The sequence below is a fragment of the Paenarthrobacter sp. NPDC091711 genome (assembly GCF_044756605.1).
Taxonomy (GTDB): domain Bacteria; phylum Actinomycetota; class Actinomycetes; order Actinomycetales; family Micrococcaceae; genus Arthrobacter.
Genome location: NZ_JBIVTF010000004.1, coordinates 54797 through 285482, shown reverse-complemented (window position 1 = coordinate 285482; position 230686 = coordinate 54797). Strand labels below are relative to the sequence as shown.

Sequence of the window (230686 nt, the reverse complement as noted above, 5' to 3'; positions counted from 1 at the left end):
AGGCATCAATCTGGTAGGCGTGCGCAACTTCGGCGAGTTCGAATTCTGGTTCGCCATCCTCAAGGTCGCTGCAATCGTGATCTTCCTGCTCATTGGCGCAGCCCTGCTCTTCGGCTGGCTGCCGAACGTGCCGTCGCCCGGCTTCTCCGCGTTCGGCGACTTCGCCCCCAACGGCATCGGCGGTATCGCCGCCGCCCTGTTCGTCGTCATCTTCGCCTTCGGTGGAACAGAGATCGTCAGCGTCGCTGCCGCTGAAACCGAGAACCCCGCCCACAGCGTTGGCAAGGCCATCCGTACGGTGGTTTGGCGCATCCTGGTCTTCTACATCGGCTCTGTCTTCGTGATCGCAGCCGTTCTCCCCGTGGGCTCAGAGGGACTAAAGTCTCCGTTTGCCGGTGTGCTGGACCTCGCGGGCATCCCGGGCGCCGGTGCTGCCATCACCTTGGTAGCCGTTGTCGCCCTGCTGTCCGCCCTCAATGCCAACCTGTACGGCGCCTCCCGCATGATCTTCTCCCTCTCTGAGCGCGGCGAAGCGCCTCGCTTCCTGTCCCGCCTGAGCGGCTCCAAGGTTCCCGTGGCCGCCGTCGGAATTTCGGTTGCCTTCGGCTTCATCGCCACAGTCCTTGAGCTGTTGTTCCCGGAGAAAATCCTGCCGGCACTCCTGAACCTGGTGGGCTCCACGTGCCTGGTGGTCTGGGGTACCGCACTGGTGTCCCAGTTCATCCTGCGCCGCAGGGCTGACAAGGAAGGCACCGAACTGCCATTGCGCATGAAGGGCTTCCCGTTCCTCACCATCGTGGGACTCGTCCTGCTGGGCCTCATCCTGGTAGTGGGCTTCGCCAACCCTGAGAGCGCCGGACAGCTGATCGGAACGTTCATCCTGATTCTGTTCATCGCCGCTGGCTGCTTCATCAACGCCAAGTCCAAGGCTGCCAAGCAGCCCACGTCGGTCGAGTAACCGTCTGCTCATCACCATCCAGAAGCCCCGCACAGTTTGTACCGTGCGGGGCTTCTTTTTGTGCCCAAATTGTACAAAGTGTTTCGTTTGAACTGAGCTGATTGCACATACCCCAGTTGGGTGACTAGGGTCACAGCCATGACTACCAAAGCCGTGCGGGGAGCCGTCGAGGATGACGCGGCCCCGCTCACCCACCATCAACTTCGTGAGCTATACACCCTGATGGCAGCCGTCCGGCACCTGGACACCTCAGCGGTTGCCTGGCAGCGCCAGGGCATCATCCCGGGATACGCGCCGGAGCTCGGGCAGGAGGCCGCGCAGGTAGGCAGCGGCTACGCCGTGGACCGGACCCGCGACTTCGTCTTCCCCACCTACCGTGAAATGGGTGTAGCCCGGGCCATGGGCTTGGACATGGTGGGATACATGTCCACGCACAAAGCCACCTGGCACGGCGGCATGTACAACCCGTTGGAATCCAGGTTCGCCCCCATCCAGGCAGTAGTAGCAGGTTCGGTCCTGCACGCTGTTGGCTGGGCCCACGGCCAAACCCTGGCTGGCCACGCAACGGGTGAAATTGGCGTGGCCATGACCTACTTCGGAGACGGCGCCTCCTCCCAAGGCGATGTGCATGAGGCCATGAACTTCGCCGCCGTCATGAAGTCCCCCGTGGTCTTCTTCATCCAGAACAACGGCTGGGCAATCTCGGTCCCCACAGAACGCCAGGTAGCCGGCGGCTCCGTCGCGGCGCGGGCTGCAGGCTATGGAATTCCTTCCGTGCAGGTGGACGGCAATGACGTGGTAGCGGTCTTCGAAGCCACCCGCTCCGCTTTCGCCCACTGCCGTGCAGGTAACGGCCCTGTGGTGATCGAGGCAATGACCTACCGCCGTGGTCCGCACTCCACTGCCGACGACCCCGGCCGCTACCGCACCCTGGACGAGGAACGCCTCGACGCCGGTGAGGATCCGCTGGAGCGTTTCAAGCAGCGGCTCCTGACCGACGGCGTGGCCGACGAAGCGTTCTTCGCAGAGGCACAGCGCCTGGCGGAAGAGGAGGAAGAAGCCGTCCGTGAGGGCATAGCAGAACTGGGTCCCCGGCCCGGCGCTGAAATGTTCAGCCTGGTCTTCCAGGAACCAACGCCCGCCCTTCAATCCCAGGCCACCGCGTGGCGCGAGGAGTCCGAACATGTCTGAGACCATTACTGCCGCGCCGGGTATTGAGACTGCCGCCGCCGGCGTTCGCCAGATGTCCATGCAGCAAGCACTCAACCGTGCACTCGATGAAATCCTGGCCGAAAACCCTAAAAGTGTCATCTTCGGCGAGGACTGCGGCCGGCTGGGTGGGGTCTTCCGCATCACCGACGGACTCCAGGCCAAGCATGGTGAGGCACGCGTCTTTGACACCCCGCTTGCCGAGTCCGGCATCCTCGGCATGTCCGTGGGCTTGGCCATGGCTGGCTTCCACCCCATCCCCGAGGTCCAGTTCGATGGCTTCGCCTATCCCGCCATCAACCAGATCGTCTGCCAGATCGCCCGAATGAATTACCGCAGCCGCGGCACGCTGCCCATGCCCATCACCCTGCGTGTGCCCAGCTTCGGGGGTATCCGCGCACCCGAACACCACGGAGAGAGCCTGGAGGCGCTCTTCGCGCACGTCCCGGGGCTCAAGGTGGTTTCGCCGTCCACTCCGCACGATGCCTACCATCTGCTGAAATACGCCGCCACCCGGCCGGACCCGGTGATTTTCATGGAACCGAAGTCCCGCTACTGGCAAAAGGGGCCGGTGGATGTCACCAACGCCCTTCCAGGCACAGTGCACGACGGCGATGCGGACAACGGCGGCAGCCTCACCGGCGCCCGGGTGGCCAGGGAAGGCCGCCACCTCACCCTCGTGGCGTGGGGTGCCATGGTGGCCCGATGCCTGCAGGTTGCTGAACTGGCAGCCGAAGACGGCATCGACGTCGAGGTCCTGGACCTGCGCTGGCTGAAGCCGATTGACGCCGAAGCATTGGCGACCTCCGTCGGCAAGACGCGACGCGCCGTCGTCGTCCACGAAGCGCCGCTGACCTCAGGCCTGGGCGCCGAAGTGGCCCAACTCATTACGCAGAGCTGTTTCGCAACACTGAAGGCGCCGGTGGAGCGTGTCACCGGCTTCGACGTGCCTTATCCCTCCGGAGACCTGGAGGACGAATACATCCCCAACATCGACCGCATCCTCTTTGGGATCCAACGCGTACTGGAGTACCGCCGTGGCTGAAATTTCCTTCCCGCTCCCCGACCTCGGCGAGGGCCTCATTGAAGCAACCGTGCTGGACTGGCTCGTGGAGCCCGGTCAGCAGGTGGAACGCAACCAAGCGATTGTGGAACTCGAAACCACCAAATCAGCGCTCGAATTGCCCAGCCCGCAGGCGGGTAAAGTGGTGCGTATTCACGGTGCGCCCGGCGACACGATCAACGTTGGCGAGCCGCTGATTGTGTTCGAGGTTCCGGACGACACCGCCGGGATCGTGGGCACTGTTCCGAAGGACGAAGCACCCAAGCGCCGGGTCCGCCTGAGCGCCGTACTCGATGAGGACTGACATGATGACCGGCAGGCACACCATGGAGCAGCACAGGCACACAGTAGAGGGCACGGACCCCGGGCTGTTCGTGGAAGTCCATGAGCCGGCCACCGACGCCGGCCTGCGCCCTGTCCTGCTGATCCACGGCTTCTCGTCATCGACCAAACTGAACTGGGTGGACAGCGGCTGGATCACCACCCTGCAGGACGCAGGCCGCCGGGTAATCACCGTTGACCTCCCCGGTCACGGCCGGAGCCACTCCCCCGAGGACCTGGACTCGTACACGCCCAGCCGCATCCGCGCCGACCTGCTCCAAATAGCGACCGACGCCGGCGCCCGGCCCCTGCGCGACGGCGACCCGTCCACTGGACTGGACGTCATTGGTTACTCCCTCGGTTCGCGGCTGGCGTGGGAATTTGGTGCCACCCAGCCGGACCTGGTGCACCGCATCGTCCTGGGCGGCCCGAGCTCGGCGGATCCGCTGGCAGCTTTCGACCTCGCGGCCGCCCAACGTCACCTGGCTGACGGCACACCCATAGAGGACGCGTCCACGGCCGGGCTGCTGAAGATGGCCCAGATGCTGCCCAGCAACAACTTGTTCGCCATGTTGTCGCTCATCGAGGCGATCAAGGGAGAACCTTTCGATCCCGCCGAGGCCGCCCCCCATACGCCCCTCTTGCTCGTAGCAGGCGAGAAGGACGAACGGGCAGCCACCATGCCGGAACTGGCCTCCATTGCCGGCAAACGCGGCGGGATGGTGGAGACCCTGGTGATCCCGGGGCGCACTCACACCAACGTGATCACAAGCCGGGCCTTCAAGGAAGCTGCCGTTCAGTTCCTCGGCGTGTAGTTCTCAGGGGGCCAGTCGCTCAGCGGGCCAGCCGCTCAGCGTTAAGGCTCATGCGCTCCAGCACACTCAGGGCCATGGCGTATTCATCAATGCCTATGCCCATGGACAAGTCCTGGCGCGTGTCTTCCACCAGCCGTTGGGCCTCGTGATACTTTTCCCGTCCCCGCTCGCTGAGTGCCAGCCGGTGGTCGATCATGGTGATCAGTCCATGCCCTACCAGGGCGGCGAGTTCCCGCTCGCGCATCCGGGTATCGCCACCCCACAGCGGCTGGAGGATGTCCTCCAGCTGTTCGGGCAGCATGGCGCCCTCCGAAAGGGCTCCCAAGGTGTGCCATTGGCGCCGGGTGAGCTTGATCCGCGCCAGGGTAGCCTCCAGCTGGACCTCCAATGCGGCGTCGAGCCTCTTGATCCAATATCCGATGGGCTTGTTCACAAGGCCATGCTTTCAGCGGGGGCGTCACCGGGCAAGGTGTGGACGGTAGGCTTGGACATGCAACGAATTACGTGGAAGTGGAGCAGATGGGCATGCGTTTCAAGGACCGTGCGGAAGCCGGTCGACGCCTGGCTGAAGGACTCCCCCAGCTGAGGGAACGGCCTGACACCATTGTCCTGGGCCTGGCCCGTGGCGGAGTCCCGGTAGCCGCCGCAGCAGCTGCAGAGTTATACCTGCCTTTCGGTGCCGTACTGGTCCGCAAGCTGGGCATCCCCGGCCGCGACGAGACCGCTTTCGGGGCACTGGCGTGGTCGCAGGGCGACGTCCTGCGGATGGTCAACAGGCCCCTGAAGGAACTCATTCTCGCTCACGGAATCTCCCAGTCTGCGTTGGATGCCGTGGAAGGCCGTGAACGTTCCGAACTGACCCGCCGCGCCAAAACTTATCCTGGCATCGAGAACGATCTTCGCGGAAAGACAGTGGTGCTGGCCGACGACGGACTGGCAACGGGGGCCACCATGCGGGCAGCCGTAGAGGCGGTCCGGGCCGGCGGTGCCGCCACGGTGATAGCCGCGGTGCCCGTGGCATCGCTGGAAGCCTCAACGTCCCTGGCCCGGGTCTGCGACTTCGTGATGGCCCTGCACACGCCGGGCAAATTCCATGCCGTTGGCGCCTTTTACGAGCACTTCGAGCAGTTGACCGACGCCGACGTCGTAGGTCAATTGGACGGCGCGGGTGCCAGCGGCCGCAAATAACCGCTGATGTCCACGATGAAAAAGACGGGTGCGGTCCATGTGGACCGCACCCGTCTTTCGTGTTCACTTGTTAGTGGAGGACTAGTGGTGGGCGCTGAAACCCAGCGGACGGCCGCGGGTTTCCTTGGCGAGGATCACGCCTACCGCTGAGATAATGCAGAGGCCCATGATGTAAAGCCCCACCGACCCCGACCACTTGGTGGTGTCCAGGAGTGCTTGGGCGATCAGCGGAGCGAAGGCGCCACCCAGGATGGCACCCAGGGCGTACCCAATGGAGATTCCCGAGTAGCGAACCTGTGCCGGGAACATCTCGGCGTACATGGCGGACATGGGACCGTAGGACAGGCCCAAGCCGATGGTCAGGACGAACAGGGCGGTTCCGTAGAGCAGGATGTCCTTGGAGTCGATCAGGATGAACATGGGAATCATCCAGGCAAAGACCAGACCGTAGCCGATCAGGAATGTCTTTACTCTGCCGATCTTGTCAGACAGCCAGCCGCCCACCATGGTGAAGATCAGCCAGCCGAAGGACGCAACGGTGGTGGCCAGCAGAACCTGGGGCGTGGGCATCTTCAACGTCTTCGTGGCGTAGGAGATGAAGAACGCGATCAGCAGGTACCCGGCAGCATTGTTGGCGATGAAGATCATGGCCGCAAGGATGACTTCCTTCTTGTTCTTACGGAAGAGCTCGCCCAAAGGCGCCTTGCTTGCTGCCTTGCGCTGCGCGATTTCCTTGAAGACGGGGCTTTCCCCCACAGCACGCCGGATCAGGTAGCCCACCACAATGAGTACCACGGAAAGAAGGAACGGAACACGCCAACCCCAGGCCGCAAAGTCTTCCTTGGACATGCCGGACTGGAGGAAGAACAGGAGGCCGGTGGCCAGGATCATGCCGATCGGAACACCGATCTGCGGGTACGCGCCAAAGAGCCCGCGCTTCTTGAGCGGAGCATGCTCCACAGCCATGAGCGCAGCGCCGCCCCACTCGCCGCCGGCGGAGAAGCCTTGGACAACCCGGAGGGTGATCAACAGCACCGGAGCCCAGATACCGATGGTGTCGTACGTCGGAAGTATGCCGATCAGGGCCGTGGCAGCACCCATCATCACGAGCGTCATCACCAACACAGCCTTGCGGCCCAAACGGTCACCGAGGTGTCCGGCGATGGTTGCGCCGAGGGGCCTGAACAGGAAGCTGATGCCTATCGTGGCGAAGGACAGAAGCTGGGCTACTCCCGGGTTGGACTTCTCCAACGGCGACAGGAACAACGGCGCCAACAGGGTTGCCGTCAGCTGGGCGAAGATGAAGAAGTCGTACCACTCAATGGTGGTGCCCACCAACGTCCCGGCCAGTACCCTGCGCTCCTCGCGCTTGCTGCTGGGTCCTGACGGAGAGTCGACAGTGGAAGTTGCGGTCATTGGAACTCCATGTGGGTGAGAGTGACTGGTCGGCACGTAATTTGCATTAACCGACAGAACGGTCAGTTAGGAAAGAATACTACAACCTGTGAGCCAAAGCACAGACCCCTGAGGTGTGGGCCACCATAGAATGGTTCGCATGAATCCCCGCAGCGACGTCAAGGGCCCACCTGAAGCGCCAACCCAGGTTCCGCCGTCGCAAACCCTTTCCCGCGGGATCCGCGCGCTGGAGATCCTCGCGGCCGCCGAAAGGCCCCTCAGCATCGCCGAACTCACCGAAGCCCTGGGCGTTCACCGCTCCGTGGCGTATCGAATCCTGCGGACACTCGAAGACCATTCGCTGCTGGTGCGTGATGACTCCGGACGCGTTCAACCGGGCCCGGGACTCGCGGTCCTGGCCAGTGGCGTCTCACGGAACCTCCAGACCGCGGCACTTCCCGAACTCACCCAACTTGCCAACACCCTGCACATGACCGCTTTCGTCGCCGTATGGGACCACCAGGAATGCGTCACCTTGGTGACCGTGGAGCCACGACACTCCGGCGCCGCGCTCGCCCAACACCCAGGCAGCCGCCACCCGGTCAGCACCGGCGCTCCCGGGATCGCCATCCAATCAACCATGACCGAAGAACGCTGGCAGCAGCTGGGAGCCCCCAACCCCTACCGCGCCGAAGCCCACGAGGCGCGCCGCCTCGGCTACGCCACCAGCCACGACGAAGTCATCGCCGGGCTATCCTCCATAGCAGCCCCCATCAAGGTTCCAGGCGGACGGCCGGCCGCCATCGCCGTCGTGTACATCCGCTCGGACCAAGACCCCGATGCCGTCGGCAAAGCGCTCGCTGCCAGTGCTGCCCGCATTGAAAGCCAACTGGCCTGAACCCTTCCTTCCAGGTCAAGTGGCGTGCCCCACAGCACAAGACGATGGCTGCGGCGAAGCGAATACTCGAATGAAGGACCGGACGCCCCGTCCGGTCCTTCATTCGAGCCCGAGAAGGAACCCATGAGCCTGAATCTCCTCGACACCTCCAACTGGCTGCCACTGGACGGCCTGGCCCCCGGCTTCGACGCCAACAAAGCCGCCACCGTGCAAGACCTGGCCGGACAACAGTTCTCCCTCCGCAATGACGGCGGCCCCATGACGTTCAGCTTCGACGACGAAGAAGTCCAATGGGCTGCGGCCGGTCATTCAGGAACCGCCCCCTATGAGGCCTTCCTTGTAGCCGAGGACCTGTACTACGCCCAATGGCAAAGTCAGCAGGATCCCCAGCTGGCCGTTTCCCTGGTCCTGGACCTGCTGCACGGCAGGGCGCTCTACATTGGCGCCGCACTCGGCAGGGCAACAGCCTCCAGCGTCGCCGTCCAGCACGATTTCCGCCCGGGGACGCTCGATGGTCACCACGCCACGGGGCCGGCAATTTCAGAAAGCCACGCACTCATTGGGCGCCGCGTTGAATGGATCTACAGCGAATCCCACGCCTACGAACACATCTACCTCAGCCCCACCTGGTACACCTGGCAATGCCTCGCCGGCCCCGAGCGCGGATTGGCGGACACGGACTCCAACACCGTTTTTCAGGTCCGCCCGGGAATATTCGTGTTCACCTGGCGCGAGAAAGTCATACCGTGCGGTTCAGTCACCATCGCCGACCACCGCGATCCCCTCGCCATCAGGTCCCACGGCAGCCTCTTCGGATGGGACGAGGCAGGCACGGAACCCGTGCACTTCACGTTCGGTGCACACGGCCGCCTGATCAGCATCAGCCGGCACAGCCCGGAACTCGACCCCGCTACAGGGATGTAGCCCACCGGGGCAGAACATGAACTGAAGAAAACAAGGAAGCCCCGGCGACACTCGCCGGGGCTTCCTTCAGGTTGGGACGGTTATCCAGGTTGGGACGGTTATCAGTCGTCCGCCCCATGGCCGATCCGGGCGTACAGTGCCGGCTGCGAGCGCCGCAGCCGCAAACCCCAAATGACACCAACAACTCCGGGCAACAAGACCAGCATCGGCAGGACAAACGTGACAGCCGTCGACTCAGTCTGTCCCAGCAGGACATTGAAGTTGGCCATGATGAGCACGAAGACCACCGCCAGGAGTGCGAATCCAAGGCCTGGGGCAATCACCCTGACCCACAGGCTCGCGCCGTGCTTTTCCCGGCGGAAGAAGCCGATCACTGCCACAGAGACCACTGTCATCAGCAGCACGAGGCCGATTGCACCACTGTTGGTAAGCCAGGTGAACATGGTCAGGACCGGGTAGAGTTCGCCGAGTTCGGAACCCGAGCCGGCGATGGCGAAAGCGATGGTCACGACGACGGCAATCACCGTCTGCGCCAGCGAACCGGCGAACGGCGCCCCGCTTTCGGTCCGCACCTTGGCCAGTGCTGACGGAAGGACGCGCTCGCGGCCAAGGGAGAAGAAATAGCGGGCTACTGCGTTGTGGAAGCTGACGAGCGCGGCGAAGAGGCTGGTGACGAAGAGGATCTGGGCGATGTCACTGAGCAGCACGCCGCCGTGAGTGCCCAGGAACGCGAAGATCATGTCCGGGCCGCTGGTGGTGGCCGCCTCGATCACGGCGGACGGCCCCGCTCCTACGGTCATGGCCCAGGCAGAGACTGCGTAGAAGACAGCGATGATGGCGACGGCAGCGAAGGTGGCCCGGGCTACGGTGCGCTTGGGGTCCTTGGACTCTTCACCGTAAATAGCGGCGGATTCGAAGCCCATGAAGGCGGCAATACCGAAGGAAAGAACTGCTCCAATGCCGGGAACGAACAGGCTTTCGGGACTGAACGTTGCTGCGGTAACGCCTTCAGGGGCCACAGTAAGGCTGATGACGTCGTACACAATGACCACCAGGAACTCGAGGGCAACCAGCACGCCCAGCACCTTGGCGGACAGGTCCACCCTGTTCACTCCCAGCCAGCCAACAATTGCGATGCACACCAGCACGGGAATCCACCAGGGAACGCTCACGCCAAGCCGGGCGGACAGCAGTGAGGAGACGGTGAAACCGAACAACCCGTAAATTCCCACCTGCATCAGGTTGTAGGCCATGAGGGCAATCAGTGATGCCCCTACGCCTGCCGGCCGTGAGATGCCCTGTGCGATGTATGCGTAGAACGCCCCTGCGTTGGTGACGTACCGGCTCATTGCGGCGTAACCGACGGCGAAGAGCGCCAGGATTGCGCCCAGGATCAGGAAGGACAGCGGCACGCCGGTGACGCCGGTGACCGCGAAGGTGGTGGTTACGCCGCCCGCGAGCACGGTCAGCGGCGCCGAGGCCGCGATAATCATGAAGGTTACTGCCGGTACGCCGAGCCGCCTCTTGGTGCCTGCGGCTCCGGCGGTCCTGCCCTTGACGGGGTTGTCCACGCTCATAGTGTGCTCCTGCCTCGGTGCCGCGGGAGATTGCGCGGCACGGTGTCTGTCATCCCGCAATCTTCCACCGCAGGGCCCTTGCGTGACTTGTCTCACACGGCAGGGTGTTTGTCGCTGCACGCAAGCACGGACGCACGCGGGCCCCGGTGTAGAATCGTGGGCAAGCTCACGTCCGCACAACCGGCATTCCCGGCCCAGTGGCAGCGGCGCCGCGGGCCATTGAAAGGGAGTTTGATGACCGTCGCGGCTGATACGGGCCCCGCAACCGTGGAAACCATCGTGGCGGAGTCGTTCCAGGAGTGGAGCAAAGCAATCTCCAGCTCATTCGTGCCCCTTGTGGCAACGGGTCCCAAGAGTTCATCTTTCCAAGGCTCCACCTTCCACGGCGTCATGCGTGCACGCGTCCTGGGGCAGATCTCCGTGGTGGAAATTGCCGCCGGACCGCACACTGTCCTGCGCACACCGGAGTTGATTGCCAAGTCCACAGGGCGCTTCTTCAAGCTCAGCATCCAGCTCGCAGGATCAGGCCGCCTGGTTCAGGACGAACGCGAGGCCGTGCTGCGCCCCGGTGATCTCTCCATCTACGACACCTCCCGCCCTTATCAACTAACGTTCGACGACGACTTCCGCACTTTGGTGCTCATGTTCCCGCACGTCCTGCTGGACCTGCCCGCCGAAGCCATGGGACATGTGACGGCCTTAAGGATTCCGGGCGATGAGGGCCTGGGCGAACTCATCAGCCCCTTCCTGGTCAAGCTGGCCGACAACCTCGAGGCCCTTTCCGGCACCAATGGGCTCCGCTTGGTCCACAACGCGTTGGACCTGGTCACCACACTTTTCAACGGTGAACTCGATCAGCTGATCGAGACGGGCCGCGATCCGCATCTGCTGCTGCTGGGGCGGATCCACGACTACATCGAGGCCAACCTCGGTGATCCCGAACTCTCGCCCGGAACCATTGCTGCTGCCCACTACATCTCGACCCGGCATCTGCACGACCTCTTCCAGGAAATCGGGACGACGGTGGCTTCCTCCATCCGGCAACGCCGACTCGAACGGTGCCGGCGGGACCTCAGGGATCCGGTGCTGAGTGATCGACCCGTGACAGCCATCGCAGCGCGGTGGGGGTTCACCGATGCCGCACATTTCAGCCGCATCTTCCGCGCGGCGTTCGGGAACTCCCCCACCGGCTACCGCAACAGCCACTGACGGCTCGCTGGACCACCAAACCCAGCGGCCGTCGTCGAGCGTTAAGCCGTCGTCGAGCGTTGGCTAAGCCGCCGCCGTCGGGGCCGTGCCCTGGTCCGTGAGGGCTGCCATCTCTTCGAGCATGGTTCGCAACAGCCGGTCTTCCAAGTCGGCGTAGGCAGGATCGCCCGCGCGGTTGACCAGCTCCCCGGGGTCTTCGCCGTGATGGTAGAGCTCGGCAATCCCGGTGCCGAAATAGCGGGTCAGCCTGCCCTCAGCGGTGATGACCGTTCGCATCCGGACAGGTCCCGGCAGTCCGTCCAACCCAAAGGGTTGCTCTTCCTCCACCAGGAGCGAGTCCCGATGATGCTCGGTTTCCCCCGTCAGGAGGGGCACGAGCGAGCGTCCTTGAATGCCCCTGAACCCCTGGGAGCCAGCCAGTTCGAGGAGTGTCGGGGCCACATCCGCGCTGGAAACCAGGGCGCCCGTTCGCCGCGGCTGCGCCCCGGGAAGATGCACCACCAAGGGAACATTGGTCACGGCACGGTAGTGGACAAAATGCTTGAGCATGAGGCCGTGATCCCCAAAAAGATCGCCGTGATCGCTGGTGAACACCACAATGGTGTCCTCGGCCAGTCCCTGGCGGTCCAGCTCATCCAGAATCCGTCCAATGTGCTCGTCCATCATGGTGATCAGGCCATATTGGGCGGCAGCCGCGAACCTGTACTGGTCCTCCGTAGCAGCCCACGTCATGGTGGGGTCCATGTTCGGCTCACCGCGGTGTTCCATCATGTTCCGGACATGCTGCGGCGAGGCAGAGTGGTCCTGCTCGAAGCCCAGCGGCAGCGGCAAGTTCTCTGGGTTGTAAAGATCTGAATAGCCTGCCGGAGGCGAGAACGGATGATGGGGATCCGGGAAGGAGACAAACATGAAGAAGGGCTGATCCTGCCCGGCGGCATCCTTCAGGTGTTCAATTGCTTTCTCGCTCACGTAGCTGGTGGGATGCGCATCCGCCGGGATAGCCGTCTGATACACCTGATCCCAGCCGGCGTACGTACTGGACGAATTTCCCGGACCTCCCAGCGTTTCGGGGTCGACGCCGCGTTCCCGGGCCCAGTGCACATAGTGACCGCCGGGCCGGTCCCCATGGCCGATCACGAGGTCCACATGTTGGTAGCCGTAGTAGTCGGCGGGGAGCGCAATGAAACGGGCATCGTGAGCGTCGCGGTTCTCCCACTGATCCCACCCGGGGGAAAATCCGTGACGGCGGGCGTCGCTGACCACGGCGTCCAACAGCATGGGGTCGGTGGCCCGGATCTCCTCGGCCTGGTGCGGTTCAAACTCCCAGCCCATGTTCTGGTGGTGCAGCTTCCCTACACCCACCGTCCGATATCCACCCGCCGCCAGGGATCCGGGAACAGTCCGGGTCAGCGGATCAAGGGTGATGCCGTTGCAGCGGGTCCCGTGCGCAGAAGGCCATCTGCCGGTCATCAGGCTGGCACGGTTGGGCATGCACGTGGGGTTGGCCACCGTCGCATTCTCGAAAACAACGCTCTTGGCCGCGAGCGCATCCAGGTTGGGCGTCTTGACAGTGGCATTCCCTGCAAAACCCAGGTGGTCGGCCCGGAGTTGATCCGCGATGATGAACAGGACATTGGGCCGGCGGTTGGCGGCTGACCGTCGCTGCCCCGTCATGCGGGCCTCTTGATGAGGGACAACACGTCGGTTCGCTGCCGGGCGAACTCCGGCAAGGAACGGGTGGTGATTTGATCCCGTGGTGCCGGCAGGTCCACGTCCACCACCTTGAGGACGCGGGCAGGCCGGGAACCAAGGACCACTATGCGGTCCGCAAGGTAGACGGCCTCGTCGATGTCATGGGTGACCACCAGAATAGTCATGGTGAAGTCCTTCCGGATCTTCAAGCACAGGTCCTCCAGGTCAAACCGGGTCTGGGCGTCCACTGAAGCGAACGGCTCGTCCATGATGAGGATCTCGGGCCGATACGCCAGCGCCCGGGCGATCGCCACGCGTTGCTGCATGCCACCGGACAACTGCCAGGGGTACTGGTTGTGGGCATGGGAAAGTCCGACGGCGGCCAGCGCGCTATCGCAGCGTTCCTTCAGTTCCGCCGCGGGCAACTTGAGGTGCCGCAGGGGAAGGACCAGGTTCTTCCGGACGGTAAGCCAGGGCATGAGCGAGCGGTTGTAGTCCTGGAAGACAAGAGCCATCTCCGGAGGCGGGCCGCTGATGGTCCGCCCGTCAATGGCTGCCCGTCCACTGCTTGCCGGATGAAGCCCGGCCAGGCATTTCAGGAGTGTGGTCTTTCCTACCCCGGATGGACCGACGATGCACACAACCTCGCCGGCATCCACGGTGAACGTGAGGTCTTCGATGACGGTGTGTGATTTCTCGCCGCTGCCATAGGTCTTGGCGAGGTGCGCCACGTCCAGCCGCGGTGTGGTCGCACTGATGCGGGTTTCTGGTTGCTGTGCCATGAGGGACTTTCTGTTTCGGGTGGGGAGGGCGGGGGCCTGCCGGGCGCTCATGCTGCACGCGCCATGCGACGGGACCCGATGTACCAGGACAAAACCTTGCGCCTGAGTTGGCTGAACAGGATGTTGACCAGGAATCCGATAACACCCAGGAGCAGGATGCCGGCCCACATGTCAGCGGTCATGAAGCTCTGTTGTGCCAGCAAGGTCATGGCTCCGATGCCCTTCGAACTGCCCAGCATTTCACTGGCGATCATCACGATGAAAGCCACCTGAAGGCTCACCTGTAGTCCGGAGAAGATCTGGGGCATCGCCGCTGGCAGGAGGACATTGAGCACCCTCTCCTTTCGGCTCAGCCGGTAAACCCGGGCAACGTCCATGAGATCGCTGCTGACACTCCGGATGCCATCCACTGTGGCGATCATGGTGGGGAACAATGCCGCCAGGGCAATGCTGGTTACGCGCATTTGGGTTCCGAAGCCGATGAGGGAGATGAAGATCGGCACCAACGCCACGGGAGGAATACCGCGGAGGAAATGGATCAACGGATCGATCATCCACCGGACTGGAGGGACCAACGCGGTGACGAACCCGAGTACCACCCCGGCCGCAGCTGCGATCGCGTAGCCCAGGAACAGGTTTCCCAAACTCAGAAGGACATCGGATTGGAAGTGGTCAAACAGCCACAGCTCTTGGAAACGGATGAGGATGGTTTCCAGCGGAGGGAAGAAAGGATCGGTGGAATTGGCGGACAGGAACCACCAGGCCGCAAGCAGCAGCGCCGGAGTGCCTGCGCCGATCACCCAGTTTCGTAGTGCGACACTTCTCATCGGGGCCTCACTTCCCGGTAGGACTCATGCCAATGCAGGACACGGCGCTCGGCCAGCCGCGTAGCACCTTGGAACAACAGACCCAGGACGCCGAGGACAATAACCAACCCGTAAAGACTGGCGTAGTCACCTGCCGCTTGTGCCTGGTAAATGCTTTGGCCCAAGCCCGGGCCACCGCCCAGGAGGCCTGCCACCACCGTGACCACCAACGCGGCGGGAGCTGCCACCCGCATGGCCGTACCGATGTAGGGCATGGCACTGGGCAAAACCACCCGTGCCAGAATTTCCCCCTCACCCATGCCATAGGAGCGGGCAGTATCGCGTGCTACCGGATCGGTCCCCTGAACCCCGTCTACGGTCTGCATGACGATGGGGAGCAAGCATCCGAAGACCACCAGGAAGAGCGCCATCTCCGCTGTCGGACCCAGCACAAGTACCGCGAGGGGAAGGATGACGATGGGCGGCACCGGTTTCAGGAATTCCAGCACGGCCAAGGTGGCGTACCGGACCGATTCGAAGCTGCCTATCAGCAACCCAAGAACCACTCCCCCCACAGCCGCTACGGCCAACGCGAGCACTGCGATGCCAAGCGTGGCGCCGAGGGCCGACCAGAATGTGCCCGTACCCAGAATGGTCGCGAGCGTAGCGAACACGGTGGTGGCCGATGGCAGGGCGTTGCCTGCGACGTTGGCCGCCGCGAGGACCTGCCAGATGACCAGGGCCCCGGCGATGCCCAAGGCGCTGAAGGCGTATGGGCGAATGGATGCTTTCATGATGAATCTCCCATGTCGCTTCCTGCCTACTTTCCGAAAATTACGTCGGCCGGCAGCTTCACAGGTGCACTCAGGAAGCCGAGTTCCGCAAGGTTCTTGTTGGCGCGCTCAATGTCTTCTACGCGGACATCTTCCGGCCAGTAATTCACAGCACCGGACTTGACGACGTCCAGCGGAGTCTTGGTGATCTCGGCACTGAGCTGCTGCGCTTCATCGATGTTGCCGTTGGCGTAGGCGTTGGCCTTGTAGATGGCGGCCTTGAACCCTTCCAGCGCCTTTTCCTTTGACTTCACCGTGTTAGACCCCGCTACCCAGAGGCCAATTGCGCCCTGTTCAAAGAACTCGACACCGGGCGAGGCCAGGAGCCTGTTGCCTTCCGAGGCGGCCTTGGACGTGAACGGGGCCACGAGCGATGCGGCGTCCACTCGTCCCGAATTGAGTGATTGGAGTGCCGAGGACGGGTCGAGGACCATCCAGTTCACTTTGGCGGGGTCGCCGCCGTCGTCCTTGACGAGTTTGCTGACCGTGACCTCCAACTGTGCTTTACGTGCGGGGACGCTGACGCTTTTTCCTTCCAGGTCCTTGGGCCTGGTGATGGCCGAAGCCTGCTGCACCAGCAGTCCGGTGTCATCCACGCGGTTGAGGTCAGCGTCTTCGCTGGCACCGTCCTTGTAGCCGTCGGCCGCGGCTACGATCTTCAGCGGCACGTTCTGGCTCAGCGCATTCAACAGCGGGATGGAGGGAGTGTAGCTGAGATCAATCTGACCGCTTTGGGCAGCTGCAATGCCGGCGGGCGGGTTTGCAATGACAGAAATCTCGACGTTGAGACCCTGCTCCTTGAAGTACCCTTTGTCAGCTGCAAGGCGGATAGCTGCGTCCGAGCCGATGCCGATGGTGCCCACCTTCAGGGTGGTGGTCCCGTCTGCGGCGGGGGCGGCGGCCGGGCCGGAACCGCCACCGCAGGCGGCCAACGTCATGGACAAAACTGCGGCCAGGGCCAAGGGAATAGTGCGTCGCATGGTGCTCCTTGAATCACGAATGGTTGGAAGGGAAAAGTTGTAGGTGATGGGGTGGACTATGTTGATGGGTGAATTACCCGGATTGGTGAACTACCCGGCCACCGCTGAGGGTGAGCCTGACCTCGGTGTCGAGGAGCTTTTCGATGTCCTCGTCCACCGGCCAGGGGTTCGACAACAAGCACAAATCTGCGGTCATCCCAGGCGTCAAAGCACCCTTGAAGTGCTCCGCATGGTCCTGCCAGGCAGCGTTGGTGGTCATGGCGGCCAACGCCTGCAGGCCCGTCATCCGTTCGGGATCCCGAGGACTGCCCGGCTGGGAACGAGTGGCTCGGCGGACGGCTGCCACCACGGTGCGCCGCCAATCGGTACTGGTGACGGGAGCATCCGAGGCAAGGTTGGTATGAACTCCGGCTCCCACTGCTGACTTCAGGGGCTGGTGCCGGGAGAAACGATCCTCACCGAGGACCTGGCGCATGATGTCGCCGGCCTCTTGGCGGATGAGGGGGTTGGTGCTGTAACCAATGCCGTGGGAGGCCATGGTGTGCAGCGTCCCATGATCACCGAAGGCCCCGTGGATGATGTAATGGCGGTTCCCGGATGACGTCGCACGGCCCCCGGCACTGTCATCCGCAGCGATGATCGCCTCAACGGCTGCGGCGGTGGCCGCATCCCCCGTGGCATGGACCCCTGCCTGCAACCCGGCGTCGTTGATCAGCCCCAGGATTTTGTGCAGCTCCGCAACCCGCTGGGCGTCGGTGGCCCCTTGGATCACCAGGCTCCCGTGCGTACAGGCCTTGCCATACGGTTCACTCATCCACGCGGTGCCGCTGCGCGGAATGCCATCGGCGAAGATCTTGACGCCCGCGATCCGCAACTGCTCCGGATTGATGCCGCGCCTCAGGTAGGTGGCGGGCAGTCCACTGCGCAGACCTGCTGTGACCGCTTCTGCGTTGGCTCCCCCGGTTCCCGCGAAGAGCATCAGGACGTTGACCCTGAGCGTCAGTTCGTTCGCCTCGGCGAGGTCGCCCAGCAACTCCAGTGCCGCCGTCGAACCTGCACCATCCATGAGTCCCGCACTTGCCGGACCGAGGCCAGGATCGGTGAGTGAAGTGATACCCAGTGCATGCAGGTGCTCCTGCAAGGCAAGCAGAGCCGGTCGCAGGGTGGATGCAGGTACCGGCGGCATTGCCCGCGAGAGAAGTTCCATGGCCCCGTCCTGGAGCAGGCCTGTGGGGCTGCCGTCGGAAGTCCTCGCCACAACGCCTCCGTGAACGTCAGGTGTTGCGGCGTTAACACCGGCCCTTCTCAGCGCTTCCCTGTTGGCCAACAACTGGTGCCCTGTGCTGTCGAACGCCACCACGGGCGTGTGGGGCCTGGCTTCGAGCAGGAATCCCTGCGCCGGGCCCAGCAGGGCTTCGTCCCAGCCATGGGCACGCACCCAGCCGTCCTCACCCACCGGGGCTGCCTCCAAGACATCGACGACGGCCGCCCAGTCAGGCGCCACGGCCGGCTCCAGGCGCACATAGCCATAGGCGGCCATGGCGGCTGAAACAAAGTGCAGGTGGGCGTCGTTGATGCCTGGAATGACGGCACCACCGGCGGCATCGATGACGTGTGTTGCGGCGCCGATCCACTGGCTCACATCCTCGTGGCCCAGCGCAGTCACACGGCCGCCTTTGACGGCCAGGGCATCGCTCACATGATGCGGTGCTGCCGGGTCCATGGTGTGGACCGAGGCATTCATGATCACCAGATCAGCGAAATCTTCCATCGGTTCTCCTCAGTTCACCGCATCAGAATGTGATGCAGACAACGTTCCTGAAAGAAGTATGTCGCTTGACTGGGTCACTTGACTAGGTTTTGGCGTAAAATTTCTTACAGAGGACTTTTCCGCCTCCCCGGCACGGCCAAAACGACGTCACGGCAGATAACGCCTACGATCGATGAGACCGCCTGAAAGAGAAGAAGGTGCATGGATGGCCAGGGTTCCCGCTGAGGAAAGACGGCTGCAATTCGTTGAAGCCGCAGCAAGGGTGATCGCCCAAGACGGCCTCGCCTCTGCAACCACGCGACGAATCGCCAGTGAAGCCGAGGCCCCGCTTGCGGCGCTCCACTACTGTTTCCGGAGTAAGGACGAGCTCCTCGAAGAGGTCTACAACTTCCTCAGCAGGGACTACGCGAAGGCACTGGAGCCGGTGGCTGATCCCGGAATGGGATTGCGTCACATGGTGGGGGCTCATGCCAGACGGATCTGGAGCCGCATGCTGGAAAACCCCCACGAGCAGGTCACTACCTTCGAACTACTGCTGCGGCGCTTCCGAGTAGAGGCCGAAGACCAACCACAGGCCCTGCTCATGAACCGTTCAATGTACGACGGCTGGGTTAACTCAACACTGGAGCTTTTCCGCACGGCCGCGGAAGCCGCCGGCGAACCTGTCCCCGACAACCTGGAGGACATCACGCGCTTGTTCATTTCCGGGATCGACGGCATCAGCATGCAGCATTTGGCCGACCCCGACGACGAACGATCCCTCCGGTTGGTGGAGCTCATGGCCTCGTCCCTCGCCGGAGCGCTCCGTTAGGCCTGAGGTTGGCGCTTCATCACCAAGGACGTGAGAACACCCAGCAGCAACAGGCCGGCCGCAGCGGCCATCGAAACGACGAACGCCGCACCCGGTCCCTGCGTTTCAGCCAACTGCCCGGCCAGGTAGGAGCCCAAGGCTGTTCCAGCCACGATTCCACTTGCGAGCGCCGTCATCACGGTGGCCATGCGACCGGTTGGAGCCACCACGCCGCCGATGCTGAAGACAGTGACCATCACCGGCCCCACGGGGATGCCCAATATCAGCAGGACAAAAATCATGGGCCAAATGCCCGCAGGGAGAAGCAGCAGAAGCGACAAAACGGACATCGCCAGCGCCGCGACAACCCAACGGGACGCCAGGCTGAACCGTTGCGGCCAAAACGCTACCGACAACGCCGCTACAGCTGAACTGAGGCCCATCACCGCATACAGGAGTCCAGCGATTTCTGCCGTGGCGTACTGCGCCGAGAAAGCACTGAGCGCGTTCTGCGTGGCCCCGAAAAAGGTACCCATGCACACCATGGCAACCACCGGAACGGCCACCACGGCTCCGGCCCAACGGTTACGCCGCTGCGGAGCCACCTGGGTGGATTGCGCACCTGAAGACTCCTGTCCGATGGACGGCACGACGCCGGTACGCGGCTTCCGGGGTGCCGGTTCCACCGCCTGCTGGCTTGGATGGACCGCAAAGGCAGGAACAAGGGTGATGGTCATGACCGCGGCCAAAGCGAGCGGCAACCATGGCGCCACCATGCTGGCCAAGACACCCACCAAGGCAGGACCCAGCACGAAGGTGACCTCGTCCGCGGTACCTTCATAGGACAATGCGGTGTCCAGGTCAGCCCGATTGGCTGCGACGCTTCTTCCGCCGCTGGCTGCGGAAGGGGACAAGTTCCGGGTGGTCAGCGCCATCCACCGCACACGGGCCATGGGACCTACCTGCGGACAGCTGGCGCCAGCGAGAAAAGCTGCAATGAGCACACCCACCGCGTCACCCACGGAACCGTAGCCGGGGGTGAGGTAGGCCGCAGCGAGGAGCCCCACTACGGCAAGTGTGTTGATGACCGCTGCCACAAGGAGCACGATCCGCTGCCCGGCCCGGTCGGCCAAAGAGCCCAGGACCGGAGCACCCAACGCCGAGCCGATGCCCACCGCTCCGGCCGCCATGCCGCCGATTGCGTAGGAGTGACTGACGGCCGTGATGAGGGTCAGGGTCCCCACGGTCAGCATGGCCAAGGGAAGTCTGGCGAACAGCCCCAAGGGCAGGAAACCAGGCCCCGCCAATTCAGGAAGCCGCGCGAATCGACCCGGCAAGCGAGAGGGGCGTGCGGGGGCCGACGACAAAGTGTTTGAAGCTACAGAAGTTTTTTCCATTAATCCGGGTTCGCTAAAGAATGCGCATCGTCCCTCCTCCCGATGCGCGCGACCCTGTGTAACGGGTTAAGTCTATCGGATACGCCTCAGACAGGAAGAGCTTCGGCAATCCGCACGCTGGAACCGTTTCTGCCCTTTACCACCTGAAGCTGGCTCGTGATCCGTTGCTTCATTTCCGCGACGTGACTGACCAGGCCAACCACCCGGCCGCCATCACGCAGTCCTTCCAGGGCGTCCATCACCTGCTCCAGTGATTGCTCATCCAGGCTGCCGAAGCCTTCGTCAACAAACAGTGTCTCGATATCCACACCGCCGGCCTCCTGCTGGACCACATCGGCGAGGCCTAACGCCAAGGACAACGATGCCATGAAGGACTCTCCGCCAGAGAGCGTGGACGTGTCCCGCCGCTGGCCAGTCCACTCGTCCACGACTTCAAGACCCAGGCCCGACTTTGCACCTCTGGCAGCCTTGGCGTCCGTATGTTGCAACGTGTATCTGCCATCACTCATGGCCACGAGCCGCTCGGAGGCGGCAAGGGCCACCTGTTCCAGCCTTGCTGCCAGGACATAGGTGTTCAGGCTCATCCGGTAGTTGTTATCTCCCGATCCACGCACGGTATCGGCCAGTTCAGCCAGCATGTGCGCCCGGCTCAGAGGTTCCCTTCCTGCTTTCGCCAAGGTCCGGTACTCCTTCCCCAGCCGGGCAACAGCATCCGCCGACTTCCCGGCAAGGCCAGCCGACAATGCCTTGGCCCGCGCATCATCCGCGGCATTGGAAGCAAGAAGCCTCGATTCGGCAAGTTCGTCCTGAGCCAAGGGGAGTTCGCCAATGCTGGCTTCCTTGGCCGCGAGGATCAAATCCTCACTGGCAAACAGTTCATCCAAACGGGACGATTCGGCATCGAAATCAGCCAGGTCCTTTTCAAGGCCCACAACATCGGCCGGCGGGAGGATTTCCCGGCGGGCTTCCTCGCCCGATGCGAAACCGGATTCCGGCAGGGCTTTTTCCAAGGAGACGGCGGCGTCCACGCCGGCCTGTTTCGCCTGGTCCAGTTCCCGGTCTGCATCAACGGCCGCTTGCAGAAGCCCGCGCTCAGCCATCAGCGCTTCCAACCGCTCACGAAGGCTGGGGAATCCTTCCTTCAATCCAGCAAGTTCTGATTCAAGGGCAGCACATTGTTCCTGAAGCAACTGCACAGCCGATGACGCCTGGGCCGCTGCGCTGACGGAGTCAGCGTGCTCTTGCTGGACCAGTGCGATCCGCTTGCTGAGGGCCTCGTGCCGGGCACGAAGCTTTGCCAACTCCGCTGCCGCCTGACGTGCCGCCGAGGCAGCTTCACGGGCGGATGCCCGCTGTGACTCTGCTTCAGCAGCATCAACTGAACCACCCTGGGCCACCAGCCCGGCGAGCACCTGCGCTGCGGAGGAAACCTGCTCAGCGAGGAGCCCAAGGGCTTTTTCGCTGGCCTCAAACCGTTCCTTGGCTTCTTCCTCTTCCTGGGCGAGGGAGAGTGCTGTTTGCACGGCTTCGGCGGGGTGAGGATGCTCTTCGCTTCCGCAAACGGCGCACGGCTTTCCGCTCTCCAACGCCGCTGCCAGCTCCCCTGCTGCGTTGGCCAGACGCAGCTCACGAACATCAAGCCACTTCTGCCGGAGGTCTTGGGACGAGGTCCTGGCCTGGAGATGCCTCCGGGTCATCTCGTCCAACTCACGGGCGGCAGTTGCGTGACGGGCCACAATCCCCACCAACTCGGCAGCATCAGCAGCCGCCCGTTCCAGTTCCGTCAGTTGCTCAGCCAAAGGCTCATGCGGCTGGATCTCTGACTCCACAGCGGACACGTCCCGGCGCAACTGTTCCAGGACGGTGGAAGACTCCGCGGCAGCTGCCTGATGTTTAGAGACTTCCCCGTCCACGGTTACCAGCCGGGCTGCGATCACTTCCAAGCGCTGCTCATCCGGCAACCGGGCCTCAAGAACTGCGCAGCTGGCCTTTACGGATTCCAGCGCCACATCCGCAGGGGCAGCATCCAAGCCCGCAGCCACCAGTTTCCCGCGGATCCCGTCAGCACGGGCTGCGGCGGCTTCAAGTTTGCGTGCCGCCGCATCGACTGCTTCCAGTTGGCCACTGAGAACGGCGGCCCGCCGGTGCTTTCCGAGCATCTCCTTGTTCTCCAATGCCCGGGGCGCTGCCAGTTCAAGCAGCACCCGCCGCTGCATCGCAGCGCCGAGCCGCCCGTGCCTCAGCGACCTCTCCTGGGCCTCTTGGAACCGTTCCTGAAGGCGGGTAGACAACGACGCCGCCTCAGCTGCCTCGTCCTGCCGACGCTTCCATTCAGCCCGTATTTCTGCCTCTACACCGGCCAGCCAGGCCTCCGGCTCCTGTCCTGGATCCATCCCGGAGGCCGGAGACGCATCGGCCGAGGTTTCAGCCGCGGGAAGATCCACGTGATCCCTCTCCGACACAACCCGGTCCAGCAGCAGCTTGAGCTCTGAAGCGTTCTCCTGAACTGCACGCGTTGCATCGGCCGATAGTTGAAGAAGCTGGCGTTCAACCGTTTCGAATCGATGCGTACCAAACAGTTTCTGCAGGAGGTCCAGCCGTTCGTTGGCCTTGGACCTCAGGAACGCCGCGAAATCGCCCTGTGGCAGCATCACCACACGGGTGAATTGCTCCCGGTCCATTCCCAGGACGTCCGAGAGCTCCGCACCTACCTCATCATTCCTGGATGATTTCTCTTCCCAGCTCCCGGCTACGCGTTCCCTGAGGAGGGTCTTGGCCTGTTGGGTGGTATATCCATTGCGGCCGCGGGCGCTGGGCCGGTCCCACGCCGGTGATCGCGTCACTTCAAAACGGCGGCCACGCGCGGAGAACTCACACACTACGCGCGGCTCCGCACCGGGCGCCGCATGGTCGCTTCGTAGCCGCTTCCCTTCCTGACGGGTGCCGGGAACGGAGCCGTACAGGGCAAAACAGATGGCATCCAGAATGCTGGTCTTACCGGCGCCTGTTGCGCCGTTGAGGAGAAAAAGCCCCTGTGCGCTCAAATGGTCGAAGTCAATATGTTGTGGCGTTGCAAACGGGCCGAAAGCTTCAATTTCCAAACGATGAATTCTCACAGCTCGGCCTCCTGGACCCGGACAGCTTCAAGTGCTTCGCGCAGTGCAGCCTCTTCAGCATGGTTTGCGCCGCGGTCCCTGACATGTTCCAGGAAGCCACAGCAGACTCCGAGGTCATCTTCTGCTGCCGCAAGGCGATTGCTGTAGCTGGTGGCGGTCCGCGCTTCAGCACCTTGGGGATCGAAAGAGAGCACCAAGGTCTCCGGAAAACGAGCGCGAACCCTCTCCATGGCCTGCGCAGGACGTTGCGCGTCCGTTAGCGTGACCTGGCAATATGCGCTCTCTGCCCATGCATGCTCTTCGCCGCTCAGCAGATCCTCCAGCGTCCCACGCAACGTAGCCAGGGCTTTGGGGGCTTCCCAGAGAACTTCCTCAACATCCATGGCACCGTCCGCGCCAAGGTCCACGAGCCACGCACCTTTGTAATGCTTGGCTTCTGAAAATGAATAAGCCAAGGGAGAACCGGAATAGCGGACATTGGGGGCCAGCTCCTGCCGCCCATGAAGGTGACCCAGCGCGGTATAGGCGAAGTCCTCAAAGAGATCCAGAGGAACCGCGCCGAGCCCGCCGATGCTCAGATCCCGTTCGCTCTCTGAGGTGATGCCGCCACTGGCAAAAGTATGCGCAAGGACAACCGGATAAACGGGTCCTGATGCGCGGCGTTTCTCAACATCCTTCCGGATCCGCTCCACCGCTGCCAGGGTGACATCAAAATGGTTGGCGTTCTCGGCGCCCAACCTTTCCGCGACGAGCCGGGGTTCAAGATAGGGGATGCCATAGATAGCCACCTGGCCGTTCCCTGAGCGGTCCGCACCGTCTCCATCTGCTTCCAGCGGAAACAGCACTGGAACATCAAGTTCCTCCACCTGCGTCCTGAGGTGGACTCCCCCGCGTTCCAGCAAACGGGAAGCAAAACCCAACCTAATGGCGGAGTCGTGGTTGCCACTGGTCAAGACCACGCCGGCCCCCGCCTGCGTGATGCGCACCAGAGCGTCATCGAGGAGTTTAACCACATCCAGTCCCGGCAGAGCGCGATCGTAGACGTCGCCGGCTATCAGGACGACATCAACGGACTTCGACTCCACCAGTGATACCAGCTGGTCCACGAAGTTCCGTTGGGCATCAAGCATGCCAACGCCGTGGAATGACCGGCCCAGGTGCCAATCGGAAGTGTGAAGTAACCGCATGTTCTCAAGTTAACCGGGGGCACCGACAATAAAGCGGAGGCGAGCCGTCCGCCGTCGATCCCGTCAGGTTATTTCCCTTTTTTACCGTCGAAGAAATCCCGGGCGTCATCGTTGGCCGGCGCGGCCGGCACAGCTCGCGGAGAGGCGATGTCGGGTTTCACGGCGGTTTCCTTGACCTCTGTGCCCTTGACTTCAGTGTCCTCAATCGGCTCGTCGTTGGCATCGAAGGAGTCGTTGATACCGTCGCTGCCGCCCTGAAAGTCCTCAGTCGCGGCAGGAGCTGACAGGCCTTGGAAGCCACGGAAGGCAAGGCCGGCGAGCGCGGCACCCATCAGCGGGGCCACCCAGAAGAGCCACAGACCCTCCATGGCCCAGGACGAGCTGAAGAATGCTTGGGCTGTTGCCCGTGCAGGGTTGAAGGGAAGGTTTCCCAATACCTGTCCGAGCTGAAGAAGAACAGCCATTGACAAGCCCACTGCAAAGGGCGCCATGGCAGGTACGGCACGGCGGCCCGCTGTCGCACCAAGGAACACAGCCACAATGAGAGCTGCACCAAGGACCTCCACCAACAGAACTCCGGCCAGCTGTGTCTGCGCGGCGGCGTGTTCGCCAAAGCCCGGCGCAACGACGTCGAACGCGGCCCTGGCGTCCTTGAGGACCGGCACCGTGCTCACCACAAAGTAGATCAACGCAGCACCAATCACACTGCCGATGATTTGCGCCGCCAGGTAGCCCAAGGCCGCCACGGCCCGGATTCGGCCGGCGATCAGATTGCCCAGGGTGATCACAGGGTTGAAGTGGCCTCCCGACACATAGCCGAAGGCCAGCATGGCTGCCGTCACTGCAAGGCCGGTCGCAAGAGCTAGCGGCAAGGGGGCGGCACCAGGATTTGAAAAGATCCCGACTCCCACCGCAACGACAACAACGAACATCGATCCCAACGCTTCAGCAGACAGCCGGGCAACGAGTCCCGGCTGGGCTTCTGGTGTGGCCTGTACAGATGAGGTCATGTGGAATGAGTCCTTACGGTTGGTGTGGATGCCGGTATGACCGGCTTCGTCGCTGCGGACGCTGGAGCTTGGCGCTGGCGTTGCAGTCAGTGATGCAAGCTCAAAGCCACTGAGCATTGTGTCAGCCGAGTCTGGGCGCTGGCTGAATTCCACCTCCGAGCTTATCCGCCCAGCGCTATGGCAGCGATGGCTGTGGCACCAAGTCCCACCACAGCCAACGTGCTGACCAGGACGAGCCGGGCCGACGCTGCCTCGTTACCTGCATGGAGTTGGCGTGAGCGGACCCACACCACAGAGGCCAGCACGATGGTGGCTGCGGCTGCCATGAGGGCGCAGATCCCTTGGTAGTCAAGCCCTGGAAGGCCGGCCACGAGGTTGCCGGTGGAGGGTTCGGACGTCAGCCAACTCCGCCAAATAAAGAGGTCCACCACTACCAGGGAAATCAGCGTCCGGCGCCATGCCAACGTGGTGCGCTCGGGCTGCAACCCGGGATCGCGGACTTCCATCCTTTACCGCGCCACCAGAATCAGCACCGCAAAGGCGAAGGCTGCCACGGCCACCACAATGGTCATGAACAACATGACACGGGAGAACGGGAGCGCCTGATCGTTGCGCATCGCGGCTTCCATCTGCCCCCAACGGCGGTATGAAAGGGCAGCCAGCCCCGCCCCTACCAAAGCCAGCAGGACACAGAGGACCAGGCGTACTGGCGTGGGCGCGATGTTCGGAGCCAGCTGGTCAACAGCGACCGCGCCGGCGAGCAAGGCCAAGGACGTGCGGATCCACGCGAGGAAGGTACGTTCGTTGGCGAGAGAAAACCTGTAATCGGGGGTCTTGCCTGTCCGTCGCCAAGCAGGTTCACGCAAAATGTCACTCCAAGTTTTGTCAGTGCCGGGCAGCTTCCCCACCATATCAGCGGAGGTTCGCAGGCACGGTAAGTTACTGGCATGAGTGTTGAGCCTAAGTCCCCCGCCGTTCCTTCCTTCGAGTCCCGCGTCCATGGGTCACTGTTGGGCGGCGCGCTGGGTGATTCCCTTGGTTATGCGGTGGAGTTCGAGTCCCTTGCCGCGATTCGCGCGCGCTACGGTTCTGCCGGCCTGACGTCCTTTGGTCAGCTCGACAGCGGCAGTCACTTCTCGGACGACACGCAAATGACGCTGTACACCGTCGACGGCTTGGTGGAAGCGCTCGAATGGGCGAACGACGGCGTAGCGGCGGACGAGATTGCCTGCCTGTGGCTGGCCTACCTGCGCTGGCTCGCCACGCAGGACGTTGCTGTTGCTTCCTCCGCACCCGTGCCGCAACCGCGGTGGATCGACGCGCAGGATGTCCTGCGTCACCGCCGCGCACCCGGTAACGCCTGCCTCAGCGGTTTGGCATCGGGCCACATGGGAACAGTTGCCCGTCCGGTCAATGCCGATTCCAAAGGTTGCGGCACCGTAATGCGTTCAGCCCCGTTCGGACTCATCCCCCACATTTCACGCGAAGCGGTCTACAAGCTCAGCTCGGACGCCGCTTCATTGACGCACGGACACCCTTCAGCGCGGCTCAGTGCAGCAGCTTTTAGCCTGCTGATCCACAACATCGTGGCCGGAAGCGGCATCCGCGATGCCGCCACCGAGGCCCTCATCTACGTGAACGGCGTCCCCACCAAAGCACCCGAACTTGCGCAGCGGCTGGAAGGAGCCCTGCAGCTGTCCCTAGAGGGCTCCCCCTTGGACCCGGACGAACTGACCACCTCGCTGGGCGAGGGGTGGATCGCCGAGGAAGCACTCGCCGTCGGGCTGTACGCTGTGCTGGCCACCGGTGGCGACACGCCGGCAGAGCACTTCCGGAACGCGATAAGCGTGGCCATCAATCACAGTGGCGACAGCGACTCCACCGGGTCCATTGCCGGAAACATCCTGGGCGCCTACTACGGCGAGGACTGCTTGCCGGCCGACTGGCTGGAGGCCTTGGAAGCCCCGGAGGTGGTACGCGGCATGGCGGATCGCTTGCTTGCCGTCACCACCGGCTAAAAAGGGGTTACGCCCGCCGCAGCGTCACGTTGTTGCATGCTTCGCAAACTTCCTCGGGGATGAGGCCTCGGCGCAGCAGGAACCCAAAGATGGCGCAGCCGAGGCAGAAGCCCACAAACGCTTCCAGCGAAGCCGCCACGATCAGCAGCGTCAGCAGGACCCAGGCGGCTGGCTGGAGACCGGTGAAAAACAGCACGACGGCGGCGGTGGTCAGGGCGGCACCGATGCCCTGGGCGAAACGCTTGGGTGGACCCGCAACCAGCTTGGCGTGGCCGATCCTGGACGCCAACAGCTTCACTGACAGAAGTGCGAGCGGGGAGATCCGTGGCCCGAACAGCACACGGAGCCAGAAGCCGATTGCCAGCGCCACCAAGCCCCAGGCCCAGCCGGTCAACAGGGTGACGACCGCCAGCACCACCACCAGCCCGGCTGTGATCCGGGCGGCGTATTCGTTGACGGGGTTCGGGAAAGCGAACACAGTCCGCCAATCCAGCCCGCCGTTTCCGGAAACGTCCGCAGGCTGGTGCGCCGGCGCTTGGAGAGGGCTGGGCTTGGTCATGCACCAAGGCTAGGAGTGCTGCTCCACTGACCGGAAGCATTGTTGCGCTCTATGACCCGAAGGCCCCTTCAGGCGCCGCCCACCATCTGCAGGAATTCCCCTTCGGACACAACCTCGATTTGCTGGCCCTTGGCATGGAGTTCCAGGACCCGCTTGGCCTTGCCTGTGAGCCGGCCTGCGCGAAGGTCACCCGCCACAAAGCCATCACCGACGATCAGCACAGTAGTCCGTGCAGTTACCCGGCTTTCGGGACGTGCGCCCATGTCCGCGGCCCGTGACTTTGCCTCCGGCCTGGTAATAGCGAGGTCGCCGGTGAACACCACGGTCTGGCCGAAGAGCGGGTGTCCGGGTTCCGCGGACGGGTTCGGCAACGGGTTGGGTCCCTCCTCCGGCCAGGTCTGGAAGGCACCTGGCACACCCAGTGCACGTTCGAGCGTGCCTTCCGCGGCGATTCCGGCCCTGGCCGCGAGTGCGGACATGGTGGCTTTGGAGAGACCTTGCGTGGGATCGAAGGCGGGTTGCTTCGGCAGGCTAAGGCCGAGGGAAAGGTAGAGCTCGGCGATGCTGTTGGCGTTGTTCCGCCTGGCGATATCCACCAGGATGCCGGCGCAGGCGCGTGCGTCTTCCGCGGCGTCGTGGTGATTGACCAGGGGAACCCCGGCTTCCTCTGCCGCATAGGGCAAAGAGTTGGATACCAGCGAATAGCAGCGGCGGGAGAGCATCACGGTGCACACGTAGTCATAAGCCGGCCCGGCCAGGCCTGAGACTTCCAGGCCTGAGCGAATAACGCCGAGGTCGAAGGCTGCGTTATGGGCGGCGAGTACGTCGTCGCCAATGAATGCGCCGATTTCCGGGAAGAGCTCTCCGAACCGTGGGCGGCCGGCGACGTCTTCGGCACGGATGCCGTGGATGCGGGTGTTGTGGAATTCGAAGTGATCGTGGTTTTCGGGCGGGCGCATGAGCCAGGAGGCTTCCTCGACTACAACTCCGTTGCGGACTTTGCTGAGGCCCACCGAACACGGGGACCCCCTGAAGCCGTTGGCTGTTTCAAAGTCGATCGCCGTAAAGTCCAATGCCACTGGACAAGGTTACAGCCGGAAAAGGCCGCCACAGCCGATTTACGCGGCGGGGCGGCCCTTCCGGCCGGTATTGTGGCGAACGCTACATCAGGGTGTTGCCCGCCGCAGCGTCGCATAGGATCCGGCAGCCAGAGCGACGCATAGCAGCGCCGCCCAGCCGCTGATGCTCAGCGGTGTCTGCTGAACCATCCAATTCCCAACATGCCCCCACCATTCGAGCAAGGTGGTCAGGGCGGCAAGGCCGATCAGGATCACAGCCGTTCCAAGCGTGGATACCAAGGTGCCGCTGGTCCCCCAGCGCTTGAAGATGGTGGCGAACCAGAATCCGATGATGAACATGAACATCATCACTACGAAGAAGAACGCCGCGGTGGAGTACCAGGGCCCATCAGTCACCCAGGGGATCTTGAAGAAGTACCCATAAACGCCCCACCCGTTGGTTGCCTCCTCGATCACACCGCCCAGCAGGTAAATGCCGGTCATACCGAGGGCAATCAGGGAGAAGAGTCCCAGGGTTCCCAGGTAGAACGCCCTGCGGCTGATACTCAGGCCCTGCGAGAACGGGAAGACCAGGGTCATGCTTTGAATTCCCAGGACCATGAAGTACCACATGGGGGCCTGGCTGCCTCCGCCGTATTTGCCTTCGTTCACGGGAATGAGGGCGAAGATGGCGAGCGACATCAGGAATGCGGCCGCGAGGATGGTCAGCGGCCATCCGATGTAAGTCCATTTATTGATCAGTTGCATCCTGGCAACTGCCATGGTCCTGCTCATCGCCTTGCCTCCAAGGTGTCATCGGCGAAATCTCCAGTGGTGGATGTGGTGCCAACGCCGGCCATGGTCTTTCGCACCACCAATTGCTGCAGGGATACGGGCGACAATTCGAGGCCCAGTTCCAGCGCTTCGGCACGTTCCCGGCTGCTCAGTGCCTCATCGACGGTCACTGATGCCAGTGACCCCAGCGTTTCCCGGTGCAGGATCTTCCGGCCGGCCAGGAAGGCGTCCACCTTTTCAGCAGAGCCGGAAACCGTCACGGCGGAGCCACGGATATCCTCGGCATCAGCGTCCATGATGATCCTGCCCCGATCGATGACCACCACGTGCTCCAACAGGTTGGCTACTTCATCGATCAGGTGTGAGGAAAGGATGATGGTGCGCGGGTGCTCAGCGTAGTCCTCCACCAGGCGGTCATAGAACAACTGCCGGGCAACGGCGTCGAGTCCCAAATATGGCTCGTCGAAGAAGGTCAGCTCTGCCCGGGAGGCCAAGCCAATGATGACCCCCACAGCGGACAGCTGCCCGCGCGAGAGCTTCTTGATCCTCCGCTTTACGGGAAGCTGGAAGTCCTCGGCCAGGCGGTCGGCGAACTCCTGGTCCCAGTTCTTGTAGAACAGCGCAGCGGAACGGAACGCGTGCCGCGGCTGGAAGTCATCCGGGTACTTCTGCGATTCGCGGATAAAGCAGATCCGGGACAGCACCGCATCGTTCTCGTAGGCGCTGGCTCCGAAGACGAGTGCCTCACCGGACGTGGCGAAGGCCTGGGCCGTCAAGATGGACATCAGGGTGGTCTTGCCTGCTCCGTTGCGCCCCAGCAATCCATAGATGCGGTTGGCCGAGAGGCTCAGGTTCACGTTGTCCAGAGCATTCAGGTCTTTGTAGTGCTTGATCAGGTTACGGGCCTCGACGATGGTGTCGTTCACAGGGCCGCGCTCCTTTCCTTATCAGTCCCGGGTTCCGGGTGGAGCCCGGAGCTGCGTTCAATCATGGTGTTGAGCTGCTCTGCGGAGATGCCCAGTTTCCGGGCCTCCAATGCCAGCGGCTTGACGTACTGCTCGAAGAACTCCTCGGTGCGGCGGGCTACCAGTTGGGCGCGTGCCCCTGTAGCTACGAACATCCCTATCCCCCTGCGTTTGTAGAGAATTCCTGAATCCACCAGCACATTGACGCCCTTGGCAGCGGTTGCCGGGTTGATGCGGTGGAAAGCTGCGAACTCATTGGTGGAAGGCACCTGGGATTCCTCGGCCATACTGCCGTCCACAATTCCGTTCTCTATGAGTTCGGCGATCTGCAGGAAGATCGGCTTGCTGTCGTCGATCATGAGCATCACCGCCTCACTGGTTCGTTACTCATGTAACTAACCATACAACCAGCAAAGCAGGAGTCAAGAGGATGCCAGGAAAAATACGACGACGGCCGTCAAGTAGGCTTGATAGGTGATCTTTTCTGCGATAAGCGACCTTGCCGTATCCACTTTCGGGGGCGCGGGCCCGGTACAGCCGCCTATGGCTTCGTTCCTGCCGGACTGGCTGAACCCCGACGTCTTCCTCCGCGATTCACCGTTGGGACCATGGGTGGTCCTTCTGGTCTGCGCCATTGTGTTCGCAGAAACAGGGCTCCTCGTGGGGTTCTTCCTGCCGGGTGACTCCATGCTGTTCACGGCGGGACTTCTGGTCTCCACCGGAGCCATCGAGTTCAACCTGTGGGCCATGTGCGCCATGATCATCGTGGCTGCCATCATCGGCAACCAAACCGGCTATCTCATAGGCTCCAAAGCCGGCCCGGCGATCTTCAATAAGCCGGATTCACGGCTATTCAAAAAGGAAAACGTGGAGAGCGCCCACGCGTTCTTCGAAAAGCACGGCGGCAAGGCCTTGATCCTGGCGCGATTTGTTCCCATCATCCGCACGTTCGTGCCGGTGATTGTGGGCGTTGCCCAGATGGACAAGCGCAAGTTCTTCCTCTTCAACGTCATTGGAGCAGTCCTCTGGGGCGGCGGCGTAACCCTGCTCGGCGCGTGGCTTGGCCAGTTCGAATGGGTCGGTAACAACATCGACATCATCTTCATCGTCATCGTCCTGATCTCAGTCATCCCGATCTTCATTGAGATCGGCCGTGGATTCGTGGCAAAGCGGAAGGCTGCGGCCGAAGGCACGGACCCCGTGGAAGAGTTCATCGAGGAGCACGAGGGCGGCAAGCACACCGAGCACTAAGGCTCCCCCACCCAAGAACGACAAAAGGCACCCCGCCCGGCGGGGTGCCTTTTGCATACCCAAGAACTACGTGGAACGGGCCTCCGACAACGCCGACACGATGGCTGGAAGCAGCGCCCGGAACGCCTGTCCGCGGTGGCTAATGGCGTTCTTCTCCTCAGAGCTGAGCTCGGCACAGCTGCGGTCCATCCCGGCCGGTTGCAGCACGGGGTCGTATCCAAAGCCGCCTTCACCGCGAGGCTCACGCAACAGCGTCCCCTCCAGCTGGCCGTACTCCACGGTCTCCCGGGCAATGCCGTCAGGACCTGGCACCGCCAAAGCTGCGGCGCAAACGAATGCGGCTCCCCGGAACGCATCCGGAACATCGGAGAGCTGGGCAAGAAGCAGGTTCAGGTTGGCGGTGTCGTTCCCGTGCGTGCCGGACCATCGCGCAGAGAAGATGCCCGGTGCTCCACCCAGGACATCCACAGCAAGGCCGGAATCGTCGGCAATGGCTATCAGGCCGGTGGCCTCTGCAACAGCCCGGGCTTTGAGGAGTGAGTTCTCAGCAAACGTGACGCCGGTTTCGGCAACATCCGGGGCACCTGCCGCAGAAGCGTCCACTACCTGGGTGTCGACATCGAGCCCTGGAACCTGGCCCCTGAGCAATTCGCGGAGTTCCTTCAGCTTGCCCTTGTTGTGGGTCGCCAGGACGAGGCGCGGGTCGCTGGGGACCTGCGTGTCGCTCACGGGGCTTCCGCCAGCGTCTCGCGCTGAATGGCGGACAGCTGAGTGGTGCCGAGAAGGGCGAGATCAAGCAGGGCGTTGAGCTCGTCGCGGTCGAAAGGAGCGCCTTCGGCCGTGCCCTGAACTTCGACGAACTTGCCCGAACCGGTCACCACAACGTTCATGTCCGTCTCCGCACGAACATCTTCCACGTATGGGAGGTCCAGCATGGGGACGCCATCGATGATGCCGACCGAGACTGCCGCAATGGTGTCTACCAGGGGCTCCGCATTACGGGCGATGAGCTTGTTCTCACGGGCAAAACGGATGGCTTCGGCAAGCGCCACGTAGGCGCCGGTGATCGCTGCGGTGCGCGTGCCGCCGTCGGCCTGCAGAACGTCGCAGTCCAGGACGATCGTGTTTTCGCCCAAGGCCTTGGTGTCGATGATGGACCGGAGCGAGCGGCCAATGAGGCGCGAGATCTCGTGCGTGCGTCCACCGATCTTGCCCTTGACAGACTCACGGTCCGACCTGGTGTTGGTGGCGCGCGGGAGCATTGCGTATTCGGCCGTGACCCAACCGCGGCCTTCGCCCTTCAGCCAGCGGGGCACACCCTCGGTCAGCGAAGCAGTGCAGAGAACCCTGGTGTTGCCGAACTCGATCAGCGCCGAGCCCTCGGCCTGCTTCGACCAACCGCGGGTGATGCTGATGGGTCGGAGTTGGTCCGGGGTCCGGCCGTCGGCGCGGATGACGGGCGTGGCTGTAGCTTCAGAAGTCATGGTTCCAGCTTAGCCAAGCTGACGGCACCCATCCGACGCCGGGAGCCACCACCCCCTGGGGAACTAGATGGTGTAGTGGACTCCGGCGACGGCAACAGCAACATCACCGGCGAAGACCGGCTTGGCCTCGGACAACACTTTGGTCTGCGAAGTCCACACGGGGATGTGCGTCAGGAGAAGCCGCTTGGCACCGGCATTCATGGCAGCCTCACCTGCACGCTTACCAGTGAGGTGCACATCCTTGATGCCGTCATCCCGGCCTTCCTCAAACGCCGCCTCGCACAGGAACAGGTCCGAGCCCTTCGCAGCGTCTTCGAGTCCCTGGCAGGAATCGGTATCCCCCGAGTAGGTGAGGATCTTGGTCACGGGAACTCCGTCCTTGCCCGGCTCGGTGGCCGTGACACGCAAGGCATAGGCCTCTTCGACAGGGTGGTTAACGGCGAAGGGAGTCACCGTGAAAGGACCCACCGTAACCGGCTTGAGTTCGGTCCAATTGGTGAAGTCGAATTCCTCATGCATGCCGGGATCTAGGTCCAGCCCATACGCTGTGGCCATCCTGTCTGCGGTAGCTGCAGGACCCCACACCGGCAGGCGATCCCGGCCCCATCCGCCGGGCTTCCAGCGGACCGCCACATGAAGGCCACAAAGGTCCATGCAGTGATCGGGATGAAGGTGGGTGAGGAAGATCGCGTCGATGTCTTCCAGGTCCGTATAGCGCTGAATGGCACCCAAGGCTCCGCTGCCCAGGTCCATCACGATCTTCCACTCGCGCTCACCGTCGTGGGCAGTCACCAAGTAACACGACGCCGGCGAACCGGGACCGGGGAAAGAGCCTGTGCAGCCCACGATGGTCAACTTCACAGGTCACGTCCCATGGTTGTTCCGGTGCCGCGGCTGAGGGGTTCCTCAGGCTGGACGAAGTAAGAGCGGCGGGACAGCCCGGATCCGGACCGTGCTGCTTCCAGCATCTCGGGTGTGATGCGAGCCAAGCTGCCCGTGGGGTACTGGGCCGCGACGTGGTCCACATGCTTCACGGAGAGGACTTCAGGCCCCAGGAAGCGGCGGGCCAAGGTCTCAAACTGGGTGGCGTCACCGGTAGCTATGAATTCGTGGCTCGGTGCGCGTGTCTCCGTCCGCTGGATGCCGTGGTTGGCCAAGGCGCGGTAGACGTCCTTGGCAGTCTCTTCGGCACTGGAAACCAGCGTGACGTCCTCGCCCATGACAAACGAAATGACACCGGTCAGCAGCGGGTAGTGGGTGCAGCCCAGGACAACAGTGTCCACTCCGGCGGCCTTGAGGGGCTCGAGGTATTCATTGGCAGCAGCCAAGAGCTCGGGACCGGTGGTGATTCCGGCTTCCACAAATTCCACGAACGCCGGGCAGGCCACGGACGTAATGGTGAGGTCCGGGGCGGCAGCAAAAGTGTCCTCATAAGCCCTGGAACCCACCGTGGCGGAGGTTCCGATGACGCCGATCTTGCCCGAACGGGTAGCCGAGACTGCGCGCCTTACCGCCGGCTGGATCACTTCAATGACCGGGATGCCATAACGGGCGGTGTAGCGTTCCCTGGCATCCCGGAGCACCGCGGCCGAAGCCGAGTTGCAAGCAATGGTCAACAGCTTCACCCCGGAATCCACCAATTCGTCCATGACGCCCAGAGCGTTGGCACGAACCTCTGCAATAGGGAGTGGACCGTAGGGGCCGTGAGCGGTGTCGCCAACGTAGAGGATGGATTCGTTGGGGAGCTGATCGATAATGGACCGCGCCACAGTCAGTCCACCCACGCCTGAATCAAAAATCCCGATTGGACGTGCGCCTACGAGCTCCCCGTGTTCCCCGTTGCCGATGGGGGCATCACTGCCCAGGACGCCGCTTGGTGAACCCGAATCTGAAGTCATAATTATTCGAGAATAAGGCTTCCCGTGGTGTGCGGCCATTACCTGTGCTCTCCGCCATGTGTCTGATGTGTCACAAGTCAGCCGGATCTGTTGGAGGGCAGCAGCGGCAACCCGCCGCCAGGATCAGGATTTCCCCTGCCTTGCGGCCATCATCGCCTGAACCAAAGACTCCTGGAGCCACGTAGTGAAGTTGTAGACGAGGGCCAGGTAACTCTCCACGTCCTCGGCCTGACTCCAGTCCTGCATGCTGTGGATGTGCTCGGCATCGGCTTCATCGCGAATATCCAGGCGTTCGGCCAGCACAAGCCGGACGTCGTTGAGCGCCATGGACCAGCGGGTGGCGTCCTCGGGCGAGAGAACCAGCTCGTCCTTATCCAAGCCCAAAGCGGCAGCCCTCAAAGCGCCGATCTTGCTTTCCCGGACAGAGCGTTCGGTGAGCTGGCGGAACTCCAGCGAGCCGTCGTCGTCGTCCTTCATGACGTTAGGCAACAGACGCAGCAGGGCGCGGTCGCTGGGCTGCTTGACGTCCATATCCAAGCCGATCAGTGCAGCGAGGGGGTCTTCGTTCTCCCGCACGTCCGACTCCAGCATGGAAATGACGTCGTCCAGCAATCCGCGCAGGAGATCGCGCTCCGCAGGCTCCAGGTATCCGCTGATGCCCTTGAGGCCGTACTTGAATGCCTTAGCCACGCTGGCGGCCGCCCTTCCCGGGTGTTTCGTTGCCGCTCGCGGCCTTCTCAACTGTGGCCCACAAACCAAAACCGTGCATGGCCACGGCGTGCTGCTCCACTTGTTCCTTGCTGCCGTGGGCAACAATGGACCGGCCCTTCTTATGGACCTCCATCATGAGCTTATGGGCTTTGGACTCGGAGTAGCCGAAGTAACTCTGGAACACAAAGCTCACGTAGCTCATCAGATTCACGGGATCATTCCAGATCACAAGGTTCCACGGGATATCAGGGGCTGTCAGGACATCGGTGGAGGACTGCTCTGCAGCTTTCGTCCGCTCATCGATGTCCGTGCCGTACGCAACGCTAGGGCTCATCTGTCCATTCTATGGCGGCTCGCACTAGAGTGAATTCGTGAGTAGAGCCACGTCGTGGGACCACCCCGCAACTTCCTTGTACACAGACCACTACGAACTGACCATGCTTCAGGCAGCCTTGCACTCCGGCGCCGCGCACCGCCGCTCGGTGTTCGAAGCATTCGCACGGCGGCTGCCGGACGGCCGCCGCTATGGCGTGGTAGGCGGCACGGGACGCCTGCTGGAGGGCATAGCCGACTTCCGGTTCGGCGAAGCAGAACTTGCCTTCCTCGAACAGAACAAGGTGGTCAACCAGGAAACCCTGGACTACCTGGCCGACTACAAATTCAGCGGCGACATCTGGGGCTATGCCGAAGGTGATGCTTACTTCCCCAACTCCCCCATCCTCATTGTCGAATCAACGTTCGCCGAAGCCTGCATCCTGGAAACCTTCGTTCTCTCGGTCCTCAACCACGACAGTGCCATCGCTTCCGCGGCCTCAAGAATGACCTCGGCAGCCGGATCGCGCCCCTGCATCGAGATGGGCTCCCGGCGCACCCAGGAGGAATCCGCGACGGCGGCAGCCCGCGCCGCCGTGATTGCCGGCTTCGCCAGCACCTCCAACCTCGAGGCCGGCCGACGCTACGGCATCAAAACAGTGGGCACAGCCGCACACTCCTTTACGCTCCTCCATGACACCGAGCGTGAAGCCTTTGAGGCTCAGATCGCCACCTTCGGCCCCGGCACATCGCTGTTGGTGGATACCTACGACGTTGAGACGGCGGTGCGTACCGCCGTCGAGTTGGCCGGCGACAAACTCGGCGCTGTCCGGCTGGATTCCGGAGACCTCATTGCGCAGGCTCAGTGGGTCCGGCAGTTGCTTGATGAACTCGGGAACGTCAACACCCGCATTGTGGTCACCTCGGACCTCGACGAATTCGCCATCGCGGCCCTGCAGTCAGCTCCCGTGGACTCGTACGGAGTGGGTACGTCGCTGGTCACCGGATCGGGCGCTCCCACAGCCAGCATGGTCTACAAGCTGGTCAGCCGCACCAACGATGCCGGCGAGTTCATTTCCGTTGCCAAGGCCGCCAAGAACAAAGCTAGCGTCGGTGGACGCAAATACGCTCTCCGGAAGCTCAACGAGCGTGGCCGTGCCACCCAGGAAGTCGTTGGAATCGGCCACCGCCCCGAAGATGACGGCAACGACCGCGAGCTGCTTCACCAGTTCGTCAAGAACGGCGAAGTGCTGCCAGGGTGGACCGGACCGGAAGGCGTCATCCGGGCCCGCGAACGGCACGCGGCCACCATGGCCGAGCTGCCCGCCGTCGTGAACCGCCTCCAGCGAGGCGAGGCTGCCATCCCCACCATCTACGAGGAGAATTGATGTCCAGGGCCCTAATCATCGTCGATGTTCAAAATGACTTCTGCGAAGGCGGAACGCTCGCCGTTGAAGGCGGTGCCGCTGTAGCAAGTGCCATCACTGAGTACGTGGATGCCAATCAGCAACACTTCGATCACATCGTGGCCACCCAGGATTGGCACATAGAGCCCGGCGACCACTTTTCAGAGGACCCGGACATGGTGGATTCCTGGCCTCCGCACTGCAGGGCCAGGAGCAAAGGTGCCGAACTCCACGAAGACCTGGATCCCGAGTACATTCACGCCTACTTCCGGAAAGGGCAATTCACCGCCGCCTACTCCGGCTTCGAAGGCGTTTTGGCTCCCGAAGACGACGTCCCCACGGGCGACCTCAAGGCAGGAACGGCCACTGTCGAGGTCCTCGATGAGGACGCGATCGGGCTCGACGACTGGCTGCAAAGCCACGACGTCGAGGAAGTGGTGGTGGTGGGACTTGCCACGGACTACTGCGTGAAGGCCACAGCGCTGGATGCTGTCCAGGCCGGATACAGCACCACGGTTATTGCTGAACTCACCGCCGGCATCGCGGAAGACCTCAGTGATACCTATGACGAAATGGAAGCCGCCGGCGTCGACGTCGAACGCGACTGAGACCGAAGAGGCTGAAGACACCGCAAGGGCGCCGCAACCGCGGCGCCCTTGCGTGTTTCCACTGACTCTTGATCCAGCTACTTCCGGCCGATAAACCAGTCCTGAAGCTTGCGCAGGCGGGCCTGCAACTGCTCCTCGTTCGCCTGGGCGACAGCCGGGCCACCACACACTTCACGCAGTTTTGTATGAACAACTCCGTGCGGTGTGCCGGTCCTGGCGGACCACGCAGCCACGTTCTTGGCCAGTTCATTGCGAAGATCCATGAGCATCCTGTGGTCAGGGATGGCCGGAGACGCCGCCGCCGCCAAAGGTGACTGACGCTTCTTGCGCGACTGCTGTTCGTGCTGGCGTTGACGCAGCAGCGTGCCTACCTGTTCGGCGTCGAGAAGTCCTGGTATGCCGAGGAAGTCCAGTTCCTCATCAGAGCCGATATCGGCTCCGGTACCAAACTCACCGCCATCAAAAAGGACGCGGTCAAAGGACGCCTGGGAGTCCAAAGCCTCGAACTTTCCCTTGGTGAGCTCGTCCGAGGCCTTGTCCTCGCGGTTGGCCTCCGCCATGAGGTTCTCTTCAGGGTTGAAGAGACCGTCCTCGTCCTTCTCCGGGCGGTCCAGGGCGTGGTCGCGCTCTGCCTCCATGGTGTTGGCCAGGATCATCAGGGGCGGAACCGATGGGAGGAAGACCGACGCCGTCTCGCCCCTCTTGCGGGCACGCACAAAGCGGCCCACGGCTTGGGCGAAGAACAGCGGCGTGGACGTTGACGTTGCATAGACACCCACGGACAGGCGGGGAACGTCCACGCCTTCAGAAACCATGCGGACAGCCACCATCCAACGCTGGTCACCCGCGGAGAATTCCTCGATCTTGCTGGACGCCTTGGAGTCATCCGAGAGAATCACCGTGGGCGACTGGCCCGTAAATTTCTTCAGCTGACCGGCATACGCACGTGCGTCATCATGATCCGTGGCGATCACCAGTCCACCGGCGTCCGGCACGGTCCGCCGGACCTCGCCCAGACGTTTGTCCGCGGCAGCCAGGACCGCAGGGATCCACTCCCCGGTAGGGTTCAGGGCCGTCCGCCATGCCTGCGAGGTGATGTCCTTGGTAACAGCAGCCTCCCCCAAGGACGCCGCCATTTCGTCACCAGCGCTGGTCCGCCAGCGCATCTGGCCCGAGTAGGCCATGAACAGAACGGGACGCACCACGTGGTCCCGCAGCGCATTGCCGTAACCGTAGGTGTAGTCAGCTTTGGAACGGCGGATGCCGTCGCGGTCCTCGGCGTATTCAACAAAGGGAATCGGTGAGGTGTCCGAACGGAACGGTGTACCCGTCAAGGACAGGCGCCGCGCGGCAGGATCAAAGGCCTCGCGCAGGCCGTCTCCCCACGACAACGCTTCGCCGCCGTGGTGGATTTCGTCCAGGATCACCAAGGTGCGGGCTGCTTCGGTCTTCGCACGATGCAGCATGGGCTTGCTTGCTACCTGCGCGTAGGTAACTGCAACGCCCACGAAACCACGGCCGTGCTGGCCATCGGAGTTCTTGAAGTTGGGATCAATCGCAATGCCCACTTTTGCTGCTGCGTCAGCCCACTGCCGCTTCAGGTGGTCGGTGGGCGCAACGATGGTGATCCTGTTGACCACTCCGCTATCCAGCAGGGTGGTGGCAATGCGCAGCGCAAACGTGGTCTTACCAGCGCCAGGGGTAGCCACAGCGAGGAAGTCCTTGGGATTGCGGGTCATGTAGAGGTCAAGCGCCTCCTGCTGCCAGGCACGGAGCTTGGGTGCCGTGCCCCAGGCGGCGCGTTCCGGGTACGCCGGAGGCAGGGACGGTCCACCAAAAAGTGTTTCTGTCATGCTGACTCCCCCGGCCTGATGGCAACGACGATGATCTCCTGCTTTCCGGGCACACCAAAGGAAGCCGTGAGCCGGTGATGATCAGATAGGGCCGGTGTTCTCTGCCCACCCACTACTTGGAGTTGCCCGGGCCGCCGTTGTTTCCACCGTCATTGCCGGGGCGGAGTCCTTCGTAAATCTCCTTGCACTCCGGGCAAACCGGGAACTTCTTGGGATCGCGTCCCGGCGTCCAGACCTTGCCACAGAGGGCAATGACGGGCTCGCCGGACAGGGCCGACTCCATGATCTTTTCCTTGCGGACGTAGTGCGAAAACCGCTCGCGGTCGCCGGGTTCCACTTCCTGGCGCGTTTCCTCGCGCTCAATGGTGGCAGTGGACGTTCCGGCTCCGGAAAGCTCTCGCATGGGGTCGTTTTCGAATGGATCCGGAGGAAGCGTAGTCATGCCAAACATCTTACCGTCTACAGTCCCTGCCACTCCGGCTTGTTGTCATAGGTGTGCCGATAATAATCGGCCAGTTTCAGCGAAGACGCGGCCGCCTCGTCCACCAAAATCGTGGCGTGCGGGTGCATCTGAAGGATGGATGCAGCGCAGATGGCAGCTACTGGCCCCTCTACGAAGTCCCGGACAGCCTGGGCTTTCTGGGCGCCTGTTGCGACCAACACCACATGGCGGGCGTCCATGATGGTTCCCAGTCCTTGGGTGACCACGTGATGGGGAACGTCATCGATGCTGTCGAAGAAACGGGCGTTGTCCTTCCGGGTCTGCTCGATCAGCGTCTTGATGCGCGTACGGGATGCCAGCGAGGACCCGGGCTCATTGAAGCCAATGTGCCCGTCTGTCCCCACCCCGAGGATCTGGAGGTCCACTCCGCCCACAGCTTTGATGGCGTCCTCATAAGCCTGGCATGCGGCCTCCAGGTCCTCGGCCGCACCGTCGGGTCCGTGGACGTTCTCCGGTTTGATATTCACCCGGTTGGTGAACTCGCGCCGGATGACTTCGCGGTAGGACTCAGGATGCCCGGCTTCAAGCCCTACGTATTCATCCAACGCGAAACCATGCGCCTGGCTGAAGTCCAATCCCCCGGCCTCGTAGCGACTGGCCAATTCGTCGTAAATGGGCAGCGGGGACGAGCCCGTTGCCAAGCCCAGCACCGCATTGGGCTTACGGCGGACCAGCGATTCGATGGCATCGGCGGCAAGTGCACCGATCTGTTTGGTGCCAGGGAGAATGACAACTTCCATCGTCACGGCCTTTCTAGTTGTGGTCTTTGAGCTATCTGACTACGAGGTTATCCCATGTCCCACCTATGGACACGGTTGTTACACAATTATCGATTTACGCTGAGCTGGGCGAACATCTCCGGACCCCGGGCGTCCAGCCATTTTCCACCGAGACGGATGCCCACCACGAACAGTATGAGGCCCAACACTGGACCAACTGCCAGGTTGGTCCATCCAGCTTCCGGACCGCCGCTGAACGCTTGGACTGCTACCAGCGCAAGCTCCGGGACGAGCAGAAGGGCCAGAACTCCCATACCAACGGCCTGGACTGCCAGCGTCTGGGCAACATTTCCCGGAGGCTTCTTGAAGGGGCTGTCCCCCGGCAAAGGCACGGCGATGTTGTATCGGGCCGAGATCACCGATGAGAGACCCAGGCCGGTAAAGAGAGTGCCCAGTGACAAACCCAGAAGATTCGGGAGCCACTGCCACTCCCTGGTAACGAAAAGCGGCCCTACGGTGAAAACCAGCACCACCGGGAGTGAGATTGCCAAGCACGCCAACGCCCGGCCAAGGCGGTCGTCGAGGCCACGGACCCCCGCTGAGAGATGAAGCGCAAAAGCTGTGTTGTCGTACGAGACATCAGCGCAGATGGACCAGGCCATCACAAAGGCGGTCAACGGGCCCAGAATCATGAGCAGGCCGTAGCTGCCGCTCTGTGATCCGCTGAAGAAAAAGAGGACGGGGAACAGCGGAACAATGACCAGGGATGCCGCGTACCGTGGATCCTTCATCCAATAGATCAAAGCACGGGCAGCAACTGCACCTGCCGGAGTTCCCGGGAGAAGACCGAACAGCCCAAGTTTTCCGCCCTTCTTTGATGACCCTCCGGAGTACGGGGGCGTCACCAACGCCCGCTGCAGCAGAACATGCCAGCACAGGAGCAGGCCGGCAATGGTCGCTGCGGAAATCAGGAATTTGAGCCCTGCGGCGGCCACATTGCCGGATTCCAGATCTCCGCCCAGAGACCATGCAGCACCCAGTGGCGTCCAGGAAACAGCCCGGGCCAGCCCGGGCAGGTAATCAGCACTTCCGCGAACACCGTCAATAATGCCCAGCATGATGGGCCCCAGCAGCACCAGCGGGATGAACACAATAATGCTGCTGACGTCTTTGAAGCGCCGCGACGCCGCAAGGCCGGCCGTCGCAGTGGTGACCACCTTCGACAGGACGATGCAGGTAACGGCACCAAGTACAGCTCCCAACAAGGCGCCTGCCACTGCCGGAAAACTACGCCACCAGGTCCCCACAGTGCCCAAGGCAGCAAGCAAAGTGGCCAGGCCGGGAATGCCGATGAAGCCTGCGATGGCGAGCCCCGTCAGGAGCTGTCCCGGCGGAATGGCGAACGTGGTGAAACGCGCGGGGTCCAGGGTCATGTCCGCCGCCGAAGCAACGAGCGGAATGATGGCCCAACCCAGGACAGCGGCCGCTCCACCCAATACCACTACAGTGTGGGCGATCTCCGGATCAGCCCACCGCAGCGCTATGAGGCCTCCAACAAGGAGGACCAGCAATCCCAATGCATAAAGTAGCCCCAGGGCCATGCCCACCAACTGCCAAGGGCTGCGCTTGAACCCGTTGAGGAGCAGGCGCCACTTGAGGCTTAGAAGGTGCGCAACCATTCCAGTCCCTCCGTCCGGTGTCCGCCGCCCACCAACTGCACGAAGCGTTCCTCCAACGTCGAGCCATCCCGGACTTCGTCCACGGAACCCGCCGCCAAAACACGGCCGCCGGCCACCACTGCGACGTGGCTGCACATGCGCTGAACAAGGTCCATGACGTGACTCGAAACAATGACCGTACCGCCGGAGGCAACGTATCCCTCCAGGATTCCGCGGATATTGGCAGCAGAGACAGGGTCCACGGACTCGAAGGGCTCGTCAAGGACCAGCAGACGGGGTGCGTGAATCAGGGCGGAGGCCAAGGCAATTTTCTTGGTCATACCTGCCGAGTAGTCAACCACCAACGTGCCGGCGTCCGCCTGAAGATCAAGGGCAGCCAACAGTTCAGGGACCCTGGCACCCACCACTTCACGGTCCATGCCGCGGAGCAGACCGGAATAGGTAACCAACTGTTCGCCGGTCAGCCGGTCAAACAGACGCACCCCATCAGGCAGGACGCCCATGAGCTTCTTGGCCTCCAGCGGCCGCGCCCACACGTCCACCCCATGGATCAAGGCCGTGCCGAAATCGGGCCGCAGCAGGCCGGTGGCCATGGACAACGTGGTGGTCTTGCCAGCACCATTAGGACCGACCATCCCGTAGAAGGAGCCCGCGGGAACCTCCAGGCTCACGCCGTCGACGGCGATCTTCTCGCCGAACCGTTTGGCCAGGCCGCGAATGGACAGGGCAGCCAACGCTGCGGCGCCGGCAGGGGCGTCCTGGGGCGTCGGCAGGGCGGCCTCTTGTGGCGAAGCAGCCAGTGGTGGGGCAGCCTGTGGCGGGGCAGCTTGTGGTGGAGCAGAAGCCTGTGGCGGCTCGGATGTGGACGTGGGTTCATGGCGTGGTTCCGTCATGAACCCAGCCTAACCGTGCCAGGGTAAACCTGAGGAGGTCCTAGAAGCCGTGGCGGGGAACGGCCCGCTGGTACTGCGGAACCCACGAAATATCATGGCCTAATTCGTAGGCGGCCCTGAGCCACCAGTGTGGATCCCGTAATGCGGCACGGGCCATGAAAACGGCATCGGCTCTTCCGTTGGCCACAATGTCCTCCGCCTGCGTGGGGCTCGTCAGCAAGCCCACCGCTCCGGTGAGGACTCCGGCGTCGTTCTTTACTTGTTGGGCGAACCCAGCCTGGTAGCCGGGCACCGCCCTGATCTGTTGATGCGCCACTGCACCGCCGCTGGAGACGTCCACCAGGTCAACCCCACGTTCAGCAGCGGCGCGGGCCAGGCGCACCGAGGCCTCCACGTCAACACCGCCCTCGGCCCAGTCCGAGGCGGAGATGCGGAGCAGAAGCGGCATGGCGTCAGGAATGACGTCCCTGACCGCATCCACCACCGCGAGCATCAGCCGGTTGCGCCCTTCCTCGCTGCCACCCCAGCCGTCCGTCCGTGTGTTGATGAGTGGGCTTTGGAACTGGTGCAGGAGGTACCCATGGGCGCCGTGGATCTCCACGGTGTCGAAACCCGCGGCCACAGCGCGGCCGGCAGCGGCGGCAAAGTCGCGCACCACACCCTGGATATCCTCTTCGCTCATCACGTCCGGTGAAGCATAGCCGTCAAAGGGATCGCTGCTTGGTCCAACGGTGGCCCAACCGCCGTCATGTTCCGGAACAGAGCCGGAGCGATCGGAAAACGGCCAGTATGTGGATGCCTTGCGTCCCGCGTGGGCGAGTTGAGCCCCGATCTTGGCGTCCACGGCGCCATGCCGGTGGACAAAGGCCACCATCCGCTCCCACCCGGCAGCCTGTTCATCGGAGTACAGGCCGGCGTCCAGCGGGCTGATCCTGCCTGCGGCGTTCACCGCAGCTGCCTCAGTCAGGATTAACGCGGCACCGCCGGCCGCAAAAGACCCCAAGTGCATCAAGTGCCAGTCGTTAGGGACGCCTTCTCCGGTCTCCGGGTGACAGCTGTACTGGCACATAGGCGAAACCCAGCCACGGTGTGGAACGGTGAGTGAGCGCAGCTGGAGCGGCGTGAACAGCGCGGACGGCACTAGAAGAGGACCCTCGCGAGCCCCTGGCGGGCCTTGGCCACACGCTCGTCCTGCGTCCCGACAACTTCGAAAAGCTCAAGGAGGCGGACACGCGCTGTCTCCCGCTCGGGACCGAAGTTCCTTCCGATGAAAGTGATGATGCGATTGAAGGCGTCGTCGATGTGACCGCCGGAGATGTCCAGGTCAGCAACGCTCAACTGGGCCTGGAGGTTGTCAGGTTCTTTGGCTGCGAGGTCGCGGAGGGTCTCAGCCTCGGGTGCGGAAAGCTTGTCCAACCGTGCCATCAGCTCAACCTGAGCCAGACCGGCTTTCGCATCAGCGTCTGCGGGCTGATCGAGAAGGGCCTGCTTGTAGGCCGCAACAGCAGCGGCGTAGTCGCCGGCCTCGATCGCGTCAATGGCTGCCTGGTGAAGTGGCGGAAGCGGTGCGGGCTCGGCGTCCTCCCCCGCCGTCGCAGCGTCACCCATGCTGCCGGTGACCCCGTTGGCTGCAGCTACCTTGAGAAGTTCCTCCACCAGGTTACGGATCTGCTCGTCATCGGCAGGTCCCTGGAAAAGCGGGACGGGCTGCCCCTTCACCACAGCAACCGCTGTGGGAACCGCCTGAACCTGGAAGGCCTGCGCCAACTGCGGGAAAGTGTCAACGTCGGCCGCCGCAAGCACCAAGCGGCCGCCGTAGCTCTCAACAACGCGTTCGGCTGCATCGAGGACGGCGGGTGACTCCGGTGCGTAGCTCGACCAAAGGATGAAGAGCACGGGGATCTGCGCAGACAGTTGCACCAGATCCTGGAAATTTGCTTCGGTGGCATCCACTCGAAGTGGCGCTTTGCCGTTTTCGCCACCTTGCGGGGTGCCACCGGCGGGCGATCCGCCGTCCGCCGAAGCGGAGGGGGCGGGCGGGGCGGCCGGGCGGCGCAATGACGACAAGTCAACGGCACCGCGAAGATTGAGCTGGCTGGCAGCGGCTGGAGTGGGTCGGTATCCGGGCGAACTCATACCGTCCACTCTAGCCGCTGCCCTGCCATGGGTGTGTCCTACTTGAAGCTGGCTCCGACCAGCCCGCGGGTAGCTGCCACGAGCTTCATGGGGTCTGCAGAACCTGCCGGCGGAATGTACACGGCCACGGATTCGGCGAAGTTCAGAACCATGCCCGTGGTGGTTTCCTTCCCACCCGCGAAGACCGCTGAATCGTCCTCAAGAAGAAGCTTGTCGCCCGCGGCCTTGGGCGTGCCCTCGAAAGCGAAGTCCAGGCGCCCCACAACCACGGCACCGCCGTCGGCAGTCTTCAGCACCACGGTCTGGTTGGTGACCGGCGTGTGCGTGAACTTGAAGTTGGCGCTGGTTCCGTTCTTTACGGTGTCTGCCTGGTATGCCAGTGCCCCTGCGATGTACGGGGAAGACTGCCCATCGGCCAGCTTGCTACGGTTGGGGGACTCCGGGTTGGTGAGCATCTCACTCAGGATTTCCAAAGCCTCGTTACCGCTGTAGGCCAACCCTGTACTGTCATTGGCCGGTACAGGCTCTGTTCCCTTGCGGGGAACCGGGAAGGATGGGAAATTGGTGCCGGGCTGAAGCGGCGCACTGCCCCACAGCTTGTAGTTTTCGCGGGGTGAAAGCTGCACGAGTGTCAGGACCTGCGGCACAACGTTCCCCTCGCCCTGTGTGAGGGCGAAAACCGTCCGGGGCCAGTCGCGTTTGGTGCTGATAACGCTGCTCTGAAGCTTGGTGGCGCGGACCGGCATACGCGGTTCGTAGGCAGACACAGTGGAGCGGATCTTGTAATTCTGCGTCCGGATCTGAAGTTCCATTTTGTCCACGCGCGGAGCCAGCTTTGCCGCGTCCTTGGCCGCATCAGCTGCGTCCACGGTGCTGGCTACCTGCTCAAGGATCCTCTGCAGCTGGGATTCCAGCATGACCGGCGTTCCGCCGTCGGCAGGAGCTGCAGCAGAGGATGTCGGCGTTGCCTCGGGGGTTGTCGTGGCTTGGGCAGCGATGGCCGTCCCTCCCACCATGACTGCTGCCAGCGTGGCGGCCAGAGCAGTGATTCGGAGGGCAGGACCTTCGGTTCCGGCACCACGACGCCGGCCTTCGTCACCCGTGGGCGACTTAACCTCAGGCGTCTGCGTTGTTGCCGGCTGGATGGGCAGGGAGGTGGTTTCTCCACCATCACGCGGCCCATGGTCGTCGCCGTCTTTGCGTCGATTACCGAGCGCTTTGGCGATGAACGGCAACGCCGCTCCCACCAGGATGATGATGATGCCCAGAACAATCAGCGGCACTGCCCAAGGGGTGGTGGCGTTGTTAGGGAACGTCATTGAAATCGACGACGGCGCGGGCTGGGTACCGTCGCCGGCTACCAGCAGGGACCACTCGCCGTCAGCGGGAGGATTCCACGTGTAGTCAAGGTCACCGCTGGCGTCCTCCGTACTGACCCACAAGTCGGATCCAGCCGGGGAAGGCGCCGTGGCCTCGCCGTCTGCCGAGGAAACTTCGAGCGACTTCTGGTCAGCGGAGACGCCAGTCAGCGTGTTGTGGGCGGTCTTACCGACCCACGCTTCGACGTCGTCCGGGCGTCCAGTGGCGACAATGAAGTTGCCCTCACCCTGGATCTTGATCTTCACCGGCCCGTCGTGGAGTGCGATCAACTTTTGGTCGATCACGGTCAGCGGGGCAGCTTTGGTATCGCTCGGAACCGAAGCCGTCACGGTTTCAGCGGGGGCCCAAAAAGTCAGCTGGCCAATACCGGCCAGCATCGTCAGCAGGCCCAGCAGCACCAGCAAGGCTGCAGTCTTCAAACGCACAGGATCACCTATCATCAGCGGTCGTTGAACTTCAAGGGTAACCGTTTTGTTATCAGAGAGTCAGATCGAGGTGATCTCCCCAACATCCCGAAAAGCCCGCCACCGCGCCGCTCCGGCGCCATTCGGCCGTCCTGATAGTGTGGCGATGATCATGATATCCGGGCCTTCCAACGCCTAAGTCCACCCTGTACCACCACTGAAAAGGCAGCTAAACCGCGTGAAAGACCACATGGAGCCCCGTCCCGTCGATAAGCCCGGGTCAGGTGCGGTGGATTCCCCTACCGAGGGCACTGCCGCCTCCGAAGGCACCGCTGCGACGGTTCCCGTTCACACCGGGCGGTGGGCCGCCATCAGCCGAAGGCTCCGTCAGCCCATCCCAGGAGCCCGGAACCGGGTGCGCTTTGAGATGCCCCCCGAAACTGAATCCGACGAGGGCAACGAGGGCTTCCGGCCCGAGGACGACCACGGCTTCGGCGCCCCCGGCCCGCGGATATCATCCCAGCACCCTGTATATGTCGGATTCATGGGTACCGCGGGCGTCGGCATTGCCCTGGCAGTGTTTTACATTGCCAGCAACACCACCCAACTCATCTTGTGGATCGTGGCGGCACTGTTCATCGCTCTGGGACTTGATCCCGTGGTGCGTTGGCTTGAAGGCCGTAAAGTCCCCCGCCCCGCCGGCATCCTCATCTCCGTCTCGGCGCTTGTGCTCGCGGTGGCTGGATTCTTTGCCACACTGATCCCCACCATCGTTGAGCAGGTTTCGGAGATCGTCCGCCAAGCCCCTGAATGGATCAGGAGCTTCCTCGACTCGGATTTCTTCCGCAACGCAGACAGCCAATTTGGCGTCCGGGACCGCATTACCACTGAGCTGGACAAATTCGTCAAGGACCCTGAAGCGATGGGCGGCATCTTCGGCGGTGTGGTCGGTTTTGGTTCCACGGTGGCCAATGGCCTGTTCGGTTCACTGATCGTCCTGGTTCTGAGCCTTTACTTCCTGGCCGCCCTGCCATCCATGAAGAAGTGGGCTTACCGGCTCGCACCCCGGTCCCGCCGACCACGTGTTGAGGCGCTGTCCGAAGCGATCACGGATTCTGTGGGCAACTACGTCATCGGCCAGGTCTGCGTGGCACTTCTGAATGCGATCTTCGCCTTCATCCTGATGACCATCCTGGGCATCCCCTTCAGCGTCCTGCTTGCCTTCGTGGTTGCCCTGCTTGCGTTCATTCCGCTGGTAGGCGGCATGATCGCCGCTGTGGTGGTCATCCTGGTAGCACTCACCGCAGGCTGGCAGACGGCCGTGATTTACGCGATCGCCTACTTCGCCTACCTCCAGTTCGAGGCATACTTCATCTCGCCGCGCATCATGCAACGGGCAGTGGCGGTACCGGGTGCGGTGGCAGTGATCTCGGTCATTGCCGGCGGCAGCCTGCTCGGGGTGCTTGGCGCGCTGATCGCCATCCCCACGGCAGCAGCGATCATGCTGCTGATCAAGGAAGTCTTCATCGTCCGCCAAGACCGGCACTGAGCCTCTCTCGGTTTTTGTACAGATAATGCCCCTAAGCATCATGTTTAGGGGCATTATCTGTACAAAAACCGGCCACGGGGCCAGCTGGTTGCTGCCGGGCTAGCTGGTTGCTACCCGCCCCGCCCACTCCCGAGGCAGGCCGTCCGCTCCGGCACCCGCCGGTGTGACGTCGTCGACGATTTCATTCAAGACTCGGGCTGCGTACTTTTCGCCAACCCAGAGGTGCTTGGCACCATCGACGCCGACAATCCGGGCTTGAGGCACCACAGCGAACCGCTGGGCTGCTTCCACCGGCTGCAGATAATCGTCGTGCTCAGGCACCAGCACAGTGAGCGGTTTCCCGGACTCGGCCCACTCCTTGAGGTGCACGTCCGTGGCCCGGTGCAACGGTGGCGACAACAACACGGCACCTTCGATCTCCGAGGCTACCGGCTCCACCGCCCCGTACATCAGGGCCAGTTCAGTTCCGAAAGACCACCCCAACAGCCAGCGGTGCGGCAAGCCGCGTTCAACGGCGAACCTCACAGCGGCCTCGACGTCGTAGCGCTCACCAATACCTTCTTCGAATTCCCCATCGCTGGTGCCGCGCGGTGATTGTGTGCCGCGCGTATTAAACCTCAGAACGGCGACTCCGGCCAGCGCCGGAAGCCTGTACGAGGCCTTCCGGTAAACGTGCGAATCCATGAACCCGCCATGCGTCGGCAGAGGGTGAAGCGTAATCAATGTGGCGGTAATTTCCCCCGATTCCGGGAGAGCAAGCTCACCCCGCAGTACCTTGCCGTCTTCGGTGGTGAACTCCACATTCTCGCGGCGGGCGGGGAGGACCGTGGAAGCACGGATCTCCGAGGGCGCATCCTGCGGGGTGAACACGAACGAGGCGGGATCGAAAGTCATGGTTCCAAGCCTAGCGAATCAGCGGTATCTGTACGTCCGGCCAGTCCAGCAGTTGGTGTGCCAGTGCCTGCGTTCGGCAAGCCCTGCGGCCTGTCCAAACAAATGGCTGTCAGACCACACCACCAGGTGGGCAATACCCGGGACGATCGCAGTGGAACAACCGGGGCAGATGTACTGCTTTTCTGCCTTCTTGGCCGTCATGGTGCGAACTATCCAGTCACCGTCCGGCGCGCTTTCCCGCCTGGCGATTCCGCCGCGGGCCCGCTCCAGGTCCAGCTCCGGCGTCGGTTCCGCCCATTTGCCGCCGGCGTTGCCGGAGCGTGTGCTGGACGCGTTGCGACGAGGACGGTTGGAGCGGGGCATGCTTCCATTCTGCCCCAGCCAACCTGTTGTAGAGGGTGAGACGGTAATGTGGGGCGGGTGCGACTCGTCATAGCCCGTTGTTCTGTTGATTACGTTGGCCGCCTTAAGGCCCATCTCCCCCTCGCCACCCGGCTGCTGTTGGTCAAGGCTGATGGCTCGGTGCTGGTGCATTCGGACGGTGGCTCCTACAAGCCGCTGAACTGGATGAGCCCACCGGCCACGCTCCGGGTAACCACGCCGGAGGAGACTGAAGTGGAGGAAGGTGTGGTGGAACAGTGGACTGTCCAGTCCGCTAAAACCGATGACCGCCTCATCATCAATATTTACGAGCAACTCCACGACACGTCACACGATCTCGGTACCGATCCCGGCCTGATCAAGGACGGCGTGGAAGCGGACCTGCAACGGCTCCTTGCAGAGCAAATCGAGCTGCTGGGATCCGGCTACTCCCTGATACGCCGCGAGTACTTCACCGCAATCGGCCCCGTGGACATCCTGGCCAGGGATTCGAACGGTGCCACGGTGGCTGTTGAGCTGAAACGCCGGGGCGACATTGACGGCGTCGAGCAGCTCACGCGCTACCTCGAATTGCTCAACCGGGATCCCCTGCTGGCACCGGTACGTGGGATTTTTGCAGCACAGCAGATCAAGCCACAGGCGAAGGTGCTTGCCAACGATCGCGGTATTGACTGCGTCACGTTGGATTATGACGCCATGCGCGGCGTGGATGACAGCGAGTCACGGCTCTTCTAAGGGGCTTCCCTCAGCGGGTGTGCGGCAGACCACTAGAATCAGAACATGACTGCCGCATCCCCCTTTCCCACCTCCTCTGCGCCAAGCCACCAAATCATCAAAGGAACGCTTGTCAGCGACGGCGAGGTGGTGGAGGACGGCCTGGTTGCGGTGGACGGCGACAGGATCGCCTATGCAGGGCCAGCCAGCGGCTTCGATCCCGAAGAGTTCGACGGTTTTCACAGCGCCGTCCGCTTGGGTATCCCCAGCGGGAGCTATCTGTTCCCCGGCCTGGTTGACGTGCACTGCCACGGCGGCAATGGCGGCGACTTCCCTGGCGGCGAAGAAGCTTCGGCTCGCAAGGCCGCGGATTTCCTTCATCGATCAGGAACTACAACGTTCCTTGCAAGCATGGTCACCGCTCCCCGGGAAGACCTCCTCCGAGGTATCGAGCTCTACGTGAAGCTCGCGGACGAGGGACTCGTAGCCGGCATTCACCTTGAAGGCCCATTCCTTTCCCACGCCCGATGCGGCGCCCAGAATCCAGACTTCTTATTGGAACCGGACCTGGAGCTCATGGACGAGCTGGTGGGTGCCGCCGCCGGCAAGCTGACCACCATGACCTATGCCCCCGAGCTTCCGGGCGCAGCTGCGTTGGTGGACCTGATGACTTCCCATGGCGTCACCCCTTCTTTGGGCCACACAGACTGCGACGACGCTACAGCCGCGGCGTCGCTGGCTGCGGCCCGCGAGGGACTCGAGTCAGCAGGGTTCGACGGCGTCAGCTCACTACCCACCGTGACGCACCTCTTCAATGGGATGCCGCCCATGCATCATCGCGCTCCGGGTCCCGTGGCAGCGTGCCTGCGCATGGCCCAGGAGGGAAAGGCAGTTGTTGAACTCATTGGGGACGGAACCCACCTGGACCCGAGCACAGTGGCCACCGTCTTCCAGCTGGTGGGGGCTGGAAACATCGTCCTGGTAACGGATTCCATGGCCGCCGCAGGATTGTCCGATGGCAGCTACATGCTCGGCCCGTCCCCCGTTACCGTCAGCGACGGCGTGGCCACACTCGATGCCACCGGATCCATCGCCGGGGGCACCTCCACCCTTCTGGAAGTCGTCAGCAAAACGGTGGCAGCCGGCGTCGAACTTCCCGATGCGATTTGTTCCGCCACTGCGGTACCAGCGGCTGTTCTTGGTCTTTCCGACGAAATTGGCGGGCTCCGCCGGGGACTGCGTGCCGACGTCGTTGTAACTAACCAGGATCTGGAACTGACGGGCGTAATGCGCAATGGGCAGTGGTTGTCCTAGTTGTCAGACGTTACCTTCTTTTTACCGAAAATTTTCCTGAATTGGCCAAAAGACCGTTGACCTCCGGAAGAGCACATGAAAGTGTTGTAGCAGTCTTTGTGTAGGTGGTTTTCATGCTCGCAAGACCAGTTGCGAGCGTGAAGCTCCTGCGAATCAATCAGGCTCCGGCCTCGTTGGTATTCAGGTCTTCTCGCGGAGTAACAAAACCGGTACGAGGTGTATCGGACTGAAGTTCCACAATGAGGAGATATACATGGCACTGGGAACCGTCAAGTGGTTCAACGCCGAAAAGGGTTTCGGCTTCATCACCCCGGATGACGCGGATGGCGACGTTTTCGTTCACTATTCCGAGATCCAGACCGGTGGCTTCAAGACCCTCGATGAGAACCAGCGCGTTCAGTTCGAGATCGGTCAGGGAGCCAAGGGCCCCCAGGCAACCGGCGTTACGGTCGTCTAGTCTTACCCGTTGATCCCTGCGTTTTGCAGAGACAACAAAACGTTGACCCCGGCTTTCGAGCCGGGGTCAACGTGTCTTAAAGCCAGAAATCCCCGCCGCCATCCAAGGCTTCTCAACAACGACTATTACTAACCATGAAGAAATACCAAAAGGGCCCTTCGAATTGGCGTTGACAATTCAACCAACCAGGCTCCGGAGCAGCCGCGCGGAATGCCGGACTGACAATCCCGGAAGGTACGCCCTGCTGAGCGCACGTCCTATTGCGGGAAGATGCAGTGGGTCTTGGTAATACATGTATAGCGTTCTGTACTCAGGTTGGAATCTGGACTTAAAGGACGCCAGGGACCGGAATCCGTAAACGGGTTCCAAGGCCTGACCCACCACCTGAAGTATTCCGGCCAAGCCATTGGAACGCTGGTCTATTTCGCCCTCTTCCCGGGCCAAGGGCGAGCCGGACAAGGAAATCAGTTCCACGGAATCCCGCAAGTGCAAAACCGCTGAAGCGATCAGGAACTCCATGACCCCCGGGAAAGCGTCACCTCGCCGCCTCATAAAGTCCAGCGTCCAACTGACAACAGCGCCGTCTTCATAAACGGGCAGCCAACTGGTCACGCCAAAGACGAAGCCCGTGCCATCCACCGCAACGCAGCACAGGACGTCCTCATCATCCAACTCGTCCAGTCCGCCCATGGTGAAACCCATCTCCGGGATCCTCTTTTGGGCCGCCCACTCTTCCGAGACTTCACTCACCTGGGCACGCACCCCGTGGGAGAGTTCGGAGTACCGGCCCCAGTTCGCCGTGATCCCCATCTTGGCGGCGCGGTTCAGGGACGTTCTGACGTTCTGCCACTCCTTGCCCCTGAATTCCAAGCCCCTGATTCGAAGCCGGGTTTCCTGGGCCACCGAGACACGGCGGAATCCGCGGGCGTGAAGCATGGGCCATAGCTCGTCCGTGCAGGAGTAGAGGCACGGTGTCAACGCCTGTTGGGAGCAGTAATCCAAGAAACTTTTGGCGGTGAGCTCATGGTGCTGCCGTGCTCCGAAAGGCCCGGCCAACGTCAATGCCACGTGGCTGTGCTGTTGGTAGGCCACTCCCCCGTTGCCATCCGGAGCGAACCAGTACTTATTCGGCTCCCAGAGCGCCATCCATGAGAGTGAGTCGCCACCCCTCTTAACCAGGGCACGGGCCGCCTGACGCGACTGGCCGTCAAGTCCGCCAGTGTGATGTCCGCGGATCAGCAGCACCCACACACCGAGCAACGCTACGAGCCAAAACAAGGTGCCCGAATAGGAAAAGAGGAAAACTTCCAGAACATCGCGCTCAGCGAAGACCTTGCGGTAGACACCAGGCAGGGGAACGGGGAGATACTGCCTGGCAAGTTCAGCCGCCAAACCCAGCAGGCCGCCGTCGCGAACCAAGCCGCCGGAGGCCAACCACACCACCGTATAGGCCAGGCCCAGGCCTCCCCCGGTCAGCCCGACCAGCCAGAAAACCTTCCGGCGCAGACCATCAGAAGTCTCCACCCGGAAATGGCCCCGGTACGCGAACAGCAACAGTGCCAAGGCCAAAGGAACCAAGACCAGCGGAATAATGTGAACCACGGCCGAATTAAGCATGCCCACATGTGGGCGCCCGGCCGGCCGCGGAATACCGGCAAAAAGCCCAAGGTAGACCGTGGACAACACCACCACCACCAACTGCACGCCGATTGCGATTCCCAACGCCAGCCGGCGTCCCCGCCTCATTCCGTCGGCACAAATCAGGAGCAAGACGACGGGGACAACAGCCAGCGCCAATCCGAACGGCCCTGTGTAGCCTTGACGGGCGATCTCAAGGCAGGCAACGTCGATGGTTCCCCCGCAGTTGCTCTCCAATTGGCTCAAGGTGGGCAGTGGGTTGAGGATGACATCCCGCAACAGAGCCAATGGTCCGGATGGGCTCTTGGCCGCAGCCGTGACAATGGGGCCCACAGCGAAAATTGCCATGGTCAGCGAAAGTAGGTTGCGGATTTCCCTGCTGGTTGACCTGTGTAGGTGGAGATGGCCTTGGCTGCTTTGCATCCACCAGCCGGTGAGCAAGCCAATCAGCGCGCCCAAGAAGCCCACCACAGTCTCTGCGTGCCCTACATACAGCACCAGCAGCAAGGAAATGGCGAGCACCACGGTCCGCAGGCGCCGCTGCCACAAGGTGGGCATCAGCGCGCTGGCGGCCAAAACGCTGGCGAGGACGGCACCATAAGGTCCGATCAGGCGGATGTCAGCCATCCCTGAAAGCCAACCGTCACCGAGATACTGCGCAACTTGGGTCACGAGGAGAAACGCTGATACGCAGGCGAACTGACCGCCGAAGAACACCCCTGCAGCCTTGAGGGAGCCCAAGTGTCGCTCTGCCAGGCCCAGGAGGAACAGAATCATGAGAATGGCCGTGGCATACGCCAACGGATTGGTGGTAAAGAACAGCGACGTCCAGATTGACCACCATTCCCCGGATCGCAGCCCCTCCAGCGACACACTTGCAAAAGCAAGCCACGGCTGTGCCGGACCCGTCAGGAGACTTCCGGACACCAAGGACAGACCCACAAATAGGGCGAGTACAGCCAGTGTGAACGGCGTCGAACGCAGATGCCGGCCCGCTTGCCCCAATGCTGGCTGAATAACGCCTTTCAGGTCAAGGCTCACCGCGGCAACTCCCAGCGGGCGGCCAGGAAGTCCAGTCCCCCGGGCATGCCACGTATCACTGCGTCCCACGAGTGCCCTGCCTGGGGAATGGAATGTTCTTCGGTTTCAAAGCCGGCGTTTCTTGCAGCGTCAGCGAGTTCATGCATGTAGTCGGTGAACTCATGATCGGCCTCACCTGAAACCAAATACACGCCACTTCCGGAAAAATCGCGTTGTTGCATCAGCACCAAAGGCGTCCTGGACTCGAAGGCCTCAACATCACCATCAAACGAGTCCGAGATCGTCTTGCTTCTGTCTTTAGCCAGGGCAGGTTCCCTCTCGGCGGCAAAGGGAAGAATGGACGCGAACAGGTCCGGGTGGGAGGTTCCCATCTGCATGGCGCAGGTGCCGCCAAAGGAGAAGCCGCCTACGGCCCACTGCTTGTGATCATTCGAGACACTCAGCGTCTCCGTGATCCAGGCTGGTACATCCTTCGAAAGATAGGTATCCACGGAAGCTATGTTGCTATCCATGCACATGGTGTTGGCATTGGCTGAGCCATTGGGATCCACAACTACTGTGACAGGGGCGATCCCGTGGTTCGTTTCAGCGAATTGGTCCAGCAGGGAACGGAGCTGGCCACCAGTCAGCCAGTCCGCAGGACCGCCTGGTTGGCCTGCGAAGAGGACAAGCACGGGCAAGTTGGGACGCTCTGCCGTCTGATAGGCGGGGGGCAAGTAGATGTATGCCTCGCGTGCGACGAAGCCGGACGCCCTACCGGGAATGTCAGCTTTGCGCAGAATGCCGTTTCGGGGCATGGACTCCGGGGGCTTCCATGCTGACAGGGCGGGGCCGGGCTTTGCATCCGGAGTGCGTTTGAGGCTTGCTTCGAGGGGTTGTATGCGCGCCACCGCAGTGCCCAGCAGGTCCGAGACCGTGTTGTTCAGCCCGAAGTACAGATTTATCTGGACCACGCTCAACAGCAGAACGCCGAGCATCGCCGCTACGCTGAAAGAACGTCCGCGCCAGGAATTTCGGGGGAACCGTGCAACGCACAGGAAAAGGGCGGCCACAGCCGGGACCGCCCAGGCGACAGTCTGAAACGGCAGGTTCTCCGAGAAGGTGGCCATCAGATCCACAAGGATCCAATGAACCAGCGCCACTACACCTATCGCCACCAGCAAGCTGGCGGGGACGAGCAACAGCCAGGAACGTCGTCGCCGCCATAAGAGGTAGGCCCCCCCGGCCGCACCACAGACGATGCTGAACCAGAGGAACGGCCCATCAACGAGACTGACGTCCGAAAGAAAATCCATGGCGCCTAACGCCAGGTTCCGACGCCGATGACCGGCCCGGCTTCGAGCCAGGACGACAAACCAGCATAGGCATCGAAGTTCATGGCCAGCATGAACTTCTTGCCTTCATATTGCAGTTCAACCACCACGACGCCAGGCTGAATCCGTACGAGCTCATCTTCCGTGGGCTGGCGGCGCCCCAGCAATTCAAGGGAACTGCGCGTGAACTTGTGCTTGGGGATGACGCTCAGAGACATCAGGCGGAACCACTCGAGTTCGTTGTCCTGATAACGACAAACCCCCATCTGCCAGCTGTTTCCAGCCATGCAAATGGAGGCGTCGACCGTGCCCAGGGCGCGCCGCAGATTGAAGCGGCGCACCCCGAAAAGGCACAGTGAAATGATCAGCAACGTAAACGCTGTTGCCAGGGCGATGAACGGAATAAGGGAATCGTCCATCAAGGTCGTGCTATCGGATCCCCGCTGTAGCCGCTTCGCCCAATTTGGCGTTGTCAGCAACAATCACCACGCGATCGTTGTCGACGGAGAAGAATCCGCCGTCAACAACCACTGCAATGCGATCACCGGAAACCGGCTGGATTGCCAGCTCGCCCGCGGCCATGATGGCCAGAAGGGGCGCGTGGCCCGGCAGGATTCCGATTTCACCATCACTGGTGCGGGCCTTCACCATCTTGGCCGCACCGGACCACACGAAGTGGTCCGCTGCGACAATCTCAACCTCGAGCTCAGCCATACTACTTGGTCTGTTCCTGGATCTTAGCCCACTGACGCTCGACGTCATCCAGGCCGCCGACGTTGAAGAACGCCTGCTCTGCGATGTGGTCAAGCTCGCCGTCACAGATGGCGGTGAAGCCTTCAACAGTGTCCTTGATGGACACGGTGGAGCCCTCGACGCCGGTGAACTGCTTGGCGGTGTAGGTGTTCTGGGAGAGGAACTGCTGGATACGACGTGCACGCGACACGACGATCTTGTCCTCTTCAGACAGTTCGTCGACACCGAGGATGGCGATGATGTCCTGGAGTTCCTTGTTCTTCTGCAGGATCTGCTTAACACGGACAGCCGTGTTGTAGTGATCCTTGCCGATGTACTGGGGATCCAGAATACGGGACGTGGACGTCAGCGGGTCAACAGCCGGGTACAAACCACGGGAGGCGATTTCACGGGAAAGTTCCGTGGTCGCGTCGAGGTGTGCGAACGTCGTTGCCGGAGCCGGGTCGGTGTAGTCATCAGCCGGCACGTAGATGGCCTGCATCGACGTGATGGAGTGACCCTTGGTGGAGGTGATGCGCTCCTGGAGCAGACCCATCTCGTCGGCAAGGTTCGGCTGGTAGCCCACAGCAGACGGCATACGGCCGAGCAGGGTGGAAACTTCCGAACCTGCCTGCGTGAAGCGGAAGATGTTGTCGATGAAGAGCAACACGTCCTGGTTCTGAACATCGCGGAAGTACTCCGCCATGGTCAGGGCAGACAGCGCCACGCGAAGACGCGTTCCCGGCGGCTCATCCATCTGGCCGAACACAAGGGCGGTGTCCTTAAGAACACCTGCCTCTTCCATTTCAACCCAGAGGTCGTTACCTTCACGGGTACGCTCGCCAACACCGGCGAATACGGAAGTACCACCGAAGTTGCGGGCAACACGGGTGATCATTTCCTGGATCAGAACGGTCTTGCCAACGCCGGCGCCGCCGAACAGGCCGATCTTTCCACCCTTGATGTACGGGGTGAGAAGGTCGATGACCTTGATGCCGGTCTCGAGCATCTCCGTGGAGCCCTCGAGGGAAGCGAAGGACGGAGCCTTGCGGTGGATCGGCCAGTAGGCGTCCGCCTTGATCTCGGACTCGTCGACGTCCAGCGGCTTGCCGAGAACGTTGAAGATGTGGCCCTTGACGCCGTCGCCGACAGGCACGGAGATGGGGGAACCGGAGTCCCGCACGGTGGTGCCGCGGACCAGGCCGTCGGTCGCCTGCAGGGAGATGGCGCGAACGAGGTTGTCACCCAGGTGCTGGGAGGTCTCGAACGTGATGGTCTTCGTCTGGCCGTTGAGAGTAATCTCAGTGGTCAGAGCGTTGTAAATCGAGGGGATTGCGTCAGCCGGGAATTCGACGTCGACAACCGGACCAATAACACGGGCAATGCGGCCGGTGGCACCGGCCGTAGCTACGTGTTCGGTAGCAGTGGCAGTCATCTCTCTCACTTCACTCAGTAGATGGCGTGGATTTAAGTTTATCTGTTTGGTGCAGGTGCGGCTTCGTGCCGAATCCGATGCAGGCTAGGACGCGAGGGCGTCTGCGCCGGCCACGATTTCGGAAAGCTCCTGCGTAATCTCGGCCTGGCGGGCCGTGTTGCGAAGGCGCGTGTACTTCTTGATCAAATCGGTAGCGTTGTCACCGGCCGACTTCATAGCGCGCTGGCGGGCTGCGAGCTCGGAAGCTGCGGCCTGCAGCATGGCTGCGAAGATGCGGGACTCGATGTAACGCGGAAGCAGTGCGTCGAGCACCTGCTCTGTTTCCGGTTCAAACTCGTACAACGGCAACAGCTCGGATTCCGAGGCTGCTTCCTCTTCGACGACCTCCAGCGGGAGCAAACGGATAACCGTGGGCTCCTGCGTCACCATGGACTTGAAGCGGGTGTAAACAACGTGGATTTCGTCCACGCCGCCCTCTTCGAAGTCATTGGAGAAGTCTTCAAGAAGTGCAGCTCCGACTTCCTGCGCGGTTTCGAATTCCGGTGCGTCCGTGCCACCAGTCCATACGCGGGCGTAGGACCGGTTGCGGAAATCGAAGTACGCCTGCGCCTTGCGGCCAACCAGGTACGCCTTGACTTCCTTGCCTTCTGCGTGAAGAAGCTCGGTGAGACCTTCAGCCTGCTTGAGCACGCTCGCGGAGTAGGATCCTGCAAGGCCGCGGTCCGATGTAATGATCAGGACTGCGGCGCGGCGGATCTGCTCCGGCTCGGTGGTCAGCGGGTGGTCGATTTCGCTCTGAGTTGCGACAGCAGAAACGGCGCGGGTAATCGCGTTCGCGTAAGGCAGTGAAGCTGCTACGCGGGCGCGGGCCTTACCGATGCGCGAGGTAGCGATCAGTTCCATCGCCTTGAAGATCTTGCGCATCGACGTCGTCGAGCTGATCTTCTGACGGTAGACCCGAATCTGGGCTCCCATACTTATCCTTTCCTAAGTTCCCGATGTGCTGCCCTGCCGGGGCCCTTTCGGACCCCGGCAGAGCAGGTGATCGGAACTAGCGCTTCTGCTTGACGATCTTTTCCTGGTCGACGTCGCCGCCGGAGATCGCTGCGTGCTCCTCGTGGCCAGCGCCAACCAAGTGGTTGTCGCCCTCGCCGAAGAAGCCCTTCTTGAAGGAAACAATGGCTTCCTTCAAGGCTGCAGCGGTGTCGTCATCCAGGACGTTGGTCTGAGCCAGCGTGGTCAGGATGGAGGACTTGTGCGTGAGGTGCTCCAGGAACTCGGACTCGAAGCGGCTGATGTCCTCAACCGGAACGTCGTCCAAGTAACCGTTGGTGCCGGCCCAGATGGAAACAACCTGGTTCTCAACGGGGAACGGTGAGTACTGGCCCTGCTTCAGCAGTTCCATCAGGCGTGCACCGCGGGTCAGCTGCTGACGGGATGCAGCATCCAGGTCAGAGGCGAACATGGCGAATGCCTGCATGTCGCGGTACTGAGCCAAGTCCAGCTTCAAGGTACCGGAGACCTTCTTCATGGACTTGACCTGTGCAGCGCCACCAACGCGGGAGACAGACACACCAACGTCAACAGCGGGACGCTGGTTGGCGTTGAAGAGATCCGACTGGAGGAAGATCTGACCATCGGTAATGGAGATCACGTTGGTCGGAATGTAAGCGGAGACGTCGTTTGCCTTGGTTTCGACGATCGGAAGACCGGTCATCGAACCCGCACCGAGCTCGTCGGAGAGCTTGGCACAACGCTCCAGCAGGCGGGAGTGCAAGTAGAAAACGTCGCCCGGGTATGCTTCGCGTCCCGGCGGACGACGGAGCAGCAGTGATACGGCGCGGTAGGCTTCGGCCTGCTTGGACAGGTCATCGAAGATCACCAGAACGTGCTTGCCGCCGTACATCCAGTGCTGGCCGATGGCCGAACCTGCATACGGTGCCAAGTACTTGAAGCCAGCGGGGTCAGATGCCGGAGACGCCACGATGGTGGTGTACTCCAGTGCGCCGTGGTCCTCGAGGGTCTGACGGACGGCTGCAATGGTGGAAGCCTTCTGGCCAACACCAACGTAAACGCAACGAACCTGCTTGGTGACATCTCCCGAAGCCCAGTTGGCCTTCTGGTTGATGATGGTGTCCACAGCGATGGCAGTCTTGCCGGTCTGGCGGTCACCAATGATCAGCTGACGCTGGCCGCGGCCGATCGGGATCATGGCGTCGATAGCCTTGAGGCCGGTCTGCATCGGTTCGTGAACCGACTTGCGTTCGGTAACGCCCGGAGCCTGAAGTTCCAGTGCACGGGTGGCTTCGGCCTTGATCTCGCCGAGGTCATCGATGGGCTGGCCCAGGGGGTCGACAACGCGTCCCAGGAAGGCGTCGCCAACCGGAACGGACAGGATCTCACCGGTACGGTGAACTTCCTGGCCTTCTTCAATACCGGTGAAGTCACCGAGGATAATGACACCGATCTCGCGGACGTCAAGGTTCTGGGCCAGGCCCAGCGTGCCATCTTCGAAGCGAAGCAGCTCGTTCGCCATGACCGAGGGAAGACCCTCAACACGGGCGATGCCGTCACTTGCGGTGGTCACACGACCAACCTCTACGCGCTCTGCGTTACCGGGTTCGTAGGACGCCGCGAACTCGTTCAACGCATTACGGACGTCGTCGGCGTTGATGGTCAATTCGGCCATCTGCAGTCCCTGCTCTCCTGTTTTCGTGATCATCGTTGCTCACGATGACCGGGTTTTATATCAGTTAAGTTGTGCTTTGTCTTCGCTAGCCAGCGAGCTGGCGGCGGAGTTCGGTCAAACGGGCGATCACCGAAGCGTCAAGCACTTCGTCACCCACCTGGACCCGGATTCCACCGATCAGTGCGGGGTCAACATTGACGTTGACCTTCAGTTCGCGGCCGTACAGGGCATCCAGCCCGGCCTGCAGACGACTGGCCTGCGTTTCCGTCAACGGACGGGTAACGCTGACAGTTGCAATCCAGCGCTGCTGACGCTTGGCTGCAAGCTTGGCGAATGAATCGACGAGCTTGCTCGGCTTGACACCGCGCGGCTGCGTAACTGCCTGGCTGATGAGAACTTTTGCTTCCTCGCTGCTGCCAGGAACAAGTTTCTCAGCCAGTGCAATCTTCGCCGCGGGAGATGCCTGCGGCTCAGACAGAGCACGTTGTACTTCGTGGCTGGAGGCGACGGTCTGGTTGAAGGCAAACAGATCGTTTTCCAGCTCTTCCAGCCCCGTGATACCGGAGGCAGAAACGGCCGACTTGTTTTCAGCTACGGCAATGACAACCGTGGCGGCAAGCGTCTCGAGTGCATCGCCGATATCGCGTGCCGATGCCCAGCGCGAGCTGGCCAATCCGCCTGCAATTTCAGCAGCATCAGCGGAGACTTTTCCGCCAACCAGCTGCTTGACCAGCGCCGACTTCTCGTCACCGGAACGGGACGGGTCAGTCAGGGCGCGGCGCAAGCCAGCCGAGCTGTCCACCGTTCCCAGGATTCCGAAGAGGTCCTTAGCCAACTGCAGCGAAGCGAAGGGAAGCTTGGCTTCCAACTGCGCCAGCGCTGTGGTCAGCGATTCGCTCGATATACCTGCCATTACTTAGCTGCACCTGCGCTCTGGGTCTCCAGATCTGCCAGGAAACGGTCCACTACGCGTGCGGAGCGCTGGTCGTCGGTGAGTGCTTCCCCGACGATGCGGCCTGCCAACGTGGTAGCCAAAGTGCCAACCTCGGAACGAAGCGAGACAACAGCTGCCTGGCGCTCCGATTCGATGGCAGCGTGTGCCTGCTCGGTGATGCGTGCAGACTCTGCTGCAGCCTTTGCCTTCAGGTCCGCGAGGATCTGTGCGCCCTCGGCGCGTGCTTCTTCGCGGATGCGGTTGGCTTCGGCACGGGCATCGGTGAGCTGCTGCTTGTACTCTTCAAGAGCTGCAGAAGCTTCCGCCTGGGCCGCTTCGGCCTTTGCAATGCCACCTTCGATTGCTTCGGCGCGCTCTGCGAAGGTCTTCTCGAACATCGGGACAACAAACTTGACCACGATGTACATGAGGACCGCAAAGCCTACGAGGACTACGCCCATTTCCCAGACGTTGGGAACGAGCGGATTAGCCTCCGCAGCGCCTTCAGTGGCGGCTGAGATGATCAGCTGATTCATATTTCACCCGTCCTATCTACTCGTGCTTGGGATTCGCTTGGTTCTAAGGACTAGGAAAGAACGAAAGCGAAGACCAGGCCGAGGATGGCGAGAGCTTCAGTCAGTGCCAGACCAAGGAACGCGATCGGCTGCAGCACACGCTGAGCTTCCGGCTGACGTGCAACACCGTTGATGTACGCGGCGAACACGAGACCCACACCGATACCACCGCCGATGGCCGAGAGACCGTAGCCGATGAGGTTGAGGGAGCCGTTGATGGTGCCTTCCATTTTTTCTTCCTTTCAAGATGCCGCCCGTGCGGCAGGTTGTTTGGGTTGCTTCATCCCCGCGAGGGGAAGTTTTTGGGAGCCTAGTGGCTGTCGGCGTGCAGGGCGCCTTCGATGTAGATCGCGGTCAACAGTGTGAACACGTAAGCCTGCAGGGCCATGATCAGTGCTTCGAGCATGTACATGGCTACAGCACCTACCAGGACCAGTACCGATGCACCCTTGAGCAGGACGTTCTCCTGCATGACGAGGAACTCGATGCCGGAACCGGCGAGCATGACGATCAAGTGACCGGCCAGCATGGTCGCAAACAGACGGAGGCTGTGCGTGACCGGGCGGACCAGGAAGTTGGAGATGATTTCGATCGGTACCACGATGGGCAGGATGTACCACGGGACGCCGGAAGGGACGGTGGCGAGCTTGAAGTACTTCAGGCCGTTCTTCTTGATGCCGATGATGATCCAGGTGAAGTACACGATGCCGGCCATGACGTAGGCGCCGCCTACGTGCGAGAAGCTCGGAAGCTGGATCACCGGGATGGCGCCGTAGATGTTGTTCACCAGAATGAAGAAGAACAAGCTGAACAGCAGCGGCACGTACTTGATGAAGTCCTTGCCGCCGATGATGTCCTTGGCGATGCCGTTACGGACGAAGCCGTAGGCCATCTCGCCTGCGAACTGCAGCTTGCCGGGAACCAGCTGCTGCTTACGTGCAGCGAGGATGAAGAATGTAGCGATAATGACGACCGAAAGGATCACCAGCAACATCTGCTTGGAGAAGCCATCGTGCGCACCCCAAGGCAGGATTGCCGGCAGGTGCATTTCGTCGATTCCGGGTGGGGTGAATGACCCCGAATCCTGGGCGGGGAGCGCAAGCGCGATCAACGCGTTTCCTCTCTGCTGTGTCCATCATTGGGCATTGGTTGGAATCCGGACGCGTTGGACGCATCTGTATTCCTTGTGAAATTATTTGGCATTACTGTCCCCGTCCGTGGACGGACCGCTGTCTGCGTTGCTCTCGCCAGAAGAGGAGCTTTGCCTGGTGAGGCCGTGCATATGGGAAAGATAGAACCCTCCTGCGGCTCCCAGCAGAGCGCCAAGGAGCACAATCCAGCGGGTCCCCCACAGATTATCCAGACCCCAGCCTATCAAACTCCAGACAATGATCCCGCCAATGATGTAGCTGAAGACAGCAATGCCGGCGTTGTATCCGCCGTCGTTTCCGGCTTCTGCAGATTCATGGCGGTTGACAGCTTGCTGAGCATCGACGGCCGGACGTGAATAGCGCTTACGCGGAGACATCCGGGCCACCTTTCTGCTCATCAGGATCGTTGTAGATCTGCAGGCGGGCCTTGCTGAAGGCGTAGATTTCGGCGGCTTGCCAGAAGACAACCGCGACCACGGCACCAATAAGGAACCACCGGCCGTGGAGCCATTCCGGTGCGCCGAGGACAAACAGCACTACGGCAAACCCAACCACCTTGATGAAATATGTTGCAACAAAGAGGCCGATTGCGCCGGAGGGGTTGTTACGGCCAACAAGGTGACCGATCAGAAGGCTGATTCCAAAGAAGAGCATGACCAGCGCGGCACCGAACGCTACTGAGAGCGCGCCCTGCCCGCCATTCATGAAGGCCGCAATCACGCAGGTGATGGCAGTGGCTGCCACTGCTGCTGCAGCGCTGATGAGAAGCAACCGGAGCCACAACGAGGACGGTTTACCGACGGATCCAACACCACGTTTACCGGACGGGCGTCCGGTTTCGGCGTTGGATGTCATGGGGATACCAATCCTCGTGGCACAGGTGCCATATTCTCAAAGTGGGGTTACGGGCGAGTGACTGTCCGCAGAAAGAATTCTACATGAGATAGAACTGTGACCATAACCGGCCGTCACAACTACTCCCCCGGCCGCGCCGAGTTCCGGGTGAAGTAAGGCCACGCCGTCACGGCAGCCATGACAAGCGCTGCCACTATGAGGACAATGAGCACGATTTGCCAGGGGAACACGGCAAAGGCAACGCCGCCAAAGGCGAGAATGCACGTCCAAACGTAAAGCATGACGACGGCGCTGCGGTGCGAGTATCCGAGGTCCACCAACTTGTGGTGGAGGTGCCCGCGGTCAGCCGACCAAGGCGACTGGCCCCGGGCTGTTCTGCGCACAACGGCCATCCCCAAATCAAGGAGGGGAAGCGACAACACGGCGAAGGGCAGCAAGATGGGGACGATGGTGGGGATTCCGTTGGCGCGGTCGTAAAGGCCGGAGCCGATCTGTCCTGTTGCCACCACACCGGCGGAAGCCATGAGCAAACCAATAAGCATGGCCCCCGAGTCACCCATGAAGATCTTGGCCGGGAACCAGTTGTGCGGCAGGAACCCGATGCAACTGCCCACAAGGATGGCCATCAGGAGTGTTGCGAGATCCGAGTTGTCCGTGGACGGGTTGTTGCGGTGAACCCAGTACGCCGTAAGGAAGAAGGCTCCGCCACCAATGATGGCAACGCCGGCCGCCAACCCGTCCAGTCCATCAATGAAGTTGACGGCATTCATGGTGGTGACAATGAGCCCGGCGGTCAGGACAATCTGGACGACTTCGGACTCTAGGAAAATCGGTTCCGGGATGAAGGGCACAACTGACATCCGCACGCCCCAGATGGCCACGATGAAGGCAGCTGCGGCCTGGCCAAGGAGCTTGATCCACCAGCGGATATCGAGGATGTCGTCCGCGACCCCCACAGCTACGATCACCACAGCACCGGCCAGAATCCCCCACGGGGCATCGTTGTGCCTGAAGATGTCCTTGACGAAGAAGGAATTGCTCGCCACCACCAAAGCGGCGAAGAAGCCCACAAAGATGCCCAGTCCGCCAAGTTTGGAGATCAGGGCCGAATGCATGTCCCGGCTGCGGATGGGCTGGTACAACCGAAGCTTGTTTCCCACCACGCGCGCGCCCCACGTCCCGGCGTACGCCACAACGGCCGCCGTGAGGGCCATCAGCATGTACATGATCATGACGCGGCCCCGGAGAGCAGCCTGCACACCAAGCTGTTGGACTGGACCACCGAATGCCGCCGGCGGGATCGAATACCGTCGGGTTGTGGGCAGCTCAAGGTGTGGAAATCTGTCTTTGGATAAATGGAACTACTCCGTCGCCATGCCTGCACCGGCTGTGCCGAATGTTGCGGGATTTCTGTGGACTCTAGTCACGATACTAATGCCATTGGCCGTGACCACCCTGTGATGCAGCCGACAAGCCCCAGCGTGTTTGGCTGGGGCTCAAGCCGCGTAACTGCTACCTGACAGGCTCCTGGACGTTACGCAGGGCGTAGATCCCGTTCAGTACCTGAGCGTTGGATCGGGGGGCCTTCAGGCTGTGGCGCAGACCCTTGAGAAGTCCGGCCAAAAGCACTTTGCGATTCGGCGAGGCGGCAATCGTACGGGTCCAGTTGCGCAGTGAAGCGCCGGTAAACAAGATCTTCTCCCACGGCGCCAAGGCGTTCGAGCGGGTGTATACCCAGAGCTTGTTTCGGACTTCGTAGTAGAAGCGCGGACCCGGATCCGCACCGGCGTCGCCGAACACTTTCGTGTGGTGGTTGGCCACCGACGCGTTGGTAGTCAATGCGGTCCCCCGACGGGAAATCCTGGCGGTGTACTCCAAATCGTCGTTCCAGATGAAGTAGTCCGCGATGGGCAGGCCGTGTTCTCTGATTTCCTCGGCGCGAATCAGCACCGACACGAACGAAGCACTCCGGATTTGAGTTGCTCCCAGCCTGGCAGCAGCGCTGCGCTGGTTCTCACTGGCTCCCATCCGTGGCCGCATGCGGTTCATCGGATGGTCGCGGCCATCAGTCCACACCACACGGCTGGCGATGAACGCCGGGGCGTCCCCGGTTTCGTTGAGGTAAGACTCGGAGGCATCCAACGCTTCGCGGAGGGCATTTGGCTGCGGTTCCGTGTCATCGTCCATGATCCACACGTGGTCCGCCCCGTGGTCCAGTACGGCCCGTTCCATGCCGACGACGAAACCACCGGCACCGCCCACGTTTGTGTTCAACGTGATCACATCAGTGGCCATGGAGCTGTGATAGTGCTGGAGGAATTCCGCGGTTCCGTCCGTGGAGGCGTTATCCACGATGACAACGGCGTCAGGTACCTGGGTACCTGACGCAATGCCGTCCAGAGTGGTCTGGAGGAGTTCACGCCGGTTATATGTCACTACGACAGCGACCACGACAGGGTGGGACGTCATTTACTTGCCTTTGGTCTTGGATAGTTGGAATCGGCGCCCGATCAGCAGGCTTGCCAGCTTCCAAGGTTCAACGAAAACTCTGTAGGCCACGCGGCCCGGGTGGAGGACCAGCCGCCAAGCCCACTCGAGTCCTAAGCGCCCGAGCCAACGCGGCGCCAGTTTTTGGATGCCCGCAACCTGCTCGATGGCTCCGCCGACCGTGCAATAGACGGCGGGCGGCATATCAGCGAGCCTGCGGTGAAGCACGCTCTCCTGAAGCGGCATGCCCAGTCCCAGCAGGACCACTTGCGGACGGAAATCCGTCAGCCAGTCCACCACCGCGTTTTCCAGGGTGCTGTCCCACCCCTCACCGGGCATCCCGTCCACTGTTGCACCGGGAACAATGGAGCGCAACCTGGTCACAGCCTTCGTATTAGCAGCCCGTCCGGCGCCGACTACGGCGATCCGCTCCAGACCGTTGACCCTTCCCAGCTCCGGGATCCAATCCATGGAACCGAGCCGGTAGGCCATGGTTCCCTCACCCAGCGGTTGGAGTTGACGCTTGTGCGCGAGCCCCCACAGCATGGCTACCGGAGCGCCATCCAAGAGGACGATCGAGCTGCTCCCATATAAAGAACGGACATCCGGACGGGAATGAAGCAGAGTGATGCTGTGAAGATTGTGTCCAAGAACGGTGGCGGTGGTTCCGGCTGCGATAAGCCCGCCTATGGCATCAATAACCTCATGGACGCGCATCGGAGTGGCGTCAACGTCAAGGACGGGGACGCGTTGGCGCTCCGGAATCATTCGGACTTGGCTTCGCTGGAGGCCTCCGGTTTTACCGTGCCTTGGGTCGGGTCCTCGACGACGGCGGCTTCGGTCACTTCGGCTGGCGCGTCGTCCGCTGTTGGGGCCTCATCCCGGGTAACCACAGCGTCAACGGCAGACGCAGATGCGCCCTCGGCAACAGCATCTGCCGTGGCTTCTTCGGCTGCAGCTTCTTTAGCTGGGAACTCTTCAGCTGGGGATTTATCAGCTTGGGGTTCTTCAGCTGCCGCGTCGTCCGCAGCCGGCGCCTCTGCGGGAACGGATTCTCCAACACCGAGGATCGAGGGAACGATCTCCCGGAGCTGCTCCAGCTCAATCGCTCCTTGGCGCACCACCCGGAACGGAGTGGACGTGGCGTCAACAATCGTCGAGGGCAAGGCAGCGGTCCCCTTGACCGGACGGAATCCGCCCTCAAGGTAGACCTCAACGGACTCCGCCAATTGAAGCCTGGCTTCGGAGGCTGTCTGAGCCGCTTCCTGGCCCGTCCGGTTGGCGGAAGAAACAGCCAAGGGACCTGTGAGTCCGAGGAGCTCCAAGGCGATCTGGTCATCCGGCATCCTGAGGGCCACGGTGCCCTTGGTTTCGCCGAGGTCCCAGTCCAAGGATGGCTGTGCATGCAGGATCAGTGTCAAGCCACCTGGCCAGAAGGCCTGAGCCAGCGCCCGGGCATCGGCAGGTACGTCGGTGGCAAGTCCGTCCAGGGCGTTGACCCGCGGAATGAGGACCGGAGGGGGCATTTGCCGGCTGCGCCCTTTGGAAGCCAACAACATGGTCACGGCCAGCGGCGAGAAGGCATCTGCGGCAATACCGTAGACGGTGTCCGTTGGCAGCACGACGCACTTCTTCTCGCTGATGGCGCGTTGGGCATGCTGAAGCCCTTCAGTCCGCTGGTCATCGGAAGTGCAGTTATAGGTTGTGGTCACAGCGCTATTCTTTCACTCATCAGGAGACAGGCTGGCCAGGATCGCGCTGGTTGCACGTTCTTTGCCGTTCAGGTCGTAGTGCGTGGTGACGTTGTTCCAACGTCCGGTTCGTTGAAGCATCCCGGCGATCCATGCAGCTTGGACTTCCGCGTGCTCCATCACGAAGTAGCCACCGGGTTTTAGGAGGCGGGCCGCGGAAGCCGCTGCCGCCGTCGGAAGTACCATGCCGTCCGCTCCCCCGCCGTACAGCGCCTCAGGTGGATCATGGAGAGCAACTTCGGGCTCTGTGGGGATCGCTTCGGCCGGAATATACGGCGGATTGGATACCACGACGTCGAAGGTTCCGTTGTGCTCGGGAAGGGCATCCCGAAGGTCGCCTTCAACAAGTACCACTCCGAGTGGTTCAAGGTTCCTGGCAGCCCAGGCATACGCCAGCAAGCTGTACTCCACCGCATGAACCTCAGCACCCGGAACCTCGTGGGCGATGGAGCCGGCTATTGCGCCGGATCCCGTGCCGAGATCCACTACCTTCGGGTTGGGTAATCCCGAGACATGATCGATGACCAGCTGCACCACCGATTCGGTTTCAGGACGCGGAATGAAAACGCCGGGTCCTACGCGCAACTCCAGGTGCCGGAAATATGCAACACCCGTGATGTGCTGCAGGGGCACGCGTCCGGCCCGTTCCTCCACCAGCTCCCGGTAGCCGTCGGGAGCTGGGGCATCACCGAGCATCATGGCGCGCAGGCGGCCGAGACCGACGCCAAGCAGGTGATCGGCAAGCAACTCGGCGTCCACACGCGGGCTGGGCACACCGGCGTCGGATAATACGGCAGTAGCCTCGCGAACAGCGTCCGCGAGGCTCTGGCCTTGGTAAAACGTCATGTATGTACTCTGCTGTGTTCGTCCGGCGCCGCTGTAATGCAGCTCGTTATTCGCCGATTGCGTCCAGCCGCGCCTGCTCGTCCGCTTCAATGGCAGACTGGATCACCGGCTCCAAGTCGCCATTCATCACGGCGTCAAGGTTGTAAGCCTTGTAACCGGTGCGGTGATCGGCGATGCGGTTTTCCGGGAAGTTGTACGTGCGGATGCGCTCCGAACGGTCCATGGTGCGGATCTGTGACTTGCGCTGTTCCGAGTTGGCGGCGTCGATCTGTTCCTGCTGGTGGGCAAGGAGACGGGCGCGGAGAACGCGCATGCCGGCTTCACGGTTCTGCAATTGCGACTTTTCATTCTGCATGGCCACAACAATGCCCGTGGGCAAGTGGGTGATTCGGACAGCAGAGTCAGTGGTGTTCACAGACTGTCCACCCGGACCTGATGAACGGTAAACGTCGATCTTGAGGTCGTTCTGGTTGATCTCAAGTTCTTCCGGCTCATCAACTTCGGGAAGCACCAGAACACCGGCCGCGGACGTGTGGATGCGCCCCTGCGACTCAGTTACGGGAACCCGCTGGACGCGGTGTACGCCGCCTTCAAACTTCAAACGGGCAAACACGCCCTGTGCGGGGTCATTGGAGTTGCCCTTGATGGCCACGGCAACATCCTTGTAGCCACCCAGATCAGATTCGGTGGCGGAGATCATTTCGGTCTTCCAACCCCGCGATTCGGCGTATCGCATGTACATCCGCAGAAGGTCGCCGGCGAACAACGCGGCTTCGTCGCCACCTTCGCCACCCTTCACTTCAAGGATGACGTTGCGGGCATCGTCAGGATCACGCGGAATCAGCAAACGACGCAACCGCTCCTGTGCTGCGGGAATCTGCTCTTCCAACTGCACAACTTCAGCAGCAAACTCGGGATCCTCGTCCGCCATTTCCTTGGCAGCCTCCAGATCATCATTGAGCCCGCGCCACTTGTTGTACGCCTCCACAATGCCCTGAAGCTGCGCAGACCGCCGCCCCAGCTTCCTGGCTGCAGACTGATCGGCATAAACAGCAGGATCACTCAGCTGCGCCTGAATAGCAGCATGCTCATCAAGCAATCCCTGTACGGACTCAAACATTTTCAAACCTCTTTCGACTTCTACAAGTCTAATAACTGCTGCGTGGGGTCACGCACAGCCCATCTCGGCAGGCCCACATAGGCCGAATCGACCTCACGTGGTGTCGGGTCAAGGATTCCGTTTAAACAAAGACCGCTCAAAATATGCCGGCCAGGGAGTGGCTTCGGGCCTGCCGGAGCCGGGCAGCTTCCGATCGTAGATCGGAAGCTGCCCGGCGTAGGGGCGGGGGCCGGCATATTTCGAGCGGTTAGAGCACAGCTATTTGTCGTTGTCCGACTTCGCTCCGAGCGTCGTCTTCTGAACCTGCATGAGGAACTCGACGTTGCTCTGCGTCTCCCGGATCTTGTTGGTCAGCAGCTCAAGGCTCTGCTGCTGCTCCAGGCCGGAAAGGACGCGGCGCAGCTTCCACATGATCTTGACTTCTTCAGGCGAGAGCAGGTTCTCTTCGCGGCGTGTGCCGGACGCGTTGACGTCCACGGCCGGGAAGATGCGCTTGTCTGCCAGCTGGCGGGACAAGCGGAGCTCCATGTTGCCGGTGCCCTTGAACTCTTCGAAGATGACTTCGTCCATCTTGGAACCGGTCTCCACCAGAGCGGTAGCCAGGATGGTGAGCGAGCCACCGTTTTCGATGTTGCGGGCTGCACCAAAGAAGCGCTTGGGCGGGTACAGAGCTGCAGAGTCAACACCACCGGACAGGATGCGGCCGGAGGCCGGTGCTGCCAGGTTGTAGGCACGGCCCAGGCGGGTCATGGAGTCCAGCAGGACCACCACGTCCATACCCATTTCCACCAGGCGCTTTGCGCGTTCGATGGAGAGTTCCGCCACCGTGGTGTGGTCGTCGGCGGGACGGTCGAAGGTGGAGGCAATGACCTCGCCCTTGACGGTGCGCTGCATGTCCGTGACTTCTTCGGGACGTTCGTCAACCAGCACCATCATGAGGTGGACCTCAGGGTTGTTGGTGGTGATTGCGTTCGCAATGGACTGCAGGATGAGCGTCTTACCGGCCTTGGGCGGGGAAACGATCAGGCCACGCTGGCCCTTGCCGATCGGGGCCACGAGGTCGATGACACGGGGACCGATCTTCTTGGGGTCGGTCTCGAGGCGCAGGCGCTCGGACGGGTACAGCGGTACCAGCTTGGCGAACTCGACGCGGTCCTTGAGCTCTTCCGGCGTCTTGCCGTTGACGGAAGTGACGCGGACGAGCGCGTTGAACTTCTGGCGGGCGGACTGCTGGCTGCGGTCTTCACCGTCACGCGGGGCGCGGATGGCACCGACGACGGCGTCGCCCTTGCGAAGGTTGTACTTCTTGACCTGTGCCAAGGATACGTAGACGTCGTTGGCGCCGGGCAGGTAGCCGGACGTGCGGATGAACGCGTAGTTCTCCAGAACGTCCAGGATGCCTGCTACGGGGAGCAGGACGTCGTCTTCAGTGACCTCGACGTCGTCAACGTCCGGTCCCTGCGCACGGCCACGGCGGCGCTCGTTGCGGTCGCGGAAGCGATCGCTGCGGGTGTTTCCGTCACGGCTGTCCTGGCCGCCCCGACGATCGCTCCGGTCGTTCCGGTCAGACTGCTCATTGCGGTCACGGCGATTGCGGCGGTTGCGGCGGTTGCCGGTGTCGTCGCCGTCGTTGTTGTCATCACGGCGACCACGGGTGTTGTCGCGACGCTCGCGCTGCTGGTCGCCCGAATCGGACTGCTCGCGCTGTTCGCTGCGGTCGGCACGCTGCTCACGCTGTTCCGTACGATCGGCACGCTGCTCACGCTGTTCCGTACGATCAGCACGCTGCTCACGCTGTTCCGTACGATCAGCACGCTGCTCACGCTGTTCCGTGCGATCCGTGCGCTGCTCCGTGGCCGGTGCTTCTGCTGCTTCGGCAGGCGCGGCGGCAGCTTCGCCACGGCGACGGTTACGGGTGCGAGGCTGACGACGCTCCGTAGCGGCCTCAGTGGTCTCGGCGACGGCCGGTGCTTCAGCAACCGGTGCGGCTGCGGGCTCGGCGGGCGCAGCAGCGGTCTCAGCGGCTGCCACCACTCCGTCGCTGGTGGCACGGCGGCTGCGGCCACGACCGCGGCCCCGCGGTGCTTCCTGGGCAGGGGCCTCGGCGGCTGCATCAGCCGGTGCGCTGCTTTCCTTGGAGGCCTTTGGCTCTGCGGCCGGGGCTTCCTTGGCCGCAGTTGCCTTGGCCGTGGCCTTGGCAGGCGCCTTGGTGGTGGACGTTCCGGCACGATGTGCAGAAATGGCCGTCACCAAGTCCCCCTTACGCATACGGGATCCCCCGGAAATGCCCAGCTGACTGGCAAGAGCCTGAAGCTGGGCGAGCTTAAGGCCTGCAAGGCCGCTGCTCTTGGTGGTTGCTGCAGTTGACGAATCAGCAGCAGAAGATGTTGTGTCCACAGCTGAAGCCAGCTCAGTGGTTTCTGTCACGAAGGATCCTTCCCCCTCGACGGCGTCCAGAGCGAGAGCTGGACGCGATGATTTGTTCTGGGCTGCAGTTCAGATCTGCAGCCGGTGATTTGGGCCGTGCCTGATGGATTGTGGCCAACAGGGCCGGATACTGATCGTCATCACTGAATCCAGTTGCCCGGACAGCCGGCGTAGCGTTCAGGGAACAGAGAGATTTCTGCGGCACCTGAGACAGGCCGGAAAGAGACGACACCACCAACGTTGGCACAGTTGACGAAAGGTACGGCAAAACACCGAGATCCAAAATCAGGGAACTGCCCGCGGCTTTACCGGCGGTGCACTTCCACTCTAGCACCTTGAACGTCCACAGCCAGCGTCATCACGCGCCAACCGACGTCGGGTGTGTTGACCGCAGTGAACGCCTCAATGAATTCAGCAACCGCGGCGGCTTGGTCGGCACCATTTGCCAGCACCATCACCGTAGGACCAGCGCCGGATACAACGGCCGCATGGCCCGCACTCCGGAGAGCAGCGAGGAGGTCAGCGCTGGGGCGCATGGCCTGCGCGCGGTAGCTCTGGTGGAGGTAGTCTTCCGTGCCGGGAAGCAGTAAAGCGGGATCCGCAGTGAGCGCATGGATCAACAGTGCTGCACGTCCGGAATTCATTGCCGCCGCGTGGTGACCAACCGATGCTGGGAGCAGACCGCGCGCAGTTTCCGTAGCAAGCTCGTAGTCCGGGACCGCCACAACGGGAATGACCGACGATGCGACGTCAGCGCGCGTGCTGCTGTACTGCTCGCTGTCCTGCCATGACAGCGCCAGTCCGCCGAAAATCGCGGGTGCGACGTTGTCCGGGTGTCCTTCCATCTCGCTGGTCAGCTGCAGGATCCAGTCACGGTCCTGCCGGGATTCTGCGGGAACCAGTGCATTGGCGGCAGTTACGGCGGCCACCACAGCCGAGGCTGAAGACCCAAGTCCCCTACCATGCGGGTTGACATTGTCCGCAATGATTTTCAGGCCGGAACGCTGGTAGCCAAGCCGATCCAGGGCAAGATCAATGGCGCGCACCACCAGGTGACTGGCATCACGCGGAAGAGAGTCGGCGCCCTCACCGGAGAGCTCGAACTCGAGCTCTCCGGTGTTGTGCGTTTCAACCGTCAAGGTGTCGTAAATAGACAGGGCCAAGCCGAGGCTGTCGTAACCGGGGCCCAGGTTGGCACTCGTACCGGGGACCTTGACGGTCAGCCGCTGGCCTGCCGCGACAAGAGCACGATCGGTCGCGGTGGGCTGCGTTGATTCCACTCTTAGTTTTCTTCCAGTCCCAGTTCTGCGGCAACGGTGACGACGTCGTTCGGCACCTTGACGGGCTGGACATCGCTGCCATCTTCGGTGCGGAGGGCCCACTGGGGGTCCTTGAGTCCATGGCCGGTAACGGTAATGACGATGGTTTTGCCGGACGGAACTTCGCCTGCGGCGTGCTTCTTGATCAAGCCCGCAACGCCGGCCGCGGAGCCGGGTTCGACGAAGACGCCTTCCTTGGCGGACAACCAGCGGTGGGCGGCCAGAATCTCATCATCGGTGACAGCCTCGATCAGTCCGCCCGATTCGTCACGGGCAGCAACTGCAGTCTCCCACGATGCCGGGTTACCGATGCGGATGGCGGTGGCGATGGTGTCCGGTTCAGTGATGGGGTGCCCCGCAACGAACGGTGCGGCTCCTGCGGCCTGGAATCCCCACATGACCGGAGTCTTGGTGGATACAGCCGGAAGTGTTCCGTTGGCGGTCTCGAAGGGCGCGGAGTATTCCTTGTAGCCCTTCCAGTAGGCAGTGATGTTGCCGGCGTTTCCCACGGGCAGGACATGGATGTCAGGGGCATCGCCCAGGCTGTCCACCACTTCAAAGGCGCCGGTCTTCTGGCCCTGGATTCGCGCCGGGTTCACGGAGTTCACCAGGAACACGGGATAGGCCTCGCCGAGTTTCCGGGCGATGTCCAAACAGTTGTCGAAGTTGCCGTCAACCTGGAGCAAAGTGGCACCGTGGGCGATGGCCTGGCTCAGCTTGCCCATGGAGATCTTGCCTTCGGGCACCAGCACCGCGCACTTGAGGCCGGCGGCAGTGGCATAGGCCGCAGCTGAAGCGGACGTGTTGCCAGTGGAGGCGCAAACCACAGCTTTGGCGCCGGCTTCCACAGCAGCGGTCATGGCCATGGTCATGCCCCGGTCTTTGAACGAACCCGTGGGGTTCATGCCTTCGACCTTCAGGTAAACCTCGGAGCCGGTGAGCTCGGACAGCTTCTGCGCGTGGACGAGCGGCGTGCCTCCCTCGCCGAGGGTGATGACCTTGGTGGCTTCCGTTACAGGCAAACGATCAGCGTATTCGCGGATTACTCCGCGCCATTGGTGAGCCACTTAGACCCCTTCTACCCGCAGTACGGATGTTACAGAATTGATGACGTCCAGGCCTTTGACGGCCTCGACGGTTGCCGCAAGTGCAGCTTCGGACGCACGGTGCGTCACGATTTTCAGTTCGGCTGACTCAACGTTGGAGGCAGAGTCTCGGTGGATCGTTTGGCGCATGGTTTCGATCGAAACGCCGTTGTCGGCAAAAATGTGCGCAATCCTTGCCAGCACGCCGGCTTGGTCAGCGACATCAAGGCCGATGTAGTAGCTCGTGGTGGATGCATCGATGGCCAGTGCCGGGACGTGGCCCGTGGTGGTCTCAGTGCGTCCGGGACCGCCAAGGACCAACCGCCGCGCAGCGGATACGAGATCGCCCAGCACGGCAGATGCGGTGGGAGTTCCGCCTGCGCCCTGCCCATAGAACATCAGTTCGCCGGCGTTCTCCGCCTCGATGAAGACGGCGTTGAAAGCACCACGGACAGCGGCCAGCGGGTGTTCACGCGGCAGGAGGGTGGGGTGGACCCGCACGGAGATGCCGCTGCCGTTATCCGATGAGTCGATCTTTTCGGCAATTGCGAGCAACTTGATCACAAAGCCGGCCTCCTTGGCGGAGGCGATGTCGGCAGCGCTGACCTTGGTGATGCCTTCGCAATACACATCGTCCAGCGAGAAGCGGGTGTGGAACGACAATGACGCAAGGATCGCTGCCTTGGCTGCGGCGTCGTGGCCTTCAACGTCGGCAGTGGGGTCCGCTTCCGCGTATCCCAGACGCTGGGCCTCGGCCAGTGCATAGGAGAATTGTGCACCAGTGGTGTCCATCTGGTCCAGGATGAAGTTTGTGGTTCCGTTGACAATGCCCAGCACGCGGGTGATGCGATCTCCGGACAGGCTGTCGCGGATGGGGCGCAGGATGGGGATGGCTCCGGCAACGGCGGCTTCGTAGGAAAGCTGGACTCCGGCCTTGTCAGCCTCTTCGTACAGAGTGGGGCCATCCTGTGCGAGCAGTGCCTTGTTTCCGGTGACGACGCACGCGCCGTTTTGGATGGCCGTCAGGATCAGCGAACGGGCGGGCTCGATGCCGCCCATGAGCTCGATGACCAGGTCTGCTTCCTTGACCAAAGTATCGGCATCGGTGGTGAACAGTTCGCGCGGCAGTTCGACGTCGCGCGGGGATTCGATATTGCGCACGGCGATGCCGGAAAGTTCCAGGCGTGCACCGCTGCGGGCAGCGAGGGCCTCGGCGTCGTCAATCAGAATCCGCGCAACCTGGGCCCCAACGTTGCCACAGCCCAGCAGGGCCACCTTCAAGGTTCGCACTTCAGACATTCGCCACTCCCATGTCGCGGTTCAAGAGATCTTCTTCGGTTTCCCCGCGGACAATCAGCCGGGCGGCTCCGTCGCGTACAGCGACAACGCCAGGCCGGGCCAGGTAGTTGTAGTTGCTGGAGAGGGCCCAGCAGTAGGCGCCGGTACCCGGTACTGCGAGCAAATCACCGGCTGCCACATCCGCGGGCAGATATACATCTCTAACAACTATGTCGCCGCTCTCGCAATGTTTGCCCACTACTCGGGACAGCTGCGGAGCCGCATCCGAGTCCCGGGAAGCCAAAATTGCCGAATAATCCGCGTCGTAAAGCACCGGGCGGGCGTTGTCGCTCATTCCGCCGTCCACCGACACATAGCGCCGTGGATACGTAACGTTCTCTTGCCCTTCTTCACCTGCAGGGGCGTCAACGCGAACGGTTTTGAGCGTGCCCACTTCGTACAGCGTGAAGGTAGTGCTCCCCACGATCGCGCGTCCGGGTTCAATGGAGATGCGCGGCGGCGTGATGTTCAGCTCGGCGCACTTGGAGCGTACGACGGCGGCCATCGCCTCCGCGATCTCGGCCGGCGGCCGCGGTGTATCCACCGGTGTGTAGGCGATTCCGTAGCCTCCGCCCAGGTCCAGCTCGGGCATGACGATGGAGTACTTGGCCTGCATGGCAGCGAGGAAGCCCAGGAGTTTCTCCGCTGCTACCGCAAAGCCGTCGGGCTCGAAGATCTGCGAGCCGATGTGGCAGTGAAGTCCCAGGAGCTCGATACTGGCGTAGGAGGTCGCAGCAGCCACTGCTTCTTCGGCGGCGGACAGGCCCGCTTCCTCGGTGGAGTCCTCTGCCATGGAAAGGCCAAACTTCTGGTCCTCGTGTGCGGTGGCAATGAACTCGTGAGTGTGCGCGTGCACACCGGGGGTCAGGCGAAGCATGACCTTGGCAACCTCGCCCCGGCTGGACGCCATCTTGGCGACCCGCTCCAGTTCGTCGAGGCTGTCCACCACGATCCTGCCTAGCAACATGTCCAGGGCCCGGTTGATCTCGGCGTCAGACTTGTTATTGCCGTGCAAGCCGAGGTTGGAGCCGTCGATCCCGGCGCGGGCTGCGACAGCGAGTTCGCCACCGGAACACGTGTCCAGGCGGAGGCCCTCTTCTGCCACCCAACTGGCCACTGCGGTGCACAGGAACGACTTCCCTGCGTAATAGACGTCCACTCCCCCGCAGATGTCGGCGAAGGCGGCGTCGAAGGCGTCCTTGAAGGCCCGGGCCCGGGAGCGGAAGTCCGATTCGCTCATGACAAACAGCGGAGTTCCGAACTGTTCCTTAAGCTCGCTGACGGACAGACCGTCAACGGTGACCTCACCGGAAGCGTTCTTCTCAACGCCGGCAGCCCACATGGGCTCCTGCAGTGCATTGAGGTCCCCGGGAACGGCCAACCATTCAGGAGCAAGCGGAGATGCGTGATCAGCGGCTTGGTTCATTGCCCTACATCCGTTCCGGCGCCGAAACGCCCAGCAGTTCGAGTCCGTTGAAAAGCACCTGGCTGGTGGCGTCATTGAGCCACAGGCGGGTCCGGTTGACGTCCAAGACGGGGTCATCACCCTGCGGCGACACCCGGCAAGCGTCGTACCAGCGGTGGTATGCGCCGGCAATGACCTCAAGGTGGCGGGCCACGCGGTGCGGCTCGCGCAGTTCGGCGGCCTTGGCCACGATGGAAGGATAACTGCCCAGGTAGGAAAGCAATTCGTTTTCCGTGGCGTGGTCCAGGAGCGAGGCGTCGAAAGCATCTACTCCATCAACCTGGCGCTCCACCCCGGCCTCGGCAGCGTTGCGTGCCGTGCCACGAGACCGGGCGTGAGCGTACTGCACGTAGAACACCGGGTTCTCGTTGCTGTGCTTCTTCAGCAGTTCCGGGTCCAGCGTCAGGGGCGAGTCGGCCGGGAAACGGGCCAGGGAATACCTGACGGCGTCCTTGCCAAGCCAGGAGATGAGGTCCTTGAGCTCAATGATGTTGCCGGCACGCTTGGACAACTTGGCACCATTGACGGACACAAGTTGGCCGATCAGGACCTCGATGTTGACCTCGGGATCATCGCCCGCACAGGCCGCAATGGCTTTAAGGCGGTTGATGTACCCGTGGTGGTCTGCGCCGAGCAGATAAATCTTTTCAGTAAACCCGCGGTCCTTCTTGGAGAGGTAGTACGCGGCGTCCGCAGCGAAATAGGTGGGTTCGCCATTGGCGCGGATCATCACACGGTCTTTGTCGTCACCGAAGTCCGTGGTGCGCAACCAAACAGCACCGCCGTCGTCGAACACGTGGCCCTGCTCCCGAAGGCGGGCTACGGCGGATTCGATGGCACCGGCGTCGTGCAGTTCCTTCTCCGAGAAGAAGACATCGAACTCCACCCCGAACTCAGCCAGGGTGGTCTTGATGTCCGCCATCTGGGCCTCGTACGCTGCGGCACGGATAACGGGCAAAGCTGCCTCGTCCGTCAGCTCGCGGATGCCGGGGTGGGCCTTGAGGACTTCATCGCCAAGTTCACGGATGTATTCGCCCGGGTAGCCACCCTCCGGAACACCGCGGCCGTGAAGCCGGGAGAGGACGGAGTTGGCAAAGACGTTCATCTGCGAGCCGGCGTCGTTGATGTAATACTCGGCGGTGACGTCCGCACCGGAGGCGCGCAGGACCCTGGCAATCGCATCGCCCAAGGCCGCCCAGCGGGTGTGACCGATGTGGAGCGGACCCGTGGGATTCGCCGAAACGAACTCCATGTTTACTACGCGGCCCGCGAGCGCCTGGTTGGTGCCGTAACTGGTTCCGGCCTCAACGATGGCTTTGGCGAGGACACCGGCCGTAGCGGCATCCACGGTGATGTTGAGGAAGCCGGGACCGGCGATTTCGACGCCGGTGACACCGGGAATGCCCTGCAGATGGTTGCTGAGGATTCCCGCGAATTCGCGCGGATTCATGCCGGCCTGCTTGGAGAGCTGCAGGGCGATGTTGGTGGCCCAGTCCCCGTGATCCCGGTTCTTGGGTCGCTCCACTCGCACGGAATCGGGCACGGCAGATTCCGTCAAGGTAATTTCGCCGGTAGAGACGGCGTCCTTAAGGCAGGCGGATATGGCAGCAGAGAGTTCTTCGGGAGTCACGCATCTAGCCTACCGGGGGCCCGCAAAGTCGCGGAATTGAGGGCCTCTTATGTGGACAATGTGGACACAGCCGACGCACAGGAACGGCTATCGGGTGCCACAGACTGAACCATTACGCTGATTTCAACGTTGTGAACACGTAGGAGGTGGCCTTGCTGGTCATCCCGGTACACGCACTAACCCTGACAAAAAATGACCCTTGACCAATTCTTGTCCAGTCGAAACGAGCAGACCCATGACTACGCCACTCCGCAAGAGCCTCTACGTTGGTTTCGCCGGCCTCTCCATCATTGGAACGGCCGCGGCATGCGCACCTTCCAGTGAAGCCCCCTCAACACAGACCCCGGCTACTGAGAATGGCGGCCAGGCCGCAAGCAGCAGTCCAACATCTGCAGCCACGTCATCGTCCACGGCGGTCGCTTCCACGGGCGCGTCCACCTACAAGGACGGGACCTATAGCTCCGACGGCACGTACACCTCGCCCAACGGGCAGGAAACCGTGGGTGTTGAACTCACTCTTGCCGCCGATAAAGTTTCTGCGGTCAACATCACGGTCCACCCCTCCAACCCCAACACCAAGAAGTTCCAGGGCGAATTCGCCAGTGGCATTGCCGCCCAGATCGTGGGCAAGGACATCGACGACCTCAACGTCTCCAAGGTGGCTGGCTCATCGCTGACTTCCGGGGGCTTCAATGAAGCCGTGGAACAGATCAAGTCCCAGGCCAAGTAACGGCCATGCCACACCCTGGCTGGAGGACCTTCAGTTTCGAAGGGATCGGTACGGAGTGGGAGATTTCGACGCCGGTCGATGTTGCACCTGCAGTCCGGGGCGAATTGCTTAAGACAGTTGCAGAGTACGACCAGACGTGGTCGCGGTTCAGGCCCGATTCCTTGGTCTCCGGAGTGTCCCGCGGGCCAGGCCGGATAACACTGCCGGAGCATGCCACCGCCCTCCAAGAGGTGTACTCCGCGCTGTATCGCCTCAGCGATGGCGCCATGACCCCGCTCATCGGCAGCAGCCTGGAGCGGCTGGGGTATGACTCCGCTTACACGCTTACTCCTGCCGGAAATCCCCTGGCCCCACCCCGGTGGGAAGACGTCCTTGACTGGAACGGCACGGAGCTTGCCGCACAAGCGCCGGTGGTCTTGGACGTGGGGGCCGCCGGCAAGGGCCAACTTGTTGACCTGCTGGGCGAAGTCCTGCAGGAGAGCGGCCATGCCGATTTCCTGGTGGATGGAAGCGGCGACATGCTGCACGCCGGCAATCATCCGGTCACCGTTGCTCTGGAGCATCCCTATAACCCACGGCAGGCCATAGGCACTGTGGAGCTGGACAACGCGGCCCTCTGCGCTTCGGCTTCCAACCGCCGTACATGGGGCGATGGTCTCCATCATGTCCTGGATGGGACCACTGGCACACCAATTGTCACCACAGTGGCTACCTGGACCATTGCCGCGAGCGCCCTGGAAGCGGACGCCCTGGCCACCGCGTTGTTCATGCTTGAGCCTCCTCGGCTGGAGGAGGAGTTCGAATTCTCCTGGCTTAAGGTGTCCTCCAGCGGTGCTGCCACGTTTTCGACCCGTTTTGAGGGGAGACTGTTCACATGATTGCCGCTAAGTCCCGAGTGGACACCTGGTTGGGCCGCTTCACCATGTACCGCTTGATTCTCTGGGTGTTGGGCGTGCTTGCGGCCTACAGCATGATCCTGAACATCCTGGGGTGGTTGACCTTCGGCCTGCCAGAGATGCTGGTTCATTTGGTTCTTTGCCTGGCCGTGACCTACGCGTCCAGCCGGCTCCTTGCCTTGGTCTTCGGAGTCAAACCCCATACGGAGTCCTCGCTGATCACCGGGCTGCTGCTGTACTTCCTGTTCTGGCCTGCCTTTGGAGTGACGGACATGGCGGGCGTTGCTTTGGCGTGTGTGCTGGCCAGTGTCTCCAAGTACGCCCTGGCCTTCCGCGGGCGTCATATCTTCAACCCGGCCGCGGTGGGCGCGTTCATCACGGGGTTGACCGGACTGAACATCGCCACATGGTGGGCGGCAACGCCAGCCATGCTCTGGGTACTGGTTCCGGGAGTGGTGATTGTCCTGTACCGGACCCGGAAAATGCTGATGGCCACCGTTTTTCTGGTGGCAGCCACCAGCATCATCACTGTGGAACTGCTGGGCCGCAACATGACGTTGGGCCAGGCCCTGTGGCAGTCCTTGGCGCAACGGCCGCTGCTGTTTTTCGTGGGTTTCATGCTTTCGGAGCCACTCACTCTGCCGCCTCGTCGCTGGCAGCAGCTGGCGCTCGCCGCCGTCGTGGGTGTTGTCTTCGCGGTGCCCTATAACTTCGGCTTCATTGCCAACTCCCCGGAACTGGCACTGTTGTTGGGGAACCTCATTGCCTTCTTCCTGGGACAGCGTGGTGGAGTCCATCTGACGTTCAAGGGCTCACGCCCCCTCACCTCTGCCAGTACAGAATTCAGGTTCGAACCGCAGAGGCCAGTGCGCTTTGAAGCCGGGCAGTTCATGGAACTGAACCTTCCCCATGCTGGCTCCGATGGTAAGGGGCGTCGCCGGGTCTTCAGCATTACCAGCCCGCCCGGTGCGGAGGAAATCACGTTCGGCGTGGGGACGGCCGAGCCGCTTTCCACAGCCAAGAAGGCGCTGTTTGCGCTTCGACCCGGGGACAGCATTTCGGCAACCGCGGTGGGTGGGGACTTTGTTCTTCCGAACGACGCCGGGAAGCCTGTCCTGCTCATTGCTGCGGGAATTGGCATCACACCCTACCTCTCGCAGCTGGCGGCCAAGGACGCCGCCCGCGACACCGTGGTGCTGTACCTGGCGAAGGGTCGCGATGAGTTGGCCTGTGTGGAGGAACTGGAAGCGTCCGGCGCCAAGGTAATAGCCCGGCTCGCGGACGGGTCCGCTCCCCCGGAGTTCATGCTCGACGCCGGCGCCTCCAGGATCGAGGCCGCGCGCCTGAAGGAGCTGGTTCCGGACATTGGGGATAGGGAAGTGTTCGTCTCCGGTTCCCCGGCAAGCGTCGACTCCCTGCGGGCGGCAGCACGCGGTGCAGGAGCCCACCGGGTCCACGTGGACTCGTTCGCGGGCTACTGATCGGCGCAGCCGGGCCGGGCTCGCCGCAGTGGCCGTCGGGTTTTCATTTGCGGCGCAGTGGCTGCTAAGCTCTAGGACGTCCCACCGGCAACGGAGGGAACCCTGGATGCCCTCGTAGCTCAGGGGATAGAGCGTCTGCCTCCGGAGCAGAAGGCCGTAGGTTCGAATCCTATCGAGGGCACAAACGAATGCCCCGCCAGCTTTGCTGGCGGGGTATTTTTGTGTGCCGGATACTCACTATCAGTTCGGGGCTTGCCGGTCCTGAACCGCAATAATGTCCGTCCCTGCTCCTAGGCTGAATTTAGTTGGTCATACCGATAGCCAAAGGGGTTTTGCCGTGATGTGCTCGATCGTCCCGCCGTACATGCTTCGCAAGATAGCCGCCCAAAATGAGCCACGGCTGCGTGCCGTGGCCCGGGCAGCCAAAGAGTCGCTGCTGCACATCAAAGACTTGCAGGCCATCCGCACTGCGCCCATCCCACCGGCGCCACCCAGTGCCCGCCAGGCCAAGCCCGGCCCGCCGAAGCGGACCATTTACGACGCTGAGTCGTCAGAAGCGTTGCCCGGACGTGTGGTCCGAAAGGAAGGGGCGGCACCCGTTGGGGACGTGTCCGCCGATGAGGCCTATGACGGCCTCGGCAGCACGCATCGCCTGTACGGCGAGGTTTTCGGCAGGGACTCGATTGACGATGCCGGCCTCGCCTTGGATGCAACTGTCCATTACGGGAAGCTCTATGACAACGCCTTTTGGGATGGCTCCCAAATGGTTTTTGGCGATGGCGATGGGCAGATCTTCCAGCGCTTCACCAAGTCCCTCAGCGTCATCGGCCACGAACTCGCTCACGGGGTTACCCAATACACTGCCAACCTGGCCTACCGGAACCAGGCCGGTGCGCTCAACGAGTCCATGTCTGACGTCTTCGGCGTGCTTGTGGAGCAGTACCTAAAGAAGGATTCCGCGGAGCAAGCCACTTGGCTCATCGGCGAGGGACTCTTCACCGACCAGGTCCAAGGCGCTGCCTTGCGCTCCATGAAAGCACCCGGCACTGCTTACGACGACGACGTCCTCGGCAAGGATCCCCAGCCGGACTCCATGGATACGTATGTGCGGACCAGTGCCGACAATGGCGGAGTTCATATCAACTCCGGAATCCCCAACAAGGCTTTCTACGTGGTGGCCACAGAACTTGGTGGAAATGCGTGGGAGGCGCCGGGCCAGATCTGGTACGGCACGCTGACCAGCGGAAGCCTCCCCGCGACGTGCACGTTCGGAAAATTTGCCAAGACCACCGTGGCCACCGCCGAAGAACTCTTCGGTTCCGGTTCAGCGGAGCATGACGCGGTCCTGAAGGCGTGGGAGACTGTGAAGGTCAAGGTTTAGTCAGCTGGCGGGACCGGACTTTCCGCTTCGGTCCCTGGCGGTTGGCTGACTACGGAACAAAAGAACGAGAAGCAGCCGGTCATGAAGATCACGGTCCAACGCAGTGGGGGAATCGCAGCGATGACTCGCGTCTGGAGCGTGGACGCAGTGTCTCCCGATGACAAAGACCGATGGGTTCCCATTGTGGAGGCGTGCCCTTGGGATGAAGCCAAGAGCCAGGCACGGTTGGCCAATGAGCCGGACCGGTTCATGTACTCCATCAGGGCGGGCCAACGCCGTGCCACCCTCCCGGACCGCGCCGTCACGGGCCCTTGGCAGGAACTGGTGGAATGCGCCAAAGCTGAAGGTTCAGAATCACAAGGCCGGTTGGGTAGCCGCCGCTAAAGCCAAAGAGCCGCTGCTCTCCCAAAGTGCGGCCGCTCAGCCAAAGTGCGGCTGCTCAGGCTGACGGCCACCCCGGCACAGCACGCAGCAAATGTCTCCCCCGAAAAGCTGCCTCAGATGGCTTCTGCCAACTGCCCCCGGAAGGCCCGCCTGTAGCTTTGAGGACTTGTGTCCAGCACCTTGGTGAAATGGTGGCGCAGCAGCACCGAATGGCCGAATCCTGCTTCCCTGGCAATTTCGTCGATGTTCAGCTCAGTGGTTTCCAGGAGTTCCTGCGCACGCAGCACGCGTTGCGAGTTCAGCCAGGCGGCCGGAGTCGCCCCGGTTTCCGCCCGGAAACGGCGCGCGAACGTCCTGGGAGACATGTGGAGCCTTGCCGCCAGATCGTTCACGCTGTGCTCTTCGTCGAGGTGCTCAACCATCCAGCGCAGCAATGCCTCCATGGGTGCTGAACCGCAGCGGGGCATGGGCCTGTCAATGAACTGGGCCTGACCGCCGTCGCGATGTGGCGGGACCACCATATCGCGCGCGATCGCGGCCGCCACGTTCGCCCCCAACTCCTCACGGACAAGGTGGAGGCAAGCGTCAATTCCTGCGGCCGTACCGGCACTGGTGATGATGGTCCCGTCCTGTACATAGAGGACGTTCTCATCCACGATCGCCGCCGGGTACCGGCTGGCCAGGTCCTGGGAATAGTGCCAATGCGTGGTGCACCGGCGGCCGTCCAGTAGTCCTGCGCGGGCCAGGGCATAAGCGCCGGAGCAAATGGACATCACCCACGCTCCCCTGGCGTGTGCTGCGCGCAAGGCATCCATCACAGACTCGGGGACGTGCTGGTCCCTTCCGAACGGCGCCATGATGACGAGGTCCGCATCTGCTGCCGCTTCGAGTCCAAGGTTTACATGCAGGGACAGTCCGGACTTCATGCTGACGTCGCCCGGTTCCGGGGCTACAACACGGAAATCGAAGGCCGGCACCCCGGCACCACGGTCCGATCGGTCGATGCCGAAGACTTCGAAAGCCGTGCCGAATTCGAAGATCGAGAAGTTGGGTACAACGATCACCGCCACTGATTTCAACATAACTCCAGTGTGGCAGAAAATTGTCCATATGGGGCATTTCTGCCACTGTTTCTTGGTTCGCCGCAGGAGCAGGCTAGAGACATGGAAATCTTCGGAATCATCCTCTTCATCGTCCTCATCACCGCCGTCGCAGCAACCGTTTCTGCCCTGTTGAAGGATGGACGCGGACACAACCCGCCCATCAACTCCAAGGAACCCTGGAGCGCCTTCGACGCTCCGAGCAGCCCCTACTGGAATCCCCGCATCTACTAGGGGCATGCCAGGCCACTGCAAGGTCCACCACGCCACAACCAACCGACGCCCGCCCGTTCACGGAATTCTGCAGGATTCTTCGAACGGCGGGCGTCCCTCTTTAAGCCACCATGATTCCTGACACCACTGCGTCGGACACATGAGCTAGATTCACTTGCATGATCCAAACGTCTGCCCGGCTCCTCCAACTGTTATCGCTCTTGCAGGTGCGTCGGGAATGGACAGGCCCGGCACTCGCTGATCGAATGGGCGTGACCGAGCGGACCGTCCGCCGGGATATCGACAAACTGCGCAATCTGGGATATCCCATTCACGCATCTCCGGGAATCGCGGGCGGCTATCAACTTGGTGCGGGTGCGCAGCTCCCTCCGCTGCTCCTCGATGACAATGAAGCCCTGGCGGTGGCCTTGGGATTGAACTCTGTGGCGGCAGGGCCCGTAGCCGGCATTGGTGAGGCGTCCGTCCGCGCATTGGCGAAGCTGGAGCAGGTCCTGCCGTCCAGGCTGCGTCCCAAGTTCGCCATGCTTAAGGCCGCCGTCACTACCCTTCCCAGCAATGCAGGAACCGTTGATCCTCAGCAACTGACGGTCGTCTCCGCCGCAATATCGGACAGGCGGCAAATCTCCTTCGAGTACGTCAAGTCCGATGGTGAATCCGCACGCCGGCTGGTGGAGCCCTACAGGTTAGTGGACACCGGCCGGCGCTGGTATCTGGTGGCGTGGGACGTTGAGCGGGAGGACTGGAGAACCTTCCGGGCGGACCGTCTCGCGTCGCTGCCCTCGGAACGCAAGAGATACACGCCCCGTCCCCTCCCCGCGGAAGACCTCGCCGCCTACGTGCAGCAGTCCATCACCCGCTCGCCGTACAGGTTCGACGTGGTGGTGCGGCTCCGCGCGCCCCTGGCCGAGGTGGCCGCCGTCGTCAATTCCCAGTACGCCACGCTGACAGCTGATGGTGCGGCGGCCACGATACTGAGGTCCGGATGGGACAACCTGGCCGCCCCGGCGGCATATCTGGCCGCACTGGACATGGACTTCGAGATTCTCGAGCCTGGTGACTTCAAGTCCTACGCCATGGAGCTTTCGCACCGGCTAAGTGCCGCAGCCGGGACTGTGACGGACGCAGCGGACGCGGTACCCAAGCCACAGTAGACTGGCTGCAGCCATGACACTTCATATTTCCTACCCTGCAGAGCTGCCCGTCTCCGAGCGCCGCGAGGATCTGATGGCGGCCATCGCCGCAAACCAGGTCACCATCATTGCCGGCGAGACCGGTTCGGGTAAGACCACGCAGATCCCCAAGATGTGCCTCGAACTTGGCCTTGGAGACAAGGGCCTGATCGGGCACACCCAGCCACGCCGGCTGGCAGCCCGCACTGTGGCCGAGCGCATCGCCTCTGAACTGGACGTGGAGATTGGCCAGGAAGTGGGCTTCCAGGTCCGGTTCACCGGCGAGGTCAGCGCGTCCACCAAGATCAAACTGATGACGGACGGCATCCTCCTCGCGGAGATCCAGCGGGACAAACTGCTGCGGAAGTACAGCACCATCATCATTGATGAAGCCCATGAGCGCAGCCTCAACATCGACTTCATTCTGGGCTACCTCAAACGCATACTTCCCCAGCGCCCGGACCTCAAGGTCATCATCACCTCGGCCACCATCGATCCCCAGCGTTTCGCCGAGCACTTCGGCAGCGAGGAGGATCCAGCACCGATCATCGAGGTCTCCGGACGGACGTATCCGGTGGAGATCCGATACAGGCCTTTATCCCAGCCGGCCGGAGGGGACGACGACACCTCAGACGATGAACTCGAAGAGGACCGCGATCCTCTGGACGCTGTTTGTGATGCAGTGGACGAGCTCGCCAAGGAAGCGCCCGGCGACATCCTCATCTTCTTCTCCGGTGAGCGCGAAATCCGGGATGCCACGGAAGCCATCAACGGCCGCATCCAAACAAACAGGCGCCTTGCGGGGACAGAAGTGCTGCCCCTCTTTGCCCGTTTGAGCCTGCAAGAACAGCACAGGGTGTTCAACCCCGGCGGAAAACGTCGCATTATCCTGGCCACCAACGTGGCAGAGACGTCGCTGACCGTGCCCGGCATCAAGTATGTGATCGACACCGGCACCGCCCGCATCTCCCGGTATTCACACCGGACCAAAGTCCAGCGGCTTCCCATCGAACGCGTTTCCCAGGCCTCGGCCAACCAGCGCTCGGGCCGCTGTGGGCGTGTGTCCGAGGGCATTGCCATCCGCTTGTACTCCGAAGAGGACTTCGAGTCGCGTCCGCTGTTCACGGACCCGGAAATTCTCAGGACCAACCTCGCTGCCGTCATCCTGCAGATGACAGCCATGGGCGTGGCCCGAGGACCCAAGGATGTAGAGAACTTCCCCTTCGTGGAACCACCGGACTCACGGGCCATCAACGACGGCGTCACCCTCCTGCGCGAACTCGGCGCCTTGACCTCGCCCAAGTCCGGTGAAGCGGCCGGCAAAGGTCGAAGCGGTAGCGGCCTGACCGCCGTCGGGCAAAAACTTGCCCAGCTGCCCGTGGATCCACGGCTGGGCCGAATGATCGTGGAGGCCGGTAAGCGTGGCTGCGTCCGCGAAGTCATGATCCTGGCGGCTGCCCTCACCATCCAGGACCCCCGGGAACGGCCAACAGACAAACAACAGTTGGCCGCGGAAAAGCACGCACGGTTCCGTGATGAGCTCTCGGACTTCACCGGCTTCCTCAACCTGTGGAACTACCTCCAGGAGAAACAGCGCGAGCTGTCCTCCACCCAGTTCCGCAAGCTGTGCCGGAACGAGTTCATCAATTACCTGCGTGTCCGTGAGTGGCAGGACCTCTTCACCCAGCTCCGGCAAATGGCCAAACCCCTCGGCATCGCCCTGGACAACAAGCGGGAAGCGGACCCTGTAGGAAACTACGAGGGCATCCACATCAGCTTGCTCTCCGGATTACTCAGCCACATCGGCCTCTTGGATGAGCGCAAGCGTGAGTACGCCGGCGCCCGCGGAAGCCGATTCGCGATCTTCCCCGGTTCAGCGCTGTTCAAGAAATCGCCCACGTTCGTCATGGCAGCGGAACTGGTGGAAACCAGCCGGCTCTGGGCCCGCGTTGCCGCCAAGTTCGATCCCCTATGGGCGGAGCAGGTAGCTCCGGACCTGGTGAAGCGGTCCTACAGCGAACCGCACTGGTCTTCGCGGCAGGGCGCCGTCATGGCCCACGAGAAAGTGACGCTGTACGGCGTACCCATCATCCCCAACCGCCGCGTCAATTACGGGCGCGTCGACCCCGAGTTGTCGCGCGAACTCTTCATCCGCCATGCCCTGGTGGAGGGTGAGTGGAAAACGCACCATAAATTCTTCCACCGGAACCGCGCCCTGCTCCAGGAGATCGAAGAACTCGAAACCCGCATGCGGCGCCGGGACATCCTGGTGGACGATCAGACGCTCTTCGAGTTCTATGACGCCCGCGTGGGCAAGGAAGTGGTCTCCGAGAGGCACTTTGACAAGTGGTGGAAGGACGCCCGCCAGGCAGACCCCGATCTCCTGGACTTCGACCAATCGTTGCTGATGAGCGAAGACGCCGAGTCACTGGATGACTCCGCCTATCCGAAGAGTTGGCTGCACAAGGGCTTCGAACTCCCTCTGAGCTACGAGTTCCATCCCGTGGCGCCCGGCTCGGCCCCCAATCCCTCCGATGGCGTCACCGCTGAAGTTCCGGTGCTGTTCCTCAACCAGTTGGACGATGCTCCTTTCCGCTGGCAAATCCCCGGCCAGCGGGTAGAGCTGGTCACAGCACTGATTAAGTCGCTGCCCAAGCAGGTGCGGAAGAACTTCGTGCCCGCCCCGGACGTTGCGAGGCAGGCCACTGCAGCTCTTGAAGCAGACTTCGATCCCGCCACCGACGAGCTCGAGCCCTCCCTGGAACTGGTTCTTCGCCGGCTCCGCGGTCACGTCATTCCACCTGGATCCTGGAACTGGGACGCAGTGCCACCGCACCTCAGGGTGAGCTTCAAGGTGGTGGACAGCAAGGGCAAAGTGCTGGACGAAGGCAAAGACCTCCCAGAGCTTCAGGAAAAGCTGGCACCGGCCACTCGTCGTGCCATCGCAGAATCGCTCGGTGCCACGCCCGCGACGACGTCACGCGGCAAAGGCGCCAACGGCGCAAAGGGAGGCGCCAAAGGAACAGATGCATCTGGTGCTCCCAATGGCCGCACCCCGGCGTCCGGGGAAGCTCCCGGCGTGGATGGAGTTCTTGCCGAACGCAGTGGCATCACCACGTGGGACTTCGGCACCGTGGAGCGTCAGGTGACGCGAACCGTCAAGGGTCACGCAGTCACAGGATTCCCTGCCATCGTGGACGAAGGCAAGTCCGTTGCCCTCCGGGTTTTCCAGAGCCGGCCGGAACAAGAAGCCGCCATGCGTGGCGGCGTCATCAGGCTGCTCGCCCTGCGGATCCCGGCACCTGACCGTTACGTGCTGGAGCACCTCAGCAACACCGAGAAACTGACGTTCAGCCAGAATCCGCACGGATCCGTGAGCGCGCTCATCGCTGACTGCGCTTTAGCGGCGATCGACAAACTGGTCCCCCAGGATCTGCCCTGGGACACGCAATCTTTCGATGCGTTGTACGAGGTTGTCCGGGCAGAACTGATCGACACCGTCTTCACGGTGACTGCGATCGTCGAACGTATCCTGGCCAGTACCCGCCGCATCCAGAAGCAGCTGAAGTCCAACACCAGCCTGCATCTGATCAGCGCCCTCAATGACATGAAGAGTCAACTGGAGCAACTGGTGTTCCCGGGCTTTGTGGCACAAACGGGCTATGCGCAACTCAGCCAAGTGCCCCGGTACCTTCAGGGGATCGAGAAGCGGCTGGAAAAGCTTCCGGGGAACGTCCAACGCGATGGCCTTAATATGGCAGTCGTTCAGGCATTGGAGGATGACTATGACGACGCCGTGTCCGCGCTGCTTCCTGGGCGGCGCGCCGGCGCTGAGTTAACCCGTGTGCGCTGGATGATCGAGGAACTGCGGGTGAGCCTCTTCGCCGTGGAGTTGGGCACCGCCTATTCCGTGTCGGAGAAGCGCGTCCGCACTGTCCTGAACCAGGCACTCGCCCCGGCCTAGCGCCCGGCACAGAAAAACCCGGCAGTGCGGATTCAGCACTGCCGGGTTAAATCTTGTGGGGGCTCAGTCCTCCGGGACACTATCCCCGTGGCCAGCCGTCCGGAGAGCGGCGCGAAGCTTAACGGCAGTAGCGTCCATGACCGCGGGATCCGGGTTGTGGTCCACGTTGTGAATTTCAAAGTCTGCCGTGGAATAGGCCGGCCACACGTGGACGTGCAGATGATCCACCTCGAAACCTTCCATCAACACGCCAACACGCTTGGCATCGAAGATAGACTCCTGCACCTTGCCGATTCGCTGGGCCACGTCCATGACCTTGGCCAGCAGCTCGGGGCTGGCGTGCGTCCACGAGTCCACTTCTTCACGCGGGACCACCAAGGTGTGCCCTTGGGTGATGGGCGAGATAGTCAGGAACGCCACCACGTCCTGGTCCTTCCAGACGAAGCGGCCCGGGATTTCCCCATTGATGATCTTGGTGAACAGCGTGCTCATGCGTCTGCCCTTTCCGATGGTTCCTGGAGTGTTGCTGTGTCCAGAACGAAACGGTACTTCACATCTCCGGCCACCATGCGGTCATAAGCTTCGTTGAGTTGCCCGGCGGCCACCACCTCGATGTCGCTCACAACTCCGTGTTCGGCACAGAAATCCAACATCTCCTGCGTTTCCTCAATGCCGCCGATCAAGGAACCTGCATAGGCGAGCCGACGGCGGATGAGCAGGCCAGGGCTGACCGGTGGCATGTCATCGGCGGGGAGTCCCAGCTGGAAGAGGGCGCCATCCAGGCGAAGGGTCCGGAAGTACGGGTTGAGATCATGTGGCGCTGCGACGGTGTCGATGATGACATCGATGCTCCGGTTTGCAGCGTCCATGGCGTCGGCATCCTTGGACAGGACCACATGGTCCGCGCCCAGCTCCCGGGCAGCCTCAAACTTGGATTCGGACGTGGTGAAAACAGTGACCTCGGCGCCCATGGCTTTGGCGATCTTGACTGCCATGTGCCCCAGTCCGCCCAAGCCCACCACACCTACGGAATCGCCTTCTTCAACATCGAAATACCGCAGTGGAGAGTAGGTGGTGATTCCGGCGCACAGCAAAGGAGCTGCCGCCGCGGCGTCCAAGGTCTCGGGAACCCGCAGCACAAAGCGCCTGTCAACCACTACCGACGTCGAATAGCCACCCTGGGTGATCTCGTCTTCGTGGCGGGGGTCGGCAGCGCCGTACGTCCCGATGTTGCCCCGTTCGCAATACTGCTCCAGGCCATCGAGGCAGCTCTCACATTCGCGGCAGGAATCCACCATGCAGCCGACGCCTACACGGTCGCCCGGAGCAAAGTCCTCCACAGCGGATCCCACGCGGGTTACCTTGCCTACGATTTCGTGGCCGGGCACCAGCGGGTACGGCGGGACCCGCCACTCCCCACGCGTCGCATGGACGTCTGAATGGCACAGACCGCAGAATTCAATCGCGATCTCGACGTCGTCCTCGGTGGGGACCCGGCGCGCGACGGTCAGTGGCACCAAGCCACTGTCGGGCGAGGTTGCGCCGTACGCTGCAGCGAGCGTCCTGGCTTCGGCGTCAGACCCACCCGCGTCAAGAGTGATGGATTTGGCTAAGGGCGGGGGTACGGGGCGTCCGGGAGTCATGCTCCGACGCTACTCCCGGCAGACGTGCCGGTGCCACTCGAGGCGGCGTGATCACCGGCACCATCAGCGCCTTCATCAAAGGGATCCTTCCCAAGGACCACCGGATTCGCGGCGTTATTCGACCACTGCGAGAACGAGCCCGGATACAGCGCAGCCCGGTATCCGGCGATCTCCAAAGCAGCGATCTCATGGGAAGCCGTCACTCCGGAACCGCAATAGACAGCCACCTCGGACGACTCCGTCAGGCCCAGCTCCTCAAAACGCCGACGCAACTCCTCCGCTGGAAGGAACCTTCCATCAGCAGTGACGTTCCCCGTTGTGGGCGCGCTCACCGCGCCGGGGATGTGCCCGGCCCGGGGATCAATGGGTTCCACCTCACCGCGGTAGCGCTCCCCCGCCCGGGCGTCCAGCAACACACCGTTGCGGTGCCACTGCCCAGCCTCATGCTCCGTGATGGCCGGCATGCGGCCCGCGCCCAAGGTGACATTTCCGACGGCGGGACTCACCTCACCGGATTCCACCGCGTAGCCCGCCGCGCGCCACGCGGCCAGGCCGCCGTCGAGCAGGTACACCGAGCCAAAGTCAGCATTCCGCAGCATCCACCAAACGCGTGCCGCCGCCATACTGCCGCTGTTGTCGTACGCCACCACGGTGTCGTCGTCGTTGATCCCCCACTTTCGCGCGGATTCCTGAAAGCGATCACGGGCCGGCAGAGGATGGCGCCCTTGCCGTGGCTGCGCGTGGTCAGCCAGCTCTGTGGGAAGATCCACGAACACTGCGCCCGGAAGACGGGCGCTCTGGTACTCAGCGTGCCCATCTGAACGGCCCAGGACCCAGCGGACGTCCAGAAGTACAGTGCGTTTCCCAGATTCGATGCGCGCGTGCAGTTCCGACGCGCTTATCAACGTGGCCATAAGTTCTCCTTCGTTCCGGCGGCTTTGGCTCCGTTGCTGCCGGTGCCTCAATTCCAGCCTAGGCTTATCCGGTGAGCAATTCGTGTATTCAGGACAGGGCATGGGCCAACGAGGCCATCCGTAAGATCGAGGCTGAGAATAACCGCTCGGCCGACACCCACCTTTATGCGGTTCCACTCCCGGAGCACTGGGGAGTCCACCTGTACCTCAAGGACGAATCGACCCACAGATCCGGCAGCCTCAAGCACCGTTTGGCCCGGTCCCTGTTCCTTTATGGACTCGTCAACGGCTGGATCACCGAAGGCACCACCATCGTTGAAGCCTCAAGCGGGAGCACCGCTGTGTCCGAGGCCTACTTTGCCCGGCTCATCGGGTTGCCGTTCATCGCGGTCATGACCAAGACCACCAGCCCGGAAAAGATCGCACTGATTGAGGACTTCGGGGGCGCATGCCTGCTGGTTGATCATGCTTCAGAGGTCTACGCCGTTGCCGAAGAGACCGCAAAGACGTCCGGTGGCTACTACATGGATCAATTCACGTACGCCGAACGCGCAACGGATTGGCGCGGCAACAACAACATCGCGGAATCGATCTTCGAACAGCTCTCCCTGGAAGAACACCCGATTCCGGAATGGATTGTGGTCGGTGCGGGTACCGGCGGTACCAGCGCCACCATCGGCCGCTACCTTCGATACAACCGACATGACACCCGGCTGGCTGTCGTGGACCCCGAAAATTCGGCTTTCTACCCGGCATGGCGCGACGGAGACGCGGCCGCTGCCACGGGCCTGCCGTCCAGGATCGAGGGGATCGGCCGGCCTCGGTCTGAGCCCAGCTTCGTCCCGGCAGTCATCGACCACATGATCCAAGTGCCCGACGCCGCCTCGGTCGCCGCCATGCGTCACCTGCGGAAACTCACCGGCCTGCACGCAGGGCCATCCACAGGAACCAATCTTTGGGGCGTCTGGCAGCTGGTGGCCGCGATGGTGGCGGAGGGCCGCAGGGGCAGCATCGTTTCACTCATGTGCGACGCCGGCGATCGTTACGCGGGCAGCTACAACGACGCCGGATGGTTGGACGCACACGGCTTGGACCCGGCACCCCACGAAGCTGTGCTGGAACGGTTTCACAGCGAAGGGGTGTGGACCGGCTAGAGCTCCACGGACTCTTTAGGGGCCAGACGCGTGTAGGTGGTTCCATAACGGGCGCCGATCCGGGTGACATGTCCCTCAACGATTCCCCGGCCCAGTTCGTTGAGCAGACCGTCGTGGACCGGAAATGCCCTGGGAGCGCGGACGGAGATCACGAAATCCACTACCTCGCCCACTTTGGACCAAGGGGCATGGATGGGGACCAGGAGGGTTTGAACATTGATACCGTCGGGGACCACAAACGAATCTCCGGGGTGGAAGACGTTCCCGTCCACCAGGTAGCCGATGTTCGCGACTACCGGGATCTGTGCGTGGATGACGGCATGTTGTCCACCGAAAGTCCGGATGCTGAATCCTGCCGCCTCAAAGCTGGAGCCGGGCTCCACAGCGTGCACTCGATCGGCGACATCGGTGTTTTCCTTCAGCGCAGCGGCCACCCCGGCCGGCGCGTGGACCTCCAGCGCAGTGTTGCTCCGCAGGGCTGCCGTCACCGCCGGATGATCGATGTGGTCATTGTGCTCGTGCGTAACAAGCACGGCATGGGCTCCGCTCAACGCTTCCTCGGACTCGGAGAAAGTCCCGGGGTCGATCACCAGCACCTTTCCCTCCTTCTCCAACCGGACACAGGCGTGGGTGTACTTGGTGAGCTTCATGGAGACAGCCTATGGGCGCCGGCTGACAGTTTCCAAGCCTCCCCTACTGGTAAAATCGGGGTTTGCCAGCATCCCCAGGGAAGTGAGTCTTTCAATGCCACAGGGCACCAATTCCGCCACGACCGGCAACGCAGCGCCGGCCACCAGCGGTGTCAAGGAGCAGCGTGTCACCAAGCAACGCTTGGCCGTCAGCGCCGCCCTGGACGAATTGGATGACTTCGTCAGCACCCAGGAGCTCTACCGGCTGCTGCAGAACAAAGGCATCTCCGTGTCGCTTGCCACGGCGTACCGGATACTGCAGTCCTTGGCCGACGACGGCCTCATTGATGTCCTTCGAAACGGCGACGGCGAGGCAGTGTATCGACGCTGCGCGGTCACCGGACATCACCACCACTTGCTGTGCCGCAACTGCGGCAAGGCCGAAGAAGTGGAAGCGCCCGCCGTCGAAACCTGGGCGGCACGTACCGCTGCTGAACATGGCTTCACCGAAGTAGCGCACACCGTGGAAATCTTCGGGCTATGCCCTGAGTGCACCGCTAAGAAAGCCGCCGGAAAGCTCTAGAGGGCACCTGCGGGCTGATCCCGTGACACCCGGCCGTTGAGGCCCTTATTGGTGCGGACACGTCCGATCACCCGGCACACCACGTAGATCAGGAACGACAACGTGGTGACGTAAGGGCTGATGGGAATCCGGCTTCCGAGGGCCAGCAGGATTCCGCCCACCGTTGCCGTCAAGGCGAACACCACGCTCAACAGCACCACCAGCCGGGGTGACGTGGTGACCCTCAACGCGGCAGCCGCCGGCGTGATCAGCAGGGCGAGGACCAGCAACGCGCCAACAATCTGGATGGACAAGGCCACACTGACACCCAGCAGCACCATGAAGCCGATGGCCAGACCACGGACCGGAACGCCCCGGGCCTCTGCCATCTCAGGGTCAACACTGGCGAAGCTCAGCGGACGCCAGATGGCCGCCAACGCGATCATCACCACCACAGCTGTGCCGGCAAGGACCTGTAGCTGCACCGTGTCAACGGAAACTATCTGACCGGTCAGCAGACCGAATTTATTTGCCGCACGGCCCTCGTAGAGGGCCAGAAACAGGATGCCCAGGCCCAAACCGAACGGCATGATCACACCAATGATCGAGTTCTTGTCCCGTGCCCTGACTCCCATAAACCCCAGAAGCACAGCCGCGGCCACGGAGCCAATGAGGGAACCGAAGATGATGTCGGCACCGATCAGCAGGGCAAAGGCCGCACCCGCGAAGGAGAGCTCGGAGATGCCGTGGACTGCGAAAGCGAGGTCCCGCTTCATCACGAACGTGCCAACAAGCCCACCCAGGAGCCCCAGCACGGCACCTGCCCAAATGGAATTCTGGACGAGGACCAGCAATTCACCGTAATTCTCGAAGTTGAAAATGGTCGCCAGGATGCTCTCGAGGTCCATTAGAGCTCCTCCCCGGCGTTCGCGTGGGCTTCGTCATGGAAGTGGGTGGTTGCGTCGGGCAGACCCACCACCACAATCCTTCCGTTGGCGTGGATTACTTCCACATGGCTGTCGTACAACTCGGAGAGAACTTCCGTGGTCATGACTTCCTTCGGCGTGCCCACGCGGAATTTTCCACCGGCCAGGTAGAGCACCCGGTCCACGTAGTCGATCACCGGATTGATTTCGTGGGTCACGAAGACCACCGCGCTGTTCCGCTCGTGGCATTGCTTGTTGATCAGCGAGCTGACCCCCTGCTGATGATGCAGGTCCAGGGACAGCAGCGGCTCGTCACACAGGAGAACCTGTGGCTCCGTGGCCAATGCTTGCGCCACCCGGAGACGTTGTTGCTCGCCACCGGACAACTGTCCTACCGGCACCTTGGCGTAATCTGACGCGCCTACTTGCTCCAGCAATTGGTCGATCCGCTGGTTGACAGTGCCGGACGCGAACCGCATCCCCCATCGGTGACCATCGATCCCCAGCCCCACCAGGTCGCGGGCGCGCAGTGGGGTGTCAGGGGCAAACGACTTCTGCTGAGGTATATAGCCAATTTTCTTGCTTCCACGTTCCACCGGGTGACCCCCCAGCGAAACGGTCCCTGAATGTAATTCCTGCAGCCCCAGCAGAACCTTGAGGAAACTGGTCTTGCCGCTGCCGTTGGGCCCCAAGACGGCGAAGAACTCTCCGGGATTGATGTCGAGGTCGAGATCCCGCCAGAGCGCCCTCTTGCCAAACTGAAGGCTTGCTCCGCGGAGGCTCACTACCGGTGTCAAAAGTTGTCCTCGATCCGTGCGCTGCTGGGACGCAGTCAGTTGTGCCGCTGATATTCGCGGCCGTGCAGGTGGCAGGCAAAAGGCCCCGCAGCCATCCTGAATATCTTAGGACGTTGGCAGGGCCCTTCACCGCATGCGGGGTGTCGGGAAATGCTACTTCTTGAGTGCGGAGGAGACCGCTTCAACATTGTCGGACATCCACTGGACGTAATCCTTGCCGTCAGGCAGTGTCTCGGTGAAGTTCACCACCGGAACACCAGCGGCTTCTGCGGCCCGTTTGACGCTTTCAGTCTGGGGCCCTTCCGTCTGCTCGTTGTAGGCAAGGAATCTCACCGACTTGGCGCTGACAAGGTCAGTGGTTTCCTTCAGCACAGCGGCCGGAACATCTGTTTCCTCTTCAATGGCAGCACTGTAAGCCTCGGGGGTCTTGTTTTCCAGGCCGGCAGCTTCCAGGAGGTACAACGGCACGGGCTCGGTCACGGCTACCGGAGCATGCTCATTGGCGGCCTTGACGGCGTCGAGCTTTCCGGTGAGGTCAGCAAGTTTGGCTTTGAAGGCTTCGGCATTCGATGTGAAGGTGGCGGCCGATCCCGCATCCAAGCTGCCCAGCTTGGTGGCAACGGCATCGGCAAGCTTGCCCATGGTGTCCAAGCTGTACCAGACGTGCTCGTTGAACTCTCCGTGGTTATGGGTGTGGCCCTCTTCGCTGTGGGTTTCTTCGCTATGGCCCTCCTCCTCAGGAGCAAGGCCTGAGATCTCGACGGCGCTGATCATGTTCTCGTGGCCGACCTTCGTCTCATCGGCTATCTTGTGGAGAAACTCGTCATAGCCGCCGCCGTTCTCCACCACGAGCTTGGCCTTGGAGATCACCAGCTTGTCCTGGGCGCTTGCCTCATAGGAGTGCGGGTCCTGGCTTGTCTTGGTGATGATGGAGCTCACCTTGACCTTGTCCCCGCCGACTGCCTTCACAACATCCCCGTAGACGTTTGTGGAAGTGACAACCTCGATGGCGCTTGCTGACGACTCGCTGTTTGCCCCGGCAGTACCGGCACAAGAAGACAGCAGCAGGGCGGAAAGAGCTGCTGAAGCGGCCACGGACAGGCGGGTGGCGGAACGACGCACGAAGACCTCGGATCTACTCAAAATGAGAATCAAACACAATTACTGGCAGATCTCAGTGTAGCCCTAAATGGGAATGATTCCTATTTAGACACGTCTGGCGTCACCCGAACCCGGGCAACGCCAGACTGATCCACCACGTTCTACTGCACCTGCTGGCCGCCATAGCGACGGATACCGGTGGCCTGAGTGGCATCGCGGATCTCACCCACCAACTGCTCGATCACGTCTTCGAGGAACAACACACCCTGAGTCTCCCCACCCGCACCCACAACGCGGGCCAAGTGCGAACCTGTGCGCTGCATAACGGACATGGCCTGCTCGATTTCGTCGTCCGGGGCAAGGTTGGCCAGTGACCGGATCCGGCCCTCGGCAATCGGGTGCTTCCTGCCCTCGTCCGGAATGGACAGGATGTCCTTCACGTGCAGGTAACCGGCGAGTTCGCCGTCGTCGTCGATCATGGGGAACCGGGAGAATCCGGTGCGGCTGACCGCCTTCTCCAAGTCGACTGGGGTGGATGCAGTCTTCAGCACCACCAACTTGTCCAAGGGAACCATGATGTGCGAAGCGGTGTGCTCCGAGAATTCCAGGGCACCGCTCAACAGCCCCGCGTCGTCGTCCACCAATCCATGGCGTGTGGACTCCTGAACAATCGACTGCACTTCCTCAAGCGTGAAGGACGAAGACACTTCATCCTTGGGCTCAATCTTCATCAGCCGAAGGATGTGGTTGGCCAGCCAGTTCAGCGACCAGATAATCGGATTCACCACCCGCGCGATGAACATCAGCGGCGGCGCCAACAAGAGGGCCGCCTTGTCCGCAACGGAAACCGAGATGTTCTTGGGAACCATTTCGCCAAAAGTGACGTGCAGGAACGTGACAAACAGCAATGCGATGGCGAAGGCAATGATGTCTGCCAGTTCAACCGGAACACCCACCAGTTCAAGGGGCTCAGCCAACAGATGATGGATGGCAGGCTCCGCAACCTGAAGGATCAGGAGGGAGCAGACGGTGATGCCCAGCTGTGCGCAGGCGAGCATCAGCGAGACATTTTCCATGGCGCGCAGTGTTGTTTGTGCTCGTTTGGACCCGGCTTCGGCCAACGGCTCAATCTGGCTCCGACGCGCGGACATGACCGCAAATTCAGCACCCACAAAGAACGCGTTGCCAATCAGGAGCACCACGAGCCAGACGATTCCTGCCCAGTCACTCATAGCGCACCTGCTTCATGACGCGAATTCCCGGCGTCCTCAGGAGGCACAGTCTCAGTCTCCACGTGATGGAAACAGATCCTGTCGATCCTTCGGCCGTCCATCCTGGTCACAGTCAGCGTCCCGCCGACGGTTTCGACGACGTCGCCCGTCCTGGCAATGCGTCCCAGCCGACTCATGACGTAGCCTCCCACGGTCTCGTAGGCGGATTCGTCGGGGACAGTGAGGTTGGGAATTTGCTCGGAAACCTCATCCGGCCTCAGCAAGCCCGGGAAGTACCAGTCGCCGGATGCACTCTGCAGCACTCCCGGGCGGACTTTGTCGTGCTCGTCAGCAACTTCCCCGACAATTTCCTCCACAAGGTCCTCGAGGGTGGTGATGCCCGCGGTTCCGCCGTATTCATCGAGCACCACCGCGAGTTGGAGGTTACCTTCGCGCAATTCAGAGAGAAGGGCGTCCAAGTGGATCGTTTCCGGGACCTGCAGCACGTCCGTCATGATGGCACCGGCCTCAAGCTTGGTCCGACGCTCCGCGGGCACAGCTACCGCCTTTTTGACGTGGACCACGCCCCGGATGTCGTCGGTGGAATCACCAATGACAGGGAATCGGGAGTATCCGGTTCGCCGCGCGGCGTCCAGGACATCGGAGACCGGCTGGTCGGCGTCGATCGTTTCCATGCGGATACGCGGCGTCATGACATCGGCCGCAGTGCGGCCGGAAAAGTTCAAGGTGCGGGCAACAAAGTTTGCCGTGCCTGCATCCAACGTCCCCAGCTCGGCGGAGCGCCGCACCAACGAAGCGAGTTCTGCTGGGGTCCTCGCACCCGAGATCTCTTCCTTGGCTTCAAGGCCGAACAGGTTCAGGACCTTGTTCGAGAAACCATTCAGCACCACGATCGCCGGTTTGAAGACAGCAGTAAACATCAGCTGGGGTCGTGCAAGGCGCTTACCCAAAGGGAAAGCGAGGGCGATGGCCATGTTCTTGGGGACCAGCTCGCCCAGAAGCATCGACAGGAGCGTGGCGAAAGCCATGGCAACAATCAGCGCCACCGAATGAGCTACTTCTGGAGCCAGGCCCAACAAGCCGAGGGGGCCCACCAACAGCTGGCCAACAGAAGGCTCCATCACGAAACCCGTCAACAGGGTGGTCAGGGTAATCCCCAACTGGCAACTGGAAAGCTGAGTTGAGAGGGACTTAAGGCACTTCAGCAGCGGAGCAGCGGCGTGATCGCCGTTATCCACTGCGCGCTGAACGCTGGCTTGGTCCAAAGCAACAAGGGAAAACTCAACTGCTACAAAGAAGCCGGTGCCGAGAATCAAGGCAAAGCCGGCAAGGAGAAGAATCCATTCCACTTAGCGCATCACTCCAAGAGTGGGCACGTGCAGTGGTGATGATGCCTGCGGCGCGGGGATTCGCCCCGGCGGAGGCTGGTCGGGTCCCACGGACGCACGGTCCGCGGCACCGCCGGCAGGAAGCGCCGGCGCGTGATGGGCATGTGAACGGGTGTTGCCGGCTCGACGGGCACGCTGTACGGAGTAGCCAGAATGACTCCCCCGACAGTTCCCAGGCCGGCACCTAGATTTACTGTCCATAAGGATTTCAGTCTACAGTCCGCACGCCAGCGACGCCTCGCCGGCTTCACGTACGCTTCCAAGAAGAAGGACATGCCCATTAAGTCAGCCGCAACATGATTTAGGTCACCACTATTGGCAGTTAACCAACGATGCTAACTAGACTGACATGGGTCTGAGTTCGCGGGACCCGGACCCTGGCCCGTCATTGTGGAGAGCATCTGTGGCCAGCGGGAAAACAACACTCATGGAAGAGGCGTATTTCAAGTGCCAGAGCAGCCCAGCCACCGTCTACCAGAGGAATTTGGCGGAAACGAGTGGCTCGTTGACGAACTGTACGAGCGGTACCAACAGGACAAGAATTCGGTCGACGCCAAGTGGTGGCCGCTCTTCGAGTCCTTTGCTTCCGGTGACGGCACTTCTTCCAACGGATCCTCCGCAGCCGCATCGGCTGTCAATCCCCCTACACAAGTACTTCCAGTGGTAGCTCCGGCCGCAGCGGCACCGGCACCGACGCCGGCCGCTCCCCCAGCTGCCCCCGAATCTGCACCGGCGGCACCGGCCCCGGCGAAAAAGGCACCCGCCACGGTTGCCCGGGACGGAGCAAAGAAGCCCGTCGCCGGCGCCACGGCCCAGCCCATCCCGGCACAGCTGCCCAAGAGCACCAAAGCTCCCACGGCACCCGAGGAAGACGTTGTTTCTGTCCTCCGCGGCCCGGCCAAGGCCATCGCCACCAACATGGTCACCAGCCTGGAAGTGCCTACAGCCACGAGCGTCCGGGCAGTTCCTGCCAAGCTGCTCATTGATAACCGCGTGGTCATCAACTCCAACCTTGCCCGCGCCCGCGGTGGCAAGGTGTCCTTCACGCACCTCATCGGTTACGCCGTTGTTCGCGCTCTTTCCCAGTTCCCGTCCATGAACGTCTACTACGACGAAATTGATGGCAAGCCGAGCGCTGTGCAGCCCGCACACGTCAACTTTGGCATCGCCATTGACATGCCCAAGCCCGACGGCACCCGACTCTTGATGGTTCCCAACATCAAGAAGGCGGAGACCATGGACTTCGCCGAGTTCTGGCACACCTACGAGGACCTCATCAAGCGCGCCCGCAACGGCAAGCTGACGGCTGACGACCACGCAGGTACCACGGTTTCGCTGACCAACCCCGGCGGCATCGGTACAGTTCACTCTGTGCCGCGCCTCTCCAAGGGACAGGCTGCCATCATCGGTGTCGGCGCCCTTGACTACCCGGCAGAGTTCCAGGGTGCCAGCGAGAAAATCATCGCCCAGAACGCCATCAGCAAGATCCTCACCCTGACCTCCACCTACGATCACCGGGTGATTCAGGGCGCAGGAAGTGGCGAGTTCCTCAAGCTGGTCCACCAACTCCTCCTCGGCGCGCAGAACTTCTACGACGAAATCTTCGAGGCCCTGCGCATTCCGTACGAGCCCGTTCGCTGGAGCCCGGACCTCCAGGTGGACCCGGCCGACGAAATCAACAAGGTCGCCCGCATCCAGCAGCTGATCCACTCCTACCGCGTGCGCGGCCACTTGATGGCTGACACCGACCCTTTGGAGTACGTGCAGCGCAAACACCCGGACCTTGACGTCCTGACCTATGGGCTGACGCTCTGGGACCTGGACCGTGAATGGCCCACCGGCGGCTTTGGCGGCAAGCCTCAGCTCAAATTCCGCGACATCCTTGGTGTTCTTCGCGACGCTTACTGCCGCACCACGGGCATCGAATACATGCACATCCAGGAGCCTGCCGAACGCAAATGGTTCCAGGATCAGCTGGAGCACCCGTATTCCAAGCCGAGCCGCGAAGAGCAGCTGCGCATTGTCTCCAAGCTCAACGCCGCAGAGGCTTTTGAGACGTTCCTGCAGACCAAGTTCGTCGGCCAGAAGCGCTTCTCCCTTGAAGGTGGCGAGTCGCTGATTCCGCTGCTGGACGCCGTCATCTCGGACGCGGCCGACGACGGACTGGACGAAGTTGCCATTGGCATGGCCCACCGTGGCCGCCTCAACGTGCTGACCAACATCGCCGGTAAGACTTACGCACAGGTCTTCCGCGAGTTCGAGGGCACCCAGGACCCCCGCTCCGTCCAGGGTTCCGGTGACGTCAAGTACCACCTCGGCACCGAAGGAACCTTCACCTCGGACAACGGCAAGCAGACCAAGGTCTACCTTGCCGCCAACCCGTCTCACCTGGAAGCCGTGGACTCCGTCCTTGAGGGCATCGTCCGGGCAAAGCAGGACCGCCTGGACCAGGGCGAATCATTCCCTGTTCTGCCCATCATGGTCCACGGTGACGCCGCTTTCGCAGGCCAGGGTGTTGTGGCTGAGACCCTCAACCTCTCGCAGCTGCGTGGCTACCGCACCGGCGGCACCATCCACGTGATCGTCAACAACCAGGTTGGCTTCACCACTGCGCCTTCATCCTCGCGTTCGTCAACGTATTCCACGGACGTTGCCAAGATGATCCAGGCACCGGTCTTCCATGTGAACGGCGACGACCCCGAGGCCGTGGTGCGTGTTGCGCAGCTCGCCTACGAGTTCCGTCAGCGTTTCCACAAGGACGTTGTCATCGACATGGTCTGCTACCGCCGACGTGGTCACAACGAAGGCGACGACCCCTCGATGACCCAGCCGCTCATGTACAACTTGATCGAAGCCAAGCGCTCCGTCCGCAAGCTGTACACCGAGTCGCTCATCGGCCGCGGCGATATCACCGAGGAAGAAGCAGAGCAGCTGCTCCGCGACTACCAGGAGCGTCTGGAGCGCGTCTTCGCTGAGACTCACGCCGCTCAAACATCGCCGATCCCGATCATCACTGCGGACTCCGCTGCCGTCTCTGACATTGAGCGGCCCATTGCCCAGCAGGCTGACTTCGGCACTAATTCGCCGGCTTCCACCGCGATCTCCACTGAGACCTTGGCCCGTATCGGCAAGGCTCACCTGGAAATCCCGGAGGGCTTCACCGTTCACTCCAAGCTCAAGCAGCTTCTGGAGAAGCGTGAGCAGATGTCCCGTGAAGGCGGCATCGACTGGGGCTTCGGCGAAATCGCTGCTTTCGGCTCACTGATCATGGAAGGCGTACCCGTGCGCCTTGCTGGCCAGGACTCGCGCCGTGGCACGTTCGTCCAGCGCCATGCCGTGTTCCACGACCGCGCCAACGGTAACGAATGGCTGCCTTTGGGCAACCTTTCCGATGACCAGGCAAAGCTGTGGATCTACGACTCCCTGTTGTCCGAATACGCTGCCATGGGCTTCGAATACGGCTACTCGGTGGAACGTCCGGATGCTTTGGTTCTTTGGGAAGCCCAGTTCGGTGACTTCGTCAATGGCGCCCAAACCATCATTGACGAGTTCATTTCCTCTGCTGAACAGAAGTGGGGCCAGCGCTCCTCGCTGGTGCTCATGCTCCCGCACGGCTACGAAGGCCAGGGGCCGGACCACTCGTCGGCACGTATTGAGCGCTTCCTACAGATGTGCGCCGAGGACAACATGATCGTGGCCAACCCCACGACTGCTGCCTCGCACTTCCACCTGTTGCGCCGTCAGGCCTACAGCCGTCCGCGGAAGCCGCTGATCATCTTCACCCCCAAGCAGCTGCTCCGCCTCAAGGGTGCAGCTTCGGCTGTTGAGGACTTCACCACCGGCGGCTTCAAGACGGTTATTGGTGACCCGGACGTGCAGCCGGCCAATGTGGACCGCGTCATCCTGGTCTCCGGCCGGTTGTACTACGACCTCCTGTCCAACCGTCAAAAGTCCGGTGATACCTCGACGGCGATCATCCGCGTAGAGCAGCTGTACCCGCTGCCCAAGGCTGAGATTGACGCCGAGCTCGCCAAGTACCCGAACGCCGACATCGTGTGGGCACAGGACGAGCCTGCCAACCAGGGTCCCTGGCCGTTCATGGGCCTGAACCTGGCGCCGGAACTTGACCGCAAGCTCCGCCTCGTGTCGCGTCCGGCTTCGGCATCCACCGCTGCCGGATCCATGAAGCGCCACGCCGCTGAACAGGATGCCCTGATAAAGCAGGCGTTCGAACGCAAGTAAGCAAAACTGCCCGGCCTGAGGAGCGATGTGCGCGCCTTAGGCCGGGCAGTTCTGTTTAATGGGACAGGTACCCGGTTTCCAAACCGGCGCATGATCCGGAAACTGTGCAAGGACCGCAACGAGTGTGAAGAGGTAACCGTGGAAGACAGGAAGCTGCGCATCGCAGCTGTAGGAGATGAACTACTCGCGGGCCTGGGGGATCCCCGCGCCTTGGGCTGGCTCGGAAGAGTGCTGGCCCGTACGCCCCAGGACTCCGTTGTGGTGGAAAGTTTCCCGCTCCCCTGCCCCATGGAAGGTACCGAGGGCCTTGCCTCGCGCTGGCAGGATGAAGCCGGAAGGCGTTTCAGCGATCAGCATGAGAATCGACTCGTGATCGGCCTTTCGGGACGCGACCTTGAGTTTGGACTGTCCACGGCACGCAGCCGCCTGAATCTTGCCAACATTCTTGACGGTGCCTCGCACAGCAGCGTGGAGGTCTTTGTGGTGGGCCCGCCGCCCACCTTGGATCCCGCCCGCAACAAGCGGCTGGCCGAGCTGAACACCGCCTTTGCCGATGTCACCACCAGGCGAAATCATCATTACGTTGACACGTTCTCTCCGTTGCTCAATCATGAGCAGTGGAGGACGGACCTCGCAGCCAATGGGGGCACACCGGGCCAGGCGGGCTACGGATTGATTGCGTGGCTCGTGCTGCACCGCGGCTGGTTCCAATGGCTTAATATCGCTCAACCGGAGTAGCCATGACGCGGAACATGCAGGTTTCTGTCAGAGCAACAGTCACAGTGGCCATCGTGGCCGCCGTCGCCGCCACAGTTTCCTGCAGTTCCGGTCCTCCCTCCCCTGCCATCTCTTCCACGGCCCCCTCATCTTCCACAGCACCCGCACCAACGTCGGCCACCACCTCGGCTACAGCTGCCTCTGCAGCTTTGCAGCCCTTCGATGCCGCGAGCTTACGCGCGGAGTTCGAACGGGCAGCGAAGGAAGTCCTGGTACCCGGAGCCGTTGTGCTGCTTGAGACGCCCGAGGGAACGCTTAGTGCTTCGTACGGCACGGGCGTCCGGGGCTCCGACCGGCCGGTAACCGCGGAGGACCATATCCGGGTAGGTTCCGTCACGAAGACCTGGACCACCACTGTCATCCTGCAGTTGGTTCAGGAGGGCAAGCTCGCACTGGATGATCCCGTGTCCAAGTATCGCCCCGACGTTCCCAACGGTGGTGCAATCACCCTGGAACAGATGCTGACCATGCGGAGCGGTCTGTTCAACTACACGGAGACCCTTGAGCTCAATACAGCCATGGACAAAGAGCCTCAGAGAGTCTGGCAGCCGGAGGAGCTCATCGCCCTGGCGTTTGCCCATCAACCGTACTTCGCGCCCGGCCAAGGGTTCCATTACTCCAACACCAACACGGTCCTTCTTGGCCTCATCGCGGAGAAAGTCGGAGGGAAGCCGCTCGGTGACCTTTTCAAGGAGCGCATCTTTGAGCCCCTCGGCTTGAAGGGAACGGTTTTTCCCGACATTTCGTCCAACGGCATTCCAGAGCCGCACCCCCAGGGCTACTTCTACGGTGACAACGTCCTCACCATGACCAATCCCGCCCTTCCGGAGGACATGCAGAAGGAAGCAACGGCGGGCACCCTCGCACCCAACGACGTCACTGACGTCAACCCGTCATGGGCTTGGGCCGCCGGTTCCGGGATTTCCACGGCAACGGACCTGAAGACGCTGGGCGAAGGCCTTGTTAACGGAAAGCTCTTGAAACCGGAACTTCAGCAACAACGGCTCCACAGCGTCACCCCGACCAATCCGAATAACCCAACCGGCGCTTCGTATGGGTTAGGGATTGCCAAGTTCGGCAACCTGTACGGCCACACTGGGGAACTCCCGGGCTTCAACACCTTCATGGGCAGCGATCCGATCAATGGCGTAACCCTCGTGGTGTGGACCAACCTGGCACCGACCGCCGATGGGAAGGACCCGGCCGTGACCATCGCCCGCTCCCTCATCGATACGGTCTACCGCCCGTCATCCTGACTCCCATCCGCTAGGCTATTGCGCCCCTGCAATTCGCGATATAGCGTGTTCTCATCAACGCGATATATCGCAACTTGGAGGGATCATGTCAGACGAACTATGGACCGTGACGGGTCCGCAAACCATTGATGTGGACGACGTCCGCTCCCTGAAGCTGGGAATCGTCAAAGGCCGCTTTGACGTCATGACCCACGACGAGCCCTTCGTCCGCATCGAAATCAGCGAGATCACCGGCGACCCACTCACTGTCACGTTGGTGGATGGACGCCTGGAAGTACGCCACCAACTGCAGGGGCCGCAAGGCTGGTTCCGCAACCTGATGGGAACTGTCAACAACACCAGCACCAACTCAGTGGTGGTCGGCATCGCGCTGCCACCCGGCGTCGACGTCGAAGCGGGGACGGTGAGCGGCGACGGCATGGTCTCGGGCATCAGCGGCCGCTCGCGGCTGAACACCGTTTCCGGTTCCGTCATGGCAGACGGCACCAGTGGCGAATTGCATGTCAACACCGTCAGTGGTGAAGTGATCGTCAGGAACCACGACGGCGTCCTGACCGCCAAGAGCGTCTCTGGTGAAGTTACCGCCTCAGGGACGTTCAAAAACGTCCGGGCCAGCACCGTGAGCGGCGACCTCAGCTTCGATCTCCAGGACTACACCAACGACCTCGGGGCCAACTCCGTGTCGGGGGACCTGACCATCCGGCTGCCGCATGATGTGGGCCTGGATATCGTGGCAAAGTCAGCCAGCGGAACCGTGGTGATCGACGACCAGATGTACGCCCAACCCGGGAGCAACGTCCACACCATTGTCGGCCCAGACGAGCGGCTGATGCTGGTGCGGACCAACACCGTATCCGGCAAGACCTATATCATTCACGGCTCAGCGCCAGCACCGGATAACGGTCACCCGGTCCCCGGGGAAGCGGGTCTCTGATGCCTCCGGTCTTCGCGCACGGCGCGCTGCGGCTATACCTGCTTGCACTGCTCGAGACGGGTCCCAAACACGGTTATGAATTGATCAAGGCACTGGGCGACCGCTTTGGCGGCACGTATTCGCCCAGCGCCGGAACCATCTACCCCCGCTTGGCCAAGTTGGAGGAAGAAGGCCTTGTTGCCACCGAGACAGACGGGCGCCGTACCAAGTACTTCATCACGGAAGCTGGCCGATCTGAACTGGACGGCCGCCGCCAGGAACTGGCGGATGTCGAGGACACCATATCGGCCTCCGTCAGGCGGCTGGCCGACAACCTTCGGGAAGATATCCAGACCAACATGCGGGGCCTCCGCGCAGATCTGGCAGCGACTGCTGAAGCCGCACGCACCAGCGCAACCACGGGAACGTTCAGGAGCCGGACTGCGGGCTACACTCCCGAAGGCCAGCGCATCCTCAAGGAGGCGGAGCTGATGGTTCAGTCCTTCAGAGACGACATCCGGGTTGAATTGCGCCAGCATGGCGCCTCGCACCCATTGACTCCCGTAGCCCTGGAAACCGTTCGCACTGTCCTGGACCAAGCAAGGATCTCCATCAGGAATTCGCTGCGGAACTGACCGCCGCGCCAACCCGCAGCACCACAAACCCGTCCGGTTCGCGGCGCGGCACCCGGATGTGCGAAACTGGAGGGCAGCTTTATTGAGTATCAATCCTTGAAGGAGGCCAGCTATGAGCAAGCGTGCACGTAAGCGTCGTGACCGTAAGCGCGGCGGCGCGAACCACGGCAAGCGTCCCAACACCTAAGCCACCGGCTTAGCGTTACAGGCTTAAAAGCGAAGGCCCCGGAAACCATGCGGTTTCCGGGGCCTTCGACGTTAAGACTGGATTATCAGGCGTCCACAGGCTTGATGGCGTGGATCCTGTCGAGTATTGAGTTCTTCAGGTTCTCGGGGGCAGATTCAGTGCAGGAACGCTTAACCATGGTGCGGATGAGGCACTCAAGGTCATACTGTTCGGCACACTCCCCGCAGGTGTCCAGGTGCTGCTTGATCTCCGTGAGATCCTCCCGGGTCAATGCACCGTCGAGGTACTCGTAGATCCGCTGCATTCGCGTATCGTCGCAATCGCCCAATCCCTGGCAGTCGCTCATTTCTCTTTCTCCTGATTGTTGCTTCCGGCCGCGGCCTGATCTTCGGTTTGGGCCCTGAAGCCCCGTTCGGCGGCATAGTCCGCCAACATGTCCCGCAGCATCTTCCTGCCGCGGTGCAACCGTGACATGACAGTGCCGATCGGGGTATTCATAATCTCTGAAATCTGCTTGTACGCGTACCCTTCGACATCCGCGAAGTACACCGCCAGGCGGAATTCCTCAGGGATCGACTGCAAGGCATTCTTCACGTCGGAGTCCGGGAGGTGATCCAGAGCCTCGGTCTCTGCCGACCGCAGGCCGGCCGAGGTGTGCGACTCTGCCTTGGCCAACTGCCAATCCTCGATCGTGTCCGAGTTGGACTGCAGCGGCTCGCGCTGCCGCTTCCGGTAGAGGTTGATGTAGGTGTTGGTGAGGATCCGGTAAAGCCAGGCTTTGAGGTTGGTTCCGGGCTTGTATTGATGGAACGCCGAAAACGCCTTGGTGTAGGCCTCTTGGACCAGATCTTCAGCATCGGATGGGTTTCGCGCCATCCGCATGGCGGCCGAGTACAGCTGGTCGACGTACTGCATGGCGTCACGTTCGAAGCGCGCCCGCCGCTGCTCGGGTGTCTCCGAAGCAGGATCGACGTCGTTTGCCGCCGTCGCGTCATCATCCGCGCCGGCTGTCTGGTACATGGCCGCTGCGGCCGGTTCAGTGGTGCTCATCGTTGCCAAGTCTACTGTCAGCTGCCGGGATTCCGGCTGCATTCCATATCCAGGCTCCGGAAGCACCAACCGGTCCTTAACCAAAGTCAAAAAACCAACTCCGTTCAACAGGCGGCATACACCATGCCGCAGTCCGGTCTCCACCGCACCTGTGGTTCACAACGGTTGCTGCCGGGTAAATATTCCGCAAAAGTGCAAGACTAGAGCAGACTGCACCCTTTGAACACAACATTCATCGAACCAATGTGGCAAGCCATCCAGGAGGCAAGACATGTCTGTTATCCGTTTTCTCGCACGTCCCATGCTCGCGTCCAGCTTCGTCGTCGCAGGGCTGGACAAGCTCAGGAACGCGGACGACACTGCGAAGCAACTCTCGCCCGTCCTTCGTCGCGCCTCCGAGTCCCTGCCTTTCAAGGCTGACGAAAAGACACTTGCGCGCCTGATCGGCGGAGCACAACTGGGAGCCGGAGCCCTCCTCGGGCTCGGCAAGCTCTCCCGCTTCGCCGCTACGGTTCTCACCGTCACCTCGGCTTTGAACTCCTACGTCGAGTGGCGTTCTGCCGACATCAGCACCAAGGAAGGCCGTAGCGCCCGCAAGGCCCGGTTGCTGAAGAACATTTCCCTCACGGGCGGCGTCCTTCTGGCCTCAGTTGACACTGCGGGGCGCCCCAGCATCGCTTGGCGGGCAGAGCACTTGGCTGCCGATGCCAAGAAGGTGACAGGCAAGCAGATCAAGCGTGCAGACAAAGCAGTTCGCCAGGCCGTTGACAACGCAGTTGGAGCATAAGGAAGCATGACCGGTACCACCGCCGCAAACACCGAATCAAGTAAAACCGCCACCACGTTGCCACTCTGGCCGGCCCCGTACGCCCAAGGGCCAGTGGACGCAACAGTGGCGGTCCCCGGTTCAAAGTCGCTCACCAATCGGTTCCTGGTGTTGGCGGCTTTGGCGGATAGTCCCTCACGGTTGCGGGCTCCGCTTCATTCCCGCGACTCTGCCCTCATGATCCAAGCCCTCCAGCAGTTGGGCGCCACTGTCACTGAGGTACCCGGCGACGGCCATTTCGGCCCGGACTTGGAAATTACGCCCCTGGACCCGTCTGCGTCAGGCCCTCAGACGGCGATCGACTGCGGGCTTGCGGGAACCGTCATGCGGTTCGTTCCCCCGCTGGCTGCGCTGCGTAACGGCGTCACAGTCTTCGACGGCGACCCTCACGCCCGCAAGCGGCCCATGGGGACCATCATCGAAGCCCTGATCGCCCTCGGAGTCCCGGTGGCAGCAGACGGCGGCAGGACGCCGTCGTCCCTTCCCTTCGCCGTAGAAGGTACCGGCGAGGTCAGGGGCGGCCACCTGGTGATTGACGCCAGCGCTTCCTCGCAGTTCGTTTCCGCGTTGCTGCTGGTCGGCGCCCGGTTCGTCGAGGGGCTGCATCTGGAGCACGTGGGCAAGCCGGTTCCCAGCTTGGACCACATCACCATGACTGTGGAGGTGCTCCGCAGCGTCGGCGTCGTCGTGGATGATTCAGTCCCCAACCACTGGCGGGTCTCCCCCGGCCCCATCCGCGCTTTCGACCAGCGGATCGAACAAGACCTCTCCAATGCAGGACCTTTCCTCGCCGCGGCTCTGGCCACTCGTGGCACCGTCCGCATTCCCAATTGGCCTGCCGGCACCACGCAAGTGGGCGATCAGTGGCGCACCATCCTGGCGGCCATGGGAGCAGAGGTAACGTTCAAGGACGGAACACTGACGGTGACCGGCGGGGCCGAAATCAAGGGTGCCGACTTCGATGAAACCAGCGAACTGGCACCCACTGTGGCCGCCTTGTGCGCCTTGGCCACAGGGCCCTCGCGGCTGACCGGTATTGCCCACCTCCGGGGCCACGAAACTGACCGACTCGCCGCGTTGGTTGCCGAGATCAACGGGCTCGGAGGCGACGCTGAAGAAACCGCCGATGGCTTGGTAATCCGCCCGGCCGCCCTGCACGGTGGCGTGGTCCACAGCTACGCCGACCACCGCATGGCCACTGCCGGCGCCATCCTTGGGCTCGCAGTCGAGGGCGTACAAGTCGAAGACATCGCCACGACGTCCAAAACCATGCCGGAGTTCCCGCAAATGTGGGGGGCCATGCTGCAGCGAACCGATGACACCGACGATCTTGATGAGGCCAGCAACTGACCATGGGCCGTAACGCACGCTCCTGGGACGAATCCGATGTCCGGATCCGTCCCAGCAAAAAAGGATCCAGGCCTCGCACCAAAGACCGCCCCAGCCACGATGACGCCGTGATTGGCAGGATCATCACCGTGGACCGCGGACGGTACAGGGCAATTGTTGGCGAAGATTCCGCCGAAGAACGCATCGTTATTGCAGCCCGTGCCCGTGAACTGCGGCGTAATCCCGTTGTCCCTGGCGACTTTGTCGCCTTGGTCGGGGACGTCTCAGGCTCACCTGACACCCTGGCGCGCCTGGTCCGGGTGGAAGAGCGAAAGACGCTGCTCCGCCGCAGTGCTGACGATACCGACCCGATTGAACGGGTTGTGGTGGCCAATGCCGATCAACTCGTTGTGGTTGTTGCAGCAGCCAACCCCGAACCGCGTACCGGATTCATTGATCGTGCGCTGGTGGCAGCATACGACGCCGGCATTGAGCCGCTGCTGCTCATCACCAAGGCGGATGTCAAAGACCCGGCCGAACTCCTTGCCAATTACTTGAGCTTGGACTTTCCCGTGATCATCAGCCGGACTGCTGATTCCGAGGCCGGCGGCATCGATGCCCGCTCGGACGATGGGCTCTCAGCCCGCCTGGACAAGGACGCTGTATCCCAGCTGCGCTCACACCTCGGTGGAAAAGTCACGGTCATGCTCGGCCACTCCGGCGTGGGTAAATCCACCATGGTTAATGCCCTGACAGGTGCAGAGCGCGCCACGGGCGGTGTCAACGCGGTGACAGGCCGGGGCCGACACACCTCATCCTCGGCTTTGGCACTCAAACTTGACGATGCTCCCTCCGGCAGCTGGATCATCGACACTCCCGGCATTCGATCCTTCGGCTTGGCGCATGTGGACCCGGACCGGATCCTGCATTCATTCCCGGATCTCGAGCCCGGCACGGAGACCTGCGACCGCGGTTGCAAGCATGGTGCCAACGCTACTAACTGCGGTCTGGATGCATGGGTGAACGATGGCCATGCCGGCCCGTCAGGAGTAGCACGACTGGCCTCCCTGCGCCGCCTGCTCGGTGCAGACCCAAGGCTCGAAGCCAAAGAGACCAAGGAGCTGGGAACCGTCAACTAATCGTTGCCGGCTTCACCTCCCCACTGCAGCGAACGTTTCAGGATAGTTTGGTGGCATGACCCAACCCGTTTCCACCTACAACGATGACCTGCGCCTTGCCCATGTCCTCGCTGATTCAGTCGACGCCCAGACCATGGATCGCTTCAAGGCACTGGACCTGCAGATCGAAACCAAGCCCGACCTCACGCCGGTAACTGACGCTGACAAGGCCGCTGAAGAAGCAATCCGCGGCCAATTGTCCCGCTCCCGTCCGCGGGATGCGGTCCTCGGCGAGGAGTTCGGCAGCAGTGGACACGGTTCGCGCCGTTGGATCATCGACCCCATTGACGGCACCAAAAACTTTGTCCGCGGCGTCCCGGTGTGGGCAACACTGATCGCCCTCGTCGACGAAGGGGAACCCGTGGTGGGCGTAGTCAGTGCGCCGGCCCTGGGCAAGAGATGGTGGGCTGCCAAGGACATGGGCGCCTACATGGGCCGCTCCCTCGCCTCGGCAACGCGGCTCAAGGTGTCGAACGTCTCCCGCCTGGCCGATGCTTCCATGTCATATTCCAGCCTTTCGGGGTGGAAGGAACGCGGCAACCTGGATGAATTCATGGGGCTCACCGAAGACATCTGGCGCACCCGCGCCTACGGTGACTTCTGGTCTTACTGCCTCGTGGCCGAGGGTGCGGTCGACATCGCCTGTGAGCCGGAGTTGAACCTCTACGACATGGCAGCCCTCGTCCCCATCGTCACTGAGGCCGGCGGCCGCTTCACGTCCTTGGAGGGCGAAGACGGTCCCTTTGGCGGCAATGCCTTGGCAACGAACTCGATCCTGCACTCGGAGGTCCTCAAGCGACTGAACCCCGGACTGGACGACCTTCTTTAGTCCTTACGCTCCTCGCTCATCAGACGTGCGACGGAATTTTCGACGGCGGAGGCCCTCTTTGAGGAGCCTTCGCCGTCTTTTATTCGGCCAAGTGGGCGATTGCCATTCGACGTAACAAAAGGCTTAACAAAGGGAAGCGGCTTTGGAAGGGCGCCCGGACGTGCCTTAGCCTTTTTTACAGGTCACGAGTGCCAGCGCTAAACCCCGGTTTGCTGGCCGGCAACCCTCCATTCGCGGTGGGGTGCCCCGGGTGACGACCCGGCCGGTCCGGAACGGATGCGGCAAGCGCGGATCCCCCTATGGGGGTCCCTCTTGAGTGAGGTCCCATGAGCACTGTCACGTTCGACTCAAACACCCTTCCGTCTTTCGTTGAGGAAACCGCTGCAGAGGCGGCTGCGGCGGCACGTCCGCTCGCCGCGGTCACAGGCGCCGAGCTGCAGGCCCCACTGATTCAGGGTGGGCACGTCCGTTACGCCAACCTCGACTACGGTGCTTCGGCGCCCGCCCTGACCATTGTCTCGGCCCACCTCAACGAGGTCCTGCCCTATTACGCCAGCGTTCACCGGGGAGCCGGGTACGCCTCCCAAATCAGCACCTCGGTGTACGAGAATTCACGGAACATCGTTCGGGATTTCGTCGGCGGCCGGCCTGATGATTCCGTGATCTTCACACGCAACACCACGGACTCCTTGAACCTCCTGGCCGGATGCCTGCCGCAGGTGGACGGCGAATTCACGGGCGAGGTCCTCTACCTGGACATCGAGCACCACGCCAACCTGCTTCCCTGGCAAGGAGTCCCCCACCGCAGCGTCGTTGCGGCGCCAACCTTGGCCGAGACGCTGGACAAGCTCCGCGCCGAGCTTGCCCAAGGCGGAGTCAGCCTGCTGGCCGTCACCGGCGCCTCGAACGTTACAGGCGAAATCCTTCCCATCGCCCGGCTTGCTTCGCTGGCCCACGAACACGGCGCACGAATAGTGGTGGACGCAGCCCAGCTCGCGCCGCACCGCCGAATCAACATCACCGAGGCTGACGTCGACTACCTGGTCTTCTCCGGACACAAGCTCTACGCCCCCTTTGGCGCCGGCGTCGTGGTAGGCCGTCCGGACTGGCTCGACGCCGGGACTCCGCACCTTGCCGGGGGCGGCGCTGTTCGTGAAGCCCGTTTGGACTCGGTCAGCTGGGCCGCTGGACCCGCCCGACACGAAGGCGGCTCCCCCAATGTGCTCGGCGCCGCGACACTCGCCCGGGCCACCCAGGTACTGGCAGGGCTGGACCAGGACGCGTGGCACGCCCATGAATCCGCCATCCGCTCCTACCTGGTCAAGGGGCTGGAAGCGATCGACGGCGTGACCGTCCACAAGATCTTCGATGACTCGCTGGACACCATTGGCGTGGTCAATTTCTCGGTGGAAGGATTCGACGCCGGTTTGGTTGCCGCTTATCTCGCGGCTGAACACGGAGTGGGCCTGCGTGATGGCCGCTTCTGCGCGCACCCGCTCCTCAAGCGCCTCGGCCTTCCCTCGGGATCTTTGCGCGCCAGCTTCGGCGTCGGCTCCCGGTTGGAGGATGCCACCAGACTGCTCGCAGGCATCGAAGGACTCAAGCGCAACGGACTCGGCTGGGACTACGTGGTGGACGAAGGCCGCTGGGTTCCGGCCAACGACCACCGTAGCTACCCCGAGTGGGCACCGAACACTCCGGGCACTGCAGGTGCAGCTCCCTGCACTGTCGACTAGAAGCAGTGGCGGCCGGATTCCATGCGGTAAATTCGTAGGGTACTTTTAGCCACCCTCCGAAGGAGTTCTGCGTGTCCCTGCACTCCCAGGGCACCGCGAGCGATGCGGCCGGCATCCCCGGACCAGCAGGACCGCGAGGCCCAAAACTGCATGCCACCCGCAGGCTCGAACTTGGCCAGAGCTTTCAGGACGGCGGAGAACATTACCACCGCGTGCGTCCGGGTTATCCCGCTGATTCGGTGGACTGGCTCGTCCCGCCGGAGGCCCAATCCGCGGCCGATCTCGGAGCGGGCACCGGCAAGTTCACGGCTCTCCTTGTGGACCGCGGACTGGAGGTTGCCGCCGTCGATCCTTCCACGGACATGCTGGAGCAACTGCACAAGGCCTACCCCCACGTCAATGCGCAGGAGGGAACGGCAGAGGCAACTGGACTGGCGGACTCAGCATTCGACGTCGTCAGTGTTGCCCAGGCCTGGCACTGGTGCGAGCCCCTCGCAGCGAGCACGGAGATCGCCCGGATCCTGCGGCCACATGGCGTCCTGGGGCTGATCTGGAACCAGCTGGACACCTCACATCCCTGGGTACATCGCCTTTCCCGCATCATGCATGCGGGCGATGTCCATAAGCCCGGATTCCGGCCAGTCATCGGCCCGGAATTCAGGGGCCTGGAAAGCCACCTGACCACGTGGGAGGATGCACTGACTCCGGAGGACATCATGGAACTGACCAAATCCCGCAGCTACTATCTCCGCGCTAACGACGCCACCCGGGCAAAAGTCATGGGGAACCTGACATGGTACCTGTACGACCACCTTGGTCATGCCCGCGGCGAAGCCATCGCTTTGCCGTACATGACGCAAACCTGGCGGGCATTCAAGGTTCAGGGTCCAACGCCACGGTAGGCTTGGAGTGTGAAGACCAGTACGCCCTCCTCCTCGATTGAGGACTACGTCAAGGTCATCTACTCCTACACGGAGTGGCAGGACAAGCCAATTACCTCGTCCCAACTCGCCCAGCGTCTGGGAGTGGCTAATTCATCAGTGTCCGAGATGGTGCGCAAACTCAAGGACCAAGGCCTGGTTGACCACCAACCCTACAGCGCCATCAGATTGACCTCGGATGGCATGCGCCTCGCGCTGTCCATGGTGCGCCGTCACCGCCTCATTGAGACATACCTGGTGGAGGAACTCGGCTACAGCTGGGACGAAGTCCACGACGAAGCCGAGATGTTGGAGCATGCGGTGTCCGATACCTTCATCGAACGCATGTCGGCCAAACTTGGCCATCCTGTCCGCGACCCGCACGGGGATCCGATTCCGTCGGCTGACGGTTCGGTTGAGTTGCCGCACGCCTACCGAATGATCGAGTTGGACCAGGGTCACTCGGGCCGCATCACGCGGATCAGTGACGAGAACCCTGACCTCCTCCGGTACCTTGCCTCGGAAGAGATCGCCTTGGACGCCCCGGTTGAAGTGGTGGGACGTAAGCCCTTCGGCGGTGCACTGGTGGTACGCATCGGCAGCGGAGCCCAAGGCCGCGAGTTCGACCTCGCGGACGAAGTCACCTCGGCCTTGTGGGTCCAGAGCTCCGAGACGCACGAAGGGTGCGTTCTTCCGGCCCGCTAAGCCGACTCATGACACCGGTCAGCCGCGCTGCCCGGCCGCGCCGCCGTCGTCGTCTTCGGACGCTGCAGCAGGTTCGCCGGCAGCTGGCGCGGTGCCCTCCCGCACAGGATTCCGGATCCCTGCCGCCGACGCCAAGGCGCCGAACAGGAAAAGTCCTGCAGTCACCAGCAAGGCGTTGTAAAGGCCATCCCGGGTAAAGGCCGGCCCCACAATGACCCCGGCGAAGGCTATGGAGATCAGACCCGCAATACGCGCTACGGCGTTGTTCACCGCCGAACCAATCCCGGCCTCCTCGGGCGGGACGGCACCAAGAATTGCAGCCGTGAGCGGCGCCACAAGAGTCGCCAGTCCAAGGCCAAACACTATCTGGCCAGGCAGCACCTGCGTCCAGTAGTTGAGGGGCTCTTGAACACTGAGCGACATCAGGAAACCCACAGCGCACAGCAGCGGGCCGATCGTCATGAACCATCGTGGGCCGTATTTCCCTGCAAGGCCGCCAAAGTAGGACGCACCCAGCATCAGGATGACGGTGCCGGGAAGCAGCGCCATACCCGCCACCGTCGCTCCCATGCCGCCCACCTGCTGCAGATAGATGCCCAACACGAAGAAGCCCAGAGAGATGGCCGCGTAGATGGCCAGGGTGGCGAGATTACCCCAGGCAAAGTTGCGGATACCAAAGAGCCTGAGCGGCAACATGGGCTCAGCAGTCCGGGACTCGTGGATGAGGAACAGCACCATGGCCGCTATGCCCGCCAGGAGCGGAACCCACACTTGAGGGCTGCTCCACCCCATCCTTCCCTGTTCGATAAACGCAAATACCGCCCCGCCCAAGCCCACCATGGCCAGGACAGCTCCCAGGTAATCAATGCTTTTGCTCTTGTCCCTCGCAGCGTCGGACGCCCGGAGCCCGGCAAGCATGGGCCAAATGGCCACTGCTGGAATGACGTTGATGAAGAAGATGAACCGCCAGGAAAGTAGGTCCACAGCCACGCCACCTATGAGCGGACCCACAATGGCCGCGGCGCTTGTCCAGCCGGACCACTGCCCAATGGCCTTCGACTGCGCCGGGCCTGAGAACGACGAGATGATCATGGCGAGCGAACTCGGAACCAGGAGGGCGCCGGCGATTCCCTGAAGTGCCCGGGACACCACCAGTACTTCGCCGGTCCACGCCAACCCGCACATCACCGAAGTCAGGGCGAAACCGGCCAGTCCCCATTCAAGGATCCTTGCTCTGCCGAAATGGTCGGACAACGAGCCCGCTACCAGGATCAGCGCCCCCAGCGTCAGCAGATACGCATCCACCACCCACTGCTGGATGACCAAGCCACCACCCAGTTCACGCCCGATGGCCGGGAGTGCGAGATTCACCACAAATCCATCAAGGATGGCAATGAATGAAGCCACTATTGCCACCACGAGGACGCGCCGTTGGAGCGGGGTACTCGGCAGCAGGGCCGCTGCGTCAGTCATGTGCACAGCCTACGCCGGGAAAGTCCCGTATCGTTGAATGGTGATTAGCAGACGTGATGCCGCATTGGCCCTGGATATTTCGATGGAAATGGCCCAGCGCCACGGCATTCCGTCCCGCCTCTCCGAGGCAGAACTCAGGGACATGCAGGACAACCCCCCGGCGTGGCTGGTACAGTCCCGGGCCAACCGCACCGGCAAACGACCAGTCTGGGTCCACCTGACGTGTGCTGTGTGTGGATACACCGAGGCCGTACGTCCCAAGAAATGGTGGCCGGACTTTTCCTTCGTCTTCTGTGGCACCCACCGGAACAGCGAGCTCCCCGAACTCTTCCTCGGTGACGTCCGCAGCGAATATGAGGGCGTCGGCAGCAGATTCGTCGGCGTGGTGGACGTTCGCAAGGACTAGCCTGGACACAATCAGCCTAGGCCTGCTGACTCATTTCAGACGGGACGCCAATCAGCCTCAGTGCTTTCCCTTCCCTGAGAACCGTTAGTGGGAAAGGCTGGCCGATAGCCTCTGCAAACAGCAATTTCTGCAGGCTTTCAGCACTCGAGACCGCACGGTCCAGAGCACGCAGCACCACATCTCCCGGCTGGAGTCCAGACAACTCCGCTGGCGAGCCTGGGATCACTTCCACCACACGCAGACCCTCATGCTGCCCCGTCCTCACCACTGCACTGGCATCCAGGGGAATCGGGGTGCTCACCAACCCCAGGTAGGCACGGCGGACCCGCCCGTCCTTCAGCAGCGAAGCGATGATGCGTTGTGTGGTGGTGTTAATAGGTATCGCCAGTCCCAGCCCGAGACCCGCAACAGCTGTGTTGATGCCCACGATGCGTCCCCTCGTATCAGCCAGCGCGCCACCGGAGTTTCCCGGGTTGAGCGCAGCATCAGTTTGAATGACGTCCTCGATCACCCGCCTGTGCTCACCCGCCCTTACGGGGATGGAGCGTCCCAATCCACTCACCACTCCGGCAGTTACCGAGCCACCCAGACCCAGCGGGTTTCCCACGGCAATCACCAATTGACCCACCCTGAGCGTCTCTGCGTTGCCCAACAGCGCCGGCGGCGGGGCTGGCTTCACTCCGCGGACAATGGCGAGGTCGGAGAGCGGATCAGCGCCAACCAGCTCCACCTTCGAATGTTTGCCGTCTGCGAAGACGGCCTGGCCGGACTGCATACCGGCCACCACGTGGGCATTAGTCAGCATGTACCCGTCACCGGTGAACACCACAGCTGAGCCGCTACCGCCCCGAACCCGGCCACGGCGGTCCGTACTCGTCATCTCGATTGCGGCAACGTGGGGTGTCACTGACTCAGCAACGCGAATGACGATCCGCGAGTAGGCGTCCAGCGGCTCATAGTCGTCTGCCGCCTGTTCATCGAATGCCGGATTCCTCGTCATTACGTGCCTCCTGCCAGAACCCTGCCTTGATTCACTTCAACGTCCGAAAGGCGTCTATTCACTACAACCGGCAAGCCTTGGCCGGTAGTCCGGAAGTCGCTACGCCGTAGGTGAACGCTGGTGCAGTCGGCAAAAAGAAAGCCCCCGGATCACAAGGATCCGAGGGCTTTCCGGGGTGGAGATGGGGGGAATTGAACCCCCGTCCGATGTCGTTTTGTCAGGGCTTCTCCGGGCGCAGTTCGCGTCGGAATTTCTCGGCCCCAGCCATCCTGCGAACAAGTGGCTGATCCGGGCCCAGTCATCTAAGAGTCCCGTTTACCTCAATGACGAAGGCAAACAGCAGTGGCTATCTAAATGACGCCAGGAACCGGGGCGATAGCAACCCCGGGCTGACGGACTGTCTTACTGCTTAGGCAGCGAGAGCGAAGTCAGTGCGCTTAGATTCGGCACTTATTGGTTTGCAGACAGCGTTTACGAGATAATTCTGCATCCTCGGCCCGCTTCACCTGTCGCGACTAACATCGTCGAAACCGATCATCCCCGTATTTTGTTACCAAACCCGACAGGAGTCTTTGAACTCCCGTCGGACTACCTATCATAACGCATTCATCCGGTGGATCATTCCCCGGACACAGTGTTGCTAGCGTCGGTTGCGTTCCCGCAACTCGCGCAGTGATTCACGCTTATCCTGCTGCTCGCGGAGGGTCTGCCGCTTGTCGTAATCCTTCTTGCCGCGGGCAATGGCGATTTCCACCTTGGCCCGGCCGTCCAGGAAGTACAACTGGAGAGGTACAACGGTGAAACCGGACTCGCGGATCTTTTGCGAAATCTTGTCCAATTCATCCCGGTGCAACAAGAGCTTACGACGCCGACGGGCGGCATGGTTAGTCCAGCTCCCCTGGTGGTACTCGGGGATGTGGATGCCCTCCATCCACAGCTCGTCGTTGTAGAACGTGCAGAAGCCATCAACCATGGAGGCATGGCCTTCACGGAGGGACTTCACCTCGGTACCCATGAGGGCAATGCCAGCCTCATAGGTATCCAGGACATGGTAGTTATGCCGGGCCTTCCGATTGGTGGCCACTACCTTACGGCCACTTTCCTTGGGCACGGTAGAACTCCTTGTTAGATACGGATTTCAACTAGTGTACGCCAGCACGGCGGAGTCTCCGCGCGCTGTGAGCACGCTACAGGAGGGTCATGGGGTCCACCGCGGCACTGTTGAGCCAGGTTTCAAAGTGCGCGTGGCACCCTGTCGAGTTACCCGTGCTCCCCGAATAGGCGATGAGTTGCCCCGCCGATACCTGCTGGCCATTCGCCACCACAATGCTGCTGTTGTGGTAGTAGATGGTGGTCAGTGAGTTGCCTTGCACCACGCCATGGGAGATTTTCACTCGCCATCCGCCGCCATCGGCCGAGTTCCAGCCAGAATTGAAGACTTCGCCGGCAGCCGCTGCATAGACAGGCGTGCCGCACGCCGCCCCGAAGTCGATCCCCGTGTGCATGTAACCGCCGGTGCCATAGAAATCAATGGTGCCTGGTGGCGTTGCCCGCCAGCCGAATCCAGAGGTAATGGGGACAGCACTTGCGAAGGGGTGACGGAGACCGAACGCTGACGGCGAACCCGCGGGCGGCGGAGAATACGGCGGCTCAGGGGGCGCAGGCCTGCCTTGGGCGGCTGCTGCAGCCGCGGCAGCGGCCGCAGCCGCTTCTGCGATACGACGCTGCTCGGCTTCCCAGGCTTCCCTCAACTTCCGGTCGCGCTCCACGATTTCGGCGGCGACCGTACTCTGTTCTGCCTTGACCCGGGCAAGGTTGGCTTCGATGCCGGGCTTGGCAGCTTGAAGCTGTCCGTTCAGGCGGGTGGTGTCCTCAATCAGCTTATCGACTTCAGCTTTCTTGCTCGCAGCTTCATCCCTCGCCGACTTCTCGCGCGCCAGCGCGTCGTCCGCCTTGCTCTTCAGGTCCTGGATTTCTTCTTCGACAGCAACAAGTCTCGCCTGCGAGTTCACGTTGGTGGCGTTCTGCTGAGTGAGTTTAGTCATCGCCGCGTTTTGGCTTCGCATGGCCTGATCAGCCAAGTCCATGGATTCAGTCAGACTGCCGGATTCGCTGGAGCCGAACAGAAGCGCAATATTGGTGGGCACACCACCGGATTTGTAAGCCTGGGAGGCGATCTGGCCGATCAGCTTCTTGGTGTCAGTGATCTTCTGCTTGTCGCTCTCCAGCTGCTCCGTAATCTTGGCCTTGTTCTGCTGGGCGAGCTCTACCCTCGCAGCAAGCGCCTCTACTTCCTTGACCGCGCTAGCCACCCGCCCCTGCGCCTCAAGCAGGGCCTGCTGCGCGCCGGGAAGCCGGCCTTGGTAGATCACAAGGTCCCCGGCGGCCTTCGCGATGTTTGAGTCAACGAACTCCAGCGAAGCCTGGACCCGGGCCGCTTCTGCTTCCAAGGCAGCTTGCTGGTCCTCGAGGCTGTCGGCTTGTGCAGTTGGAGCTCCGGACAGCAGGCTGACTGCCAGCCCCACGGCAAGAACCGCCCCCAGAAACCGAGCATGGCCGGACGCAAAGCGCCGGCGCAGGGGGTTCGGGTCCAACGTGGTCATCAGGAGTCCTTTTCGCTTGTCAGCATGGCAGTTGTTTCAAACAGGGCGTCCACGGGCTACACCTTCAGGTAACGCCGAAGGGTCAACAGCGAAGATACACCAGCCAGGCCGGCGCCGAGCGCCACCAGAACGGGCGCGATCACCAGGACCTGAGTGGAAGAGATGAACGGGGTATTCAGGAACTGCCTCGACAAATCACCGTTAAGCCAGAAGTGCGCCATGAGCCAGAGCGTTACGGAGGCAAGGAGCGCCCCCACAACGGCGGCAATGACACCTTCGAGGATGAACGGCAGCTGAATCACCATCTTTGACGCGCCCACCAAGCGCATGATTCCCGTCTCCCGCCGTCGGCTGAACGCCGACAACCTGATGGTGGTGGTGATCAGCAGGACCGCGCAGAAGATCATCACCGCCGCGACGCCTATGGCCGCAACCGATGCCCCGTTCATCCAGGAAAAGATACGTTCCAGCACCTGCCGTTGGTCGCTGACCGTCTCAACACCTGGCTGGGAGGAAAACGTCTCGCTGATGATCTCGTACTTCTCAGGGTTCTTCATGTTGATGCGGAAGGAAGCTGGGAGCTGGTCTTCAGAAACGGAATCCACGATCGGCGAATTGGAGAACTGCTCCTTGAAATGCTTGTACGCCTCGGCTTGGGACTCAAACTGGAAATCGTTGATGTACGGCTTGACCGCCGGGGATTCAAGCATCGCCTGAAGGTTCGCCTGCTGTTCCTTGGTGGCCGAACCCGAAGCACAGCCGACCGCCGTCGAACCGTCATTGCAGAGGAAGACGGCCACCTGGACTTTGTCGTACCAAAAGCCCTTCATCTGGTTGATCTGCATCTGCAGCATTCCTGCCGCCCCGACGAACGTCAGGGAAACAAAAGTTACCAGGACCACGGAAATTACCATGGAGAGGTTCCGGCGCAGCCCACTGCCGATTTCCCCCAGGATGAACAAGAGCCTCACAGCTGTGCCCCCTGCGCGCGGTTGAGTTCCTCGCCGCTGGCATCCCTCAAGCGGCGCGACTCCCCAACCACCGGAATCATCGAGGTGTACAGGGCCTTCGCTTCGTCGCGAATAACCTTGCCGTTCTTGAGTTCCACCACGCGGCGGCGCATCTCGTTGACGATGTCGTCGTCGTGGGTTGCCATGACTACAGTGGTGCCGTTCTGGTTGATTTTGTCCAGGACTCCCATGATTCCCATCGAGGTTATGGGGTCCAGGTTTCCGGTGGGTTCGTCCGCCAGCAAAATGCCAGGACGGTTTACGACGGCGCGCGCGATCGCCACGCGCTGCTGCTCGCCACCGGAGAGTTCATGTGGCATACGGCGTTCTTTGCCCTCCAAGCCAACGGTCTTCAAGACCTCCGGCACGGTCTCCCGAATAATGGAGCGGCTCTTTCCAATCACCTGCATGGCAAAAGCTACATTCGCGAAGACGTTCTTCTGCGGGAGCAACCGGAAGTCCTGGAAAACAACGCCGATTCCGCGCCTGAGCTTCGGCACACGCCAGCTCGATATGTTGGCAACGTTCTGGCCAGCAACGTACACGGAGCCGGACGAGGCTTTGTCCTCTTTCAGGATCAACCGAAGGAAGGTGGACTTACCTGAGCCTGAGGCGCCCACCAGGAAGGTGAATTCGCCGCGGTTGATCTCAAGGCTCACAGAATCGAGCGCCGGTCGGGCATTCTGCTCGTAGACCTTGGTGACATTCTCAAATCTGATCATGGCCCTTTAGAACCCCGCCGGACATGACGTAGCCGCCCAGTCCAACAGCCGGAGCACGGGCTTTCGATGGGGGAAGTGAGAGCACCGGCCACTCGACTATACGCACGAGTGAGCCGTGATTCCGCGGCTTTCAAAGGCGTGTCGCAGAATCCGAAGCCTCACGTGACCCATGCCACGCCTTAAGTCTCCTAGTTGGCTGCTGCGTTTCGGTTGCCCGTACGCCAGCGAATGCCGGCGTCAATGAAGTCATCAATTTCGCCGTCAAGAACCGCTGAGGTGTTACCCACTTCGTGTTCCGTCCGCAGGTCCTTGACCATTTGGTAGGGGTTGAGCACGTAGGAGCGCATTTGATCGCCCCAGGATGCTTTGACGTCTCCGGCGAGAGCCTTCTTTTCCGCGTCCTGTTGTTCTTTTTTAACCAGCAGCAATCGCGACTGGAGAACCCGCATGGCGGCGGCCCGGTTTTGAAGCTGGGATTTCTCATTCTGCATGGAAACCACAATGCCCGTAGGGATATGCGTCAGCCTTACCGCGGAGTCAGTCGTGTTGACGGACTGGCCACCCGGACCGGAGGAACGGAAGACGTCAACACGGATCTCGTTATCCGGGATTTCGATCGAGTCTGTCTGCTCAATCAAAGGGATCACTTCAACTGCTGCGAAGGATGTTTGGCGGCGACCCTGATTATCGAAAGGACTGATGCGGACCAGTCGGTGCGTGCCCGCTTCGACGCTCAATGTGCCGAAGGCGTAGGGTGCCTTCACTTCAAAGGTGGCGGATTTCAGGCCCGCTTCTTCAGCGTAGGACGTGTCCATAACAGTGGTGGGGTAGCCGTGGCGCTCCGCCCACCGCAAGTACATCCTCATCAGCATCTCGGCGAAATCGGCAGCATCGACGCCACCGGCTCCTGCCCTGATAGTGACTACAGCCTCGCGCTCGTCATACTCCCCGGACAAGAGAGTGGTTATTTCAAGATCCGCCAGAGCCTTGCGGATGGACGAAAGTTCCTTGGCGGCTTCCGCCATGGAGTCCTCGTCGCCCTCGTCCTGGCCGAGTTCCACCAGAACTTCGAGGTCGTCAATCCGGGAATCAAGCTTGGAGAGGCGCTCAACTTCAGACTGCCTGTGCGACAAACGTGAGGTTATTACTTGCGCGGAAGCAGGATCGTCCCAAAGGTCCGGAGCCCCGGCCTGCTCGCTCAGTTCAGCGATCTCAGCCTTGAGGGCATCGACATCGGTGACGTTCTCGATGGAGCTGTACGTTGCTCGAAGTGCGCGGATTTCCGCGGGAAAATCAATTTCAGCCATGATCATCCCAGCGTACGCTATCCGTTGCACTCCCAGACGGCTCCCCTGTGCCGGAGGGGCAGCTCCCTGCCATACGGATTATTCCTGGGTCAGTCGGGATCGGGCTGTTGCCTTCGCCTCAATCAGAATCCCATCGGGCAGCAGAAAACTGATCACGGGAGGGTGCACCACGGCGGTGAGGACTACTACCGCCGTCCCGCCGGGCTCGCTTCCGGTACCTCCCGCGACCGCCAGGTCCTGTTGCCGCGAAAAGGCCTTACTGGCTTCGAGGTACGAGTATGTTGCAGCCAGCACTCTGCCATCCACCAAGGAAGTAGCAGGCATGCTGCCTCCCCCGATATCCCCCACCGTGTAAGAGTCCGCGGCCGCGAGCGCTGCTCCGTCGGCCAAGGACAGCAGCTTCTTGTGCTCCAGGTACACCGCTGAAGCAGCCATCACCACGGAAGCGAGGAGGAGGGACAAGAGCACGAAGCCCACGATGAGAACGGTTATTTGACCCTCTTCCCGTGTCCCGCTTCCTGCAGAGACCGCCCTCACTGGTAACGCCCCACAACCTGTGATGCGGAAGCACTCACCCGGCTTGCCTTCAACTGCAGCGAGTCCCCGAACGGCATCAAAGGCAATGAAACATCCAGATTCACCGTCACGGTCACCGTTGTACCGGCCGATGAACAATCCGCTCGATCGCACTCAATCGATACGGAGGCAAATTCGGGTGAATGACCATAATCCTTGAGGGCAACAAGCACGCTGCGCTCCGCAGCAATCCTCGCGCTGTCCGGGTCCGCTTGAGCCACGAACACTTTTGCTGCCTGATCCGCAGCACCCACCACCGCAAACGACCCGCCTTGGATCTGACTTACGGTCACCACGAAGTAGACCACGGGGACCATGAGCAGCAACGCGAGAAACGTGAATTCCACAACGGCGCTACCCTGTTGTGCTTCAGGATTCGAAGACCTATCAGCCGTGCTGCCAGAAGACCTGGCCGGCATACACAGACCCTCCCGCACCCTTTGGCGGAAAGCGGTCACCCGCGCCTTCCATGACTCACCCCGGAAGATCAGCATGTCCTTTGACCTCCAATACTTCACCGGGACCGATCAGGCCAACAACCGGCAACGGGGCCCTCACCGTCACTTCCAAGGTTCGGATCCCATCAATGGTGATTTCCGTCGACGTGATGTCGCGGGCAAAATCGCTGTTCAACGCACCACCGATCAACTCAGCAGTCCTGGCCCGGGCATCCATGAGCGTGCGGTCCGATAACGCTCCGTACCGCGCCCCGGAAGCGGCTGCATCGATGAGCGTGTTCCGAACATGCAGGACCAGCATGAGTTGAACAATCGAGATAAAGAACAAGGTCAGCAATGCACCGACCAACACGAAGTCGACCACCGCTGATCCGCGCTCGTTCACCGTTGTCACCGGCTCTGAGTGAGCTTGGCCGTGGCCGAGCCAGGCATGGTTCTCCATCCCGCGCCTACTTGCCAACCTTGCTCATTGCCTGATTGAAAAGGTCGCTCAGCGCCGGCGTGGCGATGGCAAGAAGTCCTGCCACGAGAATCGCGGACATGAGGGTGATCATCACCCAGCCAGGAACATCACCGCGCTCGGGGTCATCCTGTGCGGGCAACGCCCTCCGGGCCACAACGAACAACCAGGCAGAGCAGAAGAGCAGGATGGAAACAACGGACAGGTTGATTGACATTCGTTTCATGATTTTCCCCAATGTATTTGAGTAGTTGCTGACTTGACGTGGCTTGATGTGGGCGGCCGGGGTGGACGGTGACAGGGGCGTTAGAGGCTCATTTCCAAGGCGGCGATGGCAGGGAAAGCGGCAAAAACAACGGTCAGTGGGAGCACACCGAAGACGAGCGGAACCATCATGGCAATCTCTTTTCTTCCCGCGGACTCCATGAGGTCACGCTGTGCGGCATCGCGAACGTCCGCTGCCTGCGCCCGAAGGACGTCCGCCAATGGAGTCCCGCGCTCCACAGCCACCACCAGGCCGTCGATGAACCTGACCAAAGGTGGCAGTTCCGCCCTTGATGAGAAGGCCTGGAGTGCCTCCGTCAGCGGCTTGCCGGATCTGGTATCCGCCAGGATCGTGGCGAACTCCCCGGAGAGCTCACCCTGGGAACTTCGGCTTACCCTGTCCATCGCGCCCATGGCGCTCTCCCCCGCCGCGACAGCGAGCGCCATCAGCTCCGCGAGGCTGGGAAACTCAGACAACATCCTTGACTCCCGGCGTTTGATGGTCTGCCCCAGGAGATAGTCGCGAAGCAGGTAGCCGCCCAATGCGCTACCGACGACAGCGATGCATGACACGGCCGGGCTGAAGCGGCCGGCGGTGGCGCCGGCGACAACCACCAGCACAGCAAGCACAAAAGCGGCACCGGCCCACAGGAGCTGCTCGGCCCGAAAGTCCAGCGTTGATTTTGTTGAACCGGCACGGGCAAGCCGCTTCGCCAGGGCCGTGGACCCCACATTGAAGCGGGACATGGAGGTGACGGCATCCCGAATGATCGGTCTGAGTATTCTTTCCAACGGCCCAAACGGCGTGAGATTGTGCGTGGGCCTGCGGAGAAGGCGCGATTCGAGATTCTGCGACTTCAACTGGGGGTCGATCCGATCGGAGAATCTCCGTCCCCGCATGAACGGGAGCCGCACCAGGATCAACCAACATCCGGCACCCAGAAACAGGCCGCACAGCACGGCGAAAGCGGTTGACGTGTTCATCCGAAAACCCGCTCATCCTCTGGCAAGGCGCCGACGCGAAGCATCACGGAGTAGCAGACAACAGAAACCAGGAGGCCTCCAAGCAACACCATGGCGCCAAGGCCGGAGTTGAAGGCCAGCATGGCTTCAGGCCGGCTGGCCATGACCACCAAAACTATCCAAGGCGCAGCTACAGCAAGCCGGGCGGCATTGATGGTCCACGACTGACGGGCTTCAAGCTCGCTGCGCGTCCGCGCACTGTCCCGCAGGAAGCCCGACAAAGTTCCCAACATTCGACCGAGGTCGGAGCCACCTACTTCACGGGTCATTCGCAGGGCCTCAATGATGCGGTCGGCCACGGGATCTGCAAGGCGTTCTTTGAGTTTGTTAACTGCGGCCTCAAAATTACCGGCGGCTCTGTAGTCGGCCCCGAAATCCAGGAACAATTCCCTTAGCTCTTCGGGCCCGTTGTGTCCCAGCTGGATCAGGGCCTCCGGCAGTGCGAGGCCGGCACGGATCGCCGAGCGCAGGTGGTCAACGACGTCCGGCCACAACTGCCGTAGTGCATTCCTGCGCTTTCGCGCCCGCCAACGCACAGTTGCAAAAGGAGTCCAGGAACCGAAAAGTGCAAAACACAGGGCAACTGACGGGGATCCTGTCAGCACATAGAACACAAGCAGCGCAAAGAGGCCAATACCGGTGCAGGTGAGAAGGAGCCCGGCCCCGGAGACTTTCTCGATTCCTGCTGACATCAGGAGGAGGTCCAAGCGTCGGGGCCTCTTTCTTTTTGGCTCAGAAGGTGGCTGGACCCAGGCGGACCACCACACGAGGAATACTCCCAAACCACCGACGATTCCAAGGAGCGGCGCCATTAGTTCGACTCCAGGAGGGCAGCGACGTCGAAGCCTGCCCGGGCAAACTTGTCCGCTGCCGGCATGGAGTTGGCCCGCGGCTGTAGCTGCCCCGCAACCATTCCGAAGACACCCGAGGACTCGATGATCCCGTTCTCCACCCTGCGTCCCAGGGACAGGATTTCGGTCACTTGCCTGCGCCCGGTGGCATGGCGTCCGCAGTGCACTACGAGGTCAATGCAGGATGCGACGGTGGGCACTACGAAAGCACTCGAAATGTTCGCCCCGGCCAGGAGCGGGAGGGTGCAGATCTTAGTGACGGCGTCGTGGGCGGAGTTTGCGTGCACGGTACACATCCCGGGCAACCCGGAGTTCAGTGCAATGAGCATGTCGAGGCTTTCCGCTTCGCGAACCTCTCCGACTATCAGACGATCCGGACGCATCCGGAGCGCTTCCTTGACAAGACGCCGCAGGGGAATTTCGCCTTCACCTTCGAGATTGGGTTGGCGGCATTGCAATCCCACCACGTCACGCAGGGGAAGCTGCAGCTCAAAGATTTCCTCAACCGTGACGACGCGTTCGCGCGATCCGATGCTGGAAGCCAGGCAATTCAACATGGTGGTCTTCCCGGCTTGGGTCGCCCCTGACACCAGAATGTTGAGTCCGCTCGCGACCGATGCACCAAGGAACCTGGCGGCCTGGGGCGTCAGGCTCCCGAGCTCCACCAAATGTTCGAGCCGGCTTGCCCTCGCGATGAATTTCCTGATGTTGACAGCCCAGTGCTTCCTGGTGATGTCCGGGATAGCTACGTGCAGCCTTGAGCCGTCCGGAAGGGCAGCGTCCACGAAGGGGGACGACACATCCACGCGACGCCCGGAACTCTTGAGCATCCTTTCCACGAGATCGCGCACTTGCTGCTCAGTGAGACTTATGGCCGTCAGCTCGGATTCCCCGTTGCGGGCCACGTAGATTTCGTGGGGGGCGTTGATCCAAAGCTCTTCTACTGTCGGATCATCCAGGAGTGGTTGCAGCGGGCCGAATCCCGCCACCGCATCAAAAATGTGTTGCCGGGCCGCCTCCAGGTGTCCGAGTGAAGGCAGCGGACCCAGCAATGCACGTTCGTCGTAATCGTTGACTGCGGCGTCTACAAGAAGCCGCACGTCCTTGGCTTGTTCCAACGGATCCAATCCGCGGCGTCGGATGAGTTCCCGGACTTCACCTTCGACGATTTTTACAGCATCCACTTCTCTCCCCGATGATCGCGAGCACGTAAACGAGAGGCGCATCTCGAGTTGTTCACGCTAGGCCAGCGAATTCAGTGCCTCAAGTCGCCGTGAAGGACATGTGGATAACTCTCACCATCTGTCACCTCAGTATCGTCAATCCCACTAGTCACTCCAGTTCCGGAATGTTAGGGTAAAGCCCGTTAGGAGCTGGCCTTTGGTCTCATGCGCAAGCGCCCGCCCCGGAGCTTGTCCGCAAGCCACACCATGCGCCGCTGAGCCGCGGTACAGGGCCTGATGTGAATATGAAAAAGAACTTTATGGACCCGGTCCGCCGCATCCCGCTGGCACGTGCGGCCTTGGCGCTGACTATCGCGTTGGTGGGGGGCAGTTGCCTCGGAGTACCGGCATGGGCCCAGTCCTCCGGCCCCCAGCCGGCCCCGACGTCGGACGTTCAGGAAGCGTCGCCGTCTCAGGGCCCCCGCCCGGCCGGAAATGGCTCCGATTCAGCGGCCCCCGGCAGCGAGTTGCCGGGTAACACGTCGGTGTCCGAGCAGCAAGAGCCGCTTCCCGCCGTCGAACCTTCACCAGCAGTTGCCCCAGCGCCAACATCAGACGCCTCCGGGCTGTCCGCGACGCAGCGCCCAACGGCCCAGGCATCGCCCGGCACCGCACCCGATGCCGACGCCATGAAAGCGGCAATGCGGGCGGCTATTCCGGCCGGTGGCGCTGAAATGGGCCAGAGATCACCAAGAGTGTTGTCGGCAAAGCAACAGAGCGCATCTGCGCCGCCTGCCGGGGCCAAGGGAGTTGGCGGTTCAGTGAATTCCGTCGTCCCCATGGCTGCCGACACGGGTCACTGGCGTCCCACCATCGGCATCGCCGGACAGGACGTCAGCGCCCATCAAGGCAACGTCAATTGGCAAAGCCAATGGAACCAGGGTTCCCGATGGGCGTACGTGAAGGCGTCCGAGGGCAACTACTACGTCAATGAAAACTACGCGCAGCAGTACAACGGCTCCCGTGAAGTAGGCATGGTCAGGGGCGCCTACCACTTCGCGATCCCCAACTGGTCCTCGGGTGCGGATCAAGCCAGATATTTCGTGGCCAACGGGGGTGGATGGTCTGCCGACGGTTACACCCTCCCGCCCGTCTTGGACATCGAATACAACCCCTACGCCGGACGCACCATCAACGGCTTCTACTTCGGCAACACCTGCTATGACATGTCCAAGGCCCAGCTCGGACAATGGGCAGCCGATTTCGGCAATACGGTCAAAGCCCTTACGGGCCGTTTCCCGGTCATCTACAGCACCACCGACTGGTGGAACAGCTGCGTAGGAAACAGCACGTTCGGAAGCTATCCGCTGTGGATCGCGTCGTACTGGAACAACCCCACGAACTCTCCCGGGAACCTGCCCTCCAGTTGGGGCAACTACACCATGTGGCAATACAGCAGCACCGGCCCGTTTGAGGGCGATTCGAACATCTTCAATGGCAGCTATGACCAACTCAGGACTTTTGCGCGCGGCGTTTCGTCCCCATCCAATCCCTCCATCCGCTCAGGAGCCGACCTCCTCGCCACCAGCGCGGGAGGGAGCTTGGATGCATTCCCTGCCAACGGCGCGGGCCGAATCACTGGACCGATTGCGATCGGCTCAGGATGGTCCGGGGCTACTGCGATATACGTAGTGGACTGGAACCAAGACGGCGTGCAGGACATCCTCTCTCAATGGTCAGATGGCACTTTGAAAGTGTTCAGGGGCGCACCGGGCGGAGGCTTCTACGCCCCCATCCAAGTAGGTTCCGGATGGCAGGAAATGTCACTCACTGTTGGATGGTGGAACCTCAAGGACGGATACCCTGGGGTCGTAGGCCAGGATTACCAAGGGAACCTGTACCGCTACCCGAACACCGGCGGTGGAGGCCTTGGAAATGGTAGCCTCATCGGCACAGGTTTCAGCGGGCACCAGCTGAATCAGATCGATTTTGATGGTGACGGCAACCAAGACATGGTCACAAGGACTGCCGACGGAACCCTCAGGATGTATAGATCCAACGGCGTCGGAAGCTTCCTTGGCGAACCCGCCTCTGTGATCGGGTCAGGCTGGGGTGGAATGACTGCGGTGAGTTCCTCGACGAACTTTTCAGGAGCTGACTCCCAGGGATTGCACGCCCGGGCCGCCAATGGGGACCTGTACTACTACCCCGCGTACTCAGGAAACTGGGGCGACCGCAGTCTTGTTGGTTTGGGGTGGAACGACGCTTCCCTCATCAGTGGGGCCGCCTTGGATGTCGATTCAACCCTCGGCGTCGATTCGGAAGACCTTCTGGCGGTCCGACCCGATGCCAACCTGTACCGCTACCCGGGCACCGGCACCACCGCCCTGTTGCCCCAGGACCTGGTGGGAACCGGGTGGGGCGGACTCTCGGCAGGATTCGTGACCGATTGGAACGGGGATGGGAATCTGGACATCGTGGCCCAATGGTCCGATGGCCGGCTAAACGTGTACCCCGGCAAGAGCGGCAAGGGCTTTGGCGCGCCCTTCTCCCTGGGCAGCAACTGGAAGGGCTGGACACTGACTGTAGGTACATGGAAGAAAGCCGATGCCCACCCGGGGATCGTGGGCTACGATTCGACGGGCCGGATGTATTACTTCAACAACCCATCGGGAAAGACAGTCTCCAACGGCGTATCCATCGGTGTTGGCTGGACTGGGATGGACATTGTCCAGATGGACTTCGACAAGGATTCCAATCCTGACCTGCTGGCCAAGACCAGCACCGGCGACTTGAAGTTGTATCGCTCCAACGGCACCGGGAATTTCCTGGCCGGCGCTGCGACCTTGGAAGGCACGGGCTGGAATATCATTTCCAGCTTCAACGCAGTCCGCGGATTCGACGGAGCAGGCTCCACCGGCATCATTGCCCGGACCACCATCGGCGAGCTCAGGTACTACCCCATCGGGGCGAATAAGACCTGGGGAACGGCAACCCGGATCGGCTCAGGCTGGAACGGGCTCACCATCCTGGCTCCTGCCGCTCCATAGGAAAGACGTTTGGAAGTACAACCAAAGGGTCAGCCAACGGGAGTTGGCTGACCCTTTCGTTGTGCGGGAATTACGCCAGCAATGAATTCATGGCATTGATCAGCGTGGTTTCCACCCCATTGGTCCCCGCCTTAAAGTGCGCAATGTGGCCGTAGACCGTCATTGAGCCGCCGGCAATTCCGGGGAAGTCAGGTTCCCACCCGCCCTCGTAACTGCCCAGAGGCATGGAAGCCCCAAAAAATTCGTTGCTGGGAATGTAGCAGCAGGATTCATTTGCATAGCCACCGACAATAATTCCATTGGTGCCTCCATTGAGATTCCTGAAGTAGGCAGCATAACCGCTGACCAATTCTCCACCGATCATGGCGATCTTCAACTGCGGGCTGCCGTTGAACTTCCACACTTGGAACGGTGACGGAACGGACGTGGCCACAGTGTTGCTGTCAATGCGCCCGATCATCACCTGGGCGTGCCGCTGGTACCACTGCGGTTGGCCGCTGGGGTTCGCCAGCCGGGCAACGTAGGCGGCGCGCACCGAGGCCAGGTTTCCTGCAGTCGGAGTGATGTCCAGCGGAAGCTGGACTTCCTGGTAACGGGTCACCAGCGGACCGCTGAGCGCACGGCCGGCGGACTGCATGTTGTTATTGACGGTGGCTCCCAGGGCATCGCCGTGCTGGTCGCGGAGTTCCCAGCTCCTGACGCCTCCGGGGTCTTGGTCACCGGCGGGCCCTTGGATAAACATCGCAAAGCAATCAGCGTTGCGATTCTCGATGTAGTTGCAGGCGCCGGCCGCGAAATCGCCGTCGAACAGCGTCCGCAGGCCTGCGCTGATGGGGTGGCAACCGTAACTGAAAATCACCGCGGCGGGCGTACCGTTTGACCGCCGCGCCACCAGGATGGGTACTGCGGTCTCCGTGTACGGAAGACCCACCCTGTTAGCCGCGAAGTTCTGGCTGGAGACTTTGTAGTCAAACGTCACCGCGGTTTCGTCCGCATCCAGAGCGGACTGGGCCAGATCCACGATGGTGTCTTCCAGGTCGGCGCTGTAGGAGCGAACCAGCCCCAGATCAGCCAGTCCATAGGCCATGAACGGGTGCAAAGTATCGATCAAGGCGGGTCCGTTGTGGGTGTGTGTTGCCTGGATCAGGATGTCGCTGCTGGACCATCCTGCCAGGGCTATGATCCGGTCCCGGATCCGTTGGTGCATGGCCCGCGGCAACGCCAGGACATCCAGGCTGATGATGACATGGGGGTTGGCATCTTCCCAAATCACAATAGCCCTGGCGTATAGGGGTTCAAACGGTGAACTGCTGGTGGCCTCGCGTCCACCGTCCGTGGAACCGTATCCGGCCATATACGGATTGGTGCTTAGCGACGGCGTTATATCAGCGCTTGCCGTTCCAATTCGAAACGCCATTAGAGATCACTCCTCGATTGTCCGCAACGGGTGATCGTCCTTTGCTCCAGCAAAGTCAGCTTCCCGAAAACGTTGAAATACCAAGACACGGGACCATCTTCATTACACCATGTGGACCCGCAAAGATGTGTGGATAAAAGACCTTTTAGTGGACGGGCGTTCACTGGGGCGAAGAGGTCTTTAGCCAGCGCGTGAAAAGCGCGGCTTGCGGGGCCAAAGGCGCCAGGGTCAGGGCCCCTTTCACCACGGGAACTCCATAGGCAGACAAGGAAGCAGCAAGCGTTCTGTGATCTGTGCGCGTGCATGCCCTCACGATCCGGAGGCACAGCTCGGCGGCCTGTCCGGGAGGAGCGCCCGCTGCGACTGCGGCGTTGACGGCAGCAGCTTCTTCGGGAGTCAGCACCAGCGGTCCAGGGCCCACGTAGGCCACTTGGCAGTCGGCAATGTGCATGTAGCGCGTTGACGCCCATACCTCGTCTAGGCTGGAGAACTTGCCGATCAAGCTGCCGTCGGCAGCGGTGCACGTGAATTGGTACCGGATTTTGGGCTCAGGCTTCTCAACAGCCACTTTGTTGTCTGTATCGACAACAGGGGCCATCTGCAAAGCCGAGATTTGGGACGTATATGTTTTGGTTCCTGAACAGCCGGCCAAGGCAATAGATGCCACACCGAGTTGAAGAACACTGCGCCTGCGCATGTTCACCGAGGGATCCCCACTTCATTCGGATGCTCCCCAGCTCCGCATGCATTGGTTATTCGCCCCAAGCCGTTTCCGGCTGCGTCTTAGTACATCTTCCCCTAAATCCTGAATTTGTCACTACATTTCTTTTTCAGGCGCCTGATGACCGCCATGGAACCCGCCCCAGGGACGGAATCGCTACTGCGCGGCACCAGTCCTGGTGCCGTCCGCCCATTCAGCAATGATCTTGGCCTGTGGCGCATCGGGACAGAAGGCCGCCGCAGCAGTCAAGGTTTCACGCCCGGCGTCCTTGAAGCCTCCAGGTCCGGTTTCATCGCTGATCCTGGTGCAGAGTCGCATGACGTCCAACATCACCGCGAGGTCTTGCTCCGGAGAAGCGGCGTCGGGTGCCGCCGTCGCAATCGCCTGCTGTTCGGCAGGAGTCGATTCGAAAGGCTGTTCGCCCTGGAAGGTGACCTCACAGGAGGCCATGCGCGTGTAGTTGGTGGCGGCCCACACTTCGGCCAGGCTGGAAAGCTGGACTTCCGGTGATGCGTCCAGGCTGGTGCAGCGGTAGGCGTAGCGGCCGGGCTCGTCGGCACCGGCCAGCTCCCGATCCGCAGCCGGGTCCTGTGTAGAAGACACCTCCGGCCCACTCGGTTGGGCCGGTTGGGAGGTGATGTCCGACGGCGGCTGACTGGCTTGCGCCGTGCCGCTCACAGTGGGCTGCAGGCTGGGGCCAGCTGGTGTTGGCTGCGGAGAAGGTGCTGTGCACCCGACCAAAAGCATCACCAGCGGTACTGCCATTGCCCACGATTTGCGCATTCGAACCTCCACCACCATCGTGCGGGGCAAGCACACAACGGTCAAGCATTGGCCTCGTCAAATAGCCTTTCGGGCGGTTTTTATGAGATCCCCTAGTGACAAATGGGAAAATTGGTGGAAGATGTACTAAGACGCAGCCGGAAACGGCGTGGGGCGAATAACCAATGCATGCGGAGCTGGGGAGCATCCGAATGAAGTGGGGATCCCTCGGTGGACACGCGCAATCGCAGTGTTCTTCAGCTTGGTTTGGCATGTCTTGCCTTCGCCGTTCGCTCAAGAACCTCTCAACCAACCGCCCGAAAAACCGTCCGCTATTTAGCGGGTGACGGGCGGCAACGCCACAAGGTCACAGCGGTTCTTGCCACCGCCAGCCTGGCCACGGCGGCTCTGACCGGTGTACTCACCGCAGGGCCGGCCTTCGCCGACCAAGCGCGCCAAACAGTGGCCACGGGCCTGACCAAGGCATCCGGAATCGTCGAGGACCCCGATGGTCGACTGTGGGTATCGGATGCCCGCGCGGGTTTCTGCCGTGTCACCGAAACCAGCGGAGCAGCCACGGGAGTCATCGAGACGGGCACCTGTCTCGGGGGAACACTCCCGGGACACGGTGACGGCCCCGCACTGGCCGGTACACCCGCCATGATCGATCCGTCACCCGCCTCTGCCGGCAGTGGTGACGAAATCGCATTCATTCCGGATGCTGCCGTCGGAAGTTCCGATGTTGTGCGCGCACGCTGGAATCCTGATGAGTCGGCCTTCGACTACGACGGTTCGTTGACCATTTTTGACAGCGATCTTCGGCCCAATGCGGTCAGCGACGGTCCGGACGGGAACATCTACCTGTCGTTTGCGAACGCGCGCTCCATCATCAAGATCGTGGACCCCACAGCCCTCCACCCCAGCATTGAATCGATCGCCTCGGTGAACTCGAAGTCCTTGAGCCTGGCCGCCACGCACCGGAACAGCTCCGGCAACGTGGTGGTCTACGTGGCTGAGACGTCAGGCTTGACGGTCTTCACCGCTCCCGACGACGGCGTGCTGACCAACTTCGTGCCGTCGCCGCTGTACAACGTCGGCAAGCCGACGGCTCTCTACTACGACTGGCAGTCACCCCTGGTTCTCTACACCGGTACCGGCGGCGGAACCACCACGGCCGACGCCGGTAAGGACACCATCTCCCGCATTGACCTGAGCACGGACACTGTGGACAACCAGTGGGCTCTTGGTTTCAGCAAAATCGGTGGCCTGTCCATGCGTAACGGCAAGGTACTGGTCATGGAGGATCCGGGGCAGTTGGATCCGGCCAAGCCCACCGAACGCGGTAGGTTGCTGACCTTGGGAGGCGTGGTCCCCTCCATCATCAGTGGTCCGACGGCGGCCAACGGAACCCAGGCCGCAAACCCGGCATTCACCAATGATTCCACCCCCACCTTCACTGTCACGTCCACCCCGGCGGGCGGAGCACTGGAGTGCAGCCTGCAACTGAGCACCGCGACGCCGGTGTGGCAGATCTGCACTGGCGGTACCTTCACGCCGGCCGCAGCGTTGGCCAACGGCGCCTACACGTTCTCAGTCCGGGCTGCACCCTCGGGTCTGCCTGTATCGCGCTCCTTCACAGTCGATCTGACGGCACCTGCCGCGCCCGTGATCACCGCACCCCTTGCCGGGTCGACAGTTAACGGCAAGCCTGTACTGGGGGTAACTTCCGATCCCGACTCCACACTGAGCTGCTCGGTCGATTCCACCACCACATTCACCGCCTGCAGCAACGGCTACGTTTACAACCTCACGACAGCGGGCCAGCACGTCCTTGGAGTGAGGGCCACTGACATGGCAGGCAACATCAGCCCGGTGGCTACGGTTACGGTCACGGCTGACTTGACGGCTCCACAGGTTGCCATCACTGAGCCAGCGGAAGGCGCAACGGTAGGCATCTCGCCTTCGTTCACTTTCACCTCGTCGTCACCGGATATTGCCGGTTTCAGGTGCAAGCTGGGCTCCAACGCCTTTACTGAATGCACCTCTCCAAAGGTGTACACGGACGTTCCCAGTGGTCCTGCAACCTTCACAGTGGAGGCCAGGGACAACGCAGGAAACACAGCCACGGCATCGCGGAATGTGACGGTTTTCGCTCCTGACACCACCGCGCCGGTAGTTACTGCTGATCCAGTCGGCGGAACCTACGGGCCAAACAAGACCGTTGCTCTTTCGGTCAATGAAGCGGCCACCATATTCGTCACAACCGACGGTTCCACCCCCACGACGGCCAGCCCCGTCTATGCCGGGCCGATCCCGTTGACATCCATGACGCTGAAGTACTTTGCCCGGGACACAGCAGGAAACACCTCCACAGTGACCAGCCAAAGCTATGTCGTGGACAACGTTCCTCCCACCCTCACGGTGTCCCCCGCAACCGGCGGCTATGCCTCCGGACAGCAGGTCACCATGTCATCAAATGAGGCGGGGAGCATCTTCTACACCACCGACGGCACCACGCCGGTAACATCCGCTACCGGCACCACCAAGGCCTACACCGCCGCGTTCGCCCTGATCGCGAACACCACGGTCAAGGCAGTGGCTGTGGATGCATTCGGCAACGCGTCTGCAGTGGAAACCCGCGCCTACACGGTGCTGGACACCACACCTCCAGTGGTCACTGCAACCCCACCAGGTGGCAGCTACCCTGCGAATCAACAGATCACGCTGGCATCAAACGAGCCGGGATCCAGCATCTACTTCACCACGAACGGCGCAAATCCCACGGCTACTGCCGGCAACAAGTACACGGCACCGATCACCCTGACGGCAGCCATGACGCTCAAGTACTTCGCCGTGGACACCTCCAACAACAGTTCCGCCATCGTGGCGCAGAACTACACGGTGGTAGCCCCTCCGGCCAACATCTGGAAGGACTACACCGGCGATGCCAAGAACGACGTGTTGGCAAGGGACAACAGCGGCACCTTGTGGCTGTACCCGGGAAATGGAACCGGTGGTTGGCTGACCCAGAAGTCCCTGGGGACCGGATGGAACTCGCTGAACGCGATCATCCCCACCAAGGACTTCAACGGTGACGGTCGCAGCGACATCCTGGCACGCGACACCAACGGGGTCCTGTGGCTCTACCCGGGCAACGGCAACGGCGGATTACAGACCAGGGTCCAAGCAGGAACGGCCTGGCAAGGCATGACGCTTATCCTCGCACCAGGGGACTTCAATGGCGACGGCAAGGCCGACATCCTGGCCAGGGACTCTGCCGGCGCCTTGTGGCTCTACCGTGGCAACGGTACCGGTGGCTTCATATCAAGCGCGCAGGTGGGCGCCGGATGGAATGCCATGAATGCAATCCTCAGCACCGGTGACTTCAATGGCGACGGCAAAACCGATGTTCTTGCCCGCGACACATCCGGCATCCTCTGGCTGTACCCGGGCAATGGAACAGGCGGGTGGCTCAACAGGGTCCAAGTAGGAAGTGGTTGGAGCGGAATGACCGCCATACTGGGGCCCGGTGACTTCAACGGCGACGGCAAGAACGATGTCCTTGCCAGGGACTCGGGGGGCAACCTCTTCCTCTACCCGGGTAACGGAACCTCCGGCTGGCTTTCCCGCAGCCAAGTGGGTTGGGGCTGGGGAGGATTCACCTCCCTCCCGTAGCTGAACGGGTTGCACAAAGGGGAGAGCCCGGACGCGTGATGCGTCCGGGCTCTCCCATGTGTCTTCTTGTGTTTGGCCTTCTAGGTGCGTTCCTTCATGGGGTGCATGGAAGGCCTGTTGGGACTGGCTTGAATGTCCAGCTGCAACGAGACCAGCAGCATCTGCACGCCCAGCACAAACGGCACCACAGCGAGCATCACCGACCCTGCCGTGGGCGAACCCACGCTGGCTGCCAGGACCCAGATCCCAGCCACCAGGCCCATGACGATCAGTGCGATCCCGGCAATGAGCAGGAGAGCCACGGCGGAGAAGGACCACACCATGTACTTCCACCACACCCGGCGCCAGAAACCACCGAAAAGCATCGCCAGCAGTTCCGGGATAACCTTCCGGAGCTTGATGCTGGACACCTCATTGCCGTACACGGCCGGAATGGGAACGTCCACAATCGGCACGTCCAGGATGTTCAGGTGGATGAGAAGGTCATTCTCGAAGCTGTAGCGGGCAGCTACCTTATTCATAGGAAGACGGCGGAGCACCTCGGTCCGAATCGCGGTGTAGCCATTCTGAGGATCGAAGATGTGCCAGTAGCCGGAGGCCAGCTTTGTCATGAAGGACAGGACAATGTTGCCGAAGATACGGTAACCGGGCATGCCGGCAAACGACTCGCCGGAGAAGAACCTGTTGGCCTTGGCGAAACCGTAGCCTTCGACCACAGGGTCCAGCAGTTGCGGAAGGTAATCGGGATCCATCTGCGCGTCGCCGGCCATGACGACGTTGATGTCAGCACCCAATTCCATGGCAGCCTTGTGGGCTGTCAGGACAGCGCCACCTACGCCCTGGTTGACCTCGTGGCGGATCAAGGTGACCCTGCCGTCGTCGGCCCGGCGGGCAGCACCAGAGGTGTCGTCCGGGCTGCAGTCATCAACAATGACAATGTCATCGACAAAGTCGGGCATCGTTTCGATCACCCGTGCAATGTGGTTTTCTTCTTTATAGGCCGGTACTACCGCGGCTATTCGAACGCCTCGATACATCGATTATCCTTCGCTGCTGTTAGGTGTGAGTTTTTGGGCCGGCAAGCCGGAGTCAGGCTCGCCATTTACAGGTTCAGTGGCGTTCTTCACCTGCTTTTGCTGCGGGAAGATCCAGTGCTTATAGATGAAGTAGTTCCACCCCATGGTGACAATCGTCGCAACTACTTTACCCACTACATATCCGGCACCCAGGAACTGGAAGAGCTCCACGATGCCCATGACTGCCACGGTGTTGAATGCCAGAAGGACCGAATACCTGAGAACGCCGCCCAGTGCAGTGCCGCCGCCGTTGAAGGCAAAATGGCGCTGCAGGAAGTAGTTGAAGAAGAAGCTGCCCCAGAAACCGGCTCCTGTGGCGAGCCACAGGGGCCAGCCGAAGACCTGGAAACACAGAGCAAGCAGGCCAAGGTCAACCAGGAAGCTCAGGCCGCCCACCACAAGGAACTTGAACAGGCTCGAGGCCATGAACTTTCCGATGAAAGCTTTCATGATCAGCAGATCCTTCCTAGCGGGGCAATACCATCAGGCTTGGTGTTCTCAAGGATTCCAGAGACACCGTCAAGCTGAAGACGATCCTTGGATGCGGCGTCGAACGCTTGCTTGCCGCCAGGGAGCTGGCTCCAGTCGATCTGGTACAGAGCCGCGTTGCCTTCACGCTGCACGAGCTTAAGGTACGGGATGGAATCCGGCTGTGTCAGGCCCGGCTTGGGCTCATCCCACGCACGGATGCGTCCGTCAGCAATGTAGACCCACTCGATGCCGAGCTCGGAAGCAGCGGCACGTGCGGAATCGTCGGTGGCGAGATCACCCAACTTCTGAAGGACCAGCAGCTGCCGGTTGGTGGGAAGGATCTCGAAGTGGCGGATCATAGGCATACGGTTCCCGAGTGCATACATCCACACAGAACCGTCGCAGGAATCGTTCAGCACGGTCGCATCCTGCGGCACATAACGGTCCATGGAGCTGAGCAGGTCAACCTCGGATTTACTGAGCGTTGCACCGTCCACCTTGGTGTTAATGTTGATCCGCTCCGCGTTCTGCTTGAAGTACGGGATGGCGGCAATGCCGCTGACCAAGAGCACGGCAGCTGCAACGGCGGCCGTCAGTATGGGGCTGCCCTTCCGAGACGAGCCTGTCTCCTGGTTGGTGGATCGGGACGCACGGATCCTTCCAACAAGCCAAGCAACTCCCTCTGCCACTTGGGCAACACCAAGGCCTGCCAGCGGAATGAGGAGCATGACGAGGATGCCGAAGATCCGCCACTGGTCATCGTAGAAGGGAGCGGTCAACGACATGAACCGTGGGTTGTCCGTACCCATGGTGTAAACCGAGAGGAAGGCGAACGCCAGGACGGGACCGAAGTACCACCACATGCGGATCCTGAAGACCAGCGCAAGGCAGCCCAACGCCACCATGCCCGTCAGGATGGGCATGGCCATGGAGCCATGATTCAGGAAAATAATGTTCTGGATGGCGCCGTTGCGGTCCGTGTCGGCTGCCCAAACCTGCTTGGAGACCCGCTCGGATTCTTTCAACATCTGGGTAATGATGGGCAGCCCCAGGATGACGGCCAACATACCCGATATGGCCAGGTAGATGGTGATCCCCAGAATTCTTCCCTTGCGCCGTATCAGCGCGGACAGCATCCAGAAAACCAGTACCGGGAGGACCACGAAGGCCAAGGACGGGTGAACGGCGATCAGGCCCACTGCACCGAAAGCGATTCCAGGAATCCAGAACTTCCGGCGGTCCACGGCGCCTTTGACAGCAAGGTACACAAAGGGACCCACCAGCAGCATCCCGGCAAAGAACGGAATCAGCGGACCGCGCCACAGCAGGTCGTAGGGGTACACCGTGAACCAGCCTGACACGGCACCCGCGGCTGCCACGGCAAGGGGGCGGCGGGTAACCACCATGGTCAGCGCCATGGTGCTCAAGGGCAACTGAACGCCCATCATCATCAGGACGAAGACGTTCAGGAACACGGGGATGCTGACGCCGCTCATCGGCCAGAAAAGCGAGAGCACGGCATGGAAGGCGATCGGGTAACTCCGGATCGGTGCTTCGGCAATGTTGGTGTCGTAGTAGGCAAAGTTGCCCGCGATGCTGGGGTCCCACTCGTGATTGACCGAGATCAACCGGATCATGTTGGCATGCCAGGGTATGTCCCAGTCCTGGTTTATCCCCAGAAGGCCTTCTGTGCCAACGGTCCACGACACCGCGGCAACGGCACCGCCGGCCACCAGACCAGCGCCGATGACCCACCAGGTCCCCTTGAAGTGGTGCTTCCCAAAAATGCTCTTTACGGGAGGGCTGTCGAACTTATCCGGGAAACGGCGCTGGAACGCCATCCGCGCCACAAATAGCACCGCGGACAACAGAACCAGAACCAGTACGACGGGCAGTAACTGCCAGCTCAAGCCCAGGGCATTGCCCATGACGCCTATAACGGTCAGAACGCCCATGCCCAGGAGCGGAGCCACCACGGGCAGCAGAATCCGACGCACGCCCAGCGCCTCGCCGAGGAGCCAGCCTGGCCCCCACCACAACGCAACGATCAGGAGTACACACAACAGCAGCGGGCCGATACCCATTCCTACGATCGCCTTTCTTAGATGCTCTTACCAGCCATCCGTTGACAGACGACTCTTACAATTGATGTCGGTTAGTTGCGTTCCCGAAGCCAGGCGACTGCCTGATCCGCGGGTCCCTCGAACTGCACCGTTCCCGAGGACAGGACGACGCCGCGGTCACAGATACGCGAGATCATGTCGAGGTCATGACTGACCACCACCAAGGTTCTTCCCTCGTCGGAGAGCTGCTTGATCTTGGCCAAACACTTCCGCTGGAAGGGTTCGTCGCCCACGGCCAGGATCTCGTCCACCAGGAAGATGTCCGGCTGGGTATGGACCGCAACGGCGAAGGCGAGGCGAAGGAACATACCCGACGAGTAAAACTTCACCTCGGTGTCGATGAACTGCTCTATTTCGGAAAAGGCAACAATCTCGTCGAACTTTTCGTTGATTTCCTCTTCGGTCATTCCCAGGATCGCCGCGTTCAGGAAGACGTTCTCCCGGCCGGATAAGTCCGGGTGGAAACCCGCGCCGACCTCGATGAGTCCGGCTACCCGTCCCTTGGTGCGGACCGTTCCCTTGTCCGGCAGAATAACTCCGGATATGAGTTTCAGCAGGGTGGATTTGCCTGAACCATTGAAACCCAGCAGGGCCACGGTCTCACCGGGCTGGATCTCGAAGCTTACGTCGTGGAGGGCGTCAAACTTCTTGCTAAGATCGCTCTTCCGTCCCTTCACCAACCAGACGAGAGTCTCCTTCAGGGAGTGAGAATGGCGTAGGTTGAAGGTCTTTTTCAGGCCTTTGACAATAATTGCGGCGCCCAATCAGACCTCCTGCGCAAAGTGGCCCTCAAGTCGTCGGAAGACGATTTGGCCGATAATAAGGAACAAGGCTGCCATGCCGAGGCCGATGAGCCCGGTCCACATCAGGTGTGGTGGCAGTTCCACAGGTCGATCCACCGTGGGATACCAGAAAGCCCAGTGAAACAGTTCGACTGCTACGGTGATCGGGTTCAACTGATATATGACCAATACCCACTCGGGTGCCAGCCGTCGGATCATAGTCCAGTCGTAAAGCACCGGAGAAGTCCAGGTAACGATCATCATCAACATATCAACAATGTTCTCGGCATCACGGAAGAAGACATTGATGGCCCCGGCCAAAAGGCCCAGCCCAGTCGCAGTTACCGCCACGATAACAAAGCCCAATGCAGCCCCGACGAGCTGCATAATGTCCGGGGTCCAACCGCTGAGCAGCGCTGCCGCCAGCAGGACCACAAGCTGAGGGAGGAAATGAACAGCCGCAACCCACACTGAAGCGACAGGGAACAGCTCCCTTGGAAGGTAAATCTTTTTAACCAAGGCAGCATTGGACACTATCGATCTCGTTGCGTTGGAGAACGCTTCCGAGAAGAAGTTGATGACTATCACGCCGGAGAACATGTACAACGCGTAGTTGGGAATCTGATCCCCCACGCGAAGCACAATCCCCAGAGCAAAGAACAGCACTACGTATTGGACCAGCGGCTTTACGTAGGACCATGCAAGTCCTAAGACAGAGCCGCGGTACCTTACACGGAGTTCCTTACGTACTATCAACTTTAGGAGGTAGCGGCGACGATATACGTCAAGCAGCCCCGCACCTACACCGGGAACAGCATATGTATCAGTGGAAGTCGTCATTGCTACTTGCTGGGCTCCGATGCTTCGAATGTTTCCCGCCACGCTTCCATGGAAGTAATTTCAGGAAGGGCATTCTGGTACTGCACCCGGAGGTTCTCCCAGTTGGAGAAGAGTTGGGCGTGAAGCTTTGCAGATTCGACCACCAACTGCCGTGCCATCTTGGGATCCCGCAAATGCCAGGAAGCGCCTGTGCCGTCTGCGTTCGACACGACGGCGCTGTCCAGGTGCGCCAGGCTCCACCATTTGCCATCCTGATGGGCTACGTGGGCTTCAGGGTTAGCTTTCGCGGTATCGCGAACGGGCGCCAGCGTCTGCTTGAGGACAGTCTTCACTGCCCAGGGAAGCAGACCCAACGCACCCGGCTGTTTGTAAGACTGCGGCTTCTTCGGGGGCCGCTTGCGGAAGACCTCGGGGAACGCAGCGGGGTCTGTCTTGACCTGCGAGTCCGGGAACTCCTCACGCATCGCACGGAGCTTCGGCATGGTGGTGGGCAATTGCTTGTGCAGGTTACCCGGCCCGGCCAGGACATCGCGGAGAGCCATCACGCGGGCCTGCTCCGGGTAATACTGCATGGACACCAGGTGCTTGACGTCCGTGTTCAAGCTCTCCCGCAGAATTCGCCCACCCTTGGGGAACGGGGAGTGCAGGAGAGTGGCGATGAGACGGTTGCGTTCGTGGTAGTAGGCCTGCCAGTCCACGGAGTCGTCCTTGTCAGCCCACGAGACATGCCAAACAGCTGCTCCCGGGAGCGTGACTGTGGGGAAGCCTGCTGCGCGGCCCCGGAGAGAGTACTCAGCGTCATCCCACTTGATGAACACAGGAAGGGACAGGCCGATGGTTTCAACAACGGTCTTGGGGATGAGGCACATCCACCAGCCGTTGTAGTCAGCGTCCCAACGACGGTGCAACTGCGGAGTGGAGCGAAGACCGGCATTGGAGAAGTCGTGATTGCCAAGTCCTTCCACGGGTCCCCAAAGGAACCTGTAGAAGTTGACGACCTCTGAGTACGCGTGCAGGACGGATTTGTTGTACATGTCGAACATGTGGCCGCCAACGATGGTGGGCTTGCGGCAGAGGTCGGCAAACGCCACGGCGCGCATTACACCCTCTGTTTCCAGCTCAATGTCGTCGTCCAGCAGCATGACGTAGTCGCTCTTGTCGGAAACGACCATCTCGTACATGTTCCGGGCGAATCCACCGGAACCACCCAGATTGCCCTGGTTGATGATCCGGAGTTGGTCACCCATGGACTCAGCAACGGTATCGAAGCCGACTTCGTCAGCTACCTTCTTGTTGCCCTGGTCCACGATGATGAGCTCGGCAAGTATTTCCCGGAGACCCGCGTCAGCATCGATGGACTTGATGGTCTCGAGGCAGTAATCGGCACGGTTGAACGTCGTGACGCCGAGGGTGACGCGACCCTGCGGGCGGCCTTCATCCGGCACAGCCCAATGAGCGCTCTTGAGCGTCATGCCATCGCCGCCTGCAATGAGGTCGAACCAGTACCAACCGCCATCTCCGAAGGGAGCCAAGGTCAAATCGAAATCATTGGTGGACGATCCCTCCACCAGAATCGAATCAACGCGCTGCGCCGCGCCACGGGCGTTGGAACGGTACACGATGACCGTTCCTTCGCCCTCGGTTTCAATGTGGAGCACGGTCTTTGTGGCAATGGTCCATTTGCGCCAGTAGCTGGCAGGGAAAGCATTGAAGTAGGAACCGAAGGAAAGTCGCTCACCGCGACGGACCTGAACGGAGCCGCGGCCCAGGATGTCTTCCGGGTGGAGTTTCCGTGCCATGCCGATTGCTTGCACATCGGCGCTCCCGCCGCTCTTTTGGACCTTGTTGGTGTCAGGGTCCACATACAGCGGCAGTGTGTCGAGATCGCGGTTGGCGGGAAAAATCACGCGCTGGACAATCCGCAAGTTCTGTTCCGTCGATGCCGGGGTTTCAGCGGCAGTAGTGGCCGTCATGGCAATCTCCTGGCTTTCGTTTGTTGTAGCGGTCATGCGTCCACTCCCCCGCTTTCAAGCTTGGCGCCGCCGGTGAAGTGCGGCTTGATCTTGTTGTCGTACATGGACATGGCCGAACCGATGGCCATGTGCATGTCGAGGTACTTATAGGTTCCCAGGCGGCCACCGAACAGAACCGATTTCTCGCCCTTGGCAAGATCACGATAGGCCAGCAGCTTCTGGCGGTCCTCAGAAGTGTTTACCGGGTAATACGGCTCGTCGCCCTTTTCGGCAAAGCGCGAGAATTCGCGCATGATGACCGTGGCGTCCTTGGTGTAATCACGCTCGGGGTGGAAGTGGCGGAACTCATGAATGCGCGTGAACGCAGCATCAGCGTCCGGGTAGTTCATCACAGAACAGCCCTGGAAGTCCTCAATCGGGAGGACCTCCTCTTCGAGATCGATGGTGCGCCATGAGAGATCGCCTTCGGCATAGTCGAAGTAACGGTCAACCGGACCCGTGTAGACAACCGGCACTTGACCCAAGACCGAAGACCGGCCAAACTCGCCGTCGTCGAAGAAGTCTGTGTTCAGGACTACCTCAATGTTGGGGTGATCCGCCATGCGTTCAATCCACGCGGTGTAACCGTCTACCGGCAGACCCTCATAGGTGTCATTGAAATACCGGTTGTCGTAGTTGTAGCGCACAGGAAGCCGCGAGATGATTTCAGCCGGCAGGTCCTTCGGGTCCGTCTGCCACTGCTTTCCCGTGTAGTGCTTAATGAAGGCCTCGTAGAGAGGGCGTCCAATGAGTTGGATGCCCTTATCATTGAGGTTCTCGGGATCGGTACCCGCCAGCTCGCCAGCCTGCTCGGCAATGAGAGCCTTTGCTTCCGTGGGGCTCATAGCTGAGCGGAAGAACTGGTTGATGGTGCCCAGGTTAATGGGCATGGGGTACACCTCACCCTTGTGGCTGGTGTACACCTTGTGCTGGTAATTGGTGAACTTGGTAAACCTGTTCACATATTCCCAAACACGTTCATTTGAGGTGTGGAAGAGGTGGGCACCGTAGCGGTGTACCTCGATTCCGGTCTTCGCCTCATTCTCGCTGTAGGCGTTTCCACCAATGTGGTGGCGGCGATCGAGTACCGCAACCTTCAGCCCCAACTCGGTGGCGGCGCGTTCTGCAATGGTCAGGCCAAAGAAACCCGAGCCGACGACGACGAGATCAGCGTTCACAAACTCTCCTGTGTATTGGCGTGCGGGCACAGAGATGCCCACGTCTACCTGTCAAGGCTACCCGACGTGACCGAGGTTCCCCGTATCGGAGGACGGTACCCGCCTGCTCTGGGCAGCTCTCCAAACGGCAAAGGGAGACCGGCCCTTGGCCAATCTCCCTTTGTCCGATGGGCAAAGAGCCCACTCAGAGCGTGATCACTGAGCCGGACTTCGCGGAATCCAGGACCGCTTCCGCGACCCTAAGGGTCTCGAGGCCTTCGGCCATCGTCACGATGTTCAGTGACTTGCCAAGCACCGCATCGCGGAAGGCTTCGTGCTCCATCTTGAGGGGCTCACGTTTCGCCAGGGCAAAGCGAGTTGAAGATCCTTCCGAAACTCCCCGGAACGCCGCGACGGAATCCCAATCCGTTTGAAAAGTGCCGTTTTCAATGAACGTGAGGTCAGCGGAAATGGTGTCTGCAATAAAGGCTCCGCGTTCACCGAGAACAACTGTGGTGCGCTCCTTCATCGGCGAAAGCCAGTTCACGATGTGATTTGTTACCACACCGCTCTTAAGGTGGCCTATGGCCGTAACCATGTCTTCGTGCTCTCGGCCACTTCGGGAGGTGGTGTGCGCTACGACGTTGACGAAGTTGCTGTGCGCGAGCCAGGCAGTGAGATCAATATCATGTGTTGCCAAATCTTTAACGACGCCAACATCGGCAATTCGTGCGGGGAAAGGGCCTTGTCGCCGGGTACTAATTTGGTACACGTCGCCCAAGTCACCGTTCTCCAGCCGTTCACGCAAGCTCTGAAGGGAGGGGTTGAACCTCTCGATGTGGCCAACCGCGCCGATGAGGCCCTTCTTTTCGAACGCTTCAGCGATACGACGGCCTGATTCGGAATCACTGGCAATCGGCTTCTCTACCAGGCAGTGGATGCCGGCGTCTGCCAACTGCAGGGCGACCTCCTCATGGAGGATGGTAGGCACAGCCGCAACCGCCATATCGATGCCCTGATCGATCAGTTCCTCGACGGAATTATAAACAGTGAGTCCGTCGGCCACATTGTGAGGATCCCCGAAGGAGTCAGCGACGGCAACGAGGTCGACGCCTTCAAGCTCGCGGATAACGCGGGCGTGGTGGCGGCCCATCATCCCCAGTCCGATGAGGCCTGCACGCAAATTTGCCACTAGCTTCCTGCCTTCGCAATGGCGTTGACCGCGGAAACGATGCGGTCAAGGTCGTCCTGGCTCAGCGACGGGTGTACCGGGAGCGACAATACGCTGGCCGCGGCTTCCTCCGTGACGGGCAGGTCATCCGAGGTCTGGAAAGGAGCGAGGCGGTGGTTGGGGATGGGGTAGTACACGCCACAGCCCACGTTGTATTCCTCGCGCAGTGCCTTCGCGAAACCGTCACGGTCCTCAGCAATGCGGATGGTGTACTGGTGGTACACGTGCTCGTAGCCCTCAGAAACCTTGGGAGTGACAACACCCTCGATGTTGGCGTCGAAGAAGGCAGCGTTCTCCTGACGGGTCTTGGTCCAGGCATTGATTTTGGTCAGCTGAACGCGACCGATTGCGGCGTGGATGTTGGTCATTCGCGCGTTGAAGCCAACAAGCTCATTTTCGTACTGGCGCTCCATGCCCTGGTTGCGAAGCAGCCGGAGTCGACGCTCGACGTCGGGCAGGCCGGTGCTGACCATGCCACCTTCGCCGGAGGTCATGTTCTTGGTGGGGTACAGGCTGAACATAGCGAAGTCACCGAAGGTACCCACCTTCCGGCCGTTGACTGCCGCACCGTGTGCCTGGGCTGCGTCTTCGAATACCTTCACGCCGTGCTTGGAAGCGACCGCGCCGATTCCGTCCACGTCAAAGGGGTGGCCGTAGAGGTGAACGGGCATGATGGCAGCCGTGCGGTCCGTGATTTTCGATTCAACGGATGCGGGATCAAGGGTGTAGTGATCCAGGTCCACGTCAGCGAAGACAGGAGTCGCTCCCGTCAAAGCCACGGAGTTGGCCGTGGCAGCGAACGTAAACGACGGAACAATCACTTCGTCGCCCGGACCGATGCCCGCAGCCAGCAGTCCGAGATGCAAACCGGAGGTGCCGGAGTTGACTGCTACGGCAGCCCTGCCATCGAGGAGGACCTGAGAGAATTCCTGCTCAAAGGATGCAACCTCCGAACCCTGTGCGAGTTGGCCGGAGGCCAAGACAGCCTCTACTGCCTTGCGCTCGTCATCTCCAATGATGGGTTTAGCGGGGGGAATGAATTCGGGGCTCATGCCTCTACCTCTCGAAGGGTCTCGTTCTGTTCAACATATGTGGCGCCGGTCTCCGGGCACACCCAGTTCTCACCTGTGCGCTGCAGCGGGAAACCAGCTTTTCCGACCCAACCGTGGCGTTTGGCCGGAACTCCGACCATCAGGGCAAAATCAGGGACGTCTTTGGCGACAACTGCACCAGCAGCCACGGTGGCCCACCGTCCAATTGTCACTGGTGCGACGCACACGGCGCGGGCGCCGATTGAAGCACCTTCACGAATGGTTACACCAACGGGTTCCCAGTCGTGAGCGCTCTTCAAACCGCCATCCGGGCTAACCGCCCGGGGGTAAGTATCGTTTGTGAGTACTACAGCCGGGCCGATGAAGACGCCGGCCTCCAGTACCGCAGGCTCGTAGACAAGTGCATAATTCTGGACTTTGCAGTTGTCCCCCATCTTGACCCCGGTGCCTATGTAGGCACCGCGTCCCACGATGCAATTGACGCCCAATTCGGCCTGCTCGCGGACTTGGGCCAGATGCCAAATCTTTGATCCGTCACCAATTACCGCCTTGTCTGAAACATCGGCGCTCTCCGCAACCACTATCACCGGTGAAGGTCCTTCCTCATTGAGCACACGCGACAACGAGATTCATCTTAGCTGAGACACCATGCCACGGTGTCAAGGCGGTGTCTGTGCGGGCTCTGGCAGAAGTTGTCCACATAGGACATAACGGCCCCAGCGCTTGAGTTCGCAGGGCCGTAGCGTGATGTGAGCCAGCCCGACAAATATCCGCCACGTCGTAGAGGAAGAGCCCATGGCCTTGGAGTGCACATTGGTACGCGCCCCTGGTGCCGCCGAAACGACGGAACCGGAGGAACTCAGCATCGCTGTCCCGGACGGCACATCCGGTACCCAAGTGGAGCAGCTTCTCAGGAATGCACGTGGGACAGGGATCCTTTCCGTCGGCGGACAACCCCTGACCACTCTTACGGTGGGAGAACCACCTCTCATTCCAGGCGCCGTCCTTGTGGACAATGCACCGCGTCATCCGGGCGGGAATGACATTTCGTCACCCCTGCTGCTTCTTACCCACTCAGGCCCTGGGGCAGGCTCCATCTTCCGGATTCAACGTGGCCGATACCGAGTCGGAAGGGCTTCGACCGAAATCCTTGTGCCGGATCCCGGGATGTCCAGGGAACACGCCATCGTGGAAGTTTCCAGCACAGCCCTCGTGCTGCGGGCGGTACGCGGCGCGAACCCGGTGTTCGTGGACGATCGGTCCATCAAGCGAACATTGCTGACGTCCGCGTCCACTGTGCGATGTGGAAACTCCACTTTCGGTGTTGTTACGAACAGCGATCCTTACCCGCCGATTTCCGGCGATGCAGGCCTGTCCATTGAAGAACCACTGGAAGTACCTCACACCCGTCGCCACTCCAACCGTTCGGCTATGGCACTAGCGGCCGTACTGCCGTTGATAGCCGGAATCGGGCTCGCCGTGGCAACGGGTATGTGGATGTATTTGGGCTTCACCGCAATCTCTGCGATTAGCCTTCTCGTCCCGTTGATCGCAGGGCGGAAAGGCCGGCTGCAGGGCCGGCTGGCCATAGCGCGGGCAGTCCAGGACGACCTCGAACGCAGGCGCCGATGCTCGCCATCGGCAGCAGAGCTGCTTCTAGCGGTTAGCGGCCCCTCTTCAGCGGAACAGCTGACGAAGAAACCTGCCAGGAGAGATTCAACAGACACCCCGCCGGCGGCACTGGCGGCAAATCCCCGCACTCAGGGGCCCGGTATATGGCTCCGCCTCGGAATCACGCAAACCGTGGCAAACATTCAGCTGGTTCCTGAGGATCCACACTTTCGGCAACCACCAATTGGGGCGGCTGCGATGACTTTGGATCCCGGGTACCCCGAAGTGACCCTTTGCGGACAGCCCCATCACACAGATGCTTTGCTTCGTTTCATCTTGATGCAGTTAGCCGGTTTCCCGGGTGCCGCGGAAACGCCGGTCATCATTCTTGGGCGGCTCGGAAGGTTGCCGTTGAGCGCACGGTTCCTCCCCCGCGTCACGCTGACAAGCAGCCTGCACGCTGCCCTTGCGGCGTTGCAGCAAACGAACGGAAGTGTGAGAGGCAGACTCTTCATGGTCGATGATCATCCACCCGACGACTCGGAATTCCGCTCGGCCCTCCTGAAGGCCGCGCGATCCGCCGGGTGGCAAGTGATCAGATGCTGCATTTCGTCCCAACGTTCATCGGTGGTTATCGAAATTTCGCCATCCGGAACTGTCGGCTACCTGGAGACGGGCGCCCAGCGCCGGCCGTTCGTACCGGACTTTCTTTCCGCCGAAGTCTTTGACAGGTTCTGCCGTAAGGCACCTGCCACGTCATTCTCTGAAGGTCATGGCACAGTGATTCCGGAGGCATGTTTTCTGGCTGAGTTGCTCCCCCACGGGCAGCGCAGAGTACTCCGCAGATGGACCGAGTCGACCGGGCATAACGGTCCCACCGCCATGTTGGGAGCGGGCCACGACGGTCAGGTGACCTTCGACTTCAAGCTCGACGGTCCACATCTATTGGTAGCCGGAACCACAGGATCCGGTAAATCCGAACTCCTGAGGACGCTTGTGGCTTCCATCGCTTTGAGTCATTCTCCGGATCACACAACGTTTCTGTTCTTCGATTTCAAGGGCGGTTCGGGTTTGCAGCCACTTGCACGTCTTCCGCACTGCGTCGGACTACTGACAGACCTCAGCAAGCACCATTTGGAGCGCGCTCTTGTTTCGTTGCGTGGTGAGATCCGATACCGCGAACAAATATTCGCTGGCGCCAACGTGTCTGATCTTGCGCAGTACAGGCGAGCGGCCTCCGAACAAGACCCAAATGTGCCGTATTTGATCCTGGTGATCGATGAGTTCCGCATGCTGGTTGACGAAGCTCCAAACGCTCTCCGTGAGCTCATGCGCATCGCGACCATCGGGCGCTCCCTGGGCATTCATTTGGTGATGGCTACCCAGCGGCCCCAGGGGGCACTGACCGCAGACATCCGGGCAAACGTGACCTCAAGCATAGCCATGCGGGTGCAAACGGAAGCAGAATCCATGGACATCATCAACACTAAGGCGGCCGCCTCCATAAGCGTGGAGTCTCCGGGGCGGGCTTACCTTGCCAAAGCTTCGAGTAGCCCCGAAGAGTTCCAAACAGCCTCACTATCGCTCACCCCCGGCTTTGCCGTACCTGGCCCAGGGCTCGGCAGTTCACTGGAGTCCGTGCAGTCGGCCTCCCAGGCTTTGCAGCAACGTTGCGACGTCCGGAGTGTTTCCAGTCAGCAAAGCGCACTCCCGGAAGCTGGTCCCGAGTGGGTTGTTTCGATAGCACACGGGGCTTGGCGGTCGTTTGGCAAACCTCTTCCCAGACGTCCCATAGCAACGCCACTGCCCACATCAATCCCTTGGGGCGAACAGATTAGTGCTGGGGCAGGGAATGGGTCCGGGGTGACAGACCAGTGGACAGTGGGGCCGTTGGCGATCGTCGACAGGCCGACGCATCAAATGGTGGAACCACTGCTGTGGTCGCCGTCCGAAGACGGCCACCTGGCCATGATCGGCAGCGACTCCAGCGGCATGAGGGAATGCTTCAGGGCCTCGTCCGCGATGCTTGCTACCCGGAAACCCCAGCCCCATCTATATATCCTCGATGCGACGGGCACGCTTGGCCACCTCGGCGGCGAGAGTCGGATCGGCGCCGCTGTGGGCCTGCACCAACTTCACTTGGCAACGCGGGTCTTGAAACGCCTCGCCGCAGAAATGGAGCGCCGACGAAGCGCTGGTGTATTCGGGGTAGGTGATTCACCCTTGGTCTTGATCGTGGCGGGGTGGTGCTCATGGGCCACTGCGCTCCGGACAGGGCCCTTCGGTTATGCAGAAGGAATCCTGCAAGACATCGTCAGGGACGGTTGTTCCCTTGGCGTCACTGTGCTCATTTCAGGTGAAAGGGAACTCGTCAGCTCGCGCTTTTTTGCTGCGATACAGAATCGCGCGTATTTTCCCTCGGGATCCACTGAAGAGTCCCGGTTCCACTGGCCGCGACTCCCGGACATGGAATCACTACCAGGGCGCGCGGTCGTCATGGGAAATTTTGCTGGAGAAGACGGCACCGTGGCGCAGTTTCGCGGCGCCCCGGTAAGCGGGCTGTGGCCATTCGAAGACCTCGAGCCCTCCGAACCGCCGTTCCGGGTACGCCCACTCCCCGGCCTTCTACTCGCTGACGACTTTACGGCCCTGCTGGCCACGTTCCCACGGCAATTGTCGGGCGGACCCGGTGGCGGGATGATGATCCAGCCTACGAACGCCCGAGCCGAAAACTCCCGTGGGCAGGCGCCACTTTGGATCGGCGTCGGTGGAGATGAAGCCGACCCCGTAGCCATGCCTCTCCGCGAAAACGGCGTCACCACTATCCTCGGTGGCCCACGTTCTGGAAAGAGTTCCGCTCTGGCGTCACTTCCTGCCCTAAACCCTAGGGTTCCATGGATTTTCCCGCCGGAAGCGTCCAAGTCCGGGGCCTTTTGGGTTTCCATCGCCTGCGAGGCGGAAGCGGGAAGCGTTGACCCCAACAGCATCCTGCTCGTGGACGACGCCGATTCACTGGAGCCCCAAGGCCGTCAGGCCTTGGCTGGCTTGATCGGAAGAGTCCGTGGCATCATCCTGACGGCAACACCAGGTCCGTCCCTGCTTCTGCATCTCCCGCTTGCAAAGGAAGCGCAAGCTTCCAGCATGGGTTTGGTGTTGTCGCCCGGGACGCCCCATGACGGCGACCTTCTTGGCGTGAGACTTGAAGCCGATCGGGACAGGCGCCCGGGTCGCGGCTTCCTCATCGACGGGGCGGCGATAAAGCCCGTTCAATGCGTGTTCACCGCAGGTTTTCCGCGACGTGCGGAAACCGTTGAGGCGCAGCCACGGAAGCTCCGGAAGCCCTCTGATGTTCAGAGTGCCGCGGACGTTCCCCCAGTTCGTGAGGCGTAGGCCACGACGTCATTCTGAAAAAGGAAAACAATTGCAGCCAACGCCGGAAGAAGCATCGCCAGCCCCTGCCATACCAGGCCACCGGTCATCGTGGGAAAGCCAATAGTGAGGACAAACAACTGGGCCACCAAAGCTGCTGCACGAGTCCATCTGTAGCCGCGGAACAGGAAGTGGCCGACGGCGAACAACCATACAGAGAAGGCCAGCAGCAGGCCAAGGGTGAAAACGGCTCCCCAGAAAGTCAGCACTGGAGCACCGCTAAGAAGTTCAAATGCGTACCAGGCCGCGGCACCGAGGAGGGCGAGAGCTTCCAGCAGAACAACCACTGAAATAATCACAATTCCCAAGGGCCGGCGAGCTACGCCGGGTCTGTTCGAAGCGAGGTTCCCCGCCGCATCGGAATCATCACTTCCGTCCGGGCCGGAGACGGGCTGGGCTGGGTTTACGGGAGGTCTTGACACACTGGCACACTACCGGACATAGTCATCTAGCAGTGAGGGCACTGGCGGCTGATGTGATGCATCGCTCACGGATTCCGAGCATTTCGACCACTAACACCCCTTGTTTACAAGGCGTTAACATGAAACGCTTGACTCAGACGACCAAGGGGGCCCATGCGGGCCCCTTTCCTTTGGAGCCTCTCGTGAATGTTTTCACAAAAGGCCCTTCTAGTTCTCACGAATGGAGTGACTGATCAGCATGGATTGGCGTAATCGCGCAGCCTGCCTCGACAAGGACCCGGAGCTCTTTTTCCCAGTAGGCAACACGGGACCAGCACTTCTGCAGATCGAGGAAGCCAAAAGCGTCTGCCGCCGCTGCCCCGTTGTGGACACCTGCCTTCAGTGGGCCTTGGAGTCCGGACAGGACGCCGGCGTTTGGGGCGGCATGAGTGAAGACGAACGACGCGCACTCAAGCGCCGCGCTGCACGCGCACGTCGCGCTTCCTAGCCCAAGGACCGAAAAGGCCGCGGACCGTTTGGTCCGCGGCCTTTTTCGTTGGCTTCTGTTCGCTAATCCGTCGCCCGGCCTTGGGAGGCTAGGCCCTGGCGAGGTTGAGGACGATCTCGACGGCGGTTCCGCCTCCTTCACGCGGGATCCACTGAATAGACCCGCCCAGCTCACTCGTCACGAGTGTACGAACAATTTGTAGGCCCAGCCCCTCGGTGTATTGGCCGTCCGGTAGGCCAACACCGTCGTCTGCAATGGTCACAGTCAGGAATTCGTCGTCGCCATCGCCTTCCGCCCTGTCGGCCAGCAGCCAGACGGTCCCTGTACGTCCCTCAAGCCCGTGCTCAACGGCGTTGGTCACCAGTTCGTTGATGACCAATGCCAGTGGAGTGGCAAAATCGCTGGGCAACTCTCCGAACATGCCTGAACGTTCCGTGCGTACTTGTTGGGACGGGGAAGCTACTTCCGCAGACAACCGGAACTGGCGCCCGATCAGTTCGTCGAAGTCGACGCTCTGAGTCAGTCCTTGAGAGAGAGTTTCATGGACGAGCGCGATGGTGGCCACGCGCCGCATAGCCTGCTCCAGCCCCTGTTTCGCTTCGTCGCTGACCATTCGCCGCGATTGCATTCGCAGAAGAGCTGCCACCGTCTGAAGGTTGTTCTTAACCCTGTGATGGATTTCCCGGATCGTGGCGTCCTTGGTCACGAGTTCCATTTCCCTACGACGCAATTCCGAGACATCGCGGCAAAGGACAAGGGCTCCAAAACGGTGCTGCTCGTCGCGCAAAGGGATAGCCCGCAGTGAAAGGCTGACTCCCCTGGACTCGATCTCACTGCGCCAAGGCATGCGCCCTGTCACCACCAAGGGCAGCGTCTCATCCACCATTCGCCGGTCCTTCAGGAGGCCTGCTGTCACCTCCGCCAGCGAACGACCTTCCAGGGACTCCACTTCGCCAAGTCGACGGAAGGCGGAGACACCATTGGGGCTGGCATATTGCACGATGCCGTCGGCGTCGAGTCTGATGAGACCGTCGCCAACTCGCGGCGCTCCTCGACGGGAGCCCGTCGGGGAGGCAAAGTCGGGCCATAGACCCAACGTCCCCATCCGCAGGAGGTCATAAGCGCACTGGCGGTACGTGAGTTCAAGCCTCGATGGCATGCGTGAGCTGGACAAGTCCATATGCGACGTCACAACAGCGAGAGTCCTGCCGTTACGTACCATAGGCACAGCCTCTACCCGGAGCGCCATCTCGCTGCTCCAGCTGGTTTCACTGGAGCGCTCGATCGATCGGCTGTTCCACGCTTTATCCACCAGGGGGCGCAGATCCGAGCGGATACCCTCGCCCACGAAGTCCGCGTGGAACACCGTATGCGATGTCGACGGACGGACGTGGGCGAGGGCAATGTAGCCGAATTCCGGGTGCGGAAACCACAGAGCAAGGTCCGCGAAAGCCAAGTCAGCGACCATTTGCCAGTCACCGACGAGGAGGTGCAGCCATTCGGCATCTCCAGGCCCGAAATCAGCGTGTTCCCTGATGGGGTCTGTAAAGATTGCCACTGCACCTCCATTTGCGACGCCGGGGACTAACCTAGCGTCGAACGATTGACCTCAAGAGCCTTAATGCTACCGACAGTGAAGCCATGTCGTCGGCTTCCAGCGCGTTGACCTCGTCGAACATGGTCTTGGCGCGTCCCAGCTGCTCGGCATTTTGCCCTTCCCAGGCTTTGAGGCGATCCTCAGCTACGGTGCCGGACTCTGTCGATTCAAGGACCGACGTCGTCATATCCGCCACTGTGGAGTACAAGTCATCCCGAAGGGCTGCCCGTGCCAAAGCCTGCCAGCGGTCATCGCGGGGCAGGGAACTGATGCGTTCCAGGAGCGAATCCACGTGGAAACGGTTGAACACCGTGTAATAGACGTGTGCGACGTCCTCAACGCCTTCGCTTCCGGTCTGGGCAATGCGCGCGATGTCCAAAAGTGCGTAGCTCTCGAACAGCTCCGCCCACCTGTGAGCAAGGTGGTCCGGCAGTTCCCATCCACGGGCTTTGTCCAACCAGCCTGAGATGCGGACTTTGTCCTCACCCCGCAGGTAGTCCAGAAGCTTGGCCCTTAGCGGGGCCAACATGGGCTTGAAGGATTCCACTACTTCGGAAATAGGCTGCGAAGCCATCCCCTGCCCCAGCACCCAACGCACTGCCCGGTCAAGCAACCGCCGGATGTCCAGATGGACTTCACTCCAGTGTTCAGTCGGGAATGATGCCGGAAGTGCGTTCAGCTCAGCCACCATCGGATCGAGATCGTAGATTTCACGCAGCGCAACGAAGGCCTTGGCGACAGCTACCTCGTTGGCCGACGTTTCTTCGATGGCCCGGAAGGCGAAGGTAATGCCACCCAGGTTGATGATGTCGTTGGCAACCACAGTGGCGATAATCTCGCGCCGCAGCGGGTGGGTGTCCAACTCAGCGTCGAACTTCTCCCGCAGCTGCTTCGGGAAGTAGTCACGGATGGTGTCCGCAAACCACGGATCATCGGCGAGATTACTGTCCCGCAACGCTGCAGCGAGCTCAATCTTTGCGTAGGCTGCCAAGACCGCCAGCTCGGGCGATGTCAGACCCTGCCCCTGTTCCAACCTTGACCGGAGTGTGTCCGTGGTGGGAAGTGCCTCGAGCTCGCGCTTGAGGTCGGCGGACTTCTCCAGCCAGTCCATGAGCCGCTCGTAGCTTGGGCTCCAGTCCGCAACCCGCGTGCGGTCATTAAGAAGCAGAATGTTCTGGTCGATGTTGTCCTGCAGGACGAGCCGTCCCACCTCATCGGTCATATCGGCCAGGAAGCCGGCCCTTTCCGCGGAGTCAAGTTTGCCTGCCGCTACCATCCGGTCAACGAAGATCTTGATGTTGACCTCATGGTCGGAGCAGTCCACACCGGCGGAGTTATCGATGGCGTCCGTATTCAGGATGACGCCTTGCAATGCGGCTTCGATGCGGCCCCGTTGTGTCAGGCCCAGGTTTCCGCCTTCGCCGACTACCTTGACCCGCAGGTCACGGCCGTCCACGCGGATAGCGTCATTGGCTTTGTCGCCCACGGCAGCATGAGTTTCCGTGCTGGCCTTGACGTACGTGCCAATACCGCCGTTGTAGAGAAGGTCTGCCGGCGCCAGCAAAATCGCACGGAGAAGTTCCGGCGGGCTCAGCTGCGTTGTTCCATCAGGGAGTCCCAACGCCTTGCGTACCTGCTCCGAGACCGGGATGGTCTTGGCCTGACGCGGGTAAACGCCACCGCCTTCGCTGATGAGCGTCCGGTCATAGTCGTCCCAGGAAGATCGTGGCAGTTCAAAGAGCCTTTGCCGCTCGTCAAACGATGCGGCAGCTTCGGGTGAGGGATCAAGGAAAATGTGACGGTGATCAAACGCTGCCAGCAGCCGGATGTGGCGGGATAGCAGCATGCCATTGCCGAACACGTCACCGGACATATCGCCAACGCCAACTACCGTGAACTCCTCAGTCTGGGTGTCGAGGTCAAGCTCACTGAAATGCCTCTTGACTGATTCCCAGGCGCCGCGTGCGGTGATGCCCATGGCCTTATGGTCGTAACCCACCGATCCGCCCGAGGCAAACGCGTCACCGAGCCAGAAGCCATAGTCGGCGGCCAGGCCATTGGCGGTGTCGGAGAACGTCGCCGTACCTTTATCGGCCGCCACCACCAGGTATGAGTCGTCACCGTCATGCCGGACAACGTCCGACGGCGGCACGAGCCTTTCGCCGTCTGCTGACGTAACAAGGTTGTCCGTGATGTCCAGCAGGCCTCGAATGAAAGTCTTGTAGCTCTCGATTCCTTCAGCCATCCAAGCGGCCCGGTCCACTGCCGGATTAGGAAGCTTCTTGGCGAAGAAACCTCCCTTGGCGCCGGTAGGGACAATGACGGCATTCTTGACAGTCTGCGCCTTGACCAGACCCAGAATCTCAGTGCGGAAGTCCTCTCGACGATCGGACCAGCGAAGTCCACCACGGGCTACCTTGCCGAACCGCAAATGCACGCCTTCAACCCTTGGAGAATAAACCCAGATCTCGTACATTGGGCGCGGGAAGGGAAGCCCATCAATCGAGGTGGGGTCCAGCTTGAAGCTGAGGTATTCCTTGTTCTGGTAGTAATTGGTCCGCAGGGTCGACTCAATAAGGTTCACGAAGGTGCGCAGGACGCGATCGGCATCCAACGTGGCCACCTGCTCAATCGACTCCGCGAGGGCTGCCCGCGCCGCACCTTGACGTTCGGACCGCTGCTCTTCAGCAACAGTGGGATCGAAGCGCGCGGAGAAGAGCTCGTTGAGCCCCCGCACGACATCCGGGTTGCCCAGGAGCGTGTCAGCGATGAATCCGAAGGAGTTGGTGTTGCCCATCTGCCGCATGTACTTGGCATAGGCACGGAGCACCACCACTTGACGCCAGTGGATTCCTTCACGGAGCACCAACCGGTCAAAGTTGTCCGACTCGACAGCGCCCGTGATGGCTGCGCCGAAGGAGTCGCTCAGAAGGTCTCCCGTGGCCAGGGGGTCGACCCCGGCAGGGTATTTGAGTCCTAGATCGTAAAGGAAGAAGTCCCGATGATCTGAGGTTTCAATTTCGAAGGGCCGCTCATCCAGGACCTCAAGGCCGAGATTGTGGAAGTAAGGAAGGATCTGGCTGAGGCTCTTGGGCTCCATCAAGTAGAGCTTGACCCGGGCGTCCTCTTCCAAAGCCTCTCCGGCACCCTCGGGAAGATACACGTGGACACCGGGCTTGGTCTGCTTGGTGACCCGTCCTGCCCGCTCTGCCTCCGCCCCGTATTTCTCGAAGCGTTCAATGTCTTCAAGAGCGTCTTCCACTTCGTAATCGACGCGGTACCCCGCAGGGAATGCCTCGGCCCACAGCGCCGACAGAACATCAGCGTCGGCGGAAGAGCGGTGCTCGCGGAGAACCTCTGAGATGCCTTCGCTCCAAGACCGGGACGCACGCATCAGCCGTTGTTCCAGCTCTTGTACGTCGACTTCCGCCAGTTCAGCAGTGCGGGGCAACCTGATCCTGAAGAAAACACGCGCCAACGCAGACTCAGTGATCCTGGCCTCGTAATCAATGGTCTCGGCGTGGAACGTTTCGCGAAGTTCCTGCTCAATGCGAAGGCGAACACTGGTGGTGTACCGGTCACGGGGCAGGTAGACCACTGCGGACATGAACCGGCCGTAGATGTCCGGGCGCAGGAACAGCTTGGTCCGCCGGCGCTCTTGGAGTCGCTGGATCCCGGTGGCTGTAGCCGCAAGATCCGGAATCTCGATCTGGAAGAGTTCGTCGCGGGGATACGTTTCAAGAATTCCCAAAAGATCCTTGCCCGAGTGGGAATCAATGGGGAAGCCGGCGTTCCGAAGGACAGCGTCCACCTTGTCCCTAACGATCGGGATGCTGCGCACGGATCCGGTGTAAGCACTCGTGGCGAACAAGCCGATGAAACGGCGTTCCCCGTTAACGTTGCCCAACGCATCAAAGCTCTTGACGCCGATGTAGTCGAGATAGGCGGGTCGATGGACAGTGGAGCGCGAATTCGCTTTGGTAATCACCAAGGCACGCTTCTCCCTTGCGCGCTTTCGGCCCGCATCCGTGAGGTGCTGAACTTGACGGGTGGTGTCGCCCGCACGCAGAAGGCCCAGGCCGCTGTCTTCGCGGAGCTGAAGAACATCCTCGCCGTTTTCATCTACGAGGTCGTATTCACGGTAGCCGAGGAAAGTGAAATTACCGTTGTCCAACCAACGCAAAAGGTCTTGCGCCTGCCTGAGTTCGGCCACTTGCTCAGGGTGTGTGACGCCCCCCAGGGCCTCGGCCAGCTCGAGCGCCTTGCTGCGCATCTTCGGCCAGTCCTCCACCGCCGCCCGGACATCACCGAGGACGCGTTGGAGACCTGCGATCAATTCTTCCCGTGCATCATCACTTACCCGGTCAATTTCGACCGCTATCCATGACTCCATGTGTGAGGCGTTATCGCCATCGCCCAGGAGATGGGCAATGCTGGGCAGTGCCGCGGTATCGCCACTGGAAATGCCTACATTTGAGGGGACCCGGGAGATACGGTTGAGCTCGCCGGATTCCCGATCACGGGTGACCACGAACAAGGGGTGCATGACCAGCCGGATGGCACAGTTCTGGCGAACCAGTTCTGCATTCACGGAGTCGACGAGGAACGGCATGTCGTCTGTGACGATGTAAACGACGCTCCGCTCGGGTTCGCCGGCGATTTGGACGACGGCATTCCCGGGTCGACGGGACTGGGCGACGTCCCTGTGCTTTGTTGCCCGCGCAATCAAGAGTTCAGGCGAATACGCTCGTGAATCCTCCTCTGCGAGGTGTTCATAGTAGTCACCGAAGAACCCTTCACGGACAACTGCTGCATCGGACCGATCCTCCACGCTGGATCCTGACGACATCGACAAACGCCTCCATCACATGTTGATTGCTGCGACTCTGCAGCCCACATGGCGAGCCTAGCGCTTTAGCAGGTGCAAGGCTCTAATAGTTCGACCAAAGGAATGGCGGTTTTGATGGACAGGTGCACAAACCAAGGCTGCAATCGCTGTTCGCAGGGGCGAGTCGGGCGCTATCTCCAGCAGGACCGAACCTGATAGCAAAGCGGCATCGCATGTCGCAGGGTCAGCTGGCAGGTAGGCATCCACACCCACTCCCGGGCCATATCGGCCCCACGCATCGTCCAATTGCTGTTTGGGCGAATGCCCCACTGCCGAGCGTTTAACCTTGTTCAACACGACACGGGGAGATACGTCAGGAACCGCGGCCTCAAGTTCCGCCAGTCCCCGCACCAAACGCGGCACGCCAATCGCATCCGCGGCCCCCACGGCAAACACAACATCAGCCATTTCCAAGCTTCGCAGAGTTGCAGCATTCCGACGCGGGGCCAAGGTGTCGAAGCTTAGCTCTTCATCAGATTCCAGGCAGAAGCCTGCGTCCACCACAACGTGATCCGCCAATTGCCGGGCCGCTTCCAGTACACTCGATACAGCCCCCGCCCTGAGTTCAGTCCATCGATCCGCTCTGGTGGTACCCGTAAGAACTCTAAAAGTCCCACCCTTGGTGAAGACGGGAATCGCCACGGCCCTGAGGGCTTCAACATCAAGCAGGCCTTGGTCTGCCAGTCGGCACGCCTGGGCCAGGCCCGCCGACTCATCCAAGAGACCCAGCATGGCCGACACACTTGCGCCGTAAGTGTCTGCGTCCACGAGGATGACCGACTTGCCGTCGGCAGCCAACTCCGCAGCAATGTTGACAGCAAGGAACGTCCTTCCGGGGGCGCCAATCGGCCCCCAGACGGCGATGACCTGCCCCTCCCCCTTCGGCGCCTCTTCATCTACAGGGTTCTGCACAGGCATGAGGCGCAGGTCAGCCCCGGGATCTGAAAATCCGGCGTCGCGGGCGAAAGCTTTCCGGCTCCCGCGACCAACGGCCTCCGATATTTTGGCCGCCAAGTCGATAGCCTCGATGCCCGTCACAGCCGGCATGGCGCCTATGGCGGAGAGCCGTTTAGCTTCGACTGGATCATCCGTGAGGGCAATAATCGAGACGCCCACCGCCCCGAGACGATCAACCATTGTGGTGGTGAGTTCCTCGCAGCCTTCCGATATAACAGCGGCCACCGCGAGGCCGCTTTGGCAAGCAGCAATAAGTTCTGCCAGCTCCGAACAACGGCGAACCACGGTGACGGGGCCGTGCAATCGCTCCAATCCGCCCACGACAGCCTCCTGCGCCGAGCCGACGGTAACAACGGGGATGCTCATCGGACCACGCCAGCGGGATTCCACACGACTGAGATCTTGGCCTTATTTGCCTGGGCACCCAACAGTTTTGGCATCTGTGCATCCGTCACCAGCACCATCACCACGGTTGTTTTGGCGGAGCCCAAGGTGGTGTTTCCGGTGGTGATCCCGGCAATTTCTGCGCTCGGCAGAAGCATTTCCGGATCTTCAAAGGCTCTGCTGGAGCCCGGCATTGAGACCCAGACGTCAACCCTGGCGCCTGGAACGGCCTGTGCGGGGAGTTCTTCCTCCAAGGCAATAGCCACCGGTTTGCGGTCCAACGCATCGGCGACCCCCAGGCTTTCCTGAGGAATCAACTGGTTCTTTGCCACCCGCTGCAGTGCAACTCTGCTCTCAGTAAGCCCATGCTCCACTGTGACATAACCGGCCTCGACGTCATCCAATCGGACCTTGACGATGGCAAGGTCCGCCTCCGTCACCACCTGGCCTACCGCGATGTCTTCCCGCGCTGCGAAGACCTGCGTGGTCCTGTCTGCGGTACCTACCAATGAGATGACGCCTGCGACAGACCCCAGAACCAGCAACAAGCCAATAAGAAGCCGGGGATCTTTCCACGATGGTTTCTTGAGCCTCGCGGCGGCGACGCTGACATTTTTACCCATTTTCCTTTTCCCCCGCTAGGAGTTACGGCATGGTGGACGCACCTGCCCCCTCATTCTTACCGGCGGATTTTCGCTGAGCCAAAGCCATCAGCCTCAAAGAGGCCGAAACTGTGGATAACTACACCAAACGGAAGCAACGGTGGCAAAATGAAGCCATGCCCCGATTCCTGACTCTTGCGGACGTCGCAGAACAACTACAGATCAATTCGCCTCAGGCCTATGCGTTGGTTCGAAGCGGCGAACTGAAGGCCATCCAAGTGGGTGGCCGAGGACAGTGGCGCATCGAAGAGAAGATGCTGGAGCAATATATTGAGGACCGCTATGCGGAAGCCGGCCGCATGATCGAGGAGACCAAAGCCAAAACCAGCCGGTCTTAGTCGCTCCCGCTCCTGAGGTCCTGGTTACCCGCCGAGCAAAGCGCTGCCAGTGAACTGAAAGGGATGGTCATTACCGCCGCCACATTGCTGGCCCGGCGAACCTCGCCATGCTGGACGACCGCAAGGTCAAGGTAGTCCCGGCCAACTCTGTCTATGACGCCTTGCAGCTTGTATCCATCGCCTGCTGCCACCTTCAGATGAACGACTACTTGAGAGCGGTCCTTTGCCAGTGCCCTCAGCGCAGAGGCGATACCCAACGACTGCCGTATCAGCGACTCGGGTTTCAGCGCCACCCTCCCCAGCCCTTGGTAGGACACGACGGAGGCGTAAGGCAGCAACCACTGCCTCCCGCGCTCCGTCAGCACCAGCCATTCGCCTCCCACATGGCTCAGCCGACCGCGAACGAGGCTGCCGTCATTCAACCCAATCTTGATCTCCGCTCCGAGGGCTCCACGGAGACGGTCACCCAATTCGATGCTTGCAAGCTCAACCCTCGCCCGCTCCGTTATCTCTGACTCGGCCTCCAAGGCGCGCCCGGCCGAAAATTGTGCTTCCAAATCACTAAAGAGAGAGTCCCATCTCATGTGGCCAGACTAGGCTGCATGAAGGATGTGCAGCCAATCCGGGAGGTACATCAGGGTTGCAACTGGACAAGGCACAGCAACTGTGTTCAGAATGGGTGAAATACGGCAAACCGCATCAAATTGCATCAAATGAAGCATTGGGGCTTTAAATGGTAAAAGCATCGCGAAGTGACTACGCACTCGCAGCGTTTGTTCTTGGCCTGGGACTATCCCTGGTAGTTATGGGCAATTCGCTCCTCGCGCAGTGGCAGGCTGCTGAGCGACACCGTCAGCACTTCACCTTCGAACATCTTGTCGGCTTTTTCGCCAGCGCCGTAGGACTTTCGGTGGTGAGCTGGTGGGCGCTGACCTTTCTCATCGCCTTCCTGGCGTCGCTGTTGCATCGGGTCGGGCACAGGAAAGGCGCCGATCTTCTGTCCAAGTTCAGCCCTGCCTTTATGGTGCGACTCGCAGTGGCTGTCATGAGCTTGAACATCATGGCCGCAGGGGCAGCCCAAGCGGATGCCGCACCACCGGAACCAGGCTGGCACAGCGCCTCCCCTCACACCGTGGCGCCTGTGCAAGCGGCGTGGAAGCCCACCTCCTTGGATCGTGCGAGTTCCATCCCGTCTTCTGTTGACGACGGCCACGCGTCAGAGGTCGGGACGAATGATCCGCGCTGGCAACCTCGGCCCCCCATGATTGATCCGGGGCTCCTTAGCCGCAAGCCCACACGTACAACCAACCCACCTGGAGAAGCAACCGTGGTGGTCAAGGATGGCGACTCGCTCTGGTCCATTGCGGCCTCCAGACTGGGCCCCTTTGCAACAGACCTGGATGTCGCACTGACGTGGCCCAGGTGGTACTCCGCCAACAGGACGGTCATTGGAAGTGACCCGGCTGCTCTGCTTCCGGGGCAGGTCCTTCAGCCGCCCGCACCAAGCTAGCAATTCAAGGGCCGTCAGGGCCCGACTTCTCCAAGAAATGTCCGCTCAGGGACAACCTCCACATCTCAAAGCCAACTCCTAGTGTCATCCCAGCAGAAGCCACCGAGCAAAGCGTCCCCACGCCGCAGCTCATGTAGTGAATGCCAGAGGTATGACCATGTCCCTTACAACAACCAGCCGACCAATGAGCCGTCGGAGCACACAACGCACCACGGCTGCGGCAGGCCAGGGCGGTTCGGACATCGACGTCCGTCTTGTTGCCCGGAGCATTGCACAGGCAGCTCTTGAAGTTCTGGCAGGTACCCGCCCCGTTCATCAGCTCTCCCGCTCACTGGATTCCGCGTGCTACTTGTCCCTCCAGCATCGGGCAGCCTTGACGCGAAAGCACGCAGCCAGGAGCCGAGGTACTGCCCAACCGCATCGAAGTCCCATGGTCCGCTCTGTTCGGGTCTGTTCCATTTCTGAAGCAATATGTGAAGCAAGCATCGTAGTGGCGGAAGAGCAGCGTTGCCGTGCCGTCGCCATGAGGTTAGAACGACTGGATGGAGTGTGGCAGGTTACCGCTCTGGAAATCGGGTAGGCCCAACAGCCCGAGGTGCAAGGGGTAGACAAAAGGGTGAAGCCCGGACGTTCAGTCCGGGCTTCACCCTTTTTTGGCGACCGTTACGGTAGCGGGCTAGCGACGCTTCTTCTTCGCCTGTTTCCGCTGGTCCTGGCTTGCTGCCTTAGCAGGATTGCCGGAGCGGCCCGAGGCCCGGCCCTCAATGCGTGTCTGAGTCGCTCCGTCCTCTCCGGGCGCGGTGTACTGCAACTGCGCGGGCTTTTCGGGAGCCTGAAGGCCCGCCGCACGGATCTGCGGATCGTGATGCTCTGTGTGTGCGCCGGAGGCAGAATCATCGGCCACCACCACATCTTCGGCCGGTGTTACTTCCACTTCCAAGTTGTAGAGGAAGCCGATACTTTCCTCGCGAATGGCTTCCATCATGCTCTGGAACATGACAAACCCTTCGCGCTGGTATTCCACCAGGGGATCACGCTGGGCCATTGCACGAAGCCCGATTCCCTCTTTGAGGTAGTCCATCTCGTACAGGTGTTCCTGCCATTTGCGTCCAAGGACGGAAAGCACAACCCGCCGCTCAAGTTCGCGCATGCTCTCGGAGCCGATGGATTCTTCGCGTGCCTGGTAAACGAGCCGGGCGTCCGAAAGGATTTCCTCCCTGAGGAACTCTGCAGTAACCCTGGACTTGCCTCCGGCTTCCTCAATGATGTCCTCGGCAGTAACGGTTGCCGGGTACAGAGTCTTCAGGTTTGCCCACAGCTGGTTGTAGTCCCAGTCGTCGCCTGATCCCTCGGCCGTAGCGGCGTCAATGAGTGAGTTGATGGTGTCTTCCAGGAAGAACTGGACCTTTTCGTGCAGGTCATCGCCTTCAAGGATCCGACGACGGTCCCCGTAGATTGCTTCGCGCTGGCGGTTGAGAACATCATCGTATTTGAGGACGTTTTTGCGCTGCTCGGCGTTGCGACCCTCTACTTGGCCTTGCGCTGATGCGATGGCACGGGATACGAGCTTGGACTCAAGGGCGACGTCGTCAGGCACGGAGCTGTTCATCAGCCGTTCGGCCGCACCTGAGTTGAACAACCTCATGAGGTCGTCCGTGAGGGAGAGGTAGAAACGGGATTCACCGGGATCGCCCTGACGTCCGGAACGGCCGCGCAACTGGTTGTCGATCCGGCGGGATTCGTGGCGCTCGGTGCCAAGGACATATAGTCCGCCGAGGTCCAGAACTTCTTCGTGCTCGTCCTTGACCTCCTGTTTGGCTGCAGCCAACGCTTCCGGCCATGCAGCCTCGTACTCTTCCGAGTTTTCCTCAGGATCCAGTCCTCGCTTGGCGAGTTCGGCAATGGCGGTGAATTCGGCGTTGCCGCCAAGCATGATGTCAGTGCCACGGCCCGCCATGTTGGTTGCTACAGTGACTGCGCCCTTTCGCCCGGCCTGGGCCACGATGGACGCTTCCCTTGCGTGGTTCTTGGCGTTCAAGACCTCATGCCGGATGCCTTCTTTGGCCAAAAGCTTCGAGAGGTATTCGCTCTTTTCAACGCTGGTGGTACCCACCAGTACAGGCTGGCCACTCTCATGCCGTTCGGCGATGTCCTGAACGACAGCATCGAACTTCACCACCTCGTTCTTGTAGACGAGGTCCGACTGGTCGATGCGCTGCATGTCGCGGTTGGTGGGGATAGGAACGACGCCGAGCTTGTAGGTGCTCATGAACTCTGCGGCTTCAGTCTCGGCAGTACCGGTCATGCCGGCCAGCTTGGAATACATGCGGAAGTAGTTCTGCAGCGTCACTGTGGCGAGGGTCTGGTTCTCAGCCTTGATCTCTACATTTTCCTTAGCCTCAATGGCCTGGTGCATGCCTTCGTTGTAGCGACGGCCGGCCAGGATTCGGCCGGTGTGCTCGTCAACAATCAGGACCTCGCCGTCGAGAATGACGTAGTCCTTGTCCCGCTTGAAAAGTTCTTTGGCCTTGATCGCGTTGTTGAGGAAACCGATCAGCGGCGTGTTGGCAGATTCGTAGAGGTTCTGAATGCCGAGGTAGTCCTCTACCTTTTCAATACCGGCTTCCAGTACGCCCACGGTGCGCTTTTTCTCGTCGACCTCGTAGTCGACGTCAGGCTGCAACCGGAGGACCACCTTGGCGAATTCGCTGTACCACCGGTTGGTGTCACCTTGCGCGGGACCCGAAATGATCAACGGTGTACGGGCTTCGTCAATCAGGATGGAGTCGACCTCATCCACAATCGCAAAATTGTGCCCGCGCTGGACCAGTTCATTGGCATCCCAGGCCATGTTGTCGCGCAGGTAATCGAAGCCGAATTCGTTGTTGGTTCCGTAGGTGATGTCAGCGGCGTACTGCTCCCGGCGTACGGCGGGATCCTGGTTGGACAGGATGCAACCACTGGTAAGACCAAGGAACCGGTAGACCCTGCCCATGAGTTCGGACTGGTATTCGGCAAGGTAGTCGTTCACGGTGACAACGTGGACACCCTTGCCCGAAAGGGCGTTGAGGTAGGCCGGAGCTGTGGCAACGAGGGTCTTGCCTTCACCGGTTTTCATTTCGGAGATGTTGCCCAGGTGAAGCGCGGCGCCACCCATGAGCTGGACATCGAAATGCCTCATGCCCAAGGTCCTGGAGGAAGCCTCACGGACGGCGGCGAAGGCCTCCGGGAGGAGGGCTTCCAAGGTTTCGCCGTCTTGGTGGCGGGACCTTAGCCGGTCCGTTTCCTCGCGGATTTCAGCATCCGTGAAGGACTTGAAGGTGTCTTCCAGGGCATTGATGGAATCGGCATAGTTCCGCAGTGTCTTGAGTGTCTTTTTGTCACCCGTGCGGAGAAGTTTTTCGATTAGTGATGCCACGTGAAATTGCTCCCAGTCTCATGCTGCCGAATTCTGGCTGTTTCAGTCTACGGGAGAGACCATCGCCACGTTGCCGGGTTCACCTCTGAGCGGACTGCCCGGCCGGAGGTGTTCTCCTGGGGCATCACCATCTCTTGCCACGGCCGCGGACAACGCTTCGGCCAAGTCCCCCACCGGCCAGACAACCACTTCCTGCAGGCCGAGCCATGTAGCCATGAGCCTGAGTTCTGCGGCAAGTTCGACGGCGGTGTCCGACGGTGCGTTCTTCTCGCCAAATGCAGAGCGCACCAGAAGCTGACGGGACGCACGGTCCGCTTTCAAGTCCACTCTGGCAACGATGCCTTCCCTGAGCAGGAACGGCAGGACGTAATAGCCGAAGCGCCTCTTGGCTGCGGGGGTATAGATCTCAATCCTGTAGTGGAATCCGAACAACTCTTCCAGTCTCCGCCTTTCGAAGACCAAGGAATCGAAAGGACTCAGAAGCGCCCGCCCTGCGGCCCTTCGCGGCAACTTGGCGTCAACGTGTTGGAAGATCTCCCGGTCCCATCCCCGAACCACAACACGTTCGAGGCGGCCTGCGCGGACCAAGCGTTGTACAGAGTCTGCACCCGCCTTCAACGGTGTCCGGAAGTAGTCGGAGAAGCACCTTACCGTGCCAATTCCGTGGGCTTGCGCGGCTGCATCCATGAGACGGTCAAGGGACGCTTCAGCATCGGCCTGGATCGGTTTGGCGTCTGTGACAACCCGTGAGGTGAGCGTGTACTTTCGCTCGAATTGGGGCGTCCTCGATGCAGCAGTAATCCGGCCTTGCTCGAAGAGGTGCTCCAGTACCCGCTTGACGATGTTCCAGTTCCAGCCCCAGTTGTCCCGGTCCGGGTCTTCGTCATGGCCGAGCTCTGCAGTCAGCTCGGCTGCTGTCATGGGAGGTCCGGCTGTGAGGGCCACCAGGATACGGTCTTCCATATCCTGCCGTACGGCCGGATCAAGACGATGTGCGCCCACCCACGCCCGCTTTTGCCATACGAGCAGGTCCTGGAAGTGCTCCGGGCGGATAAAGCTTGCTTCGTGCGCCCAATACTCCATCATTTTGCGGGGCTTACGGCCGGCCATCGCTTGGAGGATCAGCGGATCGTAGCTGCCCAGCCTGGAAAAGAACGGAAGGTAGTGGCTCCGTGCCACAACGTTCACTGAATCGATCTGGACAAGCTGAAGCCGGGCAAAGGTACGGCCCACCGCCCGTGAAGTTACGGGGCCGGTGGGCCGTACCTTTGCCAGTCCTTGAGCTGCCAATGCGATCCGCCGTGCCTGTGAAAGGCTCAGCGAAGCGGTCATTGAAGTCCCTTCGTGACTAGGGCCAGGTGTTACTTGGCTGTGGCTGCCTGATCATCGGAGCGGTAGGCGTGAATCTTCTCCTCCACGGCTTCCTCGCCGGGCTCGCAGGTGGAGTCAAGGGTGATCACGCCATAGGTCCAGCCACTGCGCCGATACACAACCGACGGTGCGTTGGTTTCCTTGTCCAGGAACAAATAGAAGTTGTGTCCCACAAGCTCCATGTTGTCCACAGCGTCATCGAGGGTCAGAGATGCTGCGGGGAAAACCTTCCGGCGGATCAGGACGGGTGAGTCGCCTGCCGGAATGTCGTTCTCAATGTCATACGGTGACCGCTCGTCCACCGCTGGCGCGGACTCGTTGTGATTACTTGCTTCGACGTAAAGCGGCTCACTAGCACTGGCTGGCTCAAGTGTTGCCGTAGCTTCCCGCACAGCCTTGGGCGTATGGCGGCCGTGGTGCACCTTCTTGCGGTCCTTCGCACGACGAAGCCTCTCAAGCAGCTTGTTGTACGCGAGATCGAAGGCAGCAAATTTGTCAGCGGCTGTGGCCTCGGCACGGATAACGGGGCCCCGGCCCAGGACGGTTACTTCTACGGTGAGCTCGCCAGGCGTCTGCCTGGGATTGGTTTCCTTGGAAACCTTTGCGTCAACCCGCTGGACCTTATCCCCCAGCGATTCAATCTTTGAGATTTTTTCGCCGGCATATTCGCGAAAGCGGTCTGAAACTGTCAGATTTCGTCCGCTGATCATGAACTCCATGGTGCCCTCCAAATAACTCAGGTGACACGACAACGGCGCTGTTGGGGGCTTGTCTGACGGACAGTCGAGCCCCTTTCCGAGCCGCTATCGACAGGTACATCTTTTCTTGGTACCCACAACCGACGTTAGTTCATCGCCACCGGTTATTCATCCTTTAGCCACTTATTTTTTGATTGAGTCTTAATGACTGAACCGGGGTCGCCCGTGGCAGCTACGGAAGCGTAGGCTGGTGGCCTCGTGGCCGCCAGCACAACAGCGCCGCAGACCTGGCCGCCAGCAGCCGTGACAGCCCGTGCTGCCTCAGCGAGCGTCGCGCCAGTGGTCAGGACATCGTCAACGAGAATGCATCTCCGGCCCTTCAAGTCTTCGGTTCGTCCGCGCCGTACGCTCATGGATCCTCGGACCCGGCGGGCGCGTTCACCTCTTCCCAGGCCCTTTTGGCCTCCGCGCCCGTGGTCCACGGGGGCGCCTCCGAAGACCTCGGCAACAAGACGGGCCGCCATCTCTCGGACGGCGTCCGGGCCGGTCACTAATGGCCCCGACGTTACCGATTTCTTGAGCACGTCAAGAATGGGGCAAAGAGGCAGCATCCGGCGCACGCGGATGAAGAAGAGGAGGAGATGCACCGGGCTGAATCCTCGCCTGCGGTAAGCCCTACCGCTGCTTGGCACAGGGACCAGGCAGTAACCGGAGCCGCCACCGATGGCAGTATCCACGGCTTTGCTGAGGCAGGGAGCCAGGACATCAGCCAGGCGCCATTGGCCGTGTCGTTTGAAGGAGAGGAGGCACCGGGCCAGTTCATCCCGGTACGGCCCAGCCGCCACCACCCCGATCTTCGCCGTTCCATCGACATCAACAAGCGCCGGCGATTCCAGTTCGGCCCGGAACGGCTGCCTGCACAGCTGACGAACTCTTTTTGCGCAACTGCCGCAAAGCACCGCGTCTTCCTTCTCACAGCAGACGCAGTCCACGGGAATGAGGACTGCCAGCAGATCAACCAGGGTGCCCTGCAGTGCGGCGATGACCCGGCCGGTTCTTCGTTGGTCCGGGCCACGGCGACGCGCCCCAACGGATTCGGGAACATCGAGGTCGGGGTCGGAACGGCGGAGCTGCAGGTTACGGAACCAGGGGCCAAGGAAGGAAAAGGTCACCTTGGCAGTCTGAACGTGTAGTTCTCCCGACGGGGAAGCGTTCCGAGCTATGTGGATAAAGCAAGAAAATCAGACACGGCACGTCAGCCCGGGAAGGCCGGCTCCGTAGGTCCTTTGAGCTGCAGCTCCCACCCATTCCCCACTCGTTGGAAGATCCCCGCAGTCGACTGTCCAAAAATCTGTTCGGCGCCGTTACCCACGCTGAGGCTGGTGAGACCATCCCAAGGTGCCAGTTGCTGCGGTTCACCCGACGCCAGCGACAGGAGTTCCGGAACCACCGTTGAAGTAGCCGAGCCGGACATCACCGCCACTGTGGACCCGTTGACCCAGGCACCTTGATCGGCAGCACTATTACTGAGCAGTGTGATGGGAAGCGTGAGGTCCTTGGGAACCCCGTCCGGGTTGCGGACTATGCCAGTAATCTGCACGGCGGACTTACCGTTTGCCTCGGAAATGACCAAGGCCCTGGTTCCCTCGCGGGAAACCCTGAAATCCTTGACTGTTCGCCCCGTGAGCCAGGCAGGCGTCATGGTGACACTGGGAATCGCAGCACCCGGAGCTATGCCGGTGGGCTTGTACGCCACAACTTCGGCGGCACCGGTGGCACCGGGACCCGCTGTCCACACCCAATCGTTCGGACTGAACGAAGGACCGGTCAGAGTGCTCCTGGTGGTTAGCTGTCGCGCTGCCTGCCCCGGTTCGATGGAATAGAGGGTGGTTTTGTCGCCATTGAGGAAAGCTGCGGTTTGCGAGACCGGGGACTCGGCGGGCGAGTGGGGGCCAAGTCCGGCAACCGACTGTATGTCCGGTAGCGGAGTGACCCTGTTGTTTTCGTAGCGCGCCAGGTCGCCGTTGTTCACGGCGATCTGGCGGGCAGGAACGCTTTTGTCCAGAACCGGTGGCAGAACTGTCCCGTTGTCTTCAACACGTACCAGGTCCTGATCGGCACGAAGCTGGACGTTGATGACATCAGGCTGACTACGGAAGGTCAGTGCCAACTGGTTTTGCATCCTTTGGCGGTCCTCAGCGGAAGCGTCAAACAGCTCCTTGGCCGAGAGATCCACCTGCGCTGCGCCGGAAACTACCGGCACGGATTCCCGGGCGAGCTTCATCCCCGATGGGAACGCACTGACTACTGCCCCTCTCAGGTAAGGAGCCGGGCCGGCAAGCAACGCGCTGGTCATGGATTTCACGGTGTTCTTCTTGATGAACCATCGGTAGTCCGGCACCGCGTAGGTAAACGTGGGGTCATAGAAGTAGATGGGATTGGCCCCGTAGATCACCTTGAACGTTTCTTCGGGGATGGCGGTGCCATCGGGCACCTTGGAAATCCGCCATTCACCCTCCACCTGCTCGAGCGTCAGGGGAATGGTTTCCTTGGTGCCAGGAGGGAACTGGGTTGCAACACCGTCAGCATCCACTGAATATGCAACGTCGAGTTCGTAGAGGTACTCGTTCTCCCCCGCTGCCTTGACTACCCGTTGCTCCCGAAACACCAGGGCGCGCTTGTCCGGCTTCCACGTCACGGACTGCGCCTGCGTCAGGAACTGGCGTGCTACGGGGTAGTCATCCTCATAGCCACTGCCTGCCATGTAAAAATCCTCGATCACAGCCTCCGGGCTGGAACCGGCACGCGGAGCCGCAGGGAAGAAGACCGGGGCGTTGGGGTTGCCGGCGCCTTCGTCCTTACTCTTGCCAACAGGTCCGGAGCGGGGAATTTGCGCGCAGGAAGCCAACAGGAACATCAGCACGGCCAACAGCGCGACGACTGCCGTGCTGCGTCGTGACCTCACCGTTCTCACGAGTTCTCCCCTGCTCCTCCGTCGCCGGGAACGGGCTTCCCATCGACGGCTTGTGGCCGCGGCAGAGTACTTCCGGATTCCGGGTCCAGTACCAGCATCTGCCGTTCACTTGCTGATCCGGGGAATTCAATATCCGCAGGTTCCAGCTGGAGGGGCGACTTCACAATGGTGCCGCCTTGCCGCAGTGGAAGTGTCAATCGGAAGTTGGAACCGGCCCCCTTCCGCCCCCAGGCTTGGAGCCAACCATTGTGGAGCTTGGTGTCCTCGGCAGCAATGGAAAGGCCCAGGCCGCTTCCTCCAGTGGTGCGGGCCCGTGCCGGATCTGCCCTCCAGAAGCGGTCAAAGACTCTGGCAGCCTCGGTCTGCGTCATCCCGATGCCGTGGTCCCTTACTGACACTGCTACAGCATCATTGTTGGCGGCAACGGATATGTGGATCGGCTTACCCTCCCCGTGTTCCAGGGCGTTGAGCAGCAAGTTACGGAGAATTCTTTCGATCCTGCGGGAATCCATTTCCACAATGATGCTCTTCTGCCGGGCGTTCAGCCGCACGTCGGACCCATACTCCGCGGCCACAGGCGCCGCCCCTTCCATGACGTGTGTGATCACTTGGAAGATGTCCTGTGGTTCTGCATCAAGGGTGGCGGCGCCGGCGTCAAACCGTGAAATCTCCAACAGGTCCGACAACAAGGACTGAAAGCGCTCAACCTGGTGGTAGAGCAACTCAGCCGACCTCTTGTTCATGGGGTCGAAGTCATCCCGGGCATCGAACAGGACCTCGGCCGCCATACGGACAGTAGTTAGCGGGGTACGCAGTTCGTGGGACACATCGGACACAAAGCGTTGTTGCATCTGTGACAACGTGGCCAACTGGGTGATCTGTTCCTGGAGGCTTGCGGCCATGTGATTGAAGGACGCGCCCAATCTCGCAACTTCGTCTTCTCCCTTGACCACCATTCGTTCCTGCAACTGGCCGGCAGCGAGTTTTTCCGACACCACGGCGGCATGGCTTACCGGGCTGACGACGTTGCGGGTCACGTACCAGGCGATGGCACCGATCATGATGACAAGTGCCGCTCCGCCCGCCCACAGGACGTTTTGGATCTCGTCCAGTGTCTGTTGGGCCGTGTTGAGGTCATAGATCAGATACAGCTCGTAGGCCGTTCCGTTGAAGGTGACCATGTTCCCCACGGCGATGCCGGGCCTGTCCTCGTTTCCCACTGGAAACTGGGTGGAGGCCCAGAACTGTTGCTTCCCGCCGCTTTGAACCGCTTTACGAAGCTCGGGTGGAATGACCCGAACGGTCAGCTGATCCGAAGCGCGCGACTCAACCCAGCGGTTACGGGGTTTTGTTTGTTCCGGAGCCGCTTCGAAGACATATCTACGCTGGATGACCGATCCACGGCCTTCCACGGCCGTCAACGTGTCATAAACCAAGGTGATCACGCTTGACTGGTCGGTGACCTGCGCGCCGTCGAACGTGTCCTGAACTTGCTTGACGTTGAACCGGGACTCTGACTCCGCCTGCGCCAACCGCTCCTGGAAGAGGTTGTTGGCAATTTGGTTGGACAAGTACGCGCCCACAATCGCAAACGACGTCACTGCGAGCAGCAAGGTGGTGAGGACGGTACGGAACTCCAAGGAACGGCGCCAGCGCCGCAACAACGAACGCCAAACCCAGCGCAGTCCTGGCCTGATCTGTCGAACGCCAAGAGACACCAGCCGCGAAACTCGAAGGACCAGGATCAGGCCGCGGCGTGTCCAGATACGCGTCCGGGACAGGAGCCAGGAAAAACTCCTGGCGTCCTTGGCGGGCCGTTCAGGGAGCGATTCCCGTTGCTCAGGGGAGGCATCCGGGGACTCCGATGGGGCCGGGGTCACTTGCTGGACTCCGGCAGAATCAGGAGCAGTGGAGCCAGGGGTTCCGTCTGCCGTGCCGGTCTTACCGACCGGGGACTCAGGAACCTGCTTTATATCCGACACCACGCACCGTCAATACGACCTCGGGCGCTTCCGGATCACGTTCAATTTTGGAGCGCAGCCGCTGGACGTGGACATTCACCAGCCGTGTGTCAGCGGCGTGGCGGTATCCCCACACCTGCTCAAGCAGCAGCTCGCGGGTGAACACCTGCCACGGCTTGCGAGCCAGTGCAACCAAAAGGTCAAACTCCAAGGGTGTCAGCGAGATCCGTTCCCCGCCCCGGGTTACCAGGTGCCCTGCGACGTCGATGGTGACGTCCGCGATACGCAGTGTTTCGGGGGCCTTCTGGTCGCCGGGCCGCAACCGCGCGCGCACTCGCGCTACCAGTTCAGCGGGCTTGAAGGGCTTGGGCACATAATCGTCGGCGCCGGATTCCAGACCACGAACCACATCAGAAGTGTCAGACTTTGCGGTGAGCATGACGATGGGAACGTCCGATTCGCCGCGGATTTGCCGGCACACCTCAATCCCGTCCGAGCCCGGGAGCATCAGGTCCAGGAGCACCAGGTCCGGCTTCGAGGAGCGGAAGACCTCCAAAGCTTGGCCGCCGTCTGCGCAGAACACCGGCTCGAAGCCATCATTGCGCAGGACGATGCCAATCATCTCTGCAAGTGCTTCGTCGTCGTCAACTACCAGAATGCGTGCCTTCATAGTTATATATTCCCTTATCGCCAAGTCTTTGTCCCGTTGGGGACGGCGCACGGCATGGCGCCCCCGGAGCACTTCCACCGTACTGCACTCTTCATCCACCACGCCGCGGGACAGCCGTCAAGGCGGCAGGCTATGAGGGACGACGGCGGGACTATAGGCTGGGTGCGAAGGTCCGTGTTGGGGGACGTCGGGAGTCGGCGGGCCGGACCTTATGGGAGGGAATCGTGTCACAACCAGAGCACGGCCAGAATCCGCCGCCGGGCGGTCAGCCGGCGTGGGGAAACCAACCACAGTGGGGAAACCAACCACAGTGGGGCAACCAACCACAGTGGGGCAACCAACCACAGTGGGGAAACCAACCACAGTGGGGCGGGACCCAGGGATGGGCTGCCCCGCAGAGCGGCGGGCAAAACCACCCGGGTCAACCTCCTGCGGGATGGCCTCCGGGGCCACCTTATGGACAACCCTTCTACGTCGCTCCCCCCAAGCCCGGAATAATTCCCCTGCGGCCGCTGCAGTTCGGTGAGATTCTTGATGGCTCTTTCCAGACGATCCGCCGCAACGCTGCCTCCATGTTTGGCTCCGCGCTGATAGTTCAAGCCATCGGAGCAGTCCTGATCGGCATTGTCACTGTGGGCATGGTCCAGCTATCGACGTCCTTTGACTCCGTCAGTTCGGAAGCGGAGTTCGCCGATGCGATGGGCCCGTTCTTCGCGTTCATGGCCGGCACCCTGGGAGTTTCGGTGCTGATCGGGTTCCTGGGATCCGTCCTCCAAGGTGTCCTTGTGGTGCCGGTTTCCCGCTCGGTGCTCAACCGGCGGACAGGCTTCAAACAGATGTGGAAGCTGGCTGCCCCCCGGATTATGCCGTTGCTGGGCGTTGCCGCGCTGCTGACCCTGGGCGGCCTCCTGGCTGCTGCCGCGGTGATTGGGATTGCGATCTTGTTGTTCACCGCCATGGGACCTGCCGCGTTGGTGATCGTCCTTCCACTAGGGCTGGGCGCCATTGTGGTCTTTGTCTGGATTGGCCTGAAGGTGATGCTGGCCCCTGCCGTCATAGTGGTGGAACGGACCGGCGTTTACGACGGCTTGCTCCGGTCCTGGCAATTGACCAAGAACAACTGGTGGCGCATCTTCGGCATCACCCTTGTGGTGGCCATCATGGTGGGAGTCATCGCCCAAATTGTCCAAATTCCGGTGTCCTTGGTCTCCGCCGTCGTCGGTGGAGTAGTTGCTCCCCACCCGGACGCCGACTCGATGACCTCCACCCTGGTTCTGACTACCGTGATTTCCACGGCGATCGGGGCCTTGGTGGGGTCCGTAACGTTCGCCTTTCAGGCGTCCGTTTCCAGCCTGATCTACATGGACCTTCGTATGCGTCGGGACGGCCTGGACGTTGAACTGATGAGGCTGATGGAAACCGGTTCCGATCCTGATGGGATCCCCGGCGGACCATCCACTGTGCCCGGAAACACGGCCTGGCCACCGAGCGGGGGACAGTTTCCGTCCGCTCCCCCCGGGCAGCAACCCCAGGCATGAGAGCAGCCGCGATCGATGCTTTTTCGTCACAGTCCTTGGTGGAACCGCCTGTGACACCGGACCGCGACGAAGCGCGGCGCTGGGCCGTTGAGGAACTCTCCAATCCCCGGTACCCGGATGCAACGCCCGGCTGGCTGGAACAGCTGTGGCGGGATTTCCTGGATTGGCTTTCATCGTTGGAAGGTGGGTCAGGGACCGGCCCCAATCTTGCTGTTCCGCTGATGGTGGTTCTGGCTTTGGTGATCATCATCGCTGCCATCGTTTTCGTGCGGCCAAGGCTGAACGCCCGGAGGGCAAAAGAGTCCGGAGACCTTTACGGAGACGACAACACCGTCGACGCCGAGGGCTACCGTGCGAGGGCAGCGTCAGCAGCCGACGGCGGCAACTGGCCGGCCGCCGTCGTCGATCAGTTCCGTGCTCTTGTCCGCTCCGCCGAAGAGCGGGACATCATTGATGCTCGAGCCGGCAGGACTGCAGACGAAGCCGCCGCTCAACTCGGCGGAGTTTTTGGAGCGGCACAGGCCAAACTCATCGCCGCTGCCGGTATTTTCGACGCTGTGCGATACGGCGACCACCCCGCAACACGTGTGGACTATGAGTCGGTCCGCCAACTGGATACTGAACTTCTTGGCCTCAAGCCTGATTTTGCCGGACAGGCCCATGCCGGATTCGCGGTACCCCGATGACAACTAAAGAACACGTGGGCCAGGACAATGCCGCCGCAGGGCTTTCAGCCGGGCGGGGCTTCAAAGCCTGGTTCCGGAAGCACCTCGTGTGGATTGCCCTCGCGGCTCTCCTTGCTGGCCTGGTGATTTTTCTGGCTATTGACAGCGTTGCCGGTGCCACCGACTCCCGGCGCCTGTCCGCGCGGAACCCGGCACCGGATGGCGCTATGGCGGTGGCCGAAATCCTGGGGCGCCACGGTGTGTCGGTCACCCCGACAGACACGTTCGAGGACACCGTGGAAGCACTATCCAGCAGGGATGAAGCCACAGTCTTCCTCTTTGACGCACAGGGCTTTCTTGACCGATCCCAGCTTGAAGAGATCACAGCAGCAGCAGACCGTGTTGTGGTGGTGACACCGCGCCTCAGGACACTCAATGGCCTGGCGGAAGGGATCCGCCCTGGCGGGGTGGTTCCCGAAGCAACACAGGTAATTGAACCCGGCTGCACCCAGGACGATGCCTTGGAAGCCGGCCCGGTATCTGCTCAAGGGTCCGTCTTTTCAGGCCCCCTGGTTTGCTACGCCCCGCGTGGAAACGGACCCGGGTTATATGCATCATCGGCCGATGGCGGGGTCATAGTTTTGGGCAGCAGGGAGCTCTTGGACAATCAACACCTCGCCCTGGAGGGCAATGCCGCCCTCGCGCTCCGCACGTTGGGGAACAACGCGGACCTCGTGTGGTACATCCCCGGCGTCGGAGACATCCCGGCGTCCAGTTCGAGCCCTACCCTCAACGAGCTCGCGCCGCGTTGGCTTGCCTTCGCCGGCCCGTGGCTGGGTTTGGTAGCCCTGCTGGCCATCGCGTGGCGGGGCCGGCGCATGGGCCCCCTGGTTTTCGAGCCGCTGCCCGTGGTGGTCAAAGCCGCCGAAACAGCGGAAGGCCGTGCACGTCTCTACCAGGACTCACGTGCTGTGGAGCGGGCCGCCCGGAACTTGAGAGCAGGAACGCTGTCACGGCTGGCCCGGCATTTCAACCTTGGAGCTGACGCCACCACCGAAGCAATTTTGGACATAACAGCCCGCCATGTAGAGCTGCCGGCCACGGAAGTCCGGTCCGTCCTGATCGACTTCATGCCGCAAAGCGAAGGACAACTGGTGCAGTGGGCACAACAGATTGAACGAATCGAACAGGAAGCGATCGCCCGATGAGCAGCCACACGGACAGCAACAGCCACTACGCGGAGACGACGCCCCAGCAGGAATCCCTGCAGCACGAGGCGTCGCAGCACGAGGCGCCGCCTGCAGAAAACGGGCAGAGGCACCCCCTGGAGGATCCGGCACGCCAGTCGCTGCTCAACGTCAGGAGCGAGGTTGGAAAAGCTGTAGTCGGTCAGGACTCCACGGTTACCGGCATGCTGATCGCCCTGCTCTGCGGCGGACACGTTCTCCTTGAGGGCGTCCCCGGCGTGGCCAAGACCCTTCTGGTCAGGGCCTTGTCCACTGCGCTGAGCTTGGACACCAAACGCGTTCAGTTCACTCCGGACCTCATGCCGGGTGACGTCACGGGATCTTTGGTCTATGACTCTCATACGTCTGAGTTCACTTTCCGTGAGGGCCCGGTGTTCACCAACATCATGTTGGCCGATGAAATCAACAGAACCCCGCCGAAAACCCAGGCTTCACTCTTGGAAGCCATGGAAGAACGCCAGGTTTCCGTTGATGGCGTATCGCGTCCGCTTCCGAGCCCGTTCATTGTTGCGGCAACCCAGAACCCAGTGGAGTACGAGGGCACCTATCCCCTGCCAGAGGCACAACTGGACCGCTTTCTCCTCAAGCTGACCATGCCGCTGCCTGGACGGGCTGAGGAAATTGAAGTGATCCGCCGCCACGCCAGCGGATTTGATCCCCGAAACCTTGCCGCAGCCGGCGTGCGGCCGGTGGCTGGCGCCGTCGAACTTTCCAACGCCCAAGCGGCCGTTGCCCAAGTTGCTGTGGCCCCGGAGATCCTTGCCTACATTGTTGACGTCGTGCGTGCCACGAGGTCCGCACCTTCATTCCAACTCGGCGTTTCGCCCCGTGGGGCCACCGCGTTGCTCAAAACCTCCAAAGCCTGGGCATGGTTGTCAGGCAGGTCCTTCGTCACCCCGGATGATGTCAAAGCCTTGTCCTTGCCGTGCCTGCGGCACAGGGTAGGCCTGCGGCCGGAAGCCCAGATGGATGGCATCGTGGTGGACGATGTCCTGGGTAGCATCCTTGCGTCCGTCCCGGTACCCCGGTGATCACCGGACCGACGTTGGCCGAGGGGGCTTGAGTGGCCATTACGGGACGTTTCGTGTTGCTGGCTCTTCTGGGTCTGGTGCCTCTGGTGATTTTCCCCGCATGGAGCACCGTCCTGTTCGTTGGCGCGGGACTACTGCTTGTGCTGATCTTGGATCTGGTGCTGGCAGCATCGCCCGCACAGCTTGGCCTGGATCGCGTCCTGCCTGGAAACGTGACACTTGAGGGTAAAGCGGACTCCGTAGTGACCATCACCAACCCCACCCGGCGCAAGCTGCGGGCCGAAGTAAGGGACACCTGGCAGCCATCTGCGGGGGCGCTGAACCCGTCACAGTCCATGGTGGTGCCGCCAGGTGAGAGGCGCCGCATGACCGTGACGTTGGTCCCGCGTCGTCGCGGCGATCTCAAAAGCCCTCACGTCACCATCCGTTCCATGGGTCCTTTGGGCATGGCGGCAAGGCAGCGAACACGCGTCCTGCCCGGCCAGCTGCGGGTCCTCCCGCCGTTCCACTCGAAGCGTCATCTCCCGTCAAAACTCCGGAAGCTCCGGGAACTGGACGGCAGGGCCGCCGTGCAGATCCGTGGAGCAGGTACCGAATTCGATTCGTTGCGCGACTACGTCCGGGGTGACGATGTCCGCTCCATCGACTGGCGCGCCACCGCCCGACGCACCTCTGTTGTGGTGCGGACGTGGCGCCCGGAGCGTGACCGGCGAGTGGTGATCGTTCTTGATACTTCGCGGACAGCTGCCGCAAGAATCGAGGATGAACCACGGCTCGATACCGGCATTGAGGCGGCCCTGCTGCTCGCCGTGCTGGCTGAGCGCGGGGGCGACCGTGTGGACTTCCTCGCCTACGACCGCAGGCTCCGCGCAAGGGTTGAGTCGGCGTCAAAAGGGAACTTGCTGGGTCAGCTCGTCCAGTCCATGGCTCCTTTGGAGGCCGAACTGATCGAACTCGATTGGCAGCAGGTTCCGGCTCAGGTGCGTGCCGTCTCCGCGCACAGGTCAATGGTGGTGCTCCTGACGGCGCTCGACGGCGGTGCCCCCGAAGAAGGGCTCCTCCCCACGGTGGCTCAATTGTCCCGCCAACACGTTGTGGTGGTGGCATCAGTGAGGGATCCCCTTCTTTCTGCCATGAAGGAAGAGAGGACCACGGCCAGCCAGGTTTTCCGGGCAGCGGCGGCTGAACGCGCGCTGTTGGAACGCTCAGCGGTGATGGCTCAGCTCCGCCAACTCGGCGCCGAAGTGGTGGATGCCGAACCCCACGATGTTCCTCCCATGCTCGCTGATACGTATATACGGCTCAAAGCAGCCGGACGGCTCTAACGCGAGCTTATGCAGGCTCCGGTTTTCGGGTTCGCCCCAATGTTGTATTCAAGGAAGGAATGCCATGAATGCCCCGATCTACCAGCTGGCACTGGGCGAGGAGTTCGCCCGGCTTACCCCGCAGCTCCAGGAGTACTTTTCCTTGGCGGCCGGGTCCGGTTCCTATGGAATTGGCGAAGGCGTCTTTGACGTAGTGGGGTGCCGGCAAAAGTGGCTGCGGCCGTTCCTCGCCCTGACAGGAGGTGAGGAGGCGTTCTTTCCTGAATACGGCGAGGGTATCCCGTTCCGGATCGAAAACCACGCTCATGTGGATCCCTTCGGGCGTCCGGCCCTCACTGCTCGCCGGGAGATCTACTTCCCCTCGGGAACGCGGCTCTTCCACGATACGACCAGCGCCATCCTGCCCGCCCGCGCCGATCGAAACGCCCGCTTGGTGGACCATGTAGGCCGTTACCGCCGGCTGGTCACGGACCTGGATGTCAGCGTTACCGCCGAGGGCCGCCTCCGGGGTGTGTCCCAAGCGAGCAGGCTCTTCCTGGGGCCCCTGCGCATTCCACTGCCGGCAGCCCTCGACGCACGAGCGTATGCCGAACAATGGTGGGACAACGACGAGGGCAAGCACCGCATTCAGGTCAAGGTCATCCAGCCACAGATCGGTTTGGTTCTTGTTTATGCAGGGCGCTTCGACTACCGTCTCGTGCCGTACCTGCCGGGAGCAGCCCCCGGTACCTCGCTGCCCCGGTACGCGGAACCAGACCGCTGGGAGAAGAGATTCTGAGGTGTTCCAGTCAGCCCTGAGCCAGCTGGTCCAATCCGTCAGCCACGTGGGTCAGCTTCTTCAGAACATCTTTGGCCGTCGAAGGATTGAAGTCCGCCAGTCCCGTCGAGGGCGTGACCCGGAGCCCGGCCAATCCGGAAGCCGGAAGGCCAAGCTGGCGCCACGGCTTCCAGATGCTTTCAATGACCTCGGCCGTGCGTGGTAGTTGGGCCTGAGGTTTGTTGGTGGAAAGCGCCCCTGCCCAAACGCGTTTTCCGGCTTCGACGGCTGCGGCGAGTTGCTCCCACTGACGCGACGTCAGGGCCTTCAGGGGCACCGCGACGCCGTCTGCCCCGGCGGCAAGTATCCGCTCGATGGGCGCTTCGATTTCCGGGACAGAGACCACGGTCTCGACCACGCCCGCAGACTTCAGGGCATCAATGACCACCCGCCATGCCCCTGTGACTTCCTCACCGGATATGGACCGCAGCGTGCGGTAGCCACTGGCCGTGGGGATCGTGCCTGCCATGACGGAGGCAATGTCCGGTTCATCGATCTGGACCACCAAGCGGGAGCCCGGAACGGCCGCAGCGATGCGCCTGAGGTGCCCTCCGACGCCGGCGGCCAGGGATTCCGCAATGTCCCTGCGGGCGCCGTAGTCCAACAGTGCCCGTTCTCCGCTGTGCAGGTGAAGATTGGCCGCGAGGCTCATGGGTCCCAACAATTGGATCTTGAACTCCGTTGCTGAAACATCCTCGGAACCGGCGACGTCGGCCAGAATGTTGATGTCCGTCGATAATGCCGAGCTGGCGCGCCTGGCGTCCTTCCCGGGCCTGTCCACCAGGCGCCAACCGTGCGGCTGGACGTCCAACGCCAGGTCAACCAGCAGGGAGCCAGTCCGGCCGACGCCATCCGAGCCCACCCCTCGATCCGGCAGTTCAGGCAGGAAAGGAAGATGGGGGTCGCCCAACTCGCCCCGTATGATCCGGGTTGCCTCCGTGGGATCGGTGCCTGGCCACGGCCCGAGCCCGGTGGCGCTTGCGCGCACGCTATCCAATTCCGTCACGGGTCACGCCTGCTGGCTGGAGATCTGGTGATCCTCGGCGATGGCCTCGTGGTGGCGGATCACTTCACTGATGATGAAGTTGAGGAATTTCTCTGCAAAAGCCGGATCAAGGTGCGCGTCCTCCGCGAGCCTGCGCAGGCGGGCGATCTGGGCGGATTCGCGGCCCGGATCTCCGGCGGGAAGCTTGTGGGTGGCCTTCAGGATGCCAACTTTTTGGGTGGCTTTGAAGCGTTCCGCAAGCAGGAATACCAGTGTTGCGTCAATGTTGTCGATGCTGGACCGGATGGACAGCAGCTCGTCCATGACGGCACGGTCCACCTGGCCGGCTAAGGAGCTCGCTGCCGGGTTGAAGGAATCGGCGTCGTGGGGAAGGGGGTTGTTCTGCTCGGTCATGCACCCCAGTCTATGGTGCGGGGCGGTGCCGTCGCGGGTGTTACCTCCTGGCCAGCAGAAGCAGAGTCGGGCAAAGACGGCGGTATCGTCGCCGCCGTTATCGGAGCAGAATGGCAGCATCATTTCTGATTCAGCGAAGGAAACTCCATGAAGATCGCGGTTCTGGGCACTGGAATGGTGGGACACGCTCTCGCCGGGAAGTTCGTGGCCCTGGGGCACGAGGTCATGATGGGCTCGCGTGAGTCAGGCAATCCGAAAGGCGTGGAGTGGGCCCGCACTTCAGGTCCGCTTGCCCATGCGGGCTCCTTTGCGGAAGCGGCTGCACGTTCGGAGCTGTTGGTTAATGCCACCCCGGGTACGGTGAGCTTGGCTGCCTTGGCAGAAGCAGGCGAGGCGAATCTCAATGGCAAGATCCTCTTGGATGTCTCCAATGCCTTGGATCCAACGAGTGGTTTCCCGCCCTCCCTGACCGTATGCAACACGGATAGCATCGCGGAGTCCATTCAACGGACCTTCCCTGAAGTACGAGTGGTCAAGTCCTTGAACACGGTCAGCGCTCCGGTGATGGTGGACCCAGGGATGCTCCCCGGACCACACGACATTTTCATGGCAGGCAACGATGAGACGGCAAAGACAACTGTCTCCGGGCTCCTGCAGGCATTTGGCTGGGCGCCCGATCACATCAGGGATCTGGGTGGACTCGATGCCGCCCGCGGCCTGGAGATGTGGCTTCCACTGTGGCTTCGTATTTTCATGCAACAGCCTCACGGAAAGATGTTCAACATTGGCATCGTCTCCGAATAACTCCGTATTAAGCGGCGAAGACACGCCCTACGCATATGAGGGGCGTGTCTTCGCCGCTTCTGACTTTCCTGGAACGGTTTAGCCGCCCAACAGCGAGCGGTGCGCTTCCCGCCGTCGTGCTTGCTCATCGGGGTCCGGTACAGGCAGCGAAGCGATGAGCCGCTTGGTGTAGTCGTGTTGCGGTGATCCCATCACCTGATTGCCAATGCCTTGCTCCACCAGCCGGCCCTTGTACAACACGCCAACCCAGTGGGACAACATGTCCACTACTGCGAGGTCGTGGCTGATGAACAGAGCCGCGAAACCGTACTGCTCTTGGATGTCTTTGAACAGGTCCAGGACTTTCGCCTGCACGGAGACGTCCAGCGCGGATGTGGGTTCGTCGGCGATCAACAGGCGCGGGTTGAGCGCAAGCGATCTCGCCAAGGAGGCACGCTGCCGCTGCCCACCGGACAGCTCGTGCGGGTATCGTTCCGCGTACGACGCCGGCAGCTGGACTGATTCGAGCAGCTCACCTACCTTCTTCCTCGCCTCAGCGGCTCCTGGCCGGGTGTGGATCAGGAGCGGTTCGGCCACGCACTCGCCGATGGTGAGGTGCGGGTTGAAGGACGCCGCCGGATCTTGGAACACGAAACCGATGTCCTTGCGGAGCGGACGGAAGGTTCGCTCCCTAAAGTCCAACATCTCGTACCCAAGGACCTTCAGGCTGCCGCCCGTGGTCCGGGTCAGGCCGGCAATGGCTCGTCCGATGGTTGATTTTCCGGAACCGGACTCACCCACCAATCCAAAGACCTCATTTTCGGACACCGTAAAGCTGACATCATCCACGGCCTTGAATCCGTGCCTGCCGAACCGCCCGGGGTATTCGATGGTGAGGTTCTTTGCCTCCACCAGGATTTTGCCATCTTGGTGGAGTCGGCCTCGGGCGCCCTCGGATGCGGAGTTTCGTCCGAGGTGCGGCACAGCGGCGAGCAGCTTCTTTGTGTACTCCTGCCGGGGTTCAGCAAAAAGGACCTTGGCGCGAGCTTCCTCCACAACATCACCCTGGTACATGACCACAACACGGTCGGCCAGATCCGCCACTACTCCCATGTTGTGGGTGATGAGCACGATCGAGGTGCCGTAGTTGTCCCTCAAATCGCGCAGGAGCTGGAGGATTTCGGCCTGGACTGTGACATCCAAGGCCGTGGTGGGCTCATCGGCCACGATCAGCCCGGGGTTGAGCGCCAACGCCGCAGCGATGACCACGCGTTGCTTCTGGCCACCGGAGAACTGGTGTGGATAGTAGTTGACCCGCGTTTCAGGGTCAGGGATGCCCACCTTGCGAAGTGCCTCGGTTGCCCTTTCCTTGGCTTCCTTGGCGGAGATGCGCCGCCCGTCCGTGGAGTGCGCCCGGATGCCTTCGGCTATCTGCCAACCCACGGTGAACACCGGATTCAGCGCCGTGGAGGGCTCCTGAAATACCATGGCCACATCGCGGCCCCGGATTTTGCGGAGGGTGGATTGGCTGACGCTAATGACGTTGTTGCCGTTGATCACCACGGCTCCGGAGCTGATGGCGGTTTCCGGAAGCAGGCCCAGGATGGTCTTGGCCGTCACCGTTTTGCCGGAGCCCGATTCACCCACGATGGCCACAACTTCACCGGCTCCAACGTTCAGGCTTACATCTTTGACAGCATGAACGTCCCCGCCGTCCGTGGCGAAGGTGACTTGGAGCCTATCAATAGTGAGTACCGGCTGATCGGTGCCTGTCCGGTCTGAGACGTTTCCAAGGTTGGTGGTCATGACTTCCCTGCCTCTGCCGGGTTTGTTGGCGATTCTGGTCCCGCTGCGGATGCCGGGGCTGGTGTACGGCCTGCGCGTTTGCGGCCACGGATCCGGGGATCGTTGAGGTCGTTGATGCTTTCGCCCACCAGGGTCAGCCCCAGGACGGTCAGAACGATGGCGATGCCGGGGAAGACGCCGGTCCACCAAATACCGGATGAGGTATCAGCCAGTGCTTTGTTGAGGTCGAAGCCCCATTCGGCCGCGGACGTCGGCTCGATCCCGAAGCCAAGGAACCCCAGTCCGGCAAGGGTCAGGATCGCTTCGGAGGCGTTGAGGGTGAACATGAGCGGCAGGGTCCGGGTGGCGTTCTTGAAAATGTGCCGCCCAATGATGCGTACACTGGACGCCCCCAAGACCTTGGCTGATTCCACAAACGGCTCAGCCTTGAGCCGGATGGTCTCTGCACGTATGACCCGGAAGTACTGAGGCACAAAAACCACGGTGATGGAGAAAGCACAGGAGAAGATGCCGCCCCAGAAGCTGGATTGCCCGCGGCTGATCACAATGGAAATCACGATTGCCAGGAGCAAGGTTGGAAAGGCGTAGATAGCGTCTGCCACAACTACCAGGATCCGGTCCAGCCAACCTCCGAAGTAGCCGCTGAGAAGCCCAAGGACCACACCGAGGAACAGGGACATGGCCACGGACACAATGATGACTGTCACCGCGGTTTGGGAACCCCAAACGACCCGTGACAGGACGTCGTAACCGCCAACAGTTGTTCCCAGCAAGTGTTTGGCGCCGGGAGCTTCCTGGGTGGGAAACGAACCGGAGTCATCGCTGAGTTGGGAGTATCCATAGGGAGCAAGGAGGGGGGCGAAGATACTGGTCAGCAGGAAGATTCCGCTGAGGACAACACCCACAATGAGCATGCCCCGCTGAAGGCCTACGCTCTTCTTCAGGTGGCTGATCACAGGAAGCCGGGAGAACAAGGGCTCCTTGGGTCGCGTTAGCTGAGGAGTGCTCATGGTCAGTACCTCACTCGGGGGTCGATGAGCGCGGCAATGATATCCACGATGAAGTTGGTGACGGCGACGATGATGGCCAGCAGCACCACTATGCCTTGGACGGCCACGAAGTCGCGGGCATTCAAGTACTGCACCAGCTGGTAGCCCAGGCCCTTCCACTCAAAGGTGGTTTCGGTGAGGATGGCGCCGCCGAGCATCAGGGCTATTTGCAGGCCCATGACGGTAATGATGGGAATCAGTGCCGGTTTGTAGGCGTGCTTGGTCACCAGCCGGAACTCGCTGACGCCCCTTGAGCGCCCTGCCTCGATGTAGTCCTTCCCCAGGGTTCCGATCACGTTGGTGCGGACCAGGCGAAGGAAAACACCGGCGGTGAGTAAGCCCAGTGCGATCGCCGGGAGGACTGCGTGGGAAACAATGTCACCGAGTGCCGTGAAGTTTCCACTGCGCAGCGCGTCCAGCCAGTAGATACCGGAGGGGGCTGCCAAAGCGCTCATGGTGAGTTCCGTACGCGTGGAGGCACGGCCGGCTACCGGGAACCAGCCGAGCCATACGGAAAACGTCAGCTTGAGGAGCAGTCCCGAGAAGAAAACCGGGGTTGCGTAGCAGAGGATGGCGAAAAACCTCAACAGGGCATCGGGGGTCTTATCCCGGTGTTGGGCGGCGACAAGCCCGAACGGGATACCGACTGCGAGGGCCACGATCAGTGCGTTGATGGAGAGCTCGAGGGTGGCTGCGCCGAAAGTGGTCAGCACCTCCAGTACGGGACGCCGGTCAGTAATGGTGGTTCCGAAATTCCCGGTGATCAGCTGGCCAAGGTACTCGAAGTACTGAACCAGGACCGGACGGTCATACCCGGCGTCGTGGATGCGTTGGGCCAGGACGTCCGGGGGCAGGCGTCCGCCTTGAGATGCGGTGATGGGATCTCCGATGACCCTCATCAGGAAGAAGACCAGTGTTACCAGAATAAAAACGGTGGGAATGATCAGGAAGAACCTGATCACGATGTACCTCCCCAGCCCTCCCCCGGCTTTGGACTTGCTCTTGGGAGCAACGATCCCGGGCTCCGCCTCAGGGACCTCAATAAGTGTTGTCATGTGTTACCTGCATTTCCTGCCCGTGGATTACGCGGGGTTGTCTCATGCGTGCCGGCCACGTTGGTGGTCAGCAAAGGAGGCGGGACACCGGATCAGTGTCCCGCCTCCCTTCTCATCGCAAAGGTGCGGTTACTTGGAAATTACGCCCAGGCGGAATTTGAAGGACGGATCCAGGGTCTTCTCAACTCCATTGACGCCGCTTCCGGCTACCGCCACCTGCGCGCCCTGAAGCAGCGGCAGTGTGGAGATGTCCTTGGCGAGGGCGGTCTGGACTTCCTTGATGGCCGCTTCGCGCTTGGTCTTGTCCGCTTCGGTGAGCTGCTTGCCGATGAGATCGTTGACCGTGGCGTTGTTGTAGTGGTTCTTCAGGAAGCCGCCCTCAGGGAAGAACGGGGTGAGGTAGTTGTCGGCATCGCTGAAGTCCGGGAACCAGCCAAACTGGAACACCGGGTATTCGTCCGCACGGCTGGCCTTGCTGTACGTGACCCATTCAGTGGACTGCAGGTTCACAGTGAAGAGCCCGGACTTTTCCAGCTGCTCTTTGACCATGGCGTATTCATCTCCGGAGGATCCGCCGTAGTGGTCCGGGTTGTACTGCAGGTTCAGGGCCACAGGTTCAGTAATGCCGGCGTCCGTCAAGACCTTCTTGGCCTTGTCCAGGCTGGGCTTTCCGTCATCGCCGTAGGCATCCTTGAAGGACTCGTTGGCACCGAGGAATCCGCTGGGAACATTGGAGTACAGGGGCAGGTAGGTGCCCTTGTAGACCTGATCAGCGATCGCTTGACGGTCAACGAGGTTGGCTACGGCCTGGCGAACGGCCAGTGCCTTCGCTGCGTCCGCGCCGGCCGCTTTGGTTCCATAAGGCATGGTGTCGAAGTTGAAGGTGACGTAACGTATCTCGCCACCCGGACCGGTGAGGACCTTGACCTTGGAATCCTTGCGGAGATCGTCAATGTCCGTGGCGCTGAGGCTGCGGAAAGCGACGTCAATGGCTCCTTGCTGGATTTCCAGCTTCAGGTTGGTTGGGCTGGCGTAGTACTTGATGGTGGCGGCATCGTTGGCCGGCTTGCCAAGAACACCCTGGTAATCCGCAAAGGCCTTGAAGCTGACAAGTTCGTTCTTCTTGTAGCTGTCAATCGTGTATTGGCCGTAGAACGCGTTGGCCTTGATGATCTCGTCGTCTGACAGGATCTTGTCTGCCGGGAAGACTTCATCGTCCACGATCGGCGCGGCGGGGCTGCTGAGGATCTGGCTGAACGTCTGGTCGTTGGCGTTCTTCAACTTGAACACCACTGTGGTGGCGTCCGGTGTGCTCACGCTTTCGATGTTGGTCAGCAGCGACGCTGGCCCGGCGGGGTCGTTGATTGCCACCTGCCGATCGAAGGAATGCTTCACGTCTTTGGAATCCAAGGTGTGGCCGTTGGCCCACTTGAGCCCGGACTTGAGCTTGACGGTGTACTCCGACGGCGCCGTGAACGACGACGATTCAGCGAGGTCCGGAACGGGTTCCGCACCTCCGGGCTTGGAATTGAGCAGGAATGAGTAGACCTGGTTCATCACCATAAATGAACCGTTGTCATAGGATCCTGCGGGGTCCAGCGACGTGACTTTGTCAGTAGTGCCGTAGGCGATGGGGCCTGCGGCCGCCGGAGCGGAGGATGAGCCGCCGCCGGAGGGTCCCGTGCATGCCGTCAAGGCGAGCGCGGAGATGCCCGCCAGCGCGATAACGCCGTGCAGGGCCTTCTTGTTCAGTGCCATCTGGTGAACCTTCTGTTCGATGGATTCGGCGCGCCGCCGTGGGTAATTTGTGACGGAGCGCACTCTTGATTCCACGATTCAACCAGACTTCAAAGGCTGCGAACCCCTCATTTTGTGATTCGAGACACAAAATTTACTTTCCAGTAGGTTTCGCTGCGAGAGCCTTAGCTCTTAGAGAGCTTCCCTCTGTAGGGAACGGGCAGCATCAATGGTTGCCTGTCCCAGTACCCGGCTGCCTTGATAGAGAACCACGGTCTGCCCCGGAGCGACGCCGCGCAACGGGTCTGTCAGCGTAACGACGAGTTGGGCTCTCTCCACACCGGAATCATCAGCGACGGTTTCCACGCGGGCGATCGCCGGAACGGGGTCGCCGTGGGCCCTGACCTGGGCATGGCAGTCGAACTCAACGCCAGTGGTCACTTCGGCAATAGGCAATCCGGCCCAGGAAACCTTGATGCCGCGGATCTCGTCGATTGCCAGCAGGGCTTCCGGTCCCACAACCACTTTGTTTTCCTTGGGACGGATCTCCAAGACGAACCGCGGCTTGCCATCTGCCGCGGGCGTGCCCAATTTCAGGCCTCGACGCTGCCCCACCGTAAAGGCGTTGGCGCCCGGATGCTCGCCGACTTTGGCACCCGTTTCGTCAACGATGTCCCCGGTGGTCATGTCAATCTTTTCGGCCAGCCATCCGCGGGTATCGCCATCGGAGATAAAGCAGATGTCGTGGCTGTCCGGCTTGTTGGCCACGGACAAGCCCCGGCGCTCCGCCTCTGCACGTACCTCGGCCTTGGACGGAGTGTCCGCCAACGGGAACATGGAGTGCTTCAGTTGCTCATGGGTCAATACACCCAGAACGTAGCTCTGGTCCTTGGCCCAATCTGCCGCGCGGTGGAGCTCCCGGTTACCGTCGGCGTCTTCGATGACCTTTGCGTAGTGTCCGGTGCATACGGCGTCGAAACCCAAGGCGATGGCCTTCTCCAGAAGGGCTGCGAACTTGATCCGCTCGTTGCATCGCATGCACGGGTTCGGTGTCCTGCCGGCGGCGTACTCGTCAATGAAATCCTGGACGACGTCTTCCTTGAAGCGCTCCGAGAAGTCCCACACGTAGTAGGGAATTCCCAGGACATCGCAGGCTCGCCAAGCATCGCGCGAATCTTCGATGGTGCAGCAGCCTCGGCTTCCCGTGCGCAGGGTGCCAGGCATGCGCGACAAAGCAAGATGGACTCCGACGACGTCGTGTCCGGCCTCGACGGCCCGGGCTGCGGCCACGGCGGAGTCAACTCCGCCGCTCATTGCTGCAAGTACTCGCATGCTGGCTTTCTGTCTGTGGGAGTTGGAGCAACCGATCCGGCTGGAAACAGCCGGCGTGCCCATCTATTCTAGCCTGCCTCGCCATCTGCCCCTAAAACACCGTGGTGAACCCGCTTCTGAATCCAGAGGTCAAAGACAGTGTTGAGGACTCTGTACAGCCCACAACCTAGGCTTGCCGGGCTACCGTCGCCGCCGTTTGAATGCTGGATTCGTGACCAGCCATTCCGGCCTGGCGCGCCCTGAGGCACGCCTCGGGAAGCGCCTTCAGGAGCACATCCACATCCTCAGTGGTGGAATTGTGGCCCAGGGTGAAACGCTGGGCGCCACGGGCAGTGTCCTCATCCAATCCCATGGCCAGGAGAACGTGTGAAGGCCTGGGCACCCCGGCGGTGCAGGCAGAGCCTGTAGAGGACTCGACGCCGGCCAGGTCCAAGAGAAAGAGCAGCGAATCGCCCTCGCAACCAGGGAAGGTGAAATGGGCGTTTCCCGGGAGCCTCCCGTCTCCGGCTGCACCCCTGAGGACTGCATCCGGAACCGACTCGCGCACCCCGCTGATCAGGCGCCCACGTAACGTGCTGAGGCGCTCACGCTCAGCAGCAAGGTTTGCAGTCACAACTTCAGCGGCTGCGGCAAAGGCAGCAATTGCGGGAGTGTCCAGTGTCCCCGAACGAACATCACGCTCTTGGCCGCCGCCGTGCTGCACCGGCGTCAGCTTGACGGCCCGCCCCAGGAAAAGGGCCCCAACGCCGACGGGACCACCAAGCTTGTGCCCCGAGACGGACATCGCGGCAAGTCCGGAGCGCCGGAAATCCACAGGGATGGATCCGAAAGCCTGGACGGCGTCGGAGTGAACCGGGATTCCGTGCGGCTTCGCCAGCTCCACGATCTCCAGCACTGGCTGGATGGTGCCGACTTCATTGTTGGCCCACATCACGGTGACCAACGCTACTGCGCCAGGATCGCGTTCGATTTCCTGCTTGACTGCCTCCAGCCGGACCTTTCCATCGGGATCCACGGGAAGCCATACAACCTCTGCGCCCTCGTGCTTTTCAAGCCATTCGACGGTATCCATGACCGCATGGTGCTCGACGGCGGAGCAAAGGATGCGCGTCCGGCGAGGGTCCTCGTCCCGCCTGGCCCAAAAAAGCCCCTTAACAGCCAGGTTGTCTGCTTCCGTACCGCCGGAAGTGAAAATGACCTCGGACGGATGGGCCCCGGCCGCAGCTGCCAGGGTCTCCCGGGCGTCCTCGACCGCGCGCCTGGCGCGGCGGCCTGCGCCGTGCAGCGACGAAGGGTTTCCCGTCCGCGCGAGCTCGCGCGTCATGACAGCGAGCGCTTCGGCCGACAGGGGCGTGGTGGCAGCATGGTCAAGGTATACAGGCACCCCCTAATTCTACCGATGCCCCATACGGCCGATGCCGGCCTCAACAGATAGGTGCCGCATGCCGGGGCACGATCAGGACGGCGGGACCACGACGAGCTGTGCCAAGGCCTCTGCACGCGCTGCTTTCAGGGTGGCGTCATCCGGGCACGACAGGGAAACATAGACGGAGGACGCGGGGGCGCTGAACAACCTGGCCAGGACCAGGGCCGACTTGCCACCGGATGCTGCCGAAGATTCCAAACCAAGGAACTCCACGCTGTGTTGGGGTTTATCGGATCCTTCTCCCCAACGCAACGACGCCGGCTTCAGACCATCCAGCGCACCTGCATTGAGGTAAGTGAACAGTTCCTTGGTTGACGCGGCGTCGTCGCCAGCAACCACCAGCGGGCCCTGATTCACGCTGACCCGGACCGCGAGTGTGCACCCGTCAGTCTTCTTGTACCTGTTTTCGCCCTGCAAAGCGGAGTGAACCACGGACCAACCTGGAACCTCCTCCAAGCGCGTGGAAACGGTCACGGGCTCCCCCGGGGCCAAAGTCCCTCCCGCCGTGAGCGGCAAGTCCTTCGCAGCCACCGCGGCCGCGTCGTGACCCGGAGTGATGGTGGGAGTTGCCAGCGTGGATACCGACGGCGACGGTTTGGGCGCAGCAGGGTCAGGGACGTTGACGCTGCAGCCAGCCAGCAGAACACCGGCGGCTCCGATGGCAACCAGGCCGGCCAGTCGTCGTCGAACGTTGCTCGCCACTTTGTCTCCTTGCCGTGCGGTCTGGAATATGGTGTCGGAACCGTGCCGACCGACTCGCCGCCCACTTCCCGCGGCCTGTCACCGCGATCGAGTCTAGCTGCCCGCCGCAGCGGGGCTCATTACGCGAGAACCCATAAACCGGCAGGAACTACATCGACGTCCACAGGCAATTCGGCGATTCGCTCGCCGTCCGCGTATGCCACTACTCCTGCGGCTTCCAGACGCACCTTCCGGACGCGCCGGATCTCCACGGCGGGATGGTTGGTGTGCTTCCCGGCGAAAACCTTGGGAAACACAGCCAGGAAACGGAGTCTGGACAGGGGCTTGACCACGAACATGTCCAGCCAGCCATCATCGGGCACCGCCTCAGGGGTAATCTTCATGCCCCCGCCAATGAACTGCCCGTTGGCCACCGAAATGAGCAGGGCAGGTTGAATCCAGGTGACGTCATCGGCAGTGACGGTGTAGCTGATCCGGCGGAAAGAGAGCAGCTCCCTGAGCATCGCAAGGTTGTAACGGCTCTTTCCCCGCGGCCAGCTCCACGAGTTGGCCCGCTCGTTGACGGCTGCATCGAACCCGGCGGAGAGGACGCCGGCGAAGTACGTCGTCCGGCTGCCTGCGGTGATCCTGCCGGCGTCGATCCTGCGTCCGCCGGTTTCCAGCGCATCCAGCAGTCGGCGGCACGCGGCCTGGGTGTCCTTCAAGGGCAAAGCCAACAGCCGCGCCACGTCATTGCCTGTCCCGCCGGGAACGATGCCGAGGGGGATGTCAAACCCTGCGAGCGCATTCACGCCCAGGTGAACCATGCCGTCGCCACCCACCACTACCAACACTTCCACCCCGGTTACCAGCGTCCTGTCCACGGCTCTCCGGAGGGCGCCATAGTTTTCCGCTTCAAGCACGACGACGTCCCACCCGGCGGCGCGGATGAATTCTGCGGCTTGGTACCCCACATTGCGCGTACGACCAAAAGAGGCCGCGGGATTAATGGCAACAGCGATTTTCATCGGCGTACTGATTTTCATCGGCGTACTGTAGGGGTTCTCGGCCGCCGGAGGTTTCACAGCCTGAATTATGCCAGCGGGAACCACACGCCCCGTTACCGACGTTCACATAGTGGCTGGATAAACTTGCCTGTACCGTACCTCTTCAGAGGTGCGACCATCACCATAGAGAAGGGCCCGTGCTTGGCCGAGGGCAGCAGTTCGCACTATCAGGTTCTCCGCGTTTCCGTCACCGCTACGGACAAGGAGATCAAAGTGGCCTACCGCAAGGCTGCCCGGAAAGCCCACCCCGATCATGGCGGAGAAGCGGAGATGTTCCGGCGCGTGACCCTCGCGTACGAAACGCTCATTGATCCCCGGCGCAGGGCCGACTACGACCGAAGGTATGCCCAGGGCGCTTCGGGTGTGAGCCAGCCTCGGCCCGGTGATTACTCAGGTACCGCCGCCCCGGGTCCCTCCGCCACAACAAACGTCAAACGGCCCCAAGCCCAGCGCAACACTGCCGGTGATCCCGCGGTGTACGTTCCCTCCTTTGACGATCCCAACGAGGTTCCGCTCATCTCAGCGGCGGAAGCGGCCCAGCAGGTCCACGGGCTCCCCCGAAAACGGGGTATTTTTGGTGCCGAGGCCCGTATCCAGCGCGAAATGCGCACGGTCCAGCTCATCAGCCGGCAAGTCCTGCCCGCCATACCCGCAGCCCGGCTGATCAATGGCCTGCGCTCACCGTCGGATAACAACCACATTGACCACGCTGTCCTGTCCGGCTATCGGCTGGCATTGATCGGTTCCATGCTGTTGCCCAAAGGCGCCTATGCATGGGATGGCCATTCGCTGCGCCATGGCGGCCGTTCGGTGGCTCCTCCACAGCTCGCGCACATCGTGCGGCACATGCAGGACCTTTTTCCGGAACTCAATGTCACCGGCTGGGTGGTCCTTCACAGTCCTGACGGAAATCTTCACGAACCCGTCATTGACCAGTACGGCAAGGGACAGTCGAGCAACAATGCCGTGGAGGTAGTCAACGCGGCAGGCCTGGTGAGGGGACTGAAGCAATTCCTCAGTTCAGGGCCGGCGCCAAACACCGTGGTGGTGCCTGTGTTGGCCCGTCTTCTTCGCGGAATGCACTGAGCCCGCCCACGCTGAGTTTGCTTCCACCCTGCGATGCTCCGCGATCGGCAACGGCGACCGGTCCACGGGCTGACTAGGATGTAACAGTGTTCCGAATCCTCTTCCACACCCCAGAAATCCCGGGCAATACGGGCAACGCCATCCGCTTGGCCGCCATCACAGGGGCTGAGCTCCACCTGGTGGAACCTCTCGGCTTCGACTTTTCCGATGCCAAGCTGCGCCGCGCCGGTCTTGACTACCACGATCTCGCGGTAGTCACGGTGCACAAGGACATCGACGCCGCATGGACTGCCCTTAAGCCCGAGCGCGTTTTCGCCTACACCTCGGACGGCGAGACCTCGTACACGGATATCAGCTACCGCGAGGGGGACGTCCTCATGTTCGGCCCGGAATCCATGGGACTGCCGGACTGGCTCAAGCAGGACCCGCACGTCACCGCCCGTGTTCGCCTTCCCATGAAACCTTCCCTACGTTCACTGAATCTTGCCAACGCTGCATCCATCGCCGTCTTCGAGGCTTGGCGTCAGAACGGATTTGCCGGCGCCAAGGTCTAGCCCATCCAACGGGGCATCTGCGCCGAATACCTTATGCAGGAACAAGTCCTGCCGTGGATATTCATCGAGGGAGCCTACGTGAGCGCGCTGCAGACCAGGGTGATGACGGCAAGCCGCTGCACCGCCGCGCCGTCGACGCAAACCCGTGATGCTGCCGGTTTCAAACGGGACGACATATGCTGGACGGTGATGGACATCCCCAACAATCCCGGCCCACCGGTCTTCGAGGCCACCGGCAGCGCGACAGACTTGAACTCGCAGCTGACTGCTTTGCTTGAGCTCCTGGCAGCAGGCGACCAGCAGGCTTTTGCTGAGTTCTACCGCCTGACCTCGCGGCGCGTCTTCGGCATGGCACGGCGCGTCCTGATAGACCCTGACCTCAGCGAGGACGCCACTCAAGAGGTATATCTCCAGGTATGGCAAGGTGCAGCAAAGTTTGACCGCGCCGCAGGGACCCCGCTGGCTTGGCTCATGACCATCGCTCATCGACGAGCCATTGACCGGGTCCGCGCTGTGCAGGCGGCCACTGACCGCGAAGCCAAGTACGGCGCAGCGAGCCAGGACCCGGACCGTGACCTGGTAGCTGAGGAAGCCGATACCAACATGGAGGCCGAGGCGGTCAGCAGATGCCTCGGCACGCTGACGGACACCCAACGTGAATCAGTCCGGCTCGCCTACTATGGCGGCCTGACATATCGGGAGGTGGCGGAGCACCTCGGCGCGGCCGTCCCGACCATCAAGTCCCGCATCCGTGATGGACTGCTGCGACTGAAGACCTGCTTGGGGGTGGGTTGATATGAGCGAAAACACCGGTGGAGGCTTTATCCGCAGAATGTTTGCCAACGACATCGCTACCGACCTCGCCGAGGGCCGAGTCCTCGAGCTGGCGGAAATCTACGCCCTGGACGCCTTGAGCGACCACGAACGGGCCATGATCGACGACTACATCAAGGACGCCCCGGAACGCACTGAGTTCCTGGAACGGGTCCGCGAAGCGCGCGAAACCTTGGCTGTCAGCTTTGCCCCGGAGGAAGAACCGCCTGCAGGTCTCTTCGACAACATCCTGGAGCGCATCACCAAGGATGCCGCCGCCCAGCCCGTCGCAGAGCCGACGGTTCCCTCGGTGGAAAGCCCCGCCGTCGACGACCTCGCTGCCGCCAGGATGAGGCGTGAGGAGCGTACACGCGCCGGTGGCGCGCGCCGATGGATCATCGGCGCCGCGGCTGCAGCAGTGATTGCCCTCGGTGGGATCGGAGTAGGCACCTACGTCACGGCACAGAACGACCCCGTCAACCAGGTGCTCCAAGCGCAGGACGTCCAGAAGACCTCTGCGCCTGTTCCCGGCGGTGGTACGGCCACCATCTCAGCATCATCGGCGAAGGATTCCTTCGTGGTTCTGATGGATGGCGTAGCTCCCGCGCCGGAAGGCAAGGTCTACCAGTTGTGGACCCTCCCCAAGGACGGCTCTGCCCCGGTACCGCAGGGCACCATGGATGCCCAGACGCTGTCCAAGCCGGCCGTCGTGAAGGGACTGGCGTCAGCTTCGTCCGTAGCCATCACTGTGGAACCCACGGGCGGATCGAGCGCCCCAACCACGGACCCTGTTCTGGTGGTTGGGCTCAGCGCCTGACTCTTGAAAATCAACGCACGACGGCGGCCGTCCCACCTAAGGGACGGCCGCCGTCGCGCTTTCACGAGGTTGTTTCGGCAGCTACAACACGAGCGATAGAAGCATCACAAAGCCGAAGCCCACCACGGAGATCAGTGTCTCCATCACGGACCAGGTTTTGAAGGTCTGCCCGACAGTTAGCCCGAACAGTTCCTTGACCAACCAGAATCCGGCGTCGTTGACGTGGGACAGGAACAAGGAACCTGCGCCAATAGCCAAAGCCAACAGAGCTGCGTGCGTCGGGCTCAGGCTGCTGGCAAGGGGCGCCACAATGCCCGCCGCCGTCACTGTAGCCACTGTTGCTGAACCCGTGGCCAGGCGCAGAGCCACAGCCACGATGAATCCGAGCACCAGGACTGACATGTTGGCGCCCTCGGCCCATTTCTTGACAGCGTCGCCCACACCGGCGCCAACCAGGGTTTGCTTGAAACCACCGCCGGCACCCACGATGAGGAGGATGGCGGCAATGGGCCCCAGGCTTTCACCCAACTTGGCTGTGATCCTGCTTCCCGTGAAGCCCACCGCATACCCGAACGTTACGATCGCCAGAAGGACTGCCAGTGTCATGGCCACCAGGGGCTGGCCCACGAAGTCGAAGAAGATCCTGATTGCCGGCGCTGTTTCAGGATTGGGCCAGATGATGCCGCCCAAAGCCTTCAACAGCATGAGGACCACCGGGAAAATGATCGTCAACAGGGTCACCAGGAACGACGGCTGGCGTTTCACTTCGCTCAGGTCCGCTGCGTGCTGGGTGTCGATGCCACCGGCTACGGCGGGCGCGTCAACGGGGACCCAGCGGGCAGCCAACCGTGAGAAAAGCGGACCACAGATGATCACTGTGGGAATCGCTACGAGGATGCCAAGGCCCAGTGTTGTTCCCAACTCCGCTTTGACTGCACTGATCGCGATCAGTGGTCCCGGGTGCGGTGGCACCAGCCCGTGAAGGACCGACAGTCCAGCCAGCGCCGGGATCGCAATGCGCATCAGTTTCATTTTGGACCGTTGAGTCACCAGGACTATCACCGGAAGCAACAAGACGAGCCCGATTTCGAAGAACATCGGCAGGCCGATGATGACGGCTACAAGAGTGATCATCCAGACCAGCTTGTTTCCGCTCGCCTTGGCCAGCAACGTGTCCACCACACGGTTTGCGCCACCGGAATCGGCCAGCAGCTTGCCGAGCATGGCCCCCAGGGCAATAAGCAGGCCAACTTCCTTGAGGACTCCCCCAACGCCGTCCTCGAAGTTGGTGATGACCTTGCCCAGCTCCACGCCTGACGCCAGGCCAACGAAAGCCGAGCCCAGAACCAGCGCAAGGAACGGGTGCAGTTTCAGTTTGGCGATCAGCACCACAATCAGGGCGATGCCCAGCGCTGCGACCACCAGCAACTGGGTGTCATGCGCCGTCCATTCCTGTACCTCTGTGGCGGCCTCCAGGAACCTCACGAAGCGTTCGTTTCGGTACCGGCAACTACAGGGTGCAGGCCGAGGCGTTCAATAACCTCGTCCGCTTCTTCGGCAGGAGACGCCGAAACACACAGGGAGATGTAGCTCTCGTCCTCCGTCGGTTCCTCAAGGGCGTCGAACTGTGATTCCAGGAGGGACGGCGGCATGAAGTGGCCGTGCCTGGAGGCCAGTCGATCGGAAATCTTGTCCTTGCTCCCCTGCAGGAAGACGAAAACGACGTTCTCGCCGCGGAGCACATCGCGATACTTCTTTTTGAGAGCCGAGCACGTAATGATTGCCGGAGTTCCGGCATCCGCGCGCTCACGGATCCAGTCCGAGATGATGCCCAGCCAGGGCCACCGGTCCTCATCGCTAAGAGCCAGCCCCGATTGCATCTTGGCCACGTTGGCCTCTGGGTGCAGGTCGTCGCCTTCGGCGAGATCCCATCCAAGCTTCCCGGCGAGAACGCCGGCCACGGTGGACTTGCCGGAACCGGAGACTCCCATAATCACCAGTACGGGTTGTTGCGCAGTCTTCGCCATCAAAGTCTGCCTTCCTCGAATAAATATGATTTAACCGAGATCAAGCATATGACACGGGTTACACCACGGCAACGTCAGAACCCTGCGATGGTGGTGGATCCGTTGACTGCAACTACATGGAAGAACTCTGCGCTCGCTCCGTCGGGCAGGCCGGCCCGCTCACCATTGCCCAGCATCATGGCCCTGACCACGCGTTCCATTCCCTCGATATCGGGATGCTGGCTCGCATGGACCCTGATGGCGTCAAGCTTCGCGTCCACATGCTCCGAAACATCCACAGAGTGGTTCTCCCTGGACTCCGGGCTGGAGATAAACCACAGCCACGGCAACTTGAAGGCCTCCAGCCCGGCCGCGGCCAGCTCCGGGTAGGCGAACGGATTCTCCACTGCCGGATAGACCGCCCTGGTCACGGCTTCCCCCGCGGCAAGGTGGTCCGGGTGGCTCTTCTGGAGGCGGTCCCAGTTCCGTTCCGGGTGCATTGTCAGCACAATGTCCGGACGGATTTCGCGAATCAGCTTCACTACCTGCTTGATGACGCCATGAGTCGGTTCCAGGTACCCGTCCCGCTCGTGAAGGTAGTGGATATCCGTGACACCCACCAGAGCAGCTGCGCGCCTTTGCTCCTCGGCCCGTAGATCAGTGATCCTTTCGCGGTCCAAGGGGTCGAAACCGCCGGCATCCCCATCGGTCATGATGCAATAACTGACCTCGACCCCGGCAGCCGTCCAGGCCGCGATGGTCCCTGCAGCACCAAAATCGATGTCGTCGGGATGGGCAGTAAAACAAAGCACCCGCTCAACGCGCTCCGTGGAGGCGTCGAACGGGCTCTTTGCTGACGGAACGTCAGTAGGCAAAGGGATCAGCCTTTCCGCTTCTGGATTTCGGCAGTGGCCTGCGGCAGCACCTTGAAAAGGTCCCCAATGATGCCGTAGTCCGCAATCTCGAATACTGGCGATTCTGCGTCCTTGTTGATGGCCACGATGACCTTGGAGGTCTGCATGCCCGCCTTCTGCTGGATGGCACCTGAAATGCCAGCCGAGATGTACAACTGCGGCGACACTGTGACGCCGGTCTGGCCAACCTGTGCATCATGGCCGATCCAACCTGCATCGGTAGCAGCGCGGGATGCACCCACAGCTGCACCCAAGGCATCCGCGAGCTCCTCAACGGGCCCGAAGTCACCATCCACGCCGCGACCGCCGGCTACGACGATCCTGGCCTCGCTGAGGTCCGGCCGCCCGCTGACAGGCTTCTCGGTGCGGGCTGCGATGCGTGCGGAGTTCGCCAGGCCCTCGGCGGGAACCTGAACAGTGGCAGTGGCCGGTGCAGTTGCAGCACCGGCCGGAGCAGGTTCCACGTTGTTGGCCTTGACCGAAAGGACGGTCACCGGAGTAGTGGCTTTCGCGGTGGTGTTGTAGGAACCTGCCAACACCGACTTATGCGCAGTGCCGTCAGCCTCAACGCCCACCACATCGGTAATGACGCCGGCGTTGAGCTTAATGCCAAGCCTGCCCGCAATTTCCTTGCCCTCAGGCGAGTTATCCACCAAGACGGCCGTAGCGCCGGACGCTGCCACTGCAGCTGCCAGATAGGCAGCCTTCGGCCCCACCAAGTAGTTGTCGAGGTCGTCCACCGACGGCTGGAAAACCGTGGTGGCGCCGTACGCGCCCAACGTCGCGGCGACGTCGTCGGTCAACTCACCGGTGAAGGCGACGGCGGTCTCCCCCAGCGAGCGGGCGATGGTCAGGAGCTCCAGGCTGCTCTTCTTGAGAGCTGCTCCCGGGTTATCAATGAAAACAAGTGCATTTGCCATGGTTGGAGTCCCCTTTAGAGCAGCTTCTGTGCGGCGAGGAAGTCGACCAGCTTGATGCCGGCGTCGCCGTCGTCGGTAATGATGGTTCCTGCTGTCCGCGGTGGGCGGGCTTCTGCAGACTCCACTACTGTCCAAGAGCCGGCCAAGCCAACCTGTGAGGCGTCCACACCAATGTCAGCCAAAGACAGGGAGGCGATCTTCTTCTTCTTAGCGGCAAGGATGCCCTTGAAGTTGGGATAGCGCGGCTCGTTGATCTGGTCCGTGACAGAAACAACTGCGGGAAGCTGCGCTTCAACCGTTTCGGAGAAGGCGCCGGCGTCGCGGCGGGCGCTGACCTGACTGCCCGAAACCTCGAGGGTGGAAGCGAACGTGACCTGCGGGAACTGCAGGCGCTCGGCAAGCTGGGCCGGGATGAGCGAAGTCTCGCCATCGGTTGAGGCCATGCCCGTCAGGACGAGGTCCACCGGACGGCCATCGGCCGAGATGTGGCGGATCGCAGCGGCCAGCGCCAGCGAGGTTGCGGCAGCATCCGAACCAGCCAGAGCGTCGTCGCTGAGGTGGACGCCGGAATACGCGCCGATCTGTAGTGACTTCTTCACGGCATTGACCGCACCGGACGGGCCCATGCTCAAAGCAATGACCTCATTCCCGGCCTTCGGTCCGCCGCGTTCTTCCGCCAACTGGAGGGCTGCCTCTAGGGCGTACTCGTCCAGTTCAGACAAGATGCTCTCATCACGGTCTGTGGTGTTGCCAGGGCCGGTGATATGCCGGTCGAACTGGGCGTCCGGGACGTGCTTGACCAGAACGACAATCTTCAATGTCTCTTCCACTGTCTTCGAAGCAGCCTTCCATGCTTGTGGACGGCCAGACGCAGCAGCGTGGCCGTGGATTGCCCAACGCGTGGGCTCGTCCTAGCTAAGCATATTGCCCGCAGAAAACCACTCCCAGCGTTAAGCCCTGTTTCAGCTACGCGCGATGCTTCTTCCGGTCCCACAAGTTCATACCTGGACACAGCAAACGGCGGACGACACCTGTGTGAGGTGCCGCCCGCCGTCGTGAATTGGGCTTGCCTATTGCTGTGCCGGCCTACTGTTGTGCGGCGTCGAGGGTGACCTCAACCTCTTGAGTCTGGCCACCGCGCTGAATGGTCACCTTGACCTTGGCACCGGCAGGCTGCTCCCGGACTGCAGCGGTCAGCTGGTTGGGATCGCTCACGGCATAGTCGCCGAACTTGGTCACCACGTCGCCGACCTTGAGTCCAGCTTTGGCCGCAGCCGATCCGGAGGTCACTGAGGCAACCTCTGCACCCACCGAGAAGCCGGAGTCGCTGCCCGTGGAGGACTTCGACCGAACAGACACGCCGAACTGGCCGTGGCTGGCCTTACCGGTTTCGATGATCTCTTGCGCCACGCGCTTGGCGTGGTTGATGGGAACACTGAAACCAACGCCGATGTTGCCGCTGGACGACTCGGACGTTCCGCTGCCCGCCGAAGCAATGGCCACGTTCACGCCGATCACTTCGCCCTTGCTGTTCACCAGTGCGCCGCCGGAGTTGCCGGGGTTGATGGCCGCATCAGTCTGGATGACGTTGATGGCAATCGAGCCTTCGTTGGCAGTGCTCTGGCTCTGGCCCCCGTTCGGCGGTGCGAACTGGAAGCCTTCGTCGCCGCCCTGGCTCTCATCCGGTGTACCCTCCGGCACGGCAGAGGACGCAACACTGATAGTGCGGTTAAGCGTGGACACAATGCCATCGGTCACAGTGCCGGTGAGGCCCAAAGGCGAACCGATGGCGACGGCGGTGTCCCCCACGTTGATCTTGGACGAATCACCGAGCGTAGCCGGGACCAGGCCCGAGGCATCGCTCACCTTGATGACTGCAAGGTCTGACAAAGGGTCCGTGCCAACCACGGTGGCCTTGAGGACCTTGCCGTCGCTGGTACGGACCTCGATGACGGCGTTTGCGGTGGCACCATCCAGCGTGACCACGTGAGTGTTGGTGAGGATGTGGCCTTGGTCGTCCAGGATGATGCCGGAACCAGTTCCACCCTCATTTCCGCTGGTTGCTTTGATGGTCACCACGCTGGGTGAGGCTTTGGCGGCCGCAGCGGTAATGACGTTGACGTCGTCTTTGTTGTTCACGATGACGGTACTGGACTGTCCGCCTGTTGAAGCGGCCGGGGCGGGGTTATCCCACAGTGCATTGCTGCCGGCCACTACACCGCCACCGATAAGGCCCGCCGCAAGCATGCTGGCTACAAGAGTTCCGACGCCGAAGGCCGGCTTGCGCTTGGTGCTGACAGAAGAGTGACCGGGGGCTTGCTGGAATCCGGGGTTATTGTGACCCTGCGGGTTCTGGAATCCTTGCTGGTGGGGGAACTGGGAGGCACTGTTGCCGCTGTTTCCCGGGTTCGAGCCACCGTAGAACGGCTGGTGCTGTGGGTAGCTTGGGCGGTGAGCCGGATCATGCTGCTGCGGAGCGCCGTAGTACTGCGGCTGCTGCTGGGTTGCAGGAGGCTGGAAGGCCGGCAGCGGAGTAGTGGGCTGTGCCGGGTTTTCCGTCCCGGCCCCCTGCCCGGAAGTCCCCGCAGGCTGCTGTCGGGTGGCGCTGGCGTCGCCCTGCTCCCCCGTGGTGTCCCGCGGCTCTGATGGCTCGCGGTTCTCTGATGCATTGCCCTGCGCTGGGTTCTCCGTCATGGGTCTTCCTTTCGTCCTCGTCTTCAACAACTATGTACCCAATAACTGGAACAAAAGCGGACGTTCGCTGGGAGCTTCCTGAAAGAGACCGCAACCACGTCCCCACAGGTCAAAAGGTCCCTCAACGCCTCAACAATCCAGCTCTCTCCTATATTTCGCTGGTGGCATATTCACCCCTGTGGACGGGTTGGGGGGTGCACCATAGAATCAAGAGGAATTGCCACAGCGACCTGCGGCTTTACACCATGCGTGGGGGCGCTGAGCATTCTGTGACGATTGGTACGCCTTGTTCCAGTCGCAGACGTGCTGAAGGGTTGCACATGCGGTCAATAGTTAAACGCGTACTCGCCGTGATCGGCCTGGCTGGAATGTTGGCCCTACCGGCCACCTCCGCTTGGGCGGAAAGTCCGGTAACACTGGATCCGACCACTAAAATCGTGGACTCCGCGGGCGTGCTCGGCGGCGACAAAGCCAAAGTCCAAGAAGCCATTCAGAAGCTTGGCACAGACCACGCCATGACACTTCATGCCGTGTTCGTAAAGAGGTTTGAGAACCCGTCAGATCGCGTCCAATGGACAGAAGACGTCGCGGAGAAGGCCCAGCTCGGCCCGAATGCCCTCGTTCTCGCCGTAGCGACGGAAACACGCCAGTACCAACTGAGCAAGCCCGCCAACAGCAAGATCACCAACGCCCAACGGGATACGATCACCAGCAAGGCAATTGACCCGCAGTTGCGTGCCGGGAACTACGCCCAGGCTGTCATAGACGCCGCGGCTGCCATCGGCGATGCCGCAGGCGGCGGCAGCGGTACGGTTCCCAACGGTAACGCTGGTGTCGGCGTACTAGTGGGTGTAGGAGTTGTAGCTGCAGGCGGTGCCGGCACCTACCTCTACCTGCGAAACCGCAGGAAGAAGGGCGGCACCAAGGCCGTCAGCGCCAGCTACGGCCCGCAAGGCGAGCAGCTTGATCCCCTCGCCGGACTTAGCATTCCGGAACTGCGTCAAAAGAGCGGCTCGCTGTTGATCGAGGCGGACGACGCCATCAAGTCCAGCGAGCAGGAACTCGGCTTCGCCCAGGCGCAGTACGGTGACTCGGCGATCGGCAACTTCACGAAAGCCCTGGAGGAAGCCAAGGGACATATGACGGAGTCGTTCAAGCTGCAGCAGCAGCTGGATGACCACATTCCTGACACCGAAGAACAACAGCGGAGTTGGCTCGGAGAAATCATCCGCCGCTCCGAGGCAGCACTGGCCTCTTTGCGCGACCAGAAGGCGGATTTCGACTCTCTGCGAGAGCTGGAGAAAACTGCGCCGCAGGCCCTGGCAGCGGTGTCGGCAGGCGCCAAGGACGCGGACTCAAAGATCGCCAGCGCAGAACAATCGCTTGAGGGCTTGCGCGCAAAATACGCCGAATCTGCTCTGACGCAGGTTTCCGACAACATCCTGCAGGCAAAGGAGCGACTCGCCTTCGTGCAGAACGCAGCCACCGCCGCTCAGGAGAAGTTGGCTGCCGGCGAGAACAGCCTGGCTGCCGTGGCAGTCCGGGCCGCAGAGGAAAGCCTGCACCAGACCAACGTGCTGATCGATGCCATCTCCAAGACGGCGGGCAGCCTCGATGAGGCCCGGGCGTCCCTGGAAGGTGCGGTTGCCGAAACCAGCCAGGACCTCGCCCAAGCCAGGGCCATGATCCAGTCCGGCGAACACCCGGAGCTTGCGGGGCCCGTGGCTGGGGTTGAAGCTGCTCTAGCTCAGGTAAAGACGGAAATCCAAGGCGGAAAGATAGACCCCATCGCGACGCTTAGCCGCGTGGAGTCTGCCCACCAGGCGCTGGACCAGTCGTTGTCCGGCATCCGCGACCAGCAGGAGCAAGCCCGCCGGGCCCAGGCCTCACTTCAGCAAACCATCATGGCGGCACAGGCTCAGATCAGCGCAACCTCGGATTACATCACGGCACGTCGCGGTGGCGTGGGGACTGAAGCCCGCACGCGACTGGCTGAGGCTCAGCGGAACCTCGATTACGCGCTGTCGATCTCCCGCAATGATCCCGTCACGGCGTTAACGTATGCCCAGCAAGCGCATTCACTTGCTGCCCAGGCAGCCCAGCTGGCACAGTCCGACGTCGACCAGTTCGGCTATGCAGACCAAGGCCAAGGGTACGGACGCGGTGGCATGTTCGGCGGTGGCGGCGGAGGTGGCGGACTCGGCGGTGCCATCCTCGGCGGCATCCTCATCAACTCCATCCTTAATGGCGGCGGAGGCGGCTGGGGCGGCGGCGGTAATGACGGTGGAGGCGACGGTGGCTTCTTCGGCGGCGGCGGCGATTCCGGTGGCGGTTTCGACGGCGGCGGCTGGGGCGGCGACGGTGGCGGCGGAGGCGACTTCTAGCCAAACAGACTAAGTGGGGTCCATGCCCCGCATAGAAGCGGTACAACAACTGATCACTGATTTCAGTGGGCACCACTGAGCAGGACGAAAGGCATCACCATGGTTAAGCAGTCCATTTTCGGTCGGATCTCACAGCTCGCCAAGGCGAACATCAACGCCTTGCTGGACCAGGCTGAGGATCCGCAGAAGATGCTGGACCAGATGGTCCGCGACTACACGAACAACATTGCCGAGGCCGAATCTGCCGTGGCTCAGACCATCGGTAATCTCCGGATGCTGCAGGCGGACTACAACGAAGACGTCAAGAACGCGCAGGACTGGGGCAACAAGGCCCTGGCAGCTTCCCGCAAGGCCGATGAGTACCGCAATGCCGGCGACTCTGTTGATGCCCAGAAGTTCGACAACCTTGCAAAGGTAGCCATCCAGCGTCAAATGACCGCTGAGTCCGAGGCGAAGGCCGCAGAACCGAGCATCGCCTCACAGACCGAGGTAGTGGACAAGCTCAAGACCGGGCTTGACCAGATGAAGAACAAACTCAATCAGCTCACCGCAAAGCGCAACGAACTGGTGGCTCGCTCCAAGACCGCAGCCGCGCAGTCCCAGGTACACGACGCCCTCAAGAGCATCGACATCATGGATCCCACCAGCGAGGTTGGCCGCTTCGAAGAGAAGATCCGCCGGGAAGAGGCCAAGGTCCTCGGCCAGCAGGAGCTCGCCAGCTCCAGCCTTGATGCCCAGTTCAACCAGCTCGAAGACCTCGGAGAGCAGACAGAGATCGAGGCTCGCCTCGCAGCCCTCAAGTCAGGTGGCTCCAAGCCTGCCATTGGCGCTGGCGCTCCCGCCTCGACCGGCGCAACCATCGAAGAAGCCGACTTCGACAAGCTCTAAGAGTCGCTTGGACAGTCTGTCCTGACGTACTGCTGAACCACGAGACGGGCCGGATCCTGAAGAGGATCCGGCCCGTTTCTTTAAAGATCGTCTATTAGTCGTCGTTACCGCTATACCGCGCCAAGGCCTGCGGAATCCTGCGCTGGGCTCGCGTCCGTGGCCACTTCGGCTCGGATCTCAAATCCCTTGGGATGGAAGTACGTCACGGTGCACTCCAGCACCTCTCCGTGGTCACCGAGCGTTGTGCGCTCCAGACGCGGCACCATGGCGAACCCACGAACGTTCAGGGCGTCTGCCAGGTGTTCGGGTGGGGCATGCATGGTGACCGTGATTTCGGCCCGCTGCAGAGGCTTCAGGGTACGGTCCTGGATAACTTGGTAAATGGAGTTGCGTTCCGCATCAGCCAAACTGATGTGGCGGCCGATGTGGGAGGGGATGAAGATCTCCGCGATTGCATAGGGCCATCCGGCGCTTGAATACGAGCGGCGTATCACCAGAACGAGGTTGTCGTCGGAAACCAGCTTTGCCGGCACCGAGTCATCCTTTTCCATCCATTTGTATTCAATGAGGCCTTTGACGGTCTTCATCCCTGCAGCGGTGAAGGTCTCCATGAAGGGCGCCAGGCGGTTTAACATCTTCACCGGACGCTGCGCCATCACGAAAGTACCCTTGCCCTGTCGCCGGACCAAGAGGCCCTTTGCTACGAGCCTTTCGATAGCCTTCCGGACTGTGGTTCGGCTGATGCCGTAAGCATCCATCAGGGTCTCTTCTGTGGGTATCCGGGACCCCGGCTCCAACCGGCTGACTTGATCTGTCAGGACGTCAGCCACCTGTTGATACACGGCAACCGGACCGTCCCTCTGGAGGACTTCACGCTTGAGGCCAAATCCATAGTCTTCGTGGACCATTGAGCTTCCCATCCATTCTTGCCTCAGCGAATCTCTTGCCTCAGCGAATCCGGGTTCGATGCTAGCACCGGGATGACCGTGATGATTTAAAACAAAAGATCCGGACCAGTAATGACTGATCCGGATCTTTTCTCCAGTTGCGGGGACAGGATTTGAACCTGTGACCTCTGGGTTATGAGCCCAGCGAGCTACCGAACTGCTCCACCCCGCGTCGCAAGAACAACTCTACCGCACCCGCTCGGGTGCTTCTGACCATATGGCAGCTAAGGTGCCGCAGATCACTCTCCTGCACGCGCAGGCCTCGCGGTAACCGCTTCACTAGACCAGCACGTGCTTCCGATTCGAACCCCCGACGTGGCCGCCGCCTGCGTGGGCGGAGCCCGGGACGTGGCTCCCTAGCTATTGGGCAAAACAAAAGGTCCGGATCAGTAATTACTGATCCGGACCTTTTCTCCAGTTGCGGGGACAGGATTTGAACCTGTGACCTCTGGGTTATGAGCCCAGCGAGCTACCGAACTGCTCCACCCCGCGTCGCAAGAACAACATTACCGCCCGGTGAATGGCAGACCAAATCCTGGCGACGTGATGTGCATCTCCCCGTACGCGAAAGGCCGGCAGCCCGCCCCCGAAGGGAAGCAGGTGCCGGCCTTTCAGGCAACCAGGGAACTAGCTGCTTGGCGTAGGCGAGGGTGTCGCGCTGGGAGTGGCCTCCGGTGTTGCCGAAGGCGTCGCCGTGGTGCCCAGACGCGTTTCCGCATCCACAGCCTTCTTCAAGGCTTCGGACAGCTTGGTCTGCTGGGCACCGTACGCGGCAAAGTCGCCCTTGGCCAACGCAGCCTGGCCATCTTGGATCGCCTTGTTGGCCTCGTCCAGTGCTGCCTTGAGGTCGGCCTTGGCATCGGTGGGGCCAGCGGGCGGTGTAGTGGTGCCCGGAGGCGCAGTGGGCGTCTGGCCGTTATTGTCTGCATCTCCGGCTGTAGCACCGGAGTTGCCACCGAACAGTTGGTCGAGGGCCTCGTCCAACGTGGGCGCAAAGCCGATCTTGTCACCAAAGGCCACCAACACGCGCTGCAGCGTCGGGTAGGACGTCTCACCGGTGGACTTCAGGTAGACGGGCTGTACGTACAGCAGACCGCCACCCACGGGCAGCGTCAGCAGGTTGCCGTTCAGGACGTCCGAGGCTCCCTGCCGCAGGAGGTTCAAGGCCTGGGACACGGTGGGATCGGAGTTGAACTTGTTTTGCGCCTGGCCGGGACCAGGGACCTGGGTGTCGGTGGGGAGCTCCAGGAGCCGCAGCTTTCCATAGCTGTCCCCCTTGACGCCCTTGACGTTTCCGGCGTCGGAGTCAGCAGCGAGGAAGCCATACAGGATGTTCCTGGCACTTCCATTGACCGTTTGCGGAATGAAGGATGAGGTCAGCTGGAAGGCCGGCTTCTCCTGGTCGGGCATCTGGAGGGACATGTAGAACGGCGGCTGCTTGACGGCTTCCGAAACCGTGGGATCGTTCGGAACGCTCCAAGCATCGTTGTTCTGGTAGAAGCTGTCCGGATCCGTCACGTGGTAACGGCCGAGCAGTTCCCGCTGGACCTTGAACAGGTCTTCGGGGTAGCGAACGTGGCTCATGAGATCGCCGGACATTTCCGAGTACGGCTTGATGACGGTCGGGAAGACCTTCTGCCATGCCTTCAGAATGGGATCTTGGTCATCCCAGGCGTAAAGATTAACGGAGCCGTCATAGGCGTCCACTGTGGCCTTGACCGAGTTGCGGATGTAATTCACCGAGCTGTTCGGCAGAGCCACGGTGCGTCCGGCACTGGTCTGCGAGTCAACAGTGGCATTCTGCAGCTGTTGCGGCTGGGAGTACGGGAAGTACTGGCTGGTGGTGTAGCCGTCAACAATCCACTTGACGCGGCCGTCCACCACTGCCGGGTACGCATTACCGTCAACTGTCAGGTACGGGGCGAGCTTCTCAACGCGTTCGCGCGGATTGCGTTCGTAGAGAATCTGGGATTCCGCGTTGACGCCGTCCGAGAGCAAGAGATCAGAAGACTGGAACTTGATGGAGTAGAGAATTCTGTTGAGCCAATTGCCAACGTTTGGTCCACCATTGCCGCTGAAGGTGTACTGCGTTTCGCCGCCACCTTCACGGCCCGCCGGGCGGTCCTGCTCGCGGTTCGGGGCACCGTCTGGCGCACCCACGATGGAGTATTCAGGTGAATTCTCGCCGAAGTAGATGCGGGGTTCATAGGAAGTGTCGTTACCGAGGACACCGTTGGACGGGATGCCCGACTGCAGGAACTCGGGTTTGCCGTCGGCTGTGAACTTGTTGCCCTTGGCCGCGACAACGCCGTAGCCGTGGGTGTAAACGATGTGCCTGTTGACCCAAGTCTGCTGGTTGGCGCTCAGGCCATCCGGGTTCAGTTCGCGAACAGCAATAACAGTGTCCTGGACTTTGCCATCAACCATGTAACGGTCAACGTTCAAAGTCTGTGGGAACTGGTAGTACGGACGGTACTGCTCCAGCTGGGCGAACGCGGAGGAAATAAGGTTCGGGTCAAGGAGACGAATGTTGGCCGTGGTCTGTGCGTCCGCGGCCAGGGCCCCGGTAGTGGCGGTAGTAGTGGCGTTGTAAGCCGAGACATCGATCTTGTCCAGACCGTACGCAGCCCGCGTCATCTTGATATTTCGATCAATGAACTCCTTTTCCAAGGTGTTCTCCGACGGGCGTACCTGGAACTGCTGAATGACCCAGGGGTAAACGCCACCGGCCAGAATGGCGGTGATAACCAACATCGCAGTACCGATCACCGGCAGGCGCCAACGGCCGATGACCGCGGCAATGATGAACAGGATAGCGACGAGGCCCGCAGCAACGGCAAGAATCGCTTTGGTGGGGACAACCGCATTGACATCCGTGTAGAGGGCACCGGCCCAGCGGCCCGAGTTGCTCTGGACCGTCGTATACCTGTCAAGCCAGAAGTTGATGCCCAGAAGCACCAGGAAAAGAGCACCGGTGACAGCGATATGGATCTGCGCTGCACGGCTCGTAAAGATGCCGCGTTCCATGAGGCGGATGCTGCCGTAGAGGTAGTGCGTCAGGATACCCGCAATGCCCGCGACAACCGCGATGCTGATCAGGAATCCCGTGACGAAACCGAGGAACGGCAGCGTCATCAAATAGAAGCTGATGTCCATGTTGAACAACGGGTCGGTCTGACCGAAGGGCTCCTGGTTGAAGAACAACAGCGCCTTCTGCCACTGGCTGGCGGCCGCACTGCCGGCAAATAGTCCGAACAGGATAGGGAGACCGATCATGACAACCCGGCGAACAGGTTCAAGCTGCGCCTGGTAACGGTTGAGGTTGTCCCGGGCCTCAGCATCCGGAGCATAGACGGGCCTGGAGCGGTAGGCGATCCTGATGGCGAAGAAAACAGCGGCAAACATCATGGCGAAACCGATGAGGAACGTGATGATCCTGGCGAGGTTTTCGCGGATATAAACTTCGAAGAAGCCAAGCTGCTGGTACCACAGGACGTCAGTCCACACATTGGCGAAGAAAATGAACCCGACGACGGCCACTGCCACGACAATGAGCGTCGGCGTCAGAGCACCTCGTCTCAGCGGTGATCTTCCGGGCGGGTTGGAGCTGGCGGGACGGGACAAACTCTGTACCTCATTGGTGTCAGTGAACAGTCGGTATGCGCGTGTTGACAATCTCTGCCGCTGGGAGGTGGCAGAGGCCGTCATCTATGCCACGAGTGGCAGTGAAGCTAAGTTCCACCGTCAGTCTAGTTGTTTGTGCAGGTGGGAAGGCTCCCCGTGTCCTGGCCGGCTCCGAGGCGCTCCACGGCGGAGGTGGCGTCTGCAAGGGTTTCCACTTTTACAACCTGAAGCCCGTCCGGTACGTGGCCTACGACGTCGGCACAATTGGAGGCCGGAGCGAGGAACATGGTTGCGCCCTTTTGGCGGGCGCCGATCATCTTCTGGGCGATACCGCCGATAGGTCCCACGGCGCCGTCGGCCGTGATTGTTCCCGTGCCCGCAACGTGTTTGCCGCCGGTGAGATCCCCCGGAGTGAGGTTGTCCACGATTCCCAAGGCAAACATCATGCCTGCGCTGGGCCCGCCAACGTTGTCCAAGGAGATGCTGACGTCAAACGGGAACGTAAAGTCACTGGCCAGCAAAACCCCCAGAACGTACCTGTCAGCCTGGTTCTTGGTGGGGGTTATGGTCTCAGACACCGCCGTGCCTTTCCTGTCCAAGCCCACGACGACCGGCGATCCGGCACCCGCGGCCAGTTCTGCCTGAACCACGCTCATGGACGTGATCGCCTTGCCATTGATGGAGATCAGGCGGTCACCTTCCTGGATCTTCCCGGCGGATGGCGACGGGTCTGACAGACCTGCGACGTTGAGCCGCTGCTCAAACGGAATCTCAAGCTCACGCAATGCTGCGGCCACGGCGTTCTCCTGCGATGTTTCCATGGCGATTTCACCTTGCTGCACAGTCTGCTCAGCCGTGGTGCCCTTGGGATAGATAAGTTCCTCCGGATAAATGGCTTTGGAGGGATCCAACCACGCCCGGAACACGTCGAAGATGGTCGCCGGGGTTTTAGGTCCGCCCGTCATGACCACAGTGGTCAGGTCAAGGTTGCCGTTCGCTGGAAAAGACTCGCGACCAGTAATACTGATGACGGGTTTGTCGCCGTCCTTACCCAAAGTATTGAAGGTGGGGCCCGCCGACTCAATGACATACGGAACCGGCAACGCTGCCGCCCCAATGCCAAGGCCCAGTGCGAGGAGCCCGGAGATCACCATCATCATGTACCGGCCGTCACGAGGCGGCGACGGGGGCACGGAGGCGGAATCGGCGTCGGGCGTCTGACGCGGGTCCAATGAGCCCTCGGGGCTGGGCGAAGTAAGCATTGAGGCCTCTCTATGCCGGCATTGCGTGACCGGATCCATGGCTCCTGCCGCCGAAAGCGGCGGCGGCACATACCAAACATCAACACTACGCGGTCCGACGATGCAGGGCTGCTTTGCCTACAGCGAACGGGAGCTCCTCCGGGCAGACAGCCTTCCGGCCGCGCGGTACGGTGAAAGAGATCACCAGCCAGTTCGACGATCGGCGGCACCATGACTTCCAACCCCAACAATCCGTCCAACGACGACGAGACCCCCAAGGATCCGCTGGCAGAAATGCTCCAGAACCTCATGGGCGGCCAGGGCATGGGCAACATCGATCCCGCCGAGCTGGCCAAGGCCGCGGGACTGCCCAACGATCCCCAGCTCCTTCAGCAGATGTTCGCCCAAGTGCAGGCAATGATGAGTTCAACCTCTGATGGCCCCGTGAACTGGCAGCTCGCCCATGAGAACGCACGTCGCGTAGCCGCCGCCGGCAGCGACCCTTCGGTCAACGCCCACCAGGCTAAGGAAATCGACGAAGCGCTGAGGCTTGCAGAACTTTGGTTGGACCCGGTGACCGATCTCTCGGCAACCGGCCTGATCGGCCGGGCGTGGTCGAGGGCCGAATGGGTTGAAGCGACACTGGGCACCTGGAAGCGCCTGACCGAACCGGTGGCCAACAGCATCGCCAACGCCCTGTCCAACGCTCTCACCCAGCAAATGCCTGAAGAAATGAAGTCCATGATGGGCGGCGCCTCGTCAATGCTTCAAAACATGGGCGGAGCAATTTTCGGCATGCAACTGGGACAAGCCATAGGCGCGCTCTCCGCCGAGGTGGTCAGCTCCACTGACATCGGTGTCCCGCTGGCGGACCTGGAGATGGCGCTGCTGCCGGCCAACGTCGCCAAATTCGGGGAAGGCCTCAGCCTCCCCGAGAACGACGTTCGACTCTTCCTGGCCGTCCGTGAGGCCGCCCACGCACGCTTGTTCGTCCAGGTTCCTTGGTTGCGCGGTCACTTGCTTGGAGCCATTGAGGCCTACGCCCGCGGCATTCACATCGACATGTCCCGCATTGAAGACCTCGCCCGGGACCTCGACCCGAGCAACCCCGAAGGAATCCAGGAAGCACTGTCCCAAGGCGTCTTCACACCCGAACGCACGCCGGTCCAGACGGCCGCGCTGGAGAAGCTCGAAACAGCGCTTGCCCTGGTGGAAGGCTGGGTGGATGAACTCACAGCCGAAGCCACCGACATGGTGCTGCCGTCCGCGACTGCACTGCGCGAAACCGTACGGCGTCGCCGCGCAACGGGCGGACCAGCCGAGCACGCGTTCTCGTCCTTGGTAGGCCTGGAACTGCGTCCCCGCAGGCTCCGGGAAGCGGCAACGCTGTGGGCCACGCTCAAGGAAGAACGGGGCATCGCCGGACGTGACGCGATCTGGCACCACCCGGACCTCCTGCCCACAGGTGAGGACCTGGACGACCCCAAGGGCTTCTCCGAACGCCGGCGCCTTGCCGAGGCAAGCGACAGCGAAGTTGATGACGCCCTGCAGAAGCTTCTGAGTGGCGGTTACGAAACCCCCGACGCCACCACGACCGAAGATAAGGATCCTCAGGAAGATTCCGCGGAGAACGAATCCGGCAAAGAAGGGGAAGCAGATGACAGCGACCCCGGGACGCCGGCAAAGTAACGAGGCACCACCTCGTCAGCAGAGCCCTTGGGTGTGACACCCTCGGATAAAACGCTGTGCTACATCAGCAACGGCCGCCATCTCCATGGCGGCCGTTGTCCGTTTAAGCGCCGTTGTTCCTTAGCCGCCGTTATTCAGAGGGCCTTTACTCACAGCGCCGTTGCTCGCTACAAGCTTCGGCGTTTAGTCAGCCGCGTTCCAAGCGGGTTCAGCGGGATCCTCCGCATCAGGTTCCGCAGGGATACCCCGGGAAGTAGCGAACGCAACGCCTTCGAGGAAGGCTTTTGCCCGCTGAGTCTCAGGGTAGGCCTCAACCAATTTCCAGAATTCGGCATTGTGCCCCGCCACGAGCAGGTGAGCCAGCTCGTGCACCAGGACGTAGTCAATAACCCATTGCGGCATCCGCTGCAGCTTGTTCGACAAACGGATGGTGCCGTCCGCAGGAGTCGCCGAGCCCCACCGGGAATTCTGGTTGGACACCCAGCGAACCGACGTGGGGACTGCCCGCCCACCAAGATACGTTTGCGAGAGGTGCTCGGCATGCTTGGCGAGTGCTTGGTCCGTAGCCGGACGGCGCCTGCCGGAACCTGCTTGCCGCTCCCCCTGCTTATGCAGCTTGGCCAGCATTCGCCGTACCCATTCACGTTCCTGAGACTTGGTGAAGCTGGCAGGGATGGCGATCACGGCATTGCCGTCTTCCCAGAAAGCTGCAACGGTTCGGCGCCGCCTCGCTGACCGACGCACGACGACGGGTGCGCCGTCGTCCGTGATGTGCGGAACGTCCGCATTGGAGGCGGATGGGCGGGTCATCAGAGTTCGCTGCTTTCAGCGAGCACAGCCAGGACGGCTTCGCCATAGCGTTCGAGCTTGGATGGGCCGATCCCGGCCAAACCAGCCAGTTCCTCCAGCGATGACGGCTTGGCCTCGGCAATGGCCGTCAGTGTAGCGTCCGTGAACACAACATAGGCTGGAACGTCGGCAGATTGGGCCTGGTCCAGCCTCCACTGCCTCAGGGCATCGAACGTTTGCTCCTCATACGTGGGCGGACACTGGTTGCAGCGCCCAACCTTGCGTTCTGCGCCACTGGATAGCATGCTTCCGCAGACCTTGCACGACGCCGGGGCAGCGGCTTTCCGTCGCGTGGGACCTGTCTTGCTGCGCGCATTGGCTGATGCCACGGAATTAGGGCGAAGTCCGTCCAGGAAACGGGACGGCTTCCGGTTGGCCCGGCCGCCCGGTGTTCGGGCCGTGGACCAGGAAAGATTCAGGTGCTCGCGTGCACGCGTGATCCCGACGTACAGCAGCCTGCGTTCTTCGTCCACGTCCTCGGGGGTGTCGGCAAAGGAAATAGGCATGAGGCCTTCGCTGAGGCCCACCAGGAACACTGCATCCCATTCCAGGCCCTTCGCGGCGTGGAAAGAGGCAAGAGTGACGCCTTGAACGGTGGGGGCGTGTTGCGCGACCGAGCGCTCCTGAAGTTCGTTGACGAACTCAGCCAAGGTGAAGGACTCCCCACGGCTGACTGCAAGCTCATCAGCCAAGGCAACCAAAGCTGCCAAGGATTCCCACCGTTCACGCAGTGCTCCCCCGTTGTGCGGGGCGGCATCCGTATAACCGAGTGAGGCAACGATGTCCCGGACGATCTGCCCTAGTGGTTCCTGGGGTCCCTCAGCCACGGCGCGGGTTGCCGCCCGCAATTGGAGGATGGCATCGCGGACTTCCTTGCGCGCAAAGAACCTCTCGCCTCCCCGGAGCTGGTAGCCAATGCCGGCCGAAGCAAGTGATTGCTCGTACGCTTCAGATTGGCCGTTGGTTCTGAACAGGATGGCGATCTCGCTGGCCTTGACGCCGGTGTTGAGCAGTTCCTGAATTCTGCCGGCTACGACGGCGGCTTCCGCCTCGTCATCCGGGCACTCCATGAAGCGTGGCTCCGGACCTGAAGGCCGTTGGGCGACGAGCTTGAGCGGTGATGCCCACGCTGCATCCGCTACCGGCCCGCCGCTTCGGCGGGAGCCAAGGAGGTCGTTGGCCAACTTCACCACTTGCGGGGTAGACCGGTAATCGCGGATGAGCTTGACGACTGTCGCTTCGGGGAACTGCGCTTTGAACCCCAGCAGATGCTTGGGTGAAGCTCCAGTAAAGGAGTAGATGGTCTGGCTGGCATCGCCCACCACGCATAACTCGTTCCGGCCCCCAAGCCACAAATCCAACAGCCGTTGTTGCAGCGGCGAAACGTCCTGGTACTCGTCCACCACGAAGTGCCGGTATTGTTCCCTGACTGTGGCCGCCACCTTAGGATCCTCTTGAAGTATCCCCACAGTGATGAGAAGGACATCTTCAAAGTCGATGACGTTGCGGTCCGTTTTGATGTCCTCGTAGGCCTGGAACACCCTGGAAACCGCTGTGAGATCGAAACCTCCGGGAGTTCCACGGCCTTGGGCATTTTCCAGGTAATTCGCCGGCGTCAGCATGGAGACCTTGGCCCACTCGATCTCCGCCGCCAGATCCCTGATGGATGCACGATCAGTGCTGAGGCGGAGCCTGCGGGAAGCCTCGGCGATCATATTGGCTTTGTGGTCCAGCAGGCTGGGCAAAGTGCCCCCGATTGCCTGCGGCCAGAAGAACTGCAACTGCCTCAAGGCCGCTGCGTGGAAGGTGCGGGCTTGAACATTGGCAACGCCAAGATCGCGGAGCCTGCTTCGCATCTCGGCGGCGGCACGGGACGTAAATGTGACGGCCAGCAACCTCTGGGGATTGTATACGCCGGAATGAACTCCGTAGGCGATGCGATGGGTAATGGCACGTGTCTTTCCCGTGCCTGCTCCTGCCAGGACACACATGGGTCCCGTCAAAGTACTGGCTACTTCGCGCTGTTCTTCGTCCAGGCCGCCGAGGATGCGCTCCTCAAGTGAGATGCTGGAGTCGAAAGTCTCTTCGGTCACGGCTGGAGGTCTTCGATGACGCCGCCGTACCAATGCTCAATCAGAGAACGCGCTATGGACAAGCGCGTTGAAATGGTGATCTCACCGCTCAGTACGGCAGCCTGCAACTCCTCGCGACTGAACCACCGTGCGCGGGTAACCTCCACGCCGTCGGGCCGCGCCACGGCGTCGTCCGTCTTAGCGGTGAATCCCAACATGAGGGAAGCGGGGAAGGGCCAGGACTGTGAACCGAGGTACTGGCAGGCAGTCACACGAACGCCCACTTCTTCGCCAATTTCCCTCACCACGGCCTGCTCCAGAGACTCACCGGGCTCAACGAATCCTGCGAGCGTAGAGTAATTTTTGGCGTCGACAGGACCGCCGCCGCCGAGCAAGAGCCGGCCATCGGGGCCCACTACCGTGACAATGATGGCCGGATCCGTCCGCGGATAATGTTCTGAGTTGTCCTTTGGACAACGACGAACCCAGCCCCCTGCCTCGATATCTGTGGGCGTGCCGCATTGCGGGCAATGCGTGTGGGTGGCGTGCCAGTTGGAGATTGCACTGGCCTCGATAAACAAAGCGGTGTCCTTGGCATCAAGACGCGCCGCGACGTCGCGGAAGCCTGCCCATTCAGCGTTCATCGGCACCGTGGCGGTGCCGGGAGCCGGCTGCTCCGGAACGGTGAACAGCACGATGGGAGTGCCCTCCGGCAACGAAGACGATGTCAAGGTGGTGCCCAGGTAGATGGCGGCAACAGCGCCGGCACCGGACCCGTCAAGAGCGTTCCATAGCGGAGCGGCGTCTCCGAACCACAGACCGTCAGCGGTCACCAATGCTTTGCGCTGCGAGATGACGATGGCCTTGGCCGAGCCGGAGGCGATAAGCTCCTCAACCATTCCGGGCTTCATGCGGATGCCCGAGCCGCGATCCACCATGGCAGGGCGAACGGGAAGAACGGTCTCCATCAGGTGGTTGGCAAGCGCCGGCGACTCCGTATAACTCATGTATCTACCGTACTGACTCGTACCGACAAAAAACATTTGGAAGGGTCCCCCGCTGTGGACACCTTCCCATGGCCTTCACAGTTTGGGCATCAATGCCGGGTTTTGCTCCATATTTCCTGCGCATTTGCTGCGGATCTGAAGACTCGCCGCACTGCATCATGGCCACAGGCCGCACTCAATCTACCGTGGAGAAGGTGAGAAGAACACCGCTCGAACTGGCCGCCATAGCAACCGCGGCGGTGCCCGGCCTGGCGCCGACGGCCGCAGCCTATTCCCCCGACGACGACGCCGACTTCGACTCAGCGTTGCTGCTGGATGCGGAAGGCAAACGCTGGCGGGTACGTTCACCGCGCCATCCGGAAGCCAGCACCCGCCTGGAAACCGAGTTCATGGTGTTGAGGGCCTTTGCGCCGGCCATCCGTGCCGAGCTGCCTTTCCATGTGCCCACCATCGCCGGCACAGTGCGGCAAGGTGCCCTGACGACGTTCGTCTACGCGCACCTGCAGGGCTCCACGCTCTCCATCGAAGAACTGTCCGCCGGAAGTTCCACTCTCGCGCGGGAGGTGGGCACAGCTTTGGCAGCCATTCATGACTTGCCGCTGCCCTTGGTCATTAATGCAGATCTTCCCAGCTACTCGGCCAATGAGTTCCGGCAACGCAAACTCAACGAGCTGGACCAAGCAGCAACCACCGGCAAGATTCCGGCCACCCTGCTGCGTCGCTGGGAGCACGCCTTGGAAGACGTCGCCCTGTGGCGCTTCAACCCTTCAGTGGTCCACGGGGACCTTCATGAAGACAACCTGATGGTGCAGGACGACACTGTGACGGCCCTGACGGGCTGGACGGATCTGCGGATCGGCGATCCTGCAGACGACTTCGCCTGGCTGGTGGCGTCCAACGAAGCATCATTCGTTGAGACCGTGCTAAGCCACTACACTCAGACGCGCCGCGATGTCCCTGACGCCCACCTTCTTCGCCGGGCGGCGCTGCTGGCTGAGTTTGCCCTCGCCCAATATTTAGTCAAGGCCATGGCAGCAGGGCACCAGAGCATGACCGCAGAAGCGGAAGCCATGCTCCAGACACTCGCCGACGACATCGACGAGCAGATACGCCGCGATGAAGAAGCTGCGAGAACGGCTGAGCAAGAGGCCGCCTTGATGACGGTTTCCGCTTCACCGGCCGGCATTCCCGCCGTCAGCGTGGCTGCGATTCCCGCTGCGGATGAGTCGGAGAAATCCGAGGAAGCTGACGCCGGCGAAACCTCAGGCTACGACGACACCTCCACTGCCGCAATCAGTGTGGTCAGCGTGACGCCGCTTCGCCCGGCCGAGCGTTCCTGAGCTTACGGGCCTTCACTTATTCAGCTGCTGATCTTCAACGCCCTCTCAACAATCAGTTCCAGCTCCTCGGCGCTGCCAAGATCGTGCGGGCTCACAAAGGCGTCATCTGCCACATAGTAAAACGCTGCACTGACGTCCTCGAGGGGAACGTCCCGGAGTCGAGCCCATGCGAGCCGGTAAACGGCCAGCTGAACCGCACGGGTTGCCAGTTGCCGACCTGCAGGGCGTCGTCCGGTCTTCCAGTCGATGAGTTGCCAGCGGCCATCGGCATCCTGGAACACGGCATCAATGCGCCCGCGGACTACGACGTCACCAATCCGGGTTTCCACGGGCACCTCGACAAATGCGGGTGCACGCTGGGCCCACTCGGACTCCTTGAACGCGGCCACCATGTCATCCAGGCCGTACGCCTCGTCAATGTGGGAGTCAGATCCCGGCGCTTCATCAAGGTCCAACATGCCTGTTGTCCCAAAGTACTCCTCCACCCATGCGTGGAAGGCCGTACCCTTTCGGGCCGAAATGCCCGGTTCACGGGGAACGGGCCTGCGCAGCTGGGACAGTACGGCCCCAGGGTCAGCACCCAGGTCAACGAAAAGTGATGCGGAGATATGGCTGGGCAGGTGGACATCCTGAACGGTCTTTAGCTGGCGCTGGCGGTCCAACAGCAGTTCTGCCTCCTGGGACCATTTGGCGGCCGGACCTGTCAGGATATGTGAAGGTTCTGCGGCGTGTTCCGGGTCAGGTTCCTCCATAAATCCACGGACCATTTCCGCAGCCTGGTCCATGGCCAGCCTTCTGCCGGGAGTCAACCTCAGGCGCGCGCCGGTTCTTGGATCTGAAGGACCCTCGAGTGGGTCATAGGGAAATTGCGCGACCTCGAGTACTGCGGTCAACGGACTTTCCTGGGGCAAGGCCTCCTCCGCCACCGATTCAGCGTGCACCTCCGCCGCTCGGGCTGACGGCGCACTGCCGACCGGCTGCGTCCGGCCCTCTTCTGCCGTTGGAGCAGCGCCGGCAAGCGGTGCGAGCTCGGAGAGGAAGGAAGACATGCCGGCCATTCCGGATCGGGAGCCATTCCACGCAGCGCTCGAGGCCCACAGAACGAACTTCGCCCGGGTATAGGCAACATAAGCGAGCCTTCTTTCCTCAGCCTCGCCGTGATGCTGGACCTCGGATTTAAAACTCTTCTCGGCATCCAGCCAACCCTTTTGGTCCGGCTGATCGAGGTCCCACTGGGGAAGGTCGGCACGATCTCCCCGCAAAGGCCACGGCAACGCTGCGGCGCCCGTGCTCCACCGCGAATCCCTGCTGCTGGGGAACGAACCAGCGTTGAGTCCGGGGACAAAGACGACGTCCCACTCCAAACCTTTGGAGGCGTGGACAGTCAGCAGTTGCACCGCCTCCCGGTTGGTCTCAACGGGGGCCACATCCAAGCCGCCTTCCTCAGAGGCCGCAGCTTCCAGCCACGACAAAAACGCCAGCAGATCAATGCGCTGTGACGTCTGAAGGAACCCGGCCGCGGCGTCCTGGAAAGCATCCAGATTGCGGCGCGCTTGGTGAATGCTGATTCCCGGCTTGGCGGCCGCCTCAATGTCCAGGAGCATGGCACGTTCCACCTCGCCAAGAAGTGTGGTGAGGTCGTCTCCGATGTAGCTCCTGAGCGAGCGAAGCTCCGAGGCAAGGCTGGTCAGCCGTTGCAGCGCAGCAGCACTCAGGCTCCTCCCATGTCCGGAAGTCCAGCCAGGCCGGGGAAGGAAGTCCAGGGCCTCCACGAGGCTCGCGGCATCCGTGATGTCACTTTCAACCACGGTCTTTGCGGGTTCCTCGTTGTCCTCGAAGGACTCATGGGAGGCATTCGGGGCCGAGCGGCGACGGGCCAGGAAGCGGGACCAGTCGCTGAAGGCCATCAAGTCCGCCGGACCAATCCGCCACCGCGCACCAGCCAACAACCTCATCAGCGCATCAGAACGTCCTGGATCAGAAAGAACCCGCAAAGTTGCCACCAGATCCACGATCTCAGGTGTATCCAGCAACCCGCCCAGTCCAACGATCTCGTAGGGAATACCCTGGAGTTCGAACTCACGGCGGAGGCACTCCATCTGCGCCCGACGACGACACAGGACAGCCATGGTGGGTTGGACAGCGGTGCCGTCCTTCTCTTCCTCGAAAACAGTCTTCTGGTACCGGCGGACATCGCGGGCTATGACGGCGGCTTCGTCTTCATCCGTCCCGAAGCGAGCGATCACCACGCGTCCATCCACGGCGGCAGGGCTGGGAACCAATGCGGGGACCGAGACACTGCTGGCTGTCTCCCTCTCCCCTGCAGGCCCGTCCAATGCCGCCGCCCGGTTCAAAGGCGCCGCAATGGTGTTGGCGGCTTGGAGAATGTTCCTGCCATTACGCCAGGCTGTGGTCAAGTAAGAGGTAGGGGCTACGGAGTAGGACACATCGCCGCCGGAAGGGTCCGCGTGCCGCACGGGAAACTCCTGCACAAAGTGGAAGAGTTGGCCTGCCGATGCGCCCCGGAACCCATAAATCGATTGGTTGGGGTCACCCACAGCAGTAACTGCGTGGCCCTGGCCGAAAAGACGTGAGAACAGGACGAGCTGCGCGTGGGAGGTGTCCTGGAATTCATCCAGGAGTACCACCTTGTAGCGAGCGCGTTCAGTGGTGGCAGCTAGCGGGATGTCACTGGCGATGCGTGCCGCCAGTGCAACGAGGTCGCCGAAATCCAGGACACCGCGTTGACGTTTCGCTTCCTGATAGCGAACCACCATATCGGCAACGCTGGCACGGGTCCGGAGCATGGCCGCGAGATCTCCGGCAGCCTGGCTGGGATTCTTCTTGGCCCCGCTTACGTAGGGAAGCTGCTCGAAGGTCTCAACGCGTTCCAGAACCCACTCCCGGACCTCCCCCGGATCCTGGAGGTGCTCGGCGCACTCCCCTGCGAGCTGGATGACCGCGTTGACGAGTGTGGATTTCGCGGCTGTGAAATGTTCGTAGTCTCCGTCGTAAGCCTCCACCACTTCACTGGCCAATTGCCAGGACTGTGCACCACCCAGCAAGACGACGTCCCGTTCGATGCCCAACCGCAGGCCGTAGTCCGACACGATACCGCTTGCGTAGGAATGGTAAGTGGACACCTTGGGTTCGAGTTCGTCTGCTCCAAGGAGCCCCTCCGGAAAGCCAATGGTGCCATCGTCCTCCGCCGCGATTCGCTGGAGCGTGGCCAGTTTGGACCGTATCCGGCTCGCCAGCTCGCCAGCAGCCTTCCGGGTGAATGTCACGCCCAGAACTTCCTCCGGACGCACCCAGCCGTTGGCCACCAGCCACACCACACGGTCCGCCATGGTGGCCGTCTTGCCCGAACCTGCCCCGGCAATCACCAAGCGAGGTGAGAGCGGCGAGGAAATAATGCTCCCCTGCTCGGGCGTGGGGTGGTTCTTTTCGCCGAGGATACGGGCCAGCTCTGAAGGAGAAAATCTGGGCTCGGGGACTCCCTCCCAGTCCGGGGCACCGGAGGCAAGGCCCTCCAGGAGCTCGGTTGTCATTCGGTGACCTGCTTTCCTCTGGCGCACAACGGGCAGATGTCCGGCAGACGGCATCCATGACCGCCATGCCCTCCCTTGCCGGGGTCGTGCCGTGCTTCGAACGTTGCCCCTGCCATCAGTGCGGCTGCCTCATTGACCAGGCCCTCTGCCCAATTCTCTGCCGGGTCCAAGGGATCCTGCTGCTGTACGCCGGGGCTCTTTGTCTTGGTTCCAAGCTGGGCCAACACTGCGCCGCCGGGAACGAATCCGGTTGCTGACGCGGCGCCGGTGAGTTCCTGTCCCGTTCCAGCGTCCTGAAAAGCACCCTTGAGGACCGCGGCCTGATAGGCACCCAGTTGCGGGTGCCGGGCAACCTCAGCCTTGCCGGGTTGCCGTTTGCCGGTCTTGAGGTCCACGATCACAAGCCTTCCCTCCGGGTCTATTTCAAGGCGATCCACCTGGCCGCGAAGTACCGCGTGACGTACGGCCGCCTCTTCAAGGGCTTCAGGACCACTAACGCCAACGGAATCCACAGTGACATCAGGAAGCTGAACTTCAAAGTCGTGCTCTACAGCGAGCAAACTTCGTGAGTCGCTACGCATGATGAGCACATACTGGGCCAACTTCCGGACCATGAGTTCCGCCCGCTGGAAATCAAGCTTTCCCTCCCAGTTATCCTTCATTCCCAAGGTGGGCCAGCGGCGTACCAGTTCAGCGACGTACTCGGCTCCAGAGGCTTCGGGAAGCTCCTGCGCAATGCTGTGGACCAAGGTGCCCAGGCTGCGCGCGAAATCTGTGGCAGCTTCCCCTCCGGCTGCTTGGACGAACCAGTCCAGTGGGGACTTGTGAACGGCTTCCACCTTGGAAGGCGAAACAGAAACTGTACCTCCTGGCGGCACAACGGCCTCCGGGGAACTCAGTGCGGCCAAGCCCCACCAGGTGTCCGGGTGTGCCCCGGGAACCGGCGGCTCGGTGCTGGCGAGCCTGGCCAATATCCGAGCGGCCTCATGCGCTGTGCCGGTGTCTCCGAAGCGGTGTTCTTCCACCTGGGCATGCTGCCTCAGTTCCGCAACAAGAGCCCTCAAGGTCATGGGACGGTCAACAGGGGTATAGCCCCTTTTATACTCGCCCGGGCCCAGTGGGGCCACGTAGTCCAGGAAAGCCGAGGGCTGTTCATCCTCAGAAGAGACTGCCGTGCAAATCAACACCTCGCGGGCCCGCGATACAGCTGTTGAGAAGCTCCTGAGTTCGTCGTAACGAATGTCCCGGAGCCTGCTCAGCGGTCCACGGCGGAGGGCGTAGTCCACTCCGTGCTCCACGGCGTCAGCGTA

General features: G+C 61.6%; 201 protein-coding genes, 3 tRNA genes, 1 other RNA gene and 1 riboswitch (2 of these 206 cut by a window edge). Of the genes, 65 read left to right on the top strand and 140 right to left on the bottom strand.

The window, feature by feature from the left end; genetic code table 11:
• From ACIQH5_RS09210 to ACIQH5_RS09190, 5 genes are all read left to right on the top strand, one after another.
• Positions 1 to 958: the 3' portion of an amino acid permease gene (locus tag ACIQH5_RS09210; RefSeq protein ID WP_400402292.1), read on the top strand. It extends 428 nt beyond the left edge of the window; 958 of the gene's 1386 nt are visible here — the last part of the coding sequence; its start codon lies beyond the left edge, outside the window; the stop codon is at positions 956 to 958.
• Positions 959 to 1096: 138 nt separating this feature from the next.
• On the top strand, positions 1097 to 2149 hold the full coding sequence (locus tag ACIQH5_RS09205) for a thiamine pyrophosphate-dependent enzyme (protein ID WP_400402290.1): 1053 nt from the start codon (positions 1097 to 1099) through the stop codon (positions 2147 to 2149).
• Complete coding sequence (locus tag ACIQH5_RS09200; RefSeq protein WP_400402288.1) at positions 2142 to 3212, top strand: alpha-ketoacid dehydrogenase subunit beta; 1071 nt, start codon at positions 2142 to 2144, stop codon at positions 3210 to 3212. Before ACIQH5_RS09205 ends, ACIQH5_RS09200 begins: the two co-directional genes overlap by 8 nt.
• The gene (locus ACIQH5_RS09195) at positions 3205 to 3534 is read left to right on the top strand and encodes a biotin/lipoyl-containing protein (RefSeq protein ID WP_014922133.1); all 330 of its coding nucleotides are present in this window, start codon (positions 3205 to 3207) and stop codon (positions 3532 to 3534) included. The genes ACIQH5_RS09200 and ACIQH5_RS09195 overlap by 8 nt, the downstream gene beginning before the upstream one ends.
• Before the next feature lies 1 nt (position 3535).
• Positions 3536 to 4366, top strand: a complete 831-nt coding sequence (locus ACIQH5_RS09190) for an alpha/beta fold hydrolase (protein ID WP_082697757.1) — start codon at positions 3536 to 3538, stop codon at positions 4364 to 4366.
• Between the two features lie 19 nt (positions 4367 to 4385).
• On the opposite strand, the gene ACIQH5_RS09185 is transcribed toward ACIQH5_RS09190, so the two are convergent.
• On the bottom strand, positions 4386 to 4799 hold the full coding sequence (locus tag ACIQH5_RS09185; protein WP_400402285.1) for a MarR family transcriptional regulator: 414 nt from the start codon (positions 4797 to 4799) through the stop codon (positions 4386 to 4388).
• An 86-nt stretch (positions 4800 to 4885) separates the two neighbouring features.
• On the opposite strand from ACIQH5_RS09185, the gene ACIQH5_RS09180 reads away from it, so the two are divergent.
• Positions 4886 to 5554, top strand: a complete 669-nt coding sequence (locus tag ACIQH5_RS09180; protein ID WP_400402501.1) for a phosphoribosyltransferase — start codon at positions 4886 to 4888, stop codon at positions 5552 to 5554.
• 81 nt (positions 5555 to 5635) lie between these two features.
• Here the strand turns inward: ACIQH5_RS09180 and ACIQH5_RS09175 are convergent, their stop codons facing one another.
• Positions 5636 to 6970, bottom strand: coding sequence for an MFS transporter (locus ACIQH5_RS09175; protein WP_400402282.1), 1335 nt, complete (start codon positions 6968 to 6970; stop codon positions 5636 to 5638).
• A gap of 130 nt (positions 6971 to 7100) precedes the next feature.
• Here ACIQH5_RS09175 and ACIQH5_RS09170 point away from each other — a divergent pair, with 130 nt between their 5' ends.
• Positions 7101 to 7847: an IclR family transcriptional regulator gene (locus ACIQH5_RS09170; RefSeq protein ID WP_062066503.1), complete on the top strand. Its 747-nt coding sequence runs from the start codon at positions 7101 to 7103 to the stop codon at positions 7845 to 7847.
• Positions 7848 to 7970: 123 nt separating this feature from the next.
• On the top strand, positions 7971 to 8771 hold the full coding sequence (locus ACIQH5_RS09165; protein ID WP_400402279.1) for a MoaF C-terminal domain-containing protein: 801 nt from the start codon (positions 7971 to 7973) through the stop codon (positions 8769 to 8771).
• A 101-nt stretch (positions 8772 to 8872) separates the two neighbouring features.
• Here ACIQH5_RS09165 and ACIQH5_RS09160 read toward each other — a convergent pair whose 3' ends face one another.
• On the bottom strand, positions 8873 to 10348 hold the full coding sequence (locus tag ACIQH5_RS09160) for an APC family permease (protein ID WP_400402276.1): 1476 nt from the start codon (positions 10346 to 10348) through the stop codon (positions 8873 to 8875).
• 234 nt (positions 10349 to 10582) lie between these two features.
• On the opposite strand from ACIQH5_RS09160, the gene ACIQH5_RS09155 reads away from it, so the two are divergent.
• Complete coding sequence (locus ACIQH5_RS09155) at positions 10583 to 11557, top strand: helix-turn-helix domain-containing protein (RefSeq protein ID WP_400402273.1); 975 nt, start codon at positions 10583 to 10585, stop codon at positions 11555 to 11557.
• Positions 11558 to 11620: 63 nt separating this feature from the next.
• On the opposite strand, the gene ACIQH5_RS09150 is transcribed toward ACIQH5_RS09155, so the two are convergent.
• The 6 genes from ACIQH5_RS09150 to ACIQH5_RS09125 form a co-directional block, all read right to left on the bottom strand.
• Positions 11621 to 13231, bottom strand: a complete 1611-nt coding sequence (locus tag ACIQH5_RS09150) for a sulfatase (RefSeq protein ID WP_400402270.1) — start codon at positions 13229 to 13231, stop codon at positions 11621 to 11623.
• On the bottom strand, positions 13228 to 14082 hold the full coding sequence (locus tag ACIQH5_RS09145; RefSeq protein WP_400402268.1) for an ABC transporter ATP-binding protein: 855 nt from the start codon (positions 14080 to 14082) through the stop codon (positions 13228 to 13230). Before ACIQH5_RS09145 ends, ACIQH5_RS09150 begins: the two co-directional genes overlap by 4 nt.
• Positions 14079 to 14858 (bottom strand): ABC transporter permease, encoded by a 780-nt coding sequence (locus tag ACIQH5_RS09140; RefSeq protein WP_400402266.1) that lies wholly within the window; start codon positions 14856 to 14858, stop codon positions 14079 to 14081. Before ACIQH5_RS09140 ends, ACIQH5_RS09145 begins: the two co-directional genes overlap by 4 nt.
• A complete protein-coding gene (locus tag ACIQH5_RS09135; RefSeq protein ID WP_400402264.1) occupies positions 14855 to 15631 on the bottom strand; it encodes an ABC transporter permease in 777 nt (258 codons plus the stop codon). Before ACIQH5_RS09135 ends, ACIQH5_RS09140 begins: the two co-directional genes overlap by 4 nt.
• Before the next feature lie 26 nt (positions 15632 to 15657).
• Positions 15658 to 16650 (bottom strand): ABC transporter substrate-binding protein, encoded by a 993-nt coding sequence (locus ACIQH5_RS09130; RefSeq protein WP_400402261.1) that lies wholly within the window; start codon positions 16648 to 16650, stop codon positions 15658 to 15660.
• 73 nt (positions 16651 to 16723) lie between these two features.
• Positions 16724 to 18421: an amidohydrolase gene (locus tag ACIQH5_RS09125; protein ID WP_400402258.1), complete on the bottom strand. Its 1698-nt coding sequence runs from the start codon at positions 18419 to 18421 to the stop codon at positions 16724 to 16726.
• A gap of 205 nt (positions 18422 to 18626) precedes the next feature.
• On the opposite strand from ACIQH5_RS09125, the gene ACIQH5_RS09120 reads away from it, so the two are divergent.
• Positions 18627 to 19232: a TetR/AcrR family transcriptional regulator gene (locus tag ACIQH5_RS09120; RefSeq protein WP_400402255.1), complete on the top strand. Its 606-nt coding sequence runs from the start codon at positions 18627 to 18629 to the stop codon at positions 19230 to 19232.
• Here ACIQH5_RS09120 and ACIQH5_RS09115 read toward each other — a convergent pair.
• The 6 genes from ACIQH5_RS09115 to ACIQH5_RS09090 form a co-directional block, all read right to left on the bottom strand.
• Positions 19229 to 20608: an MFS transporter gene (locus ACIQH5_RS09115; RefSeq protein ID WP_400402252.1), complete on the bottom strand. Its 1380-nt coding sequence runs from the start codon at positions 20606 to 20608 to the stop codon at positions 19229 to 19231. The two genes, ACIQH5_RS09120 and ACIQH5_RS09115, sit on opposite strands and share 4 nt — an antisense overlap.
• A gap of 86 nt (positions 20609 to 20694) precedes the next feature.
• On the bottom strand, positions 20695 to 23724 hold the full coding sequence (locus ACIQH5_RS09110; protein WP_400402250.1) for an AAA family ATPase: 3030 nt from the start codon (positions 23722 to 23724) through the stop codon (positions 20695 to 20697).
• Positions 23721 to 24911 carry an exonuclease SbcCD subunit D gene (locus tag ACIQH5_RS09105; protein WP_400402247.1) on the bottom strand — a complete coding sequence of 397 codons (1191 nt, stop codon included), beginning with the start codon at positions 24909 to 24911 and terminating at the stop codon, positions 23721 to 23723. Before ACIQH5_RS09105 ends, ACIQH5_RS09110 begins: the two co-directional genes overlap by 4 nt.
• 68 nt (positions 24912 to 24979) lie before the next feature.
• A complete protein-coding gene (locus ACIQH5_RS09100) occupies positions 24980 to 25921 on the bottom strand; it encodes an MIP/aquaporin family protein (RefSeq protein WP_400402245.1) in 942 nt (313 codons plus the stop codon).
• A gap of 161 nt (positions 25922 to 26082) precedes the next feature.
• On the bottom strand, positions 26083 to 26427 hold the full coding sequence (locus ACIQH5_RS09095; protein WP_400402243.1) for a DUF202 domain-containing protein: 345 nt from the start codon (positions 26425 to 26427) through the stop codon (positions 26083 to 26085).
• Positions 26428 to 26430: 3 nt separating this feature from the next.
• A complete protein-coding gene (locus ACIQH5_RS09090; RefSeq protein WP_175538584.1) occupies positions 26431 to 26787 on the bottom strand; it encodes a YidH family protein in 357 nt (118 codons plus the stop codon).
• 81 nt (positions 26788 to 26868) lie between these two features.
• Between ACIQH5_RS09090 and ACIQH5_RS09085 the strand changes: the two genes are divergently transcribed.
• Complete coding sequence (locus ACIQH5_RS09085; RefSeq protein ID WP_400402239.1) at positions 26869 to 27939, top strand: ADP-ribosylglycohydrolase family protein; 1071 nt, start codon at positions 26869 to 26871, stop codon at positions 27937 to 27939.
• A 7-nt stretch (positions 27940 to 27946) separates the two neighbouring features.
• Here the strand turns inward: ACIQH5_RS09085 and ACIQH5_RS09080 are convergent, their stop codons facing one another.
• From ACIQH5_RS09080 to ACIQH5_RS09060, 5 genes are all read right to left on the bottom strand, one after another.
• Positions 27947 to 28498, bottom strand: a complete 552-nt coding sequence (locus tag ACIQH5_RS09080) for a DUF4395 domain-containing protein (RefSeq protein ID WP_400402237.1) — start codon at positions 28496 to 28498, stop codon at positions 27947 to 27949.
• A gap of 68 nt (positions 28499 to 28566) precedes the next feature.
• Positions 28567 to 29577, bottom strand: a complete 1011-nt coding sequence (locus ACIQH5_RS09075; protein ID WP_400402235.1) for an exonuclease domain-containing protein — start codon at positions 29575 to 29577, stop codon at positions 28567 to 28569.
• A gap of 87 nt (positions 29578 to 29664) precedes the next feature.
• Complete coding sequence (locus ACIQH5_RS09070; protein WP_400402232.1) at positions 29665 to 30351, bottom strand: hypothetical protein; 687 nt, start codon at positions 30349 to 30351, stop codon at positions 29665 to 29667.
• The gene (locus ACIQH5_RS09065) at positions 30348 to 31277 is read right to left on the bottom strand and encodes an ABC transporter ATP-binding protein (RefSeq protein WP_400402230.1); all 930 of its coding nucleotides are present in this window, start codon (positions 31275 to 31277) and stop codon (positions 30348 to 30350) included. Before ACIQH5_RS09065 ends, ACIQH5_RS09070 begins: the two co-directional genes overlap by 4 nt.
• The gene (locus tag ACIQH5_RS09060; RefSeq protein WP_400402228.1) at positions 31274 to 31675 is read right to left on the bottom strand and encodes a GntR family transcriptional regulator; all 402 of its coding nucleotides are present in this window, start codon (positions 31673 to 31675) and stop codon (positions 31274 to 31276) included. The genes ACIQH5_RS09065 and ACIQH5_RS09060 overlap by 4 nt, the downstream gene beginning before the upstream one ends.
• A gap of 130 nt (positions 31676 to 31805) precedes the next feature.
• Between ACIQH5_RS09060 and ACIQH5_RS09055 the strand changes: the two genes are divergently transcribed.
• Positions 31806 to 32567 (top strand): DedA family protein, encoded by a 762-nt coding sequence (locus ACIQH5_RS09055; protein ID WP_400402499.1) that lies wholly within the window; start codon positions 31806 to 31808, stop codon positions 32565 to 32567.
• A 66-nt stretch (positions 32568 to 32633) separates the two neighbouring features.
• On the opposite strand, the gene rdgB is transcribed toward ACIQH5_RS09055, so the two are convergent.
• The 6 genes from rdgB to clpS form a co-directional block, all read right to left on the bottom strand.
• Entirely contained in the window at positions 32634 to 33296 is a 663-nt protein-coding gene (gene rdgB, locus ACIQH5_RS09050; RefSeq protein ID WP_400402225.1) for an RdgB/HAM1 family non-canonical purine NTP pyrophosphatase, read from the bottom strand.
• On the bottom strand, positions 33293 to 34051 hold the full coding sequence (rph, locus tag ACIQH5_RS09045; RefSeq protein ID WP_011775233.1) for a ribonuclease PH: 759 nt from the start codon (positions 34049 to 34051) through the stop codon (positions 33293 to 33295). The genes rdgB and rph overlap by 4 nt, the downstream gene beginning before the upstream one ends.
• A 63-nt stretch (positions 34052 to 34114) precedes the next feature.
• Positions 34115 to 34912, bottom strand: coding sequence for an MBL fold metallo-hydrolase (locus ACIQH5_RS09040; RefSeq protein WP_024817258.1), 798 nt, complete (start codon positions 34910 to 34912; stop codon positions 34115 to 34117).
• Positions 34909 to 35949 carry a glutamate racemase gene (murI, locus tag ACIQH5_RS09035; RefSeq protein WP_400402222.1) on the bottom strand — a complete coding sequence of 347 codons (1041 nt, stop codon included), beginning with the start codon at positions 35947 to 35949 and terminating at the stop codon, positions 34909 to 34911. The genes ACIQH5_RS09040 and murI overlap by 4 nt, the downstream gene beginning before the upstream one ends.
• Positions 35950 to 36072: 123 nt before the next feature.
• Positions 36073 to 36639, bottom strand: coding sequence for a DUF2017 domain-containing protein (locus ACIQH5_RS09030; RefSeq protein WP_024817260.1), 567 nt, complete (start codon positions 36637 to 36639; stop codon positions 36073 to 36075).
• Positions 36632 to 36994: an ATP-dependent Clp protease adapter ClpS gene (clpS, locus tag ACIQH5_RS09025; RefSeq protein ID WP_024817261.1), complete on the bottom strand. Its 363-nt coding sequence runs from the start codon at positions 36992 to 36994 to the stop codon at positions 36632 to 36634. The genes ACIQH5_RS09030 and clpS overlap by 8 nt, the downstream gene beginning before the upstream one ends.
• A 37-nt stretch (positions 36995 to 37031) precedes the next feature.
• Between clpS and ACIQH5_RS09020 the strand changes: the two genes are divergently transcribed.
• The gene (locus ACIQH5_RS09020; protein WP_400402218.1) at positions 37032 to 38360 is read left to right on the top strand and encodes a nicotinate phosphoribosyltransferase; all 1329 of its coding nucleotides are present in this window, start codon (positions 37032 to 37034) and stop codon (positions 38358 to 38360) included.
• Entirely contained in the window at positions 38360 to 38986 is a 627-nt protein-coding gene (locus ACIQH5_RS09015; protein ID WP_400402216.1) for an isochorismatase family protein, read from the top strand. Before ACIQH5_RS09020 ends, ACIQH5_RS09015 begins: the two co-directional genes overlap by 1 nt.
• 77 nt (positions 38987 to 39063) lie before the next feature.
• Here ACIQH5_RS09015 and ACIQH5_RS09010 read toward each other — a convergent pair whose 3' ends face one another.
• From ACIQH5_RS09010 to ACIQH5_RS08975, 8 genes are all read right to left on the bottom strand, one after another.
• Positions 39064 to 40839, bottom strand: coding sequence for a DEAD/DEAH box helicase (locus tag ACIQH5_RS09010; RefSeq protein WP_400402214.1), 1776 nt, complete (start codon positions 40837 to 40839; stop codon positions 39064 to 39066).
• A 112-nt stretch (positions 40840 to 40951) separates the two neighbouring features.
• Positions 40952 to 41290 carry a DUF3039 domain-containing protein gene (locus tag ACIQH5_RS09005; protein WP_062066438.1) on the bottom strand — a complete coding sequence of 113 codons (339 nt, stop codon included), beginning with the start codon at positions 41288 to 41290 and terminating at the stop codon, positions 40952 to 40954.
• An 8-nt stretch (positions 41291 to 41298) separates the two neighbouring features.
• Positions 41299 to 42081, bottom strand: coding sequence for a glucosamine-6-phosphate deaminase (gene nagB / locus ACIQH5_RS09000; RefSeq protein WP_400402212.1), 783 nt, complete (start codon positions 42079 to 42081; stop codon positions 41299 to 41301).
• A gap of 86 nt (positions 42082 to 42167) precedes the next feature.
• A complete protein-coding gene (locus ACIQH5_RS08995; protein WP_400402209.1) occupies positions 42168 to 43739 on the bottom strand; it encodes a transporter in 1572 nt (523 codons plus the stop codon).
• Positions 43721 to 44632 (bottom strand): ABC transporter ATP-binding protein, encoded by a 912-nt coding sequence (locus tag ACIQH5_RS08990; protein ID WP_400402207.1) that lies wholly within the window; start codon positions 44630 to 44632, stop codon positions 43721 to 43723. The genes ACIQH5_RS08995 and ACIQH5_RS08990 overlap by 19 nt, the downstream gene beginning before the upstream one ends.
• A gap of 40 nt (positions 44633 to 44672) precedes the next feature.
• Entirely contained in the window at positions 44673 to 45773 is a 1101-nt protein-coding gene (locus ACIQH5_RS08985) for an NADH:flavin oxidoreductase/NADH oxidase (protein ID WP_400402204.1), read from the bottom strand.
• On the bottom strand, positions 45773 to 46768 hold the full coding sequence (locus ACIQH5_RS08980) for a co-chaperone YbbN (RefSeq protein ID WP_400402202.1): 996 nt from the start codon (positions 46766 to 46768) through the stop codon (positions 45773 to 45775). The genes ACIQH5_RS08985 and ACIQH5_RS08980 overlap by 1 nt, the downstream gene beginning before the upstream one ends.
• Before the next feature lie 38 nt (positions 46769 to 46806).
• Positions 46807 to 48588 carry a hypothetical protein gene (locus ACIQH5_RS08975; protein ID WP_400402200.1) on the bottom strand — a complete coding sequence of 594 codons (1782 nt, stop codon included), beginning with the start codon at positions 48586 to 48588 and terminating at the stop codon, positions 46807 to 46809.
• Positions 48589 to 48790: 202 nt separating this feature from the next.
• Here ACIQH5_RS08975 and ACIQH5_RS08970 point away from each other — a divergent pair, with 202 nt between their 5' ends.
• Positions 48791 to 50101 (top strand): AI-2E family transporter, encoded by a 1311-nt coding sequence (locus ACIQH5_RS08970; RefSeq protein WP_400402197.1) that lies wholly within the window; start codon positions 48791 to 48793, stop codon positions 50099 to 50101.
• Positions 50102 to 50200: 99 nt separating this feature from the next.
• On the opposite strand, the gene ACIQH5_RS08965 is transcribed toward ACIQH5_RS08970, so the two are convergent.
• On the bottom strand, positions 50201 to 50995 hold the full coding sequence (locus tag ACIQH5_RS08965) for an alpha/beta hydrolase (RefSeq protein WP_400402194.1): 795 nt from the start codon (positions 50993 to 50995) through the stop codon (positions 50201 to 50203).
• Positions 50996 to 51013: 18 nt separating this feature from the next.
• The gene (locus tag ACIQH5_RS08960; protein ID WP_400402191.1) at positions 51014 to 51358 is read right to left on the bottom strand and encodes an ATP/GTP-binding protein; all 345 of its coding nucleotides are present in this window, start codon (positions 51356 to 51358) and stop codon (positions 51014 to 51016) included.
• Positions 51359 to 51415: 57 nt separating this feature from the next.
• Between ACIQH5_RS08960 and nucS the strand changes: the two genes are divergently transcribed.
• From nucS to ACIQH5_RS08945, 3 genes are all read left to right on the top strand, one after another.
• Positions 51416 to 52111 carry an endonuclease NucS gene (gene nucS, locus ACIQH5_RS08955; RefSeq protein ID WP_400402188.1) on the top strand — a complete coding sequence of 232 codons (696 nt, stop codon included), beginning with the start codon at positions 51416 to 51418 and terminating at the stop codon, positions 52109 to 52111.
• A 45-nt stretch (positions 52112 to 52156) separates the two neighbouring features.
• Positions 52157 to 53404, top strand: a complete 1248-nt coding sequence (locus ACIQH5_RS08950; RefSeq protein WP_400402185.1) for an N-acetylglucosamine-6-phosphate deacetylase — start codon at positions 52157 to 52159, stop codon at positions 53402 to 53404.
• Positions 53405 to 53657: 253 nt separating this feature from the next.
• On the top strand, positions 53658 to 53861 hold the full coding sequence (locus ACIQH5_RS08945) for a cold-shock protein (RefSeq protein WP_017199737.1): 204 nt from the start codon (positions 53658 to 53660) through the stop codon (positions 53859 to 53861).
• Positions 53862 to 54038: 177 nt separating this feature from the next.
• Here the strand turns inward: ACIQH5_RS08945 and ACIQH5_RS08940 are convergent, their stop codons facing one another.
• The 25 genes from ACIQH5_RS08940 to argS all read right to left on the bottom strand — a co-directional run bounded on the left by ACIQH5_RS08940 (position 54039) and on the right by argS (position 81692).
• Positions 54039 to 56555, bottom strand: a complete 2517-nt coding sequence (locus ACIQH5_RS08940) for a phosphatidylglycerol lysyltransferase domain-containing protein (protein ID WP_400402497.1) — start codon at positions 56553 to 56555, stop codon at positions 54039 to 54041.
• The gene (locus ACIQH5_RS08935; protein ID WP_400402182.1) at positions 56537 to 57835 is read right to left on the bottom strand and encodes an alpha/beta hydrolase-fold protein; all 1299 of its coding nucleotides are present in this window, start codon (positions 57833 to 57835) and stop codon (positions 56537 to 56539) included. The genes ACIQH5_RS08940 and ACIQH5_RS08935 overlap by 19 nt, the downstream gene beginning before the upstream one ends.
• A gap of 5 nt (positions 57836 to 57840) precedes the next feature.
• A complete protein-coding gene (locus ACIQH5_RS08930) occupies positions 57841 to 58272 on the bottom strand; it encodes a DUF2550 domain-containing protein (protein ID WP_024817278.1) in 432 nt (143 codons plus the stop codon).
• Positions 58273 to 58282: 10 nt separating this feature from the next.
• Positions 58283 to 58567, bottom strand: coding sequence for a F0F1 ATP synthase subunit epsilon (locus ACIQH5_RS08925; RefSeq protein WP_024817279.1), 285 nt, complete (start codon positions 58565 to 58567; stop codon positions 58283 to 58285).
• Between the two features lies 1 nt (position 58568).
• On the bottom strand, positions 58569 to 60020 hold the full coding sequence (gene atpD, locus ACIQH5_RS08920) for a F0F1 ATP synthase subunit beta (RefSeq protein WP_400402178.1): 1452 nt from the start codon (positions 60018 to 60020) through the stop codon (positions 58569 to 58571).
• 84 nt (positions 60021 to 60104) lie between these two features.
• Positions 60105 to 60995, bottom strand: a complete 891-nt coding sequence (locus tag ACIQH5_RS08915; RefSeq protein WP_062066398.1) for a F0F1 ATP synthase subunit gamma — start codon at positions 60993 to 60995, stop codon at positions 60105 to 60107.
• Positions 60996 to 61071: 76 nt separating this feature from the next.
• A complete protein-coding gene (gene atpA, locus ACIQH5_RS08910; protein ID WP_011775259.1) occupies positions 61072 to 62709 on the bottom strand; it encodes a F0F1 ATP synthase subunit alpha in 1638 nt (545 codons plus the stop codon).
• An 85-nt stretch (positions 62710 to 62794) separates the two neighbouring features.
• Positions 62795 to 63622 (bottom strand): F0F1 ATP synthase subunit delta, encoded by an 828-nt coding sequence (locus ACIQH5_RS08905; protein ID WP_024817282.1) that lies wholly within the window; start codon positions 63620 to 63622, stop codon positions 62795 to 62797.
• Positions 63622 to 64179 (bottom strand): F0F1 ATP synthase subunit B, encoded by a 558-nt coding sequence (locus ACIQH5_RS08900; RefSeq protein WP_062066393.1) that lies wholly within the window; start codon positions 64177 to 64179, stop codon positions 63622 to 63624. Before ACIQH5_RS08900 ends, ACIQH5_RS08905 begins: the two co-directional genes overlap by 1 nt.
• Positions 64180 to 64229: 50 nt before the next feature.
• Positions 64230 to 64448 (bottom strand): ATP synthase F0 subunit C, encoded by a 219-nt coding sequence (atpE, locus tag ACIQH5_RS08895; protein ID WP_011775261.1) that lies wholly within the window; start codon positions 64446 to 64448, stop codon positions 64230 to 64232.
• An 80-nt stretch (positions 64449 to 64528) separates the two neighbouring features.
• Complete coding sequence (gene atpB / locus ACIQH5_RS08890) at positions 64529 to 65329, bottom strand: F0F1 ATP synthase subunit A (RefSeq protein WP_011775262.1); 801 nt, start codon at positions 65327 to 65329, stop codon at positions 64529 to 64531.
• An 81-nt stretch (positions 65330 to 65410) separates the two neighbouring features.
• Positions 65411 to 65746, bottom strand: a complete 336-nt coding sequence (locus tag ACIQH5_RS08885; RefSeq protein ID WP_400402175.1) for a hypothetical protein — start codon at positions 65744 to 65746, stop codon at positions 65411 to 65413.
• The gene (locus tag ACIQH5_RS08880; protein ID WP_400402173.1) at positions 65733 to 66224 is read right to left on the bottom strand and encodes a hypothetical protein; all 492 of its coding nucleotides are present in this window, start codon (positions 66222 to 66224) and stop codon (positions 65733 to 65735) included. Before ACIQH5_RS08880 ends, ACIQH5_RS08885 begins: the two co-directional genes overlap by 14 nt.
• A 119-nt stretch (positions 66225 to 66343) precedes the next feature.
• Positions 66344 to 67456 (bottom strand): MraY family glycosyltransferase, encoded by a 1113-nt coding sequence (locus ACIQH5_RS08875; RefSeq protein WP_062066384.1) that lies wholly within the window; start codon positions 67454 to 67456, stop codon positions 66344 to 66346.
• Between the two features lie 280 nt (positions 67457 to 67736).
• Positions 67737 to 68693: a glycosyltransferase gene (locus tag ACIQH5_RS08870; RefSeq protein ID WP_400402171.1), complete on the bottom strand. Its 957-nt coding sequence runs from the start codon at positions 68691 to 68693 to the stop codon at positions 67737 to 67739.
• Complete coding sequence (locus ACIQH5_RS08865; RefSeq protein ID WP_400402169.1) at positions 68694 to 69479, bottom strand: WecB/TagA/CpsF family glycosyltransferase; 786 nt, start codon at positions 69477 to 69479, stop codon at positions 68694 to 68696.
• Entirely contained in the window at positions 69476 to 70423 is a 948-nt protein-coding gene (locus ACIQH5_RS08860) for an L-threonylcarbamoyladenylate synthase (RefSeq protein WP_400402167.1), read from the bottom strand. The genes ACIQH5_RS08865 and ACIQH5_RS08860 overlap by 4 nt, the downstream gene beginning before the upstream one ends.
• A 12-nt stretch (positions 70424 to 70435) precedes the next feature.
• Complete coding sequence (gene prmC / locus ACIQH5_RS08855) at positions 70436 to 71308, bottom strand: peptide chain release factor N(5)-glutamine methyltransferase (protein ID WP_400402165.1); 873 nt, start codon at positions 71306 to 71308, stop codon at positions 70436 to 70438.
• Between the two features lie 46 nt (positions 71309 to 71354).
• A complete protein-coding gene (gene prfA, locus ACIQH5_RS08850; protein ID WP_014922181.1) occupies positions 71355 to 72428 on the bottom strand; it encodes a peptide chain release factor 1 in 1074 nt (357 codons plus the stop codon).
• 258 nt (positions 72429 to 72686) lie between these two features.
• Positions 72687 to 74855, bottom strand: a complete 2169-nt coding sequence (rho, locus tag ACIQH5_RS08845; protein WP_400402163.1) for a transcription termination factor Rho — start codon at positions 74853 to 74855, stop codon at positions 72687 to 72689.
• Positions 74856 to 75160: 305 nt separating this feature from the next.
• Entirely contained in the window at positions 75161 to 76135 is a 975-nt protein-coding gene (gene thrB, locus ACIQH5_RS08840; protein WP_400402161.1) for a homoserine kinase, read from the bottom strand.
• Positions 76136 to 76137: 2 nt separating this feature from the next.
• Positions 76138 to 77241 (bottom strand): threonine synthase, encoded by a 1104-nt coding sequence (gene thrC, locus ACIQH5_RS08835; RefSeq protein ID WP_062066363.1) that lies wholly within the window; start codon positions 77239 to 77241, stop codon positions 76138 to 76140.
• Complete coding sequence (locus tag ACIQH5_RS08830) at positions 77242 to 78558, bottom strand: homoserine dehydrogenase (RefSeq protein ID WP_400402158.1); 1317 nt, start codon at positions 78556 to 78558, stop codon at positions 77242 to 77244. It abuts the gene before it with no gap.
• Positions 78551 to 80023, bottom strand: a complete 1473-nt coding sequence (gene lysA, locus ACIQH5_RS08825) for a diaminopimelate decarboxylase (RefSeq protein WP_400402156.1) — start codon at positions 80021 to 80023, stop codon at positions 78551 to 78553. Before lysA ends, ACIQH5_RS08830 begins: the two co-directional genes overlap by 8 nt.
• Before the next feature lie 4 nt (positions 80024 to 80027).
• Positions 80028 to 81692, bottom strand: coding sequence for an arginine--tRNA ligase (gene argS / locus ACIQH5_RS08820; protein WP_062066354.1), 1665 nt, complete (start codon positions 81690 to 81692; stop codon positions 80028 to 80030).
• Between the two features lie 235 nt (positions 81693 to 81927).
• Here argS and ACIQH5_RS08815 point away from each other — a divergent pair, with 235 nt between their 5' ends.
• From ACIQH5_RS08815 to ACIQH5_RS08790, 6 genes are all read left to right on the top strand, one after another.
• Positions 81928 to 82422, top strand: coding sequence for a hypothetical protein (locus tag ACIQH5_RS08815; protein ID WP_400402154.1), 495 nt, complete (start codon positions 81928 to 81930; stop codon positions 82420 to 82422).
• A 5-nt stretch (positions 82423 to 82427) separates the two neighbouring features.
• Positions 82428 to 83300: an FAD:protein FMN transferase gene (locus tag ACIQH5_RS08810; protein WP_400402152.1), complete on the top strand. Its 873-nt coding sequence runs from the start codon at positions 82428 to 82430 to the stop codon at positions 83298 to 83300.
• On the top strand, positions 83297 to 84799 hold the full coding sequence (locus ACIQH5_RS08805; protein WP_400402150.1) for an FAD-dependent oxidoreductase: 1503 nt from the start codon (positions 83297 to 83299) through the stop codon (positions 84797 to 84799). Before ACIQH5_RS08810 ends, ACIQH5_RS08805 begins: the two co-directional genes overlap by 4 nt.
• A 108-nt stretch (positions 84800 to 84907) precedes the next feature.
• A tRNA-Arg gene (locus tag ACIQH5_RS08800) sits at positions 84908 to 84980 on the top strand.
• Positions 84981 to 85139: 159 nt separating this feature from the next.
• Positions 85140 to 86180 carry a M4 family metallopeptidase gene (locus ACIQH5_RS08795; protein WP_400402148.1) on the top strand — a complete coding sequence of 347 codons (1041 nt, stop codon included), beginning with the start codon at positions 85140 to 85142 and terminating at the stop codon, positions 86178 to 86180.
• An 81-nt stretch (positions 86181 to 86261) separates the two neighbouring features.
• Positions 86262 to 86564 carry a protealysin inhibitor emfourin gene (locus ACIQH5_RS08790; protein WP_400402146.1) on the top strand — a complete coding sequence of 101 codons (303 nt, stop codon included), beginning with the start codon at positions 86262 to 86264 and terminating at the stop codon, positions 86562 to 86564.
• A 113-nt stretch (positions 86565 to 86677) separates the two neighbouring features.
• On the opposite strand, the gene ACIQH5_RS08785 is transcribed toward ACIQH5_RS08790, so the two are convergent.
• Entirely contained in the window at positions 86678 to 87646 is a 969-nt protein-coding gene (locus ACIQH5_RS08785) for a GlxA family transcriptional regulator (protein ID WP_400402144.1), read from the bottom strand.
• 81 nt (positions 87647 to 87727) lie between these two features.
• Between ACIQH5_RS08785 and ACIQH5_RS08780 the strand changes: the two genes are divergently transcribed.
• The 3 genes from ACIQH5_RS08780 to hrpA all read left to right on the top strand — a co-directional run bounded on the left by ACIQH5_RS08780 (position 87728) and on the right by hrpA (position 93031).
• Positions 87728 to 87898, top strand: a complete 171-nt coding sequence (locus ACIQH5_RS08780; RefSeq protein ID WP_014922190.1) for a hypothetical protein — start codon at positions 87728 to 87730, stop codon at positions 87896 to 87898.
• Positions 87899 to 88056: 158 nt separating this feature from the next.
• Complete coding sequence (locus ACIQH5_RS08775; protein ID WP_400402142.1) at positions 88057 to 89049, top strand: helix-turn-helix transcriptional regulator; 993 nt, start codon at positions 88057 to 88059, stop codon at positions 89047 to 89049.
• A gap of 13 nt (positions 89050 to 89062) precedes the next feature.
• Entirely contained in the window at positions 89063 to 93031 is a 3969-nt protein-coding gene (hrpA, locus tag ACIQH5_RS08770; protein ID WP_400402140.1) for an ATP-dependent RNA helicase HrpA, read from the top strand.
• Positions 93032 to 93094: 63 nt separating this feature from the next.
• On the opposite strand, the gene ACIQH5_RS08765 is transcribed toward hrpA, so the two are convergent.
• Genes ACIQH5_RS08765 through ACIQH5_RS08755 form a run of 3 tightly spaced genes read right to left on the bottom strand, consistent with a single transcriptional unit; the run spans position 93095 to position 95588 of the window.
• Positions 93095 to 93523 carry an HIT family protein gene (locus tag ACIQH5_RS08765; protein WP_062066334.1) on the bottom strand — a complete coding sequence of 143 codons (429 nt, stop codon included), beginning with the start codon at positions 93521 to 93523 and terminating at the stop codon, positions 93095 to 93097.
• Positions 93520 to 94674 (bottom strand): NAD(P)-dependent alcohol dehydrogenase, encoded by a 1155-nt coding sequence (locus ACIQH5_RS08760; RefSeq protein WP_400402137.1) that lies wholly within the window; start codon positions 94672 to 94674, stop codon positions 93520 to 93522. The genes ACIQH5_RS08765 and ACIQH5_RS08760 overlap by 4 nt, the downstream gene beginning before the upstream one ends.
• Positions 94671 to 95588, bottom strand: a complete 918-nt coding sequence (locus ACIQH5_RS08755) for a sulfurtransferase (RefSeq protein ID WP_400402135.1) — start codon at positions 95586 to 95588, stop codon at positions 94671 to 94673. The genes ACIQH5_RS08760 and ACIQH5_RS08755 overlap by 4 nt, the downstream gene beginning before the upstream one ends.
• Positions 95589 to 95659: 71 nt before the next feature.
• Between ACIQH5_RS08755 and ACIQH5_RS08750 the strand changes: the two genes are divergently transcribed.
• The gene (locus tag ACIQH5_RS08750) at positions 95660 to 96742 is read left to right on the top strand and encodes a PLP-dependent cysteine synthase family protein (protein ID WP_400402133.1); all 1083 of its coding nucleotides are present in this window, start codon (positions 95660 to 95662) and stop codon (positions 96740 to 96742) included.
• Here the strand turns inward: ACIQH5_RS08750 and ACIQH5_RS08745 are convergent.
• Positions 96739 to 97392, bottom strand: a complete 654-nt coding sequence (locus ACIQH5_RS08745; RefSeq protein WP_400402131.1) for an MBL fold metallo-hydrolase — start codon at positions 97390 to 97392, stop codon at positions 96739 to 96741. The genes ACIQH5_RS08750 and ACIQH5_RS08745 overlap by 4 nt on opposite strands.
• Before the next feature lie 94 nt (positions 97393 to 97486).
• On the opposite strand from ACIQH5_RS08745, the gene ACIQH5_RS08740 reads away from it, so the two are divergent.
• Entirely contained in the window at positions 97487 to 97954 is a 468-nt protein-coding gene (locus ACIQH5_RS08740; protein WP_400402129.1) for a Fur family transcriptional regulator, read from the top strand.
• Here ACIQH5_RS08740 and ACIQH5_RS08735 read toward each other — a convergent pair.
• The 5 genes from ACIQH5_RS08735 to ACIQH5_RS08715 all read right to left on the bottom strand — a co-directional run bounded on the left by ACIQH5_RS08735 (position 97951) and on the right by ACIQH5_RS08715 (position 103338).
• Complete coding sequence (locus ACIQH5_RS08735; RefSeq protein ID WP_062066315.1) at positions 97951 to 98841, bottom strand: metal ABC transporter permease; 891 nt, start codon at positions 98839 to 98841, stop codon at positions 97951 to 97953. The two genes, ACIQH5_RS08740 and ACIQH5_RS08735, sit on opposite strands and share 4 nt — an antisense overlap.
• Positions 98841 to 99644, bottom strand: a complete 804-nt coding sequence (locus ACIQH5_RS08730) for a metal ABC transporter ATP-binding protein (RefSeq protein ID WP_400402128.1) — start codon at positions 99642 to 99644, stop codon at positions 98841 to 98843. Before ACIQH5_RS08730 ends, ACIQH5_RS08735 begins: the two co-directional genes overlap by 1 nt.
• 165 nt (positions 99645 to 99809) lie before the next feature.
• A complete protein-coding gene (locus ACIQH5_RS08725; protein ID WP_400402126.1) occupies positions 99810 to 100811 on the bottom strand; it encodes a metal ABC transporter solute-binding protein, Zn/Mn family in 1002 nt (333 codons plus the stop codon).
• A gap of 107 nt (positions 100812 to 100918) precedes the next feature.
• Positions 100919 to 101989: a hemolysin family protein gene (locus ACIQH5_RS08720; RefSeq protein ID WP_400402125.1), complete on the bottom strand. Its 1071-nt coding sequence runs from the start codon at positions 101987 to 101989 to the stop codon at positions 100919 to 100921.
• Positions 101986 to 103338 (bottom strand): hemolysin family protein, encoded by a 1353-nt coding sequence (locus ACIQH5_RS08715; protein ID WP_400402124.1) that lies wholly within the window; start codon positions 103336 to 103338, stop codon positions 101986 to 101988. Before ACIQH5_RS08715 ends, ACIQH5_RS08720 begins: the two co-directional genes overlap by 4 nt.
• 486 nt (positions 103339 to 103824) lie before the next feature.
• Here ACIQH5_RS08715 and ACIQH5_RS08710 point away from each other — a divergent pair, with 486 nt between their 5' ends.
• The 6 genes from ACIQH5_RS08710 (at position 103825) to ACIQH5_RS08685 (ending at position 111387) form a co-directional block, all read left to right on the top strand.
• Positions 103825 to 107619 carry a multifunctional oxoglutarate decarboxylase/oxoglutarate dehydrogenase thiamine pyrophosphate-binding subunit/dihydrolipoyllysine-residue succinyltransferase subunit gene (locus ACIQH5_RS08710; protein WP_400402122.1) on the top strand — a complete coding sequence of 1265 codons (3795 nt, stop codon included), beginning with the start codon at positions 103825 to 103827 and terminating at the stop codon, positions 107617 to 107619.
• A gap of 90 nt (positions 107620 to 107709) precedes the next feature.
• On the top strand, positions 107710 to 108357 hold the full coding sequence (locus ACIQH5_RS08705) for a GDSL-type esterase/lipase family protein (RefSeq protein WP_062066298.1): 648 nt from the start codon (positions 107710 to 107712) through the stop codon (positions 108355 to 108357).
• Positions 108358 to 108359: 2 nt separating this feature from the next.
• Complete coding sequence (locus ACIQH5_RS08700; protein ID WP_400402121.1) at positions 108360 to 109652, top strand: serine hydrolase domain-containing protein; 1293 nt, start codon at positions 108360 to 108362, stop codon at positions 109650 to 109652.
• An 85-nt stretch (positions 109653 to 109737) separates the two neighbouring features.
• Positions 109738 to 110586 carry a DUF4097 family beta strand repeat-containing protein gene (locus tag ACIQH5_RS08695; RefSeq protein WP_400402120.1) on the top strand — a complete coding sequence of 283 codons (849 nt, stop codon included), beginning with the start codon at positions 109738 to 109740 and terminating at the stop codon, positions 110584 to 110586.
• Entirely contained in the window at positions 110586 to 111200 is a 615-nt protein-coding gene (locus ACIQH5_RS08690) for a PadR family transcriptional regulator (RefSeq protein WP_400402118.1), read from the top strand. Before ACIQH5_RS08695 ends, ACIQH5_RS08690 begins: the two co-directional genes overlap by 1 nt.
• Before the next feature lie 112 nt (positions 111201 to 111312).
• The gene (locus tag ACIQH5_RS08685; RefSeq protein WP_369299106.1) at positions 111313 to 111387 is read left to right on the top strand and encodes a 50S ribosomal protein bL37; all 75 of its coding nucleotides are present in this window, start codon (positions 111313 to 111315) and stop codon (positions 111385 to 111387) included.
• An 85-nt stretch (positions 111388 to 111472) separates the two neighbouring features.
• Here the strand turns inward: ACIQH5_RS08685 and rsrA are convergent, their stop codons facing one another.
• A complete protein-coding gene (gene rsrA, locus ACIQH5_RS08680) occupies positions 111473 to 111733 on the bottom strand; it encodes a mycothiol system anti-sigma-R factor (protein WP_062066287.1) in 261 nt (86 codons plus the stop codon).
• Positions 111730 to 112527, bottom strand: coding sequence for a sigma-70 family RNA polymerase sigma factor (locus ACIQH5_RS08675; protein WP_400402117.1), 798 nt, complete (start codon positions 112525 to 112527; stop codon positions 111730 to 111732). Before ACIQH5_RS08675 ends, rsrA begins: the two co-directional genes overlap by 4 nt.
• Before the next feature lie 181 nt (positions 112528 to 112708).
• Here ACIQH5_RS08675 and ACIQH5_RS08670 point away from each other — a divergent pair, with 181 nt between their 5' ends.
• The 7 genes from ACIQH5_RS08670 to ACIQH5_RS08640 all read left to right on the top strand — a co-directional run bounded on the left by ACIQH5_RS08670 (position 112709) and on the right by ACIQH5_RS08640 (position 119960).
• A complete protein-coding gene (locus ACIQH5_RS08670) occupies positions 112709 to 113224 on the top strand; it encodes a DoxX family membrane protein (protein ID WP_024817325.1) in 516 nt (171 codons plus the stop codon).
• A gap of 6 nt (positions 113225 to 113230) precedes the next feature.
• Positions 113231 to 114613, top strand: coding sequence for a 3-phosphoshikimate 1-carboxyvinyltransferase (gene aroA / locus ACIQH5_RS08665; RefSeq protein WP_400402115.1), 1383 nt, complete (start codon positions 113231 to 113233; stop codon positions 114611 to 114613).
• A 2-nt stretch (positions 114614 to 114615) separates the two neighbouring features.
• The gene (locus ACIQH5_RS08660) at positions 114616 to 115731 is read left to right on the top strand and encodes a ribosome small subunit-dependent GTPase A (RefSeq protein ID WP_400402113.1); all 1116 of its coding nucleotides are present in this window, start codon (positions 114616 to 114618) and stop codon (positions 115729 to 115731) included.
• Positions 115732 to 115786: 55 nt separating this feature from the next.
• Complete coding sequence (gene hisN, locus ACIQH5_RS08655) at positions 115787 to 116599, top strand: histidinol-phosphatase (RefSeq protein WP_062066273.1); 813 nt, start codon at positions 115787 to 115789, stop codon at positions 116597 to 116599.
• Between the two features lie 180 nt (positions 116600 to 116779).
• Positions 116780 to 116893, top strand: a riboswitch (SAM riboswitch).
• Positions 116894 to 116925: 32 nt separating this feature from the next.
• Complete coding sequence (locus ACIQH5_RS08650; RefSeq protein ID WP_400402110.1) at positions 116926 to 118335, top strand: aminotransferase class V-fold PLP-dependent enzyme; 1410 nt, start codon at positions 116926 to 116928, stop codon at positions 118333 to 118335.
• Positions 118336 to 118412: 77 nt separating this feature from the next.
• Positions 118413 to 119237, top strand: coding sequence for a class I SAM-dependent methyltransferase (locus ACIQH5_RS08645; RefSeq protein WP_400402494.1), 825 nt, complete (start codon positions 118413 to 118415; stop codon positions 119235 to 119237).
• A 9-nt stretch (positions 119238 to 119246) separates the two neighbouring features.
• Entirely contained in the window at positions 119247 to 119960 is a 714-nt protein-coding gene (locus ACIQH5_RS08640; RefSeq protein WP_400402108.1) for a metal-dependent transcriptional regulator, read from the top strand.
• 18 nt (positions 119961 to 119978) lie between these two features.
• On the opposite strand, the gene ACIQH5_RS08635 is transcribed toward ACIQH5_RS08640, so the two are convergent.
• Positions 119979 to 121439: a DHA2 family efflux MFS transporter permease subunit gene (locus ACIQH5_RS08635; protein WP_400402105.1), complete on the bottom strand. Its 1461-nt coding sequence runs from the start codon at positions 121437 to 121439 to the stop codon at positions 119979 to 119981.
• 31 nt (positions 121440 to 121470) lie between these two features.
• Here ACIQH5_RS08635 and ACIQH5_RS08630 point away from each other — a divergent pair, with 31 nt between their 5' ends.
• Complete coding sequence (locus ACIQH5_RS08630; RefSeq protein ID WP_400402103.1) at positions 121471 to 121839, top strand: hypothetical protein; 369 nt, start codon at positions 121471 to 121473, stop codon at positions 121837 to 121839.
• Between the two features lie 16 nt (positions 121840 to 121855).
• On the opposite strand, the gene ACIQH5_RS08625 is transcribed toward ACIQH5_RS08630, so the two are convergent.
• The 14 genes from ACIQH5_RS08625 to ACIQH5_RS08560 form a co-directional block, all read right to left on the bottom strand.
• A complete protein-coding gene (locus tag ACIQH5_RS08625; RefSeq protein ID WP_400402102.1) occupies positions 121856 to 122839 on the bottom strand; it encodes a S1C family serine protease in 984 nt (327 codons plus the stop codon).
• Between the two features lie 173 nt (positions 122840 to 123012).
• Positions 123013 to 123381, bottom strand: a transfer-messenger RNA (tmRNA) gene (gene ssrA / locus ACIQH5_RS08620).
• A gap of 98 nt (positions 123382 to 123479) precedes the next feature.
• Positions 123480 to 123950, bottom strand: coding sequence for an SsrA-binding protein SmpB (smpB, locus tag ACIQH5_RS08615; protein WP_017198498.1), 471 nt, complete (start codon positions 123948 to 123950; stop codon positions 123480 to 123482).
• 76 nt (positions 123951 to 124026) lie between these two features.
• Positions 124027 to 125442, bottom strand: coding sequence for a peptidoglycan DD-metalloendopeptidase family protein (locus ACIQH5_RS08610; RefSeq protein WP_400402100.1), 1416 nt, complete (start codon positions 125440 to 125442; stop codon positions 124027 to 124029).
• Positions 125443 to 125498: 56 nt separating this feature from the next.
• The gene (gene ftsX, locus ACIQH5_RS08605; RefSeq protein WP_400402098.1) at positions 125499 to 126413 is read right to left on the bottom strand and encodes a permease-like cell division protein FtsX; all 915 of its coding nucleotides are present in this window, start codon (positions 126411 to 126413) and stop codon (positions 125499 to 125501) included.
• Entirely contained in the window at positions 126410 to 127174 is a 765-nt protein-coding gene (gene ftsE, locus ACIQH5_RS08600) for a cell division ATP-binding protein FtsE (protein ID WP_017198501.1), read from the bottom strand. The genes ftsX and ftsE overlap by 4 nt, the downstream gene beginning before the upstream one ends.
• 188 nt (positions 127175 to 127362) lie before the next feature.
• On the bottom strand, positions 127363 to 128481 hold the full coding sequence (prfB, locus tag ACIQH5_RS08595) for a peptide chain release factor 2 (RefSeq protein ID WP_400402096.1): 1119 nt from the start codon (positions 128479 to 128481) through the stop codon (positions 127363 to 127365).
• A gap of 78 nt (positions 128482 to 128559) precedes the next feature.
• On the bottom strand, positions 128560 to 128949 hold the full coding sequence (locus ACIQH5_RS08590; RefSeq protein WP_400402492.1) for a pilus assembly protein TadG-related protein: 390 nt from the start codon (positions 128947 to 128949) through the stop codon (positions 128560 to 128562).
• 65 nt (positions 128950 to 129014) lie between these two features.
• The gene (locus ACIQH5_RS08585) at positions 129015 to 129404 is read right to left on the bottom strand and encodes a hypothetical protein (protein WP_400402093.1); all 390 of its coding nucleotides are present in this window, start codon (positions 129402 to 129404) and stop codon (positions 129015 to 129017) included.
• Positions 129405 to 129531: 127 nt separating this feature from the next.
• A complete protein-coding gene (locus ACIQH5_RS08580) occupies positions 129532 to 129957 on the bottom strand; it encodes a TadE family protein (RefSeq protein WP_400402091.1) in 426 nt (141 codons plus the stop codon).
• 7 nt (positions 129958 to 129964) lie between these two features.
• Positions 129965 to 130201 (bottom strand): hypothetical protein, encoded by a 237-nt coding sequence (locus ACIQH5_RS08575; RefSeq protein WP_400402090.1) that lies wholly within the window; start codon positions 130199 to 130201, stop codon positions 129965 to 129967.
• 80 nt (positions 130202 to 130281) lie between these two features.
• A complete protein-coding gene (locus ACIQH5_RS08570) occupies positions 130282 to 131223 on the bottom strand; it encodes a type II secretion system F family protein (RefSeq protein WP_400402088.1) in 942 nt (313 codons plus the stop codon).
• Complete coding sequence (locus tag ACIQH5_RS08565) at positions 131220 to 132074, bottom strand: type II secretion system F family protein (RefSeq protein WP_400402087.1); 855 nt, start codon at positions 132072 to 132074, stop codon at positions 131220 to 131222. Before ACIQH5_RS08565 ends, ACIQH5_RS08570 begins: the two co-directional genes overlap by 4 nt.
• Complete coding sequence (locus ACIQH5_RS08560; protein WP_400402085.1) at positions 132074 to 133297, bottom strand: CpaF family protein; 1224 nt, start codon at positions 133295 to 133297, stop codon at positions 132074 to 132076. Before ACIQH5_RS08560 ends, ACIQH5_RS08565 begins: the two co-directional genes overlap by 1 nt.
• 284 nt (positions 133298 to 133581) lie before the next feature.
• Here ACIQH5_RS08560 and ACIQH5_RS08555 point away from each other — a divergent pair, with 284 nt between their 5' ends.
• The gene (locus ACIQH5_RS08555; RefSeq protein ID WP_400402084.1) at positions 133582 to 136326 is read left to right on the top strand and encodes a GH25 family lysozyme; all 2745 of its coding nucleotides are present in this window, start codon (positions 133582 to 133584) and stop codon (positions 136324 to 136326) included.
• Between the two features lie 70 nt (positions 136327 to 136396).
• Here ACIQH5_RS08555 and ACIQH5_RS08550 read toward each other — a convergent pair whose 3' ends face one another.
• From ACIQH5_RS08550 to ACIQH5_RS08540, 3 genes are all read right to left on the bottom strand, one after another.
• Complete coding sequence (locus ACIQH5_RS08550; RefSeq protein ID WP_400402083.1) at positions 136397 to 137743, bottom strand: neutral/alkaline non-lysosomal ceramidase N-terminal domain-containing protein; 1347 nt, start codon at positions 137741 to 137743, stop codon at positions 136397 to 136399.
• A gap of 160 nt (positions 137744 to 137903) precedes the next feature.
• Positions 137904 to 138311: a hypothetical protein gene (locus ACIQH5_RS08545; RefSeq protein ID WP_400402082.1), complete on the bottom strand. Its 408-nt coding sequence runs from the start codon at positions 138309 to 138311 to the stop codon at positions 137904 to 137906.
• 309 nt (positions 138312 to 138620) lie between these two features.
• On the bottom strand, positions 138621 to 139067 hold the full coding sequence (locus ACIQH5_RS08540) for a hypothetical protein (protein ID WP_400402080.1): 447 nt from the start codon (positions 139065 to 139067) through the stop codon (positions 138621 to 138623).
• Between the two features lie 390 nt (positions 139068 to 139457).
• Here ACIQH5_RS08540 and ACIQH5_RS08535 point away from each other — a divergent pair, with 390 nt between their 5' ends.
• Positions 139458 to 142901, top strand: coding sequence for a chitobiase/beta-hexosaminidase C-terminal domain-containing protein (locus ACIQH5_RS08535; RefSeq protein ID WP_400402079.1), 3444 nt, complete (start codon positions 139458 to 139460; stop codon positions 142899 to 142901).
• Between the two features lie 80 nt (positions 142902 to 142981).
• Here the strand turns inward: ACIQH5_RS08535 and ACIQH5_RS08530 are convergent, their stop codons facing one another.
• The 10 genes from ACIQH5_RS08530 to ACIQH5_RS08485 all read right to left on the bottom strand — a co-directional run bounded on the left by ACIQH5_RS08530 (position 142982) and on the right by ACIQH5_RS08485 (position 154259).
• On the bottom strand, positions 142982 to 143938 hold the full coding sequence (locus tag ACIQH5_RS08530) for a glycosyltransferase family 2 protein (RefSeq protein WP_400402078.1): 957 nt from the start codon (positions 143936 to 143938) through the stop codon (positions 142982 to 142984).
• Positions 143939 to 143941: 3 nt separating this feature from the next.
• Entirely contained in the window at positions 143942 to 144427 is a 486-nt protein-coding gene (locus tag ACIQH5_RS08525; RefSeq protein WP_167263114.1) for a GtrA family protein, read from the bottom strand.
• Positions 144428 to 144429: 2 nt separating this feature from the next.
• The gene (locus ACIQH5_RS08520) at positions 144430 to 146532 is read right to left on the bottom strand and encodes a DUF6541 family protein (protein WP_400402076.1); all 2103 of its coding nucleotides are present in this window, start codon (positions 146530 to 146532) and stop codon (positions 144430 to 144432) included.
• Positions 146533 to 146603: 71 nt separating this feature from the next.
• Complete coding sequence (locus tag ACIQH5_RS08515; RefSeq protein ID WP_400402075.1) at positions 146604 to 147335, bottom strand: ABC transporter ATP-binding protein; 732 nt, start codon at positions 147333 to 147335, stop codon at positions 146604 to 146606.
• Positions 147336 to 148193, bottom strand: coding sequence for an ABC transporter permease (locus ACIQH5_RS08510; RefSeq protein WP_400402074.1), 858 nt, complete (start codon positions 148191 to 148193; stop codon positions 147336 to 147338).
• 2 nt (positions 148194 to 148195) lie between these two features.
• A complete protein-coding gene (locus tag ACIQH5_RS08505; RefSeq protein WP_400402072.1) occupies positions 148196 to 150202 on the bottom strand; it encodes a glycosyltransferase in 2007 nt (668 codons plus the stop codon).
• Positions 150199 to 151383: a UDP-galactopyranose mutase gene (gene glf, locus ACIQH5_RS08500; protein WP_400402071.1), complete on the bottom strand. Its 1185-nt coding sequence runs from the start codon at positions 151381 to 151383 to the stop codon at positions 150199 to 150201. Before glf ends, ACIQH5_RS08505 begins: the two co-directional genes overlap by 4 nt.
• Positions 151384 to 151567: 184 nt before the next feature.
• Positions 151568 to 152554 (bottom strand): Gfo/Idh/MocA family oxidoreductase, encoded by a 987-nt coding sequence (locus ACIQH5_RS08495; protein WP_400402069.1) that lies wholly within the window; start codon positions 152552 to 152554, stop codon positions 151568 to 151570.
• Positions 152554 to 153645 carry a DegT/DnrJ/EryC1/StrS aminotransferase family protein gene (locus ACIQH5_RS08490; protein WP_024817357.1) on the bottom strand — a complete coding sequence of 364 codons (1092 nt, stop codon included), beginning with the start codon at positions 153643 to 153645 and terminating at the stop codon, positions 152554 to 152556. The genes ACIQH5_RS08495 and ACIQH5_RS08490 overlap by 1 nt, the downstream gene beginning before the upstream one ends.
• Positions 153642 to 154259: an acyltransferase gene (locus ACIQH5_RS08485; RefSeq protein ID WP_105690648.1), complete on the bottom strand. Its 618-nt coding sequence runs from the start codon at positions 154257 to 154259 to the stop codon at positions 153642 to 153644. The genes ACIQH5_RS08490 and ACIQH5_RS08485 overlap by 4 nt, the downstream gene beginning before the upstream one ends.
• 181 nt (positions 154260 to 154440) lie before the next feature.
• Between ACIQH5_RS08485 and ACIQH5_RS08480 the strand changes: the two genes are divergently transcribed.
• Positions 154441 to 158646, top strand: coding sequence for an FtsK/SpoIIIE domain-containing protein (locus tag ACIQH5_RS08480; protein WP_400402068.1), 4206 nt, complete (start codon positions 154441 to 154443; stop codon positions 158644 to 158646).
• Here the strand turns inward: ACIQH5_RS08480 and ACIQH5_RS08475 are convergent.
• Entirely contained in the window at positions 158607 to 159107 is a 501-nt protein-coding gene (locus ACIQH5_RS08475) for a hypothetical protein (RefSeq protein WP_400402065.1), read from the bottom strand. The two genes, ACIQH5_RS08480 and ACIQH5_RS08475, sit on opposite strands and share 40 nt — an antisense overlap.
• A 238-nt stretch (positions 159108 to 159345) precedes the next feature.
• Here ACIQH5_RS08475 and ACIQH5_RS08470 point away from each other — a divergent pair, with 238 nt between their 5' ends.
• A complete protein-coding gene (locus ACIQH5_RS08470) occupies positions 159346 to 159594 on the top strand; it encodes a WhiB family transcriptional regulator (RefSeq protein ID WP_003804966.1) in 249 nt (82 codons plus the stop codon).
• Between the two features lie 88 nt (positions 159595 to 159682).
• Here ACIQH5_RS08470 and ACIQH5_RS08465 read toward each other — a convergent pair whose 3' ends face one another.
• The 4 genes from ACIQH5_RS08465 to ACIQH5_RS08450 are packed head-to-tail and all read right to left on the bottom strand — an operon-like array spanning position 159683 to position 168043.
• A complete protein-coding gene (locus ACIQH5_RS08465) occupies positions 159683 to 161152 on the bottom strand; it encodes a sensor histidine kinase (RefSeq protein ID WP_024817361.1) in 1470 nt (489 codons plus the stop codon).
• A 31-nt stretch (positions 161153 to 161183) separates the two neighbouring features.
• Entirely contained in the window at positions 161184 to 166040 is a 4857-nt protein-coding gene (locus ACIQH5_RS08460; protein ID WP_400402063.1) for an NAD-glutamate dehydrogenase, read from the bottom strand.
• Positions 166041 to 166097: 57 nt separating this feature from the next.
• Positions 166098 to 167402 carry a CpaE family protein gene (locus ACIQH5_RS08455; RefSeq protein ID WP_400402060.1) on the bottom strand — a complete coding sequence of 435 codons (1305 nt, stop codon included), beginning with the start codon at positions 167400 to 167402 and terminating at the stop codon, positions 166098 to 166100.
• Positions 167399 to 168043: an SAF domain-containing protein gene (locus tag ACIQH5_RS08450; protein ID WP_400402059.1), complete on the bottom strand. Its 645-nt coding sequence runs from the start codon at positions 168041 to 168043 to the stop codon at positions 167399 to 167401. The genes ACIQH5_RS08455 and ACIQH5_RS08450 overlap by 4 nt, the downstream gene beginning before the upstream one ends.
• A gap of 155 nt (positions 168044 to 168198) precedes the next feature.
• Between ACIQH5_RS08450 and ACIQH5_RS08445 the strand changes: the two genes are divergently transcribed.
• The gene (locus ACIQH5_RS08445) at positions 168199 to 168420 is read left to right on the top strand and encodes a helix-turn-helix domain-containing protein (RefSeq protein WP_062066551.1); all 222 of its coding nucleotides are present in this window, start codon (positions 168199 to 168201) and stop codon (positions 168418 to 168420) included.
• Here the strand turns inward: ACIQH5_RS08445 and ACIQH5_RS08440 are convergent.
• Positions 168417 to 169004, bottom strand: coding sequence for a hypothetical protein (locus ACIQH5_RS08440; protein ID WP_400402058.1), 588 nt, complete (start codon positions 169002 to 169004; stop codon positions 168417 to 168419). The genes ACIQH5_RS08445 and ACIQH5_RS08440 overlap by 4 nt on opposite strands.
• Positions 169005 to 169153: 149 nt before the next feature.
• Here ACIQH5_RS08440 and ACIQH5_RS08435 point away from each other — a divergent pair, with 149 nt between their 5' ends.
• Positions 169154 to 169930, top strand: a complete 777-nt coding sequence (locus tag ACIQH5_RS08435; protein ID WP_400402056.1) for a LysM peptidoglycan-binding domain-containing protein — start codon at positions 169154 to 169156, stop codon at positions 169928 to 169930.
• A gap of 151 nt (positions 169931 to 170081) precedes the next feature.
• The gene (locus ACIQH5_RS08430) at positions 170082 to 170510 is read left to right on the top strand and encodes an Rv3235 family protein (RefSeq protein ID WP_400402055.1); all 429 of its coding nucleotides are present in this window, start codon (positions 170082 to 170084) and stop codon (positions 170508 to 170510) included.
• Between the two features lie 96 nt (positions 170511 to 170606).
• On the opposite strand, the gene secA is transcribed toward ACIQH5_RS08430, so the two are convergent.
• From secA to mtrA, 7 genes are all read right to left on the bottom strand, one after another.
• A complete protein-coding gene (gene secA / locus ACIQH5_RS08425) occupies positions 170607 to 173348 on the bottom strand; it encodes a preprotein translocase subunit SecA (RefSeq protein WP_400402054.1) in 2742 nt (913 codons plus the stop codon).
• 42 nt (positions 173349 to 173390) lie between these two features.
• Positions 173391 to 174680: a winged helix-turn-helix domain-containing protein gene (locus ACIQH5_RS08420; protein ID WP_400402052.1), complete on the bottom strand. Its 1290-nt coding sequence runs from the start codon at positions 174678 to 174680 to the stop codon at positions 173391 to 173393.
• 29 nt (positions 174681 to 174709) lie between these two features.
• The gene (gene hpf / locus ACIQH5_RS08415; RefSeq protein ID WP_062066177.1) at positions 174710 to 175438 is read right to left on the bottom strand and encodes a ribosome hibernation-promoting factor, HPF/YfiA family; all 729 of its coding nucleotides are present in this window, start codon (positions 175436 to 175438) and stop codon (positions 174710 to 174712) included.
• Between the two features lie 143 nt (positions 175439 to 175581).
• Positions 175582 to 176589, bottom strand: coding sequence for a ComF family protein (locus ACIQH5_RS08410; RefSeq protein ID WP_400402050.1), 1008 nt, complete (start codon positions 176587 to 176589; stop codon positions 175582 to 175584).
• Positions 176590 to 176672: 83 nt separating this feature from the next.
• On the bottom strand, positions 176673 to 178382 hold the full coding sequence (locus ACIQH5_RS08405; RefSeq protein WP_400402490.1) for an LpqB family beta-propeller domain-containing protein: 1710 nt from the start codon (positions 178380 to 178382) through the stop codon (positions 176673 to 176675).
• 5 nt (positions 178383 to 178387) lie between these two features.
• Positions 178388 to 180376, bottom strand: coding sequence for an MtrAB system histidine kinase MtrB (mtrB, locus tag ACIQH5_RS08400; protein WP_400402048.1), 1989 nt, complete (start codon positions 180374 to 180376; stop codon positions 178388 to 178390).
• Entirely contained in the window at positions 180348 to 181022 is a 675-nt protein-coding gene (gene mtrA, locus ACIQH5_RS08395) for an MtrAB system response regulator MtrA (RefSeq protein ID WP_014922244.1), read from the bottom strand. Before mtrA ends, mtrB begins: the two co-directional genes overlap by 29 nt.
• A 572-nt stretch (positions 181023 to 181594) precedes the next feature.
• Here mtrA and ACIQH5_RS08390 point away from each other — a divergent pair.
• The 6 genes from ACIQH5_RS08390 to ACIQH5_RS08365 all read left to right on the top strand — a co-directional run bounded on the left by ACIQH5_RS08390 (position 181595) and on the right by ACIQH5_RS08365 (position 187606).
• Complete coding sequence (locus tag ACIQH5_RS08390) at positions 181595 to 182560, top strand: hypothetical protein (RefSeq protein WP_400402046.1); 966 nt, start codon at positions 181595 to 181597, stop codon at positions 182558 to 182560.
• Positions 182557 to 183246 (top strand): DUF4129 domain-containing protein, encoded by a 690-nt coding sequence (locus ACIQH5_RS08385; RefSeq protein ID WP_400402044.1) that lies wholly within the window; start codon positions 182557 to 182559, stop codon positions 183244 to 183246. Before ACIQH5_RS08390 ends, ACIQH5_RS08385 begins: the two co-directional genes overlap by 4 nt.
• Positions 183243 to 184433, top strand: coding sequence for a DUF4350 domain-containing protein (locus ACIQH5_RS08380; RefSeq protein ID WP_400402043.1), 1191 nt, complete (start codon positions 183243 to 183245; stop codon positions 184431 to 184433). Before ACIQH5_RS08385 ends, ACIQH5_RS08380 begins: the two co-directional genes overlap by 4 nt.
• Positions 184430 to 185503, top strand: coding sequence for an AAA family ATPase (locus ACIQH5_RS08375; RefSeq protein WP_400402042.1), 1074 nt, complete (start codon positions 184430 to 184432; stop codon positions 185501 to 185503). Before ACIQH5_RS08380 ends, ACIQH5_RS08375 begins: the two co-directional genes overlap by 4 nt.
• 32 nt (positions 185504 to 185535) lie before the next feature.
• Positions 185536 to 186828: a DUF58 domain-containing protein gene (locus ACIQH5_RS08370; protein WP_400402040.1), complete on the top strand. Its 1293-nt coding sequence runs from the start codon at positions 185536 to 185538 to the stop codon at positions 186826 to 186828.
• A 64-nt stretch (positions 186829 to 186892) separates the two neighbouring features.
• Entirely contained in the window at positions 186893 to 187606 is a 714-nt protein-coding gene (locus ACIQH5_RS08365; RefSeq protein WP_400402039.1) for a DUF4166 domain-containing protein, read from the top strand.
• Between the two features lie 10 nt (positions 187607 to 187616).
• Here the strand turns inward: ACIQH5_RS08365 and ACIQH5_RS08360 are convergent, their stop codons facing one another.
• Together ACIQH5_RS08360 and ACIQH5_RS08355 are read right to left on the bottom strand one after the other, a co-directional pair.
• Positions 187617 to 188651 (bottom strand): hypothetical protein, encoded by a 1035-nt coding sequence (locus tag ACIQH5_RS08360; RefSeq protein WP_400402038.1) that lies wholly within the window; start codon positions 188649 to 188651, stop codon positions 187617 to 187619.
• A gap of 3 nt (positions 188652 to 188654) precedes the next feature.
• Complete coding sequence (locus ACIQH5_RS08355) at positions 188655 to 189044, bottom strand: chorismate mutase (RefSeq protein WP_400402036.1); 390 nt, start codon at positions 189042 to 189044, stop codon at positions 188655 to 188657.
• 147 nt (positions 189045 to 189191) lie between these two features.
• Here ACIQH5_RS08355 and ACIQH5_RS08350 point away from each other — a divergent pair, with 147 nt between their 5' ends.
• Positions 189192 to 189848: an NADPH-dependent F420 reductase gene (locus ACIQH5_RS08350; protein WP_400402035.1), complete on the top strand. Its 657-nt coding sequence runs from the start codon at positions 189192 to 189194 to the stop codon at positions 189846 to 189848.
• Positions 189849 to 189926: 78 nt separating this feature from the next.
• Here ACIQH5_RS08350 and ACIQH5_RS08345 read toward each other — a convergent pair whose 3' ends face one another.
• From ACIQH5_RS08345 to ACIQH5_RS08310, 8 genes are all read right to left on the bottom strand, one after another.
• Positions 189927 to 191633, bottom strand: coding sequence for an ABC transporter ATP-binding protein (locus ACIQH5_RS08345; RefSeq protein WP_400402034.1), 1707 nt, complete (start codon positions 191631 to 191633; stop codon positions 189927 to 189929).
• Positions 191630 to 192643, bottom strand: coding sequence for an ABC transporter permease (locus tag ACIQH5_RS08340; protein WP_400402032.1), 1014 nt, complete (start codon positions 192641 to 192643; stop codon positions 191630 to 191632). The genes ACIQH5_RS08345 and ACIQH5_RS08340 overlap by 4 nt, the downstream gene beginning before the upstream one ends.
• Positions 192644 to 192645: 2 nt before the next feature.
• Positions 192646 to 193737, bottom strand: coding sequence for an ABC transporter permease (locus ACIQH5_RS08335; protein WP_400402031.1), 1092 nt, complete (start codon positions 193735 to 193737; stop codon positions 192646 to 192648).
• Between the two features lie 129 nt (positions 193738 to 193866).
• Entirely contained in the window at positions 193867 to 195495 is a 1629-nt protein-coding gene (locus ACIQH5_RS08330) for an ABC transporter substrate-binding protein (protein ID WP_400402030.1), read from the bottom strand.
• A 171-nt stretch (positions 195496 to 195666) separates the two neighbouring features.
• Positions 195667 to 196788 (bottom strand): tRNA 2-thiouridine(34) synthase MnmA, encoded by a 1122-nt coding sequence (mnmA, locus tag ACIQH5_RS08325; RefSeq protein ID WP_400402488.1) that lies wholly within the window; start codon positions 196786 to 196788, stop codon positions 195667 to 195669.
• Positions 196789 to 196972: 184 nt separating this feature from the next.
• The gene (locus ACIQH5_RS08320) at positions 196973 to 198190 is read right to left on the bottom strand and encodes a cysteine desulfurase family protein (protein WP_400402028.1); all 1218 of its coding nucleotides are present in this window, start codon (positions 198188 to 198190) and stop codon (positions 196973 to 196975) included.
• A gap of 72 nt (positions 198191 to 198262) precedes the next feature.
• Positions 198263 to 198934 carry a hypothetical protein gene (locus tag ACIQH5_RS08315; protein WP_400402027.1) on the bottom strand — a complete coding sequence of 224 codons (672 nt, stop codon included), beginning with the start codon at positions 198932 to 198934 and terminating at the stop codon, positions 198263 to 198265.
• 119 nt (positions 198935 to 199053) lie between these two features.
• Positions 199054 to 199959 (bottom strand): diacylglycerol/lipid kinase family protein, encoded by a 906-nt coding sequence (locus ACIQH5_RS08310; protein ID WP_400402026.1) that lies wholly within the window; start codon positions 199957 to 199959, stop codon positions 199054 to 199056.
• A gap of 162 nt (positions 199960 to 200121) precedes the next feature.
• Between ACIQH5_RS08310 and ACIQH5_RS08305 the strand changes: the two genes are divergently transcribed.
• From ACIQH5_RS08305 to ACIQH5_RS08290, 4 genes are all read left to right on the top strand, one after another.
• On the top strand, positions 200122 to 201066 hold the full coding sequence (locus tag ACIQH5_RS08305) for a J domain-containing protein (protein WP_400402024.1): 945 nt from the start codon (positions 200122 to 200124) through the stop codon (positions 201064 to 201066).
• An 86-nt stretch (positions 201067 to 201152) separates the two neighbouring features.
• Positions 201153 to 201620, top strand: coding sequence for a tRNA (cytidine(34)-2'-O)-methyltransferase (locus ACIQH5_RS08300; RefSeq protein WP_400402023.1), 468 nt, complete (start codon positions 201153 to 201155; stop codon positions 201618 to 201620).
• Positions 201621 to 201809: 189 nt separating this feature from the next.
• Positions 201810 to 202415, top strand: a complete 606-nt coding sequence (sigK, locus tag ACIQH5_RS08295) for an ECF RNA polymerase sigma factor SigK (RefSeq protein WP_400402485.1) — start codon at positions 201810 to 201812, stop codon at positions 202413 to 202415.
• A gap of 1 nt (position 202416) precedes the next feature.
• Positions 202417 to 203250: an anti-sigma factor domain-containing protein gene (locus ACIQH5_RS08290; protein ID WP_400402022.1), complete on the top strand. Its 834-nt coding sequence runs from the start codon at positions 202417 to 202419 to the stop codon at positions 203248 to 203250.
• 81 nt (positions 203251 to 203331) lie between these two features.
• Here ACIQH5_RS08290 and ACIQH5_RS08285 read toward each other — a convergent pair whose 3' ends face one another.
• From ACIQH5_RS08285 to ACIQH5_RS08260, 6 genes are all read right to left on the bottom strand, one after another.
• Positions 203332 to 204735: a gluconate:H+ symporter gene (locus ACIQH5_RS08285; protein WP_400402019.1), complete on the bottom strand. Its 1404-nt coding sequence runs from the start codon at positions 204733 to 204735 to the stop codon at positions 203332 to 203334.
• Positions 204732 to 205277, bottom strand: coding sequence for a gluconokinase (locus ACIQH5_RS08280; RefSeq protein ID WP_400402018.1), 546 nt, complete (start codon positions 205275 to 205277; stop codon positions 204732 to 204734). Before ACIQH5_RS08280 ends, ACIQH5_RS08285 begins: the two co-directional genes overlap by 4 nt.
• 74 nt (positions 205278 to 205351) lie before the next feature.
• Positions 205352 to 206131 (bottom strand): PIG-L deacetylase family protein, encoded by a 780-nt coding sequence (locus tag ACIQH5_RS08275; protein ID WP_400402016.1) that lies wholly within the window; start codon positions 206129 to 206131, stop codon positions 205352 to 205354.
• A gap of 5 nt (positions 206132 to 206136) precedes the next feature.
• Positions 206137 to 207090, bottom strand: a complete 954-nt coding sequence (locus ACIQH5_RS08270; RefSeq protein ID WP_400402014.1) for an electron transfer flavoprotein subunit alpha/FixB family protein — start codon at positions 207088 to 207090, stop codon at positions 206137 to 206139.
• A gap of 14 nt (positions 207091 to 207104) precedes the next feature.
• Positions 207105 to 207908 carry an electron transfer flavoprotein subunit beta/FixA family protein gene (locus ACIQH5_RS08265; RefSeq protein ID WP_400402011.1) on the bottom strand — a complete coding sequence of 268 codons (804 nt, stop codon included), beginning with the start codon at positions 207906 to 207908 and terminating at the stop codon, positions 207105 to 207107.
• Between the two features lie 268 nt (positions 207909 to 208176).
• The gene (locus tag ACIQH5_RS08260; protein ID WP_400402009.1) at positions 208177 to 209784 is read right to left on the bottom strand and encodes a S1C family serine protease; all 1608 of its coding nucleotides are present in this window, start codon (positions 209782 to 209784) and stop codon (positions 208177 to 208179) included.
• Between the two features lie 320 nt (positions 209785 to 210104).
• Here ACIQH5_RS08260 and ACIQH5_RS08255 point away from each other — a divergent pair, with 320 nt between their 5' ends.
• Entirely contained in the window at positions 210105 to 212168 is a 2064-nt protein-coding gene (locus ACIQH5_RS08255; RefSeq protein ID WP_400402008.1) for a TPM domain-containing protein, read from the top strand.
• A gap of 99 nt (positions 212169 to 212267) precedes the next feature.
• Positions 212268 to 213056, top strand: coding sequence for a PspA/IM30 family protein (locus ACIQH5_RS08250; RefSeq protein WP_062072823.1), 789 nt, complete (start codon positions 212268 to 212270; stop codon positions 213054 to 213056).
• A gap of 110 nt (positions 213057 to 213166) precedes the next feature.
• Here ACIQH5_RS08250 and ACIQH5_RS08245 read toward each other — a convergent pair whose 3' ends face one another.
• The 5 genes from ACIQH5_RS08245 to ACIQH5_RS08225 all read right to left on the bottom strand — a co-directional run bounded on the left by ACIQH5_RS08245 (position 213167) and on the right by ACIQH5_RS08225 (position 218889).
• Positions 213167 to 213964, bottom strand: coding sequence for a GntR family transcriptional regulator (locus ACIQH5_RS08245; protein WP_400402005.1), 798 nt, complete (start codon positions 213962 to 213964; stop codon positions 213167 to 213169).
• 137 nt (positions 213965 to 214101) lie between these two features.
• Positions 214102 to 214175 (bottom strand) — tRNA-Met (locus tag ACIQH5_RS08240).
• Positions 214176 to 214421: 246 nt separating this feature from the next.
• Positions 214422 to 214495: transfer RNA gene (locus ACIQH5_RS08235), tRNA-Met, on the bottom strand.
• A gap of 135 nt (positions 214496 to 214630) precedes the next feature.
• Complete coding sequence (locus ACIQH5_RS08230) at positions 214631 to 217711, bottom strand: UPF0182 family protein (RefSeq protein ID WP_400402003.1); 3081 nt, start codon at positions 217709 to 217711, stop codon at positions 214631 to 214633.
• Positions 217712 to 217752: 41 nt separating this feature from the next.
• Positions 217753 to 218889, bottom strand: a complete 1137-nt coding sequence (locus tag ACIQH5_RS08225) for a PDZ domain-containing protein (protein WP_400402000.1) — start codon at positions 218887 to 218889, stop codon at positions 217753 to 217755.
• 210 nt (positions 218890 to 219099) lie between these two features.
• Here ACIQH5_RS08225 and ACIQH5_RS08220 point away from each other — a divergent pair, with 210 nt between their 5' ends.
• Complete coding sequence (locus tag ACIQH5_RS08220) at positions 219100 to 220557, top strand: zinc-dependent metalloprotease (protein WP_400401998.1); 1458 nt, start codon at positions 219100 to 219102, stop codon at positions 220555 to 220557.
• A gap of 183 nt (positions 220558 to 220740) precedes the next feature.
• On the opposite strand, the gene ACIQH5_RS08215 is transcribed toward ACIQH5_RS08220, so the two are convergent.
• The 3 genes from ACIQH5_RS08215 to nudC are packed head-to-tail and all read right to left on the bottom strand — an operon-like array spanning position 220741 to position 224485.
• Positions 220741 to 221367 carry a M48 family metallopeptidase gene (locus tag ACIQH5_RS08215; protein ID WP_400401996.1) on the bottom strand — a complete coding sequence of 209 codons (627 nt, stop codon included), beginning with the start codon at positions 221365 to 221367 and terminating at the stop codon, positions 220741 to 220743.
• Entirely contained in the window at positions 221367 to 223499 is a 2133-nt protein-coding gene (locus ACIQH5_RS08210) for an ATP-dependent DNA helicase UvrD2 (RefSeq protein WP_400401994.1), read from the bottom strand. Before ACIQH5_RS08210 ends, ACIQH5_RS08215 begins: the two co-directional genes overlap by 1 nt.
• Positions 223496 to 224485 carry an NAD(+) diphosphatase gene (gene nudC, locus ACIQH5_RS08205; protein WP_400401992.1) on the bottom strand — a complete coding sequence of 330 codons (990 nt, stop codon included), beginning with the start codon at positions 224483 to 224485 and terminating at the stop codon, positions 223496 to 223498. Before nudC ends, ACIQH5_RS08210 begins: the two co-directional genes overlap by 4 nt.
• 194 nt (positions 224486 to 224679) lie before the next feature.
• On the opposite strand from nudC, the gene ACIQH5_RS08200 reads away from it, so the two are divergent.
• Positions 224680 to 225825, top strand: coding sequence for a macrolide 2'-phosphotransferase (locus ACIQH5_RS08200; protein ID WP_400401990.1), 1146 nt, complete (start codon positions 224680 to 224682; stop codon positions 225823 to 225825).
• Positions 225826 to 225845: 20 nt separating this feature from the next.
• Here the strand turns inward: ACIQH5_RS08200 and ACIQH5_RS08195 are convergent, their stop codons facing one another.
• Positions 225846 to 229376 carry an ATP-dependent helicase gene (locus ACIQH5_RS08195; protein WP_400401988.1) on the bottom strand — a complete coding sequence of 1177 codons (3531 nt, stop codon included), beginning with the start codon at positions 229374 to 229376 and terminating at the stop codon, positions 225846 to 225848.
• Positions 229373 to 230686: the end of an ATP-dependent helicase gene (locus tag ACIQH5_RS08190; RefSeq protein WP_400401986.1), read on the bottom strand. Its footprint extends 2025 nt past the window's final position; 1314 of the gene's 3339 nt are visible here — the last part of the coding sequence; the start codon falls outside the window, past its right edge; the stop codon is at positions 229373 to 229375. Before ACIQH5_RS08190 ends, ACIQH5_RS08195 begins: the two co-directional genes overlap by 4 nt.

Excerpts from the sequence above, each read along its gene's own strand:
- prfB (WP_400402096.1), bottom strand. The coding sequence starts at position 128,481 with ATGGCTGAAATTGATTTTCCCGCGGAAATCCGCGCACTTCGAGCAACG.
- ACIQH5_RS08900 (WP_062066393.1), bottom strand. The coding sequence starts at position 64,179 with ATGAATCAGCTGATCATCTCAGCCGCCACTGAAGGCGCTGCGGAGGCT.
- ACIQH5_RS09105 (WP_400402247.1), bottom strand. The coding sequence starts at position 24,911 with ATGCGGTTACTTCACACTTCCGATTGGCACCTGGGCCGGTCATTCCAC.
- lysA (WP_400402156.1), bottom strand. The coding sequence starts at position 80,023 with ATGAACCAAGCCGCTGATCACGCATCTCCGCTTGCTCCTGAATGGTTG.
- ACIQH5_RS08785 (WP_400402144.1), bottom strand. The coding sequence starts at position 87,646 with ATGTTGAAATCAGTGGCGGTGATCGTTGTACCCAACTTCTCGATCTTC.
- ACIQH5_RS09150 (WP_400402270.1), bottom strand. The coding sequence starts at position 13,231 with ATGACGGGGCAGCGACGGTCAGCCGCCAACCGCCGGCCCAATGTCCTG.
- ACIQH5_RS08740 (WP_400402129.1), top strand. The coding sequence starts at position 97,487 with ATGCCACAGGGCACCAATTCCGCCACGACCGGCAACGCAGCGCCGGCC.
- ACIQH5_RS08925 (WP_024817279.1), bottom strand. The coding sequence starts at position 58,567 with ATGGCTGAGCTCGAGGTTGAGATTGTCGCAGCGGACCACTTCGTGTGG.
- ACIQH5_RS08905 (WP_024817282.1), bottom strand. The coding sequence starts at position 63,622 with ATGGCAGGTATATCGAGCGAATCGCTGACCACAGCGCTGGCGCAGTTG.
- ACIQH5_RS08310 (WP_400402026.1), bottom strand. The coding sequence starts at position 199,959 with ATGAAAATCAGTACGCCGATGAAAATCGCTGTTGCCATTAATCCCGCG.
- ACIQH5_RS09180 (WP_400402501.1), top strand. The coding sequence starts at position 4,886 with ATGGGCATGCGTTTCAAGGACCGTGCGGAAGCCGGTCGACGCCTGGCT.
- ACIQH5_RS08480 (WP_400402068.1), top strand. The coding sequence starts at position 154,441 with ATGGCCTTGGAGTGCACATTGGTACGCGCCCCTGGTGCCGCCGAAACG.
- mnmA (WP_400402488.1), bottom strand. The coding sequence starts at position 196,788 with ATGAGCGGCGGAGTTGACTCCGCCGTGGCCGCAGCCCGGGCCGTCGAG.
- ACIQH5_RS08445 (WP_062066551.1), top strand. The coding sequence starts at position 168,199 with ATGCCCCGATTCCTGACTCTTGCGGACGTCGCAGAACAACTACAGATC.
- ACIQH5_RS09145 (WP_400402268.1), bottom strand. The coding sequence starts at position 14,082 with ATGAGCGCCCGGCAGGCCCCCGCCCTCCCCACCCGAAACAGAAAGTCC.
- ACIQH5_RS09160 (WP_400402276.1), bottom strand. The coding sequence starts at position 10,348 with ATGAGCGTGGACAACCCCGTCAAGGGCAGGACCGCCGGAGCCGCAGGC.
- ACIQH5_RS08345 (WP_400402034.1), bottom strand. The coding sequence starts at position 191,633 with ATGACCACCAACCTTGGAAACGTCTCAGACCGGACAGGCACCGATCAG.
- ACIQH5_RS08965 (WP_400402194.1), bottom strand. The coding sequence starts at position 50,995 with ATGACTTTCGATCCCGCCTCGTTCGTGTTCACCCCGCAGGATGCGCCC.
- ACIQH5_RS08550 (WP_400402083.1), bottom strand. The coding sequence starts at position 137,743 with ATGGCGTTTCGAATTGGAACGGCAAGCGCTGATATAACGCCGTCGCTA.
- ACIQH5_RS08335 (WP_400402031.1), bottom strand. The coding sequence starts at position 193,737 with ATGACAACACTTATTGAGGTCCCTGAGGCGGAGCCCGGGATCGTTGCT.
- ACIQH5_RS08250 (WP_062072823.1), top strand. The coding sequence starts at position 212,268 with ATGGTTAAGCAGTCCATTTTCGGTCGGATCTCACAGCTCGCCAAGGCG.
- ACIQH5_RS08875 (WP_062066384.1), bottom strand. The coding sequence starts at position 67,456 with ATGATCATGTACATGCTGATGGCCCTCACGGCGGCCGTTGTGGCGTAC.
- ACIQH5_RS08735 (WP_062066315.1), bottom strand. The coding sequence starts at position 98,841 with ATGGACCTCGAGAGCATCCTGGCGACCATTTTCAACTTCGAGAATTAC.
- ACIQH5_RS08290 (WP_400402022.1), top strand. The coding sequence starts at position 202,417 with ATGAGCGAAAACACCGGTGGAGGCTTTATCCGCAGAATGTTTGCCAAC.
- ACIQH5_RS09080 (WP_400402237.1), bottom strand. The coding sequence starts at position 28,498 with ATGACCAAGCCCAGCCCTCTCCAAGCGCCGGCGCACCAGCCTGCGGAC.
- ACIQH5_RS08280 (WP_400402018.1), bottom strand. The coding sequence starts at position 205,277 with ATGGCGAAGACTGCGCAACAACCCGTACTGGTGATTATGGGAGTCTCC.
- ACIQH5_RS08990 (WP_400402207.1), bottom strand. The coding sequence starts at position 44,632 with ATGACGGAACCACGCCATGAACCCACGTCCACATCCGAGCCGCCACAG.
- ACIQH5_RS08420 (WP_400402052.1), bottom strand. The coding sequence starts at position 174,680 with ATGACCGCTTCGCTGAGCCTTTCACAGGCACGGCGGATCGCATTGGCA.
- ACIQH5_RS08885 (WP_400402175.1), bottom strand. The coding sequence starts at position 65,746 with ATGTCTCCGCGTAAGCGCTATTCACGTCCGGCCGTCGATGCTCAGCAA.
- ACIQH5_RS09120 (WP_400402255.1), top strand. The coding sequence starts at position 18,627 with ATGGCCAGGGTTCCCGCTGAGGAAAGACGGCTGCAATTCGTTGAAGCC.
- ACIQH5_RS08520 (WP_400402076.1), bottom strand. The coding sequence starts at position 146,532 with ATGGGTATCGGCCCGCTGCTGTTGTGTGTACTCCTGATCGTTGCGTTG.
- ACIQH5_RS08385 (WP_400402044.1), top strand. The coding sequence starts at position 182,557 with ATGAGAGCAGCCGCGATCGATGCTTTTTCGTCACAGTCCTTGGTGGAA.
- ACIQH5_RS08930 (WP_024817278.1), bottom strand. The coding sequence starts at position 58,272 with ATGGACGATTCCCTTATTCCGTTCATCGCCCTGGCAACAGCGTTTACG.
- ACIQH5_RS09155 (WP_400402273.1), top strand. The coding sequence starts at position 10,583 with ATGACCGTCGCGGCTGATACGGGCCCCGCAACCGTGGAAACCATCGTG.
- hpf (WP_062066177.1), bottom strand. The coding sequence starts at position 175,438 with ATGGAGTTCATGATCAGCGGACGAAATCTGACAGTTTCAGACCGCTTT.
- ACIQH5_RS08865 (WP_400402169.1), bottom strand. The coding sequence starts at position 69,479 with ATGATTCCGGAGCGCCAACGCGTCCCCGTCCTTGACGTTGACGCCACT.
- ACIQH5_RS08765 (WP_062066334.1), bottom strand. The coding sequence starts at position 93,523 with ATGAGCACGCTGTTCACCAAGATCATCAATGGGGAAATCCCGGGCCGC.
- ACIQH5_RS08350 (WP_400402035.1), top strand. The coding sequence starts at position 189,192 with ATGAAGATCGCGGTTCTGGGCACTGGAATGGTGGGACACGCTCTCGCC.
- ACIQH5_RS09130 (WP_400402261.1), bottom strand. The coding sequence starts at position 16,650 with ATGCGACGCACTATTCCCTTGGCCCTGGCCGCAGTTTTGTCCATGACG.
- murI (WP_400402222.1), bottom strand. The coding sequence starts at position 35,949 with ATGACTTCAGATTCGGGTTCACCAAGCGGCGTCCTGGGCAGTGATGCC.
- ACIQH5_RS08490 (WP_024817357.1), bottom strand. The coding sequence starts at position 153,645 with ATGAGCCCCGAATTCATTCCCCCCGCTAAACCCATCATTGGAGATGAC.
- atpD (WP_400402178.1), bottom strand. The coding sequence starts at position 60,020 with ATGACTGCCACTGCTACCGAACACGTAGCTACGGCCGGTGCCACCGGC.
- ACIQH5_RS08525 (WP_167263114.1), bottom strand. The coding sequence starts at position 144,427 with ATGAAAGCTTTCATCGGAAAGTTCATGGCCTCGAGCCTGTTCAAGTTC.
- ACIQH5_RS08795 (WP_400402148.1), top strand. The coding sequence starts at position 85,140 with ATGTGCTCGATCGTCCCGCCGTACATGCTTCGCAAGATAGCCGCCCAA.
- ACIQH5_RS08505 (WP_400402072.1), bottom strand. The coding sequence starts at position 150,202 with ATGACCGCTACAACAAACGAAAGCCAGGAGATTGCCATGACGGCCACT.
- ACIQH5_RS09170 (WP_062066503.1), top strand. The coding sequence starts at position 7,101 with ATGGTTCGCATGAATCCCCGCAGCGACGTCAAGGGCCCACCTGAAGCG.
- ftsE (WP_017198501.1), bottom strand. The coding sequence starts at position 127,174 with ATGATCAGATTTGAGAATGTCACCAAGGTCTACGAGCAGAATGCCCGA.
- clpS (WP_024817261.1), bottom strand. The coding sequence starts at position 36,994 with ATGAGCCCTAGCGTTGCGTACGGCACGGACATCGATGAGCGGACGAAA.
- nagB (WP_400402212.1), bottom strand. The coding sequence starts at position 42,081 with ATGGAAGTTGTCATTCTCCCTGGCACCAAACAGATCGGTGCACTTGCC.
- mtrA (WP_014922244.1), bottom strand. The coding sequence starts at position 181,022 with ATGAAGGCACGCATTCTGGTAGTTGACGACGACGAAGCACTTGCAGAG.
- ACIQH5_RS09010 (WP_400402214.1), bottom strand. The coding sequence starts at position 40,839 with ATGACAGAAACACTTTTTGGTGGACCGTCCCTGCCTCCGGCGTACCCG.
- ACIQH5_RS08435 (WP_400402056.1), top strand. The coding sequence starts at position 169,154 with ATGGTAAAAGCATCGCGAAGTGACTACGCACTCGCAGCGTTTGTTCTT.
- ACIQH5_RS09205 (WP_400402290.1), top strand. The coding sequence starts at position 1,097 with ATGACTACCAAAGCCGTGCGGGGAGCCGTCGAGGATGACGCGGCCCCG.
- ACIQH5_RS09175 (WP_400402282.1), bottom strand. The coding sequence starts at position 6,970 with ATGACCGCAACTTCCACTGTCGACTCTCCGTCAGGACCCAGCAGCAAG.
- ACIQH5_RS08220 (WP_400401998.1), top strand. The coding sequence starts at position 219,100 with ATGACTTCCAACCCCAACAATCCGTCCAACGACGACGAGACCCCCAAG.
- atpA (WP_011775259.1), bottom strand. The coding sequence starts at position 62,709 with ATGGCCGAATTGACCATCAACGCCGACGACGTCCGTAATGCGTTGAAC.
- ACIQH5_RS08565 (WP_400402087.1), bottom strand. The coding sequence starts at position 132,074 with ATGGCGCCGCTCCTTGGAATCGTCGGTGGTTTGGGAGTATTCCTCGTG.
- ACIQH5_RS08375 (WP_400402042.1), top strand. The coding sequence starts at position 184,430 with ATGAGCAGCCACACGGACAGCAACAGCCACTACGCGGAGACGACGCCC.
- ACIQH5_RS09095 (WP_400402243.1), bottom strand. The coding sequence starts at position 26,427 with ATGGAAGTCCGCGATCCCGGGTTGCAGCCCGAGCGCACCACGTTGGCA.
- ACIQH5_RS09015 (WP_400402216.1), top strand. The coding sequence starts at position 38,360 with ATGTCCAGGGCCCTAATCATCGTCGATGTTCAAAATGACTTCTGCGAA.
- rsrA (WP_062066287.1), bottom strand. The coding sequence starts at position 111,733 with ATGAGCGACTGCCAGGGATTGGGCGATTGCGACGATACGCGAATGCAG.
- hisN (WP_062066273.1), top strand. The coding sequence starts at position 115,787 with ATGACCCAACCCGTTTCCACCTACAACGATGACCTGCGCCTTGCCCAT.
- ACIQH5_RS08390 (WP_400402046.1), top strand. The coding sequence starts at position 181,595 with ATGTTTGGCTCCGCGCTGATAGTTCAAGCCATCGGAGCAGTCCTGATC.
- ACIQH5_RS08815 (WP_400402154.1), top strand. The coding sequence starts at position 81,928 with ATGACTACGCCACTCCGCAAGAGCCTCTACGTTGGTTTCGCCGGCCTC.
- ACIQH5_RS08760 (WP_400402137.1), bottom strand. The coding sequence starts at position 94,674 with ATGACTCCCGGACGCCCCGTACCCCCGCCCTTAGCCAAATCCATCACT.
- sigK (WP_400402485.1), top strand. The coding sequence starts at position 201,810 with ATGGACATCCCCAACAATCCCGGCCCACCGGTCTTCGAGGCCACCGGC.
- ACIQH5_RS09200 (WP_400402288.1), top strand. The coding sequence starts at position 2,142 with ATGTCTGAGACCATTACTGCCGCGCCGGGTATTGAGACTGCCGCCGCC.
- ACIQH5_RS08440 (WP_400402058.1), bottom strand. The coding sequence starts at position 169,004 with ATGAGATGGGACTCTCTCTTTAGTGATTTGGAAGCACAATTTTCGGCC.
- ACIQH5_RS09140 (WP_400402266.1), bottom strand. The coding sequence starts at position 14,858 with ATGAGAAGTGTCGCACTACGAAACTGGGTGATCGGCGCAGGCACTCCG.
- ACIQH5_RS08780 (WP_014922190.1), top strand. The coding sequence starts at position 87,728 with ATGGAAATCTTCGGAATCATCCTCTTCATCGTCCTCATCACCGCCGTC.
- ACIQH5_RS08880 (WP_400402173.1), bottom strand. The coding sequence starts at position 66,224 with ATGACATCCAACGCCGAAACCGGACGCCCGTCCGGTAAACGTGGTGTT.
- aroA (WP_400402115.1), top strand. The coding sequence starts at position 113,231 with ATGACCGGTACCACCGCCGCAAACACCGAATCAAGTAAAACCGCCACC.
- ACIQH5_RS09085 (WP_400402239.1), top strand. The coding sequence starts at position 26,869 with ATGAGTGTTGAGCCTAAGTCCCCCGCCGTTCCTTCCTTCGAGTCCCGC.
- ACIQH5_RS08365 (WP_400402039.1), top strand. The coding sequence starts at position 186,893 with ATGAATGCCCCGATCTACCAGCTGGCACTGGGCGAGGAGTTCGCCCGG.
- ACIQH5_RS08755 (WP_400402135.1), bottom strand. The coding sequence starts at position 95,588 with ATGGCCACGTTGATAAGCGCGTCGGAACTGCACGCGCGCATCGAATCT.
- ACIQH5_RS08690 (WP_400402118.1), top strand. The coding sequence starts at position 110,586 with ATGCCTCCGGTCTTCGCGCACGGCGCGCTGCGGCTATACCTGCTTGCA.
- ACIQH5_RS08630 (WP_400402103.1), top strand. The coding sequence starts at position 121,471 with ATGGTGATTAGCAGACGTGATGCCGCATTGGCCCTGGATATTTCGATG.
- hrpA (WP_400402140.1), top strand. The coding sequence starts at position 89,063 with ATGACACTTCATATTTCCTACCCTGCAGAGCTGCCCGTCTCCGAGCGC.
- ACIQH5_RS08555 (WP_400402084.1), top strand. The coding sequence starts at position 133,582 with ATGAAAAAGAACTTTATGGACCCGGTCCGCCGCATCCCGCTGGCACGT.
- ACIQH5_RS08670 (WP_024817325.1), top strand. The coding sequence starts at position 112,709 with ATGTCTGTTATCCGTTTTCTCGCACGTCCCATGCTCGCGTCCAGCTTC.
- ACIQH5_RS08330 (WP_400402030.1), bottom strand. The coding sequence starts at position 195,495 with ATGGCACTGAACAAGAAGGCCCTGCACGGCGTTATCGCGCTGGCGGGC.
- ACIQH5_RS09100 (WP_400402245.1), bottom strand. The coding sequence starts at position 25,921 with ATGACCTCATCTGTACAGGCCACACCAGAAGCCCAGCCGGGACTCGTT.
- ACIQH5_RS08355 (WP_400402036.1), bottom strand. The coding sequence starts at position 189,044 with ATGACCGAGCAGAACAACCCCCTTCCCCACGACGCCGATTCCTTCAAC.
- ACIQH5_RS08510 (WP_400402074.1), bottom strand. The coding sequence starts at position 148,193 with ATGACGACTTCCACTGATACATATGCTGTTCCCGGTGTAGGTGCGGGG.
- ACIQH5_RS09135 (WP_400402264.1), bottom strand. The coding sequence starts at position 15,631 with ATGAAAGCATCCATTCGCCCATACGCCTTCAGCGCCTTGGGCATCGCC.
- ACIQH5_RS08450 (WP_400402059.1), bottom strand. The coding sequence starts at position 168,043 with ATGGGTAAAAATGTCAGCGTCGCCGCCGCGAGGCTCAAGAAACCATCG.
- prmC (WP_400402165.1), bottom strand. The coding sequence starts at position 71,308 with ATGACGTTTTACCAAGGCCAGAGCCTCGCGGACGCTGTTCGCGAGGCT.
- ACIQH5_RS08810 (WP_400402152.1), top strand. The coding sequence starts at position 82,428 with ATGCCACACCCTGGCTGGAGGACCTTCAGTTTCGAAGGGATCGGTACG.
- ACIQH5_RS08995 (WP_400402209.1), bottom strand. The coding sequence starts at position 43,739 with ATGGTTGCGCACCTTCTAAGCCTCAAGTGGCGCCTGCTCCTCAACGGG.
- ACIQH5_RS08580 (WP_400402091.1), bottom strand. The coding sequence starts at position 129,957 with ATGGAGAACCATGCCTGGCTCGGCCACGGCCAAGCTCACTCAGAGCCG.
- ACIQH5_RS08830 (WP_400402158.1), bottom strand. The coding sequence starts at position 78,558 with ATGTCTGAAGTGCGAACCTTGAAGGTGGCCCTGCTGGGCTGTGGCAAC.
- ACIQH5_RS08470 (WP_003804966.1), top strand. The coding sequence starts at position 159,346 with ATGGATTGGCGTAATCGCGCAGCCTGCCTCGACAAGGACCCGGAGCTC.
- ACIQH5_RS08700 (WP_400402121.1), top strand. The coding sequence starts at position 108,360 with ATGACGCGGAACATGCAGGTTTCTGTCAGAGCAACAGTCACAGTGGCC.
- ACIQH5_RS08225 (WP_400402000.1), bottom strand. The coding sequence starts at position 218,889 with ATGCTTACTTCGCCCAGCCCCGAGGGCTCATTGGACCCGCGTCAGACG.
- ACIQH5_RS09190 (WP_082697757.1), top strand. The coding sequence starts at position 3,536 with ATGATGACCGGCAGGCACACCATGGAGCAGCACAGGCACACAGTAGAG.
- ACIQH5_RS08260 (WP_400402009.1), bottom strand. The coding sequence starts at position 209,784 with ATGACGGAGAACCCAGCGCAGGGCAATGCATCAGAGAACCGCGAGCCA.
- ACIQH5_RS08230 (WP_400402003.1), bottom strand. The coding sequence starts at position 217,711 with ATGACGGCCTCTGCCACCTCCCAGCGGCAGAGATTGTCAACACGCGCA.
- ACIQH5_RS09060 (WP_400402228.1), bottom strand. The coding sequence starts at position 31,675 with ATGATCGACGACAGCAAGCCGATCTTCCTGCAGATCGCCGAACTCATA.
- ACIQH5_RS09070 (WP_400402232.1), bottom strand. The coding sequence starts at position 30,351 with ATGAGCAGGACCATGGCAGTTGCCAGGATGCAACTGATCAATAAATGG.
- prfA (WP_014922181.1), bottom strand. The coding sequence starts at position 72,428 with ATGTTTGAGTCCGTACAGGGATTGCTTGATGAGCATGCTGCTATTCAG.
- ACIQH5_RS09005 (WP_062066438.1), bottom strand. The coding sequence starts at position 41,290 with ATGTTTGGCATGACTACGCTTCCTCCGGATCCATTCGAAAACGACCCC.
- ACIQH5_RS08660 (WP_400402113.1), top strand. The coding sequence starts at position 114,616 with ATGGGCCGTAACGCACGCTCCTGGGACGAATCCGATGTCCGGATCCGT.
- ACIQH5_RS08245 (WP_400402005.1), bottom strand. The coding sequence starts at position 213,964 with ATGGTCCACGAAGACTATGGATTTGGCCTCAAGCGTGAAGTCCTCCAG.
- ACIQH5_RS08720 (WP_400402125.1), bottom strand. The coding sequence starts at position 101,989 with ATGAGTGACTGGGCAGGAATCGTCTGGCTCGTGGTGCTCCTGATTGGC.
- ACIQH5_RS08430 (WP_400402055.1), top strand. The coding sequence starts at position 170,082 with ATGACCATGTCCCTTACAACAACCAGCCGACCAATGAGCCGTCGGAGC.
- ACIQH5_RS08570 (WP_400402088.1), bottom strand. The coding sequence starts at position 131,223 with ATGAACACGTCAACCGCTTTCGCCGTGCTGTGCGGCCTGTTTCTGGGT.
- rph (WP_011775233.1), bottom strand. The coding sequence starts at position 34,051 with ATGACTTCTGAAGCTACAGCCACGCCCGTCATCCGCGCCGACGGCCGG.
- atpE (WP_011775261.1), bottom strand. The coding sequence starts at position 64,448 with ATGGAAGGCACCATCAACGGCTCCCTCAACCTCATCGGCTACGGTCTC.
- ACIQH5_RS08530 (WP_400402078.1), bottom strand. The coding sequence starts at position 143,938 with ATGTATCGAGGCGTTCGAATAGCCGCGGTAGTACCGGCCTATAAAGAA.
- ACIQH5_RS08950 (WP_400402185.1), top strand. The coding sequence starts at position 52,157 with ATGACTGCCGCATCCCCCTTTCCCACCTCCTCTGCGCCAAGCCACCAA.
- ACIQH5_RS08625 (WP_400402102.1), bottom strand. The coding sequence starts at position 122,839 with ATGACGAGGAATCCGGCATTCGATGAACAGGCGGCAGACGACTATGAG.
- ACIQH5_RS08960 (WP_400402191.1), bottom strand. The coding sequence starts at position 51,358 with ATGCCCCGCTCCAACCGTCCTCGTCGCAACGCGTCCAGCACACGCTCC.
- ACIQH5_RS08610 (WP_400402100.1), bottom strand. The coding sequence starts at position 125,442 with ATGACCACGTTGGACCCGAACCCCCTGCGCCGGCGCTTTGCGTCCGGC.
- ACIQH5_RS08775 (WP_400402142.1), top strand. The coding sequence starts at position 88,057 with ATGATCCAAACGTCTGCCCGGCTCCTCCAACTGTTATCGCTCTTGCAG.
- ACIQH5_RS08455 (WP_400402060.1), bottom strand. The coding sequence starts at position 167,402 with ATGAGCATCCCCGTTGTTACCGTCGGCTCGGCGCAGGAGGCTGTCGTG.
- ACIQH5_RS08195 (WP_400401988.1), bottom strand. The coding sequence starts at position 229,376 with ATGACAACCGAGCTCCTGGAGGGCCTTGCCTCCGGTGCCCCGGACTGG.
- ACIQH5_RS08695 (WP_400402120.1), top strand. The coding sequence starts at position 109,738 with ATGTCAGACGAACTATGGACCGTGACGGGTCCGCAAACCATTGATGTG.
- ACIQH5_RS08705 (WP_062066298.1), top strand. The coding sequence starts at position 107,710 with ATGATCCGGAAACTGTGCAAGGACCGCAACGAGTGTGAAGAGGTAACC.
- ACIQH5_RS08975 (WP_400402200.1), bottom strand. The coding sequence starts at position 48,588 with ATGATAGGTGATCCTGTGCGTTTGAAGACTGCAGCCTTGCTGGTGCTG.
- ACIQH5_RS08935 (WP_400402182.1), bottom strand. The coding sequence starts at position 57,835 with ATGGATTTTCTTTCGGACGTCAGTCTCGTTGATGGGCCGTTCCTCTGG.
- ACIQH5_RS08255 (WP_400402008.1), top strand. The coding sequence starts at position 210,105 with ATGCGGTCAATAGTTAAACGCGTACTCGCCGTGATCGGCCTGGCTGGA.
- ACIQH5_RS08915 (WP_062066398.1), bottom strand. The coding sequence starts at position 60,995 with ATGGGAGCCCAGATTCGGGTCTACCGTCAGAAGATCAGCTCGACGACG.
- ACIQH5_RS08945 (WP_017199737.1), top strand. The coding sequence starts at position 53,658 with ATGGCACTGGGAACCGTCAAGTGGTTCAACGCCGAAAAGGGTTTCGGC.
- ACIQH5_RS08980 (WP_400402202.1), bottom strand. The coding sequence starts at position 46,768 with ATGAGTTCGCCCGGATACCGACCCACTCCAGCCGCTGCCAGCCAGCTC.
- ACIQH5_RS08460 (WP_400402063.1), bottom strand. The coding sequence starts at position 166,040 with ATGTCGTCAGGATCCAGCGTGGAGGATCGGTCCGATGCAGCAGTTGTC.
- ACIQH5_RS08805 (WP_400402150.1), top strand. The coding sequence starts at position 83,297 with ATGATTGCCGCTAAGTCCCGAGTGGACACCTGGTTGGGCCGCTTCACC.
- ACIQH5_RS08870 (WP_400402171.1), bottom strand. The coding sequence starts at position 68,693 with ATGACGTCCCACCCTGTCGTGGTCGCTGTCGTAGTGACATATAACCGG.
- ACIQH5_RS09125 (WP_400402258.1), bottom strand. The coding sequence starts at position 18,421 with ATGGAAGATTTCGCTGATCTGGTGATCATGAATGCCTCGGTCCACACC.
- ACIQH5_RS08575 (WP_400402090.1), bottom strand. The coding sequence starts at position 130,201 with ATGAAACGAATGTCAATCAACCTGTCCGTTGTTTCCATCCTGCTCTTC.
- ACIQH5_RS08270 (WP_400402014.1), bottom strand. The coding sequence starts at position 207,090 with ATGGCAAATGCACTTGTTTTCATTGATAACCCGGGAGCAGCTCTCAAG.
- ACIQH5_RS08745 (WP_400402131.1), bottom strand. The coding sequence starts at position 97,392 with ATGAAGCTCACCAAGTACACCCACGCCTGTGTCCGGTTGGAGAAGGAG.
- ACIQH5_RS09115 (WP_400402252.1), bottom strand. The coding sequence starts at position 20,608 with ATGGAAAAAACTTCTGTAGCTTCAAACACTTTGTCGTCGGCCCCCGCA.
- ACIQH5_RS08790 (WP_400402146.1), top strand. The coding sequence starts at position 86,262 with ATGAAGATCACGGTCCAACGCAGTGGGGGAATCGCAGCGATGACTCGC.
- ACIQH5_RS08215 (WP_400401996.1), bottom strand. The coding sequence starts at position 221,367 with ATGACCCGCCCATCCGCCTCCAATGCGGACGTTCCGCACATCACGGAC.
- ACIQH5_RS08340 (WP_400402032.1), bottom strand. The coding sequence starts at position 192,643 with ATGAGCACTCCTCAGCTAACGCGACCCAAGGAGCCCTTGTTCTCCCGG.
- ACIQH5_RS08380 (WP_400402043.1), top strand. The coding sequence starts at position 183,243 with ATGACAACTAAAGAACACGTGGGCCAGGACAATGCCGCCGCAGGGCTT.
- ACIQH5_RS08650 (WP_400402110.1), top strand. The coding sequence starts at position 116,926 with ATGAGCACTGTCACGTTCGACTCAAACACCCTTCCGTCTTTCGTTGAG.
- ACIQH5_RS09165 (WP_400402279.1), top strand. The coding sequence starts at position 7,971 with ATGAGCCTGAATCTCCTCGACACCTCCAACTGGCTGCCACTGGACGGC.
- nudC (WP_400401992.1), bottom strand. The coding sequence starts at position 224,485 with ATGAGTTATACGGAGTCGCCGGCGCTTGCCAACCACCTGATGGAGACC.